This is a genomic window from Brevundimonas sp., from assembly GCF_030682035.1.
Classification (GTDB): domain Bacteria; phylum Pseudomonadota; class Alphaproteobacteria; order Caulobacterales; family Caulobacteraceae; genus Brevundimonas.
In genome coordinates this window covers 55,630-239,057 of record NZ_JAUXQZ010000014.1, presented here as the reverse complement: position 1 = coordinate 239,057, position 183,428 = coordinate 55,630, and the positions used below count along the sequence as shown (strand labels likewise).

At 67.9% G+C, this 183,428-nt stretch carries 171 protein-coding genes, 1 tRNA gene and 2 pseudogenes (1 of these 174 running past the window's edge); 85 read left to right on the top strand and 89 right to left on the bottom strand.

Annotated features, from left to right (window positions below; all coding sequences use genetic code 11):
- Positions 1-680 (bottom strand): recombinase RecA (recA, locus tag Q8K49_RS03025; protein WP_305303952.1); only part of this gene is annotated, 680 nt, incomplete at its 3' end.
- Positions 681-883: 203 nt separating this feature from the next.
- Here recA (Q8K49_RS03025) and Q8K49_RS03020 point away from each other — a divergent pair.
- The gene (locus tag Q8K49_RS03020; protein WP_305303951.1) at positions 884-1,555 is read left to right on the top strand and encodes a response regulator transcription factor; all 672 of its coding nucleotides are present in this window, start codon (positions 884-886) and stop codon (positions 1,553-1,555) included.
- 36 nt (positions 1,556-1,591) lie between these two features.
- Positions 1,592-3,085 carry a sensor histidine kinase gene (locus tag Q8K49_RS03015; RefSeq protein WP_305303949.1) on the top strand — a complete coding sequence of 498 codons (1,494 nt, stop codon included), beginning with the start codon at positions 1,592-1,594 and terminating at the stop codon, positions 3,083-3,085.
- A 34-nt stretch (positions 3,086-3,119) separates the two neighbouring features.
- Here Q8K49_RS03015 and rodA read toward each other — a convergent pair whose 3' ends face one another.
- The 5 genes from rodA to Q8K49_RS02990 all read right to left on the bottom strand — a co-directional run bounded on the left by rodA (position 3,120) and on the right by Q8K49_RS02990 (position 8,920).
- A complete protein-coding gene (rodA, locus tag Q8K49_RS03010) occupies positions 3,120-4,280 on the bottom strand; it encodes a rod shape-determining protein RodA (protein WP_305303947.1) in 1,161 nt (386 codons plus the stop codon).
- Positions 4,277-6,283: a penicillin-binding protein 2 gene (gene mrdA / locus Q8K49_RS03005; RefSeq protein ID WP_305303945.1), complete on the bottom strand. Its 2,007-nt coding sequence runs from the start codon at positions 6,281-6,283 to the stop codon at positions 4,277-4,279. Before mrdA ends, rodA begins: the two co-directional genes overlap by 4 nt.
- Complete coding sequence (mreD, locus tag Q8K49_RS03000; RefSeq protein ID WP_305303944.1) at positions 6,280-6,801, bottom strand: rod shape-determining protein MreD; 522 nt, start codon at positions 6,799-6,801, stop codon at positions 6,280-6,282. The genes mrdA and mreD overlap by 4 nt, the downstream gene beginning before the upstream one ends.
- Positions 6,798-7,739 carry a rod shape-determining protein MreC gene (mreC, locus tag Q8K49_RS02995; protein ID WP_305303943.1) on the bottom strand — a complete coding sequence of 314 codons (942 nt, stop codon included), beginning with the start codon at positions 7,737-7,739 and terminating at the stop codon, positions 6,798-6,800. The genes mreD and mreC overlap by 4 nt, the downstream gene beginning before the upstream one ends.
- A 134-nt stretch (positions 7,740-7,873) precedes the next feature.
- On the bottom strand, positions 7,874-8,920 hold the full coding sequence (locus tag Q8K49_RS02990) for a rod shape-determining protein (RefSeq protein ID WP_305303941.1): 1,047 nt from the start codon (positions 8,918-8,920) through the stop codon (positions 7,874-7,876).
- 195 nt (positions 8,921-9,115) lie between these two features.
- Here Q8K49_RS02990 and gatC point away from each other — a divergent pair, with 195 nt between their 5' ends.
- From gatC to gatB, 3 genes are read left to right on the top strand one after another with little or no spacing between them, the layout of a single operon-like run.
- Entirely contained in the window at positions 9,116-9,415 is a 300-nt protein-coding gene (gene gatC / locus Q8K49_RS02985; RefSeq protein WP_305303939.1) for an Asp-tRNA(Asn)/Glu-tRNA(Gln) amidotransferase subunit GatC, read from the top strand.
- Positions 9,412-10,938 carry an Asp-tRNA(Asn)/Glu-tRNA(Gln) amidotransferase subunit GatA gene (gene gatA, locus Q8K49_RS02980; protein WP_305303938.1) on the top strand — a complete coding sequence of 509 codons (1,527 nt, stop codon included), beginning with the start codon at positions 9,412-9,414 and terminating at the stop codon, positions 10,936-10,938. The genes gatC and gatA overlap by 4 nt, the downstream gene beginning before the upstream one ends.
- 3 nt (positions 10,939-10,941) lie before the next feature.
- Complete coding sequence (gene gatB / locus Q8K49_RS02975; protein ID WP_305303937.1) at positions 10,942-12,393, top strand: Asp-tRNA(Asn)/Glu-tRNA(Gln) amidotransferase subunit GatB; 1,452 nt, start codon at positions 10,942-10,944, stop codon at positions 12,391-12,393.
- A gap of 33 nt (positions 12,394-12,426) precedes the next feature.
- Here the strand turns inward: gatB and Q8K49_RS02970 are convergent, their stop codons facing one another.
- Both Q8K49_RS02970 and pyrE read right to left on the bottom strand, forming a co-directional pair.
- Entirely contained in the window at positions 12,427-13,110 is a 684-nt protein-coding gene (locus Q8K49_RS02970) for a hypothetical protein (protein ID WP_305303936.1), read from the bottom strand.
- Between the two features lie 75 nt (positions 13,111-13,185).
- Positions 13,186-13,860: an orotate phosphoribosyltransferase gene (pyrE, locus tag Q8K49_RS02965; protein WP_305303935.1), complete on the bottom strand. Its 675-nt coding sequence runs from the start codon at positions 13,858-13,860 to the stop codon at positions 13,186-13,188.
- Positions 13,861-13,880: 20 nt separating this feature from the next.
- On the opposite strand from pyrE, the gene Q8K49_RS02960 reads away from it, so the two are divergent.
- The gene (locus Q8K49_RS02960; RefSeq protein ID WP_305303934.1) at positions 13,881-14,669 is read left to right on the top strand and encodes an exodeoxyribonuclease III; all 789 of its coding nucleotides are present in this window, start codon (positions 13,881-13,883) and stop codon (positions 14,667-14,669) included.
- Positions 14,670-14,744: 75 nt separating this feature from the next.
- Here the strand turns inward: Q8K49_RS02960 and Q8K49_RS02955 are convergent, their stop codons facing one another.
- From Q8K49_RS02955 to Q8K49_RS02935, 5 genes are read right to left on the bottom strand one after another with little or no spacing between them, the layout of a single operon-like run.
- On the bottom strand, positions 14,745-15,773 hold the full coding sequence (locus tag Q8K49_RS02955; RefSeq protein WP_305303933.1) for a DctP family TRAP transporter solute-binding subunit: 1,029 nt from the start codon (positions 15,771-15,773) through the stop codon (positions 14,745-14,747).
- A 41-nt stretch (positions 15,774-15,814) separates the two neighbouring features.
- Complete coding sequence (locus tag Q8K49_RS02950) at positions 15,815-17,113, bottom strand: TRAP transporter large permease (protein ID WP_305303932.1); 1,299 nt, start codon at positions 17,111-17,113, stop codon at positions 15,815-15,817.
- Positions 17,110-17,625 (bottom strand): TRAP transporter small permease, encoded by a 516-nt coding sequence (locus Q8K49_RS02945; RefSeq protein WP_305303931.1) that lies wholly within the window; start codon positions 17,623-17,625, stop codon positions 17,110-17,112. The genes Q8K49_RS02950 and Q8K49_RS02945 overlap by 4 nt, the downstream gene beginning before the upstream one ends.
- A 46-nt stretch (positions 17,626-17,671) precedes the next feature.
- Positions 17,672-18,628, bottom strand: coding sequence for an alpha-ketoacid dehydrogenase subunit beta (locus Q8K49_RS02940; RefSeq protein WP_305303930.1), 957 nt, complete (start codon positions 18,626-18,628; stop codon positions 17,672-17,674).
- Positions 18,619-19,638 (bottom strand): thiamine pyrophosphate-dependent dehydrogenase E1 component subunit alpha, encoded by a 1,020-nt coding sequence (locus Q8K49_RS02935; RefSeq protein ID WP_305303929.1) that lies wholly within the window; start codon positions 19,636-19,638, stop codon positions 18,619-18,621. Before Q8K49_RS02935 ends, Q8K49_RS02940 begins: the two co-directional genes overlap by 10 nt.
- A 123-nt stretch (positions 19,639-19,761) precedes the next feature.
- Here Q8K49_RS02935 and Q8K49_RS02930 point away from each other — a divergent pair, with 123 nt between their 5' ends.
- Both Q8K49_RS02930 and Q8K49_RS02925 read left to right on the top strand, forming a co-directional pair.
- A complete protein-coding gene (locus Q8K49_RS02930) occupies positions 19,762-20,139 on the top strand; it encodes a VOC family protein (protein ID WP_305303928.1) in 378 nt (125 codons plus the stop codon).
- A 113-nt stretch (positions 20,140-20,252) separates the two neighbouring features.
- Entirely contained in the window at positions 20,253-21,122 is an 870-nt protein-coding gene (locus Q8K49_RS02925) for an alpha/beta hydrolase (protein WP_305303927.1), read from the top strand.
- A 10-nt stretch (positions 21,123-21,132) separates the two neighbouring features.
- On the opposite strand, the gene Q8K49_RS02920 is transcribed toward Q8K49_RS02925, so the two are convergent.
- Genes Q8K49_RS02920 through Q8K49_RS02910 form a run of 3 tightly spaced genes read right to left on the bottom strand, consistent with a single transcriptional unit; the run spans position 21,133 to position 24,750 of the window.
- A complete protein-coding gene (locus tag Q8K49_RS02920) occupies positions 21,133-21,780 on the bottom strand; it encodes a DedA family protein (protein ID WP_305303926.1) in 648 nt (215 codons plus the stop codon).
- A gap of 29 nt (positions 21,781-21,809) precedes the next feature.
- Complete coding sequence (locus tag Q8K49_RS02915) at positions 21,810-23,666, bottom strand: ABC transporter ATP-binding protein (protein WP_305303964.1); 1,857 nt, start codon at positions 23,664-23,666, stop codon at positions 21,810-21,812.
- Between the two features lie 34 nt (positions 23,667-23,700).
- Positions 23,701-24,750, bottom strand: coding sequence for an aminoglycoside phosphotransferase family protein (locus Q8K49_RS02910; RefSeq protein ID WP_305303925.1), 1,050 nt, complete (start codon positions 24,748-24,750; stop codon positions 23,701-23,703).
- 281 nt (positions 24,751-25,031) lie between these two features.
- Between Q8K49_RS02910 and Q8K49_RS02905 the strand changes: the two genes are divergently transcribed.
- The 3 genes from Q8K49_RS02905 to rsmA are packed head-to-tail and all read left to right on the top strand — an operon-like array spanning position 25,032 to position 29,428.
- Positions 25,032-27,299 carry an LPS-assembly protein LptD gene (locus tag Q8K49_RS02905; RefSeq protein ID WP_305303924.1) on the top strand — a complete coding sequence of 756 codons (2,268 nt, stop codon included), beginning with the start codon at positions 25,032-25,034 and terminating at the stop codon, positions 27,297-27,299.
- Entirely contained in the window at positions 27,292-28,617 is a 1,326-nt protein-coding gene (locus tag Q8K49_RS02900; protein WP_305303923.1) for a peptidylprolyl isomerase, read from the top strand. Before Q8K49_RS02905 ends, Q8K49_RS02900 begins: the two co-directional genes overlap by 8 nt.
- Positions 28,618-28,651: 34 nt before the next feature.
- Complete coding sequence (rsmA, locus tag Q8K49_RS02895) at positions 28,652-29,428, top strand: 16S rRNA (adenine(1518)-N(6)/adenine(1519)-N(6))-dimethyltransferase RsmA (RefSeq protein ID WP_305303922.1); 777 nt, start codon at positions 28,652-28,654, stop codon at positions 29,426-29,428.
- A 298-nt stretch (positions 29,429-29,726) separates the two neighbouring features.
- On the opposite strand, the gene Q8K49_RS02890 is transcribed toward rsmA, so the two are convergent.
- From Q8K49_RS02890 to Q8K49_RS02880, 3 genes are all read right to left on the bottom strand, one after another.
- On the bottom strand, positions 29,727-30,122 hold the full coding sequence (locus Q8K49_RS02890; RefSeq protein ID WP_305303921.1) for a barstar family protein: 396 nt from the start codon (positions 30,120-30,122) through the stop codon (positions 29,727-29,729).
- Positions 30,123-30,175: 53 nt separating this feature from the next.
- Complete coding sequence (locus tag Q8K49_RS02885) at positions 30,176-30,607, bottom strand: ribonuclease (protein ID WP_305303920.1); 432 nt, start codon at positions 30,605-30,607, stop codon at positions 30,176-30,178.
- Positions 30,608-30,775: 168 nt separating this feature from the next.
- Positions 30,776-33,112, bottom strand: a complete 2,337-nt coding sequence (locus Q8K49_RS02880; RefSeq protein WP_305303919.1) for an NADP-dependent malic enzyme — start codon at positions 33,110-33,112, stop codon at positions 30,776-30,778.
- 248 nt (positions 33,113-33,360) lie between these two features.
- Between Q8K49_RS02880 and Q8K49_RS02875 the strand changes: the two genes are divergently transcribed.
- The 6 genes from Q8K49_RS02875 to Q8K49_RS02850 all read left to right on the top strand — a co-directional run bounded on the left by Q8K49_RS02875 (position 33,361) and on the right by Q8K49_RS02850 (position 39,034).
- Complete coding sequence (locus Q8K49_RS02875; protein WP_305303918.1) at positions 33,361-35,346, top strand: ATP-binding protein; 1,986 nt, start codon at positions 33,361-33,363, stop codon at positions 35,344-35,346.
- Between the two features lie 69 nt (positions 35,347-35,415).
- Positions 35,416-36,081, top strand: coding sequence for a response regulator transcription factor (locus Q8K49_RS02870; protein WP_305303917.1), 666 nt, complete (start codon positions 35,416-35,418; stop codon positions 36,079-36,081).
- Positions 36,082-36,178: 97 nt separating this feature from the next.
- The gene (gene thiL / locus Q8K49_RS02865) at positions 36,179-37,135 is read left to right on the top strand and encodes a thiamine-phosphate kinase (RefSeq protein WP_305303916.1); all 957 of its coding nucleotides are present in this window, start codon (positions 36,179-36,181) and stop codon (positions 37,133-37,135) included.
- Complete coding sequence (locus Q8K49_RS02860; protein WP_305303915.1) at positions 37,132-37,656, top strand: phosphatidylglycerophosphatase A; 525 nt, start codon at positions 37,132-37,134, stop codon at positions 37,654-37,656. Before thiL ends, Q8K49_RS02860 begins: the two co-directional genes overlap by 4 nt.
- Positions 37,644-38,135, top strand: a complete 492-nt coding sequence (locus Q8K49_RS02855; protein ID WP_305303914.1) for a CinA family protein — start codon at positions 37,644-37,646, stop codon at positions 38,133-38,135. Before Q8K49_RS02860 ends, Q8K49_RS02855 begins: the two co-directional genes overlap by 13 nt.
- Positions 38,132-39,034 carry an NAD(P)-dependent oxidoreductase gene (locus Q8K49_RS02850; RefSeq protein ID WP_305303913.1) on the top strand — a complete coding sequence of 301 codons (903 nt, stop codon included), beginning with the start codon at positions 38,132-38,134 and terminating at the stop codon, positions 39,032-39,034. The genes Q8K49_RS02855 and Q8K49_RS02850 overlap by 4 nt, the downstream gene beginning before the upstream one ends.
- On the opposite strand, the gene holA is transcribed toward Q8K49_RS02850, so the two are convergent.
- The 9 genes from holA to Q8K49_RS02805 form a co-directional block, all read right to left on the bottom strand.
- Positions 39,028-40,110: a DNA polymerase III subunit delta gene (holA, locus tag Q8K49_RS02845; RefSeq protein WP_305303912.1), complete on the bottom strand. Its 1,083-nt coding sequence runs from the start codon at positions 40,108-40,110 to the stop codon at positions 39,028-39,030. The genes Q8K49_RS02850 and holA overlap by 7 nt on opposite strands.
- Positions 40,111-40,668 (bottom strand): LPS assembly lipoprotein LptE, encoded by a 558-nt coding sequence (gene lptE / locus Q8K49_RS02840; RefSeq protein WP_305303911.1) that lies wholly within the window; start codon positions 40,666-40,668, stop codon positions 40,111-40,113.
- The gene (gene leuS / locus Q8K49_RS02835; protein ID WP_305303910.1) at positions 40,655-43,348 is read right to left on the bottom strand and encodes a leucine--tRNA ligase; all 2,694 of its coding nucleotides are present in this window, start codon (positions 43,346-43,348) and stop codon (positions 40,655-40,657) included. The genes lptE and leuS overlap by 14 nt, the downstream gene beginning before the upstream one ends.
- A gap of 65 nt (positions 43,349-43,413) precedes the next feature.
- Positions 43,414-43,623, bottom strand: coding sequence for a zf-HC2 domain-containing protein (locus Q8K49_RS02830; protein WP_305303909.1), 210 nt, complete (start codon positions 43,621-43,623; stop codon positions 43,414-43,416).
- Positions 43,620-44,177, bottom strand: a complete 558-nt coding sequence (locus Q8K49_RS02825) for a sigma-70 family RNA polymerase sigma factor (protein WP_305303908.1) — start codon at positions 44,175-44,177, stop codon at positions 43,620-43,622. The genes Q8K49_RS02830 and Q8K49_RS02825 overlap by 4 nt, the downstream gene beginning before the upstream one ends.
- An 84-nt stretch (positions 44,178-44,261) precedes the next feature.
- Positions 44,262-44,699 (bottom strand): biopolymer transporter ExbD, encoded by a 438-nt coding sequence (locus Q8K49_RS02820; RefSeq protein ID WP_305303907.1) that lies wholly within the window; start codon positions 44,697-44,699, stop codon positions 44,262-44,264.
- Position 44,700: 1 nt separating this feature from the next.
- A complete protein-coding gene (locus tag Q8K49_RS02815) occupies positions 44,701-45,360 on the bottom strand; it encodes a MotA/TolQ/ExbB proton channel family protein (RefSeq protein WP_305303906.1) in 660 nt (219 codons plus the stop codon).
- An 8-nt stretch (positions 45,361-45,368) separates the two neighbouring features.
- A complete protein-coding gene (gene dapB, locus Q8K49_RS02810) occupies positions 45,369-46,178 on the bottom strand; it encodes a 4-hydroxy-tetrahydrodipicolinate reductase (protein ID WP_305303905.1) in 810 nt (269 codons plus the stop codon).
- Positions 46,179-46,302: 124 nt separating this feature from the next.
- Positions 46,303-46,824, bottom strand: a complete 522-nt coding sequence (locus Q8K49_RS02805) for an outer membrane protein assembly factor BamE (RefSeq protein WP_305303904.1) — start codon at positions 46,822-46,824, stop codon at positions 46,303-46,305.
- Between the two features lie 140 nt (positions 46,825-46,964).
- On the opposite strand from Q8K49_RS02805, the gene fur reads away from it, so the two are divergent.
- On the top strand, positions 46,965-47,396 hold the full coding sequence (gene fur, locus Q8K49_RS02800) for a ferric iron uptake transcriptional regulator (RefSeq protein ID WP_370867718.1): 432 nt from the start codon (positions 46,965-46,967) through the stop codon (positions 47,394-47,396).
- A gap of 47 nt (positions 47,397-47,443) precedes the next feature.
- Here the strand turns inward: fur and hprK are convergent, their stop codons facing one another.
- The 3 genes from hprK to hpf all read right to left on the bottom strand — a co-directional run bounded on the left by hprK (position 47,444) and on the right by hpf (position 49,541).
- The gene (gene hprK / locus Q8K49_RS02795) at positions 47,444-48,400 is read right to left on the bottom strand and encodes an HPr(Ser) kinase/phosphatase (RefSeq protein ID WP_305303902.1); all 957 of its coding nucleotides are present in this window, start codon (positions 48,398-48,400) and stop codon (positions 47,444-47,446) included.
- Positions 48,401-48,518: 118 nt separating this feature from the next.
- The gene (locus Q8K49_RS02790; RefSeq protein ID WP_305303901.1) at positions 48,519-48,989 is read right to left on the bottom strand and encodes a PTS sugar transporter subunit IIA; all 471 of its coding nucleotides are present in this window, start codon (positions 48,987-48,989) and stop codon (positions 48,519-48,521) included.
- A 210-nt stretch (positions 48,990-49,199) separates the two neighbouring features.
- The gene (gene hpf / locus Q8K49_RS02785) at positions 49,200-49,541 is read right to left on the bottom strand and encodes a ribosome hibernation-promoting factor, HPF/YfiA family (protein WP_305303900.1); all 342 of its coding nucleotides are present in this window, start codon (positions 49,539-49,541) and stop codon (positions 49,200-49,202) included.
- A 281-nt stretch (positions 49,542-49,822) separates the two neighbouring features.
- Here hpf and Q8K49_RS02780 point away from each other — a divergent pair, with 281 nt between their 5' ends.
- From Q8K49_RS02780 to metW, 3 genes are all read left to right on the top strand, one after another.
- A complete protein-coding gene (locus tag Q8K49_RS02780) occupies positions 49,823-50,443 on the top strand; it encodes a glutathione S-transferase family protein (protein ID WP_305303899.1) in 621 nt (206 codons plus the stop codon).
- Positions 50,444-50,516: 73 nt separating this feature from the next.
- On the top strand, positions 50,517-51,701 hold the full coding sequence (locus tag Q8K49_RS02775; protein ID WP_305303898.1) for a homoserine O-acetyltransferase: 1,185 nt from the start codon (positions 50,517-50,519) through the stop codon (positions 51,699-51,701).
- Entirely contained in the window at positions 51,698-52,282 is a 585-nt protein-coding gene (gene metW / locus Q8K49_RS02770; RefSeq protein ID WP_305303897.1) for a methionine biosynthesis protein MetW, read from the top strand. The genes Q8K49_RS02775 and metW overlap by 4 nt, the downstream gene beginning before the upstream one ends.
- Positions 52,283-52,289: 7 nt before the next feature.
- Here the strand turns inward: metW and Q8K49_RS02765 are convergent, their stop codons facing one another.
- From Q8K49_RS02765 to Q8K49_RS02750, 4 genes are all read right to left on the bottom strand, one after another.
- Positions 52,290-53,987 (bottom strand): M14 family metallopeptidase, encoded by a 1,698-nt coding sequence (locus tag Q8K49_RS02765; protein WP_305303896.1) that lies wholly within the window; start codon positions 53,985-53,987, stop codon positions 52,290-52,292.
- Positions 53,988-54,050: 63 nt separating this feature from the next.
- Positions 54,051-54,827, bottom strand: coding sequence for a LytTR family DNA-binding domain-containing protein (locus Q8K49_RS02760; RefSeq protein WP_305303895.1), 777 nt, complete (start codon positions 54,825-54,827; stop codon positions 54,051-54,053).
- Positions 54,824-55,897: a sensor histidine kinase gene (locus Q8K49_RS02755; RefSeq protein WP_305303894.1), complete on the bottom strand. Its 1,074-nt coding sequence runs from the start codon at positions 55,895-55,897 to the stop codon at positions 54,824-54,826. The genes Q8K49_RS02760 and Q8K49_RS02755 overlap by 4 nt, the downstream gene beginning before the upstream one ends.
- A gap of 144 nt (positions 55,898-56,041) precedes the next feature.
- A complete protein-coding gene (locus Q8K49_RS02750; protein ID WP_305303893.1) occupies positions 56,042-57,265 on the bottom strand; it encodes an NAD(P)/FAD-dependent oxidoreductase in 1,224 nt (407 codons plus the stop codon).
- Positions 57,266-57,405: 140 nt separating this feature from the next.
- On the opposite strand from Q8K49_RS02750, the gene Q8K49_RS02745 reads away from it, so the two are divergent.
- The 8 genes from Q8K49_RS02745 (at position 57,406) to Q8K49_RS02710 (ending at position 63,934) form a co-directional block, all read left to right on the top strand.
- A complete protein-coding gene (locus tag Q8K49_RS02745) occupies positions 57,406-57,789 on the top strand; it encodes a TraR/DksA family transcriptional regulator (RefSeq protein WP_305303892.1) in 384 nt (127 codons plus the stop codon).
- Positions 57,790-57,910: 121 nt separating this feature from the next.
- Positions 57,911-59,056: a Re/Si-specific NAD(P)(+) transhydrogenase subunit alpha gene (locus tag Q8K49_RS02740; protein WP_305303891.1), complete on the top strand. Its 1,146-nt coding sequence runs from the start codon at positions 57,911-57,913 to the stop codon at positions 59,054-59,056.
- A gap of 29 nt (positions 59,057-59,085) precedes the next feature.
- Positions 59,086-59,415 (top strand): NAD(P) transhydrogenase subunit alpha, encoded by a 330-nt coding sequence (locus tag Q8K49_RS02735; RefSeq protein ID WP_305303890.1) that lies wholly within the window; start codon positions 59,086-59,088, stop codon positions 59,413-59,415.
- Positions 59,412-60,848: an NAD(P)(+) transhydrogenase (Re/Si-specific) subunit beta gene (locus tag Q8K49_RS02730; RefSeq protein ID WP_305303889.1), complete on the top strand. Its 1,437-nt coding sequence runs from the start codon at positions 59,412-59,414 to the stop codon at positions 60,846-60,848. The genes Q8K49_RS02735 and Q8K49_RS02730 overlap by 4 nt, the downstream gene beginning before the upstream one ends.
- 86 nt (positions 60,849-60,934) lie before the next feature.
- Positions 60,935-61,294, top strand: coding sequence for a CopG family transcriptional regulator (locus Q8K49_RS02725; protein WP_305303888.1), 360 nt, complete (start codon positions 60,935-60,937; stop codon positions 61,292-61,294).
- A gap of 53 nt (positions 61,295-61,347) precedes the next feature.
- On the top strand, positions 61,348-61,749 hold the full coding sequence (locus tag Q8K49_RS02720) for a type II toxin-antitoxin system VapC family toxin (RefSeq protein ID WP_305303887.1): 402 nt from the start codon (positions 61,348-61,350) through the stop codon (positions 61,747-61,749).
- A gap of 104 nt (positions 61,750-61,853) precedes the next feature.
- A complete protein-coding gene (locus tag Q8K49_RS02715) occupies positions 61,854-63,200 on the top strand; it encodes an amidase (protein ID WP_305303886.1) in 1,347 nt (448 codons plus the stop codon).
- Positions 63,197-63,934 (top strand): 16S rRNA (uracil(1498)-N(3))-methyltransferase, encoded by a 738-nt coding sequence (locus Q8K49_RS02710; protein WP_305303885.1) that lies wholly within the window; start codon positions 63,197-63,199, stop codon positions 63,932-63,934. The genes Q8K49_RS02715 and Q8K49_RS02710 overlap by 4 nt, the downstream gene beginning before the upstream one ends.
- 32 nt (positions 63,935-63,966) lie before the next feature.
- On the opposite strand, the gene Q8K49_RS02705 is transcribed toward Q8K49_RS02710, so the two are convergent.
- Entirely contained in the window at positions 63,967-65,244 is a 1,278-nt protein-coding gene (locus Q8K49_RS02705; protein ID WP_305303884.1) for an MFS transporter, read from the bottom strand.
- Between the two features lie 181 nt (positions 65,245-65,425).
- On the opposite strand from Q8K49_RS02705, the gene Q8K49_RS02700 reads away from it, so the two are divergent.
- The 12 genes from Q8K49_RS02700 to Q8K49_RS02645 all read left to right on the top strand — a co-directional run bounded on the left by Q8K49_RS02700 (position 65,426) and on the right by Q8K49_RS02645 (position 78,577).
- The gene (locus tag Q8K49_RS02700; RefSeq protein WP_305303883.1) at positions 65,426-68,221 is read left to right on the top strand and encodes a TonB-dependent receptor; all 2,796 of its coding nucleotides are present in this window, start codon (positions 65,426-65,428) and stop codon (positions 68,219-68,221) included.
- A gap of 83 nt (positions 68,222-68,304) precedes the next feature.
- A complete protein-coding gene (locus Q8K49_RS02695) occupies positions 68,305-69,282 on the top strand; it encodes an LD-carboxypeptidase (protein ID WP_305303882.1) in 978 nt (325 codons plus the stop codon).
- A gap of 24 nt (positions 69,283-69,306) precedes the next feature.
- Positions 69,307-70,242, top strand: a complete 936-nt coding sequence (locus Q8K49_RS02690; protein WP_305303881.1) for a phosphoribosylaminoimidazolesuccinocarboxamide synthase — start codon at positions 69,307-69,309, stop codon at positions 70,240-70,242.
- Positions 70,239-71,213 carry a succinylglutamate desuccinylase/aspartoacylase family protein gene (locus tag Q8K49_RS02685; protein ID WP_305303880.1) on the top strand — a complete coding sequence of 325 codons (975 nt, stop codon included), beginning with the start codon at positions 70,239-70,241 and terminating at the stop codon, positions 71,211-71,213. The genes Q8K49_RS02690 and Q8K49_RS02685 overlap by 4 nt, the downstream gene beginning before the upstream one ends.
- Positions 71,214-71,367: 154 nt before the next feature.
- Positions 71,368-71,622, top strand: coding sequence for a hypothetical protein (locus Q8K49_RS02680; protein ID WP_305303879.1), 255 nt, complete (start codon positions 71,368-71,370; stop codon positions 71,620-71,622).
- A 59-nt stretch (positions 71,623-71,681) separates the two neighbouring features.
- Entirely contained in the window at positions 71,682-72,959 is a 1,278-nt protein-coding gene (gene mnmA, locus Q8K49_RS02675; protein WP_305303878.1) for a tRNA 2-thiouridine(34) synthase MnmA, read from the top strand.
- 105 nt (positions 72,960-73,064) lie between these two features.
- On the top strand, positions 73,065-73,838 hold the full coding sequence (locus Q8K49_RS02670; protein WP_305303877.1) for an ABC transporter ATP-binding protein: 774 nt from the start codon (positions 73,065-73,067) through the stop codon (positions 73,836-73,838).
- Positions 73,839-73,920: 82 nt separating this feature from the next.
- Positions 73,921-74,625 carry an ABC transporter ATP-binding protein gene (locus Q8K49_RS02665; RefSeq protein WP_305303876.1) on the top strand — a complete coding sequence of 235 codons (705 nt, stop codon included), beginning with the start codon at positions 73,921-73,923 and terminating at the stop codon, positions 74,623-74,625.
- A 77-nt stretch (positions 74,626-74,702) separates the two neighbouring features.
- Positions 74,703-75,917: an ABC transporter substrate-binding protein gene (locus Q8K49_RS02660; RefSeq protein WP_305303875.1), complete on the top strand. Its 1,215-nt coding sequence runs from the start codon at positions 74,703-74,705 to the stop codon at positions 75,915-75,917.
- A 24-nt stretch (positions 75,918-75,941) separates the two neighbouring features.
- Positions 75,942-76,826 carry a branched-chain amino acid ABC transporter permease gene (locus tag Q8K49_RS02655; RefSeq protein ID WP_305303874.1) on the top strand — a complete coding sequence of 295 codons (885 nt, stop codon included), beginning with the start codon at positions 75,942-75,944 and terminating at the stop codon, positions 76,824-76,826.
- Positions 76,826-77,794 carry a branched-chain amino acid ABC transporter permease gene (locus Q8K49_RS02650; RefSeq protein WP_305303873.1) on the top strand — a complete coding sequence of 323 codons (969 nt, stop codon included), beginning with the start codon at positions 76,826-76,828 and terminating at the stop codon, positions 77,792-77,794. The genes Q8K49_RS02655 and Q8K49_RS02650 overlap by 1 nt, the downstream gene beginning before the upstream one ends.
- A 186-nt stretch (positions 77,795-77,980) precedes the next feature.
- The gene (locus tag Q8K49_RS02645) at positions 77,981-78,577 is read left to right on the top strand and encodes a hypothetical protein (RefSeq protein ID WP_305303872.1); all 597 of its coding nucleotides are present in this window, start codon (positions 77,981-77,983) and stop codon (positions 78,575-78,577) included.
- Here the strand turns inward: Q8K49_RS02645 and Q8K49_RS02640 are convergent.
- Positions 78,565-79,701 carry a DNA methyltransferase gene (locus Q8K49_RS02640; protein WP_305303871.1) on the bottom strand — a complete coding sequence of 379 codons (1,137 nt, stop codon included), beginning with the start codon at positions 79,699-79,701 and terminating at the stop codon, positions 78,565-78,567. The two genes, Q8K49_RS02645 and Q8K49_RS02640, sit on opposite strands and share 13 nt — an antisense overlap.
- A gap of 212 nt (positions 79,702-79,913) precedes the next feature.
- Between Q8K49_RS02640 and Q8K49_RS02635 the strand changes: the two genes are divergently transcribed.
- Entirely contained in the window at positions 79,914-80,144 is a 231-nt protein-coding gene (locus Q8K49_RS02635) for a hypothetical protein (RefSeq protein WP_305303870.1), read from the top strand.
- A 79-nt stretch (positions 80,145-80,223) separates the two neighbouring features.
- On the opposite strand, the gene Q8K49_RS02630 is transcribed toward Q8K49_RS02635, so the two are convergent.
- From Q8K49_RS02630 to Q8K49_RS02620, 3 genes are all read right to left on the bottom strand, one after another.
- Entirely contained in the window at positions 80,224-83,895 is a 3,672-nt protein-coding gene (locus Q8K49_RS02630; protein WP_305303869.1) for a PAS domain S-box protein, read from the bottom strand.
- Between the two features lie 13 nt (positions 83,896-83,908).
- Entirely contained in the window at positions 83,909-85,051 is a 1,143-nt protein-coding gene (locus Q8K49_RS02625) for a two-component system response regulator (protein ID WP_305303868.1), read from the bottom strand.
- 136 nt (positions 85,052-85,187) lie between these two features.
- Positions 85,188-86,258, bottom strand: a complete 1,071-nt coding sequence (locus Q8K49_RS02620; protein WP_305303867.1) for an adenosine deaminase family protein — start codon at positions 86,256-86,258, stop codon at positions 85,188-85,190.
- 98 nt (positions 86,259-86,356) lie between these two features.
- Here Q8K49_RS02620 and Q8K49_RS02615 point away from each other — a divergent pair, with 98 nt between their 5' ends.
- Together Q8K49_RS02615 and Q8K49_RS02610 are read left to right on the top strand one after the other, a co-directional pair.
- Positions 86,357-87,325, top strand: a complete 969-nt coding sequence (locus Q8K49_RS02615; RefSeq protein ID WP_305303866.1) for a BMP family protein — start codon at positions 86,357-86,359, stop codon at positions 87,323-87,325.
- Between the two features lie 116 nt (positions 87,326-87,441).
- The gene (locus Q8K49_RS02610; protein WP_305303865.1) at positions 87,442-88,950 is read left to right on the top strand and encodes an ABC transporter ATP-binding protein; all 1,509 of its coding nucleotides are present in this window, start codon (positions 87,442-87,444) and stop codon (positions 88,948-88,950) included.
- Positions 88,951-89,668: 718 nt separating this feature from the next.
- Here the strand turns inward: Q8K49_RS02610 and Q8K49_RS02605 are convergent.
- From Q8K49_RS02605 to ssb, 3 genes are all read right to left on the bottom strand, one after another.
- Positions 89,669-91,174, bottom strand: coding sequence for an ABC transporter substrate-binding protein (locus Q8K49_RS02605; RefSeq protein ID WP_305303864.1), 1,506 nt, complete (start codon positions 91,172-91,174; stop codon positions 89,669-89,671).
- Between the two features lie 70 nt (positions 91,175-91,244).
- Positions 91,245-92,363: an N-acetylglucosamine-6-phosphate deacetylase gene (nagA, locus tag Q8K49_RS02600; protein ID WP_305303863.1), complete on the bottom strand. Its 1,119-nt coding sequence runs from the start codon at positions 92,361-92,363 to the stop codon at positions 91,245-91,247.
- 53 nt (positions 92,364-92,416) lie between these two features.
- Positions 92,417-92,947, bottom strand: a complete 531-nt coding sequence (gene ssb / locus Q8K49_RS02595; protein ID WP_305303862.1) for a single-stranded DNA-binding protein — start codon at positions 92,945-92,947, stop codon at positions 92,417-92,419.
- Positions 92,948-93,067: 120 nt separating this feature from the next.
- Between ssb and Q8K49_RS02590 the strand changes: the two genes are divergently transcribed.
- Both Q8K49_RS02590 and uvrA read left to right on the top strand, forming a co-directional pair.
- A complete protein-coding gene (locus Q8K49_RS02590) occupies positions 93,068-95,047 on the top strand; it encodes a RecQ family ATP-dependent DNA helicase (protein WP_305303861.1) in 1,980 nt (659 codons plus the stop codon).
- Positions 95,048-95,107: 60 nt separating this feature from the next.
- Complete coding sequence (gene uvrA, locus Q8K49_RS02585) at positions 95,108-98,086, top strand: excinuclease ABC subunit UvrA (RefSeq protein WP_305303860.1); 2,979 nt, start codon at positions 95,108-95,110, stop codon at positions 98,084-98,086.
- A 4-nt stretch (positions 98,087-98,090) separates the two neighbouring features.
- On the opposite strand, the gene Q8K49_RS02580 is transcribed toward uvrA, so the two are convergent.
- On the bottom strand, positions 98,091-99,152 hold the full coding sequence (locus Q8K49_RS02580; protein WP_305303859.1) for an STAS-like domain-containing protein: 1,062 nt from the start codon (positions 99,150-99,152) through the stop codon (positions 98,091-98,093).
- Positions 99,153-99,198: 46 nt separating this feature from the next.
- A complete protein-coding gene (locus tag Q8K49_RS02575) occupies positions 99,199-99,582 on the bottom strand; it encodes a hypothetical protein (protein WP_305303858.1) in 384 nt (127 codons plus the stop codon).
- Positions 99,583-99,677: 95 nt separating this feature from the next.
- On the opposite strand from Q8K49_RS02575, the gene Q8K49_RS02570 reads away from it, so the two are divergent.
- Complete coding sequence (locus tag Q8K49_RS02570) at positions 99,678-100,280, top strand: 2-hydroxychromene-2-carboxylate isomerase (RefSeq protein ID WP_305303857.1); 603 nt, start codon at positions 99,678-99,680, stop codon at positions 100,278-100,280.
- A 44-nt stretch (positions 100,281-100,324) separates the two neighbouring features.
- Here the strand turns inward: Q8K49_RS02570 and Q8K49_RS02565 are convergent, their stop codons facing one another.
- Positions 100,325-100,897: an SWIB/MDM2 domain-containing protein gene (locus Q8K49_RS02565; RefSeq protein ID WP_305303856.1), complete on the bottom strand. Its 573-nt coding sequence runs from the start codon at positions 100,895-100,897 to the stop codon at positions 100,325-100,327.
- A gap of 37 nt (positions 100,898-100,934) precedes the next feature.
- Here Q8K49_RS02565 and Q8K49_RS02560 point away from each other — a divergent pair, with 37 nt between their 5' ends.
- Positions 100,935-101,294 (top strand): phage holin family protein, encoded by a 360-nt coding sequence (locus Q8K49_RS02560; RefSeq protein ID WP_305303855.1) that lies wholly within the window; start codon positions 100,935-100,937, stop codon positions 101,292-101,294.
- Between the two features lie 25 nt (positions 101,295-101,319).
- Here Q8K49_RS02560 and Q8K49_RS02555 read toward each other — a convergent pair whose 3' ends face one another.
- Complete coding sequence (locus Q8K49_RS02555; RefSeq protein ID WP_305303854.1) at positions 101,320-102,927, bottom strand: M48 family metalloprotease; 1,608 nt, start codon at positions 102,925-102,927, stop codon at positions 101,320-101,322.
- Between the two features lie 103 nt (positions 102,928-103,030).
- On the opposite strand from Q8K49_RS02555, the gene moaC reads away from it, so the two are divergent.
- Positions 103,031-103,522 carry a cyclic pyranopterin monophosphate synthase MoaC gene (moaC, locus tag Q8K49_RS02550; RefSeq protein WP_305303962.1) on the top strand — a complete coding sequence of 164 codons (492 nt, stop codon included), beginning with the start codon at positions 103,031-103,033 and terminating at the stop codon, positions 103,520-103,522.
- A gap of 25 nt (positions 103,523-103,547) precedes the next feature.
- Here moaC and Q8K49_RS02545 read toward each other — a convergent pair whose 3' ends face one another.
- Entirely contained in the window at positions 103,548-105,323 is a 1,776-nt protein-coding gene (locus tag Q8K49_RS02545) for a PglL family O-oligosaccharyltransferase (protein ID WP_305303853.1), read from the bottom strand.
- A gap of 137 nt (positions 105,324-105,460) precedes the next feature.
- Between Q8K49_RS02545 and Q8K49_RS02540 the strand changes: the two genes are divergently transcribed.
- The 6 genes from Q8K49_RS02540 (at position 105,461) to Q8K49_RS02515 (ending at position 107,697) form a co-directional block, all read left to right on the top strand.
- Complete coding sequence (locus Q8K49_RS02540; protein WP_305303852.1) at positions 105,461-105,724, top strand: type II toxin-antitoxin system Phd/YefM family antitoxin; 264 nt, start codon at positions 105,461-105,463, stop codon at positions 105,722-105,724.
- Positions 105,725-105,726: 2 nt separating this feature from the next.
- Complete coding sequence (locus Q8K49_RS02535) at positions 105,727-106,131, top strand: type II toxin-antitoxin system VapC family toxin (protein WP_305303851.1); 405 nt, start codon at positions 105,727-105,729, stop codon at positions 106,129-106,131.
- A gap of 153 nt (positions 106,132-106,284) precedes the next feature.
- Positions 106,285-106,611 (top strand): nucleotidyltransferase family protein, encoded by a 327-nt coding sequence (locus tag Q8K49_RS02530; RefSeq protein WP_305303850.1) that lies wholly within the window; start codon positions 106,285-106,287, stop codon positions 106,609-106,611.
- On the top strand, positions 106,583-106,939 hold the full coding sequence (locus tag Q8K49_RS02525) for a DUF86 domain-containing protein (RefSeq protein ID WP_305303849.1): 357 nt from the start codon (positions 106,583-106,585) through the stop codon (positions 106,937-106,939). Before Q8K49_RS02530 ends, Q8K49_RS02525 begins: the two co-directional genes overlap by 29 nt.
- A gap of 183 nt (positions 106,940-107,122) precedes the next feature.
- Complete coding sequence (locus tag Q8K49_RS02520; RefSeq protein WP_305303848.1) at positions 107,123-107,353, top strand: DUF433 domain-containing protein; 231 nt, start codon at positions 107,123-107,125, stop codon at positions 107,351-107,353.
- Complete coding sequence (locus tag Q8K49_RS02515; protein WP_305303847.1) at positions 107,350-107,697, top strand: DUF5615 family PIN-like protein; 348 nt, start codon at positions 107,350-107,352, stop codon at positions 107,695-107,697. The genes Q8K49_RS02520 and Q8K49_RS02515 overlap by 4 nt, the downstream gene beginning before the upstream one ends.
- A gap of 187 nt (positions 107,698-107,884) precedes the next feature.
- Here Q8K49_RS02515 and Q8K49_RS02510 read toward each other — a convergent pair whose 3' ends face one another.
- Complete coding sequence (locus Q8K49_RS02510; protein WP_305303846.1) at positions 107,885-108,352, bottom strand: pilin; 468 nt, start codon at positions 108,350-108,352, stop codon at positions 107,885-107,887.
- Between the two features lie 282 nt (positions 108,353-108,634).
- Between Q8K49_RS02510 and Q8K49_RS02505 the strand changes: the two genes are divergently transcribed.
- Positions 108,635-108,901, top strand: a complete 267-nt coding sequence (locus Q8K49_RS02505; protein ID WP_305303845.1) for a CopG family ribbon-helix-helix protein — start codon at positions 108,635-108,637, stop codon at positions 108,899-108,901.
- Positions 108,889-109,179: a type II toxin-antitoxin system RelE/ParE family toxin gene (locus Q8K49_RS02500; RefSeq protein WP_305303844.1), complete on the top strand. Its 291-nt coding sequence runs from the start codon at positions 108,889-108,891 to the stop codon at positions 109,177-109,179. Before Q8K49_RS02505 ends, Q8K49_RS02500 begins: the two co-directional genes overlap by 13 nt.
- Positions 109,180-109,198: 19 nt before the next feature.
- Here the strand turns inward: Q8K49_RS02500 and Q8K49_RS14810 are convergent, their stop codons facing one another.
- The 7 genes from Q8K49_RS14810 to Q8K49_RS02470 form a co-directional block, all read right to left on the bottom strand.
- Positions 109,199-109,336, bottom strand: a complete 138-nt coding sequence (locus Q8K49_RS14810) for a toxin-antitoxin system HicB family antitoxin (protein ID WP_370867717.1) — start codon at positions 109,334-109,336, stop codon at positions 109,199-109,201.
- 24 nt (positions 109,337-109,360) lie between these two features.
- Positions 109,361-109,654: a BrnA antitoxin family protein gene (locus Q8K49_RS02495; protein WP_305303843.1), complete on the bottom strand. Its 294-nt coding sequence runs from the start codon at positions 109,652-109,654 to the stop codon at positions 109,361-109,363.
- Positions 109,617-109,820: a BrnT family toxin gene (locus Q8K49_RS02490; protein WP_305303961.1), complete on the bottom strand. Its 204-nt coding sequence runs from the start codon at positions 109,818-109,820 to the stop codon at positions 109,617-109,619. Before Q8K49_RS02490 ends, Q8K49_RS02495 begins: the two co-directional genes overlap by 38 nt.
- A 104-nt stretch (positions 109,821-109,924) precedes the next feature.
- Complete coding sequence (locus Q8K49_RS02485) at positions 109,925-110,704, bottom strand: MBL fold metallo-hydrolase (protein WP_305303842.1); 780 nt, start codon at positions 110,702-110,704, stop codon at positions 109,925-109,927.
- Between the two features lie 236 nt (positions 110,705-110,940).
- Entirely contained in the window at positions 110,941-111,639 is a 699-nt protein-coding gene (locus Q8K49_RS02480; RefSeq protein WP_305303841.1) for an FHA domain-containing protein, read from the bottom strand.
- A 90-nt stretch (positions 111,640-111,729) separates the two neighbouring features.
- Positions 111,730-112,515, bottom strand: a complete 786-nt coding sequence (locus tag Q8K49_RS02475; protein WP_305303840.1) for a Stp1/IreP family PP2C-type Ser/Thr phosphatase — start codon at positions 112,513-112,515, stop codon at positions 111,730-111,732.
- Between the two features lie 118 nt (positions 112,516-112,633).
- Positions 112,634-113,485, bottom strand: coding sequence for a serine/threonine-protein kinase (locus Q8K49_RS02470; RefSeq protein WP_305303839.1), 852 nt, complete (start codon positions 113,483-113,485; stop codon positions 112,634-112,636).
- 83 nt (positions 113,486-113,568) lie between these two features.
- Here Q8K49_RS02470 and Q8K49_RS02465 point away from each other — a divergent pair, with 83 nt between their 5' ends.
- Positions 113,569-115,014, top strand: coding sequence for an SLC13 family permease (locus Q8K49_RS02465; protein ID WP_305303838.1), 1,446 nt, complete (start codon positions 113,569-113,571; stop codon positions 115,012-115,014).
- A gap of 22 nt (positions 115,015-115,036) precedes the next feature.
- On the top strand, positions 115,037-115,480 hold the full coding sequence (locus Q8K49_RS02460; protein ID WP_305303837.1) for a universal stress protein: 444 nt from the start codon (positions 115,037-115,039) through the stop codon (positions 115,478-115,480).
- A gap of 112 nt (positions 115,481-115,592) precedes the next feature.
- Here Q8K49_RS02460 and sucD read toward each other — a convergent pair whose 3' ends face one another.
- The 7 genes from sucD to Q8K49_RS02425 all read right to left on the bottom strand — a co-directional run bounded on the left by sucD (position 115,593) and on the right by Q8K49_RS02425 (position 124,698).
- Entirely contained in the window at positions 115,593-116,486 is an 894-nt protein-coding gene (sucD, locus tag Q8K49_RS02455; RefSeq protein WP_305303836.1) for a succinate--CoA ligase subunit alpha, read from the bottom strand.
- 10 nt (positions 116,487-116,496) lie between these two features.
- Positions 116,497-117,657 carry an ADP-forming succinate--CoA ligase subunit beta gene (gene sucC / locus Q8K49_RS02450; RefSeq protein ID WP_305303835.1) on the bottom strand — a complete coding sequence of 387 codons (1,161 nt, stop codon included), beginning with the start codon at positions 117,655-117,657 and terminating at the stop codon, positions 116,497-116,499.
- A 130-nt stretch (positions 117,658-117,787) separates the two neighbouring features.
- Positions 117,788-118,255 carry a recombination regulator RecX gene (gene recX, locus Q8K49_RS02445; protein WP_305303834.1) on the bottom strand — a complete coding sequence of 156 codons (468 nt, stop codon included), beginning with the start codon at positions 118,253-118,255 and terminating at the stop codon, positions 117,788-117,790.
- A 35-nt stretch (positions 118,256-118,290) separates the two neighbouring features.
- Positions 118,291-119,346, bottom strand: coding sequence for a recombinase RecA (gene recA, locus Q8K49_RS02440; RefSeq protein ID WP_305303833.1), 1,056 nt, complete (start codon positions 119,344-119,346; stop codon positions 118,291-118,293).
- 202 nt (positions 119,347-119,548) lie between these two features.
- Positions 119,549-122,548, bottom strand: coding sequence for a type ISP restriction/modification enzyme (locus tag Q8K49_RS02435; protein WP_305303832.1), 3,000 nt, complete (start codon positions 122,546-122,548; stop codon positions 119,549-119,551).
- A 101-nt stretch (positions 122,549-122,649) separates the two neighbouring features.
- Positions 122,650-123,720 carry a CRISPR-associated endonuclease Cas1 gene (gene cas1, locus Q8K49_RS02430; protein ID WP_305303831.1) on the bottom strand — a complete coding sequence of 357 codons (1,071 nt, stop codon included), beginning with the start codon at positions 123,718-123,720 and terminating at the stop codon, positions 122,650-122,652.
- A gap of 162 nt (positions 123,721-123,882) precedes the next feature.
- Complete coding sequence (locus tag Q8K49_RS02425; protein WP_305303830.1) at positions 123,883-124,698, bottom strand: hypothetical protein; 816 nt, start codon at positions 124,696-124,698, stop codon at positions 123,883-123,885.
- A 254-nt stretch (positions 124,699-124,952) separates the two neighbouring features.
- Here Q8K49_RS02425 and Q8K49_RS02420 point away from each other — a divergent pair, with 254 nt between their 5' ends.
- The 5 genes from Q8K49_RS02420 (at position 124,953) to Q8K49_RS02400 (ending at position 133,429) form a co-directional block, all read left to right on the top strand.
- The gene (locus tag Q8K49_RS02420) at positions 124,953-125,531 is read left to right on the top strand and encodes a hypothetical protein (RefSeq protein WP_305303829.1); all 579 of its coding nucleotides are present in this window, start codon (positions 124,953-124,955) and stop codon (positions 125,529-125,531) included.
- Positions 125,531-125,899: a hypothetical protein gene (locus tag Q8K49_RS02415; protein ID WP_305303828.1), complete on the top strand. Its 369-nt coding sequence runs from the start codon at positions 125,531-125,533 to the stop codon at positions 125,897-125,899. The genes Q8K49_RS02420 and Q8K49_RS02415 overlap by 1 nt, the downstream gene beginning before the upstream one ends.
- A 6-nt stretch (positions 125,900-125,905) precedes the next feature.
- Complete coding sequence (locus tag Q8K49_RS02410; protein ID WP_305303827.1) at positions 125,906-129,001, top strand: hypothetical protein; 3,096 nt, start codon at positions 125,906-125,908, stop codon at positions 128,999-129,001.
- Between the two features lie 170 nt (positions 129,002-129,171).
- Complete coding sequence (locus tag Q8K49_RS02405) at positions 129,172-131,484, top strand: ATP-dependent endonuclease (protein ID WP_305303826.1); 2,313 nt, start codon at positions 129,172-129,174, stop codon at positions 131,482-131,484.
- Positions 131,477-133,429, top strand: a complete 1,953-nt coding sequence (locus Q8K49_RS02400; protein ID WP_305303825.1) for a UvrD-helicase domain-containing protein — start codon at positions 131,477-131,479, stop codon at positions 133,427-133,429. The genes Q8K49_RS02405 and Q8K49_RS02400 overlap by 8 nt, the downstream gene beginning before the upstream one ends.
- Positions 133,430-133,733: 304 nt before the next feature.
- On the opposite strand, the pseudogene Q8K49_RS02395 reads toward Q8K49_RS02400, so the two are convergent.
- Both Q8K49_RS02395 and Q8K49_RS02390 read right to left on the bottom strand, forming a co-directional pair.
- Positions 133,734-134,500, bottom strand: a pseudogene (locus tag Q8K49_RS02395) (IS5 family transposase).
- 81 nt (positions 134,501-134,581) lie between these two features.
- Positions 134,582-136,300 carry a hypothetical protein gene (locus tag Q8K49_RS02390; protein WP_305303824.1) on the bottom strand — a complete coding sequence of 573 codons (1,719 nt, stop codon included), beginning with the start codon at positions 136,298-136,300 and terminating at the stop codon, positions 134,582-134,584.
- Between the two features lie 173 nt (positions 136,301-136,473).
- Between Q8K49_RS02390 and Q8K49_RS02385 the strand changes: the two genes are divergently transcribed.
- From Q8K49_RS02385 to Q8K49_RS02365, 5 genes are all read left to right on the top strand, one after another.
- On the top strand, positions 136,474-137,178 hold the full coding sequence (locus tag Q8K49_RS02385; RefSeq protein ID WP_305303823.1) for a response regulator transcription factor: 705 nt from the start codon (positions 136,474-136,476) through the stop codon (positions 137,176-137,178).
- Positions 137,147-138,787, top strand: coding sequence for an ATP-binding protein (locus tag Q8K49_RS02380; protein WP_305303822.1), 1,641 nt, complete (start codon positions 137,147-137,149; stop codon positions 138,785-138,787). The genes Q8K49_RS02385 and Q8K49_RS02380 overlap by 32 nt, the downstream gene beginning before the upstream one ends.
- Positions 138,784-139,215, top strand: a complete 432-nt coding sequence (locus tag Q8K49_RS02375) for an HPr kinase/phosphorylase (RefSeq protein WP_305303821.1) — start codon at positions 138,784-138,786, stop codon at positions 139,213-139,215. Before Q8K49_RS02380 ends, Q8K49_RS02375 begins: the two co-directional genes overlap by 4 nt.
- A gap of 103 nt (positions 139,216-139,318) precedes the next feature.
- Entirely contained in the window at positions 139,319-139,723 is a 405-nt protein-coding gene (locus Q8K49_RS02370) for a PTS sugar transporter subunit IIA (protein ID WP_298702410.1), read from the top strand.
- A complete protein-coding gene (locus Q8K49_RS02365) occupies positions 139,720-140,007 on the top strand; it encodes an HPr family phosphocarrier protein (protein ID WP_305303820.1) in 288 nt (95 codons plus the stop codon). The genes Q8K49_RS02370 and Q8K49_RS02365 overlap by 4 nt, the downstream gene beginning before the upstream one ends.
- Here Q8K49_RS02365 and Q8K49_RS02360 read toward each other — a convergent pair whose 3' ends face one another.
- Positions 140,008-140,958, bottom strand: coding sequence for a rhodanese-related sulfurtransferase (locus tag Q8K49_RS02360; RefSeq protein ID WP_305303819.1), 951 nt, complete (start codon positions 140,956-140,958; stop codon positions 140,008-140,010).
- Positions 140,959-141,021: 63 nt separating this feature from the next.
- Positions 141,022-141,097 (bottom strand) — tRNA-Ala (locus Q8K49_RS02355).
- A gap of 196 nt (positions 141,098-141,293) precedes the next feature.
- Between Q8K49_RS02355 and Q8K49_RS02350 the strand changes: the two genes are divergently transcribed.
- The 5 genes from Q8K49_RS02350 to hisS all read left to right on the top strand — a co-directional run bounded on the left by Q8K49_RS02350 (position 141,294) and on the right by hisS (position 146,102).
- Entirely contained in the window at positions 141,294-141,599 is a 306-nt protein-coding gene (locus Q8K49_RS02350; RefSeq protein ID WP_305303818.1) for a YggT family protein, read from the top strand.
- A gap of 133 nt (positions 141,600-141,732) precedes the next feature.
- Positions 141,733-142,611 carry a 3-hydroxybutyryl-CoA dehydrogenase gene (locus Q8K49_RS02345; RefSeq protein ID WP_305303817.1) on the top strand — a complete coding sequence of 293 codons (879 nt, stop codon included), beginning with the start codon at positions 141,733-141,735 and terminating at the stop codon, positions 142,609-142,611.
- Positions 142,612-142,621: 10 nt separating this feature from the next.
- Positions 142,622-143,191 (top strand): phthalate transporter, encoded by a 570-nt coding sequence (locus Q8K49_RS02340; RefSeq protein ID WP_305303816.1) that lies wholly within the window; start codon positions 142,622-142,624, stop codon positions 143,189-143,191.
- A 91-nt stretch (positions 143,192-143,282) separates the two neighbouring features.
- Positions 143,283-144,554 (top strand): DUF418 domain-containing protein, encoded by a 1,272-nt coding sequence (locus tag Q8K49_RS02335; RefSeq protein ID WP_305303815.1) that lies wholly within the window; start codon positions 143,283-143,285, stop codon positions 144,552-144,554.
- A gap of 51 nt (positions 144,555-144,605) precedes the next feature.
- Entirely contained in the window at positions 144,606-146,102 is a 1,497-nt protein-coding gene (hisS, locus tag Q8K49_RS02330) for a histidine--tRNA ligase (protein WP_305303814.1), read from the top strand.
- Positions 146,103-146,369: 267 nt separating this feature from the next.
- Here the strand turns inward: hisS and Q8K49_RS02325 are convergent, their stop codons facing one another.
- Positions 146,370-148,508 carry a M13 family metallopeptidase gene (locus Q8K49_RS02325; RefSeq protein ID WP_305303813.1) on the bottom strand — a complete coding sequence of 713 codons (2,139 nt, stop codon included), beginning with the start codon at positions 148,506-148,508 and terminating at the stop codon, positions 146,370-146,372.
- A 153-nt stretch (positions 148,509-148,661) separates the two neighbouring features.
- On the opposite strand from Q8K49_RS02325, the gene Q8K49_RS02320 reads away from it, so the two are divergent.
- Both Q8K49_RS02320 and Q8K49_RS02315 read left to right on the top strand, forming a co-directional pair.
- Positions 148,662-150,497, top strand: coding sequence for a cation:proton antiporter (locus Q8K49_RS02320; protein ID WP_305303812.1), 1,836 nt, complete (start codon positions 148,662-148,664; stop codon positions 150,495-150,497).
- A gap of 233 nt (positions 150,498-150,730) precedes the next feature.
- The gene (locus Q8K49_RS02315; RefSeq protein ID WP_305303811.1) at positions 150,731-151,378 is read left to right on the top strand and encodes a TetR/AcrR family transcriptional regulator; all 648 of its coding nucleotides are present in this window, start codon (positions 150,731-150,733) and stop codon (positions 151,376-151,378) included.
- Between the two features lie 52 nt (positions 151,379-151,430).
- Here Q8K49_RS02315 and Q8K49_RS02310 read toward each other — a convergent pair whose 3' ends face one another.
- Complete coding sequence (locus tag Q8K49_RS02310) at positions 151,431-152,552, bottom strand: aromatic ring-hydroxylating dioxygenase subunit alpha (RefSeq protein ID WP_305303810.1); 1,122 nt, start codon at positions 152,550-152,552, stop codon at positions 151,431-151,433.
- 117 nt (positions 152,553-152,669) lie between these two features.
- On the opposite strand from Q8K49_RS02310, the gene Q8K49_RS02305 reads away from it, so the two are divergent.
- Positions 152,670-153,635: an alpha/beta fold hydrolase gene (locus Q8K49_RS02305; RefSeq protein WP_305303809.1), complete on the top strand. Its 966-nt coding sequence runs from the start codon at positions 152,670-152,672 to the stop codon at positions 153,633-153,635.
- Positions 153,636-153,752: 117 nt separating this feature from the next.
- Positions 153,753-155,870, top strand: coding sequence for a transglycosylase domain-containing protein (locus Q8K49_RS02300; protein ID WP_305303808.1), 2,118 nt, complete (start codon positions 153,753-153,755; stop codon positions 155,868-155,870).
- Here Q8K49_RS02300 and Q8K49_RS02295 read toward each other — a convergent pair.
- From Q8K49_RS02295 to Q8K49_RS02285, 3 genes are all read right to left on the bottom strand, one after another.
- Positions 155,867-156,589 carry a M48 family metallopeptidase gene (locus Q8K49_RS02295; protein WP_305303807.1) on the bottom strand — a complete coding sequence of 241 codons (723 nt, stop codon included), beginning with the start codon at positions 156,587-156,589 and terminating at the stop codon, positions 155,867-155,869. The two genes, Q8K49_RS02300 and Q8K49_RS02295, sit on opposite strands and share 4 nt — an antisense overlap.
- Positions 156,555-157,850, bottom strand: coding sequence for a polyhydroxyalkanoate depolymerase (locus Q8K49_RS02290; protein ID WP_305303806.1), 1,296 nt, complete (start codon positions 157,848-157,850; stop codon positions 156,555-156,557). Before Q8K49_RS02290 ends, Q8K49_RS02295 begins: the two co-directional genes overlap by 35 nt.
- Before the next feature lie 201 nt (positions 157,851-158,051).
- Positions 158,052-158,678 (bottom strand): SCO family protein, encoded by a 627-nt coding sequence (locus Q8K49_RS02285; RefSeq protein WP_305303805.1) that lies wholly within the window; start codon positions 158,676-158,678, stop codon positions 158,052-158,054.
- Between the two features lie 55 nt (positions 158,679-158,733).
- Here Q8K49_RS02285 and Q8K49_RS02280 point away from each other — a divergent pair, with 55 nt between their 5' ends.
- The 3 genes from Q8K49_RS02280 (at position 158,734) to Q8K49_RS02270 (ending at position 161,576) form a co-directional block, all read left to right on the top strand.
- Positions 158,734-160,263 (top strand): ActS/PrrB/RegB family redox-sensitive histidine kinase, encoded by a 1,530-nt coding sequence (locus Q8K49_RS02280; RefSeq protein WP_305303804.1) that lies wholly within the window; start codon positions 158,734-158,736, stop codon positions 160,261-160,263.
- A gap of 70 nt (positions 160,264-160,333) precedes the next feature.
- The gene (locus tag Q8K49_RS02275) at positions 160,334-160,888 is read left to right on the top strand and encodes an ActR/PrrA/RegA family redox response regulator transcription factor (RefSeq protein WP_304929680.1); all 555 of its coding nucleotides are present in this window, start codon (positions 160,334-160,336) and stop codon (positions 160,886-160,888) included.
- Positions 160,889-161,300: 412 nt separating this feature from the next.
- A complete protein-coding gene (locus Q8K49_RS02270) occupies positions 161,301-161,576 on the top strand; it encodes a hypothetical protein (RefSeq protein WP_305303803.1) in 276 nt (91 codons plus the stop codon).
- 70 nt (positions 161,577-161,646) lie between these two features.
- Here Q8K49_RS02270 and pnp read toward each other — a convergent pair whose 3' ends face one another.
- The 13 genes from pnp to trmB form a co-directional block, all read right to left on the bottom strand.
- On the bottom strand, positions 161,647-163,878 hold the full coding sequence (pnp, locus tag Q8K49_RS02265) for a polyribonucleotide nucleotidyltransferase (RefSeq protein WP_305303802.1): 2,232 nt from the start codon (positions 163,876-163,878) through the stop codon (positions 161,647-161,649).
- A gap of 249 nt (positions 163,879-164,127) precedes the next feature.
- Positions 164,128-164,397, bottom strand: a complete 270-nt coding sequence (gene rpsO / locus Q8K49_RS02260) for a 30S ribosomal protein S15 (RefSeq protein ID WP_305303801.1) — start codon at positions 164,395-164,397, stop codon at positions 164,128-164,130.
- A gap of 49 nt (positions 164,398-164,446) precedes the next feature.
- Positions 164,447-165,376, bottom strand: coding sequence for a tRNA pseudouridine(55) synthase TruB (gene truB / locus Q8K49_RS02255; RefSeq protein WP_305303800.1), 930 nt, complete (start codon positions 165,374-165,376; stop codon positions 164,447-164,449).
- 187 nt (positions 165,377-165,563) lie between these two features.
- Entirely contained in the window at positions 165,564-166,034 is a 471-nt protein-coding gene (gene rbfA / locus Q8K49_RS02250) for a 30S ribosome-binding factor RbfA (RefSeq protein ID WP_305303799.1), read from the bottom strand.
- Between the two features lie 59 nt (positions 166,035-166,093).
- On the bottom strand, positions 166,094-166,822 hold the full coding sequence (locus Q8K49_RS02245; RefSeq protein WP_305303798.1) for a DUF2459 domain-containing protein: 729 nt from the start codon (positions 166,820-166,822) through the stop codon (positions 166,094-166,096).
- Positions 166,801-167,439: a hypothetical protein gene (locus Q8K49_RS02240; protein WP_305303797.1), complete on the bottom strand. Its 639-nt coding sequence runs from the start codon at positions 167,437-167,439 to the stop codon at positions 166,801-166,803. The genes Q8K49_RS02245 and Q8K49_RS02240 overlap by 22 nt, the downstream gene beginning before the upstream one ends.
- A gap of 103 nt (positions 167,440-167,542) precedes the next feature.
- Complete coding sequence (locus Q8K49_RS02235; protein WP_305303796.1) at positions 167,543-168,055, bottom strand: hypothetical protein; 513 nt, start codon at positions 168,053-168,055, stop codon at positions 167,543-167,545.
- A gap of 202 nt (positions 168,056-168,257) precedes the next feature.
- Positions 168,258-171,281, bottom strand: a complete 3,024-nt coding sequence (infB, locus tag Q8K49_RS02230) for a translation initiation factor IF-2 (RefSeq protein WP_305303795.1) — start codon at positions 171,279-171,281, stop codon at positions 168,258-168,260.
- A gap of 82 nt (positions 171,282-171,363) precedes the next feature.
- Positions 171,364-172,032, bottom strand: coding sequence for an RNA-binding protein (locus Q8K49_RS02225; protein ID WP_305303794.1), 669 nt, complete (start codon positions 172,030-172,032; stop codon positions 171,364-171,366).
- 18 nt (positions 172,033-172,050) lie between these two features.
- Positions 172,051-173,799, bottom strand: a complete 1,749-nt coding sequence (gene nusA, locus Q8K49_RS02220) for a transcription termination factor NusA (protein ID WP_305303793.1) — start codon at positions 173,797-173,799, stop codon at positions 172,051-172,053.
- 3 nt (positions 173,800-173,802) lie between these two features.
- A complete protein-coding gene (rimP, locus tag Q8K49_RS02215; protein WP_305303792.1) occupies positions 173,803-174,345 on the bottom strand; it encodes a ribosome maturation factor RimP in 543 nt (180 codons plus the stop codon).
- 160 nt (positions 174,346-174,505) lie between these two features.
- Entirely contained in the window at positions 174,506-175,009 is a 504-nt protein-coding gene (locus Q8K49_RS02210; protein ID WP_305303791.1) for a DUF1993 family protein, read from the bottom strand.
- A gap of 31 nt (positions 175,010-175,040) precedes the next feature.
- On the bottom strand, positions 175,041-175,739 hold the full coding sequence (trmB, locus tag Q8K49_RS02205) for a tRNA (guanosine(46)-N7)-methyltransferase TrmB (RefSeq protein ID WP_305303790.1): 699 nt from the start codon (positions 175,737-175,739) through the stop codon (positions 175,041-175,043).
- Between the two features lie 89 nt (positions 175,740-175,828).
- Between trmB and Q8K49_RS02200 the strand changes: the two genes are divergently transcribed.
- Positions 175,829-176,077 carry a hypothetical protein gene (locus Q8K49_RS02200; RefSeq protein ID WP_305303789.1) on the top strand — a complete coding sequence of 83 codons (249 nt, stop codon included), beginning with the start codon at positions 175,829-175,831 and terminating at the stop codon, positions 176,075-176,077.
- Here the strand turns inward: Q8K49_RS02200 and metK are convergent.
- The 4 genes and pseudogenes from metK to Q8K49_RS14805 form a co-directional block, all read right to left on the bottom strand.
- Positions 176,074-177,273 (bottom strand): methionine adenosyltransferase, encoded by a 1,200-nt coding sequence (metK, locus tag Q8K49_RS02195; RefSeq protein WP_305303788.1) that lies wholly within the window; start codon positions 177,271-177,273, stop codon positions 176,074-176,076. The two genes, Q8K49_RS02200 and metK, sit on opposite strands and share 4 nt — an antisense overlap.
- A gap of 57 nt (positions 177,274-177,330) precedes the next feature.
- Positions 177,331-177,783: a hypothetical protein gene (locus Q8K49_RS02190; RefSeq protein ID WP_305303787.1), complete on the bottom strand. Its 453-nt coding sequence runs from the start codon at positions 177,781-177,783 to the stop codon at positions 177,331-177,333.
- Positions 177,784-177,808: 25 nt separating this feature from the next.
- Positions 177,809-177,937: a hypothetical protein gene (locus Q8K49_RS02185; protein WP_305303786.1), complete on the bottom strand. Its 129-nt coding sequence runs from the start codon at positions 177,935-177,937 to the stop codon at positions 177,809-177,811.
- A 378-nt stretch (positions 177,938-178,315) separates the two neighbouring features.
- A pseudogene (locus tag Q8K49_RS14805) lies at positions 178,316-178,456 on the bottom strand (helix-turn-helix transcriptional regulator); the annotation flags it as partial.
- Positions 178,457-178,764: 308 nt separating this feature from the next.
- On the opposite strand from Q8K49_RS14805, the gene Q8K49_RS02180 reads away from it, so the two are divergent.
- The 3 genes from Q8K49_RS02180 to Q8K49_RS02170 form a co-directional block, all read left to right on the top strand.
- A complete protein-coding gene (locus Q8K49_RS02180) occupies positions 178,765-179,940 on the top strand; it encodes a site-specific integrase (protein ID WP_305303785.1) in 1,176 nt (391 codons plus the stop codon).
- Positions 179,941-181,051: 1,111 nt separating this feature from the next.
- Positions 181,052-182,140, top strand: a complete 1,089-nt coding sequence (locus Q8K49_RS02175; protein WP_305303784.1) for a hypothetical protein — start codon at positions 181,052-181,054, stop codon at positions 182,138-182,140.
- A gap of 550 nt (positions 182,141-182,690) precedes the next feature.
- Positions 182,691-183,428, top strand: partial view of an AAA family ATPase gene (locus tag Q8K49_RS02170; protein WP_305303783.1) — the start only. It continues 1,686 nt past the right edge of the window; only the first 738 of its 2,424 coding nucleotides appear in the window; it begins with the start codon at positions 182,691-182,693; the stop codon falls past the right edge of the window.

Genomic DNA, 183,428 nt, shown 5'->3' with positions numbered 1-183,428 from the left:
GAAGCGTAAAACTTGAGTGCGTTGCCGCCGGTGGTGGTTTCGGGGCTGCCGAACATGACGCCGATCTTCATGCGGATCTGGTTGATGAAGATGACCATGCAGTTGGTCTTCTTGATGTGCGCGGTGAGCTTGCGCAGCGCCTGGCTCATCAGGCGGGCCTGCAGGCCGGGCAGCGAGTCGCCCATTTCGCCTTCGAGCTCGGCCTTGGGGGTGAGCGCGGCCACCGAGTCGATCACGATGAGGTCGATGGCGCCCGAGCGCACCAGCGCATCGACGATCTCGAGCGCCTGCTCGCCGGTGTCGGGCTGGCTGATGAGCAGCTCTTGCAGGTTCACCCCCAGCTTCTGGGCGTACTGGATGTCCAGCGCGTGCTCGGCGTCGATGAAGGCGCAGGTGCCTCCGACCTTCTGCATTTCGGCGATGACCTGCAGCGTCAGTGTGGTCTTGCCCGAGGACTCGGGGCCGTAGATCTCGACGACGCGGCCGCGCGGCAGGCCGCCCACGCCCAGGGCGATATCCAGCCCCAGGGAACCGGTGGACACGACCTGGATGTCCTCGATGACTTCGCCTTCGCCCAGGCGCATGATCGAGCCCTTGCCGAACTGCTTTTCGATCTGCGCCAGGGCGGCCTGCAGGGCCTTGGCTTTTTCGGTATTGAGCGATTTGGCCGGTGCGTCCATGGTTCTCTCCTGGTTGGGCTGAATTATGGGGCACAAGCTGGATATTCGTACAGTCCTTCTGGGGTAACTCCTCAAGGCCACCTCGCTGGGGGGAAGAGTTCCGCAGGCACGCCGCCCCACGGTGTCGCCCAGGGCGGCCCGCCCCTAGAATCCGACCGCCCCACAGAGGCCGGGCAACCGCCCGGCCCGCAGGAGACAGGCCCATGCGAATCCTCATCGCCGAAGACGACCAGGTGCTCGCAGACGGGCTGCTGCGGTCCTTGCGGGCCTCGGGATACGCCGTCGATCAGGTCGGTACGGGCAGCGAGGCCGACGCCGCACTGGCCGCCCACGAGTTCGACCTCGTCATCCTCGACCTCGGCCTGCCACGCATGCACGGCTTCGAGGTGCTGCGCAAGATGCGTGGCCGCGGCAGCAGCGTGCCGGTGCTCATCCTCACGGCGGCCGACAGCGTCGAGCAGCGCGTCAAGGGCCTGGACCTGGGCGCGGACGACTACATGGCCAAGCCGTTCTCGCTGCAGGAGCTCGAAGCCCGCGTGCGCGCCCTCACCCGGCGCGGCCTGGGCACCGCGTCGAGCCTGCTCAAGCACGGCCCGCTGACCTTCGACGCCACGGGCCGCGTGGCCTACCTCAACGACCAGATGGTGGAACTCTCCGCGCGGGAGCTTTCGCTCCTCGAGGTGCTGCTGCAGCGTGCCGGCCGGCTGGTGAGCAAGGACCAGCTCGTGGAGCGTCTGTGCGAGTGGGGCGAAGAGGTGAGCAACAACGCCATCGAGGTCTACATCCACCGCCTGCGCAAGAAGATCGAGCAGGGGCCCGTGCGCATCGCCACCGTGCGCGGGCTGGGGTACTGCCTGGAGAAGATCGCCGCCTGACCCGCGGCCCCGGCCGCGGGTGGCCCGCCCGCCCCCATGCCCGCAGCCCATCGCGAACAACGCTCCCTGTTCGGCGAGATCCTCGACTGGATGCTCGCCCCGTTGCTGCTGCTTTGGCCGATGAGCCTGGGCCTGACCTGGCTGGTGGCCCAGGCCATCGCCAGCCGCCCCTACGACCGCGAACTGGCCGACCTGGCGCGCGCCCTGGCGCGTACCGCGGCCGTGCAGGCCACGGCCGCCAACCCGAGCGCCGCCGAGGTGCGCCTGGCGCTGGAGCGGGCCGCCCAGACGCTCAAGCGCACCGACGACGACGACCGCACCTACTACCAGATCCTCGGCCGGCGCGGCGAGCTGCTCGCCGGCGAAGCCGGCCTGGCCGTGCCTGGCCAGGAGCCGGCCAGCGAAGCCGGCGTGCGGTTTCGCGACGACATGATCGGCGACGAGCCCGTGCGCGTGGCCTACGTCTGGCTCGTGGGTACCGGGGCCAGCGCCGGCACCGAAGCCCTGGTGCAGGTGGCCGAGACCCTGGGCAAACGCTCGCAGCTCGCCACCGAGATCATCAAGGGCGTGATCCTGCCGCAGTTCGTCATCCTGCCGCTGGCGGTGGTGCTGGTGTGGTTTGCGTTGGCGCGCGGCATTCGCCCCCTGGCCGAGTTGCAGCAGCGCATCCGCGCGCGCGAAAGCACCGACCTGTCGGCCATCGCCGAGGGTGATGTGCCCGATGAAGTGGTGCCCCTGGTGCGCGCCATCAACGACTTGCTGCAGCGGCTGGACCGCACCATCGCCACGCAGCGCCACTTCCTGGCCGACGCGGCACACCAGCTCAAGACACCGCTGGCCGGGCTGCGCATGCAGGCCGAGATCGCCGCGCGCGAAATCGACAGCGGCCGTGGCGACACGGCCTCGATAAAGCACTCGTTGCGGCAGATCGCGCTGAGCACGCAGCGCGCGGCGCACATGGTCAACCAGCTGCTGGCCATGGCGCGCGCCGAGGACACGGACCAGGCCTCGCGCCACCAGCCTGTGGACCTGACGGCCGTGACCCGTGCCGTGGTGCGCGACTTCGTGCCGCGCGCCATCGAGCGGCGCATCGACCTCGGCTACGAGGGCCCGGACGCCAACGAGAGCACCCGCCTGATCGGCGAGCCGGTGCTGCTCAGCGAGATGGTGCGCAACCTGGTGGACAACGCGCTGCAGTACACGCCCAAGGGCGGCACGGTGACGGCACGCGTGGTGCCCGACCCCTTCGGCCAGGTCGTGGTGCTGCAGGTGGAGGACACCGGCCCGGGCATCGCCGCGAGCGAGCGCGAGGCCGTATTCCGGCCTTTCTATCGGGGCTTGGACACGCAGGTGGACGGCAGCGGCCTGGGCCTGGCCATCGTGCTCGAGGTCGCGCAGCGCCACGGCGCCGAGGTCACGGTCGTCGACGCACGGCCGCGCAGCGCCACGGCAACGCCAGGGGCGCTGTTCACGGTGCGTTTTCCGCTCACTGCGCCCAAGCCGCAAGCCGCCGCCACCACGGCGGCGTGAGGCGCCGGCGTCAACTCTGCATCAACCTGCGGCGTCAGCTCTGCATCAGCCTTCGGCTGCGGGCCACCGACATCAGGATGCCCAGGCCCAGGCCCAGCGAGACCATCGCCGTGCCACCGTAGCTGATGAAAGGCAGCGGCACGCCCACCACGGGCAGGATGCCGCTGACCATGCCCATGTTGACGAAGGCGTAGGTGAAGAAACTCAGCGTCACCGCGCCGGCCAGCAGCCGTGTGAAGACGGTCGGCGCCTCGGTGGCGATCATCAGGCCGCGGAAGATCAGGAAGGTGAAGCTCGCCAGCAGCAGCAGCACGCCGGCCAGGCCAAACTCCTCGCTGAAGGCCGCGAAGATGAAATCGGTGGTGCGCTCGGGGATGAACTCCAGGTGCGTCTGGGTGCCCTTCATGAAGCCCTTGCCGGCGAGCCCGCCCGAGCCGATGGCGATCATGCCCTGGATGATGTGGAAGCCCTTGCCCAGCGGGTCCTTGGTGGGGTCCAGCAGGGTGCACACGCGGTGCTGCTGGTAGTCGCGCAGCAGCGGCCAGTTCACGCCTTCCTGGCAGATCCGGTCGGCCGTGAGGATCACGCCGGCCACCGCCAGCGCGCCCAACAACAGCGCGGGCACGACCAGCTTCCACGACAGGCCGGCGAAGAAGATGACGTACACGCCACTGGCCAGGATGAGCAGCGCCGTGCCCAGGTCGGGCTGCTTCACGACCAGGGCCACCGGCACCAGCAGCAGCAGCCCGGCAATGGCGAAGTCGAGCACGCGCAGCTGGCCCTCGCGCTTCTGGAACCACCAGGCCAGCATCAGCGGCATCGCAATCTTCAGGATCTCGCTGGGTTGGATGACCACGCCCAGGTCGAGCCAGCGCGTCGCGCCCTTCTTGGTGATGCCCAGGCCCGGCAGCGCCGTCACCACCAGCAGGGCGATGCCCAGCAGATACAGCGGCACAGCCAGTCGCTGCAGCTTGTGCGGCGGCACCTGCGAAGCCAGGAAGAGCACGCCCAGCGCCAGCAGCATGTTGCGCCCGTGGTCGGCAAAGCGCGTGCCGTGGTCGAACCCGGCGGAATACATGGCCACCAGCCCCAGCGCGGCGAGCATCGCCACCGCGGCCAGCAGCGGGCCGTCGAAGCCACCGAAGACGCGGCGCAGCCACGGCCAGGGCGAGGTCCGTCCGAAGGCGATATTCATCGCGCCACCGCTCCCGCGGCGGCCACCAGGGGCAAGGCCTGCCCGGGCAGCGGCACGTCGGCGGCGCGGCGCCGCGTGCCGATGGGCGCCGTGGCCTTGCCTTCGCGCATCGCGGCGATATCCGCTTCGCTGGGGTACTGGCCGAGCAGCAGGTAGTCGAAGACACGGCGGGCGATCGGTGCCGCGGACTGCGATCCCCAGCCGGCGTTTTCGACGATCACCGCCAGGGCCACCGTCGGCGCGTCCATCGGCGCGGCGGCGATATACAGCGCGTGGTCGCGCTTGTGCTCCTCGAGCCGCGCCGCGTTGTATTTTTCGTTGGCCCTGGCGCCCACGGCCTGCGCGGTGCCGGTCTTGCCGCCGCTGGCATAGCCCGCCCCGACGAAGGAGCCGCGCGAGGTTCCCACCTGGGTCACGCCCTGGAGCGCGCGGCGGATGACTTCCACATGCTCGGGCCTGAACGGCAGCGGCGCCAGCGCGTCGTTCGCCACGCCCTTGCGCTGGCCGGTGAGGACATCCTCGATCTCGCGCACCAGGCGCGGCTTGAAACGCTGGCCGCCCGAGACCAGGGTGGCCATGGCGCCGGCCATCTGCAGCATGGTGAAGTTGTTGTAGCCCTGGCCGATACCCAGCGAGATGGTCTCGCCGGCGTACCACTTCTGCTGCTCGGGCTTCTTGAACCGCTTGCGCTTCCATTCGGTGGAGGGCAGGTCGCCGGTGACTTCGCCTTCGACGTCGATGCCGGTCTTGCGCCCGAAGCCCAGCGGCAGGAATTGCTCGTGCATCAGGTCCACGCCCATCTCGTTGGCCAGGGTGTAGAAGTAGACGTTGCTCGACTCGACGATCGCGCGGTGCATGTCCATGATGCCGCCGCGCTCGTTCTCGGGGCTGCCGAAGCGGTGGCCGCCGAACATGAAGAAACCGGGGTCGTTGATCAGCGTCGAAGGCGCGCGCTTGCCGGTGTTCAGCGCGGCCATCGCCATGAAGGGCTTGTAGGTCGAGCCCGGCGGGTAGGTGCCCCGCAGGGCCCGATTCAATAGCGGCTTGTCGATGCTCTCGTTGAGCTCGCGCCAGCTCTCGACGTCGATGCCGTCGACGAACAGGTTGGGGTCGAAGGTCGGCTTGCTGACGAAAGCCAGCACCTCGCCCGTGCGCGGGTCCAGCGCCACCAGCGCGCCGCGGCGCTCGCCGAAGAGGTCTTCCACCAGCGCCTGCAGCTTGATGTCGATGGACAGCACGAGCTTGTCGCCGGGCGTGGGCGAGTGGCTGTTGAGGCGGCGCACCGCCCGGCCGGCGGCGCTGGTCTCCACTTCCTCGAATCCCGCCGTGCCATGCAGCACGCGTTCGTAGCTCTGCTCCAGACCGAGCTTGCCGATGTATTCGGTGCCCTTGTAGTTGCCCAGCTCGGCCTCGTCCCAGTCCTCCATCGCCGCCTTCTCGGCCGGGTTGATGCGGCCGATATAGCCCAGCAGGTGGCTGCCGGTCTCGCCCAGGGGATAGCTGCGGAAAAGCCGCGCCTTCACTTCCACGCCGGGGAAGCGGAAACGCTGCGCCGTGAAGCGCGCCACCTCGGCGTCGCTCAGGCGGGTGCGGATGGGCAGCGACTCGGCACCCTTGAGCTCTTCCTGCAGCCGCTTGAAGCGGCGGCGGTCCCTGGGCTCGATCGTCACCACGGCGGCGAGCTCGTCGATCAACGCATCGAGCTCGCCGTCCCTGCCGCCTTCCTTCCCGCGCGTGGGCGCGATCTCCAGCGTATAGGCCGAGTAGTTGGTGGCCAGCACGACGCCGTTGCGGTCGACGATGAGGCCGCGGTTGGGCACGATGGGCACCACGGCGATGCGGTTGGCCTCGGCCTGCGTGGCCAGGTCTTCGTGGCGAAAGACCTGCAGGTACACCAGCCGCGCGGCCAGCAGCGAGAAGGCCACCAGCACGAGGGCGGCGGCCGCCAGCACGCGGCCACGGAAGCGGCCGAGCTCCTGCTCGAGATCGCGCAGCTCCGTCATAGCGGACGATTCCGGTCCGGATCGGGTGCGCGGCGCTGCGGGGCCAGCATCAACCCGGTCGCCAGCGGCCACAGCAGCGCTTCGAACAGCGGCGCGGCCAGGATGCCCCAGCCCGGGAACATGCCGCCGGCCAACAGGCGCACCGCCAGCGCCAGGCCGTGTGCCGCAGCGAACACCGGCAGGATCTGCAGCGCCTGCTCGACCACGCCGAACCACAGCAGGCGCCGGTGCATGGAGATGGCCACGAAGCTCAGCCCCGTGTAGGCCAGCGCATGCTGGCCGAGCAGCGCGCCCTGGTGCACGTCCATGACCAACCCGAACAGGAAGGCCAGACCGACACCGACGCGGCGCGGCTGGTGCACGTTCCAGAACACCAGGGCCACGGCCAGCAGATCGGGCAGGGCGGGCTGGCGCCCCAGCGGCAGCAGGTTGAAGGCCAGGGCCAACAACAGCGTGAAGGCGATGAACAAGGGGTTGACCGGCAACAGCAGCTGGTCCGAGCCCCGCGGCATGATCATGGCGCCGACGCTCCCCGCCGCGCAGGCTTGGCCTGCCGCCCGGCCCGGGTCGGCTCGGCCTGCGCGGCCGGCCGAGGCGGCAACTGGGCCGACAGCGGTTGCAGCACCAGCACGTGGCGCACGCCATCGGGGTGGGCCACGGGCGCCAGCGCCACGCGCGCGAAGCCCGACTCCACGCGCCGCTGCACGTTCACCACGCGCGCCACCGGCAAGCCCGGGGGGTAGACGCCGTCCAGGCCGCTGGTGTGCAGCAGGTCGCCGACCTGAACGTCGGCGTTGGCCGAAGTGAAGCGCAGCTCCATGCCGCCCGGCGCCGCACCGGCACCGAAGGCCGCGCCACGCTGCTGCGTGCGCAGGTTGAGCACCGGGATGGCGGCGTCCTTGTCGGTCAGCAGCGTGACTTCGGCGGTCAGCGCGTAGGCATGTGTCACCTGGCCCAGGACGCCCGCTTCGTTGACCACCGGAGAGCCCAGCGCCACGCCCTGCGCCGTACCGCGGTCGATGAAGACTTTGCGCGAGTAGGGGTCGGCCGCTTCGTAGAGCACCTCGGCCGGCTGCGAGCGCACGGCGATGGCCGGGCGCAGCTCCAGCAGGGCACGCAAGCGCGCGTTCTCGGCCGCCAGCTGCTCGGTGCGCAATGCGCGTTCGGATTGCGCTGCCAGCTTCGCCCGGGCCTCGCGCTCGCCCGCCAAGGCGCGGTGCAGGCCGCCGAGGTAGTCGCCGCCCCCTGCCCAGGCCTCCAGCGGCACGGCCATCACGCGCTGGGCCGGCGACAAGGCCATGGCCAGGGCCGTGCGCAGCGGCTCGACCACCTTGAATCGCGAATCGGCCACCATGAGCAGCAGCGCCAGCGCCGAAAAGAAGACGAGCTTGGTCCGGGCCGAGGGGCCCTGGCGGAAGAACGGCGGCGGCGTGCGGTCGAGCGTTCCCAGGGGCATACGTCCAGCCCGTTCAGTTCAGAGTGGGCCGATTTTCGTCGCGAGCGTGCTCAGATTGGGTCGAGGAGCGCAGCCGTACACCCGTACGGCGAGCACCGCAGGCCCGAGCTGGGCAGGCGCAGCAGAAAAGCGGCTCACTCTGAGGTGAAGATCGACCCCAACCGCTCCATGCTCTCCAGCGCCATGCCGCAGCCGCGAACCACGCAGGTCAGCGGGTCTTCGGCCACCAGCACGGGCAGGCCGGTTTCCTCGGCCAGCAGGCGGTCCAGGTCGCGCAACAGGGCGCCGCCGCCGGTGAGCATCATGCCGCGCTCGGCGATGTCGGCGCCGAGTTCGGGCGGGGTCTGCTCCAACGCATTCTTCACCGCGCTGACCATCTGGTTGAGCGGGTCGGTCAGCGCTTCCAGGATCTCGTTGGAGCTGATCGTGAAGCTGCGCGGCACGCCTTCGCTGAGGTTGCGGCCCTTGACTTCCATCTCCCTGACCTCGCTGCCCGGGAAGGCGCTGCCGATGGTCTTCTTGATGTTCTCGGCGGTGGGCTCGCCGATCAGCATGCCGTAGTTGCGGCGGATGTAATTGATGATGGCTTCGTCGAACTTGTCACCACCGACGCGGATGCTGCCCTTGTAGACCATGCCGCCCAGGCTGATGACGCCGACCTCGGTGGTGCCGCCGCCGATGTCGACCACCATCGAGCCCGAGGCCTCGCTCACCGGCAGCCCCGCGCCGATGGCCGCGGCCATCGGCTCCTCGATGAGGAAGACGTCGCTGGCGCCGGCGCCCAGGGCGCTTTCGCGGATGGCACGCCGCTCCACCTGGGTCGAGCCACAGGGCACGCAGATGATGATGCGGGGGCTGGGGCGCAAGAGGGACCGCGGGTGGACCATCTTGATGAACTGCTTGAGCATCTGCTCGGTGACGGTGAAGTCGGCGATGACGCCGTCCTTCATCGGTCGGATGGCCTCGATATTGCCCGGCACCTTGCCCAGCATGGCCTTGGCTTCCTTGCCCACGGCCTGGATCGTCTTCTTGCCCTGCGGCCCGCCTTCGTGGCGGATCGAAACCACCGAAGGCTCGTCGAGCACGATGCCCTTGCCGCGCACGTAGATCAGCGTGTTGGCCGTGCCGAGGTCGATGGCCAGGTCAGTGGAAAAATAACGGCGCAGGGAGGCAGCAAACATGGGCGGGCGGGGAGCTGGCGCGGGGCGCGCACTTTCAGGATTTCGACCGCGACGATAACCCGACTCGGCCGCCCGCCAAAGGACTTGCGGGTAACCGGAGATAATAACGTATCCACCCATCGCCCCGAGGGGCGATGCTGCTTTTTTCAGCAGCATCGCGCATCAACCGGGGCCCGTTTTCAAGCCCGCAACACCATGGCCCTGACCCTGCAGGACGTGAGCCGCATCGCCCACCTGGCGCGGCTCGAACTCAGCCGTGCCGAGCAGGCACGCATGCTCGAACAACTCAACGGATTCTTCGGCATCGTCGAGCAGATGAGCGCCGTGGACACGCGCGGCGTGGAGCCGCTGTACACACCGCTGTCGGCCGTGCACACGGCGAGCCTGCGGCTGCGCGAGGACGTGGTCACCGAGAGCGACCAGCGCCAGGCCAATCAGTGCAGCGCGCCGGCCGTGGAAGACGGGTTGTTCCTCGTGCCCAAGGTGATTGAATGAGAGACGACCTGCACACGCTGGGCGTGGCCGGGCTGTCACGCGCGTTGGCCGCCAGGGCCGTCTCCAGCGTCGAGGTCGTGCAGGCGCTGCTGGCCCGCATGCGTGACCACGAGGCGCTGGGCGCCTTCCTGGCCACCGCGCCCGAACGCGCGCTGGCCGCCGCGGCGCAGGCCGACGCGGCACGCTCGCGCGGCGAGGGCGGCGCGCTCGCCGGCGTGCCCATTGCCCACAAGGACATCTTCGTCACCGATTTCGCGCGCAGCGGACTGCCTTCCACCGCCGGCTCGAAGATGCTGGCGGGCTACGCCAGCCCCTTCGACGCCACCGTGGTGGCGCGCCTGGGCCCGGGTGAACCGGACCGCGGCCCAGGGGCGGGCATGGTGACGCTGGGCAAGCTCAACTGCGATGAGTTCGCCATGGGTTCGTCCAACGAGAACTCGGCCTTCGGCCCGGTGCACAACCCCTGGGACCGGGCACGCGTGCCCGGCGGCTCCTCGGGCGGCTCGGCGGCCGCGGTGGCGGCGCGCCTGGTGCCGGCGGCCACGGGCACCGACACCGGCGGCTCGATTCGCCAGCCCGCCAGCTTCTGCGGCGTCACCGGCATCAAGCCCACCTACGGCGTGTGCTCGCGCTACGGCATGGTCGCCTTCGCCTCCAGCCTCGACCAGGCCGGGCCGATGGCGCGTTCGGCCGAAGACTGCGCCCTGCTGCTGTCGGCGATGAGCGGCTTCGACGCGCGCGACTCCACCAGCGCGCAGCGCCCGCCGCAGGACTACGCGGCATTGATGCAGCAACCGCGCGAAGGCGCCAGCGCCACGCGGCCGCTGCAGGGCTTGCGCATCGGGCTGCCCAGGGAGTTTTTCCCCGCCGCTCTGGCCGCCGACGTGGGCGGCGCCGTGCGCTCGGCCCTGGCCGAGCTCGAGAAGCTGGGCGCCACGCTGGTCGACGTGAGCCTGCCGCGCACCGAGCTGGCTATCCCCGTCTACTACATCATCGCGCCGGCCGAAGCCAGCTCCAACCTGGGCCGCTTCGACGGCGTCAAGTTCGGCCACCGCGCCGCGCGCTACGCCGACCTGGAGGACATGTACAAGAAGACGCGCGCCGAAGGCTTCGGCGCCGAGGTCCAGCGCCGCATCATGATCGGCACCTACGTGCTCTCGCACGGCTACTACGACGCCTACTACCTGCAGGCGCAGAAGCTGCGCCGCATGATCGCCGACGACTTCCAGGCCTGCTTCAAGTCCTGCGACGTCATCGCCGGCCCGGTGGCGCCCACGGTGGCGTGGAAGATCGGCGAACAGGGCGACGACCCCGTCAAGGCCTATCTTGCCGACATCTTCACCCTGCCCGCCAGCCTGGCCGGCCTGCCGGGGATGAGTGTGCCGGCGGGCCTGGGCGCGCACGCCATGCCGGTGGGCCTTCAGCTCATCGGCAACTATTTCGACGAAGGGCGGCTGCTGCACACCGCGCACGCGCTGCAGCAGGCCACCGACTTCCACGCCCGCGCGCCCGCCGGGTTCTGACCCATGCCCAGCAGCCCCCCCCTGATCCGTGGCTACGAGGTCGTCATCGGCCTCGAGACCCACGCCCAGCTCTCGACGAAGAGCAAGATCTTCAGCGGCGCCTCCACACGGTTCGGCGCCGCGCCCAACACCCAGGCCTGCGCGGTGGACCTGGCGCTGCCCGGCACGCTGCCGGTGATGAATCGCGGCGCGGTGGAACGCGCCATCCGCTTCGGCCTGGCGGTGAACGCCAAGGTCGCGCCGCTGTCGATCTTCGCGCGCAAGAACTATTTCTACCCCGACCTGCCCAAGGGCTACCAGATCAGCCAGTACGAGATCCCGGTGGTGCAGGGCGGGCGCATCGAGTTCATGCTCGGCGACCAAAGGCGTTCGGTCCACCTGACACGCGCCCACCTGGAAGAAGACGCGGGAAAGAGCCTGCACGAGGATTTCGCGGGCCAGACCGGCATCGACCTCAACCGCGCCGGCACGCCGCTGCTGGAGATCGTCACCGAGCCCGACATGCGCTCCTCGGCCGAGGCGGTCGAATATGCCAAAGCCCTGCACACGCTGGTGGTGTGGCTGGGCATCTGCGACGGCAATATGCAGGAAGGCAGCTTCCGCTGCGACGCCAACGTCTCGGTGCGCCGGCCCGGGGAGGCCTTGGGCACGCGGCGCGAGGTGAAGAACCTGAACAGCTTCCGCTTCCTGCAGCAGGCCATCGACTTCGAGGTGCAGTGGCAGATCGACCGCATCGAGGACGGCCTGGCCGTCGAGCAGGCCACGGTGCTGTTCGACCCCGGCACCGGCGAGACGCGGGCCATGCGCAGCAAGGAAGACGCTCACGACTACCGCTACTTCCCCGACCCCGACCTGCCGCCGCTGGTGATCGCGCCCGAGTGGATCGCGCGCGTGCGTGGCGAAATGCCCGAACTGCCCGCGGCAATGGCGGCCCGCTTCCAGCGCGTCGACGGCCTGCCGGCCGCCGACGCCGCAATGATGACGCAGAGCCAGGACTTCGCGCGCTACTACGAGGCGCTGCGCGATGCCAGCGGGCAACCCAAGCTGGCGGCCAACTGGCTGATGGGTGAAGTCTCCAAGCGGCTCAACGCCGAGGGCCGCGGCATCGACACCGCCCCTGTGGCCCCCGCCGTGTTGGCCACGCTGATCCGCCGCATCGCCGACGGCACGGTTTCGAACAACGGCGCGCGCCAGGTTTTCGAAGCCCTGTGGGCGGGCGAGAGCTCGGACGTGGATGCCCTCATCGAGGCCAAGGGCCTCAAGCAGATGGACGACAGCTCGGCGCTGGAAGCCATCGTCGACGCGGTGCTCGCCGCCCACACCAGGTCGGTGGACGAGTTTCGGGCCGGCAAGGACAAGGCTTTCAACGCCCTCGTCGGGCAGGTCATGAAGGCCAGCCAAGGCAAGGCCAACCCGGCGCAGGCCGGCGAGATCCTGCGGCGCAAGCTGAGCTAGGCCGCTGCGGCCCGCGGCCCCGCTTCGGCGAGGTCAGCGCTTGGGGATCTTGGCCGGCGCCGAGGCCGCCCGAGGGGCGGCCGACACACCCGCCGTGCCGTTTCCCGCCGGCAAGGGTCCCAGCGAACCGGCCGGCGTGCCGGACCAGAGCTTGCGCAGGCGTTCGAGCTCGGCGTCGTAGATCCGGTTGATGCGGCCGACCTCGGCCTCCTGGTTGGCGGTGGACGAGCGCTGCGCGTCCAGAGCGGCGTCGTTGGCGTCGAGCGCCGTCCTGAGCTTCGGTGGCAATGGCTTGCCCTTGTAGAACTCGGCTTCGTCCAGCAGCGGCTTGCGCTCGGCGGCCAGCTCGCGCAGGCGGACCTCTCTGGCCTTGACGGCCAGCCGCACGGTGTCCAGCGCGGCTTCGCGGGCGCGGTTGTGCGAGGCCTCGTTGGGGTAGCGCGCGGTCAGGTTGCGGTCGCGCCGCACGGCATCGGCCTGGGCAGCCCGGGCCTCGGCAGCGGCCCGCTCCTTGGCCTCCTTCTCGGCACGCTCCTCCACCGTGAGGGTGGGCGGATGCACGCTCCTGAGTGAGCCGTCGCTGTTGAGCACCTGCTGCTCACGGTGCGCGCATTCAGGGATGGGGCGGTCAGCCGTCAGGCGGCGGCCCTTGTCGTCGATGCAGGTGTAGATGCCGGCGGCCGATTTGGCGGGTGCCTGGGCCTGGACCTGGGCCATGCCGGCATGCCATGCCGCGGCGGCGCACACGGCCCAACGGCAGGCCGCCCATGACCGATTATTCAACGCCCCCATTCAGACTCCGTAGCGCTCGCGGTAGGCCTGCACAGGCGCCGCGTAGGTGCTCAGGGCCGGGTCGGCCCCTGCGCGCAGATACTGCAGCAAGTCTTCCAGCGTCGCAATGGCCGCCACGTCCAGTTGCAACTGCGTGGTGACGAACTGCACCGCACTCCACGGCGCGTCGTGGTCACCCTCGGTGGCACGCTCCTGGCGATCCAGGGCGATGGCCACGCCGCAGGGCTGGCCCCCTGCGGCCTGGATCAGGGCGATCGACTCGCGCACCGAGGTGCCAGCAGAAATGACGTCATCGACGATGAGAACGCGCCCGGCCACCGGCGCGCCGACCAGCGTGCCGCCTTCGCCGTGCTCCTTGGCTTCCTTGCGATTGAAGGCGAAGGGCACGTTGCGGCCGCGCCGGGCGAGTTCGACCGCCAGCGCCGAAGCCAGCGTGATGCCCTTGTAAGCCGGGCCGAAGACCATGTCGAAGCGCAGGCCGCTGGCGACGACGCGCCGTGCATAGAATTCCGCCAGACGGCCGAGCTTGGCGCCGTCGTCGAACCCGCCGGCATTGAAGAAGTAAGGCGACAGTCGCCCGGCCTTGGTCTTGAACTCGCCGAAGCGCAGCACGCCGGCTTGCACCGCAAACGCCACGAATTCCTGCGCCAGCGTGGGGTCGTCTGCGTTGCTCATGCTCTTGAAAGGGGCTTCCGTTGGGATTTCGACTCGTCACGCTCAACCTCAACGGCATCCGTTCAGCGGCCAGCAAGGGCTTCGTCGAATGGGCCGCGGGAGCGGACGCGGATTGTATGGGCGTGCAGGAAATCAAGGCCCAGTCCGAAGACCTGGCCGACCGCTTCGACGAAGTGGCCGGCCTGCAGGGTCACTTTCACTTCGCACAGAAGAAGGGCTACTCGGGCGTCGGGCTGTACTCGAAGAAGGCACCCAGCGCCGTGATCACCGGCATCGGCTGCCCCGAATTCGACGCCGAGGGGCGCTGGGTCGAAACGCGGTTCGACACGGCCCAGCGAAAGCTCAGCCTCATCAGTTGCTATTTTCCCAGCGGCTCCAGCGGCGAGGAGCGTCAGGCGGCCAAGTTTCGCTTCCTGGCCAAGATCTTCCCGTACCTGATGAAGCTCAAGGCCGAGCGCGAGTTCATCCTGGTGGGCGACGTGAACATCGCGCACCACGAGATCGACCTGCGCAACTGGCGCGGCAACCGCAAGAACAGCGGCTTCCTGCCGGAAGAGCGGGCCTGGATGACGAAGCTGCTCACCGACGGCGGGCTGGTGGATGTCTTTCGCACGCTCAACCCGCGGCCCGAGCAGTACACGTGGTGGAGCAACCGCGGCCAGGCCCGGGCCAAAAACGTGGGCTGGCGAATTGACTATCACCTGGCCACGCCGGCGCTGGCCGCCACCGCCCAGCGGGAATCGATCTATCTGGACCAGCGTTTCTCCGACCACGCGCCGGTGGTCATCGACTACGACATCGAACTCTGAATCGACGTCGCTGCCGCGGCCATGCGAAAAGGAGCTTGCCTCGCGGCAAGCTCCTTGCATCGCCGGCCGTGAAGGCTATTTGCGTGCGGCGATGGCGTGCTCGGCCGCGGAGACCATGTCTGCGCCGATCTGGTTCTTCCACTTCTCGTACACCGGCCGCGTGACTTTGACGAAAGCCTCGCGCTCGGCAGGCATGAGCTGGGTGATGGTCACCCCCAGCGCCGCAATGTCCTTGAGCAGCGGCTTGTCGGCTTCGATCAGGCCCTTGCGCGCGATGGCGATCTCCTCCTTGCCGGCGTCGATGGCCGCCTGGCGCACGATGGCCTGGTCGGCCGGTGTCCACGAGGCCCAGACTTCCTTGTTCACCACGAACACCAGCGGGTCGGCGACGTAGCCCCACAGGGTCACGTACTTCTGCCCCACGTTGTGCAGCTTGGCGGCAGTGAAGATGGACATCGGGTTCTCCTGTCCGTCCACCGCGCCGCTGGCCAGCGCGGGCTGGGCGTCGGCCCAGCTCATCTGCGTCGGGTTGGCGCCCAGCGCGGTGAAGGTGTCCAGGAACAGCGGCGAGCCGACGACGCGGATCTTCAGGCCCTTGAGGTCTTCGGGCGTGCGCAGCGGCTTCTTGGAATTGGTGATCTCGCGGTAGCCGTTCTCGCCCCAGGCCAGAGGCAGCACGCCGGCTTTGTCGATGATGCCGAAGAGCTGCTTGCCCACGTCGCCCTGGGTGAGCGCGTCGATGGCCTTGTAGTCGGGCATGAGGAAGGGCAGCGAGAACAGGTTGAGCTCCTTGACCTGCGGCGACCAGTTGATGGTCGAGCCGACGGCCAGGTCGATCACGCCCTGGCGGATGGCGGTGAATTCGCGTGTCTGGTCGCCCTGGACCAGCGCCATGCCCGGGTAGAGCTTGATGTTGATGCGGCCCTGCGTGCGCTCGCGCACGAGGTTGGCCCAGATCTCGCCGCCCTTGCCCCAGGGGAAGGCCGTGCCCACCACCAGCGACATCTTGTATTCGGCCTTGTAGGCCGGCTGGGCCGAGGCGCCGACGGTGCACGCCAGTGCCGCGGCGGTCAGCGCGAACTTCAGGAATGAGCGAACCTTCATGACGGGAGTCTCCTTATTGATCATCAAGCACACACGAGAAATCAGTACCCGAGCTTGCGCGGCAGCCACAGCGCCAGCTCGGGAAACACGATCACCAGCACCATCACGCCGAACATGGCCACCAGCATCCAGCCGACCCAGCGCACGGTCTCCTCCATGCGCACCCCGGCAATCCGGCACGACACCATCAGGTTCACCGCCAACGGGGGTGTGAACTGGCCCAGCGCCACTTTAAGCGTGAGCAGCACGCCGAACCAGACCAGGTCCCAGTGGTAGTGGTTGACGATGGGCATCAGCATGGGCACGAAGATGAGGAAGATCGACACGCCGTCGAGGAACATGCCGACCACGATGAGCATGAGGATGAGCAGCGACAGCACGCCGTACTCACCCAGGCCCGAATTGACGATGGCGCGCGTGACCGGATCGATCAGGCCCAGCGTGGACAGCGAATAGGCAAAGATCCCGGCCAGTGCCACCACCAGCAGGATGATGGCCGAGAGTTCTCCCGATGCGCGCAGGATTCCGAACAGATCGCGCACGGCGATGGTGCGGTGGATCACCATGCCGACGAACAGGCCGTAGAAGACGGCCACTACGGCGGCTTCGGTGGGCGTGAACCAGCCCGCGCGCATGCCCCCAAGGATCAGCACCGGGGCCGCCAGGCCCCAGGTCGCTTCGCGCAAGCTGGCCCAGAACGGGGGCTTGGACAGCGCCGCTTCCAGCGCGCCCATGCCGTGCTTGCGGGCCAGCCACACGGTGGGGACGATCAGCGCGATGCCCGCCAGGACGCCGGGAATCATGCCCGCGGCAAACAGCGCCGGCACCGAGGCGCCCGGCACCAGCACCGAATAGACGATGAAGGCGATCGACGGCGGGATGAGGATGTCGGTGGCCGCCGCGGCACCGACCACGCTGGCCGAGAACGCCGCCGGGTAGCCCGCGCGCGCCATGGCCGCGATCATCACGCCGCCCACCGCCGCCGCGTTCGCCGGGCCCGAGCCGGAGATGCCGCCCAGAAACATGGCCACCACGATGGCCACCAGCGGCAGCATGCCGGGCCCGCGGCCGACGATGGCCACGGCGAAGTTCACCAGCCGCAGCGCCACGCCCGAGCGGTCGAAGATCGAGCCCACGAGCACGAACATCGGGATCGCCAGCAACGGGTACTTGCCCAGCCCGGCGTAGAAATTCTGCGGCACGGCCAGCAGGCCGAACCACTGCGAGCCCGCGTTGGCCAGGGCGATGGCCGCCGCGCCGGCCAGGCCCAGGGCGGCACCGATGGGTACGCCCAGCAGCATCATGGCGATGAAGACAACGAAAAGCAGGGTGCCGATCATGCGCGACGCCCCCGGCGCACGAACAGGCCCAGGGCCCGACCGGCAATGGCCACCGAGAGCACCGGCAGCCAGATCGTGTACCACCATTGCGGCACGCCGATGCCCGGCGACGTCTCGCCAAAGCGGATGTCGTCGTACACCAGGCGCATGCTGAGCACGGCGATGAGTGCGAAGAGCAGGAACACCATGAGGGCGCCGAAGCGTGCCAGGGCTCGCTGGCGCGCCGGCGAGCCGCTGTCGGCGAAATACTCGATGCGGATCTGGCGATTGCGCGCCACCGAGGCCGAGCCGGCCACCAGCGCCAGCACGATCATGAGGAAGACCGAGAACTCCTCGGTCCAGGCGAAAGACTGGCTGGTGAAGTAACGCACCAGCACGTTGGCGAAGGTGATGAGCGCGAGCAGCGCCATGACGATGACGGTGAGCCAGTCCTCGATCTTCAGCGGCACGACGGTGATCTCGTCCTGCGCCGCCAGATCGGGCAGCGGGTCGCCAAGGGCGGTGGGGTCCAAGGGGGATGACATTGGGACTCGATTCAGCGTCGGGAGAGACGGGCCGTCAGCGCACGAAGGCGCGGGCCGTGGCGATGACGTCGGTGGCGGTGATGCGCGACTGCGCTTCGAGCACCGGCGAGTACCCCACCGGAATGCGTGGCGCACCCAGGCGCCGCACCCGGCAGCCCACGGCCTCCGCGGCGGCCGCGGCGACCTCGGCGCCGAAACCTGCCGCCTGCACCGCCTCGTGCACCACCAGCAGGTGTCCGGTCCTGGCACATGAACGCAGCACGCCCTCGCGGTCCCAGGGCCAGATCGTGCGCAGGTCGATGAGTTCGGCCTCGATGCCCTCCTGCGCCAGGGCCTGGCAGGCCTCGGCGCAGACCTGCACCTGCTTGCTCCAGCTCACCAGCGTGAGGTGCCGGCCCGCGCGCAGCGTGCGCGCCCGGCCCAGCGTGGCGGGCTCGGCCTCGTCGACCTCGCCGCTCAGACCCCACAGGGTCTTGTGTTCCATGTAGACCACCGGGTCGCCGCAGGCCAGCGCCGCGCGCAGCAGCGAGTAGTTGTCCTGCGGCGTGGCCGGGCACACCACGACCACGCCGGGCAGGTGCGCGAACCAGCTCTCCAGCGACTGCGAGTGCTGTGCGGCCGAGGCGTCCCAGATGCCGATGGGCATGCGCACGACCATGGGCACACGGCCCTGCCCGCCGAACATGAAGCGGTTCTTCGCCGCCTGGTTCACCAACTCGTCCATGCCGCACAGTGCGAAGTCGACCACGCGCATTTCCACCACCGGGCGCAGGCCGGCCAGCGCCATGCCCACGCCCGCGCCGAGGATCGCTGCCTCGCTGATCGGGGTGTCGATGACGCGCGCGGGGCCGAAGCGCTCGAGCAACCCTTTGTACTGACCGAAGATGCCGCCGCGGCCCACGTCCTCGCCGAGCACCACGACGTTGGCGTCGGCCTGCATTTCACGCGCCACGGCCAGTGCCGCGGCCTCGGCGTAGGTCATCAGCGCCATTGGCCCGCCCCGGTGGTCTGCACGTCGGTGAACGCCGCGGTGGCCTGCGGCCAGGGCGCGACATCGGCTGCGGCCAGGGCCGCGTCGACTTCGGCCAGGGCCTCGCGCTCGATGGCGTCGAGGGTGTGTGCCTGGGCGCCCGGTATGGCCAGGTAGCGCGCGCGGGCGCGGGCGATGGGGTCCGTGGCCAAGGCGGCATGGAGTTCTTGCGGGTCGCGGTACGCGGCCGGGTCGACCGACACGTGGCCCTTCACGCGATAGGTGACGGCTTGCAGGAAGCGCGGGCCCCGGCCGCTGCGCACGGCCTGCACCAGCGCGCCGGCCGCCTCGTGCACGGCGAGCACGTCGTTGCCGTCGACCTGCACGGCCGGGATGCCCAGGCTCAGCGCCCGCGCCGCCGCGCCCTCGCCGCCCGTCATCGAGCCGCTGGCGGTGGTGGCGCTCCAGCGGTTGTCTTCGCAGACGAAGAGCAGCGGCAGCTCGAACACGCGCGCCCAGTTCAGGGCCTCGAGGAACGGGCCACGGTTGATCGCGCCGTCGCCGAAGAAGCAGGCCGTGATGGCGTCGCGGCGTTGCAGCTTCTGCGCATGCGCCGCGCCCACGGCAATGGGCATGCCGGCGGCGACCACGCCATTGGCGCCGAGCATGCCGACCGAGAAGTCGGCGATGTGCATCGAGCCGCCCTTGCCGCCGTTGAAGCCGCTGGCCTTGCCGAAGAGCTCGGCCATCATGCGTTGCAGGTCGGCGCCCTTGGCCAGCGTGTGGCCGTGGCCGCGGTGCGTGGAGGTCAGGTAGTCCTCGCGCCGCAGGTGGGCGCACACGCCCGCGGGAACGGCCTCCTGGCCGGTGGACAGGTGCAGCGGGCCGCGCACCCTGGCGCGCCCGTCGGCGGCCTTGCCGAAGGCGCTCACGCCGCCCTGGCTGGCCGTCTCGGCGGCGTTCTCGAAGGCGCGGATGCGCAGCATCGTGCGGTACAGCCCCTCCAATGGCTCGACCTCGTCGCTCAACATGCCTCCGCCGCCAAGATTGGCCGGGGCATTCTAGAAGTGGGCAGGGCCGCGCCGTGTCATGGCAAGCCCTTGCCCGCGGCATCGACCTACACTGCGCGCTCGTCGACACCTCAGGAGCGAACCATGATCGGCTACGTGACCCTAGGCACCAACGACCTCCCCCGCGCGGCGGCCTTCTACGACGCCTTGCTCGCCGAGGTCGGCGCCAAGCGCCTGTGGGAATACGACCGCGGCATCGGCTGGGGTGTGTCGATGGAACAGCCCAGTCTTGGCGTGATGAAGCCCTACGACGGCCAGCCGGCCACGCATGGCAACGGCACCATGGTGGCCCTGGTGGTGAAGACGCCGGCGCAGGTGGATGCGGTCTACAAGAAGGCGCTCGCACTGGGCGCCACCGACGAAGGTCCGGCCGGCCCGCGCGGTGACGGGTTCTACGCGGGCTACTTCCGCGATCTCGACGGCAACAAGCTCGACGTCTTCTGCCTGCCCAAGCCGGCCTGAACGAGGCGCCCGGCTTCACCCAGGGGCGGCAGAGCGGGAGGTGGGCCACGCCGGGCGCGGCTTCGTCGAGGCGCAAGAAGGTGTCGTCCATGGCCCTCGGCATGAGGGCGGGCGTGCTCCAATGCACCATGGACACCCTCACCACCGGCGACGGCCTCAGGCTGCGCCTGAAGCGCTGGCCGGCGCAGGGCCCCGCCCGCGGCACGGTGCAGATCGTGCATGGCCTGGGCGAGCACATCGGCCGCTACGAATCGCTGGCCGCCAAGCTCAACGCCGCCGGCTGGCATGTCGCAGGGCACGACCACCGCGGCCACGGCCGCAGCGAGGGCGCGCGTGGCGGCATGGGCGGCAGCCACAGCCTGCTGGCCGACCTCTCGGCCGTGCGCGACCACTTTGCCGGCCCCGGCCGCCACATCCTGCTGGGGCACAGCATGGGCGGCCTGATCGCGGCGCGCTTTGTCGCCGAGTCCCTGGCGCCCGATGCCGCGCGCTGGGCGCGCGATGTCGACGGCCTGGTGCTTTCCTCGCCCGCGTTGGACGCGGGCTTGGGTCCGCTGCGCAAACTGCTGCTGGCCGTGCTGGGCCCGCTGCTGCCCGACCTGCGCCTGGGCAACGGCCTGCAGCCGGCCTGGATCAGCCGCGACCCGGCGGTCGTGCGCAAGTACGAGGCCGACCCCCTGGTGCACGACCGCGTCACGCCGCGCCTGGTGCGCTTCATCGTCGATGCCGGCGCGCGGGTGCGCCAGCGCGCGCCGCAGTGGCGCACACCCACGCTGCTGCTGTGGGGCGGCGCCGACCGTTGCGTGGCCCCGGCCGGCAGTGTGGCGTTCGCGGCGGCGGCGCCGGCCGCGGTGGTCACGGCGCAGGCCTTCCCGCTGCTGTTTCACGAGATCTTCAACGAGCCCGAACGCGCCGAGGTCATCGCCCGGGTGACGGGCTGGCTGGCGCAGCGGTATGAATTCGGAGCCGGAACCGCCGGTTGACCCGGGGCGCTCAGACGGCCTGGGCCGCCCGCCTGGCCTTCCAGGCGCCGTACATCACGACCAGGCCGGGGATGCCGATCATGGCCCAGATGATGTAGCTGAGGTTGGCCTTGACCCACGGAAGGTTGCCGAACAGGTAGCCCGCCAGCGTGAGGCTGCACACCCACAGGGCGCCGCCGCTCACGTCGTAGAAGGTGAATTTGCGCCGCGTCATCTGCGCCACGCCGGCCACGAAGGGCGCGAAGGTGCGCAGGAACGGCATGAAGCGCGCCACGACGATGGTGATGCCGCCGTGGCGCTCGTAGAACTCGTGCATGCGGTCGAAGGCCGCACGGTTGAACCAGCGCGAGTGCGGCCAGGCGAATACCCTCGGCCCGACCTTGCGGCCGATGGCGTAGTTGGTCTGGTTGCCCAGCACCGCCGCGCCCGTGAGCAGCGCCATCGACAGCGGCAGGCTCATCAGGTCCAGCCCGCACAGCGCGCCCACCACGAAGAGCAAGGAGTCGCCCGGCAGGAAGGGCATCACCACCAGGCCCGTCTCGACGAAGATGATGAGGAAGAGCAGCGCGTAGACCCAGCCCCCGTAGGCTTGCACGAAGTCCGCGAGGTAGCGGTCCACGTGGATGACGAAGTCGATGAGAAAGGCGATGAGTTCCATGTGGAGACGGATTGTCGGGCCTGCCGCACTCAGGCCGGCACGGAGCCCTCGGGCAGGTCCTCGAGCAGGAAGCCGCCGCTCTGGTGCGCCCACAGTTTGGCGTAGTGCCCGGCCTGGGCCAGCAGCTGGGCGTGCGTGCCTTGCTCGACGATGCGACCCTGCTCGAGCACGATGAGCCGGTCCATGCGCGCGATGGTCGACAGGCGGTGCGCAATGGCGATCACCGTCTTGCCTTCCATCAGCCCCAGCAGCTGGCTCTGGATGGCGTGCTCGACCTCGCTGTCCAGCGCCGAGGTGGCTTCGTCGAGCACCAGGATGGGCGCGTCCTTGAGCACCACGCGGGCGATGGCGATGCGCTGGCGCTGGCCGCCGCTCAACTTCACGCCGCGCTCGCCCACGTGGGCCTCGTAGCCGTTGCGGCCCTTCCAGTCCTGCAGGCCGAGGATGAACTCGTGCGCCTGGGCCTTGCGTGCCGCAGCCTCGATCTCGCGCTGCGTGGCGCCCGGCCGGCCGTAGCCGATATTGGCGGCAATCGAGCGGTGCAGCAGCGAGGTGTCCTGCGTGACCATGCCGATGGCTGCGCGCAGGCTCTCCTGCGTGACGCTGCGCAGGTCGTGGCCGTCGATGCGGATGCGGCCCTGCTCCAGGTCGTGGAAGCGCAGCAGCAGGTTCACCAGCGTGCTCTTGCCGGCGCCGGAGCGCCCGACCACGCCCACGCGTTCACCGGGCCGGATTTCGAGGTTGAGGTCGTCGAGCACCTTCTTGCCGTCGTCGCGGCCGTAGGTGAAGGTCAGGTGCTCGAAGCGCACCTCGCCTTGCGTGACCTTGAGCTCGCCGGCGTCGGGCCGATCGGTCATGGCGTGCGGCACGGCAATGGTCTGCATGCCTTCCTGCACGACACCGATATTCTCGAAGATGCCCGTGACTTCCCAGCTCACCCAGCCCGCCACGTTGGCGATCGTCCAGGCCAGCGGCAGCGCCGTGGCCACGGTGCCGGCGTCGATGCGCCCGGCGCCCCACAGCGCGATGCCGATCGCCGCCGTGCTCACCAGGAGCAGTGCGTTCAAGGCCGACAGCGTGGTCATGAAGGTGGTGATGAGCCGCATGTGCGCGGCAATGGCGCGGGTGTGGTCGTCGATGGACTCGCGCACGTAGGCGTCTTCGTCGCGGGCGCGCGCAAAGAGCTTCACGGTGAGGATATTGGTGTAGCTGTCCACCACGCGGCCCATCACCAGGCTGCGCTGTTCGGAGCTGGCCTTGGCCAGGTCGCGCATGCGCGGCACGAATTTGCGCAGGAAGAAAACATAGCCCGCGAACCACAGCGCCGTGGGAACGGCCAGCCGCCAGTCGGCCAGGCTCATCAGCGCCAGCGCGCTCAGGCCATAGACCACGATGTACCAGACGGCGCGGATCGAGCTGACCACGCATTCGCGCACCGCGTTGCTCGTCTGCATGACGCGGTTGGCGATGCGCCCGGCGAAGTCGTTCTGGAAGAACGGCCAGCTCTGGCGCACCACATGCCAATGGCTCTGCCAGCGGATCAGGCTGGTGACGCCAGGCACCACGGCGTTGTTGCGCACCAGGCTGTCAAGCAGCAGCGCGAGCGGCCGCCCAACGACGATCAGCGCGGCCATGCCGGCGAGCATGGGCATCGCGTCGGCCAGTGCCGCCGGGCGATCGGCCGACTGCATCAGGCGCACCAGGCGACCGATGAACACCGGGATCAGCGTATCGATGAGCGCCACGGCCAGGCCGGTGGCGAACATCGCCGCGAACAAGCCGCGCGCCTGGCGCACGAAGTGCCAGTAGAACGCCAGCAGGTCCGCCGGCGGCGCGCTGCCCGGCCGGGCGGTGGGGTGGATGCGGCTTTCGAAGAAGGCGAACATCAAGGGGCCGTCCAGCCGACCACGAGGGCCCGCATCACAACGTGTGGCCGGTCTGCACGGCCGGGCCCGACAAGGGTTCCAGCAGCCTGGCCAGCGGCGCCAGCGGCGCGTAGCGCAGGGCCACCTTGTGGGCGTAGGTGAAGAAGCGCGGCAAGTCGGTGGCGTAGTGCGGTTTGCCGTCGCGGTGCTTGAGGCGGCAGAAGATGCCCAGCACCTTGAGGTGTCGCTGCAGGCCCATCCACTCCAGGGCGCGCCAGAACTCGCCGAAATCGGCCTGCACCGGCAACCCGGCGCGGCGCGCCTGCTCCCACCAGCGCACGGCCCAGTCGATTTCCTGCGGCTCTTCCCATGAAATGAAGGCGTCGCGCAGCAGCGAGGCCAGGTCGTAGGTGATGGGGCCGGCCACGGCGTCCTGGAAGTCGAGGATGCCCGGCGAGTTCGACCCCGGCCCGGTGACCATCAGGTTGCGCGGCATCCAGTCGGCGTGCACGGCGACCACGGGCTGGGCCAGCGCGCTGTCCATGAGCAAGCGGCACGCGCGCTGCCAGGTGGCTTGCTCGGCGGCCGACCAGTGCACGCCGAACTCGCGCTGCACGCACCACTGCGGGAACAGCGCCAGCTCGCGCGCCAGCAGCGCTTCGTCGAAGGGCGGCAGCGCGTCGGCGGGCACCCGCTGCTGGAACTGCACCAGGGCGGCCAGCGCGTCGCGCATCAGGCGGTCGGCCTCGGCGGCCGGGGCGGCCTGCAAGGCCTGGAGGTAGACGCGCTCGCCCAGGTCACCCAGCAGCAGGAAGCCTTGCTCGGTGTCGGCCTGCAGCACCGGCGGCGCATTCAGCCCGGCGGCCTGGATGAGAGCGGCGACATGGACGAAAGGGCGCACGTCTTCCTGCGGCGGCGGCGCGTCCATGATGATGAAGCGGGCGCCGCTGCGCCCTTGCACGCGCAGGTAGCGCCGGAAACTGGCGTCGGCCGAGGCGGGGGCGAGCGTGGCGGGGTCGATGCCGTGCTGCGGCGCGATAGCGCCGAGCCAGCGCTCGAAGGCGGCTTGCCTTGCGGTGTCGGGCCAGACAACGGGGTTCTTCATGGATGCGATGGTGAGCCCGGCCACCGCCGCGGGCACGAACCCCCGGCATGGCCAGCGGGCGCGTGACCCTCATGGATAATCGATTCTACGAACCTGGCCCCGCCCCTGCCCTGCGCTCGCCCCTCTTGCTCCCGATGCGAATCACCGCGCTGACCCTGGTGGCGGGCCTCCTCGCCGGCGGCGGCATGGCTCGGGGTGAAGTCAAACCGCCTCCTTCCCCCGCGTCCGCCCCCGCGTGTGCCCCCGCCGCCGCGCTAGAGCCCAGTCCAACCCTGCAGCCCTTGCCCCGCGCCGAGGCCGCCCGGCAGCTGCCCATCGTGCTGCAGGCCCAGAAAATCACCAGCCAGCCCGATCTGCAAACCGTGGCCGAAGGCCAGGTCGAATTCCGCCGTGCGGGCCTGGTGATACGCGCCGAGCGCATCACCTACGACAGCCCGCAGGACCTGGCCCGCGCCACTGGCCAGGTTCGCGTCAGCCGCGCGGGTGCCGTCTACACCGGCCCCGAACTGCAGCTGCAGGTGCAGCGCTTCGAAGGCTTCTTCCTGCAGCCCGAATTCGAATTCCGCCAACTCGGCGCCGGGGGCCGCGCCGAGCGCATCGACTTCCTCGACAGCGCCCGCTCGCGCGCCACGCGGGCCGAATACACCAGTTGCCCGCGCGACGGCCCCGCAGAGCCGGCCTGGGTGTTGCGCACCGACAGCGTGCGGCTCGATTTCGATATCAACGAAGGCGTGGCCGAAGGCGCGGTGCTGCGCTTTCTGGGCACGCCCATCCTGGCCTTGCCAACCTTGAGCTTCCCGCTTTCGGACGCACGCAAATCGGGCTGGCTGCCGCCGACATTCAGCACCGACAACCGCAGCGGCATCGAGCTCTCGATGCCCTACTACTGGGACATCGCCCCGAACCGGGACGCCACACTCACGCCGCGCGTCATCACGCGGCGCGGTCTGGGCCTGAACAGCGAGTTCCGCTACCTGAGCCGCACCATGGAAGGCGCGGTGCAACACGAGTGGCTGCCCAATGACCGCCTGGCCGGCCGCTCGCGCGAGGCGTTGATGTGGGCGCACGAAGGCAAGCTCGCGGGCGACATCCGTTACTCCGCCAAGGTCGTGCGCGTGTCCGACGACGACTGGTGGAAGGACTTCCCGGATGTCGGCCGCAGCCTGACGGCGCGGCTCTTGCCGCTGCGCCTCGGGATGGAGCGCCCCTTCGGGTGGGCCGGCGGCGAGGGTCTGATCTACGCTCGCACGCTGCGCTGGCAGGTGCTGCAGGGTTCGGACTCGGCGGTCGTCTCGCCCTACGAGCGCAGCCCGCAGGTGGGCGTGCGCCTGGGCGGCCAGGCCGCCGGCTGGCAGTACACGCTGGAGAGCGAATACAACCACTTCACCTTGCCTTCGGGCGAGGCCGCGCGCGCGGGCCGCCTCGATGGTGAGCGCTGGCATGCCCTGGGCAGCCTGAGCTACCCGTGGCGCGAACCCGGCTGGTGGCTGGTGCCGCGCCTGAGCGTCAACGCCGCCAGCTACAGCGCGGCGGGCCGGTTGTTCGACCCGACCGGGCGCGCCAGCCGGGTGATCCCGACGGCCAGCCTGGATCTGGGCTTCGAGTTCGAGCGCCGCACGCAGGCCTTCGGCCGCGCGCTGCACCAGACGCTGGAGCCGCGGCTGCTGTATGTGCACACACCCTACCGCGCGCAGAGCCAATTGCCCAACTACGACGCCGCCGCCAAGGACTTCAACTTCGTCTCCATCTACACCGACAACCCGTTCTCCGGCATCGACCGCGTCGCGGACGCGCACCAACTCACCGCCGGATTCACCACCCGCTACGTCGATGCCTCCAGTGGCGCCGAAGCGCTGCGCCTGGGCCTGGTGCAGCGCTATCTGTTCAGTTCCCAGCGCGTCACCGCGCAGGCCGACGGCACCCCCGACGGAGAACCGCTGACGCAGCGCTTCTCCGACGCGCTGCTGTTGGCTTCGACCAGCCTGCTGCCGCGCTGGACGCTGGACGCCGCGATGCAGTACAGCACCGACCTGCAGCGCTCGGTGCGCTCGGTCGTCGGCGCGCGCTATTCGCCCGGCCCCATGCGCACCGTCAGCACCACCTACCGCCTGACGCGCGGGCTGACCGAACAGCTCGAGGTCGGCTGGCAGTGGCCCTTGTTTGGCGGTGCCGTGCCGGCACAGGGCGGCGAGCGTGCCGCTGCGGGGGCGGTCGCCGCCGGTGCCGGCAATTGCAGCCGCCGCACCTGGTATTCGGTGGGCCGCGTGAACTACAGCCTGAAGGACGCGCGCGTCACCGATTCGGTGCTCGGGCTGGAGTACGACGCGGGCTGCTGGATCGGGCGCTTCGTGGCCGAGCGGCTGTCCACCGGGCTGAGCGAGGCCACCACGAAGTTCATGTTCCAGCTCGAGCTCGTGGGCCTGTCGCGCATCGGGTCCAACCCGTTGCAGGTCTTGAAGGACAATATCCCCGGTTACCGCCTGCTGCGCGAAGAGCGCCGCAGCGCGTCGCCCTCCGACGACCGGCCCAGCGCTGCCTTCTATGACTGAACCCCAATCCCGTTGGCTGAAAGCCGCGCGAGCCACCCTGGCGGCAGCGCTGGCGACCGCCGCGCTCTCGGCCACCGCCCAGGCCCGCAATGACCTCCGCCCGGGTGACTACATCGCCGTCATCGTCAACCAGGAACTCGTCACGGCCGGCGAGGTGGAACGCCGGCTGGAGCGGGTGCTGGCCGACGCCGGGCGCGGCGCAAAGCTGCCGCCGCAAGCCGAGTTGCGCAAGCTGGCGCTGGACGCGCTGATCGACGAGCGAGTGATGATCACCACGGCGCGCGAAAGCGGCATGCGCGTGGACGAACCCGAGATCGACCGCGCCGTGCAGAGCATCGCGGCGCAGAACCAGATCACGCTGGACGCGCTGCGCGAGAGGCTGCGCACCGAAGGCACCGACTACGGGCGTTTTCGCTCCAACGTGCGCGACCAGATCATGATCGAGCGGCTGCGCGAGCGCGAGGTCTACGGGCGCATCAAGATCAGTGACGAGGACATCGACCGGCTGATCGAGCAACAGCAGTCAACGGCCAACGCCCAAGCCGAGACCAACCTCGCGCAAATCCTCGTCACCGTGGCCGAGGATGCCGATGCGGCCACCGTGGCGGCCCGTCGCGCCCTCATCGACGCGGCGCTGGCACGGGTGCTCAAGGGCGAGCCGTTCGAGACGGTGGCGCGCGAGGTTTCCGAAGACGGCAACCGCCAGGCCGGCGGCGTGATCGGCCTGCGGCCGGCCGCGAGGCTGCCCGATGTCTTCGTCGAGGCCACCAAGGCGCTCAAGCCGGGCGAGGTCACCGCGCAGCCGCTGCGCACGGGCGCGGGTTTCCACATCCTCAAGCTCGTCGAGCGCAAGCAGGCCGGGGCGGGCCACATCAAGCAGACGCGCGCACGCCACGTGCTGCTGCGCACCTCGCCGCAGCTCAGCGCCGAAGTCGCCGCAAGACGGCTGGCCGAGTACCGCAAGTTGATCGAAACCGGCACGCGCAGCTTCGAGGACATCGCGCGCCAGTACAGCGAAGACGGCTCGGCCGCGGCGGGCGGCGACCTCGGCTGGTCTTCCCCCGGCGTCATGGTCCCGGAGTTCGAAAACGCCATGAACGAAGTGGCGGTCGGCGGCCTGTCGGCGCCCGTGGTCTCGCGCTTCGGCGTGCACCTGATCCAGGTGCTCGAGCGCCGCGACGTGGCGCTGGACACCAAGCAGTTGCGCGAACAGGCGCGCAACGTGCTGCGCGAGCAACGCTTCGAGCAGGCGTATCTCGACTGGACCAAGGAGCTGCGCTCGCGCGCCTACCTCGAGTACCGCGAGCCGCCCCAGTGAGGGCACCTCCCGTGGGCCCGGCGCAAGGCGCGACATGGGCGCGCACCTCGAAGTGAAGCACATTGCCCGCAAGCGCTTCGGCCAGCACTTCCTGGCCGACCACGGTGTCATCGACCGCATCGTGGCGGCGATCGACCCGCGCCCTGGCGACGCCCTGGTCGAGATCGGCCCCGGCCTGGGCGCCCTGACCGGCCCGCTGCTCGCGCGGTGCAAGGCGCTCACGGTGATCGAGCTCGATCGCGACCTCGCCGCACGGCTGCGCCGCCAGGAGGGGCTGACGGTGATCGAGGCCGACGTGCTGAAGGTGGACTTCAACGCGCTGGCCGCCATCGCCGGGCGCAAGCTGCGGGTGGTGGGCAACCTGCCCTACAACATCTCCACGCCGATCCTGTTTCATCTGCTGGATGCGTCGGCCAGCGTGGTCGACCAGCACTTCATGCTGCAAAAGGAAGTCGTCGACCGCATGGCCGCCGCACCCGGCAGCAAGGACTACGGCCGCCTGAGCGTGATGCTGCAGTGGCGTTACCGCATCGAGAGCGTGCTCGACGTCCCGCCCGAGGCCTTCGAGCCGCCGCCGCGCGTCAATTCAGCCGTGGTGCGCATGGCGCCCTTGCCCCTGGACGAGAGCATCGACGCCGAACGCCTGCGCGCCCTGGTGACCACGGCCTTTTCGCAACGCCGCAAGCTGCTACGCCACACGCTGGGCCGCTGGCTGGAGCAGCAGGGCCAGGGCGCGGCCTTCGACCTGCAACGCCGCGCCGAGGAAGTGCCGGTGGCCGAATACCTGGCACTGGCCCGCGCACGCCCATGAAGAAGGGCTCCGTGAGGAGCCCTTCTTCGTCGTTCTACCAAGCGCTTGCGCGGAACCGGCTTTGCCGGGCCGCTGCAAGAGCCCCCTCGGGGGGCAGCGACCGGAGGGAGCGTGGGGGCTCGTTACGCCGCGCTCAGCCAGGCGGCTGTGTCGAAGGCGCTGCTCATCAGCGGCATATTCATCCCGAAGTTCGGGTTGATGCCGTTCTTGGGCACCACCTTCACCGCTGGCTTGGCTGCGTTCGTCGTCTGGGCCGTTTCCGTAGCCCGCTCCCATGACCCGTTATCTTGGGAGCGGGCTACTGAAAAGAATAGAAACACCTGAACGGTATTCGTCGCTCGCCCCAGTATTCGGCGGCATCGCGGAAGACCTCGAGCAACTGCTCGCGGGCCTCGCGGTCGAAGCGCGGGTTGTCGGGCAACTGCTCGAGCACGACGACGAAGCCCGGCTGCTGGCCCGCCTTGTGCACGAGGTCGGTCATGCAGTCGTACAGCGCGTCGAGGTTCTTGCCGAAGTGCGCCGGGAAGAGAAAGGCCGCGGCGATGCCGTCGAGCACGTCCTGCTTGGTCTGCGCCGAAGACAGATTGGCGTAGAGGAAGTGCTGGCCGGACGACTCGGCCGCCTTCATCAGGTCTTCGACGCGGTAGGCACGGATGGCTTGAACGAGATTGGGTCGGATGGTCTGCAACTCCATGGTCGCGATCCTCCTGGCAGGGCGAAAGGTTTCGATGGTTTGGTGTCCGGCGTTCATGGGGCGATGCGGCGAAAGCTCGCGTAGTGGTCGTCGGTGTAGAAACAGGCTTCGGGTTGCGTGGGCGGGTGGCCACCGCAGACGATCCGGCGGGCCCCCCGGTCGTACGAACCGGGCGTCTTGACGGTGTATTCCCTGTAATACCCCCTGGCCTTGGAGGGCAGCAGACGCTCGCGGTTCCCGAATACCGTGCCATCTTTCGGGTACGGGAACGGGCCGCCGCTGAGAATCAGCCGATGCGCCTCCAGAGCCTGCGGCGGCAAGGTGGCCAAGGCCACCGCTGCCGGGGTTTCAGCGGTCCGCGCCTGGGCCGTGGAAAGCAGCGCCGCGCCGGCCACCAAGCCAGAGGCCGCCACCAGGGCCACCCCCCACTTGCACAAGGCCTGCCTCAGCACGCCGCTCGACGAGGCCAGACCGGTCCGAAACACGGGTTAACCCTGAAAAAGCAAAGCGCAATGCTACCGTAAGCCCCTCAAAAACTCAAGGCACTGCCTAAAAATGGGGCAACGGTCGAGTCTTGCGTGCGTGCACTCACATTCTCCATTTTCATTGAAGGCCAACGTCCTCTCGGAGTTTGTCCCCCCGGCTGGCAAATTTCAGGCGGCACGGCCTGAGATGTGTCCGGCCTCGGCATCGGCGACGGTCAAGGCGGTCATATTGACGATCCGCCGCACGGTGGCCGAAGGCGTCAGGATATGCACGGGCTTGGCCGCGCCCAGCAGCACCGGCCCGATGGCGATGCCTCCGCCAGCGGCCGTCTTGAGCAGGTTGTAGGCGATATTGGCGGCGTCGATATTGGGCAGCACCAGCAGGTTGGCCTCGCCCTGCAGGGTGCTGCGCGGCATCAGCTTGTGCCGCTCGGCAGGGTCCAGCGCCACATCGCCGTGCATCTCGCCATCCACCTCGAGCCAGGGTGCCCGCTCGCGCAGCAGCATCAACGTGCGGCGCATCTTCACGGCGCTGGGCTGGTCGCTCGTGCCGAAGTTGGAATGCGACAGCAGCGCTGCCTTGGGCGTGATGCCGAAGCGCATCATCTCGCGGGCCGCCAGCACGGTGATCTCGCACAACTCCTCGGCGCTGGGGTCGGCGTTGACGTGCGTGTCGACCAGGAAGAGCTGTCGTTCGGGCAGCATCAGCACGTTCATGCAGGCGTAGACGGGCACGTTCTGCAGCGCCCTGGCGCCGCCGCCCTGGGGATGGCCGATGACCTGGTCGATGTACTGCAGGTGCTGCACCGGCGTGCCCCAGGTGCCGCACAGCATGCCGTCGACCTCGCCCTTGTGCAGCAGCATCGCCCCGATCAGCGTGAGGCGGCGCCGCATCTCGATCTTGGCCACCTGCATGGTGATGCCCTTGCGCTCGGTCATGCGGTGGTAGGTCTGCCAGAAGTCGCGGTAGCGCGGGTCGCGCTCGACATCGACCACGTCGTAGTCCAGCCCCTGGCTCAGGCGCAGGCCGAATTTTTCGACGCGCGCGGCGATGACCGCCGGGCGGCCGATCAGCGTGGGCCGCGCCAGGCCTTCGTCGACCACCACCTGCACGGCACGCAAGACGCGTTCTTCTTCGCCCTCGGCGTAGGCCACGCGCTTGTGCAGCGCGCCCTTGGCGAGCTGGAAGATGGGCCTCATCGTCGTGCCCGAGGCGTAGACGAAGCTCTTCAGCTTCTCCCGGTAGGCCTCCATATCGGCAATCGGGCGCTGTGCGACACCGCTCTCCTGAGCCGCCTGCGCCACGGCCGGCGCGATCTTCATCATCAGCCGGTGGTCGAAGGGCTTGGGGATCAGGTACTCGGGCCCGAAGGACAGCGTCGAGCCGGCATAGGCCGCGGCCACCACCTCACTCTGCTCGGCCTGCGCCAGCTCGGCGATCGCATGCACGGCCGCGATCTCCATCGCCCCCGTCACCGTGCTGGCGCCGCAGTCCAGCGCGCCGCGGAAGATATACGGGAAGCACAGGACGTTGTTGACCTGGTTGGGGTAGTCGGTGCGCCCGGTGGCGATGATGGCGTCGCTGCGCACCGCCTGCACCTGCTCGGGCAGGATCTCCGGCGTGGGGTTGGCCAGCGCGAAGATCACCGGTGCGCCGGCCATCGTGGCCACCATCTCGGGCTTGAGCACTCCGCCCGCCGACAGGCCCAGGAAGACGTCAGCGCCGACCAACACCTCGGCCAGCTTGCGCATCGGCGTGGGCTGCGCGAAGACCGCCTTGTCATCGTCCATCAACTCGGTGCGACCGGCATAGACCACGCCGGCCAGGTCGGTGACCCAGATGTTCTCGCGCCGCACGCCCAGCTTGACCAGCAGCCCCAGGCAGGCCAGCGCCGCCGCACCGGCGCCCGAGGTCACGAGCTTGATCTCGCCGATCTTCTTGCCCACCACCTTCAGCGCATTCAGCAGCGCCGCCCCGACGACGATGGCGGTGCCATGCTGGTCGTCGTGGAAGACGGGGATCTTCATGCGCTCGCGCAGCTTGCGCTCGACATAGAAGCAGTCCGGCGCCTTGATGTCCTCGAGGTTGATGCCGCCGAAGGTGGGTTCGAGCGCCGCGATGATGTCGCACAGCTTGTCGAGGTTGCGCTCTGCGAGTTCGAGGTCGAAGACGTCGATGCCGGCGAACTTCTTGAAGAGCACGGCCTTGCCCTCCATCACCGGCTTGGCGGCCAGGGGCCCGATGTCGCCCAGGCCGAGCACGGCGGTGCCGTTGGTGACCACCGCCACCAGGTTGCCGCGCGCGGTGTAGCGAAAGGCATTGGCGGGGTCGGCCACGATGGCCTCGCAAGCCGCCGCCACGCCGGGGCTGTAGGCCAGCGCCAGGTCGTGCTGGTTGATCATCTGCTTGGTCGCCACCACGGCCAGCTTGCCCGGCGTCGGGAACTCGTGGTACTCCAGCGCCGCCTGCTTGAGTTCGGCGGATTTTTCTTCTGCGGTGGACATCGCTGAGTGCTCCCGTGGCGCATGCGCGGGCCCGGACGGGCCACACGCAGGCCGCGTCGACGATTGTAGGAGGGCCACCCGCGGCGCCAGCGTGCCGGGCGCCCATGCGCGAAACTGCGTACGGCAGCCCAGGCCGTCGCGCCCAATACTGCGCCCAGCCGCCCATGCATCCCGACCCCGTGCCCCCGGTCCCCCCTGTGCCCCGTCAGCGCCGGTTGCGGCGAGCGCTGCTGTGGGGCGCGCTGCTGGTGCTGCTGCTGGTGGCACAGACGCTGCTGGTGGCGCTGACCATCAGCTACGAGTCGAACCGGGCGCAGGAAGAGACCGAGGCCGTGGCCGGCGAAGTCACGGCGCAGATCCGCCATGACCTCACGGGATTGATGCAGACCCTGCAGGCGCTGGCCTGGGCCAACCCGCCGCAGCCCGGCTGGCGCCCAGGGGCCCAAGCGCTGCTGCGCACGAAGCACGAACTCAAGCGCGTGGAGTGGCGCGACCCTTCGATGGCCGTGATCGATGCCGTGGACACGCCCTTGCCGCCGACCCTGTTCAGCCAGATGCCGCGCCACGAGCTCGGCCTGGACACCGAGCTCGCCTGTGCCGCGGCGCGTCGCGCCATGGCGCCCACGTTTTCGCGCAGCTTTTTCGTGCCGCTGCCCGGCGGCCAGGGCCTGGAGGTGGTGGACCTGTGTGTGCCGGTGAGCCAGGCCGGACGCGAGAGCGGCTTTCTGGTCGGCAGCTTCGCGCTGGCGCAGGTCCTCCAAGCGTCGCTGCCGACCCGCGAATCGCGCCGGCACGAGTTCTCCTTCGTCGAGGGCGATGGCACGCGCCTGGCGCGCGCCGGCACGCCGCGTGGCGCAGGCGTCTACGTGGCCGAGCGCGTGGTCGACCTGCCCGGCGCGCCGCTGCTCTTGCGCGCCGACGCAGCGGCTGGCCGGCCCAGCCTGATCCCCAACCTGGCCACCGCACTGGTGATCGGCATGTCGATCGCCCTGTTCGGCGTGGTGCTGCTGCTGGCGCGCGACGTGCGCCGCCGTGCCCAGGCCGAGCGCGCACTGGCCGAGGCCCTGGCCTTCCGCAGCGCGATGGAGGACTCGCTTTCCACCGGCCTGCGCGCGCGCGACCTCGCCGGGGCCATCACCTACGTCAACCCGGCGTTCTGCGCCATGGTGGGCTTCACGCGCGAGGAGCTGCGTGCCCAGCAGCCGCCCTACTGGCCCCCCGAGCACACGCCGGAATACCAGCGCCGGCAGCGGCTTCGGCAGCAGGGCGCGGAAGCCGCGCACGAAGGCTTCGAAACCGAGTTCATGCGCAAGAACGGCGAGCGCTTCCCGGTGATGATCTACGAGGCGCCGTTGGTCGACAGCCAGGGCCGACACACCGGCTGGATGAGCGCGGTGCTCGACCTCAGCGCGCAGCGCCGCGTGGAAGAGATCTCGCGCCAGCAGCAGGACCGCCTGCAGGCCACGGCGCGCCTGGCCACGGTGGGCGAGATGGCTTCGCTGCTCAGCCACGAGCTCAACCAGCCGCTGTCGGCCATCGCCAGCTATGCCAGCGGCTCGCTGAACCTGCTGGCCGCGCCCGAGGGCGCCACGCCGGGCGAACTGCGCCAGGCGCTGCAACGCATCAACGAGCAGGCCGAGCGCGCCGGCCGCGTCATCAAGAGCGTGCACGATTTCGTGCGCCGTCGCGAGCGCCTGCACGAGACGCTCGGCGTGAATGTGCTCTTCGACGAGGTGCTGCCGCTGGTCCGCATGCAGGCGCGCAAGAGCGGCACGCGCATCGAGCTGGACGTGCCCACCGCCGGCACGCCGGTGCCCAGACCGCCGCGCGTGCGCTGCGACCGCACCATGGTCGAGCAGGTGCTGCTCAACCTGGCCCGCAACGCCGTCCAGGCCATGGAGACGGTCACCGAGCCGGCCGAGCGGGTGCTCACGCTGCGGGCCCGGCAGACCCACCCGCGCTGGGTGACGATCAGCGTCATCGACGCCGGCCCCGGCATCGCGCCCGATGTGGCCGCGCGCCTGTTCACGCCCTTCTTCACCACCAAGCCCGAAGGCATGGGGCTGGGCCTGAGCCTGTGCCGCACGGTGATCGAACAGCATGGCGGTGCGCTGGACTTCGGTCCCGGGCCGCTGGGCCGCGGGGCCGAGTTCCGCTTCACGCTGCCCTCCCCCGGCGCCCCCGATGCGGGCGCGGCCGAAGCCGGCGACGCGGCCCTGGCCGCGGCCCGTTGAACCCCGCGCCGCCCGCCGGCCCGCATACTTGCGGCTGGGCCGCAGGCCGCAACCCCCCTTTGCAAGCTCATGTCACTCGACCCCTCGCTGGGCATTCCGGTCGTCTACCTGGTGGACGATGAAGATGTCGTGCGCGACGCACTGGCCTGGCTGCTGCGCTCGCGCCGCCTGCTCTCCGAAGGATTCGCCAGCGCCGATGCCTTCGAAGCCTGGCTCGCCGAGCGAATGGCCCCCCACCGGTCGAGCTGGCCGCAGGCACCGGCGTGCCTGGTGCTCGACGTGCGCATGCCCAGCACCAGCGGCCTGGTGCTGTTCGAGCGCCTGGCCGAGCGCGGGCTGCTGCCTGTGCTGCCGGTGATCTTCCTCACCGGCCAGGGTGATGTGCCGACGGCCGTGGCCGCGGTCAAACGCGGCGCCTTCGATTTCGTCGAGAAGCCCTTCTCCAACAACGCCCTGGTCGACCGCATCGAGCTGGCGCTGCAGGCCAGCGCCCAGGCGCTGCCCCAGCAGCGTGCACACCAGGCCGTGACCCATGCGTTGGCCGATCTCACGGAGCGCGAGCGCGAGGTCATGCGACTGGTGATCGACGGCCGCCCGAACAAGACCATCGCCGACGAGTTGCAGATCAGCGTGCGCACGGTCGAAGTGCACCGCGCCCGCGTATTCGAGAAGATGAAGGTGAAGTCCGCGGTGGAGCTGGCCAACCTGTTGCGCGAACCGGGGCATGCGTCATGAGCGCCGCACGGCCGCTCCGAAGGCGCTCGCTCCCCGAGGGCCACGAAGAGGCCCCTGGCGGGGCCTGGGGGACGGCGCGCAGCGCCAAGGGGGCCCGATGAGCGGTGAGTTCGAACTCATTGCCCGGTACTTCACTCGGCCGGTGCGGCGCGCCGCGCTGGGCGTGGGCGACGACTGCGCGCTGCTCAAGGTGGCGCCGGGCATGCAGCTGGCGGTGTCCTGCGACATGCTCGTCGAAGGCCGTCACTTCCTCTCCACCGTGCCGCCCGATCGCCTGGGCCACAAGGCGCTGGCGGTAAACCTCAGCGACCTGGCCGCTTGCGGCGCCGAACCGCTGGCCTTCACGCTGGCGCTGGCCTTGCCACGTGCCGACGACCGCTTCCTGGCCCCCCTGGCGCAAGGCCTCTTCGCGCTGGCCGATGCGCACGACATCGAACTGGTGGGCGGCGACACCACGGCCGGGCCGCTGAACCTGTGCATCACCGTCTTCGGCCAGGTGCCGCCCGGCCAGGCCCTGCTGCGCAGCGGCGCAAAACCGGGCGACGATCTCTGGGTCAGCGGCACCCTGGGCGATGCGCGGCTGGCGCTGGAGGTCTTCCGCGGCCGCGTCGCCCTGCCCGGCGGGGAACTCGATGCCGTGCGCCGCGCCATGGAGCTGCCCCAGCCGCGCGTGGCGCTGGGGCGGGCACTGCGCGGCGTGGCCAGCGCCGCCATCGACCTCAGCGACGGCCTGCTGGGCGACCTCGGTCATGTGCTGCAGCGCTCGGGCGTGGGCGCCACGGTCGATGTGGACACCCTGCCGCGCAGCAGCGTGCTTGCCGCGCAGCCGGTGGCGCTGCAACACGAGTGCGTGCTGGGTGGCGGCGACGACTACGAGTTGCTCTTCACCGCCCCGCCCGGCCAGGCCGCCGCGGTTCGCGCCGCGGGCGCCGCGGCCGGTGTAGCGGTCACGCGCTGCGGCACCATCACCGGCGAGCGCGGCCTGCGGGTGCGGGACGGCCAGGGTCGCGCGATCGAAGTCCCCTTCCACAGTTTCGACCACTTCAAGGAATGAGCACGACGGGGGCCAGCGCCAGCTTCATGCTGCGCCACCCGGCGCACTGGCTGGCGCTGGGCTTCGGCAGCGGCCTGTCGCCACGCGCGCCGGGCACCGTGGGCACGCTGTGGGCCTGGCTGGCTTTCATCGTGCTCGACCGCTGGCTGGGCGAGCTGCAGTGGGCAGTGGTCATCGCGGCCTCACTCGCCGCGGGCCTGTGGGCCTGCACGCTGACCGCACGGCACCTCGGCGTGGCCGACCCCGGCGCCATCGTCTGGGACGAAGTCGTGGCGTTCTGGATCATGCTGTGGCTGCTCATGCCCTGCGACTTCTGGATGCAGCTGGCCGCCTTCGTTCTCTTCCGCTATTTCGACGCCGCCAAGCCCGGCCCGGTGGGCTGGGCCGACCGGCTGTTCAAATTGAAGGCGGGCCAGGCCATCGGCTGGCGCCAGGGCCTGGGCATCCTCTTCGACGACCTGGTGGCGGCCGGCTGCGCGCTGCTGCTGCTCGCCTTGTGGATCACGCTGTGGAAGATCTGAAAGCGCTGGCGCCGCTGGTGCGGGATCTCGCGCAGGCCCTGCGCGTGCGCGCCTGGCGCATGGCCACGGCGGAGAGCTGCACCGGCGGCCTCATCGCTGCGGCCTGCACCACGGTGGCGGGCTCCAGCGACTGGTTCGAGCGCGGCTTCGTCACCTACAGCAACGAGGCCAAGACGGCCATGCTGGGCGTGCCGGCCGCGCTGATCGAGTCGCACGGTGCGGTGAGCGAGGCCGTGGCGCGCGCCATGGTGCAGGGCGCGCTGCAGCACGCGCCGGTGCAGCTCGCGGTGGCCGTCACCGGCATCGCCGGGCCGGCGGGGGCCGTGCCGGGCAAGCCGGTGGGCACGGTCTGGCTGGCCTGGGCCACGGCCGAGGCCGTGTGGGCCGAACGCCTGCAGCTGCCCGGCGAGCGCAGCGCCGTGCGCCACGCCGCGGTGCGGGCCGCGCTGCAGCGCCTGCTGCAGGCCGCGCGCGCATGAAGGTGCTGCTGTGCGGCGAGCTCGGCGCCACCGAGTGGCGCACCTGGCAATCGGCGTTGGCGCAAGCGATGCCCGAGGCGGTCTGGCTGGACCTCGCGCAGGCCCGCACGCAGGCCGATGCGGTGCAGGCCGCGGTGGTGGCCAACCCGCCCCCGGGCAGCCTGCAGGGCCTCCCCCATCTCAAGCTGATCCAGAGCCTGTGGGCCGGCGTGGACCGGCTGCTGGCCGACGCCACGCTGCCCGCGGGCGTGCCCATCGCACGCATGGTGGACCCGGCCATGACCGCCGCGATGGCCGAGACCGCGTTGTGGGCGGTGCTCTCGTTGCACCGCGGCTTCTTCGCCTATGCCCGGCGCCAGCGCGAAGGCCTGTGGCGTGCCCACGCCCAGCGCCGCGCCGACGAGGTGAACGTGCTCGTGCTGGGCCAGGGCGAGATGGGCCGCGCGGCGGCCCAGCGCGTCGCGCAGCAGGGCTACCGCGTGCAGGGCTGGCGGCGTGACGGTGGGGCGCTGGTGCCGCTGCTGGCGCAGGCCGAGATCGTGGTCAACCTCTTGCCGCTCACGCCCCACACGCGGGGTCTTCTCGACGTGCGCTTCTTCGCCGCGTTGCCGGCCCACGCCTCGGTCGTCAACCTCGCCCGTGGCGCCCACGTGGTCGATGCCGACTTGCTGGCGGCGCTGGACAGCGGGCACCTTCGCCACGCCGTGCTCGACGTCTTCCACACCGAGCCGCTGCCCGCCACGCACGCGTTCTGGCAGCACCTTCGCGTCACGCTGCTGCCCCACGCCGCGGCACTGACCGACCCGCGCAGCGCGGCCGCCGTGGCGGCGGCCAACCTGCGCGCGGCGCGCGACGGCGGCGCGCTGGCGCACTTGGTGCAAGCGCCACGCGGCTATTGAAGGGCCAGCCGGCGCGGCGCAGGCGGCGCGCCGGCCACCGGCTGCAGCTCGATGGCCATCAGCATCAAGCGGCGCAGCGCGGCCCAGGGTTCGTGCGGCCACTCCGGGTGCTTCAGACCCTTGACGATGCCGTCGCACAGGCTGGCCGCTTCCAGCAGATGCGCCATCTGGGGGTCGTCCAGGGTCGGCAGCAGGCGTTCGAAGAGCCGCTCCTTGAGGCCCCAGACGCGCGCCTCCTTCAGCGCCAGCGGCAGCGGCTTGCCCTCGTCCAGCGCCGCGCGGCCGCGCGCAAGCGCACGCATGTCCTCGGCCAGCGTCCAGTGCACGAGCACCGGTGCCACGCCTTCGGCGCGCAGGCCGTCGAGCATGCGCAGCGCACGCGCCAGCTGGCCGCTCCACACCGCCTCGGCGAGCTTGGGTGTGTCATAGCGCGCGACGTTCAGCACGGCGGCCTCCACCTGCTCGAAGCTCAGTTCGCCGCTCGGGTGCAGCAGCGCGAGCTTCTGCATTTCCTGGTGTGCGGCGAGCAGGTTGCCCTCGATGCGGTCGGCAAAGAACGCCAGCGTGCGCTGCCCTTCGTCGCCGGGCTGCACGCGCTGGCCCTGGCGCGCCAGCCGCTGCGCCAGCCAGGCCGGCAGCACCTTGCGCTCCAGCGTCTCGACGCGCAGCGTCAGGCCGGCGGCGTCCAGCGCCGCAAACCACGCGGCCTTGCTTTGCTGGAAGTCCAGCCGCGGCAGCTGCACCAGCGTGAGCACGTCCTCGGAGAGTTGCCCGCAGTAGCGCTGCAGCGCCTCGGAGCCCTCCTTGCCGGGCTTGCCCGTGGGGATGCGGATCTCGATGAGCTGGCGTTCGGCAAACAGGCTCATGGCCTGCGCCGCCCCGAGCACGGCGCTCCAGTCGAAGTGCGCGCCGCTGACGGTGAATACCTTGCGTTCACCGTAGCCCGCAGCCCGCGCCGCGGCGCGGATGGCATCGGCCGCCTCCTGCGCCAGCAGCGGCTCGTCGCCGTGAATGGTGTAGAGCGGCTTGAGCCCGCGGCCGAGATGGGCGTCGAGCTGGTCGGGGCGGATCTGCATCTAGACCCCCACCGCAGCCAGCCGACGCAGCACCTGCGACACCAGGTCGGCCTGCATCTCGCGGAACAGCTCGGCCTCTTCGTATTCCTTGGCCAGGGCAAAGGTCTCGCTGTAGCTGAGGTCGCGCGAGAGCAGCAACTCGACGCGCGGGATCAGCTCGCGACCCCCCGGCGTGTGGGCGCGGAAGTGGAACTTCAGCCGCAGCTGCATTTCGCGCACTTGCGCCGCCGAGGTCGAGGCCACGACGCTGCGCTCGCGCACATCGAGCAGCGAGCGCAGCACGACCTCGGCCTTGGCCGGCGTGTCCAGCACGCGCACCTGCTGCGTGAGATGGCGGCGCAACTCCTCGGCCAGTGGCGAGCGCGGCGCAAAGCCTTCGAGCGCGATGCTGCCGAAGGACAGGCGCGGCGGCCGGCGCAGCTCGAACCCGCAGCCGCCGATGGCCAGGGTGGCCAGGGTGGCCAGCGCAGCCAGGCAGGCACGGCGCGGCGGCGGCGTCAGGGGCCGCGCCAGGCCGGCCAGGTCGGCCGCTGCGGCGGGTGCGTCAGACGACGACATTGACCAGCCGGCCCGGCACCACCACCACCTTCTTTGCCGGCCGGCCTTCGGCGAAGCGGATGAACTCGGGGCTGGCCAGCGCCGCGGCCTCGATGGCGCTGCGCTCGGCCGCAGCCGGCACGCGAATGCTGCCGCGCATCTTGCCGCCGACTTGCAGCACGAGCTCGATCTCGTCGCGCAGCAATGCGGCCTCGTCGACCTGCGGCCAGGGTGCGTCGATGATCTCGCCCAGCGCGCTGCGCAAGCCCAGCGAGCGCCACAGCGCATGCGTGATGTGCGGCGCCGCCGGGTAGAGCGAGCGCAACAGGAGGCCCAGCGCCTCGCGCAGCACGGCGGTGTCGGCCGGGGTGTCGGCGAGCTTCGCGTCTTCCACCGCGTTGAGCATCTTCATCGCCCCCGAGACCACGGTGTTGTATTGCAGCCGGTCGTAGTCGTGGCTCACCTGGCGCAGCAGCAGGTGCATCTCGCGGCGCAGGGTGGCCGCGGCGGCACTCGCCCCATGGAACGAAGCGACTCCGAGGACTGGGCCGTGAAGCGCCGCCAGGCGCGGCGCCAGCTTCACGCCCGTGGCCCAGAGCCGGCGCAGGAAGCGGAAGCTGCCCTCGGCGCCGGAATCCGACCAGGCGGCGCTCTGGTCGGGCGGGCCGGCAAACATGGTGAACACGCGCGCGGTATCGGCGCCGAACCTGGCGATGATGTCCTTGGGCTCGACGACGTTGTTCTTGCTCTTGGACATCTTCTCGATGCCCCCCAGCATCACCGGCTGGCCGTCAGCCCTGGCCGTGGCACCGCTGGGGTGGCCGCGGTCGTCGTACTGGACCTCGACCTCGCTGGGGTAGTACCAGTGGCGCTTTCCGGATTCGTCCTCGCGGTAGAAGGATTCGTTGAGCAGCATGCCCTGCGTGAACAGCTTGCGGAAGGGCTCGCTGAAACTCACCAGGCCGCTCATCCGGCCGTCCGGGCCGGCCACCTGGATATCGCGCATGGCCTTGGTCCAGAAACGCGCGTAGAGCAGGTGCAGCACGGCGTGCTCGATGCCGCCGATGTACTGGTCCATCGGCATCCAGGCTTCAACGCGTGCATCCACCATCGCGCCGTCGCTGTCCGGGCAGCAGTAGCGCATGTAGTACCAGGCCGAGTCGACGAAAGTGTCCATGGTGTCGGTTTCGCGCCGCGCCGGCCGGCCGCATTTCGGGCAGGCGACGTTGACGAAGGCCGCGCACTTGTTCAGCGGGTTGCCGCTGCCGTCGGGCACCAGGTCTTCGGGCAAGATCACCGGCAGGTCGGCTTCGGGCACCGGCACGTCACCGCAGGCATCGCAATGAATGATGGGAATCGGCGTGCCCCAGTAGCGCTGGCGGCTGATGCCCCAGTCGCGCAGCCGCCAGGTGGTCTTCTTCTCGCCCAGGCCGCGAGCGGCCAGCGCCGCGGCGATCGCGTCCACCGCCGCCTTGTGGTGCAGGCCGCTGTAGTTGCCCGAGTTGACGGTGATGCCCCGGCCCTTGTCGGCGTACCAGTCCTGCCAGCGCTCGTAGCTGAAGTGCTCGCCGTCGATGTGGATGACCTGCAGCATCTCGATGCCGTACTTGCGCGCGAAGGCGAAGTCGCGTTCGTCGTGCGCGGGCACCCCCATCACGGCGCCGTCGCCGTAGCCCATGAGCACATAGTTGCCGACCCACAGCGGCACCGGCTGGCCGGTGAGCGGGTGCGTCACCTTCAGGCCCAGCGGGCGGCCGGCCTTCTCGCGCAGGGCCAGTTCGGCTTCGGTGGTGCCGCCCCTCATGCACTCTTCGACGAAGGCGGCGATCTGCGGGTCGCGGCGCGCCGCCAGCGCGGCCAGCGGGTGCTCGGGCGCCACGGCGCAGAAGGTCACGCCCTGGAGGGTATCGACCCGCGTCGTGAAGACGTGCATGCGCCCGCCCTGCACCAGCGCGCCGGTCTCGTCGCGGATCTCGTGCGGGAAGGCGAAACGCACGCCCTCGCTCTTGCCGATCCAGTGCTCCTGCATCAGGCGCACGCGCTCGGGCCAGCCTTCGAGGAAATGCGGGTGGGTGCTGTCGTTGACGCCGCCGAGCAGTTCGTCGGCGTACTTCGTGATGGCCAGGTAGTAGCCCGGGATCTCGCGTTTCTCGACGAGGGCGCCGCTGCGCCAGCCGCGGCCGTCCTCGACCTGCTCGTTGGCCAGCACGGTCTGGTCCACCGGGTCCCAGTTGACGATCTGGGTCTTCTTGTAGGCGATGCCCGCCTCGAGCATCTTCAGGAAGAACCACTGGTTCCACTTGTAGTACGCGGGGTCGCAGGTGGCGAGCTCGCGCGCCCAGTCGAAGGCCAGGCCCAGCGGCTGCATCTGGCTCTTCATGTCGGCGATATTGGCGCGCGTCCATTGCGCCGGCGGCACGTTGTTGGCGATGGCGGCGTTCTCGGCCGGCAGGCCGAAGGCGTCCCAGCCCATGGGCATGAGCACGTTCATGCCCTTCATGCGCAGGTAGCGCGCCATCATGTCGTTGATGGTGTAGTTGCGCACATGCCCCATGTGCAGCTTGCCACTGGGGTAGGGCAGCATCGAGCAGGCGTAGAACTTGGGGCGGCGCGGATCCTCGATGACGCGGTAGGCGTCGGTGGCGGCCCAATGCGCCTGCGCGGCGGCTTCGATTTCGGCGGGGGCGTACTTCTCGTTCATTGGTCGATTCTAGGAGCGCGGGGCCCGCCAGCCACCCCTCCCACGCCCGGTACCACGCGGGCGGTTCAGCGCCGCGGTATTTCGCCCTCGCCCTCGTCCTCGCCCAGGCGGCGCATGGCGCGGCGGATGAAGTCGAACTGCTCCTCCACGTTGCGGCACGACCGGCACATCATCAGGTGCAGCCGCATGCGCGCCCGGTCGGCGGTGGGCAGGGGGCGGTCCTGCGCCTCGCTGAGCCGGCGTGAGACCTCCTGGCAATCGAACATGAGCTTCATCGCTGGCCCTCGAACCAACCCTGGTTCAGGCAGGCACGCAGCTGCATGCGTGCGCGGTAGAGCATCACGCCGGCGTGGTTGGCCGTGATGCCCAGCTCGGTGCAGACATCCGCCATATCCTGCTCCAGCCATTCACGCATCATGAACAGCCGTGCCAGGCGCGGCGGCAGGCCCTCGATGCAGGCCTGCAGCGCGGCGAAGAACTGGCTTTGCTCCAGGGCCCGCTCGGGCTGCTGCCACGCCGGCTGCGGCTCGCGGTAGTGGCCGTCGGCGACAAAGAGCGCGTCGATGGCGTCGTCCACCGACTCGTCGGCCTGGACTTCGATGGCGATCTCGCGGCCCTGCCGGCGCAGCAGGTCGATGATCTTGAACTTGAGGATGCCGGTGGCATAGGTGCGCAGCGAGCTGCGGCCTTCGAAGGCATCGGGTTTCTCCAGCAGGGCCAGCAAGGTTTCCGAGACCAGGTCCTCGGCCAGGCTGTCGTTGCGCAGCTGCATCTTGGCAAAGCGCAGCAGCGGGGTGCGCAAGGCGGCGAGTTCGGACTCAAACGTCATGGGCCAGGGTCACTCGGTGAGTCGGCGGCGGAGCCCGGAGATTACATGCCGCCGCACGGCTGCGACGGGATCGAGACTTTCGGCCTACGGGCCGGCGGGCGCAGTGTCGGTGACGAAGCCGATGCGTGTGAGCCCCGCCGCCTGGACCCAGCCGATGAGTTCGGCGACGCGGCCATAAGGCACGCGGCGGTCGGCGCGCAGCTGCACCTCGGCCAGCGGATCGCGCCGGGCCGCCTGGCGCACGCGCTCGGTGATCTGCGGGCGTTCGGTGGCGGCGTCCAGCGGCTGGTCGTCAAGGAACAGACGGCCCTGCGCGTCGATGGCCAGCGCGACGAAGGCGGGCGCATCGCTGGCCGCCGCGCCTTCGGCCCTGGGCAGGTCGAGCCTGAGGCTGCTCGTCATCAGCGGCGCGGTGATGATGAAGATCACCAGCAGCACCAGCATCACGTCGATGAGCGGGGTCATGTTGATCTCGCTCATCGGCTGCGCGCCGGGGTTGCGCTCGAGGCGACCGAAAGTCACTTCAGCGCTCCGGGCGGGTGGCGTCCAGCACCATCTCGCGCAGGTCGTGCGCAAAGCCTTCGAGCTCGGCCTCGCACACCGCCACGCGCTTGCCGAATACGTTGTAAGCCAGCACCGCCGGCACGGCCACGGCGATGCCGGCGGCGGTCATCACCAGCGCTTCGCCAATGGGGCCCGAGACCTTGTCGATGGAGAGGCTGCCCGCTGCGGCGATGCCCACCAGCGCGTGGTAGATGGCCCAGACGGTGCCGAACAGGCCCACGAAGGGCGCGGTGCTGCCGATCGAAGCCAGCAGCACCTGGCCGAACTGCAGGTGGGCCAGGCCGCGGTGCAGGGCGTCGCGCAGGCGGCGCGTGAGCTGCGAGTCGAGCTGGCCGCGGGCCTCCAGCGTGCCGGCGGCAGGCTGCGCCACGGTGGCGTCCAGCAGCGGCAGCAGCACGCGCTCGCGGTCCAGCGCGGCCAGCCGGACGCGTCCCTCGTCCAGCGAGGCCGCGTCCCAGAAGGCCGGCACGGCGCGGGCGATGTCACCGTCGGCGCGGCGCAGCACCCAGCCCTTCCAGAAAATCAGCACCCAGGCCGCCACCGACATGGCGAGCAGCAGCAGCGCCACGGCGCGGCCGACGCCGTCGCTCGCGTCCCAGAAATGCGCCAGGCCTTCCATGGGCGGCTTCAGCCCCGCAGGCCGAGCACGTCATCCATGCCGTAGAGGCCGGGCGTGCGGCCCGGGGCGGACAGAAAACGCGCCGCGCGCAGGCTGCCCTCGGCGTAATTGGCACGGCTGCTGCTCTTGTGCGCGATCTCGATGCGCTCGCCGGTGCCGGCAAAGAGCACCATGTGCTCGCCGACGATATCGCCGCCGCGCACGGTGGCAAAGCCAATGCTTCCGGCCGGCCGCTCGCCGGTGTGGCCATGGCGCGTGAAGACGCCCTGCGTGGCGAGATCGACGCCGCGGGCGCGCGCCAGCACCTCGCCCATGGCCAGCGCCGTGCCGCTGGGGGCGTCGACCTTGTGCCGGTGGTGGGCTTCGACGACCTCGATGTCGTAGGCCTCGCCCAGCGCGCGCGCGGCCTGCTCCAGCAGGCGCAGCATGACATTCACGCCCACGCTCATGTTGGGCGCCATCACCAGGGCCAGCCGCTGCGCGTGGGCGGTGATCTCGGCCTTCTGTGCCGGCGTGAAGCCGGTGGTGCCGATGACGGCGCGCACGCCCAGTTCGCGGCACGCGGCCAGGTGCGCCAGCGTGCCTTCGGGGCGGGTGAAGTCGATCAGCACCGAGGCGCCGGCCAGCCCTGCGCGCAGGTCGGCGGTCACAGCCACGCCGGTGGGGCGGCCGAGAAAGGCGCCGGCGTCCTGGCCCAGTGCCGGGCTGCCGGGCGCGTCCAGCGCGCCGGCCAGGGCACAGTCGGGGCTGGCAAGCACGGCCTCGACGAGCATGCGGCCCATGCGGCCTGAGGCTCCTGCAACCGCGATCTTCAGCATGCCCGCCGGCAGAGAAGATGTGAAGATTTCGTCGCGAGCAGCCCGAGCTCAGGTCGAGCACCGCAGCCGTACTCCCGTACGGCGAGGAGCGCAGGCCTGAGAACGGGTTGCGCAGCAGGAAGATTCATGTCTTCTCGAGCGGCGGGTACTCGCGCACCGGGCCCATGGGCTCGACCGGCGGCGCCTCTCGCTTGGGCGGCAGCGGCAGCGCGGCGCGCTCTTGCTCGCTGAGTTCGAGCTTGGGCGCACGCAGGTCACGGAAGCGGCTGATGGAGGCGACGAAATCGCGCTCCGAAGGCAGCTCCGGCGCCTCCACCGACTTGACCTTGTCGGCCTCGAAGTGCACCACCACGCTGCGGCGCTGCGGCGTGGCGCCGGCCCGGCGCAAGGTGAAGATGTAGTCCCAGCGGTCGGCGTGGAAGGGGTCGGCCAGCAGCGGCGTGCCCATGATGTCGCGCACCTGCAGTCGCGTCAGGCCGGGCTTGACCGCGGCCACCTGCTCCTTGGTGACGGCGTTGCCCTGCACGATGTCGATGCGGTAGGGCGTGATGAAGCCGATCAGGCTGTCGGTGCGTTGCAGCGCTTCGCAGCCCACAAGCTGGGAGGCCAGGGCCATGGCGCAAAGCAGATAAATCGGTCGTCGCATGGGCGGCAGCGCTGGGGCGGGCGGTTCGGGGCGTGGGCTGCAGGGCGCGCGCAATGCGCCACCGGCCGCAGACGGATCATGCCTGGCTGGCTATGATGGGCGGATTCTAGCGGGGGCGGGCCCAGCGCCGGGGCAGCGGCATGACGACACATGTGGACGAACTCAAGAGCAGCGGGCTGAAGGCCACGCTGCCACGCATCAAGATCCTGGAGATCTTCCAGCACGCCGAGCGCCGCCACATGACGGCCGAGGATGTCTACAAGGCCCTGCTCACCGAAGGCGCCGACATCGGCCTGGCCACCGTGTACCGCGTGCTGATGCAGTTCGAGCAGGCCGGGCTGCTCTCGCGCAGCAACTTCGAGTCCGGCAAGGCGGTGTTCGAGCTCAACGCCGGCCAGCACCATGACCACCTGGTGTGCCTGGACTGCGGCCGGGTCGAGGAATTCTTCGACGCCGAGATCGAGCAGCGCCAGCGTGCCGTGGCCACCGCGCGCGGGTTCGAGCTGCAGGAGCATTCGCTGGCGCTGTATGCCCGCTGCAGCAAGCCGGACTGCGAGCACCGCGGCAAGTAGCCGCGGGGGCGGGCCGCGCCCTTCAGCCCTTCAGCACTTCAAGCCCTTCAACTCCCGGCCGCGTGCCCCATCGCCAGCTGATGGCGGCGGACGAATTCCTGGTAGGTGTCGATGCCGCGCAGCTGCAGCACGGTATTGCGCACGGCGGCTTCCACCAGGACCGCCAAGTTGCGCCCGGCGTCCACGGCGATCACCACCTTGCGCACCGGCAGGCCCAGCACGTCTTCGAAGAGCGGTTCGTAGGGCAGGCGCTCGAATTCGCGCTCCAGCGTCTCCTTGCGCACCAGGTGCACGATGAGCCGCAAGCGCATCTTGCGCCGCACGGCCGTCTCGCCAAAGATGACCTTGATATCGAGCAGGCCGATGCCGCGCACTTCCAGCAGGTTCATCAGCAGTTCGGGGCAGCGGCCTTCCAGCGCCGTCTGGCTGATGCGGAACAGGTCCACCGCGTCGTCGGCCACCAGGCCGTGGCCACGCGAGATGAGCTCCAGCCCGAGTTCGCTCTTGCCCAGGCCCGATTCGCCGGTGAGCAGCACACCCAGGCCGAGGATGTCCATGAATACGCCGTGGCGCGTGGTGCGCTCGGCGAAGAGGTGGCCGAGGTAGGTGCGCACGACGTCGATGACGTGGCCGGCCGATTCGCGGGTCACGAACAGCGGGATCTCGGCCCGCCCGCACATGGCCACCAGGCGGTCGGGCGGCGTGGCGTCGTCGGCCACGATGATCACCGGCGGCTCGAGCGTGACGATGCGCGAGATGCGCCGTTCCTGGTCCTCGGGCAGGCTTTCCATCAGGTAGGCCACTTCGCGCCGGCCGACGATCTGCACCCGGTACGGGTGAATGTAGTTGAGGTAGCCCACCAGGTCGGCGGCCGAGCGGGCGGCAAGCACGGCGGCCTCGTCGAAGCGGCGCTCGGGGTGGGCGTGGCCGGCGATCCACTCCCAGCGCATCGCCTCGCGGTGCGCCTCGAAGAGCGCCTCTGCGCTGATCGAGCTGGGCTTCACCGTGCGCGAACCCGCAGCGCCCGGCTGCCCGACCAAGGCCTTGCGCGGATCCGGCTCTGCCGGGCCGCAGCAAGAGCCCCCTCGGGGGGTGGCGAACGCAGCGAGCCTGGGGGCATGTTTACGCCACCGACCTGAGCGGTTCCCAGTCGGCGATGAGCTTGTGCACGCCGGCGGCGTCGACCTCGGTCTTCAGCCGCTCGCGAAGATCGCGGTCGGAGAGCATCTCGGCAATTTCGGACAGGATTTCCAGGTGCCTTTGCGTGGCCGCCTCGGGCACGAGCAGGAAGATCAGCAGCGACACCGGTTCGTCGTCGGGCGCGTCGAAAGGAATCGCCTGGTTCACCCTCAGCACCGCGGCCAGCGGGTTCTTCAGGCCCTTGATGCGGCCATGCGGGATGGCCACCGCGTGGCCCAGGCCGGTGGAGCCCAGCCTTTCCCGCGCGAAGAGATTGTCCGTGACGGTGCCCCGGGCGATCGAGTGCTGGTTCTCGAACAGCAAACCCGCCTGCTCGAAAATACGCTTCTTGCTGGTCGCATCCACATTCACCAGCACGTTGCTGGCAGGCAGGATCGCGGCGAGACGGTTCATCGGCCCATTTCCTCTTGCCGCGTGCCACTGGCCCCGCAGCAATTGAAGGTGTTAAGTGAGCTGGCGATGATAGCCCCGGCCCCGCCACGCGGTGCCGGGCAAAAGACCCCGAAAGGGGTGGAATCGGCCAGGGTTGCGGCGCCGCAGCAACAGCGGCGTGCCCGCATGCAAAACGGCCCCGAAGGGCCGTGGGTGCAGGGTCACTGCGGGCTACTGGACGCCCACATCGGCGCGCTTGGCGGTGGCGTGGTGGTGATCCTGCGTGCGGTCCTTGTGGCGCACGACCTGGCGATCGAGTTTGTCCATCAGCTGGTCGATGGCAGCGTACAGATCTTCATGCGCCTGCTCGACAAAGATATCGCGACCCTTGACATGCAGTGTCACCTCGGCCTTTTGCCTGCGCTCCTTCTCCTTCAACTTTTCCACCGTGAGCAGCACGGTGACATCCACGACCTGATCGAAATGCCGGGTCACGCGTTCCAGCTTGGTGAGCACGTATTCCCTGAGTGCGGGCGTGACTTCGAGGTGATGGCCACTGATCGTCAAATTCATCAGAACCTCCTTTGCGAGGGTGAGGCGAAATGCCGGCGGCCCGACCACCGGCTGGGGAAAGATCCGGTCGTGATAGTTGAGGGGGTGGAGGGGGAAAACAAGGGTGGCGGCGCGATGCCGTGCGACCCAGTGTGCTCCCGTTGCCAGACCCTGACAAGCGCCCTGCCCGCCTCCCGGGCATCGCGCTGTGAAGGAAGTCGGAAAGCGCCCGCGACACGCGTCCAGACACGTCTGGCTAGAATGGTTTTGCCCCAGGGACAAGACCCATAAGCAAGCAACAGATGAAACTGATCGGCTCTCTCACCAGTCCGTACGTGCGCAAGGTCCGCATCGTGATGGCCGAGAAGAAGCTCGACTACCAGCTCGTTCTCGAAGACGTGTGGGCCAGCGACGCCATTCTGAAGATCACCCCGCTGGGCCAGGTGCCTTGCCTGGTGATGGAAGGCGGCGAGGCGGTCTTCGATTCGCGGGTCATCGTCGAGGTCCTCGACACGCTCTCGCCCGTGGGCAAGCTCATCCCACCCTCGGGGCGCGAACGCACCGAAGTGCGCACCTGGGAGGCGCTGGCCGACGGCATGGTCGACGCCGCCATCCTGGCGCGCCTGGAAGCCACCTGGAAAGGTCGGCGTGAGGGCGAACGATCGCAAGCCTGGATAGACCGCCAGATGAGCCGTGTGCTGGGCTGCGTGAAGGCGATGGCCGAAGGCCTGGGCGACAAGCCGCATTGCGCCGGCACCCACTTCACGCTGGCCGATGTGGCCGTGGGTTGCGCGCTGGGTTACCTGGCCTTTCGCTTCCCCGAGATCGCCTGGCGCGACGAGCACCCCCACCTGCAAAGGCTCTACGACAAGCTCGCCGCCCGGTCCAGTTTCATCGACAGCGCGCCGCCGGGCGCGGCATAGCCGGCCGGGTGTTGTCGGGCGCGATCAGCCGCCGCAGAGCCGCCCGGGCCATCGGCCTCGCTATATTCCATCCATGGGCGCCATCGGGCTGGTCACACCGCAGCAGATGAACTTCAGCGAGCCGCTGGCGCTGAAGAGTGGCGCGGTGCTCGCCGACTACTGGCTCACCTACGAGACCTACGGCACGCTCAACGCCGAGCGCAGCAACGCCGTGCTGGTGTGCCACGCGCTCAACGCCAGCCACCATGTGGCCGGCACGCATGCCGACGGCAGCCTGGGCTGGTGGGACAACCTGGTCGGCCCCGGCAAGCCGCTGGACACCGACCACTTCTTCGTCATCGGCGTCAACAACCTGGGTTCGTGCTTCGGTTCCACCGGGCCCATGCACCTGCACCCGACCCACGGCCGCGTATACGGCGCCGACTTTCCCGTGGTGACGGTGGAAGACTGGGTCGATTCGCAGGCCCGGCTGATGGACCGCCTGGGCATCCGGCAGTTGGCGGCCGTGGTCGGTGGCAGCCTTGGGGGCATGCAAGCGCTGGCCTGGACGTTGCGCCACCCGCAGCGGGTGCGCCACTGCATCGCGGTGGCCACGGCGCCCAACCTGTCGGCGCAGAACATCGCCTTCAACGAAGTGGCCCGTCGCGCCATCATCACCGACCCCGATTTCCACGGTGGCCACTTCTACGCCCACGGCGTGGTGCCCAAACGCGGGCTGCGCGTGGCGCGCATGATCGGCCACATCACCTACCTGGCCGAGGACGCCATGGAGGCCCGGTTCGGGCGCCGCACGCGCAGCGCACCGGGCGCCCTGCCCCTGGTCGACGGCACCGAGATCGGTTACGCCTACAGCACGCAGGACATCGAGTTCCAGATCGAAAGCTACCTGCGTCACCAGGGCGACAAGTTCAGCGAGTACTTCGACGCCAACACCTACTTGCTGATCACCCGCGCGCTGGACTATTTCGACCCCGCGCGCGAGCACGGCGGCGATCTGGCGCGCGCCTTCGCCCCGGCGCGCGGCAAACCCCAGGGCATCGGCTTTCTGCTGGTGAGCTTCGTCACCGACTGGCGCTTCTCGCCGGCGCGCTCGCGCGAGATCGTCAAGGCGCTGGTCGACAACCGCATCCATGTGTCGTACGCGGAGATCGACGCGCCGCACGGGCACGACGCCTTCCTGCTCGACGACCCGCGCTACCACCAGGTCATGCGTTCGTACTTCGAGCGCATCGCAACCGAAAGCGTGGGGCACTCGTGAGCGAACGCAAGGACCTCGAAATCATCGCCGAGCTGGTGCCCGCGGGCAGCCGTGTGCTCGACCTGGGTTGCGGCAGCGGCGAGCTGCTGGCGCACTTGCGCGACCACAAGGGCTGCAGCGGCTACGGCATCGAGATCGCCGACGCCCATGTGCTGGCCAGCGTGCGCCGAGGCATCGACGTCATCCAGCTCAACCTCGAGGAAGGCCTGGCGCTCTTCGACGACCTGAGCTTCGACGTCGTGCTGCAGCTCGACACCCTGCAGCACCTGCGCAACACCGAGCGCATGTTGCGCGAAACCGCGCGCGTGGGCCGCATCGGCATCGTCAGTTTTCCCAATTTCGCGCACTGGCCCAACCGGCTGCGCGTGACCACCGGGCGCATGCCGGTGACGCGCGCGCTGCCCTACGAGTGGTACGACACGCCCAATATCCGCGTCGGCACCTATACCGATTTCGGCGTGCTCGCGCAGCGCTGTGGCCTGGCCGTGACCGACAGCTTCGGCCTGCAGGCCGGGCGCGTGGTGCGCCGCTGGCCCAACCTCATGGCCAGCGTGGCGGTATTCAGGTTCGAGCGGGCCTGAGCGGCCCTCAATCCAGCGTCACCTCGGCGTGCACCGTGCCCGCACGGCCGGCCGTGGCCGACAGCGCGATGGCGGTGCCGCGCGGCCCGCGCACCACCCACTCGACCACGGCACGGTCGCCCGTGATTTCGCGGTGGGGCAGGAAGGCCTGCTGCGAGTTCTTCGGCGCGTGGCCTTCGAGCTGCGCGCCTTCCACCCGCTCACGGCCGGTGACCATGTGCACACCGGGGGGCAGGTGGATGTGGAAGACCGTGCCACGCACCGTCTTGCGTTCCAGCGCGCGCTTGGTCACGTAGGCCGGCAGGTAGCCGCTGTTGGCCACCGCGAAACGCACGCGCCAGGTGTCGGCGCCCAGCGCGCGCACTTCCGTGCGCAGCACCTCGAGCTTGGGCAGCGAGAGCGCGATCTGCGTCAGCCAGGCCGGGAAGCGCGCGGCCTCGCGCTCGCGCAGATGAGGCGGCGGGTTGCGCCAGTAGTTCATCTTGTCCCAACCGCCCATCTCCACCATGCCCAGTTGCGGGTGGCGGAAGGGGTACCAGTTCACGTACGCCTTGCCGGCACACTGCTCGTCGCTCCACTTCAACAGCTTCAGGTCGTCTTCCACCGGGTGATCGCGGTACCACTCGATCCACTGGTAGTCGGTGATGCCGGCCTCCTTGTTGGGGGCCCAGATCTCGACCGTCCAGAACAGCGCCCCCAGGTGCTCGTAGACCCAGTCCTGGGTGCCGGTGATGATCTGCTTGGGGTGGTACTTGAACTCGTGGAAGATGCTGATGGCGGGGTAGCCGGTGAGCTTGGCGCCGATGTCGGACAGGCGCTTGTACATCCACAGGTCTTCGGGCGTCATGTCGTCGTCGCTCTGCGTGCCCATGGGCCGCAGGATGACGCCGCTGTGGGTGTGGAAGCTCACCGCCGCGCCGATATTCGGGTGGCTGGTGATGAACTCCACCATGGCCCGCACCTCGGGCTCGCTGGCGGGGTAGGGGCCGGCGCCGACCTGCTCGAATTCCTGACGCCAGTAGGCCGGGAAGTTGCGGTTCAGGTCCAGGCCTTCGCGGTCCGGGTTGGCGGTGATCCTCAGGCCGTCGAAATTCTTCAGCGTGCCTTCGGGAATGAGGCGGAAATACTCGCCGCCGAATTCGCCGGGCTCGCGCGCCACCATCAGGCGCGCGTCGGTGGCGTGCTTCTTGTACGGGCCATGCGGGTCAGGCACGCGCATCTGCAGCACGCGGCCGTCGCCGTCCACGTCTTCGATGCTCAAGCCTTCGACCGGCTCCTCGTCGAAGGGGTAGGGCCGCGTGGACGCGCGGATGTGGCGCGGCTTGTCGGCCAGCGCGAGCTCGGCGCCGTCGGGGTTCAGGCGCGGCACCATGTAGACCACACGGGTATCGAGCAACTGGCGCACTTTCGCGTCGCCGGCTCCATAGCCCGAGACCAGCTGGTGCAGCCAGTACAGGCAGGCGGTGCTGGCCGTCAGCTCGGCGGCGTGGATATTGCCGTCGACCCAGAACGCGGGCTTGTCGGCGTCGCTGCCGCTGGCGTGGTTGGTGATGGCCAGCAGCCAGATGTCGCGCCCTTCGAAACTCTTGCCGATGGACTGCAGGCGCACGAGCTGCGGCACCGCGGCGGCGTAGTCCTGCAGCAGGCGGGTGAGTTCGGCGTGGCGGTAGAACTGGTCGAAGCGCGGGACGGGAATCGCAGGCATGGTGGGCAGGCCGTGGCTTGGTCGTGCCTCGCATGCTACCCGCGCACACCGCCGCAGCCTTACTCACTGACCCTTGAACAGAGCCTGAAAATGGCGCGAAACGGGCAGTTTCTCAGCCCCGGCGCGCAGCGTCAGGTGCATGTGCCCCTCATCGACGCGCACCGCGCTGGCCACCTGCAGGCGGTTGACGATGACCGAACGGTGCACCTGCCAGAACTGGCGCTCGTCGATCTGCGCCAGCAGCTCCTTGAGCGGCGTGCGGATCAGCGCCTCGCCGCCGACACCGTCCACCGCGTAGACGACCCGCGTGTAGCGCGCATCAGCCTCGAAATAGATGACGTCGGCCACACGAATCAGCCGCACTTCCTTGCCCACGCCAGCCTGGATCACGTCCAGCAGTGGTGCGCGGCGCAACTGCCCAGCAAGCTGCTCCAGCAGGGCCTGCAGTCCAGCGGGGTCTGGCGCCGGGGTCGACGGCGGCCGCTGCAAGCGGCTGCGCACGCGTTGCAAGGCCTGCGCCAAGCGTGCCAGGTCGACCGGCTTCATCACGTAGTCCACCGCTCCGGCGTCGAAGGCAGCCAGCGCCTGGTCGTCGTGGGCGGTGACGAAAACCACCGGCGTGCGCCCGGCGATGCGCCGCGCCACGTCGATGCCGCTCAGGCCGGGCATGCGGATGTCCAGGAAGCAGACCTCGGGTTCGTGCTCGAGCCAGGCGTCCCAGGCATCGACGCCGTTGGCTGCAGTGGCCACGACCTCGAGCTCGGGCCAGGCGACGCGCAGGGCGGCCAGCAGCTGCTCGCGCGGGCCTTCTTCATCGTCGGCGACGACTGCCCTGGTCATGGCAAGGGTCCCCTCCATGGCAGGCGGACTTCCGCGCGGCAGCCACCCCCGGGGGCCGCCTCGATGCTCAGGCGCGCTTGCCCGCCACAGGTCAGCTCCAGGCGCTGGCGCAGGTTGGCGAGGCCCGCGCCTTCGGCCATCTCGGCGGATGGGCCGGGGCCGTTGTCCTGCACCACGAACACCGCTTCTTCGGCGTGGCGGCGCAATGTGAGCAGCACCTCGCCGCCGCCGACGCGGGGCTCCACGCCATGCTCGAGGGCGTTTTCCACCAGGGTCAGCAGCAGGCCCGGCGGCAGCGGCAGCGTGCGCAGAGGATCGTCGACGTCGATCCGCCAGGAAAGGCGTGCGACGCCCATGCGTGCCTGCATCACCTGCAGGTAGCCCTCGACGGCCACGAGCTCGTCGCCCGCCGGGATGAGCGCGCGGTTGAACATCGGCAGCGTGGCGCGCAGGTAACCGGTGAGCGCGGCCAGCAGCGGTGCGGCCCGGTCATCCTTGGTCTGCACCCAGTGCTGCACCGAGGCCAGCGTGTTGAACAGGAAATGCGGCTCGAGTTGCGCAGCAGCCAGTCGGCGCGCCATCTCGATGGCGGCCTCGCGCTCGGCCTGTTCACGCAGGCGGGCCTCGATCTGTTGCGCGCGCCACACCACCAGGAACCACAGCGCCACCACCAACGCGGCGCCGCCGATGCTGAACGCCAGGGCCACGGGGTAGCGGTCGGCTTGCGCAGGGACGCGCCAGCGCATTCCCAGCGAGAGCAACAGCATGGCCCCCAGCACGCCCAGCGTGGCCAGTGCCAACGGACGCCGCCAGGGCCGCCACCACAGCCAGCGGGCGGCCACCGAGCCCATCGCCGCCAGCGCCACCAGCGCTGCACTCAGCCGCGCCGTATGGGGCGCCGGCACCAGTTGCAGCATCACGAAGGCCACCGCGGCGAAGTTGATGGCCGCCATGACCAGCAGCGTGGCGCTGGGCCTGTCGCTGCCGGCGCGTGCCATCTCGTCAGGACTGAACGCGCGCTTCGGGCCGGGGTACCAGAGTTGGCTCCAGTCGATGGTTTTGGAGAGCATGCGGCGCAGTCTAGAAGCGCCCTGCCGCGGCGCGCTGCGGTGTGCGGCGAAGGGTCGGTCTGGCGGGGTGGGCGGCGGCCGGCAGCGTGCGAACGACCTGCCGATGGGTTCGAACTCGCCACAGCGGCAGGGGGTTGCCGGCGCTCACTCGAACAACAGCTTGGTCAGGCCGCGCCAGGTGAACAGGCGCCCCGGGTTCTGCGTTTCCTCGAGCACGCCGCTGAGGCGGCGCAGGATGCGTGCGCTGCGCCGGCCGCGCCAGACCACCAGATCGGCCAGCCAGGGGTACTGGTTGACGCGGCTGGCGGTTTCGTAGAGGTCGAACTTGGGCTGCAGCCCGCGCAGGCCGGCCTCGTAGCGCTGGCGCACCGCCGCTTCGGGCCCGCCGCCGTCCGCCAGCACGGCTTCGGCGGCGAGCAGGCCGGTTTCCATGGCCTTGCCTATGCCCTCGCCGCTGAAGGCATAGGTGCTGCCCACGACCTCGCCCACGCCGAGCAAGCCCGGGCGCGACCAGCGCGCGCCCTGCAACGAACAGCGCAGCGGTGCGCCCTTGAGCTCGCCCTGCAGTTCACCGCCGGCCATCAGCTCGGCGGCAGGCGCATAGACGGCGCAGAAGTCCGCGAACATGCGGCGCAGGTTCACGTCCTGCATGCGCCCCTTGCCGTTGCGCTGCGTGATGTGGCTGCCGGTGAGCCCGGCGCCGATGTTGAACAGGCCCCCCGGCGCCGGGAAGATCCAGCCGTAGCCGCCCCGCAGCCGCGGGTGCCAGACGAGTTGCAGCTGCTGGATGCGCTCCCCCATGGCCTCGTTCCTCACATAGCCGCGCAGCGCCACGCCGCTGGGCGTGTGGCGTTCGCACAGGCCGGCGGCGGTGAGCGGCCCGGGCGCCGCGCCGGTGGCCAGCACCACCCAGTGCGCGGCGATCTCGTGCGTGGCCTCGCCGCTGCGCAGCCGTGCACCGACCACCCGCTCGCCTTCGAGCAGCGGCGCCTCGAAGCGCAGCGGCGTGAGCAGCCGCGCGCCGGCGCGCTGCGCGGCGCGCACCAGCACATGGTCCAGCACCTTGCGCGGCAATACCGAGAGCGTGCCCGGCACGTCGACATGGCCGCCGCGGGGGCCGACGCAGCGCACATGCGGCACGTGCATCGCCAGCGCCGCCACCTCGTCGTATACGCCCAGGCGGCGCAGCGCGGCGTGGGCGTCGGGGATGAGGCCGTCGCCGCAGACCTTGTCGCGCGGGAAGTCGTGCTGGTCGGCCAGCACCACGTCCAGCCCGCCCGCAGCCAGGTGATGGGCACAGGCGCTGCCGGCCGGGCCGGCGCCGACGACGAGCACGTCGCAGGCCTGGGGCAGGGTGGGGGGCAGCATGGCCGGGCGATTCTAGGAGGCCGGTGCCGAGAGGGCTGCGGGGCCGCGCGAAGGCCGCGCGCGCACAAGCATTGACCCGGCTCAAGGCGCCGCCAGTTCATTGGTGCGACCCTGGACGAAACTTCTTGGGGGTGGTTGCCATGGACGAGCGCTTGACCGCGGGCCAGCGCGCCATGCTGGAAGCCGAACTGTTGGCGCTCAAGCGCCAGCTCGACGCGCGCGTCTCCGACCACCAGGGCGGCATGACGCGCGCCGAGCATGCCCATGAGGTGCTGGAGCTGGACGGCCACGATGCCGCCCAGCGCGAAGGCGAACGCGTGCTCGACATGGCGCTGTCCGACCTCGAGCTGCGTGAACTCGCCCGCGTCAGCCAGGCGCTGGCGCGTGTACGCAACGGCAAATACGGCCTGTGCAGCGATTGCGGCGCCGATATCCCGTTCGACCGCCTGAAGGCCGAGCCCTGGGCCCAGCGCTGCATCGATTGCGAAGCCGCCCACGAAACCGAACAGCGCCGCATGGCGTAGCGCCACCCGCCGCCCGTCCTTCGCCACGCGGCCGCCGGGCCCGCGCCCAGGCCATGCCGCCACCGCCGTTGTGGTAGCGTCGCCCGCCCCAACTCAAGCCTGCAAAGACGAGGAGACGCACATGCTCATCGGCGTTCCACTCGAGACCGCGGCGGGCGAGACCCGCGTGGCGGTCACCCCCGAGACAGCCAAGAAGCTCAAGGCACAGGGCCATGTGATCAAGGTGCAGTCCGGCGCCGGTGTCGCTGCCAGCGCCACCGACGCCGCCTACGCCGCCGCCGGCGCCGAGCTCGCCGACCGCGCCGGCGCCTTCGGCTGCGCCCTCGTGCTCAAGGTGCGCAGCCCCGCCGCCGACGAACTCAGCCTGATGAAGCCGGGCACGGCGCTCGTCGGCCTGCTCAACCCCTTCGACCGCGACAACCTGCAGCGCCTGGCCGCCGCCGGGCTGACCAGCTTTGCGCTGGAAGCCGCGCCGCGCACGACACGCGCACAGGGCATGGACGTGCTCTCCAGCCAGGCCAATATCGCCGGCTACAAGGCGGTGATCATGGCCGCCGACAAGTACCAGCGCCTGTTCCCCATGCTCATGACGGCCGCCGGCACCATCAAGGCCGCGCGCGTGGTCATCCTGGGCGTGGGGGTGGCGGGGCTGCAGGCCATCGCCACGGCCAAGCGCCTGGGCGCCGTGATCGAGGCCAGCGACGTGCGGCCCTCGGTCAAGGAACAGGTGGAAAGCCTGGGCGCCAAGTTCATCGACGTGTCCTACGAGACGCCCGAGGAAAAAGAGGCCGCCGAAGGCGTGGGCGGCTACGCCAGGCCCATGCCGCAAAGCTGGCTGGACCGCCAGAAGGTCGAAGTGGCCAAGCGCGTGGCCGCGGCCGACATCGTCATCAGCACCGCGCTGATCCCGGGGCGGGCGGCGCCGGTGCTCATCACCGAAGAGATGGTCCAGTCCATGAAGCCGGGCTCGGTGATCGTCGATATGGCCGCCGGCAAGGGACCCGAGGGCCCCAGCGGGGGCCCGGGCGGCAACTGCCCCCTCACCGAAGCCGGCAAGACCGTGGTCAAGCATGGCGTCACGCTGGTCGGCGAGACCGACCTCTCGGCCCTGGTGGCGGCTGACAGCTCGAGCCTGTACGCACGCAATGTGCTGGACTTTCTCAAGCTCGTGATCACCAAGGAGGGCGAGTTCAACGTGCCGATGGACGACGACATCGTGGTCGCTTGCCTGATGACGCAGGGCGGCGAAGTCCGTCGCAAGCCCTGACCCCACGCCCCGGCACTGAGGAAACAAGCATGGACATCGTCAGCCCCACCATCACCAACCTCATCATCTTCGTGCTCGCCATCTACGTGGGCTACCACGTGGTGTGGACCGTGACCCCGGCGCTGCACACGCCGCTGATGGCCGTCACCAACGCCATCTCGGCCATCGTCATCGTCGGCGCCATGCTGGCCGCCGCGCTCACCGAAACCCCCTTGGGCAAGACCATGGGCGTGCTCGCCGTGGCGCTGGCCGCCGTCAACGTCTTCGGCGGCTTCCTCGTCACGCGGCGCATGCTCGAGATGTTCAAGAAAAAGGAGAAGAAGGCGCCCGCGGCCAGGGCCGAGGGGGGCCAGCCATGAGTCTGAACCTCGTCGCCCTGCTCTACCTGGTGGCCAGCGTCTGTTTCATCCAGGCGCTCAAGGGCCTCTCCCACCCCACCACCTCGATCCGCGGCAACCTCTTCGGCATGGTCGGGATGGCCGTCGCCGTGGTCACCACCGGCGCGCTCATCGTGCAGTTCTCGATGTTCAAGGGCCAGATGCACTGGCAGGGCATGGTCTGGGTCCTCGTCGGTCTGCTCGCCGGCGGCGCCGCCGGCACCGTCATGGCCCGGCGCGTGGAGATGACCAAGATGCCCGAGCTGGTGGCCTTCATGCACAGCATGATCGGCCTGGCTGCGGTCTTCATCGCCGTGGCCGCGGTGGCCGAACCCTGGGCTTTCGGCATCGTCGCCAAGGGCAGACTCATTCCCACCGGCAACCGTTTCGAACTCTTCCTGGGCGCAGCCATCGGCGCCATCACCTTCAGCGGCTCGGTGATCGCCTTCGGCAAGCTCAGTGGCAAATACAAATTCCGCCTCTTCCAGGGCGCGCCGGTCACCTTCACCGGTCAGCACAAGGTCAACCTGGCGCTCGGGCTGGCCATGCTCGGCCTGGGCCTGGCGTTCACCTTCACCGAGAGCTGGCCGGCGTTCTTCGCCATGCTGGCGCTGGCCTTCGTGATGGGGGTGCTGATCATCATTCCCATCGGCGGCGCCGACATGCCGGTGGTGGTGAGCATGCTCAACAGCTACTCGGGCTGGGCGGCGGCGGGCATCGGCTTCAGCCTGAACAACGCCATGCTCATCGTCGCGGGCAGCCTGGTCGGCAGCTCAGGCGCGATCCTCTCGTACATCATGTGCAAGGCGATGAACCGCTCGTTCTTCAACGTCATCCTGGGCGGCTTCGGCGGCGAGGTCGCCGCAGTAGCCACCGGTGGCGCGGCGCAGCGCCCGGTGAAGACGGGCAGCGCCGACGACGCGGCGTTCATGCTCAGCCAGGCCGAGACCGTGATCATCGTCCCCGGCTACGGCCTGGCGGTGGCGCGCGCGCAGCACGCCGTCAACGAGCTCGCCGAGAAGCTCAAGCACAAGGGCATCACGGTGAAATACGCCATTCACCCGGTGGCCGGGCGCATGCCGGGGCACATGAACGTGCTGCTCGCCGAAGCCGAGGTGCCCTACGAGCAGGTCTTCGAGATGGAAGACATCAACGGCGAATTTGCCCAGGCCGACGTGGCCATCATCCTGGGCGCCAACGACGTGGTGAACCCCGCCGCGCTGCAAAAGGGCAGTGCCATCTACGGCATGCCGATCCTGGAAGCCTTCAAGGCCAAGACCGTGATCGTCAACAAGCGCAGCATGGCCAGCGGCTACGCCGGGCTGGACAACGAACTGTTCTACATGGACAAGACGATGATGGTCTTCGGCGACGCGAAGAAGGTCGTCGAGGACATGGTCAAGGCGGTCGAATGAGCCTGGCCGCCGCGGGCGCCTGACGCGAGGCGGCTTCGATTCGTATTACACTGACGTCGGATCATGTATTACTTTCGGGGTCGACCATGACGCTGACCGTTCGCCTGCAACCGGAACTCGCCTCGGCGCTCGAGTTGCATTGCGCCGAGCGCGGCGTGACCAAGAGCCTGGTGGTGCAGGAAGTGCTGGCCGAGTATCTGGCGCAGCCGCCACGCCGTGGTTCGCGCGGCGCCGCCGCGCCTGCACCCGCCGAACCCAGCGCCAACTACCGTGCCTTCGAGGCGCTCGGGCTGATCGGCTGCGTCGAGGGCGTTGGCCCGGCGGACAAGGCCGGCGTGCGCGCCGCCTTCGAGCGCCGGCATGCGGCCAAGCGGGAGGCACGGCCCCGCGCCGATCAGACGGCGGCGCGGCCCCGCGCCGAGGCCAAGCCGCGCACGGCGCGATGACGGATCGGCACGGCCTATCCAAGACAAGACTGCCGGCGCCGAGCCGCGAAGCAGTGCTTCTCGACACCGGCTTCCTGGTGTCGCTCTTCGACCGCCGGGAGCGGCTCCACGCCGCCGCGACGGCCTGGCTCAGCGGCCAGCTTCGGCCGCTGTGGTCGGTGCCGTCGGTGCTGGTCGAGGCGGCCCACTTCCTGCCTGGCTGGCTGCGGCCGGCGCTGGCGCGCACAGTCGCATCCGGTGTCGTGAGCGTGGCCGCGCCCGACGCCGCAGCCTATGGCCGCATCGCCGTGCTGCTGGACAAGTACGCCGACCTGGACGCCGACTGGGCCGACATCGAACTCGTCTGGCTGGCCGAGACCACCGGCATCCAGCGCATCGCCACCCTCGACGTCGCCGACTTCGGCGTCTATCGCATCCACGGGCGCAAGCGCTTCGACATCGTCTGGCCGCGCTGACCCATGCCCACACTCGACTGGCTCAACCGCGCGCGGTCATCGGCAAGAATGGCCCGCCGGGCGAACGCCCGCCAACGCGTCCCGCACCCACGAGGAGACACCCCGTGTTGCCGACCATCCAAACCCTGCGCCAGCGGCTGACCGCCCCCGGCGCCCACCAGGCGCTCATCGAGCAAGTGCTCGCCGGCGCCGCCGCGCCGGCCGCGGCGCATGTCTTCACCGCACTCTTTGCCGAGCCGGCAATGGCCGCAGCCAGGGCCGCCGACGAAGCCCAGGCGGCGGGCCGGCCGCTGCCCCCGCTGGCGGGCCTGCCGGTGACGGTGAAGGACCTGTACGACATCGCCGGGCGCACCACGCGGGCCGGCGCGGTGCTGCGCCAGGATGCGCCCGCGGCGCTGCGCGATGCCGAGGCGGTGGCCCGGTTGCGCGCGGCCGGCGCGGCCATCGTCGGCCTGACGAATATGAGCGAGTTCGCGTTCTCGGGCGTGGGCCTCAACCCGCACTACGGCACGCCGCGAAATCCCGCTGCGACGGCCGCCGACCCGACCGTGGCGCGCATCCCCGGCGGCTCGTCCTCCGGCGCGGCGGTCTCGGTGGCGCTGGGCCTGGCGGTGGCCGGCCTGGGGTCGGACACCGGCGGCTCGATCCGCATCCCGGCCGCACTGTGCGGGCTGGTGGGGTTCAAAAATACGCAGGCGCGCACGCCGCTGGCCGGCGCCTTTCCACTGTCGTTCACGCTCGATACGGTGTGCGCGATGACGCGTTCGGTGGCCGACTGCCTGGTCGTCGACGGCGTGCTCGCCGGCGCGCCGCTGCCCGTGGCCGCGCGCGGCGTGGCCGGGCTGCGCCTGGCGCTGCCGCGCACGCTGATGCTCGACGCGCTGGAGCCCGCGGTGGCCACGGCCCTGGAGCGCGCGCTGGCGCGGCTGTCGGCCGCCGGCGCGGTGATCGTCGAGCTGCCGCTGGCCGAGCTGGCCGAGATCGCGCAGATCAACGCCCCGGGCGGCTTCTCGGCGGTCGAGGCCTGGGTCACGCACCGCCAGGCCATGCAAACCCGGCGCGAGCGCTTCGACCCGCGCGTGGCCGCGCGCATTGCCCCGGGTGAGGGCGTGAGCGCGGCGGACTACATCACCATGCAGCAGCGGCGGCGCGACTGGATGGCGCGCGTGACGCAGCGGCTCTCGGGCTTCGATGCCCTGATCTGCCCCACGGTGCCGATCACCGCCCCGCCCATCGCCGAACTGGTGGCCAGCGACGAGGCTTTCTTCAAGGCCAACGCCCTGCTCTTGCGCAACACCTTCGCCATCAACTTCCTCGACGGCTGCGCCTTCACGCTGCCCTGCCACGCGGCGGGCGAGCTGCCCGTGGGCCTGATGCTGGCCGCCCCGGCCGGACAAGACGCCGCGCTGGCCGGCGTGGCGCTGGCGGTGGAAGCGCGGGTCGCGTCATGACGATGCGCCTGTTCGTGGCCGCACCGCTGGTGGCCGGCGCCGAACTCGTGCTGCCGCCCGGTGCCACCCGGCACGCGCAGGTGCGCCGCGTGCAGCCCGGCGATGGGCTGGTGCTCTTCGACGGCGCCGGCAGCGACTGGCCGGCGCAGGTGCTGGCGGTGGGCCGCAGCGAAGTGCGGGTGCATGTCGGCAGCGGCAGGCCCGTGAACAACGAGCTGCCCCACGCCGTGACGCTGGCCCTGGGCATGCCCGCCAACGAACGCATGGACACGCTGGTCGAGAAGGCCTGCGAGCTCGGCGTGGCGCGCATCCAGCCGCTGCTCACCGAGCGTTCGGTGCTGCGCCTGGCCGGCGAGCGCGCCCAGCGCAAGTGCGCACACTGGCAGGCCATCGCCCAGGCGGCGTGCGAGCAGTGCGGGCGCGCCCGCGTGCCCGAGGTGGCGGCCGTGCTCACGCTGGCCGAGTGGCTGCCGCAGGCGCGCGCCGGCCTGCGGCTGGTGCTGAGCCTGCGGCTTGAAGCGCAGCCGCTGGCCCGCCTGCAGATGCCGCAAGCCGGGGCCATCACCGCACTCAGCGGCCCGGAAGGCGGCCTCACCGCGGCCGAGGAAGCCGCCGCCACCGCCCAGGGTTTCGTCGCCACGGCCCTCGGCCCGCGCGTGCTGCGTGCCGACACCGCGCCGCTGGCGGTGCTGGCCTGGCTGGCGTTGCGAGGTGGCGGCCAGGCCGAGCGCTGACCGCTGCGCACCCCGCCGCGCTGCGGGCCGCGTCAGGTGGCCTTGCGCCCGAACTCCGGGTCGATGCGCACCAGCGCGGCGGCCACGAAGGAGGGCAGCGTGGCCACGCAGGCCCAGATGAAGAAGTTCAGGTAGCCCAGCTGCGTCTGCAGCCAGCCCGCCCACATGCCGGGCAGCATCATGCCCAGGGCCATGAAGCCGGTGCATAGCGCGTAGTGCGCGGTCTTGTGGATGCGCGTGCCCTGCGCACCGCCGGCCACCATCAGCATGAACACCATGTAGGCGGTGAAGCCGAAGCCGTAGCCGAACTGCTCCACGGCGATGGCCGCGCTGACCAGCGCCAGGCCGGTGGGCTGCCACCAGGCCAGCGCCACGAATACGGTGTTGGGCAGGTGCATGCAGATCATCAGCGGCCACAGCATGCGGCGCAGCCCGCGGCGTGAGATCACCCAGCCGCCGAGCAGCCCGCCCAGGGTGAGCGCGGTGACGCCCACGGTGCCATAGGCGATGCCCACCTCCTGCGTCTTCAGCCCCAGGCCGCCCAGGCTCTGCGGGTCGAGCAGGAAGGGCGTCACCAGCTTGAGCAGCTGCGCCTCGGCGAAGCGATACAGCAGCAGGAAGCCCAGGATGCGAGCGATGTCCGGCTGGCGGAAGAAGGCCGCGAAGACGGCGCCGAAATCGACCCAGAAATGCGCGCCGCGCGGCACCGGCCGGTCGAGCGCCGGCCGCGGCAGCGCCCACAGGTGGTAGAGCGCCGCCGCGCCGAACGCCGCCGCCAGCAGCGCGAAGACGCCCACCCAGGCCTGCACCACGTCGCCGCTGCGCTCGTGCAGCCAGCCCGCCAGATAGACCAGGCCGCCCTGGCCGGCGATCATCGCCAGCCGGTAAAACGTGCTGCGCACCCCCACGAAAGCCGACTGCGTGCGCTGCGTCAGCGCCAGCATGTAGAAGCCGTCGGCGGCGATATCGTGCGTGGCCGAGGCGAAGGCCATCAGCCAGAAGACCGCCAGCGTCATCTGCAGGAATTTCGGCGCCGGCAGCGCCAGCGCCACCATGGCCAGCGCCGCACCCACGACGAACTGCATGGCGACGATCCAGCGCCGTTTGGTGCCCAGCAGATCGACCAGCGGCCCCCACAGCGGCTTGATCACCCAGGGCAGGTAGAGCCAGCTCGTATACAGGGCGATCTCGGTATTGGAGACGCCCAGGTTCTTGTAGAGCACCACCGCCAGCGTCATCACCACCACATAGGGCAGGCCTTGCGCGAAATACAGCGTGGGGATCCAGCGCCAGGGGTGTGCGGGGTTCATGCGCGTGCGGGCTCGAAGGGCAGGGCGCGATGTTCACATGGAACGGCGTGGCGGCCGGTTGGCAAGAAACCCACAGGCCGAGCTTGTCCCGATTGCCCCGTGCGTCGATCCACGGCGACACTGTGAAGTTGTGTATCCGCGTGCAGCGCGGAATTGAGTCCTTTGTCTGGAGGAGACCCGAATGAAGATGAAGACCCTGGTCGGCAGCCTGGCGCTGCTGGGTTTGGCCACCCATGCGCTGGCGCAAACCACCAGCACCCCCCAACGCGTGGAAATCACGGGCTCGAGCATCAAGCGGCTCGCGGACGAAGGGGCGCTGCCGCTGCAGGTGATCACCGCGTCCGATATCAAGCAGATGGGCGTGGCCTCCGCCGAGGAGTTGCTCCGCACGCTATCGGCCAACTCGGCCAATGTGGACAACGCCACCTCGCGCAACAACGTCTTCGGCGCCGAGCAAGACCGCCTGACCGGCGGCGCGTCGTTCGCCAACCTGCGCGGCCTGGGCCCCACCGGCACGCTGGTGCTGCTCAACGGCCGTCGCATGCCTACCCACGGCACCAGCGGCGGCGCGGTAGACCTGAATACCATTCCGATGGAAGCCGTCGCGCGGGTGGAAGTGCTCAAGGACGGCGCGTCGGCCATTTACGGCACCGACGCCATCGGTGGCGTGATCAACTTCATCCTGAAGAACGACTTCACGGGCGTCTCCGTTGGCGGTACTTTGACCAAGCCACTGGCCTCGGGCGGGGGTGACACGAAGAGCGCCTTCATCACCGCAGGCAAAGGCAGGCTGGACACGGACGGCTTCAACCTGATGGCCAGCCTGACGGTGGACAAGACCACCATCCTGCGCGGTATCGACCGCTCCTGGGCCACCGGCTTCCAGCCCGAGCGTGGCCTTTCGCCCGACACCACCAGTGCACCCCACGCCAACATCATCGGCGCAGCCGGCACCGCGCTGGCCACCACGGGCTCCACCGTCGGCGCGACCGACCCCCTGAAGTACACCAACCTGAACCTGCTGGCGATGCAGGGTGACTGCGAAGACGTGCCTTTCGGCGTGCCCCTGGCGCCGAACGTCCAGCTGTGGAGCAAGTTCGGCTACACCACCGCCAACAGCCTGTACCGCTGCGGCACCGACTACGGGCGCCAGTTCATGCTCACCGCGCCCAAGGACGCGGTGACCCTGGTGGCGCGCGGCACGAAGAAGCTCGGCGCCGCCCACACGGCCTTCGTCGAGATCGTGGGCTCGCAAACCGACAGCAAGGCCGAGTTCACGCCCTACCAGTTCAGCACCACGTCCAATGCGGTGACGAACTACCCCGTGGGCGGCCCGCACTACCTGAACCTCAAGGACTACGGCGCCAACCAGTTCGACCCGACCAAGCCCATTGCCTACCGCCTGCGCATGTGGGACTGGGGCTACCGCACGCTGGAGAACAAGTCCAAGAATACGCGCGTGTCCACCGGCATCGACGGCGACATCGGCGCCTACAGCTACAAGGCCGGACTGTCCTGGGGCAAGGCCGAAGCCTCCTCGCATGCGGTCGACGGTTACGCAGATACGAACAAGCTCATCGCCGCCCTGGCCACCGGCATCATCAACCCCTTCCTGATGCCCGGCCAGGAACAGACCCAGGCTGCCAAGGACCTGATCGAATCGACCAAGGTGCGCGGCCGGCTGTTCGGTGGCGACACCACCCTCGTGCAACTCGACGGGGCCATCTCGGGCGAACTGCTCAAGCTGCCCGCCGGCGCGCTGGAGTTCGCCCTGGGGGCGGAATACCGCAAGGAGTCCTACAACTTCAGCGGCAGCGAGGACTACACCTGCGTGAGCACCTTCACGGTGGCCAATGCAGCCCTGCCCAACTCGGTGATGGGTTGCCCGGGCAATGCCGCCTCCCCCGATGCCTCGCGCGAGATCGGCGCCGTCTACGGCGAACTGCTGGTGCCGGTGAGCCAGAGCCTGCAGTTGCAACTGGCGGTGCGCCATGATGAGTACTCGAAGATCGGCGGCACCACCAACCCGAAGATCGCCTTCAAGTTCCAGCCGAGCAAGAACTTCCTGATGCGCGGCTCCTACAACACGGGCTTCCGTGCGCCGACGGCACAACAGCTGAACCTAGGCCAGGTCACGTTGAACCTGACCGGTCAATGGAGCGACCCCGAGAAGTGCCCCACCGACCCGACGCAGTGCGCCATCGTCAGCCAGCCCTATCGCACCGGCGGCAACCCCACGCTCAAGCCCGAAACCTCCACCCAGGGCACGCTGGGCCTGGCGTTCTCGGTGCTGGATTCGCTGCAGTTCACGGCCGACTACTGGCAGGTGAAACTGGAAGACCGCATCCGCAGCCTGTCGCCGACGTTCATGATCACGAACTACGACATCTTCCGCGACAGCTTCATCCGCAACGCCGCCGGCAACGTCGACTACATCCAGGCCGGCTGGGTGAACGCCGCAGACAGTGAAACCAAGGGCCTGGACATGAGCGTGCGTCATGCCGCCAAGCTGGCCGGCGGCGTGCTCAGCAGCGAGCTCACTGCCACCAAGATGATCAGCCACAAGGAACGGTTGATCTCGACCGCGCCCTTGGTGCAGTTCGTGGGCGAGTGGTCGTCCACCACGCTGTACCTGCCATGGAAGGCCTCGGGCAGCATCGGCTTCAAGAAGAACGACTGGAACACCACGGCCTCGTTCAACTACAAGGACGGCTACAAGGACCAGGACATGTCGGTCTACTCCGTCACGCCGCCGCCGCCGCGGGAAGTTGCTTCCTACACGACCTTCAACCTGTTCACCACCTACACCGGCATCAAGAACCTGACGCTGACCGGCGGCGTCATCAACCTGTTCGACAAGGACCCGCCGTTCACCTACCACAACGTGGACAACGTGGTGGGCGCTGGCTGGGATCCGCGCGTGGCCGACCCGCGCGGCCGCACGGTCTCGGTCTCGATGCGCTACGACTTCAACTGACGCCGCCTAGGGGCCTCGCAAGAGGCCCCTTTCCTTGGCGGCGGCCGCTGGGCCGACGGGTCGGCCTGCCACAATTTGGGCGCATGAACCCGCCACTTGCCCAAGGCGCCCAGGGCGGCACATCGTCCGATGAGCTCGCTCGAACGGGTTTTTCCACCCTGCAGCCGGGCGACCGCGTCGCCGTGCTGGCGCCCGCCGGCCCGGCCGCGCCCGAGGCCCTGGCCGCAGTGGCGCCGCTGTACGCGCGCCACGGCTTGCGCGTGCGGCTGTATCCGAGCTGCCACGCCGACAGCGGCTATCTCGCCGGCCCCGACGCGCTGCGCCTGGCCGACCTCCACGCCGCGCTGGCCGACGACGAGGTGGCCGCCCTCCACTGCCTGCGCGGCGGCTACGGCGCCATGCGCCTGCTCGACGGCATCGACACCGCGCTGGTGCGCCGCTCGCGCAAGCTGCTCATCGGCTACAGCGATATCACCGCGCTGCACGCGCTGTGGTGCCGTGAGGGGCTGGCCAGCCTGCACGCGCCCATGCCGGCCTCCGATCTCGTGCTGCCCGGCCGCGAAGGCGACGAGCAGGCGCTCTTCACGCTGCTGCGCCAGGGCCTGCGCGCTGGCGAGCGGCTGGCCCCCGAACTCGACCCGGCACCCCGGGCCGCTGGGCTGCACCACCCCGGCCGCGCCGAAGGCCGGCTCATCGGGGGCAACCTGAGCCTGGTGGCCGCGCTGCTGGGCACGCCCTGGGCCTGGCCGGCACCCGGCGCGATCCTCTTCCTCGAAGACGTGGGCGAAGAGCTTTACCGTGTCGACCGGCTGCTCACCCAGTTGCGCCTGGCCGGCGTGCTGGAAGCTGCCGCGGGCTTCGTGCTGGGCAGCTTCACCGAAGAAGCCTCGCCCGCGGCGCTGCTGCGCGAGATGCTGGGCACGCTGGGCAAGCCGCTGCTGGCGGGCTGGCCCGCGGGCCACGGCACGCCGAACCGGCCGCTGCCCCTGGGCGTGCGCGTGGCGCTGGACGCCGACGCCGGCACGCTGCAGCTGCGCGAAGACTTCCTGCAAGCAAAATAGCCCTTCCCCCGCGAGCCGCATGCCATGAACCCCCTCAAGCCCACCCTGGCCGACCTCGGCCCCGCCGTCAAGACGACCGCCCTGCACTCGCTGCCCCTCATGGCCCGCGGCAAGGTGCGTGACCTGTATGCCGTGGGCACAGCCCGCATGCTGATGGTGGCGAGCGACCGCCTCAGCGCCTTCGACGTGGTGATGAAAGCACCGGTGCCCGGCAAGGGCCGCCTCCTGACGCAGATGGCGCTGTTCTGGTTCGACCTGTTGCGCGACGTGGTGCCCAACCACCTGACCGGCGAGGCCCCCGAGAGCGTGGTCGCGCCCGACGAAGTGGCCCAGGTGGCCGGCCGCGCGATGCTCGTCAAGCGGCTGGCGCCGCTGCCCTGCGAAGCCGTGGTGCGCGGCTACGTGGCAGGCTCGGGCTGGAAGGAATATGCCCAAAGCGGCACGGTGTGCGGCATCGCGTTGCCGCCGGGCCTGACGACGACGCAGCCGCTGGCCGAGCCGATCTTCACGCCGGCCCGCAAGGCCGCCGCAGGCGACCACGACGAGAACATCAGCTTCGCGCAGCTCGAAGGCCTGCTCGGCGCCGCGCGCGCGGCCGAAGTGCGCGACACCTCGATCCGCCTCTACGAGGCTGCCGCCCGATATGCACTGACCCGCGGCATCGTCATCGCCGACACCAAGTTCGAGTTCGGCCTCGACGAGCACGGCACGCTGACGCTGATGGACGAGGTGCTGACCCCCGATTCGTCGCGCTTCTGGCTCGCCGACGAGCTGGCCGCCGGGCGCATCCACGCGCTGGACAAGCAGCCGCTGCGCGACTGGCTCTCCTCCACCGGCATCACCGGCGGGCCTGAGCAGGCGGCGCTGGACCTGCCCGAGGCCGTGATCCTGGGCGTGCACGAACGCTATGCGCGCGCCTGCGCCATGCTGTGCGGGGATGCGTCTGGAGTTCGGGCGTGATCAGCAACGCCAACCTGCGCAGCCACCGCATCACCGGCCTGGCGCCGGGCCCGCGGCTCATCGTCACCGGCGCCGTGCACGGCAACGAAACCGCCGGCACCCAGGGCATCCGCCGCGTGCTGGCCGAGATCGACGGCGGCGAGATCGAGATCGTGCGCGGCAGCGTCACCTTCGTGCCGGTGTGCAACCCGCTGGCCTACAACCACATGCGGCGCATGGGCGAGCGCAACCTCAACCGGCGACTGCAACCCACGGCCACGCCGCAAGACTTCGAGGACCGCATCGCGAATGCGCTGTGCCCGCTGCTCGCCGAGCACCAGGTGCTGCTCGACCTGCACAGTTTCCGCAGCCCCGGCCGGCCCTTCGTGATGCGCGGCCCGGCCGACAACCGCGGCGCGCTGGAGCCCTTCGCCCATGAGGCCGCCGAGGCGCGGCTGGCCGCGCATGTGGGCCCGAGTCGCATCGTCGAAGGCTGGATGGAGGCCTACGCCGCCGGCGTGGCGCGCCGGCGCAAGCTCGCGCTGACCCCCGGCGCGGTGCACGAGGACCCGAGCTACGGCGTGGGCACCACCGAGTACATGCGCAGCCAGGGCGCGAATGGGCAAGGGGGATACGGCATCACGCTGGAATGCGGCCCGCACGACGACCCCGCCGCGCCCGAGGTGGCCTATACCGCCATCCGCCAGACCCTGGCGCTGCTCGGCCTGGCCGAGCTGCCGCTGGCGCCGCCGGCCGCGCCCAACGAATGCCTGGCGCTGACCGAAGTCGTCGACCGCCATGCCGAAGGCGACCGCTTCGTCAAGGCCTGGACGAGCTTCGACCCGCTGGCCGCGGGCGAGCTCATCGCCGTGCGCGCCGACGGCGCCGAAGTGCGCGCGAGCGAGGCCGGCTACGTCGTCTTCCCCGATGTCTCGGCGCTGCCCGGGCACGAGTGGTTCTACCTGGCGCAGGCCAGTTCGCGGCCGCTGTAGCCCCCGCCCGGCGCACGCGCCGGGTGATGAACGTTCCCCCGGCGGGGGGGGCCGAGACACCCCCTGAAGAAGGATCTCCCCCCGCCGAGGGATGCGCACCCCCCAAAGTCGAGCCGATCATCGCGCCCGTCGTCAGCTCCGCGCGAGGCCCCCCATGCAGTTCGAAGAAGCCCATGAAGGCGAGTACCGCATCTTCGTCGGCGCCGTCGAGTCGCGGCGGGGCGAGGGCTATACCGCCGCGCTGGTGGTCAAGCGCATGAACGTGGCGCCGGGCCATCTGCGCGAGGCCTTTCGCGACGACAGCCTGGCCTGCGGCTACCGCTGGCCCTCGCCCGAAGAAGCCATGCACTACGCGCTGAACCGCGGCCGCGAGCTGGTGCGCAGCGGCTCGGACATGCTGGCCTGCTGATCGCGCCGTATCTGGCTAGCCGCCGGCCCGATGCCGGCGCGGCGCGGATAATTCCGCGCATGCGAAAGATGCGCGTGGTGGTGGGCCTGAGCGGCGGCGTGGATTCCGCGGTCAGTGCCTGGCTGCTCAAGCAGCAGGGGCACGAGGTCGTCGGCCTCTTCATGAAAAACTGGGAGGACGACGACGACGGTGAATACTGTTCGAGCAACGCCGATTTCGTCGACGCCGCGGCGGTGGCCGATGTCATCGGCATCGAGATCGAGCATGTCAACTTCGCTGCCGAGTACAAGGACCGCGTCTTCGCCGAATTCCTGAGCGAATACCGCGCCGGCCGCACGCCCAACCCCGACGTGCTGTGCAACGCCGAGATCAAGTTCAAGGCCTTCCTGGAACATGCGCTGCGGCGGGGCGCCGAGAAAATCGCCACGGGTCACTACGCACGCGTGCGTGAGGTCGCGGCCCCGGCCGCCGCCGGGCCGCCCCAAGGCGGCCGGAGCCCCCCCGGGGGGCAGGAGCGCAGCGACGTAGGGGCTGTCAGGTACGAGCTGCTCAAGGGCCTGGACCCGGCCAAGGACCAAAGCTACTTCCTGCACCGCCTGAACCAGGCGCAGCTCTCGCGCACGCTGTTCCCGGTGGGCGAACTGGAGAAGACCGAGGTGCGCCGCATCGCCGCCGAGATCGGCCTGCCGGTGGCTGCAAAGAAAGACTCCACCGGCATCTGCTTCATCGGCGAGCGGCCGTTCCGCGAGTTCCTCAACCGCTACCTCAGCCACGAGAGCGGCCCCATGCTCGACGAGCGCGGGCGCGAACTCGGCCGCCACATCGGCCTGAGCTTCTACACGCTGGGCCAGCGCCAGGGCCTGGGCATCGGCGGCGTGAACTGGACCCCCAGGGCCACGCACGCGCGGCCCGTTCCCCGAGGGGAGCCGCCCCCCTTGGGGCGGCCCGGCGGCGTGCGCGAAGGCGGCGGCGCGGGCGGCATTCATGCGCCCTGGTACGTGGCACACAAGGACATGGCGCGCAACACCCTGCACGTGGTGCAGGGGCATGGCCACCCCTGGCTGCAGTCGGGCTGGCTCGAAGCCGAAGACCTGAGCTGGGTCTCCGGCGAGCCCCCGGCGCCGGGCGCGCTGGCCGCCAAGACGCGCTACCGCCAGGCCGATGCGCCTTGCATGCTGTCGGTCAGCGGCGGCGTGGCGCGGTTGGAGTTCGCCACGCCGCAATGGGCTGTGACGCCGGGCCAGAGTGCCGTGCTCTACGACGGCCCGGTGTGCCTGGGCGGCGGAGTCATCGCGCGCCGCGCCGGGCCTGCGGCGCAGGCGTTGACCGGCGCTTGACCCATCTCAAAGGCCCCACGGGTTTGTCCTAGCGTCGCTGCGGTTTCCACGCATCGCTTGCGTCACGGGGCGCCCTAAACTTCCCCTCCGCAGCCCCGGCCCCGCATGAGCCCAGACATCATCCTCGAAACCCGCGCCTTGACGAAGGAATTCAAGGGCTTCGTCGCAGTGAGTCAGGTCGACCTCAAGGTGCGGCGCGGCAGCATCCACGCGCTGATCGGCCCGAACGGCGCAGGCAAGACGACCTGCTTCAACCTGCTGACGAAATTCCTCACGCCCACCTCGGGCCAGATCCTCTTCGACGGCCACGACATCACCGCCGAGACCCCGGTGCACATTGCGCGCCGCGGCGTGATCCGCTCGTTCCAGATCTCGTCGGTATTCCCCCACCTCACGGTGCTGGAAAACGTGCGCGTGGCGCTGCAGCGCCAGCTCGACTCGTCGTTCAAATTCTGGCGCTCCGAACGCACGCTGGAGCGGCTCAACCCGCTGGCGATGGAGCTGCTGCACGAGGTCGACCTGGAGAAATACGCCGGCCTGACCGCGGTGGAGCTGAGCTACGGGCGCAAGCGCGCGCTGGAGATCGCCACCACGCTGGCCATGGCGCCCAAGCTGATGCTGCTGGACGAACCCACGCAGGGCATGGGCCTGGAAGACGTGGACCGCATCCGCCAGCTCATCAAGAAGGTGGCCGCCAGCCGCACCGTGCTGATGGTCGAGCACAACATGAGCGTGGTGGCCAGCATTGCCGACACCATCACCGTGCTGCAGCGCGGCGCCACGCTGGCCGAAGGGCCCTACGAACAGGTCAGCAAGAACCCAGCCGTGATCGAGGCCTACATGGGCAGCGCGCAGACAGAGCTGCAAGGCGCGCATTGATGTCGGCCCCCAAGCTCACTGCGTTCGCGCCCCCCCAAGGGGGAGCCGGCCTCCCTTGGGGCGGCCCGGCGGGAGACCGGTGATGGCCACCCCCTTCCTCGAAGTCACCGACCTGCACGGCTGGTACGGCGAATCGCACGTGCTGCACGGCATGAATTTCCACGTCGACGAAGGCGAGGTGGTGACGCTGCTGGGCCGCAACGGCGCCGGCCGCACGAGCACGCTGCGCGCCATCCTGGGCCTCATCGGCAGCCGCAAGGGCAGCGTCAAGGTGCGCGGCGTGCAGACCATCGCCATGGCCACGCACCGCATCGCGCGGCTGGGCATCGGTTATTGCCCTGAAGAACGCGGCATCTTCTCCAGCCTGTCGGCCGAGGAAAACCTGCTGCTGCCGCCGCAGATGGCCGCCGGCGGCATGAGCGTGGAAGCGATCTACACGATGTTTCCGAACCTCCAGGAGCGCGCCGGCAGCCAGGGCTCGCGCCTGTCGGGCGGCGAACAGCAGATGCTGGCCGTGGCGCGCATCCTGCGCACCGGCGCCAGGCTGCTGCTGCTGGACGAGATGTCCGAAGGCCTGGCGCCCGTCATCGTGCAAAAACTCGCCGAGATGGTGGGCATGCTGCGCCAGCAGGGCTACACCATCGTCATGGTGGAGCAGAACTTTCGCTTTGCAGCAAAGCTGGCCGACCGCTTCCTGGTCGTCGAGCACGGCCAGGTGATCCAGGAATTCAACCAGGCCGAGCTGCCCTCGCGCATGGACCGCCTGCATGAGTACCTGGGCGTCTGAGCGCAGCGCACGCCCGCCCGTTCACCCCCCCCCCCGCTGAAGTCCGACCCCCTCATCTCCCTGTTCAGGAGCACCGCATGAAACTGAAGAAACTCTCCGCCGCTTGCACGCTGGCCCTGGCCGCCATGACCGCCGCCGTGGCCCCGGCCCAGGCCCAGATCTCGGGCGACGTGATCAAGATCGGCATCATCACCGACATGGCCGGCGTGTATGGCGACATCGACGGCATGGGTGGCGTCGAGGCCGTCCGCATGGCGGTTGCCGACATGGGCGGCGCGATCAACGGCAAGAAGATCGAGGTCCTCTACGCCGAGCACCAGAACAAGGCCGACGTGGCCGCGGCCAAGGCCCGCGAGTGGTTCGACACCCAGGGCCTGGACATGCTCATCGGCGGCACCAACTCGAGCGTGGCCCTGGCCATGTCCAAGGTGGCGTCCGAGAAGAAGAAGCCCTTCCTGGTGGTGGGCGCGGCCAGCTCGGCGCTCACCAACGACCAATGCACGCCGTACACCATCCACTGGGCCTACGACACGGTGGCGCTGGCCAAGGGCACGGGCGGCGCGGTGGTCAAGTCCGGCGGCAAGACCTGGTACTTCCTGCAGGCCGACTATGCCTTCGGTGCGGCGCTGCAGGCCGACACCTCCACCGTCGTCAAGGCCGCTGGCGGCACCATCGTGGGCACCGTCAAGCACCCGCTGGCGGCGAGCGACTTCTCGTCCTTCGTGCTGCAGGCACAGGCCAGCAAGGCGCAGATCCTGGGCATGGCGAATGCCGGCGGCGACACCATCAACACCATCAAGGCCGCCAACGAATTCGGCGTCACCAAGACCATGAAGCTGGCCGGCCTGCTGGTCTTCATCAACGACATCCACTCGCTCGGGCTGAAGACCACCCAAGGCATGTACCTCACCGACAGCTGGTACTGGAACCATAACGCCGAGACGCGCGCCTGGGCGCGCCGCTTCTTCGAGACGATGAAGCGCATGCCCTCGTCGGTGCAGGCCGGCGACTATTCGGCGGCCACCCAATTCCTCAAGGCGGTCAAGGCCATCGGCAGCGACGACGCCGACAAGGTGTTGGCGCAGATGCGCAAGACGCCGATCAACGACGTCTTCGCCAAGGGCGGCTTCATCCGCGCCGACGGCCGCATGGTGCACGACATGTACCTGATGCAGGTGAAGAGCCCGGACAAGAGCACCGAGCCCTGGGACTACTACAACGTGGTCGAGACGATCAAGGGCGAAGCCGCCTGGACGACCAAGGCCGACACCAAGTGCGCACTGTGGAAGTAGTGGCCTGAGGCAGCGCGCCGCGCGATGGACATCTTCGGCATCCCGTTGCAGGCCTTCCTGGGCCAGCTCACGCTGGGCCTGGTGAACGGCTCGTTCTACGCCATGCTCAGCCTGGGCCTGGCGGTGATTTTCGGGTTGCTGGGGATCGTCAATTTCGCGCACGGCGCGCTGTACATGATCGGCGCCTACGTGGCCTGGGGCAGCCTCGAGTATTTCGGGCTCAACTACTGGGCCGCGCTGGCGCTGGCGCCGCTCGTGGTGGGCGTGCTGGGCATGCTCATCGAGCGCACGCTGCTCAAGCGGCTGTACAAGATCGACCCCATCTACGGCCTGCTGCTGACCTTCGGCCTGGCGCTCATCGCCGAGGGCCTGTTCCGTGACCAGTTCGGCGTCTCGGGCCAGCAGTACCCGGTGCCCGAGTCCCTGCAAGGGGCCACCAACCTGGGCTTCATGGTGCTGCCGAACTACCGCGCCTTCGTCGTCCTGGCCTCGCTCGTGGTGTGCTTCGGCACCTGGTTCGTCATCGAGCGCACGCGGCTGGGCTCGTACCTGCGGGCGGGCACCGAGAACCCGGCGCTGGTGCAGGCCTTCGGCATCAACGTGCCGATGATGGTGATGCTGACCTATGCCGCCGGCGCGGGGCTGGCGGCCATTGCCGGGGTGCTGGCCGCGCCCATCATCCAGATCACCCCGTTGATGGGAAGCAACCTCATCATCGTGGTCTTCGCCGTGGTCGTCATTGGCGGCATGGGTTCCATCATGGGCTCCATCCTCACCGGGCTGGTGCTGGGCCTGGTCGAAGGCCTGACCAAGGTCTTCTACCCCGAGGCATCGAACATCGTGGTCTTCGTCATCATGGCCATCGTGCTGGTGCTGCGGCCGGCCGGCCTGTTCGGCAAGGAAAAGTGATGCCCGAGTCTGCCCAAGCCGCGCTCACGCGCCATGCCCGCTGGGCCTGGGCCGCCGGCCTGGCGTTCCTGCTCGCCGCGCCCTTCATCGGCGTGTACCCCATCTTCATGATGAAGATGCTGTGCTTCGCGATCTTCGCCTGCGCCTTCAACCTGCTGCTGGGCTATACCGGGCTGCTTTCGTTCGGCCACGCCGCCTACCTGGGCGCGGCGGCCTATTTCACCGGCTGGCTGATCAAGGCGGCCGGCCTGTCGCCCGAACTCGGCATCCTCGGCGGCACGCTGGGCGCGGGAGCGCTGGGCCTGGTGGTGGGGCTGATCGCCATCCGCCGCCAGGGCATCTATTTCGCGATGATCACGCTGGCCATGGCGCAGATGATCTTCTTCCTCTGGCTGCAAGCGCCCTTCACCGGCGGCGAAGACGGCCTGCAGGGCGTGCCGCGCGGCAAGCTCTTCGGCCTGCTCTCGCTGGAAAGCGACCTCACCCTGTACTTCGTGGTGCTGGCGGTGTTCGTGGCGGTATTCCTGGCCATCGTGCGCATCGTGCATTCGCCCTACGGCCAGGTGCTCAAGGCCATCCGCGAGAACGAGCCGCGCGCCATTTCGCTGGGCTACGACGTCGACCGCTACAAGCTGCTGGCCTTCGTGCTGAGCACCACGCTGGCCGGCCTGGCCGGCTCGCTGAAGACCGTGGTGCTGGGTTTCGCCACGCTCTCCGACGCACACTGGTCGCTCTCGGGCGAGGTCGTGCTGATGACGCTGCTGGGCGGCATGGGCACCTTCGCCGGGCCGGTGCTCGGCGCCTTCACCATCATCGGGCTGCAGAACTACCTGGCCGACCGCGTGGGCGCGTGGGTCACGGTGATCATCGGCGCGATCTTCGTGGTCTGCGTGGTGGGCTTCCGCCGCGGCTATGTCGGCGAACTGCTGGCCTGGCAGCAGCGCAGGCGGATCAAGGACGAAGGCTGAGGCGCCGGGGCCGAGATCGGCTCAAGGGCTGCCTGCGCTGCGCCTGAGCGCTGTTGCGCTTGCGCCTTCGGACTCCGGGCCGGTCAGAAGGTGCTGACGCGGCAACGCGCGATGGCTTCGCTGGGCAACCAAAGCCCCCGGTTGGCGCGATATGCTCGAGTCGACATCCTCGAGCTATTCGCACACATGCGGCGCAACACCCTTGACGCGACGAAGTTCAACCCGGACATCTTGCTGCCGTACCAGCTGCGAGCCGACGACTTTCGGGCTGCCGCCCAGGATGTCTACGACTTCTTCTTTGACGTCAACACCGGGCTTGTGGCCAAGGGCCTCGAACGACTCGATGACATCCTGCGGCCCGCAATCATGTCGGGCGTGCTCTCGGACATGCTCACTTCGAGCCTCGCCAAGCACTCGCGTACGCTGGTTGTCAACGCGCACTTCAACGGTCACCCTGACCTCGTGTTGAAGGGGCAGTACGCTGGCAACGCGGTCAAAGCAGGCGAGCAAGGCATCGAAATCAAGACCACGCGCAAGGCCGGGGGTGCGGTGGACACCCACGGCGCGCGCGAGCAGTGGATGTGCGTCTTCGTCTACCAGGTCGACAATGAGACAGAACCTGCTCGGCAACGTCGCCCGATGACCTTTACCGAGATCTATCTCGGTCAGGTGACGGTCGGCGACTTTCGAAAGAATGCCCGAGGCGAACTGGGCACGCGGACCGCCACCCTGCACGCGCAAGGGATCGCCAAGCTGCGCCGCAGTTGGGTCTATCGCGCCTGATCCCCATCTCCCGGCCGGGGCGCTTCGGTCACTCGCAGGTCAGCGAGCGCGGGAATCGCCTCGCAAGCCAGGTCGAAGTAACGCGGATCGCGCTCGATGCCAATGCTCGAATAGCCTACCGCCTCTGCTGCCGCGAGGGTGGACCCCGAACCCGCAAACGGATCGAGCACCACGCCCTGCCCCAGGGGCAATACACCTCGCACCACGCGCCGCAGGAAGGCCTGCGGCTTCAGGCTGGGATGGTTAGCGAGGCGACGCTCGGCAGCGCGTGTGGGCGAGGACTCGATCACATCACCGAATGGCCGCGCGTCGCTGATGCGCCGGAAGCCGCCGGTGCCCCACTTGCGAAGGTTGTCCTGCACCCGACCATCGATTGGTTTGCGGAATAGCAGCCATGGCTCCCACATCGACCGCGGCATCACGCTGACGCCACTGAACTCCACGTGCGCGGCCTTGGGCCGGTCACCTCCTCGCATCGTCATCACCAGACGCACGAGTTCGCCGCGCCGCTCCAGACCGGCGCGAGCCAACGAACCCGATACCAGATGCGACAGCAGGGGATTGCTGGCCACGACGACGTTGGCGCCGGGCACCAGCACGCGCATCAGGCTACGTCCCCAGGCCAGGAAGAAGCGCTCCAACGCATCGAGGTCGCCCGCCTTGAGCACGGTGAAGCGCGGCAGGGGCGCGCGCTTGACACCATCAAAGCTGGGTGGAATTCGCCAGACGCCCCCACGGCCCGACCGCAGTTTGTCCTGCTCACCCTCCGAATACTCGACCAACCCGTAGGGCGGGTCGGTGACGACAGCGTGCATGCTGTTCGGTGACTGGCGTTCGAACCACTCATTGCAGTCAGACAGTACCAACTGGGCGCCGCCGTGGGTGAACTCACGCGGCGATGCGGCCGGCGCAGCCAGTGGCCGCGCCACCGTGTCCTCAAAGCCGTTCAGCGCATATTGGCCACGGTCCATGCGGGCAAACAAAGCGGGGGTGTTAAGTTGCAGATATGACCGCACCGACGACGGCGGCACTTTGCCGATCAGACGCGACACCTCGTCGCTGATCTCATGCGCCGTGGCGCCCGATGGGCGCCCATCGAGCACATGCACGATCGCATCGCGCACTTCACCTGGCCTTCGGCGCATCGCCTTCTCCACTGGATAAGTGTCCAGCAGTATAGACGTCCAGACGTCATGTCAACCGCTCGCGGCGAGGCTCCCCCACCCTCACCCCCGGATTCAGCACCCCTCCTTTCGCTCTCCGCGTCGCCATCGCCGCTGCGGCGCTCGCCCGCACAGCCATTGCATGGGGCGACCGCTACAAGCTGCTCGCCTTCGTGCTCAGCACCACGCTGGCCGGCCTGGGCGGCATGGGCACCTTCGCCGGGCCGGTGCTCGGCGCCTTCACCATCATCGCGCTGCAGAACTACCTGGCCGACCGCGTGGGCGCGTGGGTCACGGTGATCATCGGCGCGATCTTCGTCGTCTGCGTGGTGGGTTTCCGCCGCGGCTATGTCGGCGAGCTGCTGGCCTGGCAGCAGCGGCGTCGGGCCAAGAGCGAGCGCTGAGCGCGGCTCAGCCCTCGCCTCGGAGGGTTCGGGCCTGCGCCGGCGCGATGCCCTGCGCAGGCACGCCATCGCGTCCGGCTCAGCCCGCGCGCAGGGCGCGCAGCGCGGCGGCGGCGCGCGGGTAGTCGAAACGGCGCAAGCTGGCCTCGACCGCTTCGACGGCGGCGCCGAACTGCGCGTGCAGGCCCGGCGCCAGGTGGCGGAAGACCGTCGCGGCCTCGAAGTCACCGCCCTGCAGCAGCGCCTCCAGGCGGTCCAGCTCGCCCGGCTCCACCGCATCGGCCAGCGCCGCGGGCGCCGTCGGGGCTTGCGGCAGCCCGGCATCGATGGCCGCCACCAGGGCGTGCAGCGCGCGCTGCAGCGCGGCCGCGGCCGCGGCGATATCCGCGGCCGGACTCGCGCCGGCCACCGCACGCTCCAGCGTGTCGGCCAGTGGCGGCACGCGCAGCGAGCCTATGGATGCCGAGGCGCCCTTGATCGAATGCGCCGCGCGCTTGAGCGCTTCCCACTCACCGCGCTGCAGCAGGTGCGCCACATCGTCGGGCCCGTCACGGTAGTGCAGCGCGAACTGCCGCAGCACGCGGTAGTAGACCTCCGTGCGGCCGCCCACGTAGCGCAGAGCCAGCGGCGCGTCCAGGCCCTCGATGGCGGGGACGTCCGGCCCGGGCGGCGCCGGTTCGGGCCGCAACGCCTGCGCCGCGACGGCACTCGCATGGGCACTCGCACCCGGACCCGCCGGCCCGCCGGGCAGCCAGCGCCGCAGCGCCGCGTACAGGCTCGCCGGGTCCACCGGCTTGGCGATGTGGTCGTTCATCCCGGCGGCCAGGCACGCGGCGCGGTCCTCGCCGAAGGCATTCGCCGTCATCGCCAGGATGGGCAGCGACGGGCTGGCTGGAGACTGGCGGATGCGGCGGGTGGCCTCCAGGCCGTCCATGACGGGCATCTGCATATCCATCAGCACGAGGTCGTAGCGGGTGTCCTGCAGCTTGGCGAGCGCCTCGACGCCGTTGTCGGCGACCTCCACGCACAGGCCGACCGCCTGGATCAACTCGACCGCCACATCCTGGTTGACGGGGTTGTCTTCCACCAGCAGGATCCGGGCGCCCTCGCAAAGGCCGCGCAGCTCCGTTTCGGCATCGGCCGGCGGCATGCGGTCCGGCGCCGGCAATGCGGCCAGGCTGGCCGGCAGCCGGGCGGTAAACCAGAACTCGCTGCCGACCCCGGGCTCGCTGGTGACGCCGACCTCGCCGCCCATCAGTGCCGCGAGGCGCCGCGTGATGGCCAGGCCCAGGCCGGTGCCGCCGAAACGGCGGGTCGTGGAGGTGTCGGTCTGCACGAAGGCGCCGAACAACTCGCCGAGTTTCTCGCGGGCGATGCCGATGCCGGTGTCGCGCACCGCCAGCCGCAGGTGCAGCAGCTCGCCCTGGCGGTCCAGCAGCTCGGCGCGCACGGTGATGCGCCCCTGCTCGGTGAATTTCACCGCGTTGGTCAGCAGGTTGAGCAGGGCCTGTGACAACCGCGTCGGGTCGCCCCGCAGCGCGTCGGGCGTCACCGCGGTGTCGGTGACGATCTCCAACCCCTTGGCCTGGGCACGTTCGGCGACCAGCGCGCAGCTGCGCGAAATCACGCCGGCGAGCGAGAAATCGATGACCTCGAGTTCGAGCTTGTCGGCCTCGATCTTCGACAGATCGAGCACGTCGCTGATCACCTGCAGCAGGTGGCCCGCGGCCTGCGACACCTTGCCCAGGCGCTCGCGCGCCACGGCGTCGCCGGCATCGCGCCTGAGCAGGTGCGTCAGGCCGATGATGGCGTTCAGCGGGGTGCGGATCTCGTGGCTCATATTCGCCAGGAACGAGCTCTTGGCCCGGTTGGCGGCCTCGGCCCGGTCGCGCGCCAGCAAGAGTTCGGTATTGGCCTGCTGCAGTTGCAGCGTGCGCTCGTCCACCAGCGCCTGCAGCTGGTGGCGGTGGCGGTCGAGCTCGGCACCCAGCCGCTTGTGTTCGGTGATGTCCTCGCCGATGAACAGGTAGTGCGCGATCTGCCCATCGGGCTGGCGGATCGGCGCCGCGTGCACGAAGACCTCGTAGCGCTGGCCGTCCTTGCGCTGGCTGCTGTACTCGCCTTGCCAGTGCTCGCCGGCGGCCAGCGCGGCGCGCATCCCCGATCCGCTTGCGGTCGGCGCCAGCGCCGGCTGCAGCCGGCGCAAGGGCTGGCCCAGGGCCTCGTCGCGCGAGAGGCCGCTGATGCGCAAGAGCGCCTCGTTGACGAACTCGACGCGCCCCTGGTCATCGGTGACGGCGATGCCCACCGGGCTTTGCTCGACGGCCAGCGAGAGTTTGCGCAGCTGCTGCTCGGCCTCGTGGCGCTCGGTGGTATCGCGGAAGACGGCCATGACCAGCTGGCGGCCCGCGATGGTGGCGGCACTGGTGCGCCCCTCGACATGCCGCAGGGTGCCGTCCTTGCGCCGATAGACGGTCTCGAAGCCGAGCTTGCCCGGCGCGGCGGGCTGGAGCACCCGCGGCAGGGTGTGGGGCGGAAATTGCGTATCCCAGTCCCAGACATGCAGGGTCTTGAGCTCGTCGCTGCCATACCCCACCAACTGCTCGAAGGCGGCGTTGGCCTCGTAGACCGTGCCGTCCGGATTGAGCACCAGGATGCCGTCGGTGGATTCCTCCACGAATACGCGGCGGCGCAGCAGCTCGTCTTTCAGCGCGTCTTGCTCACGTTGGCGCGCGGCGGCGTGGACACGCGCCAGCTCCAGTGAGCGCTGCTGCCGCAGCAGCAACCCGATGCCCGCCAGCCCCAGCAAGACCAGTACACCGCCGGCCACCGCCCACGCGGCGTCCCGCCGGGCCCCGGCGCGCACCTCGGCGAGATCCAGCTTGACCATCAGAAACCAGTCGGTGCCCGGCACCGGCCGCACGGCGCCCAGCACCGGCACGCCGCGGCCATCCACCCCCTTGGCCGCGCTGCCGACGGGCAGAGTTCCCAGCACGGCACGCCCCACCAGCAGACCCGGCGTGTGGACAGGCACTCGTTTGTTGGCCAGCACGTCCAATAACTCGTCGCCCTCGCGTTGCCCCAGGCGCGAGACGGCCGTGGCACCGGACCCCGGCCAGGCCTGCAACAGGGGTGACAAGGCCTCCACCGGATTCACCCTCAGGACGACGACGCCCTCGGTCTGCGGGCCCGCCGCGGCCGGCGGCACCGCGAAGTCGAGGTTGGGCTCGCCGTCGATGAAATAGATGACGCTGTGCTGCACCTGGCGCGTGGCCCGCGCCCGCTGCGCGGCCGCGCGCAGCGGCGCCGGCGCGGGCCCCGTCAGGCCGGTCTCGCTGGCCACGATATCGCCGCGCTCGTCGACGATCAGGATGCTGTCGCCGCGCAAGGCCTTGCGCAGCTCGACCAGGCGCTCCATGAGCCGGGCGCGCTCCGCGGCGTCACCACCTGCGCCCGCGCCGTGGTAGCGCGCGCCCCAATGGGCGATGGCGCCCGCGACCCGCGCGTGCGTCCCGGTGTGCTCGACCCAGGCGCCGATCTCGCGCGAGCGCAGGTCGACCACCGCCTCCAGCTCCGTGGCGCTGCGCAATTCATGCTGGTCGAAAGTCCAGCGCACGGCGCCTGCCGTCAGCGCAACGATCAACAGCGCCGCCCCCGCCCACACCAACTGGGGAGACAACGGCAGCCTGCGGCCGCGGCCGCCTGCGTTGGCTGGCGTGGGGCCGGCAGCGGGGTCGGCGGCGGGGTCCATCCGGGGCGGGCCTTCAGTGGCTGGTGGCGGGGCCCGTCGTCGCGGCGGCCCAGGCCATGGGCTCGGCGGGCAGGGGCTCGTCCGGGTAGCGGCGGGCGATCTCGCAGAAATCGTCGAAGCCGTCCAGGAAGAGGTCGAGCAGGTCGGGGTCGAAGTGCCGTGCGCGCTCGGCCGCCATGGTGCCGCGCACCTGGGCCACGGGCATGGGCGCCTTGTAGACGCGGCGCGAGATGAGGGCGTCGAAGACATCGGCCAGCGCCATCAGCCGCGCGGCCAGCGGAATGGCCTCGCCGGCCAAACCGCCGGGGTAGCCGCTGCCGTCCCAGCGCTCGTGGTGGCGCAGCGCGATGTCCTTGGCGTAGGCGAGAAACTTCACCGGCTCGTGGGCATCGGCCTCGGCCCGTGCGATGGCGTCGGCGCCGAGCTTGGAGTGGGTCTTCATGAGCGCCCATTCCTCGGGCGTGAGCTTGCCCGGCTTGAGCAGCACGGAGTCGGGGATGCCGACCTTGCCGATATCGTGCAGCGGCGCCGATTTGGCGATCAGCGAGATATCGTGCTCGTTCAGCTCCGCGGCGAAGCGCGGGTGCCGGCTGGCCCGCCGCGCCAGGGCCTCGACGTAGCGCTGGGTGCGCAGGATGTGGTTGCCGGTCTCGTTGTCGCGCGTCTCGGCCAGCCGCGCCAGGGCGCGGATGGTGACCTCCTGGATGACCAGGTTCTCGTGCAGGCGCAGCGCGATCTCGGTCTCCAGCGTGGCGTTGTGCTGCTGCAGGAGGTCGCGCGCGCGCTTGAGCTCGAGGTGGGTGTGCACGCGGGCCAGCACGATGGCCGGCCGCAACGGCTTGGTGATGTAGTCCACTGCGCCCAGCGTGAGGCCGCGCTGCTCGTCCTCGGGCGCGTTCATGGCGGTGACGAAGATGACCGGAATATCGCGCGTCTCGGCCGCGGCGCGCAGCCGCTCCAGCACTTCATAGCCGTTCATCTGCGGCATCATCACGTCGAGCAGGATCAGGTCGGGCTGCGGCGCCTGGCGCACCAGCTCCAGCGCGCGATCGCCGGAGTTGGCCGCGCGCACCTTGTAGTGCTCGCACAGCAACTCGCCCAGCACCGTGAGGTTCTCCGGGCTGTCGTCGACGATCAGAACGGTTCGCTGCGACACGCAAGTCCTTAGTCGCCCGAAGGCGCCACATTTGGACTATCGGCCCGTTGTGCGGCATCTGAAGCGCGCCCCGGGGGCGAAGCCACCCTTTTTGCCTTCACCGGACAGCGCAGTATGTCGCGAATGCGGAGCGCTCTCAACGGTTTTGAAGCGCCTCGCCCGCCGCGGCGATGGTCTGCTGCGCCTGCCGGCGCTGCGCCTGCGGCAGAAAGCTGTGCCCGGCGGCCTGGTGGGCCATGGCCAGCAGGTCGCGCTCGGTCAGCGGCGTGTGCGCCAGCAGGTCGGCGGCCTCTGACGACTGCGTGATGCAGCTCATGAGCCGGTTGTCGGTGTGGTAGCTCAGGCTCACGCCGGCGTGCCACAGCGCGGTGATGGGGTGGCTGGCGATCGACGCCGCCGCGCCGGTGTGCACGTTGCTGGTCGGGCAGATCTCCAGGTGCACGCCCAGGGCCTTGATTTCATCGAGGAGGGCGCCGCGCTCCGGGTAGCGCAGGGCATCCACCAGGTGCACGCCATGGCCGATGCGCCGCGCGCCCAGGCGGGCGGCCTCGACCACGCGCTCGGCCGCGTCGGCCTCGCCGGCGTGCAGCGTGAGCGCCAGGCCGGCCTCGCGCGCCAGGCGCAGCGCGCCGGCATGCTCGCCCGGCGGGTGCCCATGCTCGGCCCCGGCGAGGTCGAAACCCACCACGCCGCGGTCCATGAATTTGATCGCCAGGCGCGCCGCGCGCGCGGTTTCCTCGGGCGGCAGGTGGCGCATGGCGCAGACGATCAGGCCGCTTTGCTGCTGCAGCGGCAGCGCACTGCGCGCCAGGCCGGCGAGCAAGGCCTCGACCGCGGCCTCGCCGGCGACGCCGTGGGTTTCGAAGAGCAAGGGCGCGATGCGGAATTCCGCCAGCACGGCGCCGTCGGCCTGTGCATCTTCGGCGGCTTCGAAGGCCACGCGCTCCATCGCCGCGGGGCTGGACATGGCCTCCACGGTCAAGGCGAACCCCTGGAGGTACTTCACCAGGCTGCCGGCGTGGGCGTTGGCGTCGAACCAGGCGGCCAGCGTGGCCTCGTCCGGCGCCGGCGGGGTGATGCCGCGCTCGCGCAGCAGCTCGAACAAGGTGGCCACGCGCAGCCCGCCGTCCAGATGTTCGTGCAGCAGCACCTTGGGCAAGGCGCGGGCGCGGGCCCGCAGGGCGGCGGGGTCGAAATCGGTGGTCATGGCGCCATCCTAGTGCCGCCGGCGACGGGCTGGCGGCGGGCGGGCGGCGCAAGACTTGCTATCCTGCCGCCCACCGACAAACCTGCAAACTCAAGCCCATGAAACTCAAGCCCACCTTGCTCGCCCTGCTCGCAGCAGCGGCCACCGGCACCGCCCTGGCCGAACCGGCCGTGATCTTCGACATGGGCGGCAAGTTCGACAAGTCGTTCAACGAGGCCGGCTACCGCGGCGCCGAGCGCTGGAAGAAGGAAACCGGCAAGTCGTATATGGAGTTCGAGATCTCCAACCCCACGCAGCGCGAGCAGGCCATCCGCCGCATGGCCGAGCGCGGCGCCGACCCCATCGTCGGCATCGGCTTCAGCCAGGGCAGCGCGATCGAGAAGGTGGCCAAGGATTTCCCCAAGATCAAGTTCGTGATCATCGATTCGGTGGTCGACCTGCCCAATGTGCAAAGCATCGTCTTCAAGGAGCACGAGGGCAGCTTCCTCGTCGGCATGATGGCCGCGATCGCCAGCAAGTCGGCCAAGGTGGGCTTCGTCGGCGGCATGGACATCCCGCTGATCCGCAAATTCCAGTGCGGCTACGAGCAGGGCGCCAAATACGCCAACCCGAAGGTCACCGTCACCGCCAATATGACCGGCACCACGCCGCAGGCCTGGAACGACCCGGCGCGCGGCGCCGAACTGGCCAAGGCGCAATTCGCCGCCGGCGTGGACGTGATCTTCGCTGCCGCCGGGGGCACCGGCCTGGGCGTATACCAGGCGGCCAAGGACGCGGGCAAACTGGCCATCGGCGTGGACAGCAACCAGAACCACCTGCAGCCCGGCACCATGCTCACCAGCATGGCCAAGGGCGTGGACGTGGCGGTGTACACCGCGTTCAAGGGCGTGACGCCGGGCATGACCTCGCTGGGCCTGAAGGAAGGCGCCGTCGAGGCCTCGCTGGACCAGCACAACGCCAAGCTGGTGACGCCCGAGATGAAGAAGCGCATCGACCAGGCCAAGGCCGATATCGTGGCCGGCAAGATCAAGGTCATCGACTACATGGCGAACAACGCCTGCAAGTGACCCCCCCCGGAGCGCCTTCGGCGACTCCCCCCCAGGGGGGCGCCGCCAGCGGCCCGGCGCAGCCGGTTCCGCGGCGGCCGCTGGATCGCGTCGCCGATGCGCCATTGGCGGTCGCCATGCGCCACATCGACAAGCGCTTCGGCGCGGTGCATGCCAACCGCGATGTGGCGCTGACCGTGGAGGCCGGCACGGTGCACGGCATCGTCGGCGAGAACGGCGCGGGCAAGAGCACGCTGATGGCTATCTTGTACGGCTTGTACCAGGCCGACAGCGGCGAGATCGCCATCGAGGGCCGGCCAGCGCGCATCGACGGTTCGCGCACGGCCATCGCGCTGGGCATCGGCATGGTGCACCAGCACTTCATGCTCGTCGACACGCTCTCGGCGCTGGACAACGTGATGCTTGGCGCCGAACCCGGCTGGCGCTTGCAGGCCGCGCGCGCCCAGGTGCGCACCCGGCTCGAGGGCTTGATGCGCGAGACCGGCCTGGCGGTGAAGCTCGACGCCCTGGTGGCCGAGCTGCCGGTGGGCGAACGCCAACGGCTGGAGATCCTCAAGGCGCTATACCGCGGCGCGCGCATCCTGATCCTCGACGAACCCACCGCCGTGCTCACGCCGCAGGAGACCCTGCACCTCTTCGACACCTTGCGTGGGCTGCGCCAGCGCGGCACGACGATCCTGCTCATCACCCACAAGCTCAAGGAGATCATGGCCCTGTGCGACACCGTGACGGTGATGCGCGCCGGCCAGGTGGTGCTGGACTGCGCCATCGCCCAGACCAGCCTGGATGGCCTGGCGCAGGCCATGGTGGGCCGGCGCGTCAACCTGGGCCGCGACGGTGGCGCGGCGGCCCCCGGCGCGGTGCTGCTGCAGGCCCAGGGCCTGGGCTGGAGCGATGCGATGGGCGTGCCGCGCCTGACCGATGTGTCGCTGACCCTGCGCGCCGGCGAGATCGTCGGCGTGGCCGGCGTTTCGGGCAACGGGCAGAGCGAGCTGCTGGACACACTCTCGGGCCTGCGCGTGCCGGCGCAGGGCGAGCTGCGCCTGGCCGGGCAGGTCTTCACGCCCGCACGCTGGCTGCACGCGCGCCAGGCCCGCGAGCTGGGCGTGGCCCATGTGCCCGAGGACCGCCACCGCCGCGGCCTGGTATTGCCCTTCGCCGCCTGGGAATCCAGCGTGCTGGGCTACCAGCACCGGCCGCGCTACAGCCGCCGCGGCTGGATGCGCCAGCGCCAGATGAAGCAGGACTGCGCGGCGATGATGGAGCGCTACGACGTTCGGCCGCGCAACGTGCTCTTGCCATCGAGCAAGTTCAGCGGCGGCAACCAGCAAAAGCTGGTGCTCGCGCGCGAGGCGCAGATCGACGACCGCGAGCCGCAGGTGCTGCTGGTGGGCCAGCCCACGCGCGGCGTGGACATCGGCGCCATCGAGTTCATCCACGGCCGGCTGCGGGCGATGCGAGACGCCGGCGGGGCGGTGCTGGTGGTGTCGTCGGAGCTCGACGAGATCCTGGCGCTGAGCGACCGCGTGGTGGTCATGAATGGCGGGCGCATTGCGGGCGAGTTGCCAATCGGAGAGTGCAGCGAAGCCGCGTTGGGGCGGCTCATGGGGGGGGCGGGGGGGTGATGGTTGCTGCTGCTGCTGCTGCTGCTGCTGGCTTGCAGCGCAGGCCCGGTGTTTCTTCTGCGCTCGCAGAGGGGAGGCCGGGGGTTTGCCTTCGGCTGGCGGGTTCTTCTGTCTGCTCGCAGTGGAGGCCGGGGTTTCGGCCCGGCGGCCGACTCCCTTTCTTTGCTGGTGCAAAGAAAGGAAGCAAAGAAAGCACCTCAATACGGAGGTGGTTTGGTTTGGCGGGGCGGTCGCTGCGCTCCGCACGGCGGCGCGGCAGGCTCTCGCCCAGGGGGGCTCGACAGGGCCACTTGGTGGCAGCGTGGTGGATCGATGCTGCAAACCGCTCGACGAAAACCAATACACAAGCTCGAGCGCTGCTGCCGGCCCCGCGGGTCTTTGCCTTTCGTCGAGATCCGCTGCCAGCCCTGCGGGTCTTTGCCTTTCGTCCAGCGGGCCGGCGCACAGGGCCGCCACGGTCTATCAAGTGGCCCTGTCGAGCCCCCCTGGGCGAGAGCCTGCCGCGCCCCCAGGCGGAGCGTAGCGACCGCCCCGCCACCCCAACCACCGCCGTCTTCAAGGTGCTTTCTTTGCTTCCTTTCTTTGCACCAGCAAAGAAAGGGAGTCGGCCGCCGGGCCGAAACCCCGGCCTCCACTGCGAGCAGACAGAAGAACCCCCCGCCGAAGGCGAACCCCCGGCCTCCCCTCTGCGAGCGCAGAAGAAGCCCCGACAAACCCCTCACTGCCAGCTCATCGCCGAAAGATCATTCACGAACACCGGCATGTCCTTCCACAAGCCCTTCAGGCGAGCACTCGCCACCGTGATCCAGGTCGGCTGGTAGAGGTACACCGCGACGGCGTCCTGGGCCACCAGCCGCTGCGCATCGGCCATCAGCCGGTTGCGCTCATCGATCTTGATGGTGGCCTGGATCTTCGCCCACAGCGCATTGAACTCGGCCGACTCGTAGCCCCAGTAGTAGCCGGGCCGCGCGAAGTTGCCGAAGTCCAGGGGCTCGACATGCGAGACGATGGTCAGGTCGTAAGCCTTCTGGCCGTATACGCCGGACAGCCACTGCGCCCACTCGACGTTCTCGATCTTCGCGGTGATGCCCACCTTGGCGAGCATCGCCGCCACCACCTCGCCGCCCTGGCGCGCGTAGGGCGTGGGCGGCAGCTTCATCGTCAGCTCCAGCGGCAGCGCCACGCCGGCCTGGTGCAGCAGGGCCCGCGCCTTGGCCTGGTCGTAGGGGTTGAGGGCCGTGGTATCGATGTAGCCCGGCGCGCCCGGCACGTAGTAGCTGCCGATGGGCACGCCAAAGCCGTCGGCCGCGCCTTCGATCACCGCCTTGCGGTCGATCGCCGCGGCGATGGCGCGGCGCACACGCACATCGTCCAGCGGCTTGCGCTTGTTGTTGAGGGCCACGATGGTCTTGGCGCGCGAGCCCCCGATCAGCACCTGGAACTTCCTGTTTCCCTCGAACTGCTTGAGGCTGCGCGCCGCGGCCACGCGCGGGAAGACGTCCACGTCGCCCGAGAGCAGCGCCGCCACCTGGGCGGCGGGGTCGCTGATGAAGCGCATCGTCACGCGCCTGAGCTTGACGTCCTTGGCGGCGCGGTACGCGTCCCAACGCAGCAGCGTCACCGCCGAGCCCTTGGCCCAGTGCTCCAACCGGTACGGGCCGGTGCCGGTGGGCTGGGTGTGGTTGCTGCCTGCGCTCTTGGGCTCGACGATGATGGCCGTGGCCTGGCCCAGCTTGAAGAGCAGGTCGGGGTCGCCGTTTTTAAGGGTCAGCTCCACCATGGCGGCGTCGGGCGTGGCGATGCCTTCGATATTGGCGAAGGTCGCCTTGTCCTTGTTCGTGCTGGCCTTGTCGGCGGCGCGCTCGAAGGAAAACTTCACCGCCGCGGCGTCGAAGGGCTCGCCGTTGTGGAATTTCACGCCCTTGCGCAGCTTGAAGGACCACAGCCGCAGGTCGGGCGAGACGCTCCAGCTCTCGGCCAGCAGCGGCGTGGTCCTGCCGTCGCTGTGGATCTTGGTCAGCGTCTCGAAGATGTTGTACAGCGCGACTTCGGCGATCGCCGACGCCGCACCAGCCGTCGGGTCCAGGCCCGGTGGCTCCAGCGTCATCGCGAGCACGGCCGTGTCCTTCCTGGGCTGCGCCAGCGCCGGGTGGGCTGCCAGTGCGAGGGCCAGCAGGGCCGCGCCCGCCGTGGCGGTGGCGCGAACAGTCGTCAAGCGGATCATCGTGTGGACTCCAGGGGGTGAAGTGGGCAGGGCCGGGCTTGCGATGCTACCGGCGCGGGCCGCGCGGCACTCAGGTGCCCTGTGCCACGGCCTGGCCTTCGGCAAACACCTGGCGCAATTCGAGCGTGGCCGCATCCAGCACCACCAGGTCGGCCCAGGCGCCGACCTCGAGCCGCCCGCGGTCGGCCAGGCCCAGGTACTGCGCGGCGTGCAGGCTCACGCGCGCCGAGGCTTGCGCCAGCGGCAGGCCGATGGCCACCAGGTTGCGCAGCGCCTGGTCCATGGTGAGCGTGCTGCCGGCCAGCGTGCCGTCGGCCAGGCGAACGCCGCCCAGGCACTTGGTGACGGTCTGGCGGCCCAGGCGGTACTCGCCGTCGGGCATGCCGGCGGCGGCCGTCGCGTCGGTCACGCAGAACAGGCCGGGAATGGAACGCAGCGCCGCGCGGATGGCGCCCGGGTGCACGTGCAACAGGTCGGGAATGATCTCGGCGTGCTGCGCATGGGCCAGCGCCGCACCCACCACGCCGGGGGCGCGATGGTGCAGCGCGCTCATGGCGTTGAAGAGGTGCGTGAAGCCGCTGGCGCCCTCCTCCAACGCGGCCACCGCCTGCTCGTAGCTGGCCGCGCTGTGGCCCAGCTGCACGCGCATGCCCGCGCCCACCAGGGCCGGGATGAGCGCCAGGGCGCCCGGCACTTCGGGCGCCAGCGTGAGCAGCCGGATCGGCGCGATGGCGTGCAGCGCCAGGATCTCCGCCAGCGCCGGCAGCCGCGCGAAAGCCGGCTGCGCGCCCAGCTTGTCGGGGCTGATGTAGGGCCCCTCGAGGTGCACGCCGAGCACGCGCGCCGCGCCGCTCTCGCGGTGGGCGCAGGCCGGCGCCAGCGCGCGCAGCGCGGCCTCGATCTCGGCCAGCGGCGCGGTCATCGTGGTGGCCAGCAGCGCTGTGGTGCCGTGCTGCGCGTGCTGGCGCGCGATGCGCGAGACGGCCGCACCCGCATCCATGGTGTCGGCCCCGCCGCCGCCGTGCACGTGCAGGTCGATAAAACCCGGCAGCAGCACCGGCGTGGCGCGGTCGGCGCGGACCTCCATCTCGGTGACCGACGCGCCGTCGATCTGCGTGATGCGCCCCTGGCCCCACGCCAGCGTACCGCGAACGAAACCGCCGGGGGTGAGGATGTGGCCCGCGATCACCGGGCCGCCCTGCCTTCAGGCCCGCCGGCAATCGGGAAAGCGAACGACGCCACTCAGAACGGGATGTCGTCGTCCATATCGTCGAAGCCGGTGGCCGACTTCGCTGCGGGCTTGGCTGCCGCCGGGGCCGCGCTGCGGGCCGGTGGGGCGCTGCGCGGGGCCGGGGCGCTGCCCGCCTCGTCGCCAGCGCCGGTCGCGCCGCCACCCTCGCGGCCGCCGAGCAGCTGCATGTCGGTGGCCACGATGTCGGTGCTGTACTTCTCGACGCCGTCCTTGTCGGTGTACTTGCGTGTCTTCAGGCGGCCCTCGACGTAGACCGGGCGGCCCTTCTTCAGGTATTCACCGGCGATCTCGGCCATGCGGTCGAAGAAGGTGACGCGATGCCACTCGGTTTCTTCCTGGCGCTCGCCGCTGGTCTTGTCCTTCCACTGCCGGCTGGTGGCGATGGTGACGTTGCAGATCGCCGAGCCGCTGGGCATATAGCGCACTTCGGGGTCTTTGCCGAGATTGCCGACGATGATGACTTTGTTGACTGAGGCCATGGTCTGCTCCGAAGCGGCGGTGAAGGGGGGGGGTGGGTTCATTATCGCGCCCCTCCTCGCGGCCACCATCGCCCGAAGGGGCTCGCCCGACGGCGGGCCCCCGAGGCGGGGAGGGGCCGTGAGTGGCTCGTGAGCGAGCCTCGCGTAGCATCGCGGGCCACCATGTCTGCCGTGCTGTCCGAGACCCAAGAACCCCGCGCCAGCCTCGCGCAGCGGGTGCTGCACGAGGTCTTCGGCTACACCCGCTACCGCGGCGCGCAGCAGGAGATCATCGAACATGTGGTCGCCGGCGGCGACGCGCTGGTGCTCATGCCCACGGGTGGCGGCAAAAGCCTGTGCTACCAGGTGCCGGCCATCGTGCGCCACCGCGGCGGGCAGGGCGTGGCGGTCGTGGTGAGCCCGCTGATCGCGCTGATGCACGACCAGGTGGGGGCCCTGCATGAACTGGGCGTCAGCGCCGAATTCCTGAACAGCACGCTCGACGGCGACGAAGCCCGGCAGATCGAGCGCGAACTGCTCGCCGGCCGCCTGGTGCTGCTCTACGCCGCGCCCGAGCGCATCCTCACCCCGCGCTTCATGGCCATGCTCTCGAGCTTGCATGAACGCCATCTGCTCAGCCTGTTCGCCATCGACGAGGCGCATTGCGTGAGCCAGTGGGGCCACGATTTCCGCGAGGAATACCTCGGCCTGAGTGCGCTGCACGAGCGGTTCCCCGGCGTGCCGCGCCTGGCGCTCACGGCCACGGCGGATGAGCACACGCGCGCCGACATCATTCAGCGCCTCAAGCTCGAAGAGGCGCGCCTGTTCGTCGCCAGCTTCGACCGCCCCAATATCCGCTACACCATCGTCGAGAAGGACGACCCGAAGAAGCAGCTGCTGCGCTTTCTGCGCGACGAACACGACGGTGACGCCGGCATCGTCTATTGCCAGAGCCGCAAGCGGGTCGAGGACACCGCCGCCTGGCTGGCCGCGGAGGGCCTGACCGCCCTGCCCTACCACGCCGGCCTGGACGCCGATACGCGGCGCCGCCACCAGGACCGCTTTCTGCGCGAGGACGGCGTGGTGATGGTGGCCACCATCGCCTTCGGCATGGGCATCGACAAGCCCGACGTGCGCTTCGTGGCCCACCTGGACCTGCCCAAGAATATCGAGAGCTACTACCAGGAAACCGGCCGCGCCGGGCGCGACGGACTGAGCGCCGACGCCTGGATGAGCTACGGCCTGGCGGATGTGGTCAACCAACGGCGCATGATCAACGAGAGCGAGGCCGAGGAGGGTTTCAAGCGCCTGCAACGCACCAAGCTCGACGCGCTGCTGGCGCTGGCCGAGGCGCACGACTGCCGGCGCGTGCGGCTGCTCTCCTACTTCGGCGAAGAGAGCCCGCCCGCCGCTGGGCCGCCCCAAGGCGGGCGGAGCCCCCTTGGGGGGCAGGGAGCGCACGAAGTGCCGACCGTGGGGGCTCGATATTCTTGCGGCAATTGCGACAACTGCTTGCACGCCCCCGCCACCTGGGACGCCACCGAGGCGGCGCGCAAGGCCCTGAGCTGCATCTACCGTTTCCGCCAGGCCGGCGGCCAGCGCTACGGCGCGGGGCACCTCATCGACGTGCTGCGAGGCAAGGCCACCGAGAAGGTGGCACAGCATGGGCACGAGCGGCTGTCCACCTTCGGCGTGGGTGCCGAGGTGAGCGAAGGGCAGTGGCGCCTGGTGCTGCGCCAGCTCATCGCGCTGGGCCATGTCCAGGCCGAGGGCGAATTCAACACCCTGGCGCTGGCCGAGACGGCGCGCGAGGTGCTGCGCGGCGAGGTGCCGGTGCGGCTGCGCGTGCCGGCCGAAACCAAGGCACGCGGCAAGGCCACGCGCGAGAAGAGCGCCCGCGGCAGCCCAGGCAAGCCGCCACCCCTGCCGCTGGACGCCGCGGCCACCGCGTGCTTTGCCGCGCTGAAGGCCTGGCGCGCCGAGGTGGCGCGCGGCCACAACCTGCCGGCCTACGTCGTCTTCCACGACGCCTCGCTGGCCGAGATGGCGCGCGAGCAGCCCGCCACGCTGGAGCAGCTCGCCGGCATCAGCGGCGTGGGCGCCAAGAAGCTCGAGGCCTACGGCGCCGAGATCCTGCGCGTGCTCGCCACCGCCGCTGCTTAGGACCGGCCCGGCGCGGGCGGGGCGCGTCGCTATCATGCTTGGTTGCCCCACGAAGCCCCCATGCCGCGCGAACCGAGCCCCCAAGCCACCCTGGAAACCCACGTCCTGAAGGTGCCACATCAGGAGGCCCGCACGCTACGCGTCCGGGGTGCCCGCACGCACAACCTGAAGAATATCGACCTCGACATCCCCAAGCACGCGCTAGTGGTGATCACCGGGCTGTCGGGCTCGGGCAAATCGAGCCTGGCCTTCGACACGCTGTATGCCGAGGGCCAGCGCCGCTACGTCGAGAGCCTGAGCGCCTACGCTCGGCAGTTCCTGCAGCTGATGGACAAGCCCGATGTCGATGTCATCGAGGGCCTGTCTCCGGCCATCAGCATCGAGCAGAAGGCCACCAGCCACAACCCGCGCAGCACGGTGGGCACGATCACCGAGATCCATGACTACCTGCGGCTGCTCTACGCCCGCGCCGGCACGCCCTACTGCCCCGACCACGATCTACCGCTGCAAACCGCCAGCGTCGCGCAGATGGTGGACGCCGTGCTGGCGCTGCCCGAGGACACGCGGCTGATGCTGCTGGCGCCCGTGGTGCGCGACCGCAAGGGCGAGTTCAACGAGCTCTTCGAGGACATGCAGGCCCGCGGCTACGTGCGCTTCCGCGTCGGCGGCGACGGCAAGCCCGGCGAGGTGGTGGAAGCCGAAGGCCTGCCCACGCTGAAAAAGACCGAGAAGCACGATATCGACGTCGTCGTCGACCGGCTGCGTACCAAACAGGATATGAAGCAGCGCCTGGCCGAGAGCTTCGAGGCCGCACTGCGCATCGCCGACGGCCGCGCCATTGCGCTGGAGATGGACACGGGCCGCGAACACCTCTTCAGCAGCAAATTCGGCTGCCCGGTGTGCAGCTACTCGCTGCCCGAGCTGGAGCCGCGGCTGTTCAGCTTCAACTCGCCGGTGGGTGCCTGCCCGGCCTGCGACGGCCTGGGGCAGGTCACGGCGTTCGACCCCGAGCGCGTGGTCGCCTTCCCCACGCTGAGCCTGGCCGCCGGCGCGGTGAAGGGCTGGGACCGGCGCAATGCCTACACGCATTCGCTGCTGGAAAGCGTGGCGCGGCACTACGCTTTCGATATCGAAATGCCCTTCGAGGCCCTGCCCGAGAGCACGCGCCAGGTGCTGCTCTTCGGTTCAGGCGAAGACGAGATCGAATTCACCTATCAGGCCGAGGGCGCGCGCGGAAGATCGCGCAGCGTCAAGCGCAGCCACCCCTTCGAAGGGATCATCCCCAACTTTGCTCGCCGTCTCAAGGAGACCGATTCGGCAGCCGTGCGCGAAGAGCTCGCCCGCTACCAGGCCGCCAAACCCTGCCCGCAATGCCGGGGCTCGCGGCTGCGGCGCGAGGCGCGGCATGTCTTCATGCACCACCACGATGGCGACAAGGGCCGCCCGATCTACGACGTGGAGCACGCCACGCTGGCCGACGCGCTGGCCTACTTCGAGACGCTCAAGCTGGTGGGTGCCAAGGCCGAGATCGCCGACAAGATCGTGCGCGAGATCCGCAGCCGGCTGCGCTTCCTCAACGACGTGGGCCTGAACTACCTGAGCCTGGACCGCGGCGCCGACACGCTGTCCGGCGGCGAGGCGCAGCGCATTCGCCTGGCCAGCCAGATCGGCAGTGGCCTGTCGGGCGTGATGTATGTGCTGGACGAGCCGAGCATCGGGCTGCACCAGCGCGACAACGCCAGGCTCATCGGCACCTTGCGGCACCTGCGCGACCTCGGCAACAGCGTGCTCGTGGTCGAGCACGACCAGGACATGATCCTGGCCGCCGACCATGTGGTCGACATGGGCCCGGGCGCCGGCGTGCACGGCGGGCGGGTGATGGCCCAGGGCACGCCGCAGGAGGTGGCTGACAACCCCGATTCACTGACCGGCCGCTACCTGGCCCACACGCTGCGCATCGAGGTACCGAAGCAGCGCCGCGCGGCCAGCGGCTTCGGCGCGGCGCCGCTGCGGCTGAGCATCGTGGGCGCGCGCGGAAACAACCTGCGGGGCGCGACAGGTCAGGGCGTGACGGTCGACATCCCGGTGGGCCTGCTGACCTGCGTGACCGGCGTCAGCGGCTCGGGCAAGAGCACGCTCATCAACGACACGCTGTACACCGCGGTGGCGCGCAAGCTCTACGGCAGCCACGCCGAACCCGCGGCGCATGACCGCATCGACGGCATGGACCATTTCGACAAGGTCATCAACGTCGACCAGAGCCCCATCGGCCGCACGCCGCGCAGCAACCCGGCCACCTACACCGGCCTGTTCACGCCCATCCGCGAGCTCTTTGCCGAAGTGCCCGCGGCGCGCGAACGCGGCTACGGCGCGGGGCGCTTCAGCTTCAACGTCAGCGCCACGAGCGGCGGCGGCCGCTGCGAGGCCTGCGAGGGCGACGGCGTGATCAAGGTCGAGATGCACTTCCTGCCCGACATGTACGTGCCCTGCGACACCTGCCACGGCGCGCGCTACAACCGCGAGACGCTGGAGGTGCTCTACAAGGGCCGCAACATCACCCAGGTGCTGGAACTCACGGTGGAAGACGCCTACAAGTTCTTCGGCGCCGTGCCCAACCTGGCGCGCAAGCTGCAAACGCTGCTCGACGTGGGCCTGGGCTATATCCGCCTGGGCCAGGCCGCCACCACGCTGAGCGGCGGTGAAGCCCAGCGCGTCAAGCTGGCGCTCGAACTGAGCAAGCGCGACACCGGCCGCACGCTGTACATCCTGGACGAGCCCACCACGGGCCTGCATTTCCACGACGTGGGCATGCTGCTCAAGGTGCTGCACCAGTTGCGCGACGCCGGCAACACCATCGTCGTCATCGAGCACAACCTGGACGTCATCAAGACCGCCGACTGGCTCATCGACATGGGCCCCGAAGGCGGCGCCGGCGGCGGCCTGGTGGTGGTGGCCGGGTCACCCGAAGAAGTGGCGGCGCACGAGGGCAGCCACACGGGGCGGTTTCTCAAGGCGATGCTGGCGAGCCCAGTGGCCTGAAGGCTCAACGCCCGGTCACGCGCCGGATCATGGGCAACACGCCAGGCCCGGCGTTCGTGGGCCACAGTTCGATGCCCGGGTGCGCCGCGGCGAAGACGCGAAACAGCTCGTCGGCAAAGGCCTGGCCGATCTCGGGCACTCCTTCGAAATCCAGTTCCACGACCTTGAAGCGGTCGATGCCCGAGATCACGCGGCGCGCCTGCGAGCGCGACAGCAGGTTCTCGCGCCCGAGCCGGGCCAGGCGCACCGGCACCACCGTGCGGTCGAAGGTGAGATCGTCGGGGGCACCGGTGGTGTAGTGCTCGAACAGTTCGCGCAGCACCACGCGGGAGTGGGTGCGCATGGCCATGCGCACGGTCGTCCCCTGCATCGGTGCCGCCTCGGGCGCCGCACCGGGCAATTCGATCAGGCGTTCGCTCTCGGGCTGGCCCGGCTCGGGGTTGCGGCGCTCATAGACCAAACCGTTGGCCTCGAGGCGAAAGACCGAGAAGGCCCGCGAGGTGAAGAAGATGCCTTCGCCGCTGTGGCGGGCGGGGTCGGTAGTGACGCGGCCCTTGGCCAGCTCCAGCAGTGCCAGGCGACGGTCTGCCAAGCCGAAAGCCCGGCTCACGCGCTCGAAGATGCCCACGCCGTCGTCGCCAATGGTGATATAGACCACGCCACCGGCCACCGCGCAGCTCAGCCTGAGCCGCTGGCCGGCGGAGTGGTCGCAGGCGTTGTTGACCATCTCGGTCACGCCGTAGTGCAAGGCGTTCTCCACATTGGCCGGCAGGCTGAGCCAGGGCGCCAGGTGCTGCTCCCAGACCGCGGACTCGTCCAGCCCCGCCAATGGCAGTTCGGCTTCGATCCAGCGGCTCGGGCCGGGCGCGAAGACCGGCCGAGTGGCCCCGCCCGTGCGCAGCACGAAGGCCTCGCTCACCAGTTGCCGCACCACCGGCGCGGCCGCCGAGCGTGTGACCCCGAAGGACCGGGCCAGTGCGCCGGTGAAGTCCTTCGGGTGCGCGGCCACCTGGGCCGTGGCCCAGCGGCGCACGGCGTTCATCGGCAGGAGCAAGGGGCGGGCCATGGGCGAATGTTGACAATCCGGGCCGGATTGTCAAGTTTGGTGGACGTCAGCGCGCGGCCGCCTTCATCGCCGCCACGATGCGCACCGTCTCCACGCTCACCGCCGCCACGCGGCCGAGCAGAGCGATGACCTTTTCCTTGTGCTCGGCAAAGCGGTAGGTGTCGAACTTCTCGCGGATGGTCGGGTCCTTGGCCTCCCAGTAGCCAAAGGGCACGCGCAGCTGGTGCAGCAGCGCGCCGTCCACGAAGCGCGTGTCCCGGGTGGCGCTGTCGAGCTTGTATTCGGGGATGAAGACCAGCTCGTGCTGCCGGCCCCAGCCCTTGAGCAGGTCCTTGAAGGCCTCGCGCACCACCGACTCGCGGCGCTTGCCGCCGACCTTCTTCAGGCGGTCGAGCTCGGCGAGGAATTGATGGATCAGGACCTGACTCATCTGGCGCCCATGTGGTCGCGCTCCTCTCGGGGCATTTCACCATAGGCACGCCGCGCCGATAGACTGCGTCCCGCCCCCCACGCGAAAGCCGCGCCATGCCCCATTCCATCGACTACTACCTCGCCCTGCAGTCGCCCTGGACCTACCTCGGCCACGAGCGCTTCGTGCGCATCGCGGCGGCGGCGCGCGCCCCGGTGCACGTGCGACCCATGGACCTGGGAAAGGTATTCCCGGTCTCCGGCGGCTTGCCTCTGCCCAAACGCGCGCCGCAGCGCCAGGCCTATCGGCTGGTGGAGCTCCAGCGCTTCAGCGCATGGCTGGGCCTGCCGCTGAACCTGCAGCCGAAGTTCTTCCCGGTGTCGGCCGACGACGCCGCGCGGCTGGTCGTCGCCGTGGACCTGGCCGACGGCGCGGCCGCCGCACTGCAGCTCAGCGGCCGCGTGCTGGCCGCGGTGTGGGTGCAGGAGCGCGATATCGCCAGCGCCGCGACGCTGGCTGAACTGCTGGCCGAGTGCGGGCTTCCTGCGGAGCGGCTGGCGGCGTCGATGTCCGCCGAGGTCCTGGCCCACTACGAGCGCTGCACGCAGCAGGCCATAGACGCCGGGGTCTTCGGCTCGCCCAGCTACGTCGTGGAGGGCGAGATCTTCTGGGGCCAGGACCGCCTGGACTTCCTCGAGCGGCGCCTGGCGCGCCCATAAAAAAGGGCCCCGAAGGGCCCGCAAGAAATTCGGCGCTCAGCGGCTCACTTGAGGTGCTTGCTGATTTCCTTGGTCATGCCGAACATGCTGATCGGGCTCACACCGACCACGGCCTTGAGCTTGGCGTCGGCGTTGATCATGGTGCGCTTGATCTTGTCTTGAAGATTGTTCTTCTTGATGTACTCCCACACCTTCTTGGTGACCTCGGTGCGCGGCAGCGGCTTGTCGCCGATGACGGCAGCCAGCGCGGCGCTCGGGGTCAGCGGCTTCATGAAGGCCGCGCTCGGGGTGCGTTTCTTGGCCGGGGCGGCCTTCTTCGCAGGCGCCGCCTTCTTGGCCGGGGCGGCCTTCTTGGCGGGCGCCGCCTTCTTGGCCACAGCGGCCTTCTTCACAGGGGCGGCCTTCTTCGCCGGGGCCTTCTTCGCGGGAGCTTTCTTAGCAGTTGCCATTTGGAGGTTCTCCGTCAGTTGATGAGGGATGCCGGTCACCGTGCAGGCCTCGCATTCCTGAACTTGGAAGCGGAACTGTCTTTCCTGGTAAACGGGCAGCCGCGATGGTAATCCCAGGTGCGGCCGCTGAGAAGCAGTTTTCATAGGTAAAAGCAGCTTATGCGCCACGCTATGAGCCCGCCGGACACCGCGCTATGCTTCAAACATGAAGATCATCGTGCGTTGGTTGCTGCTCGCCGCGGCCCTTTTGCTGGTGGCAAGTCTGTACTCCGGGGTCAGCGTGGCGAGCTTCGGCACGGCCCTGATCGCCGCCCTGGTGCTGGGTCTTTTCAACACGCTGGTGCGGCCGCTGCTGGTGCTGCTGACGCTGCCGGTGACGCTGTTGACCCTGGGCCTGTTCCTCTTCGTCATCAACGCGCTGATGTTCTGGGCTGCCGCCGAGGTGCTCGACGGCTTCGGTGTCGCCGGCTTCGGCGCTGCACTCATCGGCTCGGTGCTGTACAGCCTGTGCGGCGTATTCATCGACGCCGCGGTCGAGCGCGTCTTCACTCCGTCTTCCGACTGAAGGCCCTTGCGGGCCGCTTTGCAGGCTACTGCGGCGGCTCGTCGCCCGGGCCGGGCCGTCGGCTCTCGCCGCGCGCTTCCAATGCGAGCTGACGCCGCTGGGCCATGAGCTGGCGCAGGCGCGCGTCGATCACCGAGGCCTCGATGAAATCCTGCCCGGCCGTGGTTCGCGTCGCCGCCTGGGCGGCGCGCAGGCGATCGACGGCGCCGACCAGGTCGCCGACCACGGCGCGCGCTTCGGCCCCGGCGCGCATGGACCGCAGCTTCAGGCCCAGGGCGTCGCTGGTGGCGGCCAGCAGTTCCCAGCCCAGCGCGTCGTGCGGCTGCTCGGCCAGCCAGGTCTGCAGCGCCTCGGTGCTGCTGCGCAGCGGCACGGCTGCGCCGCCCGCGTCGCGGCGGTGCAGCTCCAGCGCGGCCTGCGCGCGCAACAGCAGCACCGGGCGGCCGCTGGCGCCGGGCGGCAGGTTGTCCAGCGCCTGCATGGCCCCGGGCGCATCGCCATGGGCCAGCCGCACCTGGGCCTGCAGCAACTGCAGGGCGCGCTCGGCGCGCGGCTCGCGCGGGCGAGCCGTGCCGGCCAGCTGCAGCGCCTGCGCCACCTGAACTTCGGCGCGCGCGTGATCGTTGAGGAAGGAGGCCGCCATGGCCCCAGCGTAGAGCGCCGCCACGCGGTCGGCCAGCAACGGCGACGAGGTCTCGCCGGACAGGCGCTGCAGCGCCCGCGTGCCCTCGGACATCAGCACGCGCGAGCGCGCCTGCATCAGCGCGTGCTGCAGCGTGAGCGGGGCCGGCGCGCTGTTGGCCAGCAACGTGCGGTTGCGCGCCTCGCTGATGCGGTCCACGGTGAGCGGGTGGCTGCGCAAATAGGGGAAGCCGCTGTTGTCGTTCAAGCGCGTGGAGGCATCCAGGTTGTCGAACATCGCGGCCATCGCCGAGGGCGCGTAGCCCGCGCCCACCAGCACGCCGAAGCCGATGCGATCGGCTTCGCGTTCGACGTCGCGTGAGTAGTTGAGCTGGCTCTGGATGGCCGCGCCCTGCCCGCCCATGATCGCGGCATTGGCGACGTCGACGTTGCCGGTGCGGCTGGCTGCGATGATGCCCAGCAGCAGCGTCGCGAGGGCCAGCATCGAGGCCTGCTGCTGCGGCGCGATGCTGCGTGCGATATGGCGCTGCGTGACATGCGACATCTCGTGCGCCAGCACCGAGGCGAGCTGGTCGCTGGTGGAGGTGATGAAGATCAGGCCCAGGTGCACGCCGACGAAGCCGCCCGGCAGCGCGAAGGCGTTGACGCTGCGGTCGCGCACCAGGAACGGTTCCCAGGCGAAGGCAAGGTCGGTGTCGGCGTCGATATTGCCGAGCTGCCGTGCTGCGGCCACGAGCGGGCTCCAGATCGACTGCAGGTACTCCAGCAGCACCGGGTCGTCGAGGTACGCCGGGTCGCGCCGCGCCTCGCGCATGATCTGCTCGCCCAGGCGGCGCTCGGCACCCACGCTGAGGTCCTGCGAGGCCGTCTCGCCCAGCGAGGGCAGGCGCACCTGGGCCCGCGCCGGTGCAGGCAAGGCGCTGAGCACCGTGCAGGCCGCCAGGGTGGTGGCCAGCCGGCGGCGCCACGGGGGGGTTCGGACAGGGGTCAAGGCGGGTCTCGGCGGGCGGCAACAAAGGGTTGGAACGCCGCAGGGGCGCAGCGTTCCCTGTGGCTATCATGACACCGCCTTGTTGCCGAACGTGAACCTGCCCATGCCGCCCACGCCCAACCCCTTGACCCACTTCGACGCCCAAGGCCAGGCGCACATGGTCGACGTCGCGGCCAAAGCCGAAACGCACCGCGTGGCGCGCGCCACCGGCCGCATCCGCATGCAGCCGGCCACGCTGGCGCTGATCGCCGGCGGCCAGGCCAAGAAGGGCGACGTGATCGGCATCGCGCGCATCGCCGCCATCCAGGGCGCCAAGCGCACGGCCGAGCTGGTGCCGCTATGCCACCCGCTGCCGCTCACCCGCGTGGCGGTGGAATTCGAGATCGACGCGGCGCTGAGCGAAGTGCGCTGCACGGTGCAGGCCGAGACCTTCGGCCGCACCGGCGTGGAGATGGAAGCGCTGACCGCCGTGCAGGTCGGGCTGCTCACCATCTACGACATGTGCAAGGCGGTGGACCGCGGCATGTGCATGACCGACATCCGCCTGCTTGAGAAGCGCGGCGGCAAGTCCGGGGAGTGGCACGCGGCGACCTGAGCCGCGGCCAGGGGTTCAGCGACGCTCAGCGCGGTTGCGGCAGATAGGCCTGCCAGCCGGGGGCCTTGACCGGTCGTTCGCACTGGAAAGGCTGCCCCAGGATTGCCGCACTGGCCGCACTGGCCGCACCGGCCGCGCTGGCGGCTTGCGGGCAGGGTTCGAAGAACTCCTTCGCGTCGGCGTTGCGGAACTCGCGCAGCCGCTCGGCCAGGTGGCGCGCGGCGTCGAGCTCACCGCGCTCGGCCAGCGAGCGCGCCCAGGCCATCATCAGCCGCGTATCCAGCAGGTAGTGCGCGGCGCGGTCGAAAGCATGGGCCGGGTCGCGCACGGGCACGCCGGAGGTGACCTCGGCGTAGTCGGCATGGTGGGCAAAGAACAGGCTGCGCTGGCCGGCGGCGATGCGCTGCTCCAGCGGCGCGTCCGACGTCGACGAGAAGATGGCCGCCACGCGGGTGTAGTCCGCGACGGCCAGCGCGGCCCCCACCACGACGGCCAGCGCGGCCAGCCGCAGCCCGGGCGCCGCGCGCGGCGACGCGCCCGGTTCGCCCGGTTTGCCCCCGAGCACCGCCGGGGCGTGCAGGGCGAAACCGAAGGCCCAGGCCGCCGGCAGCAGGAAATAGCTGTACCACAGCGGGTACTCGAGCAGGCTGTGCAGGCCGATCATCAGCACCATCATCAACGCCGAGCGCAGCGCCGTGCCTTCGCTGCCCTCGGTCGCCCAGGCCTGGCGCGCGGCGCGCCACAGCGCCCACAGCAGCAGGGCCATCACCAGGCTGGCCAGGGGCAGGCCGAGTTCCACCGCCAGCTGCAGCGGCAGGTTGTGCGTGTGGTCGAAGAAAGCCACCGCGCGGTGCGGGAACGGCGTCAGCGTCCAGGCCAGGTTGAAGTCGCCGAAGCCGACGCCGGCCCAGGGGTGCATGCGGATCAAGGCCCAGGTATCGCGCCAGATCGCGAAGCGCGAGCTGGAGATGTCGCCTTCAGCCAGCCGCTGGCTGCCGCCGAAAGCATGTTGCGACAGCGCCGCCCATTGCGCCATGGCGAGCCAAGACAGCGCATAGATCACCGGTGCAGCCAGCAGCAGCCCGCGCGCGGGCCTGGACAGGCGGCGGTCGAACAGGCCCCACAGCGCCAGCAGCAGCACGCTGACGAGGCCCGTGCGCGAAGCCGTCAATACCACCGCGAAGACCAACGCGGCCAGGGCCAGCGCGGCGGCACGGCGGCCCAGTCGGCCGAGTTCGAGCAGCGCCACGACCGCTATGCACGACCACAGCAGCAGGCTGCTCAGATGGTTGGGCTGGCGCAGGTTGCCCACGGCGCGGCCGGGGTAGCCGGAGTGGGCGATCCAGTTGCCGTCGGGCCACTCGGGCAGGAACACCTGCACCCCGGCCACGCCGACATTGAGCAGCCCGGCCACCAGCCAGGCCCAGCAGAAGGCCGCGAAGAGGTCGTGCCTGGCATCGCGCAAGCGCACACCGGCGCCGCCGGCGGCCAGCACCGCGGCTGCGGCCAGCGAACCGATCGCCGAAAGCGCCAGGCTCGCCGGCAAGGCCCCAGGGCCCCAGGACCAGGCTGCGCCCATTGCCACCAGGGCCAATGCTGCATACAAGGGCGCCGCGCCGCGCACGGACAGCCCCGGTGCGCACACCCACACCCACGCGCCCCACAGGCCCAGCGCGAGGGCCTGGTTGAGGAAGGTCGGCGAAGGCGAGACGTTGTAGGCCAGCAGCGAAGGCAGCGCGGCGGCGGTGATGGCCAGGGCGAGCGCGGTGCGGTGGACGGGTGTGAAAGGGTGCGGGGACACGGGCAGGACGGGTTGCCGGGCACGGCCCGGGCAGGCGGGCGGGCCCGTGGGCAGGGGCGCAGATGCTATCAAGAACAAGGAAGCGGCGAGGGGGGGTGCGCTACACTTGGTTAACCATGACAAAGGCGCGATCAACCATGAAGGAATTTGCGATTTACGAAGCCAAGACCCGGCTCTCGGAGTTGCTCTCCGAAGTGGAGCGCGGCGAGCAGTTCGTCATCACTCGGCGCGGCATTCCGGTGGCCCGGCTGGTTGGCGCGGCACCACAAGCCACCCGTCGTTCGCAGTCCAGCGCACAGCGGCAGAGCGTGGCCGCGGCCTTGGACGATCTGGCGCGGCTGCGTCGCGGCACGGTGCTCGACATCCCTTTGCGACAGGCCATCGAAAAAGGGCGGGACTGATCTTGCCCTTCGTCATCGACAACTCCGTGGTCTCGGGCTTCTATCTCGAGAATCAGGCGACGCCCTACACGGCCGCCATTGCCGAGCGGCTACTCGATGACCGCGCCGTGGCGCCGGCCCTATGGGAGCTGGAGCTGACGAACGTCTTGCGCACCGCCTGCCTGCGCCGGCGCATGACCGCGCAGCTGGCGCAGCAAGTACTGGCACGCATCGCGCAGTTGCCGGTCGAAGTGGACCGATACGCCGTGCCCCGCAGCGAGCTGCTGGCACTCGCGTTGCGCTTCGGCCTCAGCAGTTACGACGCGTCGTACCTGGAACTGGCGCTGAGAAGGCAACTCCCCCTGGCGACCCAGGACGAGGCCATGCGCGAGGCCGCAATGGCCGCTGGTGTCGGCTGCGTCGAGTAAGGCTCCACCTCCAGGCGGGCGCCCCCTGCCGGGCGCACCCAGCGACAAAGCGGCCCGAGGGCCGCTTTGCTGTTGGTTTGGGGCGGGAGTGAAGGAGGGGCACGCGGCAAGACCTGACCCCCTCTGCGAGCCCAGAGCCCATAATGAACCGCCATGCTCGTCGATCTCGAAGTCCATCGCGACGATGTCAGCCGGCTTTGCCGGCTGCACGGCGTGACGAGCCTGGATGTATTCGGATCAGCGACCGGCGATGCCTTCGACCCGGCCCGCAGCGATATCGACTTCATCGTCGATTTCGGCCCGCAGGCGCAGCCCCGATTGTTCGAGCACTACTTCGCGCTGAAGCTGGCCCTGGAGGTGCTCTTTGGGCGGCAAGTCGATTTGGTTATGGCCGGCGCGATGACCAACCCGTATTTCATCGAGTCGGCCCAGAGAACGCGCCGACCTGTCTATGCATCCCCGCTCCCCCAAGCTGCTTGACGACATTCGGGATGCCGCGCAGTTCATCCGCGAAGTGACGGCAGGGCGCAGCCTGGATCAGTATCGTTCTGACCGCTTGCTGCGCCAGGCGGTGGAGCGCAGCTTCGAGGTCATCGGCGAAGCCGCGAAGCGGCTTGCGCACCATGACCCCGGCACGGCCGCGCTGATCGGCTCGTACCCGCAGATCATCGCCTTTCGCAACGTCCTGATTCACGGCGACGACCTTGTGGATCACGCCCTGGTCTGGAACGCGGTCGAGCCACAACTGCCAGCGTTGCTGCAGGCCATAGAGCCCCTGCTGAGCGACCCACCAAAGCCCCGGTCGTAGACGCTACCGAAGGCCTGGCGTCGGCGGCTGCGGGCGACGCTGCAATGGCGGGCGCCGGGCGTTCCCCGACGCAACGGGCGTGGGAAACAGGCAGGACCTGAGCCTTTTGCGCTTGATGTGAGGCGTCGTGGGCCGCGATAATCCGTGCAGCCGCGTCTTCGGCAGCCAGCGTCTGCGAAAGCCATGACCACCTCCCCTCGCATCACGATCGACACCGCGATCTGTCACGGCAAGCCTTGTGTTCGGGGTCTGCGCTACCCGGTCGAAAGCGTTCTCGAGTGGCTGGCCGGCGGCATGACCATGGAGGACATCCTCGCCGACTATCCCGATCTGGAGCGCGAGGACATCCTCGCCGTGCTCGACTTTGCGGCCAAGCTGTCGCACACCAAGCGTATTGACCGCCTGGCGGCGTGAAGTTCCTCATCGACGCGCAACTGCCGCGCCGCATGTGCGCTTGGCTGGGGCCGCACGACGCCGTTCACACGGCGGGTCTGCCGCTCGGCAACCGGACATCCGACGCGGAGCTGATTGAGCGCGCGGACCTCGAAGACCGGATCCTGGTGACCAAGGACGACGACTTCGTGCAGGCTCGTCTTCTGCGCGGGAGGCCGCGGCGCCTGTGGCTTGTCACCACGGGAAATATCAGCAACGACGCCCTGGAGGTCGTGGTCCGTGCCGCCTTGGCGCAAGTCGAGTCGGCCTTCGCTGAGGCCGCGTTCATCGAACTCGGGCGTGACCATTTGACCATCCGGGATTGAGGCCGTCACCAATCGGTTTGCAGGGGCGCGCCCGGCAACGCACACACGATGGAACCCCGCAGCTCGCGTTGCGCGCCCCCTGCCCGGTACCCCCAGCGAAAAAGCGGCCCGAAGGCCGCTTTGCTGTTTTGGGAAGGGGCGAAGGGGGTGGGCAACAGGCAAGACCTGGCCCCGTCTCCGGAAGACCTTATTTGCAAGAGCCGGGCAGGTACTTGGCAGGCATAGTCCCCGCAGCGCACACGAAGGTACCGACCTGGGTCGGAATCGCCGCCGTCGTCAACGCGACAGGCGGATTGGCGCTAGTCGCCGGGGTCAGGGTAACCGTCTTGCCATCGATCGCGTTGTCGCCGAACCCTTGGGAAGTTACGGTGATCACGCCGTTTGCATCGGTTTCGACCTTGGCAACATACTTCGTCGACGAGCTGTTCTCGCCGCAACCCCAGCCGTTTGCGCCTGGTGCCGCGCCCGCAGAAGCTGTCTGGTAGGTCTCCGCGATCGTGGTCCGGCACTGACTGGCCGCCAACACCACTTCAGACATCTTGGCCTTGATCGTGTAGTCCTTGTACGCCGGCAGCGCCACCGCCGCCAGGATGCCGATGATCGCCACGACGATCATCAGTTCGATCAGGGTGAAACCTTGTTGAACACGCTTCATTGAAAACTCCTGGGGCAGGGTGGGGGGAGAGACACCCCCTCGAATGCAGGGGCCGTGCCAGGCCGGAACTGGCCGGATACCGAGACATTTGCCACACCGAGTGACGATTTCGGTCAACTCTCAAACCCTGCACCGGCCGCCAGGCGCCGCAGCTGACGCAAAACGTCACCACGATGGGTCTTGCCGGGTCGAGTGAAGACCTCGAAGTTCTGTTAAGGTGATACTCATAAATACTTGGTGCTAATTTTCATGACCACGACAAGCGTGCCCACGGCCCACCCTGTGGCGATCAAGCTGGAGCCGGACATCAAAGAGCGCGTCAAGCGCCTGGCGCTCGCCCGCAAGCGCAGCCCGCATTGGCTGATGCGTGAAGGTATTCGCCAGTACGTCGAGCGCGAGGAAAAACGCGAGGCCCTCCGGCAAGACGCATTCAAGGCCTGGAGCGACTACCAGGCCACCGGCCTGCATGTCACGCAAGACGAGGCTGAAGACTGGCTCGCCAAGTTGGAAGCAGGCAAGGACGAGGAGCCGCCTGAATGCCACGTCTGATCTGGGCGCCGGCTGCCCTGCGCGACGTACACAGGCTCCACGGATTTCTGGCCCAGAAGAACGCTGACGCCGCCAGGCGCGCGGTGAAAGCCATTCGCGATGGCGTGAAGGTCATCGCGCAGCAGCCCGGGATCGGCCGGCCGGTAGAGGACATGGAACCCGAATACCGTGAGTGGTTGATCGACTTTGGCGACAGCGGCTATCTGGCCTTGTACCGCTGCGTCGGCAGCACGACGGTCGTCCTGTCCGTGCGTCACCAACGCGAAGCGGGTTACTGAGCGCGCTGGCCGGTTCGGGTCAAGCTCCCACCTCGCTGGCCAGCACACCCGTCAAGAACTGATTCAGGCTCACGCCCTCTTGCGCCGCACGCCGCGCCAGCCGCGCATGCAGGCTGCGGGGCACGCGAACCAGGAACTTGCCGCAGTAATTCGTCACTCTGCCCGGCTCAGCGGGATGAGCTCAGGTTTCGCTTTTCACCCTTGGGACCGGCGTCTGGGCCAGACGCTCGGCCATCCGGGTCTGCCAGCCAGGACCTGTGGCACGCCAACGGGCCAGGACCTCAGCGGGCAGGCGCAATGAAATCAGTTGCCTCGGGTTGGGCAAACGAGGGCGGCCCCCCTTCTTCACCACGGCGCGGGCGAGCATATCGTCGGTGAGTTCGGGAAGTTCCTTGTACTCAGCGGGCTTGACGACATGCGCATCGACGCGCGCCAGGTCAGAGCCCAAAGTACGGCGCGAGGCGAGTTTGCTCACGGTCATTGGCCTTTCGCATGCTGAAGATTTGGCGTACCGGACCCCGTTGCGTGTACCCAATGACTACGAGGCGCTTTTCCAGGGTACCGAAGCAAATGATCCGCCGTTCACCGTAGTCCTTGCGCGCATCCTCGACCTCGACGGTCTCGCCTTCGAACACGACCACAGCGTCGTCAAAGTCGAGGCCGCGATCCCTCAACGTTCGTTCCCGTTTGGCTGGGTCGTACGAGATGCGCACCCGATAATTGTATCTACAACATCCAGCGGCAGTCAGTCGACCAAGGTCATTCGCTGCCCTGTGGCCAGCGCGCGGATGCGGTGGGGGCTGGCGTGGGCCCCGATCTCCGCCATCACCGCATCCACCTCGCCGGGCTTGATGTGGGTGATGAAGACCTCGGCGGGCGTGGCCAGTTGCGACAGTTCGCGCTGCAGTTGCGCCGGGCACAGGTGCTGGCTGCGTTCGGCCAGGGCAAGCTCGTCGTTGCGGAAGGCCGTCTCGATGACCAGCGTGCCCACGGGCAGGCTGCGCAGGCGCTGCCACAGGGCGGGGTTGGGCCCCGTGTCGCCGGTGAAGACCCAGGCGCCTTGCGCACCCAGCACCGCGTAGCCCACCGCCGGGACGGTGTGGCAGGCCGGCAGCACCTCCGCGCGCCGCGCGCCCAGCGACAGCACTTCCCCGACTTCGACGGCCTCGAAGCGCAGCACCGGGTGCGCGGGGTCGGGCAGCCGGGTGAAGTCGGGCCAGATCACGCCGTTGAAGATGTGCAGCCGCAGCGCGGCAATGGTGGCGGCCAGCGCATGCACCACGACGGGCGGTCTTGCCGCGGCCTGGCGGCGCCGGGCGACGCTGTCGGCGAGCAGGCCGATGGCCAGCACGTGGTCGAGGTGCGAGTGCGTGACCAGGATGTGGTCGATGCGCGCCAGCTCGTCCAGCGTGAGGTCACCGACGCCGGTGCCGGCATCGATGAGCACGTGGTCGTCGAGCAGGAACGAAGTGGTTCGGCTGCCGGCGGCAATCGATCCCGAACAACCGAGGACACGGATCTGCATGAGGCGGTGCGAGCGGGGGCCACCGATGAGGCGGACAAGGGGGTCGATGCTGACCGCCCGCCCTCGCCCGCGCAAGGCAAGGAGCCGCAATTGCGGGCCTTGCTTCCGAGGCAAATGGCCTCCCCGTGAACCCCGTCACGGCCGCAGACCGAAGGGTCTTTCGCGCCAAGTTGAGCGGCGCGCAGCGCCCGCTCGAACGCGGCGAGATAGAACGGCGCGCCGCAGGCGTGTCCGGTCTATCGGAAGATGAATTGCATCTGGGTGCCGGCGAGTTCGATCACGTCGCCATTGCGCAGCGGCACCGAGTCGCCCACCAGCGGCACGCCGTTGATGCTGGGCCGGGTGGCGCCTTCGACGTGGGCGAAGGCGTAGCCGTTGGGCCGCCGCGTGATCGAGGCCACCTGCACGCCCGGCTTGCCGACCGTGGTGACGACCTTGGTCAGCGTCACCTCGCGCCCCGCCGCGGCGCCATTGAGCACCTTGATGGACGCCGGGTGGGCCGGTGGCGCCACCGCGGCGCCGATGCCGCCGTAGTTGGCCGTGCCGACATGCGCCGCCGCGCCCCCCGCGTGCGCCGGGGTGTCTGCGCCCAGCGGCGGCAGGCCGATTCCCGGCCGCATGACCAGGGTCTTTTCGTACTCGCCCGAATCGTCGACCAGGTACTTGATCTTGTACTTGCCGATTTCGACGGTGTCGTTGTGCGTGAGCAGCTGCTTCTTGATCGCCTTGCCGTTGATGTAGGTGCCGTTGGTGCTGTTGAGGTCTTCGATGAAGACGTCGGCGCCCACCATCTGCAGCACGGCGTGCTCGCCGCTGACGGCGAGGTTGTCGATCACGATGTCGTTGTAGGGACGGCGGCCGAGGGTGGTCTTGTCCTTGGTGATCTGGACTTCCTTGATGACCACACCGTCGAGCGAAACTACCAGCTTGCCCATGCCTGCCCTCGTTTCAATTCGCTGCCAGCCGCAACGGGTATGGCGCCTCTTGGCGCCGTTGTTCTGCGGTGGGCGGCCGCGCGGCCGCTGTCAACGCCGGAACGGCCACCATGACCGCGCCGGTGCGCTCGCGCCGCCGGAGGCGCGCACCAGAATCACGGAGATATTATCCCTTCCTCCCGCATCGTTGGCCGCTGCGATGAGTTCGTGACTGCTGGTTTCCAGCGAGTCGTTGGCCAACAACAGCTGCGCGATGCCGGTGTCGTCGAGCATGTCGGACAGCCCGTCCGAGCACATCAGGAAGGTGTCGCCGGGCAGGACTTCGTGCTGGTGGGTCTCCAGCAGCACGGTGTCTTCGACACCCACCGCGCGGGTGACGAGGTTCTTGTTGGCCGAGAAGGCCGCCTGCTCGGGCGTGATGAGGCCGGCGTCGATCTGCTCCTGCAGCAGCGAGTGGTCGCGCGTGATCTGCTGCAGCCGCCCGCTGCGCAACCGGTAGCAGCGCGAATCGCCCACATGGCCCAGCAGGAGGTGGTCGCCGCGGAAGACGGCCACCACCAGCGTGGTGCCCATGCCGGCGTACTGGGGGTTGGAATTGGCGGCGTTGAAGATGGCGCGGTTGGCGTTGTCCACGCAAATGTCCATGGCCCGGCGGACCTCTGCGTCGCTGGCCTGGCTGCTGGCCTCGCGCAACCAACGGCCGAGTTCGGTGCGGATAAAACTGGTGGCCATATTGCTGGCCACTTCGCCGGCGTTGTAGCCGCCCATTCCGTCGGCCAGCACGGCCAGGGAAACGCCGTCGTCGGTGGCCACCGAGTCTTCGTTGTTGCTGCGCGCCATGCCACGGTCCACCGCGGCATGGATCTCGATCGTCATGGGCACAGGGGCGGTCACCGGCGGGGCAGTTTTAGAAACGGTGGGCGATTGTGCAACGGATCGCGGGTGCTGCCGACGTGTGGGAAACCACATCGGCGTGACATCGAGCAGGCGCCCTTCAGGGCCTTTGCGCGTCGGGCCATTGCGCCAGCACGGCCGCCAGCGCCGAGGCCGCGGCCTCGGCGCCGGCCGGCCTGTCGTGCGGGCGCTTGACCAGCAAGCGCGCGACCACTTCTGCCAGCGGCGCCGGCAGTTCGGGGCGCAGTTCCCGCAGGTCGGGCGGGGAATCGATGGCGACCTGGCGCAGCAGCTCACCCATGGAGGCCGACTCGTGCGGGCGCCGACCCGCGAGAAGCTCGAACAGCACGACGCCCAGTGAGTACAGATCGCTGGCGGCATCGCCCACCGCGCCGGCCAGCAACTCGGGCGCGGTGTAGGCGGGCGTGCCCAGCATCAACCCGGTCTTGGTCGGGCAGCCGTCGAGCAGCCTGGCGGTGCCGAAATCGGTGAGTTTCACGCTATCGGTGGCCAGATCGACGAGCACGTTGGAGGGTTTGATATCGCGGTGCACCACACCCAAGGCGTGGGCGTGGGCGAGGGCCCGCGCCACGCGGATGCAAATGCCTATGGCCAGCGCGGGCGGCAAGAGCAGCCTGGGCTGCACATAGCGCTCCAGCGAGTGCCCAGGCACCAACTCCATGGCCAGCCACAACGAGCCCGCGGTTTCGCCGGCGGCATGAATCGCCACGATGTCCGGGTGCCGCAGGCGGCGCGCGATCTGCGCCTCCTGCAGGAAGCGCGAGCGCAACTCGGCGGGCTGGCCGCCGGCTGCCGAGGCGCCTGACAGCACCTTGAGCGCCACCCACAGGCCGCTGCGCTGATCCTGCGCCAGATGGACCGTGGCGCTGGCTCCCTGACCGAGGACGCGCTGGAGGCGGTAGTTGCCGAGCATTGCGTCCGCAGCGGTCATTTCTCAATCTCCAGGCGGGCCACGAATGCGCGTACGGCAAACCTTAGCATGCGGCCTCACCCCCCGGCTGAGGTGACGCGCCGTTGGATCCCACCGGGGCGGCATCCGCAAAACTGCGTAGCGGACTCGTTGTCGGGCCAGGACAAAATGTTTTCGCGCTGCCGGCGCGAGCGCTCCGCAGCGCGGAGCAAGGAAAACAAAGAAGGGGATGCATGGACACCATGGCATGGCTGACGATTGCGGTGTTCGCAATCACGATCATCGTTGTCATCACCAACGTGGTGGACAGTACGGTGGCCGCGCTGATCGGCGTGAGCATCATGATCTGGATCGGCGTCATGACCGACGTCGACGCCTTCGGGCTGGTCGACTGGAACGTGATGGCGATCCTGGTCAGCGTCTGGATCATCGCCTCGTATTTCGGCAAGACCGGCGTGCCGAGTTGGCTTTCCGTGCAGGCGTTGCGCCTGTCGGGTGGCCGGCCCGGCCTGCTGGTGATGATCCTGTCGGTGTTGTCGGGGGTGATCTCGATGTTCGTCGACAACGTGGTCGTGATCCTGATGATGGCGCCGGTGGCGCTGCCACTGGCCCGCGCACTCAAGCTGCCGGTGACGCCGCTGGTGCTGATGATCGGCTTCGCCGCCAACTTCATGGGCTCGGCCATGTTGCTGGGCGACCTGCCGCCGCAGATGCTGCACAGCGTGGCGGGCGCCGAGTTCATGGACTTCTTCTGGCAGCACGGGCGGCCGTCGTCGTTTCCGATCCTCATGGTGACCTTCGTGATCACCCTCGCGGCCATGTATGCCTACGGCTTTCGCGGCTACGGGCGCCAGGTGGTGGACATTGAGCGCATAGGCATAGAGACCCGCATCCCGAACAAGCTATTCGCCACCATCGTGGTCGGCTGGTTCCTGCTCACCGTGCTGGGCATGGCCATGCGCCAGACGCTGGGCGTCAAGCTGGGTTTCATCGCCATGACCGGTGCCGTGACGCTGGTGCTGCTGCTGGAGTTGCTGGGTGACCGCGTCAAGGCGCCCGACTTCGAAGAGATCCTTGCCGAGCTCGACTGGCGCGCGATCTTCTTCTACGTGGCCCTGTTCGCGCTCGTCGGCGGGCTGGAGCGCATGCACCTGCTGGATCTGCTGGCGGACAAGCTGCGGCCGATCTTCACCGAGAGCTATGCGCTGGGGGCCACGTTGATGTACTGGCTGACGGTGCCCATCGTCGGCATCGTGGAGCACGACGCCTACATCCTGACCTTCCTGCGCACCATCAAGGACCTGCAGGCCGATGGCGTGGAACCCTGGCCGCTGTGGTGGATGCTGCTGTGGTCTGGCACTCTGGGCAGCAACCTCACGGTGGCCGGCGCACCGGCGCTGTATGCCGCGCTCAACATCTGCCAGCGCGAAGAAAACCGCAAGGTTTCGCTGCGCGAATTCTTGTCCTGGAGCGTGCCTTTCACCCTGGTTGCGGCGGCCGTGTGCTACGTGCTCGGCATGCTCATCTGGGTCCTGCCCTTTGTGAAGTGACGCCTAGACACTGGAGTTGGCCATGTACAAACACATCCTGATCCCGACCGACGGTTCCAAGTTCTCCGCGCACGCGGTGGCCCATGGGGTCGAACTGGCCAAGGTCGTCGGCGCCAAGGTGACGGGCCTGTTCGTCGCTCCGGCACCCACACCGCTGGTCTTCGAAGGCCTGCTGCCGGTGGACTATATGCAGCCCGACGAGCACGCGGCACTCACGGCGCGCGCCGCGGCGCGCCACCTGGGCGCCATCGAGCAGGCTGCCCAGCAGGCCGGCGTGGCCTTCGAGGGCGTGACGGTCACGGGCGAGTACCCGGCCGAGGCGATCGTGAAGCTGGCCGCAAGCCACAAGTGCGACCTCATCGTGATGGCCTCGCACGGCCGGCACGGGTTGACCAGCCTGCTGCTGGGCAGCGAGACCCAGAAGGTGCTGACGGACGCCAAGGTCCCGGTGCTCGTCTGCCGGTAGGCGGCGGCACGGCGGTTGCCGCCCCGGGCGCCGGCCGGCTCGGCGACACCGGCCCGCTGAAAAAGGGCAGGGCCGCCCTGAGCGGCCCTGCCACGGCGAATCCCGACGGAGCCTAGAGCAACGCCTTGAGCAGGCGGCCCATCTCCGAAGGATTGCGCGTGACGGTGAAGCCGCACTCCTCAAGGATGGCGAGCTTGGCGTCGGCGGTGTCGGCGCCCCCGCTGATGAGCGCACCGGCGTGCCCCATGCGCTTGCCGGCTGGCGCGGTGACCCCGGCGATGAAGCCGACGATGGGCTTCTTCATATGCGCCTTGCACCAGCGCGCGGCCTCGGCCTCGTCGGAGCCGCCGATCTCGCCGATCATGATCACGGCGTCGGTGTCGGGGTCGTCGTTGAACAGCTGCATGATGTCGATGTGCTTGAGCCCGTTGATCGGGTCACCGCCGATGCCCACGGCCGAGCTCTGGCCGAGGCCGATCTCGGTGAGCTGGGCCACCGCTTCGTAGGTCAGCGTGCCGGAGCGGCTGACCACGCCGATGCGGCCCTTCTTGTGGATGTGGCCCGGCATGATGCCGATCTTGATCTCCTCGGGCGTGATCAGGCCGGGGCAGTTGGGGCCCAGCAGCAGCGTCTTCTTGCCCCCGGCGGCTTCCCGGACCCGCATCTTGTTGCGCACCATCAGCATGTCCTTCACGGGGATGCCTTCGGTGATGCAGATGACGAGATCGAGTTCGGCTTGCACCGCCTCCCAGATGGCGTCGGCGGCGCCCGCGGGCGGAACGTAGACCACGCTCACGGTGGCGCCGGTGGCGGCCTTGGCGTCGGCCACGCTGGCGTGGATGGGAATGCCCAGGAGCGTCTCGCCGGCCTTCTTCGGGTTCACGCCGGCCACGAAGCAGTTCTTGCCGTTGGCATAGGCCTGGCAGCCCATGGTGTGGTACTGCCCGGTCTTGCCCGTCATGCCCTGGGTGATGACCTTGGTGTCCTTGTTGATCAGGATGCTCATGCTCTCGTCCTCACTTCACGGCCGCGACGATCTTCGTCGCGGCGTCGGCCATCGTGTCGGCACTGATGATCGGCAGGCCCGACTCGGCCAGGATCTTCTTTCCCAGGTCCTCGTTGGTGCCCTTCATGCGCACCACCAGCGGCACCGAGAGATTCACCGCCTTGCACGCGGCGACGATGCCCTCGGCGATGGTGTCGCACTTCATGATGCCGCCGAAGATATTGACCAGGATGCCCTTCACGTTCTCGTTGGCGAGCATGATCTTGAAGGCCTCGGTGACCTTCTCGGCGGTGGCGCCGCCGCCCACGTCCAGGAAGTTCGCCGGCGCGCCGCCGAAGAGCTTGATGGTGTCCATGGTGGCCATGGCCAGCCCGGCGCCGTTGACCAGGCAGCCGATATTGCCGTCCAGGCTGATGTAGCTGAGGTCGAACTTGCTGGCCTCGACTTCGGCCGGGTCCTCTTCGTCGAGGTCGCGGTAGTCCACGATATCGGGGTGGCGGTACAGCGCGTTGCTGTCGAAGTTGAACTTCGCGTCCAGCGCCTTGATGTGGCCGTTGCCTTCGAGGATCAAGGGGTTGATCTCGGCCAGGCTGGCGTCGGTGTCCATGTAGCAGGCGTAGAGCTTCTTCAGCACGTCCACGGCCTGCGCTTGGCTGGCCGCGGGCACGCCAATGCCGGTGGCCAGCTCCAGCGCCTGGGCGTCGGTCAGCCCGACCAGCGGATCGACGAAGACCTTGAGGATCTTCTCGGGCGTCTTGCGCGCGACTTCCTCGATGTCCATGCCGCCTTCGGAGCTGGCCATCATGGCCACCTTCTGCGTGGCGCGGTCGGTGAGCGCCGCCAGGTAGTACTCCTTCTGGATGTCGGCGCCTTCTTCGACGAGCAGGCGGCGCACCTTCTGGCCCGCCGGGCCGGTCTGGTGCGTCTTGAGCTGCATGCCCAGGATCTGCGTGGCGAGCTGTTCGACCTCGGCAAGCGAGCGGGCCACCTTGACGCCACCGCCCTTGCCGCGGCCGCCGGCGTGGATCTGCGCCTTGACCACCCAGACGGCGCCGCCGAGCTTTTGCGCCGCCTCCTGGGCCTCGCGCACGGTGAAGGCCGGGTAGCCGCGTGGCACCGGCACGCCATGGGCGCGCAGCAGCTCCTTGGCCTGGTATTCGTGGATTTTCATCGGAGGTTCCTCGCTGGACAGCGTTCTCGGTCTGGTGTGGGTAGGCTCAAGCGCGGGCGAATTTAGCATGCTGCTGCGCAGCAGAAACTGACCCACCGCAAACCGCAGTGCCCTGCGCCGACCGGCAGGTTCAGTCGTCTTCAGCACCCCGCACGATGCGGCGGATGACCTCGCCCTCGAAACCGCGGCCGGCCAGGAAGCGCATCTGCCGGGCGCGCTCAGTGGCGTCGGCCGGTGGCGTACCGAAGCGGCGACGCCAGACCTCGCGCGCGCGCTCGAGCTCGGTGCCGCGGGCTTGCTGCAGGGTGCGGGCCACGAGCTCGGCGTCCAGGCCCTTGGCTAGCAGCGTCTGCTTCAGCCGCCGCACGCCGTAGCGCGCGCCCTGGCCGGCAAGCACCGACTCGGCGACCCGCGCTTCGCTGAGCAGGCCCTTGGCGGCGAGTTCGTCCAGCGCCGCGGCGATCTGCGCCTGGGCGCTGGCCGTGGGCGAGTCTTCGACATGGCGCGCCAGCTTGCGCTCGAGTTCGCTGCGCGAATGCTCACGCTGCGCCAGGTAGCGCAGCGCCCGGCCCTTCACCGAAAGCGCGCCGAAACCCATGCCCGGCCCGCTGGCCGCCTGCCGCGCGGCCGCCCTTACGCGGCCGCAGCCTCGCCGCCGAGCAGCGGAATGCCCATCGACTGGCGGACCTTGTTCTCGATCTCGCGCGAGATCTCGGGGTTCTCGCGCAGGAACTCGCGCGCGTTGTCCTTGCCCTGGCCGATCTTCTCGCCGTTGTAGGCGTACCAGGCGCCGCTCTTGTCGAGGATGTGGGCGGCCACTCCCATGTCGATGATCTCGCCCTCGCGGCTGATGCCTTCGCCGTAGAGGATGTCGAACTCGGCCGTCTTGAAGGGCGGCGCGACCTTGTTCTTCACGACCTTGACCTTGGTCTCGCTGCCGATGACTTCTTCGCCCTTCTTGATGCTGCCGGTGCGGCGGATGTCCAGCCGCACCGAGGCGTAGAACTTCAGCGCGTTGCCGCCGGTGGTGGTTTCGGGGTTGCCGAACATCACGCCGATCTTCATGCGGATCTGGTTGATGAAGATGACCATGGTGTTGCTCTTCTTGATGCCGCCGGTGAGCTTGCGCAGCGCCTGGCTCATGAGCCGGGCCTGCAGGCCGGGCAGGCTGTCGCCCATCTCGCCCTCGATCTCGGCCCGGGGCGTCAGCGCCGCGACGGAGTCGATAACCACGATGTCCACGGCGCCGGAACGCACCAGGGTGTCCACGATTTCCAGCGCCTGTTCGCCCGTGTCGGGTTGCGACACCAGCAGGTCGTCGAGGTTGACGCCCAGCTTCTGGGCGTAACCGGGATCGAGCGCGTGTTCGGCGTCGACGAAGGCGGCGGTGCCGCCGGCCTTCTGGATCTCGGCCACCGTATGCAGGGCCAGGGTCGTCTTGCCCGAGCTTTCCGGCCCGAACACCTCGATCACCCGGCCGCGCGGCAGGCCGCCGATACCCAGCGCCATGTCCAGACCCAGCGAGCCGGTCGAGACCGAGGCGATCTCCTGGACCACCCCGCCCTTGCCCAGCTTCATCACCGAGCCCTTGCCGAAGGCGCGGTCGATCTGGGCGATCGCCGCCTCGAGCGCGCGCTGCTTGTCGCCGTCGTCCTTGCCCACCAATTTCAGATTCGCCTGAGCTGCCACCTTGCCACTCTCCCTTGCCATGATTCCCATCTGGTTCCGGGAGAGACCCGCCTGGACCCGCTCCCTGTTGAGGTGCAGTTAGTACACGGTTTGTTCTGGTTGCCAATATGTTCTTTTCGCGGGAACGCCTGCGAAGGGATAGAGCTACCGGCCCGATGAGCCGCACTCTGGGCACTAGGTCTGAGCTCCGTCTGCCGGTCGCTCAGAGAGGGAGTTTAATCTCGCCCATGATCCGGTTTGTCTCAGCCAGTATCTTTATGATCTTCTGATATTGGCCGATTTCGTCCCATGACAGGCTCCGGCGACGCCGGTCTTTCAGCCATTTCTGAGCTGGCTGATAGCCGCCGATAAAGAAGCTCCAAGCGGCGGCGGGTACGCCCCCGAAATATTGGGTCGGATTAACATACACGCGACCCTCAACGAATGTTGGATAGGTCGGCAAAACCACGTCATCCCCCTCGCCCTCGTAGGGATAGGGCGTATCGCCGATGGCTTCTGCGTTCATGAGATGCAGTCGGCGTAGTGCCTCCCCCATCTTAGAAATGCGCAGGAATATCTCTGGAGAGGATGGGTAAGGGATATGTGGGTAGGCGATGCTGAGAGCTTGCCGGTAGCGCAAACGGTATGCCGGGTCATGCAGGACGCCATAGATGTAATCGAACACGGCCTCCGGCTGCGGTTCTTCACCGAGAATGCCCTTAAGCTTGCGAACCAGTTTTGCATCCAAGTTGGTCCGACGCTCTTCGAAACTACTCTCTTCGAACAGCCAGAGAGGAAAGTTCATCGCGTTGGAGCCACTGGTTCCCGATAGAAAAATGGCTTCGGACGGGTGAGTCGTCACGAACGAATGGGCAAACTCAAGATCGTTGAAGGCCTTGGAGGCTAGGAGGCCGATATTCGATTTTACTTGGTAGTGGCCCATAACGTCCGATCGGTCGCGTTCGAGTTTCTCCGCGTCATCCAAGATGAACGATTTCTCAAACGGCCGATAAGAGACCGGTTTTATCGAAGCATCGTCGCCGTGAAGCTCCCGGAGAGCCGCCTCGCTGCCTGCGATGAACGTTTTGTCGCCTCCCGTAACGATACCATTCGAGTGGATTGGCAGTGCGTGTTCGATCGAGAATCCACGGTGGAACTCACGGTCCACGACATAGTCCCACGGAAGCAGCATGTAGTGCGGAGCCTCGGGAATGATCTCCGACCATTTCGGGCCCGTTAAGCTCAGCGAGAAGAGTTCTGCACCCTTCTCAGCTCGGGTACCCCAGAGGTCCCCGTGCTGAACGCTCGCCAATTCGTCGCTCTTCTTGGCACCCCGAGCGCATATAATGATTGAAACGCCCGGCTTGATGTCAAAGACGTTCTTATCCGCGCCCCCACCCGGAACGTGTTCTTTTCTGTTTGAGCTGCCGTGAAGATCAAGCACCCAAATTTTGTCGAACGAATTAAGAAGGTGCCACCGCATTCCTCGAAACGTCGGGTTATTGAGGAAGCCGTGATTAGAGATGAACCCTAAGACGCCTCCGGACGCGTTCTTAGCGATCAAGTCCTCCGACATACGGATGAACTTCACATAGTCATCATTGAGCCATTTCGAATTCCGCTCATCGAGAGGGTGCTTGCCGCCCGGCTCCTTCTTGTACACCTCCATCAGTTTCGTGATGTGATCGCCCTTGTTAGCGCTTTCTCCGGAATAGGGTGGGTTCCCCATGATGCACATGATGGGCGACTGTCTCTTAACCTCACTGGCTCCCCGAGCCTCTTCGGCCAACGGCTGAAAGAACAGGTCCCGGACATCCCGCTCCGCAGGCTCCAGCGCGTTCGTCAGCCAGACGGAAAGACGCGGTGGCTTAGCGCTGGGCTTGTACCCGCTCTCGGTCAGCTGCATGTCCAGCTTCATGTGGCACATGGCGTAGCTGGCCATCAGCAGCTCAAAACCATGAAGCCGTGGCAGCAGGTCTTGCTCTACGTAGCCCGACCATTTGCCGGGCGCACGGGACTTGACCCGATCTGAGATCAACTGAACGGCTTTGGCGAGGAAGGTGCCAGTGCCGGTCGCGGGGTCCAGAATCTGGACTTTGTGGACTTGGCGCTTTTCGGTTACCGCCTTGCCCGTCTTGGCGTGGTTCTGGCCAGTGTCCCAGTCCACCGTGACCTTAGACGTATCGGCCAAGCCATCGGACAGGTGAAACTCGGTTTTCAGAACCTCGTCCACGGCACGGGTGATGAAGTCGACCACCGGCTCCGGGGTATACCAGACACCACGGCTCTTACGCTTCTTAGGATTATAGGCCGCCAAGAAGTTTTCGTAGAAGTGAATGAAGGGATCATTCCGGGCCGTGAACTTGCCGAAGTCGCGGAACAAAGAATGCGGATCGCTGGCTCGCATCACTTCAACCAGGTCGTCAACGATGTAGGTCAACCGCTTCGGCAGGGCCGGGCCGGCGACATACTCGAACAAGCCCTTCAAGAACGGATTTGACGCTGGGAGCTTCTCCATCGCCTCTTGGCGGCTGAAGGTTGAGAGGTCGTCATCGTGGAAGCGGGCAGCGAACATGCCGTAGGTGATCGTCTCGGCGTAGATGTCGGCAAACTCGCCCGGCTCCAAGTTCGGGAGCAGATTGGATTTGAAGCTTTTGAACTGGCCGCCGAGGCCCGAGCGAAATTCGGGGTCTTCAAGTAAAGCCAGCGCAATTTCATCTTTGATGATCGCCGCCTTGGCCGCCATCATCGCCGCCAGCTTGGAGGCGGAACGGATGCTGATGGGCTTCTGCTCGGCGAAAAGCTTGAGCTGGCGTTCTAGTTCATCAAACTTTTCCGGGATGGGCTGAAGACCCATCAGGAAGTCGGCAATCGAGACGAAATGGACTGGTTCACCGTCGCGGATGAACTCGAAATCCACTCCGTTGGTGTAGATTAAGTTCGGGTAAGCCGCCTCGTAACGCTTACGCTGGTCAACAGAATAGCCCTTTAGCTTGATGACATCCTTGTCGATGTCCTTCGCTTCGGCCCAGCCGATCGGCACGCCATCCCGCTGAAACATGAAGTCGGGCATACCGCCCTCCGATTGTTTCGGCTCGTTGATGACCGTGAGAGACGGGTCAATGCTCTGAAACAAGTCGTTGAGCGCGGGGCGATAGCTATGCTCGGTGGCCTGACCGCTTTTGAACTGGGCTATTACCCGTTCGAGATATTCAGGAATCAACGATTGGCCCTCCGATAGAGAGCACGCTAGCCCTTCCGCGATCCCTCTGCCACCACGCGGGCGACCCAATCCCGACGTAAATGTCAGCGCCGGGCGATGGCTTACTCGCCGGCGACTACATGGCAAACGCGCCGCGCCAACTGCGGAGAGAGCCGGCAGACGCCGTCCGCCCGGATTGCGAAATCCGCCCCCATGAACACTGACGACAGCATGAACTTGAGCACCTTCGCGTCGATGCCGGCGCGGCGGGGTTCGATCATGTCAAACACGAAAGCGAGCGCGGCAGCTTCCTTTCGATCATGGTGCATGATCCCCCGGCGCGGATCGTAGCCTTCGGCGACCAGTTCGATCTGGACCTGACTGTAAAGCAGTCCATAGGCGTAGTTCAGCACCGCGTTCAGCGGGTGTTTAGCGTTCCGGTTGGACAGGGACCGGCTTCCCCCGATGGAGTTGCGGCCATTGATCGTCAGCCATGCATCGGGAATCGGATGGCGACGACGGGACCGCCATTCCAACTGCAATCCCTGCCAAGATGCGAAGTACGCCCCTGCCGCCACCGCTTCGATCATGCGCAGTTCGTCGATGCTGGCCACCGAACCGCCGCCGACCTTCCCGAGCGCTGCTTCGATCCGGGTGATCGCCGGCGCAGCGGCCTTGGCGGGGATGGCGAGGCGCAGGGTTTCGAGGCTGCTTTCCAGTTTTCGTCCGATCAGATCGCATGAGAATGCCAACCGCTTTTCCGGGTCGTCGCGGGTTTCGATCTGCCATCGGACCTTGTCAGGACACATTGCGAAGCCCGCTCCGCCGATCACGCTGGCCACGTCGCCTTGATAGTTCACGCGGACAAGAGGCAGGCCTTGTTCCGACAACCAGCTCACCACGTCGAATGAAAGCGAGCCGCTGCCGTCCAACATGATGATCCGGGGTGGCAGATCGCGAGCCCCTTTGAAGAGGCGAAGTTCCCGGCGTTCCTGTGGCCAATGCGTGAAGCCGTCGCGAATCAGAAGCGTCCCTTTGTCGATCTTCAGGGAGACGCCATGACCACACAGGATCAGCGGTTCGCGGGCTCGCTCATGCTTCCCACGAGGTCGTCGAGGGCGATCGTTTCGTGCGCTCCAATACTCATTGCGAGCAGCCCAAGCGACATCGTCTTGCCCGCTGATTTCCGCCACTGATCCCACGGTCGAAACTCGCGCTTAGCGAACTCGTGGCTCGCCAATTCTCCTAGCAAATTTCGACGGCAAACGGAATCCGAACTCATGCCTAACGGCCCAGAAAAGGGTCGGCTAAAAGCTCAATGAGCTGCCGCGTGGAAGGGTCTAAATCGCACGCGCTCAGATGGCTGTGTCAGGTCCGCGTGATCCAAGCTCAACGTCATCGCCTTCCATCATTTGAAGACGTTTCAGTATGAAATTCAGGCGGCGGGTGGGATCAAGGTTGTGCCGCGTGTCGTCCGCGATTTGATACAACAGCTGAAGCAAGTCGCTGATCAGCCGTTGGTTTCCAGTTCTCCGATTGGCCATGGCAAACGCGACCACGAACAAAATCGAAGCTGGTCTGGAGGCGCCCAACAAATGGGCGAATGGCGCGAGCCGGCTCGTCAGCCGCAACTGCTCCCACAGAATCTGTCGGGCTAGAACCAGATCACCTTGTGAGCACCTGCCAACGTAGTCATGGGCCGTGTCGCTCAAGTGCCCCGGACGCCAAACGGCAGATAGCGAAACGCCAACCTCTTCGGGGGTGATGCCGTGCCCCATAAGTGGTTTGACCAACGCCTGAAAAATTCGGCCGGTCTCGGAGGAGCTTTCCTCATCGAACCCAAGCTTCAGGAAATCCCGATAGAGCTCCGGCGAAATGCCCAAGTGCTGCGTCTCGATGAGCTCGTCTAGGAGCAACGAGAACGGACTATTCTTGGCTCCGGATGGCGCTTTCTCAAAGGTCGTAGAGCCGTCGGATCGTATGTATCCGCTATCAGCCAGATACCGCGATTGTCGCCGAACTCGCTTCAGTTCCCGCTGCAATGACCTGCGCAGAACGTCGAGCGAGACATCGTCGCCGGCAAGCCAAAACAGTATCCACCAAGCCGGGATGCGGTCGATGCCGCGCTGCTTGTACCAGCAAATCCGCAGCGCTCGGCGATAGGCCTGCATCGGCCAATGGCGTTCCGGCGAAAGCCCGCGCCCCCGACCTCGGGGGTGAGCGGGTCCGGGAATTAAGCCCTTCTCCCGCCAGTTGGTGAACTGCCGTTCTGACAGGCTCACCCCGTAACGCGCCAGCGCGCGAGCTTGGAGCCGGGGAAAGAAATCCCTGAACAACATTTCGGAGTTTATGTCTCCCATTGTTTTGGCGTGAGTTAACAGCGCGCCTGCCTAATTCGGTCTGCCTCGTCTCCAAGGAGAGTCAGGTGCCGAAAACCAGAAAACAGCGGGACTACCGGGCGGAGTATCAGCGCCGGATTTCACGGGCCTTGGCGACAGGCAAGAGCAGGTCAGCGGCACGCGGCCACCCCCGCGCCGCTGACCTGCCCAAGCCGGAACCCAGTTCGATCGATCGGACCGCTGCGGTGGAGCGTGCCCTCGGTCACATGCGGCGGGGCCTATCGCAATCCGCAGCTGCCAAGGTGTCCGGTGTTTCCGTCGAAGCGCTCCGACGCCATCGCCTCTTGCATACCCAATCGCTGCGAGAGGGGCGGCGATGGGTGATCTTCGATCTGCGACCGCAGTCGTTCTGGATCGCCTCGCAAGGCAAGGTAGTCGCCGTCACCCTGACGAATGACGAGGGCAGCCTGCTCAGCTCCTATTGGCGAGCGGTCAATCGCTTCCTCGAAACCAACGATGACGAACACCTTTTCCCGTTCGAAGGGGACGGGCTCTATGACGTGAAGGGGCGCTATCACCCCTACGAGACGCGCCCAAACGTGCTGCGGAAAATGGAAGCGGTCGATGATCTGAATTTCATCGAAATCTACGCGGACGTGCAGTGATGACCGAGAGCGAGTCCTATCGCCGCCGTCTCGCGGTTCGCCATCGAAGCCTGCGGCGGCTTGGCGTCCCAAACGTCCGCTGCATCTGTGGCGAAACCGACCCGATGTGTTTCGAGGCTGACCACATCTATCGACGCGATTTGGACGATGCGTGCTGGGGCATCTGCGTAAACTGCCATCGTAAACGCAGTGCGCGGGCGGAGTCCGAGCATCCGAAGGTCGGCTTTTCGCCCGGCGATCCATTGGAGCGCCAAGGTCATCTGCTGCTAGGTGTGCGCGACTATCTCACCTTCATAGCGGGCCATTTGGACACGTCGGCCGAACTCATGTTCAGGCTTGCGGCCAAGACCGGATCGTCGGACGATTGATGCCAAATGATCCCAGAAAGTCGGGCATCGATCGAAGATCCGATCGATCGGCTCATCATTCAACTGCGCGCCTACGTGGCGAGCCCGCGCCGGCGCGGGCAGCGCGGTAGACGGTCCGCTTGGACATCCGGCATCTGTATCGTCTTCGATACCGAAACCACGACCGATCCATCTCAGCGACTGCGCTTCGGCGCATACCAGATCAGAGATCGCGGCAGTCTGATCGCGCGTGGGCTATTCCACGCCGACGATGCTCCGAAAGAGGACCGTGCCGATCTCAAGGCGGCCTTTCGAGCACTGCGCCCGAGCGATGATGGCGAGCAACTGGAGTTCATCTCGCGCACGGAATTCATCGACCACGTCTTGTTCGGTTGGGGTCAGGAGGTTGGCGCATTGATCGTCGGCTTCAATTTGCCCTTCGATCTATCGCGCCTCGCGACCTCCCACACCTACGGCAAAGGATCGATGAAGGGCGGGTTCAGCTTCACCTTCGCCGACAAGCGTCCGAACATCAGGGTCAAGCACCTGTCGCAGCGCGCCGCCTTCATCAACTTCGCCGGCAAGGGCAGCGCCGACGTATCGCCGGATCGCGGTTTCTTTGTCGACGTGAAGACGCTTGCTGCGTCGCTCTTGGGCCAATCCCATTCACTCGCCAGCCTGTCAGCCCTGCTGAAGACCACGCCGAAGAGCCCGCTCGACTCCTACGAAGGCCGACTGACGCCAGAGATGGTTACCTACTGCCTGAATGATGTGCAGGTGACGTGGGAATGCTTCGACCTTCTGGCCAAGCGCTATCAGGCCTTGGGGCTGTCACAGACCGGCTTGAACGAACTCTACAGCGAAGCCAGCTTGGGCAAGGCGTACCTTCAAGCCATGGGCGTCCAGCCTTGGACGGAAGCGCAGCCCGACTTCCCGCCCGAGCTCATCGGGCAGATCATGAGCTCCTATTTCGGCGGGCGCGCCGAGGTGCATATCCGGCGCGAGATCACCTCCGTGATCCACTGCGATTTCATGTCGATGTATCCGACGGTCTGCACCCTCATGGGGCTGTGGAAATTCGTCATTGCCGAAGGCATGGACTGGGCGGATGCGACCGACGAATGCCGGGCGTTCGTCGAGGCTAGCGACCTCGTCAAGTTACGCGATCCGGCGACGTGGCGGCGCTTGCACATGATCGTTCAGGTGCGCGCCAGCGATGACGTGTTTCCGGTGCGCGCACACTACGAACCCGATCAGCCGGCAACCATTGGCGTGAACCGGCTGACGAGCGGTGAGCCGCTATGGTTCACCTTGGCCGATGTGATCGCCGCCAAGCTCTTGGGCCATAAGACGCCAGAGATTATCTCTGCGGTCCGGTTCTCGCCGCGCCAGCCCCAAACACGGCTCAAGACCGTCACCCTCGCAGGTGCGGAGCTCAATCCGGTCACCGGCGATTTTTACGCATCCATCATCAATATGCGTCGCGAGGTTCAGGCTCGTCAGAACGACGCCACCGGCGCGGAATGGGATCAGCTAGAGGCCAATCAGCAGGGACTCAAAATCCTCGCGAACTCTACGAGCTACGGCATCTTCGCGGAACTCAACGTCCAGTCGCTTGATCGCCCTCGCGCCGTCACTTGCTATGACCATCGGGGCAAGGGGCGTCGGATCACCACTTCGAAGATCGAAGAGCCGGGGCGATATTTCCATCCACTGCTAGGCGCACTCATCACCGGTGGCGCGCGCCTCATGCTGGCGCTGGCAGAGCAAAACGCTCTGGATCAAGGGCTGGGATGGGCGTTCTGCGATACGGACAGTCTCGCCATCGCAAACGTCGCTGGCCTGCCAAGCGATGAGTTCAGATCGCGCGTTGAAGCGGTTCTGCAATGGTTCGAACCGCTCAACCCTTACGACGTGAAAGGATCGATCCTTCAGCTTGAAAAGGTGAACTTCCCGATAGGGCGGCACAAAGAACCTGACACGCTGCGCCCGGTGAACTGTCTCGCGACCTCCGCCAAACGCTATGTGCTGTTTGATCGCGACGAGGCCGGCGAGCCCGTGATCCGCAAGGCGTCTCGGCATGGCCTTGGGCATCTGATCGCGCCGTACAAAGACCCGGACCCCACGCGAACCGGTCGGATCGGCGTTCAGCTTTGGCAGTCGGACCTTTGGACGGAGATCATTCGCGCCCATGACGCGGGCCGGCCCGATCGCCCGGACCTCGATCAATTGCTTGGGATCGATGAAGCCGCGGCAACGCGTTACGGGGTTACCAATCAAACGCTCCTGAACTGGTTCAAGGGCTACAATGCCGGCGTTGATGAGCGGGACCGGGTTTGGCCGTTCAACTTCCTGCTGACCTACCAAGCCAAATCCCGTTTGGAGATGGCGGCGGTTGATCCCGAGGCGTTGAGCTCTTTCCTGTGGCGCAAGCGATCTCCCAAACCGGCGTCCCGATATTCGTCCGACCTGACTTTCGATCGACCCGACGTGTTTGATCGGCAGACCGGTGAGGTCATCGGGTGGGAGCATCTGCGCTCCTATCGCCGCACTCTGTCGCGACATCATCTGCACTCAGAGTCCAAGTTCCGGGGCGGCGAAGATGCGGAGCACGGGACGTTGTCGCGACGCCATGTCGAGGCTTGGGCCGCGTCGGCGATCGGCAAGGAAGCCGACAATCTTGACGAACGGGAGACGTTCGGCGACGGCGACGATCCGATCCTCTATGGCGTCACCATAGAGGATCGGCAGAAGCTCATCACCGACCTGAAAGCATTGCAGGCAGAATTCAGGATCAGTGACCGGCAGATAACTTTGCTGGCTAGGGTGTCCCACCACACCCTCACGGCATTGCAGAACGGCGGGCGCGTGACGATGCGTTCGATGTTCGCGGTCGTGTGCGCGCTAGAGGGAATTCGTCGAGCGCAATTGGCGGTGGCAGGAGATCAGCAAAGGTGGCTTGAGGTCGCCCGAAGGCGTCGCGACGAGCTCGGAAGCGGAAACAAATTGGCAGACCAGTTGGAGGTTAGCAGGCCCTATATGCACAGGGTTCTGAACGGCGATAAGCCACTCACCGGCGGACTGATCGCGAAATTGCACCGTACCGGTCGGCGTGTTGGGTGATGTCTCACCGGCGGTCCGGGCTGCCCTCGACCTAGAAACTAGTCGAGTTTCCGGCGCGGGGCTCGTTCTCGAAACGCAGTCAATGCATCTCGGCCTTGGCATGAGCACGCCTCGACTTCCCGCTAAGGTTGACGTAGCTTCTCACAAAATAGGCAATGCTTGGGGGCTCCGTGCATCTTTACTCGTATCGACTTAAAAATTTTCGGCGGCTTAAAGATGCGCATATCGAACTTGCGCCGGATATATCGATATTCGTCGGATCGAATAACAGCGGTAAAACATCCGCTACACAGGCTCTTCAGAATTTTGTGTCGGCTAATAAGGACCGATTTAGCCTTTACGATTTTAGTTCTTCGACGTGGAAAGCGTTCAATGAGGCTGGCGACCTCGATCTAACGAACGGCTCTCCAGATGATCTGAACCTGCCGAGCATAAGCCTCGACCTCTGGTTCGATGTCGCCGCCCAAGACCTATATCTCGTTATCCCGCTGCTACCCAGCACTGCTTGGCAAGGCACGAAAGTTGGGATGCGTATCTCATTCACGGCTCGAAATCCCGTTGAGCTCATCAAGTCCTATCAGGCTGCCAAGGCGAAGGGTCTGGAACTGGCTGGCGAGCTACCGGAAGGGGCCGAATATGAGCCTTGGCCTAAATCATTGACTGACTATTTGCAGAGGGAGCTCCGAACAGAGTTCGAATTTCGGTACTCAATTCTCGACCGAAACGGCTTTGACGACGCGTTCAAAGAGGTCGGCGGTTATGTGCCCGATGAACTAGGCGGAGACCCCGGCGGAGCCACCATTATCAAGTCTCTTCTGAAGGTCGACAACTTGGGCGCTCAGCGCCATCTCGCTGACCCTAGCGGAGAAGCGGGCGGACGCGCTGAGGATTTGTCGAAGCGTTTGAGCCGGTTCTACAAGAGGAATCTGGATCAGAGACAGGACGATCATTCCGCGCTGAAAGCGCTCTCGGACTCGGAAAAGGCACTCAATCTCCACTTGGACGGCGTGTTCAAACCGACCTTGGATAGATTGGCGAAACTTGGATATCCCGGGCTGAACAATCCGGAACTCAAGATCATGTCGGCCCTCGATCCCGCGCACGTCATGAGCCAAGACGCGAAGGTCCACTATGTGATGGGCCAAGGCGAGGACGCAGTCACTCTCCCTGATAGCAACAACGGTCTTGGTTATAAGAACCTGATCTACATGGTAGTCGAAATCCTCGACGCTCAGGCGAACTGGCAATCCATCAAAGAAAACCGACCGCCGCTCCATCTAATTTTTGTCGAGGAACCTGAAGCGCATCTACACGCGCAACTACAACAGGTGTTCATTCGAAATGTCTTAGAGCTTCTCAAGCTCGATGATGACGACGGCAGCATTTTTTCTAGCCAAATGGTCATCACGACCCATTCTCCTCACATACTGTACGAGCGAGGGTTCAAACCAATCCGCTACTTCCGGAGGCGAAAATCCGGGTCAGAGCAACTGACAGAAGTTCTGAACCTCTCCGCCTTCTACGAGGCACAACCAGACGACCGCGATTTCCTTCAGAAGTATCTCAAGCTCACGCATTGCGACCTGTTCTTTTCAGATGCTGCGATCCTCGTCGAAGGGAACGTTGAGCGACTTCTTCTCCCGATAATGATTGAGAAGGTGGCCAAGTCACTCCGATCGTCCTGTCTCTGCATCTTGGAGGTGGGCGGCGCATTCGGGCACCGATTCCAGTCGTTGATCGAGTTTCTCGGCCTGACGACGCTGATAATCACAGACATCGACAGCGTGGCGCTGATCGTGCCGGCAGGAGGCGGCGGCGCTCCGGTTGTCGAAGATGGGGACGCTGACGAAGTTGAAGAATTCGACGTGCCCAATGACGAGGTAGCTGCCGTAGATGAAGCTGACGCTGGCGCAGTGGCTCCGTCGCTCACCAAAAAGAAGTATGGAAAAGCCTGTCTGCCTAATGAAGCGGGAGCGGCGACCTCAAACCAGACGCTGATTAAATGGCTTCCTCAGAAGCTCACAATCGACGAGCTGCAAAACGCGACCGATCCAGAGAAAACGCACGAGATGGACGACGGTGCTAAGGTGCGCGTCGCTTATCAGACGCGCAGAGCCATCACGTGGAACGGCGCGATCGAAGAGCTCTGCGGGCGAACGCTCGAAGAAGACTTCGGCCTTGAGAACCCCCAATGGTCTCAAGTTCCTGCCAGAAAGCAAATCGGACTCGTGCTCAGAACCGTTCCGGCGACGCCGACCGCGCTGGCTGAAGGTCTGCATAAGCGAGTGGGCTCCAAGTCATTCGATAAGACGAGGTTCGCTCTAGGCGTGATGACCGAAGAGGTCACTTCTTGGAATGTGCCGGCCTACATCTCGACCGGACTCGGCTGGTTAAAGGAGCAAGTCGCTGTCGAAGCCGACGTGCCGATTGTGGCCGAACTCGCCGCCGCTGCGGGTGTCGACGTTGAGGTGGCCGGTGAGTAGTCGTGCCAACAAGCCTGACACACAGGCCGATATTGATTTGCGGAACTGCATTCAGGCGGCTCCGCCAGTCAGCTTCATAATGAAAGCCGGAGCGGGCTCGGGTAAGACGACCTCTCTCATCAAAGCGTTGTCGTCCGTCGTGGAGGCGCATGGCGTGAAGCTACGGAAAACTCGTCAGCGCGTCGCATGCATCACCTATACCGACGTGGCGGCGGGCGAGATTTGGCGCGACGTCGGAAACGACCCGCTCGTGCATGTATCTACAATCCATAGCTTTATGTGGCTGGTGTCCAAGCCGTTCCAAAACGACATCCGAGAGTGGGTCGGCGCGCGATTACAGGAAAAAATCGAGACCTTGACGGCAGCCCAAGCGGGGTACGGCCCTCGGGTGCAGCAACGGACGCGTGACAAGACGGCTCGTGATCTGGTGCGGTTAAACCGTCAAGTTGGCCAAATTTCCGCAGTGCCGTCTTTCCGCTATGGGACAGGCAGCGACTATCCCAAGGGAGTGCTAGGTCACGACGACATTCTTAAACTCGTGCCGTTCCTAATCGCAGAACGGCCACTCTTTAGGACGCTGCTCGCTCGGCAGTTTCCGTTTGTTTTTGTCGATGAAAGTCAAGACACGACAACCGACGTTGTGACTGCTTTCAAGACCGTGGAAGGGGATGTTGCCTCCCCGATCTGTCTCGGCTTCTTCGGCGATCCCATGCAGAAAATCTATGCAACCGGCATCGGCGCGATCGAAGCGCCGGAGGCGTGGGCCGACATCCCAAAGCCAGAGAACTTTCGTTGCTCCACTCAAGTTTTGAACCTCGCCAATCGCATCCGTCGAGATGGCGATAACCTCGTGCAGGTTGCTGGCGAACGCTTAGGTGCAAACGGGCTGATTGCCACGCCGGAAGGGACAGCCGAACTGTTCATCCTGCCGGCAGACAATACCCGAGATGCCAATCTGCTTCGAGTGAGACAATGGATGTCTCAAATGTCCAACGACGAGGCGTGGCTCGACAGCGAGGGCGACGGAAACACCGCTGGGGTCAAAGTCCTTGTGATCGTTCATCGGATGGCGGCGAAGCGTTTGGGATTCGGCGACCTCTACGCTGCCTTGAATGACAAGGCACCTGAGACGTTCAAGACCGGGTTCCTCGAAGGGACCGCTTGGCCATTGCGGCCATTCGTTTCGTTCGTTCTGCCAATTTTCCATGCGGTGCAGGCTAACCGAGAACTGGAAGTCATGCAGGTGCTCCGCTCACACTCCCCCTTACTCGACAAAGGCGAGATGGCTGCCCCGGGCTTCGACGTTGCTGGCCGCCTAAAGGAACTTCGAAAGACCGTGCTGCAAGTCGCGGCAGCTCTCGGAGACGATTCGAGGGCTACCAACGGGGACGTGCTGAGGCTCATTCAAGGTGCCGGACTTCTAGTCCTCGACCCTCGACTCCAAGCGTATCTCGACCCCGCTATGGCCAAGCCAGTCGAGCCGGACCCCGACGCCAACGAAGAGGATGAGGATGATGGGGAAGACCTAACTAAGGAGATCGCCTCAATGGACGCATTCTTGGCGGCTCCCGCTAAACAGTTCAGACCGTACGAGACCTACATCTCGGAGAAGTCGCCATTCTGGACCCAGCAGGGTATCAAAGGGGCAGAGTTTGAACGCGTACTTGTGGTGCTGGATGATGATGAGGGCACGCACAATCAGTTTTCGTACGAAAAGTACCTCGAGATCAGAGACCTTTCTGATGCGGACCGAAAAAATATCGCCGAGGGCAAGGAGTCCACGTTGGATAGGACGAGACGGCTCTTCTACGTAAACTGCACAAGGGCACTCAAAGATCTTGCCGTAGTGCTGTTCACCGCAGACCCTATTGCAGCGGAGCGTAAACTCCGTGGGGGCGACCTATTTCCAGCCAACGCAATCCACAATCAGGCTGATCTGGCTTAGGGCGCGCTTCACGGGCAATTGACAGCCAGCACAATGTCGACGTTGCGCTTCACACCCAACCTCCGTCTGTGACGCTAGGTGATTTGATCCGACCCGAAGCCGGACAAAACCCCCTAGTGCCTAGAGTGCGGCTCATCGGGCCGGTAGCTCTATCCCTTCGCGGGAACGCCTTATGGGCTCAGGTGTGCGACCGTTATTGACGTAGCCGAGCGTCCCCGCAGCAGAGACGCGACGGCAGACCCTGACGCTACGGCCAGCGGCTCGCAAGCGGACTTCCTCGGTGTCGGCTAGGACGAATCGACATTCAGCGCATCCAGAGCATGGAGGCGGCGATGTGGATGAAGGCCAGGTAGTGGCTGGCTAGCCGGTCGAAGCGTGTTGCGAAGCGGCGGAAGTGCTTGAGCCTGTTGAAGCAGCGCTCGATGCGGTTGCGGAGCCGGTAGACCAGACGATCGTGTGGGATCGGGACCGTGCGGGAGCGGGTCGAGGGGATGACGGCCTCGGCTCCGATCTGGTCCAGATGGCGGCGAAGGCTGTTGGCGTCATAGGCGCGGTCGGCGAGAACGGCGGCGGGCCGATGGCCTTCGAGCAGTGCGGGCACGGCCAGGATATCGTGGCTCTGGCCCGGTGCGATGAGGAAGCGGACGGGTCGGCCCAGGCTGTCGCAGGCCATGTGGACCTTGGTGGTCAGTCCCCCTCTGGAACGCCCCACAGCCGGGTCGAGGCCCCCTTTTTTCGGCCGCTGCCCCGGCCGGTCGTCGCCTGCTGGTGAGCCCGCACAAGGGTCGAATCCAGCATCAGGTACTGGTTGTCCCGGTCCTTGATAAGATCATCGAACACCTTCTCCCACACCCCGGCCGCCGCCCAGCGGCTGAAGCGTTTGTGCGCCGTCTTCCACTTGCCATAGCGCTCGGGAAGGTCCTGCCAGTGGGCGCCCGATCGCAGCACCCAGAGCACCCCGTTCACGAACAGCCGGTTGTCCGAGCCCGTCCGCCCGGGGTCCGAAGCCTTCCCCGGCAATAGCGGCTCGATACGAGCCCACTGCGCCTCGTCCAGTTCGTATCGCTTCACACCCATCTCAGACCTCCGCCAAAGCGGAGACCTATGAATCACGCATCCGGCGATCCGGGAATCCCTGAATGTCGATTGGACCTAGGCGGCCAGACCGGCGGCCTGCATCAGCCCCCTAAGGGGGGCCAGGGTTTCCGGCGCGGCCGACAGGACGGCGCGGGATTCGGGTGCGCGGAACATTTTAACGGCCTCGGCCTTGGCGCGGTCGGCGGCGGGGCCGAGCGGCGCGGTCTCCCCGGCGGCGAGGCGCAACAGCACCGACAGCTTCTGCACCAGCGGGGCGGGCGAGCGGGCCAGCATCATGACGATCCGGGCCTCGGCCTCGACCGCTCCCCCTACCGTGCCGATGGCTGCGCTGATTTCCCCATCGTCCCGTTCCGTCAGGCCGCAGGACCGCACCGCGCGTTGAAGCCCGGCCAACAGGCCCAACTTCTGCGCCGCGGTCTGGGTGGCGGAGGCAGCCCGCATCTCGCTCTCGAAACGCAGTGAGCCGACGCAGGCCGACAGCCAGCGGGCCGCGGAACGCTTGTTGCCTGTGCCGGTGACGTTTTCGCACAGACGGGTCAGGGCCTCGGCCTCGCACAGGACGGTGGTGCAGGGTTTGACGTAGGCGGCGACGAAATCCGCGGTGACAATGGCCTTGGAGCGCTCGTTGAAGGCCGTCTGCACCTCGTCAAGAGTCAGCAGCCGCCCCGCCGTAACGGTGAGGGTCATCGCCAGGGTGCGCAGGATATCGATCTCGCCCGCGGCGTCGTTGGGACGCAGACGGCGCGGGCTCATCAGTTCGCGCAGGACCATCCGGGCCAGGGCGGCGGAAAGCAGGGGGAATTCCCCCGTCTCGAGCCGGGCGCCGAGGCGGGCGGCGGGGCCATCGACGGCCGGCACCTGCAACGCCAGCTTGGGATCCTGAGCGATCAGGGCGTTGATCTCGCGTGGCGCGACCATGCGGACCACGGCGGCCAGCGAGGCGCCTTGATCCAAAGACGGCCCCAGCACGTCAGTCAGGCTGGTCCGGGCCCCCAGCATCTCGCACAGCAGTTGTTCAATCGGCACCATGACCATGGCGCGGGGCGGGCCGTCCATAGGCGCGCGGTCGGCCAGTTCCATCAACCGGTCGAGGCGCGGCCGGCCGCCGCGCAGGCCCTTCAGGGCGCCGCACACAACCCCGCCCATGATGAAGGCGCGGTCCGGCTTGCCGGCCATGCGATGGGCGATGTCGGCGATCGAACAGTCTTCGAGGCTGGGGAAGAGGTCGCGCCGCCCGGCCGCGACGACGCGCCCCACGGCCTGGTCGGACAGTTTCTGGTAGTGGCGCATCAGATCATGGACTGGCTGGCCCACGTCCTGACTCTCGGGCACAGCGATCTTCTGGATGGCGTGCTGAAGCTCCACGCCGGAGGCCTCCAGCTTTTCGGCCAGATCGGGGCGGTGCAGCAGTTCGAAGGCGGTGACGCCGTGGCGCGCCAGCCAGTCCTCCAGCACCCGGCTGATCGTCTCGCGGGCATGGGGCGTATAGAAATCGTGCGGCGCCGAGCAGCGCGGCCCGGCCCGATCGTCGGGCACGATACGTTTCTTCTGGACCTCCGGCGCCCCGCGCGTGAGCACGGTGACGCTGTTGAATTCCATGGTGTCCGGGTCGAGCGTCTCCTTGGTCACGCGCACGGCGGCCGCGCGGTCGTCGGAGAGCATGTCCTCGGCGGTCTGGACGGCGCAGGCGCGGTCCTCTGTCGCCATCTGGAGGCTCCAGGGGGCCAGCGCAGTCTTGCGAGCATAGATTTCGTAGTGGACGGGGCCGGACATGAAACGCTCACGCTGTGAGCCGCCAGTATGACGCCAAGGCTTTAAGGTCAGGTTTCGTTGCGCATTGAGGCGGCGCAGCCCATGTTTTGCGCCGTAATCTCTCCACGATGTTTTAGAACGGTACCGCTTGCCGCGCGTTGAGATGGCGAACGATCCGACTGCAAGGAGCTGACTTGGCCAACATCACACTGGTCGACGACGACGAGAACATCGTCGCGTCCGTCTCGCTGGCGCTGGAAAGCCATGGCCACAAGGTCACGGCCTTCCACGACGGCGCTGCCGGCCTCGAAGCGCTGGAAGCCAGCCCGCCCGATCTGGCCATCCTCGATGTGAAGATGCCGCGCATGGACGGGATGGAGGTGCTGCGCCGCCTGCGTCAGACCTCGCAGATCCCGGTCATCATGCTGACGTCCAAGGACGAGGAGATCGACGAAATCCTCGGCTTCAACCTCGGAGCCGACGATTATATCCACAAGCCGTTCAGCCAGCGTTTGCTGATCGAGCGGGTCAAGGCCCTGCTGCGCCGCACCGGCGCAGACGGGGCCGAGCCCGAGCCTTCGGCGGAGGGTTCGACCAAGGCGATCAAGCGCGGCAAGCTGTCCATGGATCCGGCCCGCCATGAGAGCACCTGGGAGGGCAAGCCGGTCAAGCTGACCGTGACGGAGTTCCTGCTCCTGCAGGCCCTGGCCCAGCGGCCCGGTTTCGTGAAGAGCCGCGACAACCTGATGGACGCCGCCTATGACGATCAGGTCTATGTCGACGACCGCACCATCGACAGCCACGTCAAACGCATGCGGAAGAAATTCCGGGTGGTCGACCCCGAGTTCGACGCCATCGAGACCCTGTATGGCGTTGGATACCGCTATCGCGAAAGCTGATCCGCTCCCGCCGGGAGAGGCTGAACCCCGCCGTCGCCTGAAACATTTCAGCGGGTCGCGGCTGGGCGGACTGATTCTCGCGTTGAACCTGCTCAGTCTGCTGATCCTGTTCGTCGGCGCCCTGTTGCTGAACGAGTGGAGCCGGGGACTGATTCAGGCGCGGCAGGAGACGCTGACGGCCCAGGCCGAACTCCTGTCCAATGTGCTCAGCAAGTTGAGCATCACCACCGGCGAACCCACGCCCGCCTTCGACCCGGTGGAGGCGTCGCGGCAACTGGTTGATGACTTCATTCCGGAGGGTCAGCGGGCCCGTCTGTTTGATCTCGATGGCCTGCTGGTCGCTGACAGCTACGCCGTCAGCGAGGCGATCCCCGGCCAGCCCCTGCCGCCGGCCCGGCCCGCCGGCACGCCGGCGCCCGCGCCCGATCCGGTGGGGGAGCGTCGCGACGACGACAATCTGGAACAGGCCCGACTGGCCTTGGCGGCCGAGGTCGAGCAGGCCCTCGACGGCGAGCCGCAGGCCAGCGTAAGGCGCTCGGAGAGCGGCGATCGAGTGGTGTCAGTGTCGATTCCCGTGCGCCATGTGCGCCAGGTTCTGGGCGTGCTCACACTGGAAGCTGGCAATGTGGACGAGACACTGGACGCCCAGCGCCGCGCTCTGATGCCCTTCGCCCTCGTGGCGTTGGCGGTGAACCTGCTGGGGTCGCTACTGATGCATCTGTTTGTGGCCCGGCCGGTGATGCGGCTGTCGGCGGCGGCCGATGAGGTGCGGCTGCAACGCGCCCGGGCCATCTCCCTGCCTGACCTTGAGGGCCGCAAGGACGAGATTGGCGACCTGGCCCGGTCGCTGGAGACCATGACCGAGACCCTGTCGGACCGGATGGACGCCATTGAGGCCTTCGCCGCCGACGTGTCACATGAAATCAAGAACCCCCTGACCTCGATCCGCTCGGCGCTGGAGACCCTGCCGCTGGTCAAGACGGCGGCCCAGCGGGAGAAGCTGACCAACCTGCTGCAACAGGATGTGCGCCGTCTGGACCGGCTGATCACCGACATCTCCAACGCCTCGCGGCTGGACGCCGAGCTGAACCGAGACCGGCCACGCGCCATCGACCTGACCCAGCTGCTGACCGAGATCGTCGGCGTCTATGTGTCGGGGCTGAAGCCGGGGGAGGCGCATGTGACCTTCGAGGCGGCGACGGGGGATCATGTTCAGATCATGGGTCGCGACGGGCCTCTGGGTCAGGTGTTCCGCAATCTGATCGACAACGCCCGCTCGTTCAGCCCGCTCGGCGGCACGGTGCGGTTGTCGCTGGGCCGCGACGATATCGACCCGAACCGGCCGATTCGCGTGCGGATCGACGACGACGGCCCCGGCATCCCGCCGGAAAACCTCGAGACGGTGTTCGAGCGTTTCTACACCGCCCGCCCGAGAGGCACGGCGTTCGGGGCCAATTCGGGGCTGGGTTTGTCGATCGTGCGCCAGATCGTTGAGGCCCATGGTGGCCAGGTCCGGGCCGCCAACCGCACGGACGCAACGGGCGGCGTCGCAGGCGCCCGGTTCGAGGTCGCCCTGCCTCCGGCGCCGGCGTCGGGCCGGCGAGCGTGACCGCCGTCCAGCCGGTTCATGCCACCGCCGTGGCGCAATGGGGGCCGGGGATCGGCTGGCGCGCCATCCTGATCAGTGGACCTTCGGGCGCGGGCAAGAGCGACCTGGCATTGCGGCTGATCGGACGTGGGTGGCGGCTGGTGGCCGATGACTATGTCCATGTCTTCGCCTCGGGAGAGGCGTTGTACACCACCGCGCCGGACACGATCCGGGGACGGATGGAGGCTCGCGGCGTCGGGGTTATCTGCGCCTGCCTGCGCGGGGTGGTGCGGCTGGTTCTGGCCGTGGATCTGACCGAATCGACTCCGGAACGGCTGCCGGACCCGGAAACGCGGCGCCTCGCGGGCCGCTCAGTGCCCCTGCTCCGGCTGGCCGGATTCGAGGCGTCGGCGGTCGAAAAAGTCGCGTCAGCGATCGCCCCGCTTTAACCCGACGCGGACTTGGGCTATTCCGCCCGGCTGGCGGTCGCCTCGACTGCGGCCGGGACGCGTGGCGCGAACTTTTGGGGGGCGAGCTTTTGGTAATGCCTTCATGATCGGGCTGGTGATTGTCACCCACGGGGGGCTGGCCTCCGAATTTCTCGCGGCCATGGAGCATGTGGTGGGACCCCAGCGCGGGGTCGCGGCCATCTGCATCGGGCCCGAGGACGACATGGAGCGGCGCCGTCGCGACATCGTCGACGCCGCCGCAGCCGTCAACGACGGCGCCGGCGTCATTCTGCTGACCGACATGTTCGGCGGCACTCCGTCAAACCTGGCCATATCGGTGATGGAAGAGACCCGGGCCGAGGTTATCGCCGGGCTGAACCTGCCCATGCTGATCAAACTGGCCAGCGTGCGCGGCCGCGAGCCGCTGGAGGCCTGCGTCGCCCATGCCCAGGACGCCGGACGCAAATACATCTCCGTCGCCAGCTGGGTGCTTCAGGGCGAGAAATGACGGCGCCGAACCCCCCCGCGCAGGCGACCGCGAACATCTGCAACACGCGCGGCCTGCACGCCCGCGCCTCGGCCAAATTCGTCAAACTGGCCTCGACCTTCGACGCCGAGGTCCACGTCACCCGCGACGGCGTCACGGTGAACGCCCTGTCGATCATGGGCCTGCTGATGCTGGGCGCCGGCAACGGCTGCGGCATCGAGATCACCGCCGAGGGCGCTGAGGCCCAGCAGGCGGTCGACGCCCTGGCCGAACTGGTCGGACGCAGGTTCGACGAGGACCAGTAGTCAGTCTTCGGACGGCGTCTGAACCGCCCCGATGTGGGCGAGGCCGCGGCGCGCGGCGATCTCCACCTGTTTCGCCCGTTCGAGATAGCGGGCGCGGTCCGCCTCGGTCCGGCTGTCGGCGCAGCGGTCGCAGCAGACGCCCTCGATGTATCGGTGGGACGCCCGCCCCGCCTCGCTGACCGGCATGCGGCAGCCCCGGCAAAGGCTGTGGCTGCCCGGCGTCAGGCCATGGCCGACGGCCACCCGCTCGTCGAAGACGAAGCACTCGCCCCGCCACAGGCTGTCGGCCTCGGGCGTCGTTTCCAGATAGCGCAGGATGCCGCCCTCCAGATGGAAGACGTCCTGCACGCCCTCGGACTTGAGGAAGGCCGTGGCCTTTTCGCAGCGGATGCCGCCGGTGCAGTACATGGCGACCTTTGGCGGCGTCGGCCCGTCCAGGAGGGAGCGGCCTTCGGCCCGGAACCAGTCCGGGAAGTCGCGAAAAGCCCGCGTATCGGGCTGGACCGCGCCCTCGAAGGCGCCGACGGCGGCCTCATAGTCGTTGCGGGTGTCGATCACGACCACGTCCGGCTCGCGGATCAGGGCGTTCCAGTCGGCGGGCGCCACATAGGTCCCGGCGTTGAGCGCGGGGTCGAGGTCCGGCTGGCCCATGGTCACGATCTCGGGCTTGATCCGCACCTTCAGGCGATGGAACGGCATGGCGGCGGCTTCGGCGAATTTCACGTCGAGGTCGGCGAAACCCGGCAGGGCGCGGATGCCGGCCAGCACCCGTTCGATGGAGGCTTCTGGCCCGGCGATCGTGCCGTTCAGCCCTTCATGGGCGACCAGCAGGGTTCCCCGCACGTCCGGGCGGCACAGGGCGTCGAGCCGGTCGCGCACGGCCTCGCAGTCGGCGATGGCCGCGAACCGGTAGAGGGCGGCGACCCGGAGGGGGGATGGGTCTGGGGCCACCGAAGGGCATCCTGCTTCGCGCTATCGGACCTGTCCTGCGAAGCGCGTTAGCGCGAAGCAGGATGGTGGAGCCGAGGGGAGTCGAACCCCTGACCTCGTCATTGCGAACGACGCGCTCTACCAACTGAGCTACGGCCCCCCTTACCCCGTTGGATAATGGGGCGCAGGCGAGGGCGCGACATACGAGGGGCGGGGCGGGAGTGTCAACGGGGTTGGCGTCGCCCGAAGCTGCGGCGCCGGGGTCTGCGACGCCAAAAAAGTTGGACGCCGGAATCCTTGGACGCGGGACGCGGTCACGCTAGAAGCAGGACTGATTTCGTTTCTGGAGCCCCTTCATGGGTTATGCCATCGTCTGGCTGGTCAATACGATCCTTTCGATCCTGACCTGGTCGATCATCCTGTCGGCCATCATCAGCTGGCTGTTCGCCTTCGACGTCATCAACCGCCGCAACCGGTTCGTAAACCAGGTCGCCGACTTCCTCGACAGAGTCACGGCGCCGATTCTGGAGCCGTTTCGCCGGATCATCCCGCCGCTGGGCGGCATGGACATCTCGCCGATCGTGGTCCTGCTGCTGATCAATTTCGCGCGGATTCTCTTCAACCGGATGAGCGCGCCCTATTTGATCTCGATCCTGGGTTAGAGATCATGCGCGACCGGGGCGCCACGGGACGGCGGGTTCGGGACGCGCGCCGCGTTCCGGCCTTGCACCGCCCGGCGAGGGTCCTAAGGTGCCGATCCGACCGGGCTTTCCGCCTGCCAGCTATCCGGACTCCATGACCACGATCCGATCCGTCGCCATCGTCGGCGCAGGCCAGATGGGCGCAGGCATCGCCCAGGCCGTGGCCGCGGGCGGCTATCAGGTGCTGCTGTACGACTCCGACGCCGACCGCGCGCCTCAGGCGCAGGCCGCCATCGCCGCCAGCCTGGCCCGCCAGGTCGAGCGCGGCCTGACCGATCAGGCCTCGGCCGACGCCGCCCTGTCGCGCATCACGGCCGCATCCTCGCTGGCCGCCGCGGCCAAAGCCGATCTGGTGATCGAGGCGGCGGTCGAGGACGAGGCGGTCAAGAAGGCGATTCTGAGCGAACTGGTCCCGCATTTGGGCGCCCACACACTGCTGGCGTCGAACACGTCCTCCATCTCGATCACCCGACTGGCCTCGGTCACCGACCGACCCGACCGTTTCATCGGCCTGCATTTCATGAAGCCCGCGCCGGTGATGAAACTGGTCGAGATCGTGCGCGGCATCGCCACCTCGGCCGACACCTATGAGACGGCGGTGGCCTTCGCCGAGTCGCTGGGCAAGACCACGACCAACGCCGAGGACTTCCCCGCCTTCATCGTCAACCGCATTCTGGTGCCGATGATAAACGAGGCGATCTACACCCTGTACGAGGGCGTCGGGAACGTCACCTCGATCGACAAGGCGTTGAAGCTGGGCGCCAACCATCCGATGGGACCGCTGGAACTGGCGGACTTCATGGGGCTGGACGTCGTGCTGGCGATCATGAACGTGCTCCATGAAGGTCTGGCCGACAGCAAATACCGGCCCTGTCCCCTGCTGGTGAAATATGTCGAGGCCGGCTGGCTGGGACGCAAGTCCGGGCGTGGCTTCTATGACTATTCCGGCGAGACGCCGGCGCCGACGCGGTGAGACTGGCGCGATGATCCCGATACCGGAAAAAGCCGAGGACTTTCCCGGGCAGCAGCGGGTGGCCTGGCGGCGCGAGCCCCACCGGCTGGTGCTGGCTTCGATAGCCGGGGCCCTGTGGCCGCCGATCCCGATCACCCTGCTGATCTGGCCGCCGAACAACTGGGCGCCTTCCATGGAGATCGACCCGCGGCTGGTGGCCCTGGTCATCGGACTGATGGCTGTGCCGGCGGGCCTGTGGCTGTTGCGGCGGGAGCGCGAGCGGACCGGACGGCCCTCGACGCGGCTGGGCGTGGTCTGGCGGTTCATGTTCTATGGCGGTCTGCTGGCCGCGGCGCTTCAGGCGCTGTTCGCCCTCATCCTGTGCATATTCGGCTGGTTCGAGGCGGGCGGCATCGCCCAGGCCGCGGGCGCCACGGAGACCACCCTGCTGATCTATGGCGTCGGACTGCTGCCCGTCGCCGTCATGGTCGGGGTCAGCTATGCCCTGTGGGCGGGCCTGTGCGCCGCCTTCATCGCCTTCATGCCCCAGCCCGAGGTCCGGGACCGGCTGGGCGTGCTGGGCGACCGCGACGACATCTGACCATCCGGCGCCCCGACCGCTGAGGCAGAATTCGGTTTCAAGCCGCCCCGGCTTCGGCCAAGCTTGCGTCCGCCGGATGGGGGGAAATGTCATGGCCGCTGCCGAAACGATTCACGCGGAGGCGCCCAAGCCCGCCGCCAGACTGGCGCCGGTCGCGCCCGGCGACCGCATCTTCAATCTCGACATGCTGCGCGGCTGGGCGATCCTCGGGATTCTCGCCGTCAACGCCATCACCTTCGCCTGGCCGATCGCGGCCGGGATGAGCGAGGCCTCGCGCCCTTATGCCCTGACCGGCGCCGACGCCTGGGGGCACTGGGTCACGGACGTCTTTTTCGAGGACAAATTCCGCACGCTGTTCACGATGCTTTTCGGCGTCTCGATCTATCTGGTCGGCGGCGAGCGTTTCGATGAGGCCCGCGGTCTGCTGTTGCGCAGCCGCCTGTTCTGGTTGGCTGTTTTCGGCCTGGTTCACGGTCTCGCGCTCTGGTGCGGCGACATCCTGCTGCACTACGCCTACTGCGGCCTGATCATGATGGTGATGCGGTCCATGAAGGCCGGCAAGCTGATCTGGATCGGCGGCGGAGTCACCCTGATGTGGATGCTGCTGGCGACCGCGGGGCCGCTGGCGATGAACGCGGCGCCGGTCGACATTATGGCCGAGGTCGAGGCCGGACAGGTCGGCGTCACCGTCAAGGACATCCTCGCCACCGTCGATGCCTATCGCGCCGGCGGACTCAGCCCGTGGATCGAGAACGCCAAGGCCTGGCTGATGGTGCAGGGCTTCAGCCTGTTCCTCATTCCGGTCACCATACCCCTGATGATGCTCGGGCTGGGGCTGTTCAAGTCCGGCTTTCTCGCCGGTCGATCGCCGGTGTGGGTTTATCTTCTCCTCGCCGCCGCCGCCGCCGCCAATCTCTGGACCTTCGCCACCAACGCCTGGGCCGAGGTCCTGGCCGGGCCCGACGCCGATCCGACGGGCGGGCTCGCCTCCGCCGCCGCCGGCCTGGCGCCGCTGGTGACCCTCGGCTACGCCAGCCTGCTGATCCTGATGACGCGGTTCGGCCTGAGGGCGGCGACCAGCGTGCTCGCGCCGGTCGGGCGGATGGCCTTCACCAACTATCTGACGCAGTCCCTGATCATGGCCAGCCTGTTCTACCTGCCGTGGGGACCGGGCTGGATGGGAACCATGGGGCCGGGGCAGCTGTGGGGCGTCGTCGGCGCGGTCTGGATCGCACAGCTGATCTGGTCGCCGCTTTGGCTGTCGGTGTTCAGCATGGGGCCGCTGGAGTGGCTGTGGCGCTGTCTGACCTATGGGCGGATGGTGGCGATCCGCAAGCCCGCCGCCGCATCGGTCGCTCTCTGAGCCCTGCTTGAATCGTTGCCGGGGACCGGGCGATGGCTTAAGCGCGCGGGCATGACTGACGCCGTCGTTCCCGCCCGCCCCGAAGCCCGTAGTCCGCGGGGGTTCGCCGACCGTCGCGGCCGCGACCTGATCGCCGAGCGCCGTCTCGTCCAGCGGGTGTCCGAGGTCTATGAGCGCTGGGGGTTCGAGCCGCTCGAGACGGGGGCGTTTGAATACGCCGACGCCCTGGGCAAATTCCTGCCGGACGCCGACCGTCCCAACGAGGGTGTCTTCGCGCTGCAGGACGACGACGAGCAGTGGATGGCGCTGCGCTATGACCTGACCGCGCCGCTGGCCCGGTTCGCGGCGCAAGGGTGGGAGACCCTGCCCAAGCCGTTCCGCCGCTACGCCTTCGGCCCGGTGTGGCGCAATGAGAAGCCCGGCCCCGGCCGCTTCCGCGAATTCGTCCAGTGCGACGCCGACACCGTCGGTTCGGATCGGCCTGAGGCCGACGCCGAGATCATCGCCATGGCCTGCGAGGGGCTGCGCGCCGCGGGGCTCGACACCGGTCAGGCCGTGGTGCGCGTTTCAAATCGGAAGTTGTTCGACGGCCTGTTCCAGGCAGGCGGGATCGAGGATGCGGGCCAGCGACTGACCGCCCTGCGGGCCATCGACAAATTCGACCGGCTGGGCTGGGAAGGCGTGGCCGCCCTGTTGGGCGAGGGCCGTCTCGACGAGTCCGGTGACTACACCAAGGGCGCGCGTCTGCCCGCCGGCGTGATCGCCACCATCGAGGGCTTTCTGTCGTCGGTCGCGGCTGAGGGTCTGAGTCGCGCCGAAACGCTCGACGCCGTCGCGCGGGTCGGCGGGTTGGGCGAGATCGGCGAGGCGGCGCTGACGGAACTCGCCGCCATTGACGCCGCCCTCAACGCCATGAAGGTCAGCCAGGACGCCGTCCGCTTCGACCCGACCATCGTGCGGGGGCTGGAATATTACACCGGGGCCGTGTTCGAGGCCGAGCTGCTGCTCGATACCGTAGACGACAAGGGCCGGGCGGTGCGCTTCGGCTCGATCGGCGGGGGCGGGCGCTACGACGATCTGGTTGCGCGGTTCACGGGCGAGTGTCTGCCGGCGACCGGCTTCTCATTCGGGGTCTCGCGTCTGGCCTCGGCCCTGCGCGCCGCCGGACGGGGCGACGAGGACGCGGTGCGCGGGCCCGTGGTGGTCATCGTCTTCTCGGACGCCGACATGCAGCACTATCTCGACGCCGTGTCCGAGCTGCGCAACGCCGGCATCGCCGCCGAACTGTACCTGGGCCGGGCGGGCATGAAGGCGCAGATGAAATACGCCGACCGCCGCGGCGCGCCGGCGGCTGTCATCCTCGGCGGCGACGAGATCGCGGCCGGCCAGGTGACGGTCAAGGATCTGGACGCGGGTCGGGCCCTCGCCGTCGGCGTCAGCGACAATGAGGCCTGGAAATCCGAACGGCCGGGGCAACAAATCGTGCCCCGGGCCGGGCTGGTCGCCACAGTCGCCGGGATCGTCGCGCAGGCGCGCACAGCTTCGTGATTTATCACTGATAAGTCTTGAAGAACCCCGGTTTCGCCCGCCGGTTCATTGACTTGAGACGGTAAATGTCGTCATTCTGACGCACTCGGGAAGCGCAGCGTTTCGGCGCAGCAGCGGCCCGGAGGCGTTTCGGGGAGGAAACGTCCGCTCGTCAAAGAGCGAAAGAAAGCCCGCCGCGATGTATCCCCCGCGGCGGGCTTTTTTGCATCTGGAGCCCAGGAAGCGCGCGCTCTCCCTCCCCATGAAGGGGAGGGAGAGCGTGATTTCCTACCAGATGCGGACCCGGTCTTCCGGGGCGAGGTAGTATTTGTCGTCGGGCTGGACGCCGAAGGCCTCGTACCAGGCGTCGAGGTTGCGCAGCGGACCGATGACGCGGAACTCGGCGGGGCTGTGCGGATCGGTGGCGATCTGGGTGCGCAGGGCGTCGTCGCGGTATTTCGACTGCCAGACCTGGGCCCAGCCGAAGAAGAAGCGCTGGTCGCCGGTGATGCCGTCGAGGACCGGCGAAGGCCGGCCGTTCAGCGACAGGTGATAGGCCTCCAGACCCACCGCCACGCCGGCGGCGTCGCCGATGTTCTCGCCCATCGTCAATCCGCCCTGGACGTGGAAGCCCGGCAGCGGCTCGAAGGCGTCGTACTGGGCGCCGAGGCGCGCGGTCAGGGCGTCGAAATTGGCCCGGTCCGCGGGGGTCCACCAGCTGCGCAGCACGCCGTCGCCGTCGGACTTGGAGCCCTGGTCGTCGAAGCCGTGGCCGATCTCGTGGCCGATGACGCCGCCGATGCCGCCGTAGTTGACCGCCGGATCGGCCTGCGGATCGAAGAAGGGCGGCTGCAGGATGGCGGCGGGGAAGACGATCTCGTTGTTGGTCGAGTTGTAGTAGGCGTTCACCGTCTGGGGCGTCATGCCCCATTCGTCCTTGTCGACCGGCTGGTTGAGGCGGTTCAGCTCGTAGTTCCAGCGGAACAGGCCGGCGCGCTCGGCATTGCCGAACAGATCGTCCGGGCGGATTTCCAACGCCGAATAGTCACGCCATTTGTTCGGATAGCCGATCTTGACTGTGAACTTGTCCAGCTTTTCCTGCGCGGCCGCGCGGGTCTCGGCGCTCATCCAGCTGTAGTTGCGGATGCGGTTGCCCAGGGCGGTGCGCAGGTTGGCGACCAGCTGCTCCATCTGAGCCTTCGACTCGGCGGGGAAGTATTCGGCGACGTACTGGCGACCGACGGCCTCGCCCAGCATGCCCTCGGCGAAGCTGATGCCGCGCTTGTCACGGGGGCGCTGCATCGGCTGGCCGTTCAGGTCCCGCGAACGGAACTCCCATTTGGCGTCGGCGAAACGGTCGGACAGGCGCTCGGCGGCCTCGTCAATGGTGTGGAAGGCCTGCCAGGCCTGGATCGTCTCGATCGGGGTCGAGCGATAGACGGCGGTGATCTTCGGCATGGCCGTATCCTGACGGACAATCAGGCGCGGGACCTCGCCCACGCCGACGGCGTCGTAATAGGCCTGCCACGGGAAGCCGCGCGCCTCGCGGGCGAGGCGGCCGATGGTGTATTCGTTATAGGTCTCGTCGCGGTTCCGGTTCTGGATCGGGGTCCAATGCGCCTCGGCGATTCGGGTCTCGAACTCGACGATCTCTGCGGCGGTGCTGAAGGGACGGTCCCAGCCCGCCATGGCCAGCATGCGGCCCACATAGGTGATGTAGAGCGCCTTCTTGGCGGCCCACCGCTCCTCCAGATAGTAGTCGCGATTCGGCAGGCCCAGACCAGACTGACCCGTCGAGACGACGTAGCGGTCGGGATGCTTCTGGTCGGTGGTGATGCCGGTTCCGAAGATTGAGGCGCCGAGCCGCCCTTGCGTCTGGCCCATGTAAACGGCGGCGAGATCATGGGTGTCAGCGGCGCGGATGGCGGCCAGATAGGGCTGCAGCGGCCGGGCGTCGAGCGCTTCAATCCGCGCGGTGTTCATATAGGAGCGATAGGCGTCGGCGATCTTCTGCTCGTCGGTGCCGGGCGCCAGGTCGGTGCGGGCCACAAGGGCGTCGATCATCACCTTGACGCGATTGTCCGACAGTTCGCGCAACAGGTTGAACGAGCCGTAGGAGGTGCGATCGGAGGGGATCTGCATCCGGTCAAGGGCCGCGCCGTTGGCGTAGCGCATGAAGCTCTCGCCGGGCTCAACAGAGGTGTCGCGACCGTTCAGGTCAAAGCCCCAGGTCCCGTATCTCGGCGCAACCGTTCCCTGATAACCCAGCACCGTAGCGCCGTCGGCCGGAGTCTGGAACAGTTCGAATACGGTGCAGCTTTCGTCGATACAGGCGTGGCCGTGATCCTCGCCGCCGACCTGGGCGACCGCGACGGACGCGGGCAAGAGCAGGGCGCCGAGCGCGGCGCCGATAAGCAGTTTCTTCATGGGGGTTTCCTCGACTTCGCTTCTCTCTCGGACAGCGTCGGCGGCGACCCTACGCCCCGGGTTCGCCCTGTCGCCTGAATTATTTGTCATGTGCGACGGAAACCCAGGCAGGGTGGCGTTTCAGCCTGTAGGCTGACCCTCGACGGAGGACGAATGGCGACTCAGGGCGGCGGCGGCGAATACAAGGATCTTGTGGTCTTTCTGGCTGCGGCGGGCGTGATCGTGCCGCTGTTCAACCGCCTGAAGATCAGTCCGGTCCTGGGTTTCCTCGCCGCGGGCGTGCTGTTGGGTCCGGACGGATTGGCGCGGTTCGCGAACACAGCGCCCTGGCTGTCATGGCTGACGATCTCGGATGCAACCCAGATCCGGTCCCTGTCCGAACTCGGCGTCGCCTTCCTGCTGTTCATGATCGGGCTGGAGCTGTCGTGGGAGCGGCTGCGGGCCATGCGCAAACTGGTGTTCGGCCTGGGCCTGACCCAGGTGGCGGTCTGCACGGTGGCGCTGGCGGCGGTGTTCGTCTTCATGGGACAGCCACTCGTCTCGGCGGCTGTGCTGGGCATGGGGCTGGCCCTGTCTTCGACCGCGGTGGTGATGCCGGTGATGGCCGAGCGCGGCCGGATCAAGACGACAGCAGGACGCGCGACCTTCTCCATCCTGCTGGCTCAGGATCTGGCCGTTGCGCCGATCCTGATCACCGTCACCGTTTTGGCGGCGCTCGCCCAGAGCGGGGTGGGGAGTGTCGATTTCGATCCCGCCGTTCTGAAGCCGGCGCTGTTCACCCTGATCCCGGCCGCCATCGGTCTGGCGCTGCTGGTCGTGCTGGGCCGGTTGGTGCTGCGGCCCATGTTCCGCTCGGTCGCCCGGGCCAAGGCCAAGGGGCAGGGGCAGGAGATGTTCGTCGCCGCCAGCCTGCTGGTCGTTGTCGGCGCCGGACTGGGCGCCCAGGCCGCCGGCCTGTCTATGAGCCTCGGCGCCCTGATCGCCGGCCTGTTGCTGGCCGAGACCGAGTTCCGCCGCGAAGTCGAGATCTCGATCGAACCGTTCAAGGGCCTGTTGCTCGGGGTCTTCTTCGTGGGGGTCGGCATCAGCCTCGACCTTGATGCGGTGGCCGCCGATCCGGTCGCCGTGTTTGGTCTGGCCGCCATGCTGACGCTTCTGAAGGCGGGCCTGATCTTCGCCGCAGCCCGTCTGTGGGGCCTGAACCATCGGTCAGCCGTCGAGACCGCCCTGGTCCTGGGACCTGCCGGGGAGTTCGCCTTCGTCATTCTGGGGGCCGGTCTGGTCGAGGGAATCGCTTCGCCCGTATTCACCCAGACGGTACTGATCGCCGCGACGATCAGCATCTTCACCATCCCACTCATGGCGGCGATCGCCGACCGGGTGCTCAAACACACGGCTCCGGCCGTTCCCGACCTCCCGCCTGAAGCGCTGGAGCCGCCGTCGGCGACGTCGGGGCAGGTGCTGATTGTCGGCTTCGGTCGGGTCGGAAGGCTGGTCGGCGAGATGCTGACCGAACACGGTCAGGCTTTTCTGGCCATCGACGCCAACCCCACGACCGTGGCCAAGGGTCGGGCCGAGGGCGCCAATGTCTTCTATGGCGACGCCGGACGGACCGAGATGCTGGAGCGCTGCGGCATCGACACGGCGCGGGCCGTGGTAGTGACCATGGATGCGCCGATCAAGGTCGATGAGGTGGTGGTCGCCACGCGCTCACTGCGGCCCGACCTGATCCTGATCGCCCGGGCCCGTGATCACAAACACGCCGCGCGTCTGTACGCCCTCGGCGTCACCGACGCCGTGCCCGAAACCACCGAGGCCAGCCTGCAACTGGCCGAGAACACGCTGGTCGATCTGGGGGTGCCCATGGGTCTGGTGCTGGCGTCGATTCACGAGCGTCGCGACCGGTTCCGCAAGCTGTTTCAGGAGGCCATGCCGGGCAGCGACGCCGGCCGCAGCCCGCGCGCCCTCCGCTCCACCCTGCGTCGCTGAGCCGCACCGACGGACATGAGACGCTCGCACGTTAACCGCATGACTATCCCGACTATTAATCCCGCTACCCCATTTTGGTCATCGTTACGTGATGATTGCCCCGTTCTCGCCTGACGGGCGGTGTGTCTGCGTGCCTTCGCGCCCGCCCTGATTTTCCATCGCTTCGGCGTCCAGTTCCCACGACGGTCCATAGCCGCCGCCCAGTGAGTACCAGTTTTATGCGAGATATCGCCTTGACCCCCTCCAAGACCAACGACGCCACCAGCGAGACCCCTCGGCTGAACCGCCGCCAGGCCGCCAAGGTCCGCACCCGCCAGAAGGTGCTGGACGCCGCGCGCGCCCTGTTCGCCGAGCGCGGCTATGAGCCCGCCACCATTCGCGACATCGCCAAGGGCGCCGGCATGTCGACGGGCGCCGTCTTCGCCAACTTCCAGGACAAGGCCGAACTGTTCGAGGCCGTCCTGTCGGAAGACCTGGCGAAACTGGCCGAGACCCTGAAGGCCGCCGCCGCCGCCGAGACCTCGTTGCGCGCGCGTCTGCTGGCTGCCCTGACCGCCGGCTATCATGGCTCGCTGGAGCAGCTGCCGCTGGTTCAGGCGGTCGTCGCCCGGTCGTGGTTCCAGCCGATCGCCGCCGAGATGCGCACCCGCACCGCCATCAAGCCGCTGGTCATGGTCGTCTGTGACGCCCTGCAGGCCGGGGTGCGTGAAGGCGAACTGCGTCAGGACGCGGATGTGCGTCTGCTCAGCGACCTGATCTATGACGCCTATCTGTCCAACTACCGCCGCGCGGCCTACGACGGCTGGACCATGCAGCAGTTGACGACCCAGATCGGCAAACAGGTCGACGTGATCCTGGGGGGCCAAATTTCGCGGCAATAGGCCCGGCTGGTCCAACCAAATGCTTCGAAGGCCGCGACACCCGTCGCGGCCTTCAGCTCTTCCAGCGCAATGTCGTTGGCTTCAACGGGTTAGCGAACGGCCGGCACTCGGCGCGAGACTTGATCCACTCGCGCTTGAGCTGCTGGTACCATTTCGCCTGTTTGTCGGCGTCGTCGATCCAGATCAGCGCCGGGTCATAGCGCAGGCCCTCGTTCTGCAGGTTCACCATGCCGCCGTCCTGTTTCAGGAAGGCGATGACGCCCATCCGCAGGAAGGGTTTGGCGATCCCGAACACCCAGTGGTCGGACCAGAAGATCTGGGTGATCCGGGTCTTGGTCTCGTTGATGGGGGTCAGGCAGGTCAGGGCCAGCACCTGTTTCGGTCCGACCTGGATATGCTCCCAGCGATAGCCGGGCAGGCGGAAGGTGATCTCGGTCGCGGGCGCGCCTCCGAGAATTTTGTAGGCCCGGCTGTTCGACGAGGGGGCGTGGCGCACCATGGCGAAGCCGTGTTCGCGTGGTTCGAAGGCCTTGGCCTTTTCGTGCATCGAATGTGCGGACCGCCACCACCATTGCTGATGCACATACGGTCCGTGGGCCGGGTCCATCAGGCCGACGACGGCATGGTCGACATGGGCGTCGAAATCCATCCATTCGACCATCTTCGCCCCGCCACCGACGACGCCCGGGAACAGCGGCGGTTCGTGGTCCGGATCGGACGCGGTGCGCGGGTCCGAGGCCATCCAGACAAAGACCATCCCCTGACTTTCGCGGACGGGATAGGATCGCACGCGGATGCGGTCGGCCTCATAGGGCTGGTCTTCGACGAGGGAAGGGATGGCGGCGCAGACCCCATCGGGCCGGAACCGCCAGCCGTGGTAGCAGCACTCGATGGTCTCGCCCTCGCCGGGCTTTTCGACCAGTCGCCCGGCTGACAATGGCGCGGCGCGGTGGGGGCAGATGTCGCGCATGGCATAGACCTGACCCGCGCGGGTCCGGCCGACAAGGACCGGCTCGCCGAGCAATTCATGACGCTTCAGCGAGGCGGGGGCGACGTCGCGCGACAGGGCGACGAAATACCAGGCGTCCAGCACGAATCCCTTGCCGAAAGCCGTCGAGGGGGCCTTGGCCTCGGGTGATTTCGCGGAAAAGGGGGCGCTGTCGGCTGGGCTCATGGACACAGTTTAGCGGGCTGTAGCGGTGAAGTCTTGACCGGCTGCATCCGTTCGCGCCCTCTGCGACGACCAAGGGACAGAAGCGGGCGTTTCGCCCGCCCATCGGGATCACAGACCATGAAGACCATGACCGCCCTCGCCGCCCTCGCGGGAGCTCTTTCGTTCGCCGCCGCGGCGCCTGCCTTTGCTCAGGCGCACGGCGACCATGGCCAGCCCCACCGACAGTTCCCCGCCGCGACCGCGGGTCATGGTCATGCCCACGCCGATTTCGAGTCGGGCCGGTTTCATGTCCGCGTCGATGGACCTGAGCATCCCATCGGCGATGTCATCCTGATCCCCGGCCTGTCCTCGTCGCCCGAGGTCTGGGACGGGCTGACGGACGCGCTGAAGGGCCGCTACCGGGTGCACCGCATCCATGTGCAGGGCTTCGCCGGCGCGCCGGCAGAGGACAACACCACGGGCAATGTTTCCGCCCCCGTCGCTGAGGACCTGGCCCGCTACATCGCCGAACAAGGGCTGAACAGGCCCGCCGTGATCGGCCACTCCATGGGCGGGACCATCGGCATGATGCTGGCCGCCCGTCACCCCGACAGCGTCGGCAAGCTGATGGTGGTCGATATGGTGCCCTTCATGGGCGCGATGTTCGGCGCGCCCGGTGCCACCGCCGAGAGCGTCACGCCGATGGCCGACGGCATCTACCAAGGCATGTCCACCTCGCCGCGCGAACAGTACCAGCAGCAGGCGGACGCCCAGATCGTCGCCATGGTCAACACCGAGTCCCTTCGCGCGGGTCCGCTGGAGGACAGCCGGACCAGTGACCAGAAGGTGTCCGCTGCCGCGTTCCGCGAGCTGATCGTCACCGACCTGCGGCCCGAACTGGGCCGGATCACCGCGCCAACTAGCGTGCTCTATGTCAGGTTCAACGACCCGCGGATGACCAACGACATGGTCGACGGCATCTATCGGGCCTCGTTCGCCACCCTGCCAGGCGCGACCCTGACCCGGATCGACGACAGCGCCCACTTCATCATGCTGGACCAGCCCGCGCGGTTCGCCGCCGAGGTGAACGCGTTTTTAGATTAGGCGTCCGAAGCGTCATGGTTTCGGCGGAAACGTTCCTCACAGTCTCGTGAAGATCGCAGGGGCGTTTCCGTACGTTCCGTGACCGGCTAAGACCGGGATCGGATTGGTGAGGGTTTGATGGCGGGTTCCGGCTCCAACTTCGGACGTGGCGGCGGCGCGGGCCCGAAATCCGCGCGCACGCCGTTGCAGCGCGTCATGTACTGGAGCGCCGTTCTGGGCGTCTGGGGCCTGATCTTCCTGGTCGTCTTCTTCGCCGTCTTCGCGCGCGACCTGCCCGACACATCGACCCTGTACAATATCGATCGCCAGCCCTCGATCACCTATCTGGACCGCAACGGCGCCCTGATCGCGGTGCGCGGCACCCAACAGGCCCCGCCGGCCGATCTGGACGCTCTGCCTGACTATGTACCGGCCGCCTTCATCGCCATCGAGGACCGCCGCTTCTACCACCATCCGGGCTTCGACCCCGTCGGCATGACCCGCGCCATGGCCGCCAACATGCGGGCGGGCCGGGTGGTCCAAGGCGGCTCGACGTTGACCCAGCAACTGGCCAAGAACCTGTTTCTGAGCCCCGACCAGAACATGAAGCGCAAGGTCCAGGAACTGATGCTGGCGGTCTGGCTGGAGATGAAATTCTCCAAGCAGGAAATCCTCGCCCTGTATCTGAACCGCGTCTATTTCGGCGCCGGCGCCTACGGCATCGAGGCGGCGTCGCAACGCTATTTCGACAAGAGCGCGCGCCAGCTGACCGTCGGTGAGGCGGCTCTGCTGGCAGGGCTGCTGAAGGCGCCGTCGCGCTATTCACCGGTGTCCGAAAGCGAACGCGCCGCCACTCGCGCCACTGTCGTGCTGAACGAAATGGTCGATGCGGGCGTCATCACCCCCGAGCAGCGCGCCGCCGCCGTGACCGAGCCGGTCCGCGTCTCGCGCACCCTGGCCACCCAGCACGCCCAGTATTTCATCGACTGGCTGGACAAGCAGATCCGCGAACTGGTCGGCGAGCCGACCGAGGACATGGTCGTTGAGACCACGCTCGATCTGACCCTGCAGACCCACGCCGAGCGGTCGGTCCGCCGCATTCTCGACCGCGACCGCTCCAAGGGCGTGCAGCAGGCGGCGTTGGTGGCCCTGGATGGCGAGGGCCGGGTCCGCGCCATGATCGGCGGCGCCTCATACGCCGACAGCCAGTTCAACCGGGCCACCGACGCGCGCCGTCAGGCAGGGTCCGCCTTCAAGCCGTTCGTCTATCTGACGGCGCTTGAAAGCGGCTACACGCCCGAGACGCGGGTCAATGACGCGCCGATCCGCATCGGCAACTGGTCGCCGCGCAACTATTCGGGTTCGTTCGCGGGCGAGATGACCATGGCCCAGGCCGTGGCCCAGTCGACCAACACCATCGCCGCCGGCATTGCCGATCAAATCGGCCGCGACAATGTCGCCCGCACCGCCCGTCGTCTCGGCATCACCAGCCGGATCGGGCTGGAGCCGGCGATGGCGCTGGGGGCCGTCGAGGTCTCGCCGCTGGAAATGGCCCAGGCCTTCGACGCCTTCGCCAACGGCGGAAAGCGGGTCACCGCCTATGGCATCAGCCGCATCCGCACGCCGCAGGGCCGGGTGATCTACCAGCGCGCCTCGCGGGCCGACGGGCCGATCCAGGCCATCTCCAACCCCTATCTCTACTACCAGAACCAGATGCTGCGCGGCGTCATGACCTCGGGGACCGGCCGTTCGGCAGCCATCGCCGGGCGGGACGTGGCGGGCAAGACCGGCACCACTTCGGACTATAAGGACGCCTGGTTCGTCGGCTATACCGGCGGCTTCGTCACCGCCGTCTGGGTCGGCAAGGACGACAACAGCGCGATGCGCGGCGTCACCGGCGGTTCGTCGCCGGCGGCCATCTGGCGCGGCTTCATGGAGGCGGCCCTGCCGCGCCTGAACGCCCCGGCCATCCCCAACGGCCCGGCCATGCCCGAAGGCTGGCAGCCGCCGAACCCCGTCGAGAGCCTGATCGGCCGCATCGGCGACCTGTTCGGCGACAGTCCTCCCTCCGAGGTCGATCCGCTGGACCAATCCCTGCTGGAGCCGCTTCCGCGCCAGCCGGCTCCGCCGCGCAGGAACGAGCCCGTACCGGCCATCGTGCGCCCAACCGCGCCCCAACCGCAGCGCGATCCGCCGGACCAACGGCCTGAACCGGTCCCGCCGCCGGAGAAGAAGGCCGAGCCGTTGTTCTTCTAGCGCCCCACGGCGTGTAGCGCCGGGCCGTTTTCGCGCAGCCATTTGCGATGCGGGCGGTGGTCGCCGATCAGTCGCTGGACCACGGCCCAATAGGCCGGACTGTGATCGGCGTGGACCAGATGGGCGACTTCATGCGCAGCCAGATAGTCGATCACCGCCGGCGGGGCCATGATCACGCGCCAGCTGTAGCGGATCGAGCGATTGTGCGGGCTGCACGAGCCCCAGCGGGATTTCGGATCGGCGATCGACATCTTCACCGGGCCCCGACCCGCATCCTGGCCCAGGGTGCGAAGATGGACATCGGTTCGGGTCTGAAGCGTTTCTCTCGCCACCCTTTTGAACAGGTTTTCTACCCGCCGGGCATAGGCCTCGCCCTCGCCGCCCGAAGTGATCAGGGGCCCGTCGGCGTCTTCGGTCAGCCGCGCCGCCCCCGCGCCGCCGGTGGCCGTCAGCCGGGTCGGCTTGCCGAACAGGTCGATTGTGGCTCCGGGCTCCAGCGGCGTCCCGTGCGGCCGCTCGGCCAGCCGCTCGCGCATCCAGGAGGCCTTGGTCCGGGCGAAGGCGACGACGTCGGCCAGTTTGCGCTCGGACGGCGCGATCAGCACCGCCTCGCCGGCGCGGGCGTCGATGCGGATCGACAGCCGGCGGGCGCGCGGATTGACCGACAGCCGGGCTGTCAGACCCTCAAGCGGCAGCCGCTGCCCGTTCCGGTATTGCACGCCAATCCCCGTTTTCTAGGGCCTCGTTCTTCGCGATGAAGTCGCGCACCCGCGGATAAATGTCGTCGCGGAACCGCCGCCCGTTGAAGACGCCATAGTGGCCGACCTCGGGATGAACATACAGCACCCGGTGGTCATCCTTCAGGCTCGTGCACAACGTATGCGCCGCCTGGGTCTGGCCCACGCCCGAGATGTCGTCCCTGGCGCCCTCGACCGTCATCAGGCCGATGTCGGTGATCTTCGTCAGATCGACCTTGCGCCCGCGATGCTCCAGCAGGCCGCGCGCCAGCAGATGCTGCTGGAAGACGATGTCGATGGTCTGGAGGTAGAATTCCTCGCTCAGGTCCAGCACCGACAGATACTCGTCATAGAACTCCTCGTGCTTGCTGGCCCCGTCGCCGTCGCCCGAGACCAGGTCGTCGAAATAGCGGCGATGGGCGTCGACGTGCTTGTCCTCGTTCATAGACATGAAGCTGTAGAGCTGGACGAAGCCCGGATAGACCCGCCGCCCGAAGCCCGGATAGGGCCAGGGCACGGTGTGAATCATGTTCGACTTGAACCAGGTGAAGGGCTTGGCCTCGGCCAGCTGGTTGGTCACCGTCGGCGACAGCCGGGCGTCGATCGGCGAGCCCATGAAGGTCATGGACGCCGGGCGGTTCGGATCATTGTCCTCGGCCATCAGGGCGCAGGCGGCCAGCACCGGCGGTCCGGGCTGGCAGACGCCGACGACATGGGCGCGCGGGCCGATCACGCCCAGCATGGTGCGGACGTGGTCGATGTAGTCGAAGAAGTCGAAGCGGCCTTCCAGCATCGGCACCTGACGGGCGTTGACCCAGTCGGTGACATAGACGTCGTGGTCCTGCAGGAAACCTTCGACTGTACCGCGCAGCAGGGTGGCGTAGTGGCCCGACAGGGGCGCCACGATCAGCACGGCCGGCGCCGTGGTCGGCTTGCCGGCCCGCTTCAGATCGTCGGGATGACGCGCGAACCGCACCAGCCGGCACCAGGGCGAGGACCAGATCACCTGTTCCGTGGTCCGCACGTCCTTGCCGCCGATGTCGATGGTCTCCAGACCCCAGGGAGGCTTGCCGTAGCGGCGCGTCACGCTCTCGAACAAACCGGCCGAGGCGAAGGCCGTGCGGCCGAGGGCGGTGTCCGAAGCCGGGTTGAACGGAGAACTCCAGAACTGCCGGGCCATCTGGGCCCCGAACCGGAATGGCGTCGCCGAATGATAGGCGAGCTCATGAAGCGAATAGAGCATGGAATCCTTGAAGCGGCCCCCGCCGTATGCGGCAGAGCACCATAAAACACACCGCGCTGCAAAAAGATTTAATCCTCCCCCAAGCGAAGCGAAAGGGGGAGGGGGACCGCGCGCAGCGTGGTGGAGGGGCTTGCGGCAAACGCCGGTGCGCAAGGCGGCCCCTCCACGGCTACGCGGTCCCCCTCCCCCGATGGGGGAGAACTACCCCCGCGCCATGGCCTGTTCGATGAGCCGGGCCGACCTCTCGGGCCCCAGATCGTGGCCCAGCGCGCTGCGGAACCGGCCGTCTGGGCCCATCAGATAGATCGTCAGGGAGTGGTTCATCGTATAGGCCTCGCCCTCGCCGACCTTTTCGTACACAGCGCGATAGGCGTCGGCGGCGGCCCGGACCTGGGCGGGCGTGCCGGTCAGGCCGATGACCCCCGCCGGGAAGCCGTCCGAGGACAGATAGTCCTTCAGCGCCCGGGGCGTATCGCGTTCGGGATCGACGGAGATGAAGACGATCTGGACATCGTCCGCCCGGTCGCCCAGCGCCTGCTTGGTCGCCTCAAGCATGCCCAGGGTGGTGGGGCAATAGTCGGGGCAATATGTGAAGCCGAAGAAGACCAGAGACCATTGGCCGTTCAGCAAGGTCTGGTCGACGGCCTGACCGTCCTGGTTGACCAGCTGGAACGGACCGCCGACGTCGGGCTGACCGGTGGAGGCGATCTGGCGCGAGGCGGGGTTGGTCTCGCCGCGGCCGTTGACCACCACGATGGTGATTACGGCCAGCAGGGCGGCGATGGCGATACAGGCGCCGGCGAACATCAGGATGGATCGGCGCGGCATCTTGGCCCCCCTCGAAAACGCGCACGCCCGCGCGCGTCCAGTCTATAGAAGAGGCGTGAGCCTGTCCCAAGAGCCCCAAAAGCCGCAGCTGGCGCCGCAGTCCCCGTCGCAGTTTGCGCCGGACGAACCGGGCCGCTTCCCCGGCTGGCGCAATCTGCCGCGCCGGAGCCGGGGCCTGTCCCTGCGCACCCTCGTCATCCTGCGCTGGATGGCCATAGCGGGGCAGAGCGCCACCATCGGGGTCGCGACCCTCTATTTCCATTTTGACCTGCCGCTGTGGGGCTGTCTGGCCGCCATCGCCGCCAGCGTGGCGATGAACCTGAACGCCACGGAGCGGTTGAAGCGGACCGACGGCTCCCTGCCCGACGGGGGGCTGACAGCGGCCCACCTCGGCTTTGACATTCTGCAGTTGTCGGTTCTGCTGGGGCTGACGGGCGGATTGCAGAATCCGTTCTGCCTGCTGCTGGTCGCGCCGGTGACGGTGGCGGCAGCCTCGCTGCCGGGGCGGCAGGCGGCGCTGATGGGGCTGCTCGTGCTGGCCGCGACAGTCAGCCTGTTCTTCGTATCCCTGCCGCTGCCGTGGCAGGCGGGGACCGAGCTGAACCTGCCGCCCCTCTACAAGTTCGGCATCGGACTGGCGCTGGTCACCGGGGTGATCTTTACATCGGCCTATGCCTGGCGGGTGGCCGCGGACGCCGAGAAGCTGGAACTGGCCCTGGCCACGACCCAGGACGTGCTGCAGCGCGAGCAGCGGCTGGCGGCGTTGGGCGGGCTGGCGGCGGCGGCGGCGCATGAGCTGGGCACGCCGCTGGCGACCATCCAGGTCGTGGCCAAGGAACTGCTGCGCGCCTCGCCCAGGGACGGTCCGGCCGCGGAGGACGCCGCCCTGATCCTGCAACAGGCCGAACGCTGCCGCGACATCCTCAAACGCCTGTCGCAACAGCCCGAGGAGGGCGAGTCGGCCTTCGCCGAGGTGGGCTTGAAGGCCCTTCTGGAAGAGGTGGTGGAGCCGCATCGCGGTTTCGATCTGGAATTCGAGGTGTCCGTCCGCACCGGCTCCGGCGAACCCGCGCCGCGCGTGCGCCGCCTGCCGGAGGTGATCCACGGCCTGTCGACCCTGGTCGAGAACGCCGCCGACTTCGCCGCGACGAAGGTGCGGGTGCGGGCCATCGTCGACGCCGGCTTCATCGAGATCGAGGTTGTGGACGACGGTCCCGGCTTCCCCGCCGACATCCTGCCCCGTCTGGGCGAGCCCTATGTGACCAGCCGGCCCCAGGGCAAGGCGCGACGGGCCTTGTCCGCCCAGATCGCCGCCTCGGTCGCCGCCGCCACGCCGGGCCGCAAGGGCAAGAAGGCGACGAAGTCCCAGCCCGCGCCGGAAACCATCGCCCCCAGCCAGGGCGGCATGGGGCTGGGTTTCTTCATCGCCCGCACCCTGCTGGAGCGGACCGGCGGCAAGGTCTTTGTCGGACCCGGCGACGGCGGGCAAACGCCGGCCAAGGGCCAGACGGCTGTAAAGGGATCGCCGAAAGGCGCGCGGGTCGCCGTGCGCTGGCCCCGACCCGCGCTGGAGGTGTCGTCTTGATGTCGCACCCCCGTCGTGAACCTTGACCGCAGGCCCGCCGTTACCGACTTGAGCCTGCAGGAGAACGCCGATGCCCGACGCTGAAGACCGGATCGCCGCCCTTGCGGACAAGACCCTGCTGGTGCTCGACGACGACAACGCCCTGCGCACCCGGCTGGGCCGCGCGCTGGAGAGCCGGGGGTTCACCGTCACCCTCGCCGCCTCGCTGGCCGAGGCCTTCGAGGCGCTGAAGACCTCGGTTCCCGCCTTTGCCGTGCTGGACATGCGGCTGGAGGACGGCAACGGGCTGAAGGTGGTCGAGGCCATCCGTGACCGTCGCGAGGACGCCCGTATCGTCATGCTGACCGGCTATGGCGCCATCGCCACGGCCGTCGCGGCGGTCAAGGCCGGGGCGGTCGACTACCTGCAAAAGCCCGCCGACGCCGACGACGTCGTCAAGGCCCTGCTGGCCACCGGCGAGGCCCCCGAGCCGCCCGACAATCCGATGAGCGCCGACCGGGTGCGCTGGGAACATATCCAGCGGGTCTATGAGCTGTGCGACCACAATGTCTCGGAGACGGCGCGGCGGCTGGGCATGCACCGGCGGACGTTGCAGCGGATCCTGGCCAAGCGGGCGCCGCGGTAGGGGTAGAACGAGGTCGAAATCGGGGTCGCGCATTTACCCGCCCAGACGCTTGTCATCCCGGCCGAAGCGGAGCGGAGAGCCGCGACGACTCGGCCCACGATGCCCACCGCCCGGACGGCCGTGGCCGAGCCGGGCGAAGGCCTGACCGTTCCCGTCTCGGACCCACCCGTGCTCCGGGTAAGCTGGCGCTTCCCGGAGCCACATGGAGCACCGCGTGTTCGTCCCGGCTCTCCGCTCCGCTTCGGCCGGGATGACAAGTGCGCAAAACCCGCACCCCGAGGGGCCCTATGGTCATCTGTCGTCTGAGCGGTCGAGCGGGTTGGATGTCGATGGAACCTGGCGACCCGTTGCGCGCCTGAGGCGTCAGTGCGACGTTGCACAAGGGCAACCGAGCCACCGTCTTGGCGACGTCATGAAGAACAAATCAGGCCGATCAATCTGGTTCAGGCGGTACTTCGGCGGCGGATTCTATCCGTCTACGATCGAAGGCTTCACGCTTCTTTTGGGCGGGCTCGCGGTGGAGCTTGGCCTTGGCTTTGGCGGTAATTGGCTAATGAAGGCAGATTCTCTGGATGGTCTGGCAGGCTTGGTGCTGCCGCTCATTGGGCTCGCCGGCATCGCCTTGATGTTCATCGTCTTCGTGGGCGTTATCATCGTCGCGTATCGCCATAGCGGGCCGCCGGGCTAAGCGCTCACAAGAAAAAAAGGCCCCGGTGTCTCCACCGGGGCCTCCTTCAGTTCAGACGTGACGCCGCGTCTTAACGACGGCTGCGGCCGCGGTCGCGATCGCCACCGCCGCCTTCACGCTTGGGACGGCCGCCGGTGTCGTCCGACAGGGCCGGCTCGCCGCGTTCGGCGCGTTCGGCGTTGATCTTGTCGGTGATGTCCTCGCCGGTGGTCTGGTCGACGACCTTCATCGACAGCTTGGTCTTGCCGCGATCGTCCATGCCGAGGAACTTCACTTTGACTTCCTGGCCTTCGCTCAAGACGTCGGCCGGGTTGGCGACGCGTTCCAGCGAAATCTGGGACACGTGCACCAGGCCGTCCTTGGCGCCGAAGAAGTTCACGAAGGCGCCGAAATCGACGACCTTCACGACCTTGCCCGAATAGATCATGCCGGGCTCGGGCTCGGACACGATGGACTGGATCCAGGCCTTGGCCGCGTCGATCTTCTCCTGGTCCGAGGCGGCGATCTTGACCGTGCCGTCGTCGTCAATGTTGATCTTGGCGCCGGTCTTTTCAACGATCTCGCGGATGATCTTGCCGCCGGTGCCGATGATGTCGCGGATCTTGTCGGTCGGAACCTTGATCGACTCGATCTTGGGCGCGTACTCGCCCAGCTCGCTGCGGGCGCCGTCGATGGCCTTGTCCATCTCGTCGAGGATGTGCAGGCGGCCGGCCGAAGCCTGGGCGATCGCCTTGCGCATGATCTCTTCGGTGATGCCCGCGACCTTGATGTCCATCTGCAGCGAGGTGATGCCTTCGCGCGTGCCGGCCACCTTGAAGTCCATGTCGCCGAGGTGATCTTCGTCACCCAGGATGTCGGACAGGATGGCGAACTCGCCCGAGGGCTCGAGGATCAGGCCCATGGCGATGCCCGAGACGGGGCGAACCAGCGGCACGCCCGCGTCCATCAGCGCCAGCGACGAACCACAGACCGTGGCCATCGAGGACGAACCGTTGGACTCGGTGATCTCCGACACCAGACGGATGGTGTAGGGGAAGTCTTCCGACGACGGCAGCATGGGGCGGATCGCCCGCCAGGCCAGCTTGCCGTGACCGATTTCCCGACGGCCCGCGCCGCCCATCCGACCGGTCTCGCCGACCGAATAGGGAGGGAAGTTGTAGTGCAGCAGGAACTTCTCTTTGTAGGTGCCGCTCAGGGCGTCGACGTATTGCTCGTCCTCGCCGGTGCCGAGGGTGGCGACCACGATGGCGTGCGTTGCACCGCGGGTGAACAGGGCCGAGCCGTGGGTGCGCGGGAAGACGCCGACTTCCGAGACGATGTCGCGGACCTTGTCGAGGGCGCGGCCGTCGACGCGGTGGCCGTTGTCGATGATGTCGCGACGCAGGACGTGGGCTTCACATTCCTTGAAGGCCGCGCCGAACTTGGCGGACTCGACGCCGTCGGGGTTGTCGTCGGTCTTGACCAGCTTGGCGGCGGCGGCCTTCTTGGCCACATCGACGCCCGTGCGGCGCTCGTATTTGCCGGCGTGGGTGTAGGCGGCCTTGATGTCCTCGCCGACCAGCTTCTGGATCGCGGTGACGACGTCCGAGTGATCCTCGGCCTGGAAGTCGAAGGGCTCCTTGGCGGCGTGCTCGGCCATTTCGATGATGGCCTCGATCACCGGCTGCATGCCGCGATGCGCGAACATCAGGGCGTTGAGCATGATGTCTTCCGACAGCTCTTTCGCTTCGGATTCGACCATCATCAGGGCGTCCTGGGTGCCGGCGACGACGAGGTCGAGCCGGCTGTCAGGCATCTGGTCGAGGGTCGGGTTCAGCACGAACTCGCCGTCGATATAGCCGACGCGCGCGGCGCCGATCGGGCCCATGAACGGCACGCCCGAGATGGTCAGGGCGGCCGAGGCGGCGACCAGGCCGACCACGTCCGGGTCGTTCTCCATGTCGTGCTGCAACACGGTGACGACGACCTGGGTCTCGTTCTTGAAGCCCTTGACGAACAACGGGCGGATCGGGCGGTCGATCAGACGGGAGACCAGGGTCTCCTTCTCGGTCGGACGGCCTTCACGCTTGAAATAGCCGCCCGGGATCTTGCCGGCGGCGAAAGTCTTTTCCTGGTAGTTGACGGTCAGCGGGAAGAAATCCAGGCCGGGCTTGGGCGCGCGGCCGTAGACGACGGTGGCGAGGACGACGGTCTCGCCGTAGGTGGCCAGAACAGCGCCGTCAGCCTGACGGGCGATGCGGCCCGTTTCCAGGGTCAGCGGGCGGCCGGCCCAGTCGATCGTCTTGCGTTTGATATCGAACATGTTTCGTCTTTCGTATCCTGGGGGCGGATTCCGCCCAGGCTCCCAAAAATTTGGGTCCCATCAGTGGGTGGAGCGTCGGGCGTTCAGTCCTTCGGTCCATGGGCCGCCGCGCCATCGCGGAAGCCCGGGAGAAGAGGACCGGTATGGCCCTCGCGTCATGCGCCGATACATCCGGCGGCGCGCCGGTCTCTGGATGCGGAAAGAGGCGCGGGCGTGGCCCGCGCCTCGAAACTGTTCCGCGATCTGCGCCTAGCGGCGCAGGTTCAGCTTGCCGATCAGCGCCGTGTAGCGCTCGCGATCGACCTTCGACAGGTGGTCAAGAAGGCGACGACGCTGCGAGACCATCTTGAGCAGTCCGCGGCGCGAGTGGTTGTCCTTCTTGTGGGTCTTGAAGTGGTCGGTGAGGTTGGCGATGCGTTCCGAAAGGATCGCGACCTGGACCTCGGCCGAGCCGGTGTCGCCTTCGGTGCGGGCGTTGTCGGCGATGACTTCGTTCTTGCGTTGGGCCGTAATCGACATCGGGAGTCCTTTCCTTGCCCTACCGCGCTTCGCGCTACTTGAGGGCAGGCTAGAGGTTAAAAACGCGGTCGGGTTCCAGCCGGCCGGCCCGCAACTGACCGAGAGCGACGAGGGTCTGTCCCTGGAAGGCTGAAACGGTTCTCGAGCCGTCCCGAAGGCGGCCCTTGAGCGTTTCGACCTGTCGGGGGAGCAGAACGATCGGTCGTCCCTGACGAAGCGAGAAGGCGTCCTGTTCCGTCACGGCCAGCTCCGGGATGTCGTCCAGGGCGGTCGCAACGGGAAGCAAGCCTTCCGAGGCGGCGTCCCTATGCACCAGATCGGTCAGGAAATCCAGCGACACGGCGTTTTCCGTCGAGAACGGTCCGACCCGCTCGCGCCGCAGGGCCGAAACGTGCCCTTCGGTTCCGAGCACGGCGGCCAGATCGCGCGCCAGTGAGCGCACATAGACGCCCTTGCCGGTGCGGATGGTCAGCTCGATATGGTCCGCGTCGGGGCTGTCGGAGACCGCGGCCTCGTGGATCATCACCCGGCGGCTGGCCAGTTCGAACTCGGCGCCCTCGCGGGCCAGGTCATAGGCGCGCTGGCCGTCGACCTTGATGGCTGAGAACTGCGGCGGGACCTGATCGATCTCGCCGACGAAGGTCGGCAGGGCCGCGCGCACCGCCTCTACATCGGGGCGGACGTCGGAACGGGCGGTGATCTCGCCCTCGCGGTCGAGGCTGTCCGTTGAAACGCCCCAGTTGATGGTGAAGCGATAGACCTTCTCCGCCTCCATCATGAACGCGACCGTCTTTGTGGCCTCGCCGAGGGCGATGGGCAGGATGCCGGACGCCAGCGGATCGAGGGTGCCGGCGTGGCCCGCCTTCTGCGCGTCGAACAGGCGGCGGACCTTGGAGACGGCTTCGGTCGAGCCCATGCCGAACGGCTTGTCGAGACAGACCCAGCCGTTGACGAGCTCGCCCTTCTTGCGGCGGCCCACTACACGAACTCCTTCCCCCCTTGCGGGGGAAGGTGGCAGGCGAAGCCTGACGGATGGGGGGTGAGACGCCGCCCTGTCCGGTTAGAGGAATTTTTTGACAGCCTGGCGATGGAAACAGCCCCCCCATCCGACCCGCTTCGCGGCCCACCTTCCCCCGCAAGGGGGGAAGGACCGGGAGAAACGGCCGTCACTTCTCTTCCCCTTCCGCGTCGTCGTCCTCGAACGGCGACACATAGACATCAGCGCGGACGCGGGGGTCGTCGAGCAGCCGGTTCAGCCGCTCGGCGGCGGCGAAGCTCTCGTCGTGGCGGAAGCGCAGGTCGGGCGTAAAGCGCATGTCGATATGCCGCCCCAGCGCGCCGCGAAGGAATTTGGCGTGGACGTTCAGCGCCTTGACGATCTCGTCGATCTGGCCGGCGACCGGCGCGGTCTCGACGCCGGCGCCGAGCGGTTCGACGAAACAGGTGGCGTGTTTCAGGTCGGGCGACAGCCGCACCTCGGTGACGGTGACGGATACGCCGACGAGGGCGTCGTCGCGGATTTCGTTCTCGCGCATGACCTCGACCAGGGCGTGGCGGATCATTTCCGAGGCCCGCAGCTGGCGCTGGCTGACCGTGCCGGCCTTGGCGGCGGGCTTCCCGGGTTTGCGGTTGCTCATGGGAACTCCTGTCGCCCGCCGGGGATCGGACCCGGTCTGGAAAAGCGAAGGGGCGGGGTCTAGTCCCGCGGGGCCGTCCTGTCCAATTGCGCCCGCTCGATCGTGGCCATGACCTCGGACGAGGTGATCGACCTGAGCGGTCGCGCCGGCAGGCCCGCGGCGTTGAGCACACCCGCGCTCCAGTGGTTGCAAAGTCGTCCGATCCAGAAATGCTCGTGGCTGGCGAAGAAGCGGGCGTCGTCGTCGGCGCGGGCGGCGGCGATGCTGGCGCGACCGTCCTCGAGTTCCAGCGAGGCCTCGATATGGTCGGCCATTGCCTCAAAGCCCGCCGCGGAGAGGCGGAGCGACCGGCGGCGATCCGCAGCGACCAGAGTTTTAGGATCGGCCTGTGCAGGGTCGAGCATAATCACCGAGGCGTTGCCGGGCCGGAAGAAGGCGCGCGCCCCGTCGGGAAGGCGGTCGCCGATTGGGCTCTGGTCGACATAGAATCTGGCGTCGCCCCAGCCGATCAGGACCCAGTCGCCGGCCGGCAGGCCGCGCACGGCCTCGGCCAGCGGTCCTGTCCGCGCCTCAAGCGCCGCGCGTGGCACGGCCAGGTCGGTGTGGAAGCCGTTGTCCAGCACATGCACCTGAACCCCCGCGTCCGTCGCGGAAGCGGGCCACAGGGCCGGATCGCCAGGCGCGGTCCAGGTCCACAGGGCGGCGAGCGCGCCGAGGGCCACGGCGGCGACCAGAGGCCCGAGGCCGTATCCCTTCGACCGGCGCTTCATCGAGCCTTGAGCCGCCATGCGCCGCACAGGGCCGCGACCGGCGCATCCGGTCCCGGCCGGGCCGCGGCGCGGAACAGCATCAGGTCGACACGGTCACGGCGATGCAGCAGGGCGATCAGGCCCGGCGTCTCGCCGCCGCACAGGGCCGAGGACTTGGCGGGGTCGCCGCGAGTAACGGAGATGACGCGGCGCAGTTCGATCTGGGCGTCGGCGGGCGCCTCCAGTCGGTCGGCGAACGTCTGGCCGAAGACGAAATGCTCGCGTCCGGCGGCGATCCGCAATGGGGTGGTCCGGAAGCTTTCGCCCGTATCGAACCGCACCATGGCGCCGGCGAAAGCGGCGCCGCCCAAGGCCGCGCGCGCGGCGTCGTCAGCCGGTCCGAATTCGCCGGCCAGCACCGCGTCGGTCGATGCGGCGACCATCGGGTTCCCGTCGTCGGCGAGGACGGCCCTTAGCCCGGTCAGGCCGTCCGCCTCGCCAGAGGGCAGTCGTCCCGCCCAGCCCGCCACCCGCACGGCGGCGGGCGCCGCGTCGTCGCGGATCGCCTGCCAGGCGGCCACGGCCTGTTTCTGTTCGATAGCCAGCAGGAACAGCACCAGGCACAGGAAGGCCAGCGCGCCGGCGAGGCCTTTCATGCCCGTCTGTCGCGGGGCGGTGCTGCGAATTTCGGCGGCCGTCATAGCCGCAACCCTAGCGGGGGTGTGTGACGGCGGGAATGACTATCGCGCCACAGGTGCGTCAGGGAGTGGGAAGGCGGGCGTCATCGCCGGGACCGCTCGCGGGCGGCATGGCCCATTCGCCGCGCCAGTTGTAGGACAGCTGGACACAGTGGCGGTAGCCGCCGTCCGCCCAGCGCCCGACCGCATGCACGGTCATAGGCCGGCCCAGCCGGACCCGGCCCAGCACCATCCAGGCCTCTTCCGCGCCGGGGCACAGGGCCCGGCTCAGACCCCGGCCGCCGCCTTCCGGCGTGATCGTATAGACAGAGGTTTCGCGCGAACCGGCGGGCAGGGCCTGCCGCACAGCGTCGGGACCGCCGCGCCGGATATCGGCCGAGCCCCGGTTGGAGGTCGAGATAATGCGCCGCACGCTGATGGCGCCGAACAGGCCGCGGTCGGCCTCCAGCGTGATGCCGCGCGTCAGGGCCTGGGTGACCCGGTCCGAGGCGTCATAGGCCAGATAGCGCGTCTCGGCGGCGGCTGATCCGGCGACGGCGGAGAAGGCGAGCAGGGAGATCAGGAAAGGACGCATGATGCGTTGATCCTCGACGGATAAGGCGAAACGGCGGCGGAGCGTCTCCCTCCCCTTCGTGGGGAGGGACGGCGAGGCGAAGTCGAGCCGGGGTGGGGTACGCCAGTCCCGAACCGGTGCCGCCCGGCTTCGCAATTCCCCACCCTGTCGACGCTGTGCGCCGACATCCCTCCCCACTTCGGGGGAGGGAGAATCAGTCGCCCTAGTCCAGCGTGCGCTTGATCTCTTCGACGGTGAAGCACTCGATGTAGTCGCCGGCCTTGATGTCCTGGAAGCCCTGGAAATGCATGCCGCATTCCTGGCCCGACGGGACCTCGTTGACCTCGTCCTTGAAGCGTTTGAGCGTGGTGAGCGTGCCCAGTTCCAGAACCACGACATCGTCGCGGATGATCCGGACCTTGGCGCCCTTGCGGACCACGCCTTCGGACACCCGGCAACCGGCGATCTTGCCGGTCTTGGAGATGTCGAACACCTGCAGCACCGCCGCATTGCCCAGGAAGGTTTCCCGCTGAAGCGGAGCCAGCATGCCCGAGAGCACGCCCTTAATGTCATCGAGCAGGTCGTAGATGATCGCGTAGTACCGAATCTCGACACCCTCGCGCTCGGCCATGTCGCGGGCCTGTTTCGAGGCGCGGACGTTGAAGCCGAGGATCGGGGCGCCGGCCGACTTGGCCAGCTGGACGTCGCTTTCGGTGATGCCGCCGGCGCCGGACATGACGGTGCGCGCGCGGACCTCATCATTGCCCATCTTGTCGAGCGAGCCGACGATGGCCTCGGCCGACCCCTGCACGTCGGCCTTGATGATGACCGGCAGTTCCGAGACCTTCTTGGACTGCAGCTTGGACATCATGTCGACCAGCGAGACCTGGTTGATGCCGCCCGTGGCCTTCTCGCGCTTGATGCGATCACGATATTCGGTCAACTCGCGGGCGCGAGCCTCGGATTCCACCACGGCGAGGGGTTCGCCGGGGCTGGGGGCCTCGTTCAGGCCGAGGATCTCGACCGGAACCGACGGACCGGCCTCGGTCAGTTGTTCGTTGCGCTCGTTCAGCAGGGCGCGGACCTTGCCCCACGCCGAGCCGGCCACGACGATGTCGCCCCGCTTCAGGGTGCCGCGCTTGACCAGAACCGTCGCGACCGGGCCGCGGCCCTTGTCCAGCTTGGCCTCGATGACCACGCCTTCCGCCGAGCGTTCGGGATCGGCCTTCAGGTCCATGACCTCGGCCTGTAGCAGGATGGCCTCAAGCAGGCCGTCCAGATTGGTGCGCGCCTTGGCCGACACCTCGACGATCTGGGTGTCGCCACCCAGGGCCTCGCCGATGATCTCGTACTGCAGCAGCTCGTTGACGACCTTCTGCGGATCGGCGTCCGGCTTGTCGATCTTGTTGACCGCCACGATGATCGGGGCCCCGGCCGCCTTGGCGTGCTGGATGCTTTCGATCGTCTGGGGCATGACGCCGTCGTCCGCCGCCACCACCAGGATGACAATGTCGGTGACATTGGCGCCGCGCGTCCGCATGGCGCTGAAGGCCGCATGGCCGGGCGTGTCGAGGAAGGTCACGGCCAGACCGTCGGCCATCTTCACCTGATAGGCGCCGATGTGCTGGGTGATGCCGCCGGCCTCGCCCGCGGCAACGTCCGTGGTCCGAAGCGCGTCGAGCAGAGACGTCTTGCCGTGGTCGACGTGGCCCATGATGGCCACGACCGGCGCGCGTGGCGTAACCGCCTCGTCGTCGATCGCGTCGGACAGGAAGCCCGTTTCGATGTCGGACTCCGAGACGCGCCGCACGGCCATGCCGAATTCGTCGGCGACCAGCTCGGCCGTATCGGTGTCGATGACGTCGTTGATCTTCATCATCAGGCCCTGCTTCATCAGGAATTTGATGATGTCGACGCCACGCACGGCCATCCGGTTGGACAGCTCCTGCACGGTGATGACGTCCGGAATGATGACTTCGCGCGGACGGTTCGGCGCATCGGTGGAGCCGCCCTTGCGCTTTTCCTTCTCGCGTTCACGGGCCCGGCGGACCGAAGCCAGCGAGCGCATCCGCTCGGCGGTGTCGCCATCACCGGCGACGGACTGAATTGTCAGGCGGCCTTCGCGGCGCTTGGGTTCGCCGCGGGTGCGGCTGACAGCCTTGCCTGCGTCCGAGAAGCGCTTGTCGCGATCGTCCTCGGGCTTCAGCGGGCGGGCGAAACCGCCGCCGGGTGCACGGCTGGGACGGGCGACCTCGGCCTGGGCCGGGGGCGCGTTCGGGGTCGGACGGCCGCCGGGGCCGGTGCGCGGACCCGGACGGGCGGCGCCCGGTGCGGGGCGCGGGGTCAGGGCCGAATAGCGGACCGGCTCGGCCGGCCGGCCGGCGGCGCCTGACGGACGGGCCGGCGCGGGGCGGTCGGAATAGGCGCGTTCGCCGCCGCCCATGGCTTCTTCGCGGGCCGAGCGGCCGCCGAAGGCGGGCCCGGCGGGCGCGCGAGAGGGGCTGGGGGCCTTGGGTACGCGTTGACCGAAATTGACCACCGGACGGGCCGGCGGGGCCGGACGGGCTGGAACTGGAGTCTGGGCGGCGGGCGCGGGGATCGGAGCGACGGCCTCGACCGGAGCCGGAGCCGGGGCGACCGGCGCCACCGGAGCAGGCGTCGGCGCAGCGGCTGCGGGTGCGCGCCTGGTCGGGGCGGGAGCGGGCGCGGCGGCGGTCAGTTTGGCGGCCTCGGCGCGGGCGGCCTCGGCGGCGGCGCGGGCGGCGGCGGCCTCAGCCTGGGCGGCGTTGGCTGCCTCGGCGGTGGCGGCGGCCTGTTCATGCGCGGCCTGGTCGCGGCGCGCCTGTTCGGCGGCGGCGGTCTCGGCGCGCTGGGCCTGGGCCTGGGTAGCCGTTTCGATGGCGCGGCGGCGGGCTTCCTGTTCCTCGTTCGACAGGCGGCCGCCGGCGGGGCCGGCCGGCGCGGCCGAACGCGGCGCCTGGGGCGCGGGCGCATCGGTGCGGGGACGTGCGGCGACGTCGAAGCCCTGCGGGCGTTGATGGCCCGGCACGGCGCCGGCGCGGCGCTTGGTCTCGACCACCACGGTCTTGGTGCGGCCGTGGCTGAAGCTCTGGCGAACGGTGCCGGTCGAAACTGACCCCGCCTGCCGGGGCTTCAGGCTCAGCGGCGCCCGCGGACCCGTCGTGGACGGGGTTCCGGTGGGCGCCTGCGTTGCGCCGTCGTTGGTCTTGTCGCTCTCGTCAGTCATCCGGTCGCTTTACTGGGGACAGCGGGTGATCCGCCGTCGTCTCGTTCAAACACAAAAAGCCGCGCGTCGCCCTGCCCCCAAATCAGGGAGCAGAACCCCGCCCGTCCAAAACCTTGTTCGGCATCTCAGCCGGCTCAACGCCCCACTCCGGGGGCAGAAGCGGTCGAAATCCCGCCAGTCGTTCGACCTCTATGGTCCAGCGATCGGCCCGCCCGCCCTCAAGCAGGACGGCGTGTATCGCATTTTCCAGCCCAAGGGCCAAACTCAAATCGTCCGCGGTGAAGACGCCGCAGACTTTCGGGCGCGGCGTCATGTGTTTCGCCAGCGAAAGCAGCTTGCCGCGGCCGTCCGCGGACCCGTCCGCCGCCTCGATGATCCAGGCGGTCTTGCCCGAACGCACATTGGCGAGGGATTTTTCGAAGCCGGAGATGAGCACGCCCTCGCGCCGGGCAAGCCCCAGCTGGTCCAGACAGCGTCGGAACAGCAGGCTTTCGACCGTGTCAGCCAGGTCGGTGGCCGGCTTCATCGGCGCCTTGGCCGCGCGCGAGAACAGGTTCTTCTTCACCGCCGCCTCGATGGAGGCGCGGTCGGCGGCGACCCACAGGCCGCGGCCCGGCAGCTTGCGCGCCAGGTCGGGGGCGACCGAACCGTCCGGAGCGGCGACGAAGCGGATCAGGCGAGATTCGTCCATGACCTGGTGGGTGACCAGGTCGCGTCGCTCTCTATCGATCGTCGCTTCGCGCAGACTCATGAACGATCCGGCTTTCCATCACGCGTCGGAGGTTTGTTCGGGGTCCTCGGCGAGAACCTCCGCGTCGTCGTCGGCGGCCACGCCCTCATCGCCTTCCGGCGCGTCGGCGAAGACGGCGTCGGCGTCGTATTCGCCCTCGGCCAGTTCTTCCTCGTATTCCGGCTCCGGCGGTTGCGGCAGTTCCGAGGCGTCGATCCAGCCCGCGGCGACCCGGGCCTGCAGGATCAGCATTTCGGCCTCTTCCTGGGCCAGGTTGAAGCTCTCCAGAACGCCCGGAACCTTGGTCCGTTCGCCGTTCCTGACCTCATAGCCGCCGCGGATTTCGTCGGTCGCCAGATCAGCCAGATCCTCGACCGTCTTCACGCCGCCCTCGCCCAGGGCGACGGCGATGGCCCCGGTGACGCCCGGTACGGCCATCACCTCGTCCAGCACACCCAGTTCGACGCGTTTCGCATCGAGGATGGCGGCCTGACGGTCGAGGAAGTCGCGGGCGCGGGCCTGCAGTTCCTCGGCGGTGTCCTCGTCGAAGCCTTCGATGTCGGAGATTTCATAGGGTTCGACGAAGGCCAGGTCTTCCACCGTGGCGAAGCCTTCGGTGACCAGCAGCTGGGCGATGACTTCGTCGACGTCCAGGGCTTCCTGGAACAGGGTGGTGCGTTCCGAGAACTCGCGCTGGCGGCGCTCGGAATCCTGGCTTTCGGTGATGATGTCGATCTGCCAGCCGGTCAGCTGGCTGGCGAGGCGGACGTTCTGGCCGCGGCGGCCGATGGCCAGCGACAACTGCTCGTCCGGCACCACGACTTCAACGCGGTCGGCTTCTTCGTCGAGCACGACCTTGGAGACCTCGGCCGGGGCCAGGGCGTTGACGATGAAGGTGGGCTCGTCGTTGTTCCACTGGATGATGTCGATCTTCTCGCCCTGCAGTTCGGCGACGACCGCCTGAACCCGCGAGCCGCGCATGCCGACGCAGGCGCCGACCGGATCGATGGAGGAGTCGTTGGACAGCACGGCCATCTTGGCGCGCGAGCCGGCGTCGCGGGCGGCCGCGCGGATCTCGATCACGCCGTCGTAAACTTCCGGCACTTCCTGGGCGAACAGCTTGGCCATGAAGCCGGGATGCGAGCGCGACAGCATGACCTGCGGACCCTTGGCCTCGGCGCGGACGTCATAGATGTAGGTGCGAATCCGGTCGCCGATGTTGAACACCTCGCGCGGGATGGAGTCGTTGCGACGCATGATGCCCTCGCCCCGGCCCAGGTCGACGACGGTATTGCCGTATTCGACGCGCTTGACGGTGCCGTTGACGATCTCGCCGACGCGGTCCTTGAACTCTTCGTACTGGTTGGCGCGCTCGGCGTCGCGAACCTTGCCGGTGACGACCTGGCGGGCCATCTGGGTCTGCACCCGGCCGAACTCGAACGGCGGCAGGTTCTCGACGTATTCCTTGCCGACGAAGGCTTCCGGATCGCGCTTGGAGGCGTCGGTCAGGCGGACCATGGCAGAGTCATTGAACTCTTCCAGTTCGTCTTCCGGCTGCCAGTCGTCGGCGACGATGGTGACGTGACGCGTCAGGGCCATTTCGCCCGACTTGATGTCGATCTTGGCGCGGATGTCGTGGTGGGCGCCGTAGCGCGACTTGGCGCCCTTCTGGATCGCCTCCTCGATCGCCTCGACGACGACCTCCTTGTCGATGTTCTTTTCGCGCGCGACCGCATCGGCGATCTGCAGCAGTTCAAGACGGTTCGCGGAAACGCCGGCTACAGCCATGGTCTAGTCCTCGGTCTCAACAGAGTTGTCGTTACGGGCGGCGCGCTTCTCGGCGCCCGCCTTCATCAGTTCGTCGGTCAGCACCAGTTTGGCGTCGACCAACCAGTCAAACGGGATCAGGGCGGTGTCCTCCTCGCCCTCCAGGTCTATGGCGATACTGTCGCCGTCGGTCCCGGCGATCATGCCCTTGAACCGCTTGCGGCCCTCGATCATGCGGTCGCTTTCCAGCCGCGCCTGATAGCCCTCGAACAGGTCAAAGTCCGACAGGCGGGTCAGCGGGCGGTCGACGCCCGGCGACGACACTTCCAGCAGGTATTCGCCCGCGATCGGGTCGGCGGCGTCGAAGATTTCCGACACGGCGCGGCTCAGTCGGGCGCATTCCTCGACGGCGATGTCGTGATCGCTGGGCCGTTCGGCCATGATCTGCAGCCGCCGGCGCAGGGTGCCGCCCATCAGACGCACGCGCACGATGTCGAGGCCCAGGCTCTCGGCCACGGGTTCGATCAGCTCCAGCAGAGCGCGGTCTTCAACGGTCTTGGCCTTCAATGGGGCTCGGTCCAATAAAAAAGCGGCGGGCCATCCAGGGCCGCCGCTCAAACGGCGCCGTTGGACGCCGGTCTAACGATGTGGGAGGCCGTATAGCGCCGACGGGAGGCTTTGTCAGCCCCCGTCGTCACATCCTGATCGGAACGATCCGAGGTCCGTCTCAGATCAGCTCGATCTGACCGAGGAAGTCGCGCTTGCCCAAGGGGACGCCCGCCTGCCGCAGGATCGCGTAGGCCATCGACAGGTGGAAATAGAAATTCGGCAGGGCGAAGCTGGTCAGATAGCCGGCTCCCTCGAAATTCAGCTCTATACCCGGGAAGCGCAGCTCGATCCGGCGGGTCTCGCCATCGGCGAAGGCCGCGGCTTCCACGCCCTCGACGAAGGCGATCGACAGGGCGACGGTCGCCTTGAGTTCGGCCAGGCTGGTCTCGGCGTCGTCGGTCTTCGGCCACGGCTGGTCGGTCAGGCGCGCGACGCAGCTGCGGGCCGAGAAGGCCGCCATGCGGATCTGGTCGGGGAAGGGGCGCATGTCCGGCGCCAGCCGGGCCTCCATCAGGACCGCCTCGTCCAGACCCGCCTCGACGGCCCGGTCGATCAGGCCGGACAGGACGTTCAGTCCGCGCAGGAACATGGAGGTCGAGAGGGCGTCGAGGGCGAGGCTCATCGGTCAGTCCTTTTTGCAGACGAACCTTCTGCTACGCTTCGCGCACGAAATCCAGAAAGATCGGCGGGGTGTCGCCCAGCTTCTTCTCCTCGTAGCGGGTGACCACATGGTCGGCCGGGGCAATGCGCCAGTCGTCAGCGGTCTCGGCCTGCCAGACCAGACCGGGGGTGCGCTCGAACCGCTCCAGCGCCCAGTCGGCATAGTCCTTCCAGTCGGTGACGAAGCGCAGCCTGCCGCCGGGCTTCAGCAGCCGCGCAATCTCTGCCGCCGTCTCGTCCTGCACCAGCCGGCGCTTGTTGTGCCGCGCCTTGTGCCACGGGTCGGGAAACAGGATCATCACCCGGTCCAGCGAGGCGTCGGGCAGGGCCGTCATCACGTCGCGGGCGTCGTCGGCGTGGATCCGGACGTTGGTCAGCCCGCGCTCGTCGACGTGGCGCAGGGCCGAACCGACGCCGTTCAGGAAGGGCTCGCAGCCTATCATCAGCGTATCGGGATGGCGCGCCGCCTGTCCGGCCAGGTGCTCGCCGCCGCCGAATCCGATCTCCAGCCAGACCGCGGCCGCCCCGGGCATCAGGGCCGCAGGATTGATCGGCCCGGCCTTCGGATCGGGCAGGGCGATACCGGGCAGCAGGGTGTCGAACAGGGCCGCCTGACGCGGCTTGATGGCGCGCGACTTGATGCGGCCGAAGGAGCGGAGCGGGCGGTGGGCGAGATCGTCGGAAGGGGACATGGGCGGCCTTATAGGGGGTCGCGCCGCCAGCGCGAGTCCTTCACAGCGCGCACCGACTCCCCATGTTTGGCAGGCGCAAGGAGCAGGGCATGGCGGACATCATAGGCTGGGGCCTGGGTCTGGCTGTGATCGGGCTGATCGTCTGGGCCACCGTCGCCATGGCGGGCGCCGGCGGCCGGACCGCCGCAAGGCGTCGCGGCGGCGGCGTGCAGATGATGGCGGCTATGCTGTTCGGATTCGGCGCGGCTCTGGACCCGCCGCAACGCCACGTCGCGGAAGCCAAGGATGAAACGCCGAAGGGCTCGCCCGAAACCGGCGAGCCCGAACTGGATGACTAGGCCAGGGCTTTCAGCTGGTCGACCAGATCGGTCTTCTCCCAGCTGAAGCCGCCGTCGGCGTCCGGCGCGCGGCCGAAATGGCCGTAGGCTGAGGTGCGGGCGTAGATCGGCTTGTTCAAGCCCAGATGCTCGCGGATCGCGCGCGGCGTCGCCCCGCCGATCAGGCCCAGGATGTTCGCCTCCAGCACCGCTTCGTTGATCGCGCCCTTGCCCGTGCCATGCAGGTCAACGTGGATGGATTGCGGCTTGGCCACGCCGATGGCGTAGGAAATCTGGATGGTGCAGCGGTCGGCCAGGCCGGCGGCGACGACGTTTTTGGCGAGGTAGCGGCAGGCGTAGGCGGCCGAACGGTCGACCTTGGTCGGGTCCTTGCCCGAGAAGGCGCCGCCGCCGTGCGGGGCCGCGCCGCCGTAGGTGTCGACGATGATCTTGCGCCCGGTCACGCCGGCGTCGCCGTCCGGCCCGCCGATCTCGAAGATGCCGGTCGGGTTGATGTGCCAGACGGTGTTCTCGTCGGTGAAGCCTTCGGGAAGCACCGCCAGAATATGCGGTTTGACGATGTCCGCGACGTCGGCGGAGGACAGGCCGGCGGCGTGCTGGGTCGACAGCACGATCGAGGTGGCGCGCACCGGGACGCCGTCCTCGTACTGGATCGTGACCTGACTCTTGGCGTCGGGCTCGAGCCGCTTGTCGCCGCCGTGGCGAACCTCGGCGAGGCGTTTCAGGATGTTGTGGCTGTACTGAAGAGTCGCCGGCATGAGCTCCGGCGTCTCGTTCGAGGCGTAACCGAACATTATGCCCTGATCGCCCGCGCCCTCGTCCTTGTTCCCGGCGGCGTCGACTCCGACGGCGATGTCCGCCGACTGGCCGTGCAGCCGATTGATGAATTCGAATTTTTCCCAGTGGAAGCCCGACTGCTCATAGCCGATGTCGCGCACGGCGGCGCGAACCGCGGCTTCGATCTCGCCCTGAACGCCCGCCGCCCAGGCGCCGCTGGTGTCCATGATCCCCTTGCCCCGAATCTCGCCGGCGAGGACGACGAGATTGGTCGTCGTCAGGGTCTCGCACGCCACCCGCGCTTCCGGGTCCTTGGACAGGAACAGGTCCACGACCGTGTCGGAGATGCGGTCCGCGACCTTGTCGGGATGGCCTTCGGACACGCTTTCCGAGGTGAAGAGGAAGGATGATCGGGACAAGACGGGACTCCGGGGAGGCGGGAAGGCCGCCAGACATATAAAGATATGTTTATATGTTCAAGTCGCTCGCTGTCGTCGGCTCCATACCGCCGAGGCGCTGGCCGGCGCTTCGCCCGCCAGCCAGCGCTCAAAAGCGCCGGCGGCCTGCAGCAGAACCGCCAGCATGCCGAGGCCCAGCTGGGCGCTCGCCTCCCCCATGGGGGTTACCTCGGGGATCAGCAGAGCGGACAGATGAACACCGAGCACCAGCAGGAGGCAGGCGGAAACCCCCAGCGGCCACCAGCGCTCATACCGCAGGGCCAGCCACAGGAAGGCGCCGAAGAAGGCGAGGTCCAGCAATGCAACGCCCCACCGCAGATCGCCAAAGTGGACGTCGTTGAGCGGCAACTGCAGCATCCAGCTGACCAGCCAGAACAGGGCGCCCAGTCGCTCCGGATGGCCGCCCTTGAGCCAGAGGATCGCCATGGCGGCCAGACTGACGACGAGATACAGCAGGACAAAGGGCGTCATTTCGCGCTCCCGGCGCTGTCGAGCCTCAGGACCGGGCGGATGCCGGGACAACGATGTCGCTGATGGCCTGGGCTTGCGCGGCGTAGGCGAGGACCATGTCGGCGACGGCCTTCATCATGAGGGCGCAAAGCACGACCAGGCCCGCGATGATCATGAGGCGGAGGCCCCAGCCACTTGGCGGCGGCCGGTATCCGAGGCGGCGCTCTGGGCTCCCACCTGCGCCATTACCCACCCCGCGCTCAGGACTTGCTGAAGGAGCTCGCGCGGACCGGCCTGTTCCGCGTCGTCCGCCAACCCCCGCATCAGATGGGCCCGCAGCGGGTCGTCCGTCCCAAGCGGGCTGAACGCGTCCAGCGCCGCTTCCAGATCGTCCCACGTCCAGTGTGGGAGCGTCCTTGTTTGATAACCCATCGCCTGACTCCGCTAGTGCGGATCCAGCAAAGGCGACCTCATCCGGCGCGGCTATGGGGTCTTTCGTAGGGTCTGGTACGTTTCGTTCCAGAAGCGCGAGCCCCGCCTTGCGCCGGTTGACGCCCAGGCGGCGGCAGGCCTCGTGCACGTGCTTCTTGACCGTGGCCTCGGACAGACCCAGCTGCGCCGCGATTTCCTTGTCGGTCTGGAAGGCCGTCAACCTCAGACATTCTTCCTGACGCGCGCTGAGTCGCTGGGCCATCGACCGCTCCGAATACCGCGGCCTAGCTAGGACGTTCCGGACAGGTCGTCCAGATCAACCGATGGTCGTCGACGGGTCGGGAGAGAATGGTGCCGCTTAGGTGACTCGAACACCTGACCCCCGCATTACGAATAACGAGCCCTATCTACGCTAGAAGACGGGCTCCTACGGATAAGTCCGCAAACACAAAGGGTTGGAAGTCCTGAACCCTATCGGGGGCGGCCAGCTACGGGCGTGCACGGGTCCGTATGCTTCCATCTTGCTTCCACATACCCCGACTCGTAGCTCCGATCGCGAAGGAGTTACCCATGCCCATCAGGACCGCCGGCCGCCTCACCAAGACCCTCGTCGACCGAGCTGAGCCAGGCTCTCGGACGTGGGACAGCGAGGTTCCGGGCTTTGGCCTGAGAGTCACCGCTGCGGGCACCAAGAGTTTCATATTTCAGTTTCGCTCGCGCACAAACGAACAAGGCCGGATGGTCATTGGGCGTTACCCCTCGATGACGGTTGAGCAGGCTCGAAAGGCGGCTCGGGAGCATCGGGTGGCCGTTGATCAAGGAGGCAACCCTAGCCGCGAACGACAAGGAGCAAGGTCGGCCGCGACCCTCCGGGATCTCGCTACCTACTACTGTGATGTCTACGGCCTCGACAAAGGGCTTCAGGAACAAACGATCAAGGACGCTAGGAGCCTGCTTAACCGCTTCGCTCTACCCAAGTTTGGCGTGCGCAAGATCGCCGAACTCAAGCCGGGTGACATTCGCGCCATACACAATGAAGCCCGAAAGGGCGCGGGACGTTACCAAGCCAACCGACTGCGAGCGGTCCTGAGCCGCATGTTCACGCTCGCCATCCAAAACGAGTGGCGAACGGACAATCCGTGCAGAGGTGTCGAGAGGTTCCCTGAGGATCAACGCTGGGACTATCTATCTGAGCAGCAGGTCCCGGCCCTCCTGCGTGCGTGCGATCTCCATCACGATCAGCACGCCGCCAACGCAGTGAGGCTTCTCCTTTTCACAGGCGCACGGCTACGCGAGGTGTTGAAGGCGGAATGGGTCCAGTTCGACTTGGATGTCGGGCTCTGGATCAAACCCTCGCATCACACGAAGACCAAGATCCTACATCGACTACACTTGGCCCCAGCCACGGTGATGCTTTTGCAGTCCATGCGAGGCGAAGGCCCGCCATCAAAGTTCCTGTTCCCGGGTCGTGACGGATTAAAGCCCAGGTGCGATCTGAAACGTCCTTGGGCCCAGCTGCTTAAGGCGGCCGATATTGGCCATCACCGCCGCCACGACCTTCGTCGAACCACGGCGAGCTTCATGATCTCAACTGGCTCTGACTTGATGACGGTCGGCAAAGCCCTCGGCCAGACACAAGCATCGACGACACAGCGTTATGCGCAGCTTTTTGAGGACGTTCAGCGGGCAGGTGTGAGCCGCGCCGTCGAACGCATGTCTTCGATGGGCACCAAATCCGCAGCCTAGGTGCGCTCGAGAGACTGCATCCGCGATACTAGGGCGCGGATGTCCGCCAGTTCACGAAGATGTCCTGGAAACCCCGCTGGTCCCCCTGTTCTGCGGGCCTGTAGGTCCAAACTGACGGGTGATCCACGTTATCTGGCGGACAAACTCTGAGGTATCGGAAGATCTCCCCGTGATTTGGCGGACGCGGTCCTCGATCTTCGAGGTATCGCGGATGCTCGAGGGCTGTATGACCCTTTCCTCGCACTGTGGTTGCACTTGACCTATGCCGGGCGTGCCGCATGATGGTCACCCCGTGGGGTGGGGGCGAGGTTGAACTTCTTAAAGCTAAAGACGGATTTCCCGCTTCAGGCGGATTGCATCGCAATGGATCAGCACGGGACTGACGTTGCGATTGGCGGCGAGTCACTTCGCGCGTTGTATGACACCGATCTAGCAACCTTGTCAGACAGCGCTACGGAGCCCGAAATCGCCGCCATCCATGACGAGTTTTGCGTAAAGCATGCCTGCCTTGGAACGAAAATCACGCCGGTGCCCCTTGAGCGGTTTGGTCATGTTATGTCGATGAACAGCTTCCGGCGGTTCGTCGCGAGACCGGGGGCTTCCGCAGGTGGACTGCCCCCTCGCTCAGGGATGATAGGGCCTATCCCCACGCCTCCGATGTCTTCATCCGAAGCCAATGCAATGCTTCTAGCCAGGTTGGAGACCGAGGCTCTGAGGTCAGACGGTGGGGCGATCTGGTGTCTCCAGTCCAAGACCTCGCCGGAACTACCTCTCGCCGACATCGACGTCAGCCTTTTGCCATGTCGATTGGGTTTGAAGCGATCGAAGGAGAGTGACGGCTCTGACGCCAACTGGATCGCTTTCTCGGTCGGCCCGCCGCCAACTGAGTGGCGGAGGCCAACTTTTGCAGATACGACGTGGCCGTTCCTAACGGACTGGAAGCCAGGAGGGCTCACGATGGCCTCGCCGGAATATTCTTGTGGGCCGGGTTTTCCAGAGGCTATCGGTCGCGGAGTTACCTACGGCCAACTGACACCCGGTGCGGGGCCATTCGCCGCCGCGTGGCCAACTGCATGAGCCAGCCCTCATCGCAAGCGGGTAGGAAACGTTGATGCCCGATTGGACCTCGCTGATTTCGAATGCAGCGCGCGGCCTTTCCTCTGAGAGGGGTGCAAACGCGCGCTCGGCAGATGAGATCCTGGGCGACGCCATCCGCGATCTTTCGAGCGACGCTGAACTTGCTGCCTTCTACGAGGCGGCGAGAGGTATCGTCGATGACAGACCAACTTCTCCCAAAGCGGAGTTGCGCAGTGCAGAGGTTAGACTTCTCGCAGACGCGATAATCACTCTGGAAACTCGTGAGCTGCAGGGGGAGCGTTCGGCCGTCCAAAAAAACCTTCTCGAAGAAGTCTGCTGGGGACTCTTCAACGGGGCTTGGAAAGCGCACGGTGCCACGCCGAGAGTGCCTTTTGCTCCAGACGACGCGACTGCCCTGTATGTTCGAGCCATACTACGCGAGCTTGGCTCACCGCTGAAGGCCACCGAGACTGCCGGCGGATCCAGCCTCTTTGGCGCGGATCCGATGACAATGCTCGATCTTATCGAACGAGACGGGAATGTATCGCGGTTCCTTTCTGTTCTGCTCGCGTATTCAAACCAAGGCTGGTTGCATCCGGCGGACATCATCCTCCGCTTTAATCGGTGGCACACTGCGCTCCTGAGCGTCTCCAGCACCGATATAGCCTATCGCACCGCCCTGACCGTAGTCGGTCATGCTGAGGATTTCCCCGTTCTTCGCGAGAAGCTGGTTCTGCTCTTACTCAATGTTGTCGCGCTCCTTCTGGAAAGGACCGAGTCGTTGGTAGGTGTCGTTGCGGGTGTCTACAACGCTCGTCCATCAGCAGATACGCTGTTGCAGCTGACCGCCGAGCAGTTCGGCGTGAATGCGATGAGCCGAGCCTTGGCAGATCGTCACCGCGAGGCGAGCACCTTGGGGAGGGCGCAGGAAAGCAGTGTGGTTCGATATATTGAACATCTCTCCCAAGATGCCCAGGAGCTTTCTGACCAGTGGCGATCCACTGGAGAGTCCCAAGAAGAAATAACGGGTCTTGTGTGCGAGGTTCTCCACACGAGGGCTCGGACGAAGCCCATAGACATCCAAGGCGCCACGCAGGCCCAGTTGATCGATTTCTACTACTAAAGATCCAGAGAAAGCGGTGGGCTCCATGAGCCGAGTAAGTCCTCTCGTCCTCGCCGTCATCAGGGCTTCGTCAAAGGCTGTGGCTGCGCATTTTTCGTCATTCGTGTCGGTGGCGAGTGATCTGAAAGTGCCGGCTAACGACGCTCTTCGAGCCTTAGCTATTGGCTACTCAGACGACCTCTCGGATGGCAACCCTGAGCTCGGCACCACCTATCGCTTCAACCACGTTCAGACGTCCGACATCTTCCGTGGTGAGTTTTTGGGGCTTCGGGCCGGAAGCGAAGGCTGGCTGCGCCAAGTGGGATTGGCACGGAGACGGTCATTTTGGGGATCTGGCTCTCAACTAGACACCCACATCTATCAGCAAGACTATGATCGAGGTCTCGCTGCGCTACTGTCTGACTCCGGTGAAAGTTTTCGGCGGCGAGCCGAAACCAGTCGGGGAGAGGCTTGGGAGGACACCGGCATGGTCTTCGGGAGGACAAGGGTATCGGCCATTGTCCAGCAATCTCTTGCCACCAGTCGGAAGGTGCTCGACCAGGCGCGAGCCTTGAAGTCCGCCAAGCGGTTTGAGTATTATCGAGTTTCCGTTCCCTCTCCGCTTTGGATTGCCAAACAAATCCTGACGGACCCCGACTATCCTGCCAGCGAGGCTTATGCCATCGTGGCGCTTCGCGCATATCTCTTCGAGAAAATCGAGCATTCGTTTGGAATAAGTTCCTTGGATCTGTCCGTTGATAGTATTAGCGGCGCCTACGAGACATTTGCAAATCGTCGAAGCGTTAGTCGAGACCTCCTGCTAGGAGGGTCTCCGCAGACTATGCTTATTAGCCATTTTCTTGCAATGCGCGGGTTGATGCATCTACAAATGCGTTACAATCCAGCGCATCCGGACTTCTCAGATCGATTTGAAGAACTATTTGGGGACCTAAATCGCCATGACTCGCCGTTGTTCGCCCGGCGCCAAAGAGGGGTCAGTGTGCGAGCCGATCCTGAAATCGAAGAACTTCCGACTACCGCCGACCTAGTGACCGAACTCACGGGACTGCCCATCCCGATCGAGGGTATGAACACCCTATTTCGCGGCGGTCTGCGGCTCGCTCAAGGCGGCGACCTAGTGGCCGCGGTTTCGGGAACGTTCGGCGCTGGTAAGACGTCGTTTTGCCTCGGGTTAGCAGCGTCGCTGGCGCCGCTCGGTTGCAAGACACTGTTTCTATCCTGCGAAGAACCGAAGATCGACTTGGACGCTCGGCTACGCGAGGCCATTCCCGCCAACCTAACCCGCACT

What these genes read in the sequence shown, in the direction of transcription:
- Q8K49_RS03015 (WP_305303949.1), top strand. Translation starts at nt 1,592, where the DNA reads ATGCCCGCAGCCCATCGCGAACAACGCTCCCTGTTCGGCGAGATCCTC.
- Q8K49_RS02745 (WP_305303892.1), top strand. Translation starts at nt 57,406, where the DNA reads ATGGACGAGCGCTTGACCGCGGGCCAGCGCGCCATGCTGGAAGCCGAA.
- Q8K49_RS02870 (WP_305303917.1), top strand. Translation starts at nt 35,416, where the DNA reads ATGTCACTCGACCCCTCGCTGGGCATTCCGGTCGTCTACCTGGTGGAC.
- Q8K49_RS02335 (WP_305303815.1), top strand. Translation starts at nt 143,283, where the DNA reads ATGGCCGCTGCCGAAACGATTCACGCGGAGGCGCCCAAGCCCGCCGCC.
- Q8K49_RS02690 (WP_305303881.1), top strand. Translation starts at nt 69,307, where the DNA reads ATGAACCCCCTCAAGCCCACCCTGGCCGACCTCGGCCCCGCCGTCAAG.
- Q8K49_RS02700 (WP_305303883.1), top strand. Translation starts at nt 65,426, where the DNA reads ATGAAGATGAAGACCCTGGTCGGCAGCCTGGCGCTGCTGGGTTTGGCC.
- rbfA (WP_305303799.1), bottom strand. Translation starts at nt 166,034, where the DNA reads ATGAGCAACCGCAAACCCGGGAAGCCCGCCGCCAAGGCCGGCACGGTC.
- uvrA (WP_305303860.1), top strand. Translation starts at nt 95,108, where the DNA reads ATGCCGCGCGAACCGAGCCCCCAAGCCACCCTGGAAACCCACGTCCTG.
- mrdA (WP_305303945.1), bottom strand. Translation starts at nt 6,283, where the DNA reads ATGACGGAGCTGCGCGATCTCGAGCAGGAGCTCGGCCGCTTCCGTGGC.
- rodA (WP_305303947.1), bottom strand. Translation starts at nt 4,280, where the DNA reads ATGAATATCGCCTTCGGACGGACCTCGCCCTGGCCGTGGCTGCGCCGC.
- Q8K49_RS02270 (WP_305303803.1), top strand. Translation starts at nt 161,301, where the DNA reads ATGAAGAACAAATCAGGCCGATCAATCTGGTTCAGGCGGTACTTCGGC.
- recX (WP_305303834.1), bottom strand. Translation starts at nt 118,255, where the DNA reads ATGGGTTTCGGCGCGCTTTCGGTGAAGGGCCGGGCGCTGCGCTACCTG.
- Q8K49_RS02285 (WP_305303805.1), bottom strand. Translation starts at nt 158,678, where the DNA reads ATGCCGCGCCGATCCATCCTGATGTTCGCCGGCGCCTGTATCGCCATC.
- Q8K49_RS02920 (WP_305303926.1), bottom strand. Translation starts at nt 21,780, where the DNA reads ATGGAACTCATCGCCTTTCTCATCGACTTCGTCATCCACGTGGACCGC.
- Q8K49_RS02365 (WP_305303820.1), top strand. Translation starts at nt 139,720, where the DNA reads ATGACGGCGCCGAACCCCCCCGCGCAGGCGACCGCGAACATCTGCAAC.
- Q8K49_RS02755 (WP_305303894.1), bottom strand. Translation starts at nt 55,897, where the DNA reads ATGCTCTCCAAAACCATCGACTGGAGCCAACTCTGGTACCCCGGCCCG.
- Q8K49_RS02915 (WP_305303964.1), bottom strand. Translation starts at nt 23,666, where the DNA reads ATGTTCGCCTTCTTCGAAAGCCGCATCCACCCCACCGCCCGGCCGGGC.
- Q8K49_RS02575 (WP_305303858.1), bottom strand. Translation starts at nt 99,582, where the DNA reads ATGAGTCAGGTCCTGATCCATCAATTCCTCGCCGAGCTCGACCGCCTG.
- sucC (WP_305303835.1), bottom strand. Translation starts at nt 117,657, where the DNA reads ATGAAAATCCACGAATACCAGGCCAAGGAGCTGCTGCGCGCCCATGGC.
- gatA (WP_305303938.1), top strand. Translation starts at nt 9,412, where the DNA reads ATGAGAGACGACCTGCACACGCTGGGCGTGGCCGGGCTGTCACGCGCG.
- Q8K49_RS02345 (WP_305303817.1), top strand. Translation starts at nt 141,733, where the DNA reads ATGACCACGATCCGATCCGTCGCCATCGTCGGCGCAGGCCAGATGGGC.
- Q8K49_RS02990 (WP_305303941.1), bottom strand. Translation starts at nt 8,920, where the DNA reads ATGTTTGCTGCCTCCCTGCGCCGTTATTTTTCCACTGACCTGGCCATC.
- trmB (WP_305303790.1), bottom strand. Translation starts at nt 175,739, where the DNA reads ATGTCCCCTTCCGACGATCTCGCCCACCGCCCGCTCCGCTCCTTCGGC.
- Q8K49_RS02930 (WP_305303928.1), top strand. Translation starts at nt 19,762, where the DNA reads ATGATCGGCTACGTGACCCTAGGCACCAACGACCTCCCCCGCGCGGCG.
- pnp (WP_305303802.1), bottom strand. Translation starts at nt 163,878, where the DNA reads ATGTTCGATATCAAACGCAAGACGATCGACTGGGCCGGCCGCCCGCTG.
- infB (WP_305303795.1), bottom strand. Translation starts at nt 171,281, where the DNA reads ATGACTGACGAGAGCGACAAGACCAACGACGGCGCAACGCAGGCGCCC.
- Q8K49_RS02615 (WP_305303866.1), top strand. Translation starts at nt 86,357, where the DNA reads ATGAAACTCAAGCCCACCTTGCTCGCCCTGCTCGCAGCAGCGGCCACC.
- Q8K49_RS02350 (WP_305303818.1), top strand. Translation starts at nt 141,294, where the DNA reads ATGGGTTATGCCATCGTCTGGCTGGTCAATACGATCCTTTCGATCCTG.
- Q8K49_RS02760 (WP_305303895.1), bottom strand. Translation starts at nt 54,827, where the DNA reads ATGACCAGGGCAGTCGTCGCCGACGATGAAGAAGGCCCGCGCGAGCAG.
- Q8K49_RS02180 (WP_305303785.1), top strand. Translation starts at nt 178,765, where the DNA reads ATGCCCATCAGGACCGCCGGCCGCCTCACCAAGACCCTCGTCGACCGA.
- Q8K49_RS02235 (WP_305303796.1), bottom strand. Translation starts at nt 168,055, where the DNA reads ATGCGTCCTTTCCTGATCTCCCTGCTCGCCTTCTCCGCCGTCGCCGGA.
- Q8K49_RS02525 (WP_305303849.1), top strand. Translation starts at nt 106,583, where the DNA reads ATGCATCCCCGCTCCCCCAAGCTGCTTGACGACATTCGGGATGCCGCG.
- Q8K49_RS02630 (WP_305303869.1), bottom strand. Translation starts at nt 83,895, where the DNA reads ATGGACCCCGCCGCCGACCCCGCTGCCGGCCCCACGCCAGCCAACGCA.
- Q8K49_RS02475 (WP_305303840.1), bottom strand. Translation starts at nt 112,515, where the DNA reads ATGACGATCGAGATCCATGCCGCGGTGGACCGTGGCATGGCGCGCAGC.
- Q8K49_RS02520 (WP_305303848.1), top strand. Translation starts at nt 107,123, where the DNA reads ATGACCACCTCCCCTCGCATCACGATCGACACCGCGATCTGTCACGGC.
- Q8K49_RS02370 (WP_298702410.1), top strand. Translation starts at nt 139,319, where the DNA reads ATGATCGGGCTGGTGATTGTCACCCACGGGGGGCTGGCCTCCGAATTT.
- Q8K49_RS02735 (WP_305303890.1), top strand. Translation starts at nt 59,086, where the DNA reads ATGGACATCGTCAGCCCCACCATCACCAACCTCATCATCTTCGTGCTC.
- Q8K49_RS02610 (WP_305303865.1), top strand. Translation starts at nt 87,442, where the DNA reads ATGCGCCACATCGACAAGCGCTTCGGCGCGGTGCATGCCAACCGCGAT.
- Q8K49_RS02510 (WP_305303846.1), bottom strand. Translation starts at nt 108,352, where the DNA reads ATGAAGCGTGTTCAACAAGGTTTCACCCTGATCGAACTGATGATCGTC.
- Q8K49_RS02390 (WP_305303824.1), bottom strand. Translation starts at nt 136,300, where the DNA reads ATGTCCGGCCCCGTCCACTACGAAATCTATGCTCGCAAGACTGCGCTG.
- Q8K49_RS02500 (WP_305303844.1), top strand. Translation starts at nt 108,889, where the DNA reads ATGCCACGTCTGATCTGGGCGCCGGCTGCCCTGCGCGACGTACACAGG.
- Q8K49_RS02300 (WP_305303808.1), top strand. Translation starts at nt 153,753, where the DNA reads ATGGCGGGTTCCGGCTCCAACTTCGGACGTGGCGGCGGCGCGGGCCCG.
- ssb (WP_305303862.1), bottom strand. Translation starts at nt 92,947, where the DNA reads ATGAACCCACCCCCCCCCTTCACCGCCGCTTCGGAGCAGACCATGGCC.
- Q8K49_RS02410 (WP_305303827.1), top strand. Translation starts at nt 125,906, where the DNA reads ATGATCCCAGAAAGTCGGGCATCGATCGAAGATCCGATCGATCGGCTC.
- Q8K49_RS02950 (WP_305303932.1), bottom strand. Translation starts at nt 17,113, where the DNA reads ATGATCGGCACCCTGCTTTTCGTTGTCTTCATCGCCATGATGCTGCTG.
- dapB (WP_305303905.1), bottom strand. Translation starts at nt 46,178, where the DNA reads ATGCTGAAGATCGCGGTTGCAGGAGCCTCAGGCCGCATGGGCCGCATG.
- Q8K49_RS02580 (WP_305303859.1), bottom strand. Translation starts at nt 99,152, where the DNA reads ATGGCCCGCCCCTTGCTCCTGCCGATGAACGCCGTGCGCCGCTGGGCC.
- Q8K49_RS02890 (WP_305303921.1), bottom strand. Translation starts at nt 30,122, where the DNA reads ATGGAGTTGCAGACCATCCGACCCAATCTCGTTCAAGCCATCCGTGCC.
- Q8K49_RS02670 (WP_305303877.1), top strand. Translation starts at nt 73,065, where the DNA reads ATGAGCCCAGACATCATCCTCGAAACCCGCGCCTTGACGAAGGAATTC.
- Q8K49_RS02470 (WP_305303839.1), bottom strand. Translation starts at nt 113,485, where the DNA reads ATGACCGCTGCGGACGCAATGCTCGGCAACTACCGCCTCCAGCGCGTC.
- pyrE (WP_305303935.1), bottom strand. Translation starts at nt 13,860, where the DNA reads ATGAGCAACGCAGACGACCCCACGCTGGCGCAGGAATTCGTGGCGTTT.
- Q8K49_RS02805 (WP_305303904.1), bottom strand. Translation starts at nt 46,824, where the DNA reads ATGCGACGACCGATTTATCTGCTTTGCGCCATGGCCCTGGCCTCCCAG.
- Q8K49_RS02590 (WP_305303861.1), top strand. Translation starts at nt 93,068, where the DNA reads ATGTCTGCCGTGCTGTCCGAGACCCAAGAACCCCGCGCCAGCCTCGCG.
- Q8K49_RS02275 (WP_304929680.1), top strand. Translation starts at nt 160,334, where the DNA reads ATGCCCGACGCTGAAGACCGGATCGCCGCCCTTGCGGACAAGACCCTG.
- hisS (WP_305303814.1), top strand. Translation starts at nt 144,606, where the DNA reads ATGACTGACGCCGTCGTTCCCGCCCGCCCCGAAGCCCGTAGTCCGCGG.
- Q8K49_RS02740 (WP_305303891.1), top strand. Translation starts at nt 57,911, where the DNA reads ATGCTCATCGGCGTTCCACTCGAGACCGCGGCGGGCGAGACCCGCGTG.
- lptE (WP_305303911.1), bottom strand. Translation starts at nt 40,668, where the DNA reads ATGTCGTCGTCTGACGCACCCGCCGCAGCGGCCGACCTGGCCGGCCTG.
- nusA (WP_305303793.1), bottom strand. Translation starts at nt 173,799, where the DNA reads ATGGCTGTAGCCGGCGTTTCCGCGAACCGTCTTGAACTGCTGCAGATC.
- Q8K49_RS02460 (WP_305303837.1), top strand. Translation starts at nt 115,037, where the DNA reads ATGTACAAACACATCCTGATCCCGACCGACGGTTCCAAGTTCTCCGCG.
- Q8K49_RS02880 (WP_305303919.1), bottom strand. Translation starts at nt 33,112, where the DNA reads ATGTCCACCGCAGAAGAAAAATCCGCCGAACTCAAGCAGGCGGCGCTG.
- Q8K49_RS02790 (WP_305303901.1), bottom strand. Translation starts at nt 48,989, where the DNA reads ATGAACCGTCTCGCCGCGATCCTGCCTGCCAGCAACGTGCTGGTGAAT.
- Q8K49_RS02415 (WP_305303828.1), top strand. Translation starts at nt 125,531, where the DNA reads ATGACCGAGAGCGAGTCCTATCGCCGCCGTCTCGCGGTTCGCCATCGA.
- Q8K49_RS02750 (WP_305303893.1), bottom strand. Translation starts at nt 57,265, where the DNA reads ATGCTGCCCCCCACCCTGCCCCAGGCCTGCGACGTGCTCGTCGTCGGC.
- Q8K49_RS02225 (WP_305303794.1), bottom strand. Translation starts at nt 172,032, where the DNA reads ATGAGTCTGCGCGAAGCGACGATCGATAGAGAGCGACGCGACCTGGTC.
- Q8K49_RS02955 (WP_305303933.1), bottom strand. Translation starts at nt 15,773, where the DNA reads ATGAAGGTTCGCTCATTCCTGAAGTTCGCGCTGACCGCCGCGGCACTG.
- Q8K49_RS02200 (WP_305303789.1), top strand. Translation starts at nt 175,829, where the DNA reads ATGGCGGACATCATAGGCTGGGGCCTGGGTCTGGCTGTGATCGGGCTG.
- Q8K49_RS02570 (WP_305303857.1), top strand. Translation starts at nt 99,678, where the DNA reads ATGCCCCATTCCATCGACTACTACCTCGCCCTGCAGTCGCCCTGGACC.
- Q8K49_RS02710 (WP_305303885.1), top strand. Translation starts at nt 63,197, where the DNA reads ATGACGATGCGCCTGTTCGTGGCCGCACCGCTGGTGGCCGGCGCCGAA.
- Q8K49_RS02725 (WP_305303888.1), top strand. Translation starts at nt 60,935, where the DNA reads ATGACGCTGACCGTTCGCCTGCAACCGGAACTCGCCTCGGCGCTCGAG.
- Q8K49_RS02310 (WP_305303810.1), bottom strand. Translation starts at nt 152,552, where the DNA reads ATGAGCCCAGCCGACAGCGCCCCCTTTTCCGCGAAATCACCCGAGGCC.
- Q8K49_RS02940 (WP_305303930.1), bottom strand. Translation starts at nt 18,628, where the DNA reads ATGGCGCTGATGACCTACGCCGAGGCCGCGGCACTGGCCGTGGCGCGT.
- fur (WP_370867718.1), top strand. Translation starts at nt 46,965, where the DNA reads ATGACGACACATGTGGACGAACTCAAGAGCAGCGGGCTGAAGGCCACG.
- mreC (WP_305303943.1), bottom strand. Translation starts at nt 7,739, where the DNA reads ATGCCCCTGGGAACGCTCGACCGCACGCCGCCGCCGTTCTTCCGCCAG.
- Q8K49_RS02340 (WP_305303816.1), top strand. Translation starts at nt 142,622, where the DNA reads ATGATCCCGATACCGGAAAAAGCCGAGGACTTTCCCGGGCAGCAGCGG.
- Q8K49_RS02830 (WP_305303909.1), bottom strand. Translation starts at nt 43,623, where the DNA reads ATGAAGCTCATGTTCGATTGCCAGGAGGTCTCACGCCGGCTCAGCGAG.
- Q8K49_RS02730 (WP_305303889.1), top strand. Translation starts at nt 59,412, where the DNA reads ATGAGTCTGAACCTCGTCGCCCTGCTCTACCTGGTGGCCAGCGTCTGT.
- Q8K49_RS03020 (WP_305303951.1), top strand. Translation starts at nt 884, where the DNA reads ATGCGAATCCTCATCGCCGAAGACGACCAGGTGCTCGCAGACGGGCTG.
- Q8K49_RS02425 (WP_305303830.1), bottom strand. Translation starts at nt 124,698, where the DNA reads ATGCAGGCCTATCGCCGAGCGCTGCGGATTTGCTGGTACAAGCAGCGC.
- leuS (WP_305303910.1), bottom strand. Translation starts at nt 43,348, where the DNA reads ATGAACGAGAAGTACGCCCCCGCCGAAATCGAAGCCGCCGCGCAGGCG.
- Q8K49_RS02185 (WP_305303786.1), bottom strand. Translation starts at nt 177,937, where the DNA reads ATGATCATCGCGGGCCTGGTCGTGCTTTGCGCCCTCATGATGAAGGCC.
- Q8K49_RS02850 (WP_305303913.1), top strand. Translation starts at nt 38,132, where the DNA reads ATGAAGGTGCTGCTGTGCGGCGAGCTCGGCGCCACCGAGTGGCGCACC.
- Q8K49_RS02480 (WP_305303841.1), bottom strand. Translation starts at nt 111,639, where the DNA reads ATGGGCAAGCTGGTAGTTTCGCTCGACGGTGTGGTCATCAAGGAAGTC.
- Q8K49_RS02620 (WP_305303867.1), bottom strand. Translation starts at nt 86,258, where the DNA reads ATGACCACCGATTTCGACCCCGCCGCCCTGCGGGCCCGCGCCCGCGCC.
- moaC (WP_305303962.1), top strand. Translation starts at nt 103,031, where the DNA reads ATGCCGCCCACGCCCAACCCCTTGACCCACTTCGACGCCCAAGGCCAG.
- Q8K49_RS02305 (WP_305303809.1), top strand. Translation starts at nt 152,670, where the DNA reads ATGAAGACCATGACCGCCCTCGCCGCCCTCGCGGGAGCTCTTTCGTTC.
- rsmA (WP_305303922.1), top strand. Translation starts at nt 28,652, where the DNA reads ATGGGCGCGCACCTCGAAGTGAAGCACATTGCCCGCAAGCGCTTCGGC.
- Q8K49_RS02650 (WP_305303873.1), top strand. Translation starts at nt 76,826, where the DNA reads ATGCCCGAGTCTGCCCAAGCCGCGCTCACGCGCCATGCCCGCTGGGCC.
- Q8K49_RS02290 (WP_305303806.1), bottom strand. Translation starts at nt 157,850, where the DNA reads ATGCTCTATTCGCTTCATGAGCTCGCCTATCATTCGGCGACGCCATTC.
- Q8K49_RS02245 (WP_305303798.1), bottom strand. Translation starts at nt 166,822, where the DNA reads ATGGCGGCTCAAGGCTCGATGAAGCGCCGGTCGAAGGGATACGGCCTC.
- Q8K49_RS02970 (WP_305303936.1), bottom strand. Translation starts at nt 13,110, where the DNA reads ATGGCCCAGGTCCAGGCCCAGGCACCCGCCAAATCGGCCGCCGGCATC.
- Q8K49_RS02240 (WP_305303797.1), bottom strand. Translation starts at nt 167,439, where the DNA reads ATGAAAGGCCTCGCCGGCGCGCTGGCCTTCCTGTGCCTGGTGCTGTTC.
- Q8K49_RS02900 (WP_305303923.1), top strand. Translation starts at nt 27,292, where the DNA reads ATGACTGAACCCCAATCCCGTTGGCTGAAAGCCGCGCGAGCCACCCTG.
- Q8K49_RS02655 (WP_305303874.1), top strand. Translation starts at nt 75,942, where the DNA reads ATGGACATCTTCGGCATCCCGTTGCAGGCCTTCCTGGGCCAGCTCACG.
- Q8K49_RS02210 (WP_305303791.1), bottom strand. Translation starts at nt 175,009, where the DNA reads ATGAGCCTCGCCCTCGACGCCCTCTCGACCTCCATGTTCCTGCGCGGA.
- holA (WP_305303912.1), bottom strand. Translation starts at nt 40,110, where the DNA reads ATGCAGATCCGCCCCGACCAGCTCGACGCCCATCTCGGCCGCGGGCTC.
- thiL (WP_305303916.1), top strand. Translation starts at nt 36,179, where the DNA reads ATGAGCGGTGAGTTCGAACTCATTGCCCGGTACTTCACTCGGCCGGTG.
- Q8K49_RS02935 (WP_305303929.1), bottom strand. Translation starts at nt 19,638, where the DNA reads ATGTTGAGCGACGAGGTCGAGCCATTGGAGGGGCTGTACCGCACGATG.
- Q8K49_RS02695 (WP_305303882.1), top strand. Translation starts at nt 68,305, where the DNA reads ATGAACCCGCCACTTGCCCAAGGCGCCCAGGGCGGCACATCGTCCGAT.
- Q8K49_RS02860 (WP_305303915.1), top strand. Translation starts at nt 37,132, where the DNA reads ATGAGCACGACGGGGGCCAGCGCCAGCTTCATGCTGCGCCACCCGGCG.
- Q8K49_RS02825 (WP_305303908.1), bottom strand. Translation starts at nt 44,177, where the DNA reads ATGACGTTTGAGTCCGAACTCGCCGCCTTGCGCACCCCGCTGCTGCGC.
- Q8K49_RS02540 (WP_305303852.1), top strand. Translation starts at nt 105,461, where the DNA reads ATGAAGGAATTTGCGATTTACGAAGCCAAGACCCGGCTCTCGGAGTTG.
- Q8K49_RS02560 (WP_305303855.1), top strand. Translation starts at nt 100,935, where the DNA reads ATGAAGATCATCGTGCGTTGGTTGCTGCTCGCCGCGGCCCTTTTGCTG.
- Q8K49_RS02320 (WP_305303812.1), top strand. Translation starts at nt 148,662, where the DNA reads ATGGCGACTCAGGGCGGCGGCGGCGAATACAAGGATCTTGTGGTCTTT.
- Q8K49_RS02705 (WP_305303884.1), bottom strand. Translation starts at nt 65,244, where the DNA reads ATGAACCCCGCACACCCCTGGCGCTGGATCCCCACGCTGTATTTCGCG.
- Q8K49_RS02665 (WP_305303876.1), top strand. Translation starts at nt 73,921, where the DNA reads ATGGCCACCCCCTTCCTCGAAGTCACCGACCTGCACGGCTGGTACGGC.
- mreD (WP_305303944.1), bottom strand. Translation starts at nt 6,801, where the DNA reads ATGATCATGCCGCGGGGCTCGGACCAGCTGCTGTTGCCGGTCAACCCC.
- Q8K49_RS02325 (WP_305303813.1), bottom strand. Translation starts at nt 148,508, where the DNA reads ATGAAGAAACTGCTTATCGGCGCCGCGCTCGGCGCCCTGCTCTTGCCC.
- Q8K49_RS02780 (WP_305303899.1), top strand. Translation starts at nt 49,823, where the DNA reads ATGAAACTGATCGGCTCTCTCACCAGTCCGTACGTGCGCAAGGTCCGC.
- rpsO (WP_305303801.1), bottom strand. Translation starts at nt 164,397, where the DNA reads ATGTCGATTACGGCCCAACGCAAGAACGAAGTCATCGCCGACAACGCC.
- Q8K49_RS02775 (WP_305303898.1), top strand. Translation starts at nt 50,517, where the DNA reads ATGGGCGCCATCGGGCTGGTCACACCGCAGCAGATGAACTTCAGCGAG.
- sucD (WP_305303836.1), bottom strand. Translation starts at nt 116,486, where the DNA reads ATGAGCATCCTGATCAACAAGGACACCAAGGTCATCACCCAGGGCATG.
- mnmA (WP_305303878.1), top strand. Translation starts at nt 71,682, where the DNA reads ATGCGAAAGATGCGCGTGGTGGTGGGCCTGAGCGGCGGCGTGGATTCC.
- Q8K49_RS02680 (WP_305303879.1), top strand. Translation starts at nt 71,368, where the DNA reads ATGCAGTTCGAAGAAGCCCATGAAGGCGAGTACCGCATCTTCGTCGGC.
- Q8K49_RS02910 (WP_305303925.1), bottom strand. Translation starts at nt 24,750, where the DNA reads ATGAAGAACCCCGTTGTCTGGCCCGACACCGCAAGGCAAGCCGCCTTC.
- gatC (WP_305303939.1), top strand. Translation starts at nt 9,116, where the DNA reads ATGGCCCTGACCCTGCAGGACGTGAGCCGCATCGCCCACCTGGCGCGG.
- Q8K49_RS02605 (WP_305303864.1), bottom strand. Translation starts at nt 91,174, where the DNA reads ATGATCCGCTTGACGACTGTTCGCGCCACCGCCACGGCGGGCGCGGCC.
- Q8K49_RS02530 (WP_305303850.1), top strand. Translation starts at nt 106,285, where the DNA reads ATGCTCGTCGATCTCGAAGTCCATCGCGACGATGTCAGCCGGCTTTGC.
- Q8K49_RS02660 (WP_305303875.1), top strand. Translation starts at nt 74,703, where the DNA reads ATGAAACTGAAGAAACTCTCCGCCGCTTGCACGCTGGCCCTGGCCGCC.
- Q8K49_RS02815 (WP_305303906.1), bottom strand. Translation starts at nt 45,360, where the DNA reads ATGGAAGGCCTGGCGCATTTCTGGGACGCGAGCGACGGCGTCGGCCGC.
- Q8K49_RS02380 (WP_305303822.1), top strand. Translation starts at nt 137,147, where the DNA reads ATGGCGTTGGATACCGCTATCGCGAAAGCTGATCCGCTCCCGCCGGGA.
- Q8K49_RS02765 (WP_305303896.1), bottom strand. Translation starts at nt 53,987, where the DNA reads ATGCCTGCGATTCCCGTCCCGCGCTTCGACCAGTTCTACCGCCACGCC.
- Q8K49_RS02175 (WP_305303784.1), top strand. Translation starts at nt 181,052, where the DNA reads ATGCCCGATTGGACCTCGCTGATTTCGAATGCAGCGCGCGGCCTTTCC.
- Q8K49_RS02645 (WP_305303872.1), top strand. Translation starts at nt 77,981, where the DNA reads ATGCGGCGCAACACCCTTGACGCGACGAAGTTCAACCCGGACATCTTG.
- Q8K49_RS02190 (WP_305303787.1), bottom strand. Translation starts at nt 177,783, where the DNA reads ATGACGCCCTTTGTCCTGCTGTATCTCGTCGTCAGTCTGGCCGCCATG.
- hpf (WP_305303900.1), bottom strand. Translation starts at nt 49,541, where the DNA reads ATGAATTTGACGATCAGTGGCCATCACCTCGAAGTCACGCCCGCACTC.
- Q8K49_RS02485 (WP_305303842.1), bottom strand. Translation starts at nt 110,704, where the DNA reads ATGCAGATCCGTGTCCTCGGTTGTTCGGGATCGATTGCCGCCGGCAGC.
- gatB (WP_305303937.1), top strand. Translation starts at nt 10,942, where the DNA reads ATGCCCAGCAGCCCCCCCCTGATCCGTGGCTACGAGGTCGTCATCGGC.